Genomic DNA, 230686 nt, shown 5'->3' on the forward strand with positions numbered 1-230686 from the left:
GGCCGTGCAGAAGGTGCTCGACATCACCGGCGCGCGCAGCATCAAGGCGGTGATCCACTGCCAGGGCTCGACCAGCTTCACGATGTCGGCGGTGGCCGGACTGCTGCCGCAGGTCGACACCATCGTCTCGAACGCGGTGTCGCTGCACCCGATCGTCAAGACGATCTCGCACCTCAAGTCACGCCTGGCGGTGCCGCTGGTGGGCCTGATGACGCCCTACCTCGACCCGCAATGGGGCGAGCACCCGACCGGCCCGGTGCCGCGCCTGCTCAACGCCCTGGTGCAGCTGACGCACCACGAGTGCGACAACGGCGTCTGCAAGTTCTCGAGCTTCACCTACGGCACCGGCTTCCCGGTGCTGTGGCGCCACGAGAACCTCGACGCCGCCACGCACGACTGGATCCGCCGCGAGTTCGGGCCGGTGCCGCTGAGCTTCTTCCGCCAGATGGCGCGCTGCCTCGATGCCGGCCACCTGGTGGCGGCGCAGACGCTGCCCGGTCTTCCGGCCGACTTTGCCGTCGCCGCACCGCGCACCACGGCGCGGTTCGCGTTCGTGGCCGGGGCGCTGAACAACTGCTTCCACTGGCGCTCGCAGCAGGCCAGCTTCGACTGGTTCGAGGGCCATCGCCCGGGCCGGCAGAGCCTGCACGTGATCGAGGGCTACGGCCATCTCGACATCTTCCTGGGCCAGCAGGCGGCGCGCGACACCTACCCGGTGCTGCTCGCGGCGCTTGAAAAGAACTGACGATCACCAAGGATCCACCGATGGCAACCAGCCCCCCTTCAAACGCCTCCGGCGTGACCTTCCGCGAAACCATGGCGGGCCCGTTCAAGCTCGGCCTGGTCGATCCCAAGGCCGTGCCCGACGGCGCGCCCGAACTGGCGATGCACGCGGTGGTCGAGATCGACGACATCGAGGCCTTCCGCGCCGACCCGCAGCACAAGGCCCGGCTGAGCGGCACCATCGACTACCCGCCGCTGGGCACCGGCCTGGTCGCGCCCAGCGGGGTGTTCGGCCTGTTCAGCCCGAGCCACGACCCGAAGCTGGCGTACATGGTCTACGAACTGGCCTTCGAACACGCCGGCAAGCCGCATTACCTGGCCGGCAAGAAGCACGTGCTGGTGGGCGCACCCTGGAAGCTCTGGGGCGAAACCACCACGCTCTACACCACCCTGCACGAAGGCCGCGACACCAGCGGCCGGGTGATCGGCGCGGGCACGCTGAGCCTGGGCGTGGGCGCACTGCTGCGCCTGCTGACCACCGTCGGCGGCACGCCCACGGCACCGGCGCGCAGCCTGTGGCAGCGCATCGGCGCGATCGCGAGCTTCTTCACCTTCTTCAGCGGCGAGCTGGTGCGCACCTACGTGCTGCAGCGTGGGCGCGGGGGGCGTTCATGAGCGGACAGCAGCGGCCCGCCGCGTCGCCTCTGCCCCCGCTGTCCGCACCGTCGGGCAGCCGCATCGAACACGTCACCCAGGAAAGACCGGTCAACTGGCTGAACCCGCTGCAGCTGCTGCAGTCGGGCCTGCTGGCGGCGCTGGCCGGGGTGGTCGGCAGCTTTGCCGACAGCCGTGCGCTGCAGGCCGCACGCGGCGCCAACGGCGCATCGGCCGCGGCCGACGCCCGCGAAACGGCCGCACGCGAGCGCCTGCGCAACGCCGACAGCGTCTGGATCGACTACATCGCCGACACCGGCGACGGCTGGGACGCCACCTACACGGTGGCCCACACGCTGGCGCGCGACGCGATCGAGATCGACGGCCGGCGGCTGCCGCGTGCCGACCTGCTGCTGATGGGCGGCGACCAGGTCTACCCCACGCCCGCCGGCAGCGCCTACCGCACGCGCCTGGTCGACCCGTTCGGCAGCGCCCTGCCCGGCCGGCCTGCGGGCGCCGACCCGCAGCTCGACCCCGCCGCGCCGCTGCTGCTGGCCACCCCCGGCAACCACGACTGGTACGACGGCCTGCGCGGCTTCAACAACCTGTTCTGCAGCGGCCAGAACCTGGGCGGCTGGCAGAGCTTCCAGCGCGGCAGCTATTTCGCGGTGCAGCTGCCGCACGGCTGGTGGCTGTGGGGCCTGGACCTGCAGCTCGAATCCGAGCTCGACGGCCCGCAGCGCGACTACTTCACCGCCCAGGCGACAAAACTCGACGCCGGCGCCCGCGTGCTGCTGCTGGTGCCCGAGCCGAGCTGGATCGACGAGGGCAGCTTCCGCGCCAGCACCCAGAACGACAGCGACAAGCTGCGCACGATCGAGGTGCAGCGCGCGCGCACCCGCGGCTGGAAGGAGATCGAGTCGATGGTCGCCACCCGGGGGGGGCGGGTGGCCGCCACGCTGGCCGGCGATCTGCACCATTACGCACGTTACGCCCCGGCGGCCGGGCCGACCGACGCGCCCGCTGCGGCAGCGCCGCTGGCCGCGCCGCAGCGCATCACCTGCGGCGGCGGCGGTGCTTTCATGCTCGGCACCCACCACCTGCCCGGTGAACTGCAGATGGGCCGGCGCGGCCAGCCCGCCGTGCAGCGCCTGGCCGCCACCTATCCCGCCATCGGCGAGTCGAGATCGCTGCGCAACCGGGCCTGGCAACTGCCGTTCACCAACCCGACGTTCGGGCTGACGCTGGGTTTCATCTACCTGCTCTACGCCTGGCTGCTGCAGAGCGCCAGCCTGCAGCCCGGCGCGCTGGCCATGGGCAGCAGCCTGTTCGCGCAGCTGGCGCAGACGCCGTGGTCGTTCGCGAACGGCAGCGGCCTCACGGCCATCGTCGGCGGCTTGTGGCTGGCCAGCCCGGCGGCGCTGCTGTGGGCCTTGCTGATCGTGCTGGGTGCGGCGGCCTTCACCGGCAGCAGCACCGGCGGCAAGCCGGCGTTGCCCGGCTGGATCGGCGGGGCGCTGCACGGCCTGCTGCACCTCAAGCTGGCCGGTTGCCTGATCTGGGCGCTGGCGCGGCTGGACCTGTTCGGCTGGGCCGGTGCCAGCGCCTGCAGCCAGGGCTGCGGCGGCGCGGCGCTGCCGTCGCTGCTGCTGAGCCTGCAGGTGGGGCTGGGCGGCTGGCTGATCGGCTGCCTGCTGTTCGGCCTGTGGCTGGTGGCGTGCGACGCCTGGGCCGGCTGGCACGAGCAGGAGGTGTTCTCGGCCCAGTCGCTCGGCAGCCACCGCTGCTTTTTGCGCATGCGGGTCAGCCGCGACGGGCTCGAGATCCACCCGATCGGCATCGCCGCGGCGGCCCGGCGCTGGCGGCCCGGCCGCGGCGTGACGGTGCTGCAGAAAATCCGCGACACCCTGCGCCTGCGGGTCGAGGCCGGCGCCGGCTCGCGTTTCGAGCCCGAGACCCCGATCACCCCGGTGGCCATCGAGCCCTGCATCACGGTGCGCTGAAGCGCCGCATCCAACCGAACGAAGAACCCCATGAACAAGACAGACTTCGACGCCGTCATCATCGGCAGCGGTTTCGGGGGTGCGGTCAGCGCCTGCCGCCTGGCGCAGGCCGGCCAGAAGGTGCTGGTGCTCGAACGCGGCCGGCGCTGGACACCCGCCAACTTCCCGCGCGAACCCGGCGACCGCTGGCTCTGGAACCAGGAGCACCCCGAGCTGCTCAACGGCTGGGCCGACCTGCGCACCTTCTCCGACATGTGGGTCGCTGCGGGCGCCGGGGTCGGCGGCGGCTCGCTGATCTACGCCAGCGTGTCGGTCGAGGCCAAGCCGCAGGTGTTCGAGCAGGGCTGGCCCAGCGGCCTGCGCTACCCCGCGCTCAAGCCGTATTACGACCGCGTGGCCAAGATGCTCGACATCCAGGAGCTGCCCGACAACCAGCTCAACCCGCGCTACCACCTGATGAAGGAAGCCGCCGAGGCCTGCGGCTGGGGCGATCGTTTCCACAAGGTGCCGGTGGCGGTGAAGTTCGACCCGCGCTACGACGCCAGCCTGCCCGACGCGCGCGACGACCGCCATGCGCAGTGGGCCATCAACCCGCAGGGCCGCCGCCAGGGCACCTGCGTGCACTGCGGCAACTGCGACATCGGCTGCCAGGTGCAGGCCAAGAACACGCTCGACCTCAACTACCTGGCCGAGGCCGAGAACCACGGCGCCGAGATCCGCCCGCTGCACCTGGTGATGGGCATCGAGGCGCTCGACGGCGCCGACGGCCAGCAGGGCTGGCGCGTCAGGTTCGACCAGATCGACGACCACCAGCGCACGCCCGGCAGCGTGACGGCCAAGCGCGTGATCCTGGCGGCCGGCTCGATCGGCAGCACCGAGCTGCTGCTGCGCTGCCGCGACCAGCACAAGACGCTGCCCAAGCTGTCGCAGCGGCTCGGCAAGGGCTGGGCCTTCAACGGCGACTTCGTCACGCCCACCTTCTACAAGGGCCGCAAGGTCTCGCCCAGCCACGGCCCGACCATCAGCTCGGCGATCGACCTGCTCGACGGCAAGGTCGACGGCGCACCGCTGTTCATCGAGGACGGCGGCGTGCCGAACCTGGCCGGCCAGTTCATCCGCCAGCGCATCCGGAACCCCGGCTGGGGCAAGCTGCGCGGGCTCTGGAAGGCGCTCGGCAAGGTCAGCGATGCCGACGATCCGCTCGATTGCATGATGCCGTGGTTCGGCCAGGCGATCGATGCCGCCGACGGCGAGCTCTACCTCGGCCGGCTCTGGTACGCGCCCTGGAAGAAGGTGCTGAAGATGAACTGGCAGTACCAGCGCTCCGAGGCGGTGGTCGACGCGATGGTCAAGGTGCACAAGCAGCTCTCGGCCGCGACCGGCGGCAGCGCCTTCATCCCGCCCACCTGGACGGTGCTGCACAACCTCATCACGCCGCACCCGCTGGGCGGCTGCAACATGGCCGACCGCGCCGAGCAGGGTGTCGTCGACGGCCACGGCCAGGTGTTCGGCTACCAGGGGCTGTACGTGATGGACGGCGCCACCATCCCGCGTGCGATCGGGCTCAACCCCTCGCGCACCATCGCCGCTCTGGCCGAGCGCAACGTCGAGCGCATGCTGGCCCAGGCCTGAGCGATGCTCGCGCTCGCGGTCGTCAACAGCAACCTGCGCTTCGTCGGCGGGCCGCTGCTGCTGGGCCACTACCTGGGCGGGCGGCTGACCGGCACCGAGCGCGCGATGGACCGCCTGATCGGCGGCACCATGGCGCAGAGCCTGGCCAGCGGCCATTACCCGCACGCAGCGGGCATGGTCGACGTGTTCGTCAACACCCGCGTGCAGGCGGGCCAGCGCTGGCTGCAGCCGCGTCCGGCGGCGGTGATCGTCGTGGGTCTGGGCGCCGAGGGCGAACTGCGGGCCGGCGACCTGAGCGAATCGGTCAGCCAGGGTGTGCTGGCCTACGCCAAGCGCCTGCATGAAACGCGGCACGCAACCGGGCCCACGAGCGGTCAGCCGCCGGCTCCCTTCAGCCTGTCGAGCACCGCGATCGGCAGCGGCGGCAGCGGCATCCAGGTCGGCACCGCGGTGCAGGCGATCGCGCGCGGCGTCGATGCCGCCAACCGCAAGCTCGCCGCCAGCGGCTGGCCGCAGGTCGACGAGCTGCGGCTGGTCGAGCTCTACCTCGACCGCGCCACCGAGGCACATCACGCGCTGCGTGCGCTGGCGGTGTCGCGGCCCGATCGTTACGCGGTCGAGCCCGCCGTGCGGCCGGGCGAAGGCGCGCACCGGCGCCCGCCCGACACCGGCTACCGCGGCACCGGCTACGACTTCATCAGCGCCGTGCAGCGGCTCGACGAGCACGGCCAGGCGCTGATCGAATACACCCTCGACACCCCGCGCGCGCGCAGCGAGGTGCGCGCGCAGAGCACCCAGGCCGCGCTGGTCGACGAGCTGGTGCGCCAGGGCGCCGACGCCGCCAGCGCCGACCTGCAGCTGCGCCACACGCTGTTCGACCTGCTGGTGCCGGTCGAGCTGGAGCCGTTTCTCAACAGCTCGAACGAGCTGCTGCTGCACCTCAACGGCGACAGCGCGCGCATCCCGTGGGAGCTGCTCGACGCCAGCCCGGTCGCGGCACCCGACGTGAACGCTGAGGCCGACGCCGCACGCCCGAGCGCCGTGCCGCCGTGGGCGATCCGCTGCAAGCTGCTGCGCAAGCTGCGCCTCGAGCGCTTCCGCAGCCGCCCGGTCGACGCCCAGGACGACGACCTGACGCTGGTGATCGGCGCGCCGGCCTGCGACCCGGATCTCTACCCGGCGCTGCCCGGCGCGGAGGCCGAGGCCGAGGCGGTGGCGGCGGTCTTCGGCGCCGAGCCGCTGATCGGCAGCCCCGCCACCCAGCTGATCAACGTCCTGCACCAGCGGCCGTGGCGCATCGTGCACATCGCCGGCCACGGCGAGATCCGCGCCGACGGCAGCAGCGGCGTGGTGCTGTCCAACGGCGCCCGCCTCGGCGCCAGCGAGATCGCCGCGCTGCGCGTGGTGCCCGAGCTGGTGTTCGTCAACTGCTGCCACCTCGGCCGGCTCGACGGCGCGGCGGCCGACGCCGGCCGGCGCATCGGCGTGCACGGCAGCGCGCCGGCGCAATACGCCGCCACCGTGGCACAGGCGCTGATCGCGATCGGCGTGCGCTGCGTGGTGGCGGCCGGCTGGGCGGTCGAAGACGGTGCCGCCAACACCTTCGCCAGCGTGTTCTACGCCCGCCTGCGCGCCGGCGACCGCTTCATCGATGCCGTGGCGCTGGCGCGCGAACAGGCCTGGCGCCTGCAGCCCGAGGGCAACACCTGGGCCGCCTACCAGTGTTACGGCGAGCCCGACTGGCGCTACGCCGCCGAGCCGGCCGGCGGCACCGAGCCGATCGTGCCGACGCTGGTGAGCGCGCCGGCGCTGTGCCTGTGGCTCGAATCGGCCGCGATCGAGGCCCGCCTGATCGAAGCCGGCAGCGCCGGCCAGGCCTGGCGCGAACGCCAGCTCGGCCTGCTGCGCGAGACCGAAACCGCCTACCGCCCGATCTGGGGCAGCCAGGGCGCCGTGGCCGAGTGCTTCGGCCTGGCCTATGCCGAGCTGGGCGACATCGCCAGCGCCATCGCCTGGTACCGGCGCGCCACCGAGGCCGAGGACGGCAGCGCCAGCCTGCGCGCGATCGAACGCTGGGCCCATCTGCGGGTGCGCCAGGCCGAGTCGATGGCCGATGTGACGCAGGCCCGCGTGCAGCTGCTGTCGGCGATCCGGACGATCGAGCGGCTCTGCCAGGCCGGCGAGCCGGCCGACGGTGCTGCAGCGGCAGGCAAAACCGACGAGGGCGACGAGGGCGACGCCCCGACCGCCGCCACCGTCGAGCGCCTGAGCCTGCTCGGCTCGGCGTTCAAGCGCCTGACGCTGCTTGAAGAACGCGCCGGCCAGGGCGCCGCCGCGTTGGCCGCGCTGCAACGCTGCGTCGGCCACTACCGCCAGGCCGAACGGCGTGCCTGGACGCTGTTCTCGGCCGGCCTGGCGGGCACGCCGTACTTCCCGGCGATCAACGCGCTCGCCGCCGGCCTGCGGCTGGCGATCGTCAGCGGTGCGCCGGCCACGCTGGACGAGGCCGCGCTCAGCCGGCTCGACGCCGCGCTGGCGGCGCAGGCCGACAGCGGCGAAGACCTGCACAGCCTGCTCGCGCCGATCGAGTTCGAGCTACTCAAGGCGGTGGCAGCCGGCGAGCTGGCCCGGCGCCAGGCCGGCCTGCAGGCCGCGCTGCTGGCCCTGCTCGAACGGGCGCCGACCCACCGCGCCTGGGGTTCGGTGCGGTTCCAGCTGCACTTCCTGCTGGCACCGCTGGCCGCGCAAGGCAAGGGCGCCGAAGCCGACGCCGCACGCGCGCTGCTCGACGCGCTGGCGGCCTGATCGCGACGGCGACGACCGCCGAGACCGCGACCGAGACCTTGATCCGGCCGCGCCGCCCGGCCGCTCAGCGCCCGCCGGTCACATCCAGCACCGCACCGGTCGTGTACGAGGCCGCCGGCGACAGCAGCCAGACCACCGCCTGGGCCACCTCGTCGGCCGCGCCGGGGCGCTGCATCGGGATCTGCGGCGCGAGCTGCCAGGCGCGCTCGGGCTGGCCGCCGCTGGCGTGGATCTCGGTGTCGATCACGCCCGGGCGCACCGCGTTGACGCGCACGCCTTCGGTCGCCACCTCGCGCGCCAGGCCGAGCGTGAAGGTGTCGATCGCGCCCTTGGTGGCGGCGTAGTCGACGTACTGGCCGGGCGCGCCGAGCCGCCCCGCCACCGACGACAGGTTGACGATCGCCCCGCCCGTGCCGCCGTGGCGCGTGCTCATGCGTCGCACCGCCTCGCGGGCGCAGTACAGGCTGCCGAGCAGGTTGACCGCCACCATGCGGCGCAGGCGCTCGCCGCTCATCTCGTCGAGCCGCTGGGCACGGTCGACCACGCCGGCGTTGTTGGCCAGGCCGCGCAGCACCAGCGCATTGCGGGCGCACAGCGTGTCGACCTGGCTGAACAGCCGCCCGACCGCCGCCTCGTCGGCCACGTCGGCCTGCAGCGCCCAGGCCATCACGCCCAGCGCGTGCAGCTCGGCGACGACCGCCTCGGCGGCAGCCGCGTCGCTGGCGTAGCCGAGCACGACGTGCCAGCCCGCCTGCGCCGCCAGCCGCGCCGTGGCCGCACCGATGCCACGGCTGCCGCCGGTGATCAGCAGCAGCGAGCCGGCGGCCGCCAGGTGGGTGGGCGTGGATGCGGGATGGAGGGTGGCGGGCATGGGAGATCCTGGAAAAAGAAAACGCGGATGGGCGCGCAGCTTAAGGCAGCGCCCACCAGGCCGGAACGACGCCGCCGAAGCTGAATTTTCCGGCCCGCGCGGGCGTTGCCGCGCCGCGGCGTTATCGTCAAAGCCTGGATTGAAAAATCGGAGGTGAACAGATGTCCGGCCTGCATACCGCCTGGTTCGAAGGCTTCTCACCCCAGCAGCATGCAGTCAACGGCGTGCAGCTGTTTGCCCGGGTCGGCGGACGCCCGGCCCACGACAGCAGCGCGCCGCCCCTGCTGCTGCTGCACGGTTTTCCGCAAACGCATGCGATGTGGCACCGGGTCGCGCAGCAGCTGGCGCCGCACTTCCGCCTGGTGCTGCCCGATCTGCGCGGCTACGGCGACTCCGACAAGCCACCCGGCGACACCGACCACGGCAACTACAGCAAGCGTGCGATGGCCGCCGACCTGGTGCAGCTCATGAAGCAGCTCGGCCACCGGCGTTTCCTGGTCTGCGGCCATGACCGCGGCGCACGCGTGGCGCACCGCATGGCGCTCGACTTCCCGGAGTGCGTCGACCGCCTGTGCCTGATCGACATCGTGCCCACGCTGACGATGTACGAGCGCACCGACATGGCCTTTGCCACCGCCTACTACCACTGGTTCCACCTGATCCAGCCGGCGCCGCTGCCCGAACGCATGATCGGCGGCAACGCCCGCTACTACCTGCACGCCAAGCTCGGCGGCTGGGGCACCGACGGGCTCGATCACGTCGAGCCGCCGGCGCTGCTCGACTACGAACGCTGCTTCTGCACCGCCCAGGGCATCCACGCTGCGTGTGAGGATTACCGCGCCAGCGCCAGCATCGACTTGCAGCATGATCGGCAGTCGCACCAGGCCGGTCACAAGGTCGCTTGCCCGGTCCATGTGCTGTGGGGCGAGCGGGGCGTGATCCACCGCCTGTTCGATCCGCTGGCCGACTGGGGCGCGGTCTGCGAAGGCCCGGTCACCGGCGAATCGCTGCCAGCCGGCCACTTCATCCCCGAAGAGCTTCCCGAAGCCACGGCTCTGGCGCTGCGCCGGTTCCTGTCGGCCGAGTGCTAGCATTTTGACTGGCTCCGATCTGCGCGGGCTCGCACCCGGTTTGCCGCCATGAAAACCTTGCGCATCGTGATTCTCGAAGAGGACACCGACACCCCGGCGGCCTTGCGTGCCGGCGGTCATGGCAGCCTCGACCTGCGCTCGCTCGAGGGCCTGAGCGGCACCGACGTGGCCTCGCTGCTGCGCGAGCGCTCGATGCCGGCACCCTTCGTCGACACCAGCACCGACAGCCTGGGCGGCGCGCACAGCGGCTTGGGCGCGTCGTCCGACTTCGAACACGAATTGCGCTCGGCGCTGCAGTCGCAGGCCGGCCCCACCATGACGCTGCTGCTGGGCAGCAGCGAGTCCGGCCCCGACAGCGCACCGCGTGGCAGCCACGCCGCCAGCCTGCCGTTCGAGCGCCTGAACGCCAGCCTGATGCGGGCGCTGCGGCGCCACGAACTCGAAGCCGCGCTGGTCGAGTCCGAGACCCGGCTGCGTCGCATCGGCCTGGCCGATCGCCTCACCGGCCTGCCCAGCCGCGAGCTGTTCCTCGACCGCCTCGAACAGGCCGCATCGGCGGTGATGCGCGGCGGTTATGCGTTCGCCACCCTGATGGTCGGCTTCGAGTGGCCCGCCAACCTGACCGACGGCCTGAGCACGAGCAGCGCCGACAGCCTGATCGAAACCCTGTCGCGGCGCCTGCAGCGCCTGGGCCGGCGCTCCGACAGCTACGCGCGCATCGGCGGCCACACCTTTGCCGCGCTGCTGCTGGGCAACAACAGCGTCGGCGGCTCGACCTCGATGGCGCACAAGATCGCCGAACAGCTGGCCCGGCCGCTGATGGTCGACGGCCGCTCGATGGATCCGATCGTCAGCGTCGGCGTGGCCCTGTGCCCGCAGCACGGCACGGACGCGCGCAGCGTGCTGCTGCACGCCCAGGCCGCGATGGAGCAGGCCCAGCACAGCCGCCATCCGGTCGCGGTCTACGACGCCCGCTACCACCGCAGCAGCCACGCCGCGCTGCACCCCGACGCCGCCGCGATGCCGCCCGGCGACGAGGCCCTTGCACCGCTGCTGGCCGAGGCGCTCGAACGGCGCCAGTTCACGCTCGCCTTCCAGCCGGTGGTCGACCTCAAGGCCGGGCCCGACGGCAGCCTCGACTGGACGCTGCGCCGCCTCGAAGTCCTGGCGCGCTGGCACAGCCCGGCGCACGGCCACATCGCGCCGGCGGTGTTCATCCCGGTGGCCGAACACCACGCGCTGATCGGCCAGCTCACCGACCAGCTGCTCGACCAGGCGCTGAGCGCCGCCACGCCGTGGCGCAGCCAGACGCTGGTGCCGGCGATCTCGCTCAACCTGTCGGCCCACCTGCTCGACGACCCGGACCTGCCCGACCGGGTGCAGTCGGCGCTGCAGGCCCACAAGTGGCCGGCCGGCGCCCTGATGCTCGAGGTCTCGGCGTCCGCGCTGGCCCAGCCCAGCCAGCAGGCGCACGACGTGCTCGCACGCCTGGGCCAGCTCGGCGTGCGGCTGGTGCTCGACGATTTCGGCAGCGGCCTGGGCGCCTACCTCGCGCTGGCCGAGCTGGGCTCGCTGGCCGAACTGAAGATCGACCTGCGCGCGCTGCGCCGCAACGCCGGCAGCGCGCGCAGCGACCGCGGCGCCGCGGTACTGCGATCGCTGATCACGCTGGCGCAGGGGCTGGGCGCCGAGGTCATCGCCAAGGGCGTCGAAGACGCCGGCACCGCCGCCTGGCTGCAGCAGCTGGGCTGCCACGCCGCGCAGGGCCACGCCTGGAGCCGGCCGCTGCCCGCCGAACAGGTGCGGGCCTGGTGCACGGCGCAGGCGGCGACGCGGCAGCTGCGACACTGAGCGTCGCCCCGCCACTCCGTACTGCTGCCGATGCGACTGCGCCGCCCTTTCGTCAAGATCTGCTGCATCTCCAGCCCCGAAGAAGCGCAGCTCGCGATTGCTGCGGGCGCCTCGGCGCTGGGTCTGGTCTCGGCCATGCCCAGCGGGCCGGGCGTGATCGACGAGGACCTGATCGCCCAGATCGCCGCGGTGGTGCCGCCGGGCATCGACACCTTTCTGCTGACGTCGCGGCAGGACGCCACCTCGATCATCGAACAGCACCGGCGCTGCCTCACGACCACGCTGCAGCTGGTCGACGCGCTGCCCGAGGCCGAGCTGCGCCGGCTGCGCCGCAAGCTGCCGGGCGTGCAGCTGGTGCAGGTGATCCACGTCATCGGCGAGCAGTCGGTGGCGCAGGCGCTGGCAGTGGCGCCGCTGGTCGATGCGCTGCTGCTCGACTCGGGCAACCCGGCGCTGGCGGTCAAGCAGCTCGGTGGCACGGGGCGCACGCACGACTGGGCGCTGAGTCGGCGCATCGTCGCGCACAGCGGCGTGCCGGTGTTCCTGGCCGGCGGCCTGCGCGCCCACAACGTCGCCGAAGCCATCGCCGAGGTGCAGCCGCACGGCCTCGACCTGTGCAGCAGCGTGCGCAGCGACGGCCGGCTCGATGCGGTCAAGCTGCAAGCGTTCTTCGACGCCGTCGCGGCCACCGCACCGATCTGATTCAGCCCGCCTGCGCCAGCGGCGAGCGGGTGTCCGGCGCCTCGGCCGCCGCCTCGCCCCACGGGTCATGCGATTCCTCGCTGCTGCGCCGGAACTCGCTCGGGCTCACGCCCACGCGCTTGCGGAACACCCGCGAGAAATACAGCTGGTCGTCGTAGCCGACCCGCGCGCCGATGCTGGAGATCGGCGTGCCGGTGCTCAGCAGCATGTGCTTGGCCAGGATGATGCGCTGGTCCTCGCGCCAGCGCACGATGCTCACGCCCATCTGCTCACGGAACAGGTGCGCCAGCCGCGACGGCGACAGGCAGACGTGGCGCGCGATCTCCTCCAGGCTCAGCTCGTGCGCCAGGTTGTTGGCGATGAACTGGCAGGCCGACTGCACCCGCGCATCGAGCGACCGGGATTCATAACCCGGCGCCTCTTCGTGGCAGCGGATCAGCAGGCGCTCGAGCAGGTTGATCGCCAGCTCCTCGGAGGTGCGCCGCCCGCCGCGGTGGGTGGCGTCGATCTGCACGAACAGGTCCTCGATCTCCTTGCGCACCGCCGGATCGGCCAAGCGCAGCCGACCCACGCCGGTGCCGGTTCCCGCACCGGCCTCTGCGCCTGCGCCATCGCCCTGCCCCGGCCAGGTCAGCCAGTTGGCCCAGAAACCTCGCGGACGGAAATAGACCCAGCGATGGAACCACTCCGGGCTGTGAGGCGCGCGGCCGTAGTCGTGCGCCACACCGGGCGGAAACAGCAGCAGGTCGCCCGGCTCGCACTCGAAGGCCCGGTCGCCGTCGACCACCTTGCCGCGGCCTTGCACGGTCAGGTTGATGATCCAGCCCTTCATGCCGCCGGGGCGGTCGATGAAGAAGTCGAGCGCGCCGCCCTGCACGATCGGCGTCAGGCCCGCCACCAGGTAGAGGTTGAACGAATAACCCGGCAGCAGCGGGTTGAGCTGCTGCGCGGCATCGTGGCTGGGACGCAAACTGGGCATGGACGCGGGGTACGGAGAACGCCGCCGCTCAGGCCGACTTGTTCTTGTTGTAGACGTCGACGAACACCGCCGCCAGCAGCACCAGGCCCTTGATGACCTGCTGGTAGTCGATGCCGATGCCCAGGATCGACATGCCGTTGTTCATCACGCCCATGATGAAGGCGCCGATCACCGCGCCCATCACCTTGCCCACGCCGCCCGAGGCCGAGGCGCCGCCGATGAAACAGGCCGCGATCACGTCGAGCTCGAAACCCAGCCCCGCCTTGGGCGTGGCGGTGTTCAGGCGCGCCGCGAACACCAGGCCGGCCAGCGCGGCCAGCACGCCCATGTTGACGAAGGTGTAGAAGCTCAGCCGCTCGGTCTTGATGCCCGAGAGCTTGGCTGCCTTCTCGTTGCCACCGAGCGCGTAGACGCGCCGGCCGATGGTGGTGCGGCTGGTGACGAAGTCGAACAGACCGATCAGCAGCGCCATCACGATCAGCACGTTGGGCAGGCCCTTGTACGAGGCCAGCATGTAGCTGAAATAGATCAGCATGGCCGCGAACACGCCGATCTTGGCGAAGAAGAAACCCGCCGGCTCGGCCTCGATGCCGTGCTTGATCTGGTTGCCGCGCGAGCGCAGGCTGGCCAGCGCCAGCGCACCGGCCACCGCCGCGCCGATCAGCAGCGAGGTCAGCCGCAGCGACTCGGTACTGAACAGGTCGGGGATGAAGCCCGAGCTGAGCGCCTGGAAGGTCTCGGGGAACGGCCCGACCGACTGGCCGTTGAGCAGCGCCAGCGCCAGCCCCTTGAACACCAGCATGCCCGCCAGCGTGACGATGAACGACGGGATGCGAAAGAACGCCACGAAGTAGCCCTGCGCCGCACCGATCAGCCCGCCCACCACCAGGCAGACCAGCGTGGCGCTCAGGTAGTGCCACTCGTGATTGACCATCAGCACCGCCGCCAGCGCGCCGATGAAACCGCACACCGATCCCACCGACAGGTCGATGTGGCCAGCCACGATCACCAGCAGCATGCCCAGCGCCATGATGACGATGTAGCTGTTCTGCAGCACCAGGTTGGTGAGGTTGAGCGGCTGCATCAGCGTGCCGTCGGTCATGACCTGGAAGAAGGCCATGATCGCCACCAGCGACAGCAGCATGCCGTACTCGCGGAAGTTGCTCTTGATGAAGTCGAGCGCCGACTTCGAGCCGGCGGCGCCGGGTTCGGCATGATCGGCCGGCGGCGTGGCCACGGGGGCCACAGCATGGGCGGCGAGGTTGTTGTCCATCTCAGTTCACTTTCACGATCGCGCGCATGATCTTTTCCTGCGACGCTTCAGAGGCCGGCATCTCGGCCACGAAGCGGCCTTCGTTCATCACGTAGATGCGGTCGGACATGCCGAGCAGCTCGGGCATCTCCGACGAGATCACGATCACGCACTTACCTTCAGCGGCGAGCTGGGCAATGATGGTGTAGATCTCGTACTTGGCACCGACGTCGATGCCCCGTGTGGGCTCGTCGAGGATCAGCACCTCGGGCTCGGTGAAGAGCCATTTGCTCAGCACCACCTTCTGCTGGTTGCCACCCGACAGGTGCACGGTCTTCTGGCCGACGCCGGCACAGCGGATGCGCAGCTTGTCGCGGTATTGCTGGGCCACCGAATACTCGCGCCCCGCATCGATCACCACGCCGTTCGAGACCCGCTCCAGGCTGGCCAGCGAGGTGTTGAACTGGATGTCCTCGCTGAGCACCAGGCCGTTGCCCTTGCGGTCTTCGGTCACGTAGGCCAGGCCGTGGGCCACCGCCTTGCCGACCGTACCGACGTCGATGACCTGGCCGTTCTTGAGCACCTGGCCGCTGATGCGCCGGCCCCACGAGCGGCCGAACACGCTCATCGCCAGCTCCGTGCGGCCCGCGCCCATCAGGCCGGCGATGCCGACGATCTCGCCGCGCCGCACCTGCAGGTTGACGCCCTTGATGACCTCGCGCTCGGCGTGCAGCGGGTGATGGACGTGCCAGTCGCGCACCTCGAACACGGTCTCGCCGATGTGGGGCGTGCGCTTGGGATAACGGTCGGCCATCTCGCGCCCGACCATGCCGCGGATCACGCGGTCCTCGCTCACCGCGCCGGCGCTGCAGTCGAGTGTCTCGACCGTGCTGCCATCGCGCAGGATGGTGATCGAGTCGGCCACGCGCGAGATCTCGTTGAGCTTGTGCGAGATCAGGATGCAGGTGATGCCCTGCGCCTTCAGGCCCAGCAGCAGGTCGAGCAGCGCCTGGCTGTCGTTCTCGTTCAGGCTGGCGGTGGGCTCGTCGAGGATCAGCAGCTTGACCTCCTTCGACAGCGCCTTCGCAATCTCCACCAGCTGCTGCTTGCCCACGCCGATGTCGGTGATCAGCGTGGCGGGCGACTCTTTCAGGCCGACCTTCTTCAGCAGCGCCTGGGTGCGGCTGTGCGCGGCCATCCAGTCGATCACGCCATTCCTGGCGGTCTCGTTGCCGAGGAAGATGTTCTCGGCGATCGACAGCAGGGGCACCAGCGCCAGCTCCTGGTGGATGATGATCACGCCGACCTGCTCGCTGTCGTGGATGCCACGAAAGCGCCGCTCGGCGCCCTGGTAACGGATCTCGCCGCTGTAGTCGCCGTGCGGGTACACGCCCGACAGCACCTTCATCAGCGTCGACTTGCCGGCGCCGTTCTCGCCGACGATGGCGTGGATCTCGCCGGCGCGCACGCGCAGGTTGACCTTGTTGAGCGCAACCACCCCGTGAAAGGTCTTGCGGATGTCGCGCATCTCGAGGAGCGTTTCCAACGGAGTTCCTTGCTGACGGGTCTTGAGGTGGATGGGAAAAGGTCCCGCGCCTGTCGACACGGGACCCGGCCCAACCCGGTCACATCACTTGACCTGCGATTCCTTGTAGTAGCCGCTGCCGATCAGCACCGGCTTCCAGTTGGAGACGTCCACGCTCACCGGCTTCAACAGGTACGAGGGCACCACCTTCACGCCGTTGTTGTAGGTCTTGGTGTCGTTGATCTCGGGGGTCTTGCCCGACAGCATCGCGTCGACCATGTTGGCCGTCACCTTGGCCAGCTCGCGGGTGTCCTTGAAGACGGTCGAGTACTGCTCGCCCTTGAGCATCGACTTGACCGACTGCACCTCGGCGTCCTGGCCGCTCACCACCGGGCACGGCTGCTTGGCGGTGCAGTAGCCCACGCCCTTGAGCGAGGACAGGATGCCGATCGACAGGCCGTCATACGGCGACAGCACGGCGTCGACCTTGTCCTTGCCGTAGTAGGCCGACAGCAGGTTGTCCATGCGCGCCTGTGCCACCGCGCCGTCCCAGCGCAGCGTGCCGACCTTGTCCATGCCCATCTGCTTGCTGCGCACCACCAGCTTGCCGCTGTCGATGTAGGGCTTGAGCACGCTCATCGCGCCGTCGTAGAAGAAGAAGGCGTTGTTGTCGTCCGGGCTGCCACCGAACAGCTCGATGTTGAACGGGCCCTTGCCGGCCTTGAGGCCCAGCTTGTCGACGATCGAGCCGGCCTGCAGCACGCCGACCTGGAAGTTGTCGAAGGTGGCGTAGTAGTCGACGTTCTTGCTGCCCTTGATCAGGCGGTCGTAGGCGATGACCTTGATGCCCTTGTCGGCCGCGTTCTGCAGCACCTTGGACAGCGTGGTGCCGTCGATCGAGGCGATCACCAGCACCTTGACGCCCTTGGTGACCATGTTCTCGACCTGCGCGAGCTGGTTCGGGATGTCGTCGTCGGCGTACTGCAGGTCGGCCTTGTAGCCGCGGTCCTTGAGCACCTTGACCATGTTGTCGCCGTCGGCGATCCAGCGTGCCGACGACTTGGTGGGCATCGAGATGCCGATGGCGCCCTTGTCCTGCGCGCTGGCTTGCGTGGCCAGGCCGACCAGGCCCAGGGCCACGGTGGCGATCAGTGTCTTCATCATCTTCATGGTCATGACTCCTACGTTGTCGGTTCGCCCCGGGTCGCTCGTGCGGCGACGGCCAGGGGATCTGTTTTGCCGGTCTGGGGCCGGGAAGTCCATATTCACCGGGATATTCACAAGCGCCATCCAACTCGACGCAAGAATATCCACCGGATATTCGATCGAAGCCGATCGACTATCTGCAAAAACCTCTGGACAACCGGATTCGTGTATTTCCCGATCCGCGGCGCAAGAGTAGGCACGGCGGCAACCCGGACACACCGGGTTGACCCTAGGTGAAGCACGCTACAGCACGATCTTCCATATCTTTGACCGATCATATCCGGCTGCCGAGCCAAGCCGCCCCATGGCAGTGCGTCGGGTTCAAGCGTCCACCAAGCCGCGCGGATCTCTTTGGAACCGGGCCTTGATGGCCCTCAATCCGGCAGCCACCGCGAACCAGAACGGGATAGAGATTTCGCCTGCCGTGCACACAACCGTGCACGCCGAGCCGGAGGCCCGATGGCGCAACTGTCTATACGCCCGATACGGGTAAACCCGAAAATCAGAGCAAGCCGACAGGAACGTGCATATAGTCAGCCACGCCGCCACGGGTCAAACAGGGCGTCGCCTCCTATTCTCGACAGCAGTTTCATGACTGCTTTTCGAGAATCCCGTGAACCCCACCGATGCAATCAGTCTAGGCCTGGATTTCGGCAGCGATTCCGTCCGGGTGCTGGCGGTGCGCTGCCGCGACGGCGCCGAGCTGGCGACCCACGTGGTGGCCTATCCGCGCTGGGCCGAAGGCCGCTACTGCGACGCCGTGACGCAGCGCTTTCGCCACCACCCGCTCGACTACACCGAGTCGTTCACGCAGGCCGTGCGCGAGGTGGTCGACGAGCTGGTGCGCCAGTTCGGCCCGGCCGGGCGCGAGGCCATCGTCGGCATCGGCGTCGACTCGACCGGCTCGACCCCCGCGCCGATCGACGAGCAGGGCCGCGTGCTGGCGCTGCGGCCCGAGTTCGCGCACAACCCGAACGCGATGTTCGTGCTGTGGAAGGACCACACGGCCATCGTCGAAGCCGAGGCGCTGAACGCGCTCGCGCACGGCGGCGAACACACCGACTACACGCGCTACGCCGGCGGCGTCTATTCGTCCGAATGGTTCTGGGCCAAGGCGCTGCATGTGAGCCGCGCCGACGCCCAGGTGCACGCCGCCACGCGCAGCTGGGTGGAACTGTGCGACTGGGTGCCCGCGCTGCTGTGCGGCCGCAGCGCGCCGGCCGTGTTGCCACGCGGGCGCTGCGCGGCGGGGCACAAGGCGCTCTGGCATCCGACGTGGGGCGGGCTGCCGTCGCAGGAATTCCTGTCCGCGCTCGACCCGCTGCTGACCGAGCACCTCGACGCCCCGCTGTTCACGCACAGCCAGACCGCCGAACAATCGCTCGGCGTTCTCAGCGCCGAATGGGCCGACCGGCTCGGCCTGCCCGCGCACGTGGTCGTCAGCGGCGGCGCCTTCGACTGCCACATGGGCGCGGTGGGCGCCAACGCGCAGCCCTACACGCTGGTCAAGGTGATCGGCACCTCGACCTGCGACATCCTGCTGGCCGATGCCGAGCTGATCGGCGAACGCTCGATCGAAGGCATCTGCGGCCAGGTCGACGGCTCGGTGGTGCCGGGGCTGATCGGGCTCGAAGCGGGCCAGTCCGCATTCGGCGACATGTACGCCTGGCTCGCCAAGCTGGTCGGCTGGTCGCTGGAGATGGCCGGCACGCTGCGCCCGCATCTGCAGGGCGAACTCGCCGGCCTGCACGAACACATCCTGCCGACGCTGGCCGAGCAGTGGATGCAGAGGCAAGACCTCGAACACCTGCCGCTGGTGCTCGACTGGCTCAACGGCCGCCGCACGCCGTTCGCCAACCAGCGCCTGCAGGGCGTGGTGGCCGACCTGACGCTGGGCACCGACGCGCCGGCGCTGTTCGGCGGCTTCGTCGCCGCCACCGCGTTCGGCGCGCGGGCCATCACCGAGAGCTTCGAGCGCCAGGGCGTGCCGGTGCACAAGGTGCTGACGCTGGGCGGCATCGCCCGCAAGTCGCCCACGGTGATGCAGGTGATGGCCGACGTGATGAACCGCGAGGTCGAGGTGGTGGCGTCGGATCAATGCTGTGCGCTGGGCGCGGCGATCTTTGCCGCGGTGGCTGCGGGCGTGTTTGCCGACGTGCCGTCCGCGCAGGCGGCGATGGCGAGCACGGTCGAGCGCATCTACAAACCCGACGCCGAGCGTGCGGCGCGCTACGAGCGCCTGTATCAGCGTTATCAACGTTTTGCCGAGCGCACCGAGCCGCTCTACGCCGCAGGAGAAGTGCGATGAACGCGGCTCATCCTGATCTCGCGCACAGCCTTCGCCAACTGCGCGAGCGCGTGCTCGAAGCCAACCTCGCGCTGCCGCGCCACGGCCTCGTCACCTTCACCTGGGGCAACGTGAGTGGCTATGACCCCGAGCTGGAGCTGGTGGCGATCAAGCCCAGCGGCGTCAGCTACGAGCGCATGGCGCTGGCCGACATCGTCGTGCTCGACCTGCAGGGCCGCGTGGTCGAAGGCGAGCTCAAGCCGTCGTCGGACACGCCCACGCACCTGCATCTTTACCGCACCTGGCCGCAGCTGCGCGGCATCGTGCACACGCATTCGACCCACGCCACCAGCTGGGCGCAGGCCGGCCGCGCGATCCCGGCGATGGGCACGACGCATGCCGACTATTTCCACGGCGAGGTGCCATGCACGCGGGCGCTGAGCCGCGAAGAAGTCGAGGGTGACTACGAGCTCAACACCGGCCACGTGATCGTCGAGACCGTGAGCGCGCTGCACGACGGCAACCCGCTGGCGCGCCCCGGCATCCTGGTGGCCGAACACGCCCCGTTCGCCTGGGGCACCAGCCCCGACCAGGCCGTGCACAACGCGGTGGTGATGGAAGAGGTGGCGCGCATGGCGCTTTACACCCACATGCTGAACCCGCAACGCGGCCCGATCGAACAGCACCTGCTCGACAAGCACTACCTGCGCAAACACGGCAAGAACGCCTACTACGGTCAGTCGAAAAGCTGAGCCGGCACCTTCACAACGACTTCACGGACCCCCTCCATGCACGCCTATCCGCAACTCGAACTCTGGTTTGTCGTCGGCAGCCAGCACCTCTACGGCCCCAAGACCCTGCGCGCCGTGGCCGAGAACGCCCAGCGCATCGTCGACGGACTGAACGCCGAAGGCGGCCTGCCCGCCAAGCTGGTGCTCAAGCCGACGGTGACCGAATCCGAAGGCATCCTGGCGCTGTGCCGCGAGGCCAACAACGCGCCGCAGTGCGCCGGCCTGGTCACGTGGATGCACACCTTCTCGCCCGCGCGCATGTGGATCGCCGGCCTGACCGCGCTGCAGAAGCCGTTCATGCAGCTGCACACGCAGGCCAACATCGAGGTGCCGTGGGCCACGATGGACATGGACTTCATGAACCTGACGCAGACCGCGCACGGCGGGCGCGAATACGGCTTCATCGCCGCGCGCCTGCGCAAGCCGCACGAGGTGGTGGTCGGCCATTGGCAGGACCCGCGCGTGCAGGCACAACTCGGCGCCTGGATGCGCGTGGCCGCGGCGGTGCACGACAGCCGCTCGCTCAAGGTGGCGCGCTTCGGCGACAACATGCGCGAAGTGGCCGTGACCGAAGGCGACAAGGTCGAGGCGCAGATCCGCTTCGGCTACGCCGTCAACGGCCACTCGCTGGGCGACCTGGCCGCGGCGATCGAGGCCGTCACGCCCGCGCAGACGCAAGACAAGCTCGCCCAGTACGAAGCCGACTACGAGCTGACCGCCGCAGTGCGCGCCGGTGGCGCCAAGCGCGGCCAGCTGCTCGACGCGGCGCGCATCGAGATCGGCCTGCAAGGTTTCCTGGATCGCGGCGGCTTCAAGGCCTTCACGACCAATTTCGAGAACCTGCACGGCATCCCGCAACTGCCCGGCCTGGCGGTGCAGCGCCTGATGCAGCAGGGCTACGGCTTCGGTGCCGAAGGCGACTGGAAGACCTCGGCGCTGCTGCGCGCGATCAAGGTGATGGGCAACGGCAACGGCGGCGGGGCCTCCTTCATGGAGGACTACACCTACGACTTCACCGCGGGCCAGGAGCTGGTGATCGGCGCGCACATGCTCGAAGTCTGCCCCTCGATCGCCGCCGAGGCCAAGCCGCTGCTCGACGTGCAGCCGCTGTCGATCGGCAAGAAGGACGACCCGGCGCGCCTGATCTTCAGCGCCAAGCCCGGCCGCGCCATCCACAGCACGCTGCTGGACATGGGCAACCGCTTCCGCCTGATCTCACACGAGGTCGACGTGATCACGCCGCCGCACGATCTGCCGCAACTGCCGGTGGCACGCGCGGTCTACCACCCGCTGCCCGATCTGGCGCGTGGCACCGCGGCGTGGATCCATGCCGGCGGCGCGCACCACACGGTGTTCAGCCAGGGCGTGTCGATCCATCAATTGCAGACGTTCGCGGAGATGTTCGAGATCGAGTTCGTGCACATCGGCGAGCACACCGACATCGGGCGGCTCAAGCAGGAGTTGCGTTGGGGTGATGCGACCTGGCGTTGAGGTTGCACTGTGGTGGGCGGGGGGCGCCTCGACTGCCGGGACCGAGCGGGCCCGGGAGCAGGGGATGGGGCCCCGCCTCAGACACTGCGCTGATATCGGCGGCTCCCCATCCCCTGCCCCCGAGCGCACGCACCGCGGCGCGCAAAGGTCAAATGCACGCGGTGCCGCCATCCACCTTCGAGACAGATCACCTCCGCACCACGCGGTGACGCCGCGTCGTCGCGGGTGACTGGCCGACCCGCCGATATCAGCGCAGTGTCTGAGGCGGGGCGGCCAGTCACCCGTGGCGGCGCCGCTCGGTCCATGCACGAGGCGAGCGATCAAGCCACCTGCCTCTGATGCGTGCCCCGCCAGGCCACCGGCGTCTCACCGTGATGAGCACGGAAGGTGCGGATGAAGTAGCTCGCACTCGCAAACCCGCAAGCCCACGCCACCTCCTTGACCGCCAGATCGGTGTCCGCCAGCAGGTGTGCCGCACGCTCCATGCGCTGTCGATTGAGGTAGGCCACCAGATGCTCACCCGCAGTCAGGCGAAAGCGATGCGACAGGTGATCGGCGCTGCAGCCGGATTGTTCGGCCAGCCGGCGCACGCTGAGTTCATGGTCGCCGAGCTGGTTCTGGATCAGCACCCGCAACCGCGCGATCAGCGGTGGCTCGCCCGCGCTCGGGGCGCTCGTCACGTCATCGAGTGCGCGGCGCACGCCGGCCAGCACGGCCATCACCAGAGCGCGGGCCTGCTGTTCTTCGGCCGCGTGGGGCTCGTCGCCAACCGCAGCCGCATCGGCCAGCCAGGCCTGGGCGCGCCCGGCCTGCGGATGCTGGCGGGCTTCGAGGAAGAGGATGCCGGGCTCGCCGGCCGCGTGTTCGTGCGCCAGGTGGCAGGTCAGCACCCGGCCGTCGGCGTAGACCACGATGTTGCGGAACGGCTCGCCATCGGCCGCCACGCCCACCGCCTCGTGGTGCAGCAGGCGCGCGGGCATCAGCAAGGCCTCGCCGGGGCCGACGGTGACTTCGCCGTGCGGCAGGCCGAAACGCGTCCAGCCGCTGACCTGCAGGAACAGCTCGGGCGCAAGGTGGAAATGGCCCTCGCCGCGCGCCACCCCGGCCGGCGCCGGGCGGTGCAGGCGGCGCGTGCCTTGCGCCAGGCCCTCGGCGAAGGCGGCCAGTTGTTCGCGCATCACCCGGCCCAGTTCGGCGCGGGCGGCCGGGCTGTGGTCGTCGGGGTCGACATGGGGCGCCGGGCAGTCCGGGCGGTGATCCAGGATTTTTAGCATCGATCGAAGAAATCTGGCAGCACTCGACCTTGAGAAGGTCGGGGCCTCGACTCTATGCTGACGGCCGTCGATGACGCAATCCCCTCGTGTCGTCGACAGGCCCGGTGAGCACACAGCCCGGGCGGCTCACCCACCCACACTTGCAGCAGCCCACCCATGAAGTCCAAGATTTCTGTCATCGTCTGGAACGAGTTCGAGCACGAACTGCAGAACCCCGCCATCGCCGCGATCTACCCCGACGGCATGCACGCGACCATCGCCGCCGCGCTGCGCGAGACGCCCGGGCTCAACCCCGGCGCGCTGCCGCTCGACGTCAGCACCGCCACGCTCGACCAGCCCGAGCACGGCCTGAGCGAAGAACGCCTGGCCGGCTGCGACGTGCTGATCTGGTGGGGCCACAAGGCGCACGGCAAGGTGGCCGACGCCATCGTCGACCGGGTGCAGAAGCGCGTGCTCGAAGGCATGGGCCTGATCGTGCTGCACTCGGGCCATTTCTCGAAGATCTTCCGCCGCATGCTGGGCACCAACTGCTCGCTGAAATGGCGCGAGGCCGACGAGAAGGAACGCATCTGGGTGATCGAGCCGTCGCACCCGATCGCGGCCGGCCTGGGCGAGTATTTCGAGCTGCCGTATGAAGAGATGTACGGCGAGCGTTTCGACGTGCCACAGCCTGACGAGACCGTGTTCATCTCGTGGTTCGAGGGTGGCGAGGTCTTCCGCTCCGGCCTGTGCTGGCAGCGCGGGCATGGCCGGATCTTCTACTTCCGCCCCGGCCACGAGGCCTATCCGACCTACCACGACAAGAACGTGCAGCGCGTGCTGGCCAACGCCGTGCAGTGGGCCAACCCGCGCGTGCAGATCGTCGACGTCTGCCCGATGTCGCCGCCGCTGGAGACGCTGTCCAAGAAGGACATGACCTTCACCAAGGCTGGCGTCGTGCAAGGCAAGGGAGACATCTGATGGCGGCCCAAACTCCTGACTACCAGGCACAGGCCGCCGCGGCCGGCAGCACCGCATCCACATCGTCCGGCGCCCGCCGCCTGCGCGTGGGCGTGATCGGACTGGGCATCGGCCGCATGCACATCGAAGGCTGGCGCCAGCACCCGGACGTCGACGTGGTGGCGATCACCGATGCCGATCCGGCGCGGCTCGAAACCGTCGGCGAGCAGTTCGCAATCGCCGCCCGCTACACCGGCGCCGCCGAGATGCTGGCCGGCGAGCAGCTCGATGTCGTCAGCATCTGCACGCCCAACAAGTTTCACAAGGAACTGACGCTGGCCGCCTTCGCCGCCGGCTGCCACGTGCTGTGCGAGAAGCCGATGGCGATGAACGCCGACGAGGGCCGCGAGATGCTGGCTGCGTCCAAGCGTGCGGGCAAGCGGCTGATGATCAACTTCAGCTACCGCTTCAGCGCCCAGTCGCGGGCGCTGAAAGCGCAGGTCGACACCGGCCAGTTCGGCGAGTTCTATTTCGGCCGCACGGTCTGGCATCGGCGGCGCGGCATGCCGGGTTTCGGCGGCTGGTTCGGCCAGAAGGCGCTGGCCGGCGGCGGGCCGTTGATCGACCTGGGCGTGCACCGGCTCGACCTGGCGCTGTGGCTGATGGGCTATCCGAAGCCGACCTGGGTGCTGGGCAACACCTACGACCCGATCGCGCGTGAAGCCGCCAAGGCGTCGGGCAAGGCCTTCGATGTCGAGGACCTGGCCGCCGCCTTCATCAAGTTCGAGAACGGCGCCACGCTGGTGCTCGAAGCCTCGTGGGCCGCGCACATCCAGGAGGCCGAGCTGATGGAGACGCGCCTGCTCGGCACCAAGGCCGGGCTGCTGCAGAAGAACCTGAACGAGGGTTACCAGTTCGACGCCCACATCTTCAGCGACAGCGCCGGCGCACAGATCGACACCCACGTGCACCCGCCCACCACGCCCGCAAAATCGGCGATGCACGACTACGCCGAGGCGATCCTGACCGAGCAGCCGCACCCCGCCCCGGGCGAAGAAGGCCTGATCGTGATGGAGATCCTCGACGCGGTCTACGAAAGCGCCCGCACCGGCGCGCCGGTGCAGCTCTGATCGCAACCGCACGCTGAGACCCGCCCGCGCCGGCCTGTCCGCAGGCCGGCAGAAAGCCCTTGATGACCAACCCCGATCCCTGCGTGCCGGCCCTGCCCGTCACGCTCGAAAGCCTGCCGGCCCACGCCCAGCGAGAGCGCCACGCGCGGGCCCGCTGGGCCACGCGCGCCTTGTTCGGCGCGCTCGGCGTGCTGGGCGGCGTGTGGGGCGCGCACATCCCGTCGCTCAAGTCGGTCTACGGGCTCGACGAGGCGAGCCTGTCGCTGGTGCTGTTCTGCGCCGCGATCGGCGCGGTGAGTTCGCTGTTCGTCGCCGGGCGGGTGATCGGGCGGCTGGGCGCGCGCCGCACGGCCCTGGTCACCGGGCTGGTGATGGCCGCGGCGCAGGCCACCGCGCTGCTCTGGCCATCGGTCTACTTTCTGATGTTCGCGTGCCTGTTCTTCGGCACCTCGATGAGCATCTACGACGTCGCGATCAACGCCGAAGGCACCGCGCTCGAACATCAGTCCGGCCAGCCGGTGATGGGCAACCTGCACGGCTGTTTCAGCCTGGGCGCGATGGCCGGCGCGGCGCTGGCGGCGGCGGCCTTGCGTGGCGGCGTCGACGCGGCGCTGCAGATGGCGCTGTCGGGCGCGCTGCTGGGTGGCGTGGCGCTGAGCGTCGGCCGCCACATGCTCGACGCCCGCCCGACGCCGCCCACCGACGGCTCGGCGCAGGTGCACTTCGTCTGGCCGCGTGGCCTGCTGCTGGTGATCGGCCTGCTGATCTTTGCCGGCATGACCGCCGAGGGCGTGATGTACGACTGGTGCGTGCTCTACCTGAAGCAGGAAGTCGGCATGCCGCAGGACCTGGCCGCGCTCGGTTACGCCGCCTTTGCCGGCGCGATGGCCGTGGCCCGCTTCGGCGGCGACGCGCTGCGCTCGCGTTATTCCGAACGCACGCTGCTGCGCAACAGCGCGCTGCTGGCCGCAGTGGCGATGGCGGTGGTGCTGACCAGCGGCGAGGCCTGGGTCTCGCTGATCGGCTACGCCTTCGTCGGCGCCGGCCTCGCGCCGATCGTGCCCATCCTCTACACCGCGGCCAGCCGCGTGCCCGGCACCAGCAGCGCGGCGGCGATCGCGGCGGCCTCGTCGATCGGCTACAGCGGCTTCCTGGTCGGCCCGCCGCTGATCGGCGGCATCGCGCACGCCTGGTCGCTCACGGCGGCAATGACGGTGGTGGTGATCGCCGCGGCGGCGCTGGCAATCGGGGCGCGGCGGGTCGGCTGACCGTCAACAGGCGGTTAAATTTAACCGCCCACTCGCCGGCCGGCTAATGCAGCGCCGACAGGAACTGCTGCAACTCCGCCGTCTGCGGCGCGCCGAACAGCTGCTCGGGCGGGCCCATCTCGTGGATGCGCCCGGCATGCATGAACACCACCCGATCGGCCACCTTGCGCGCGAAGTTCATCTCGTGCGTGACCATCAGCAGCGTCATGCCCTCCTCGGCCAGGCGCTCGACCACGCGCAGCACCTCGCCGACCAGCTCGGGGTCGAGCGCCGAGGTGATCTCGTCGCACAGCATCACGCTCGGCTGCATCGCAAGCGCCCGGGCGATCGCCACGCGCTGTTGCTGGCCGCCCGAGAGCTGATCGGGCCAGGCGTCGAACTTCTCGGCCAGGCCGACCCGTTCGAGCAGCGCCCTGGCCTGCGCGGTAGCGGTGCTGCTGTCGCTCTGCTTCACCAGCGTGGGCGCCAGCATCACGTTGCGGCCGACCGTCAGGTGCGGGAACAGGTTGAAGTTCTGGAAGATCATGCCCACGTGCTGACGCAGCGCGCGCATCGCCTTGGCGTCGCCGTGCTTGAGCGCCTGGCCGTCGACGGCGAGCGCGCCCTCCTGAAACTCCTCCAGCCCGTTGATGCAGCGCAGCAGCGTGCTCTTGCCCGAGCCGCTCTTGCCGATGATGGCGATCACCTCGCCGGGCATGACGTCGAGGTCGATGCCCTTGAGCACCTCGTTGGTGCCGAAGCGCTTGCGCAGGGCCTGGATGCGCACGATCGGGGCGGCTTGCGCAGCCATGTCGGCGGCGGTTTTCACGGCATTCACATCAGCGTTCACGCTTGAAACTCCTCTCCAGCTTGCGGGCATAGGCCGACACCGGCCAGCACAGCACGAAATACATCACCGCCACGCAGGCGTAGACCGTGAACGGGCGGAAGGTGGCGTTGGTGATCATGGTGCCGGCCTTGGTCAGCTCGATGAAGCCGATCACCGACGCCAGCGCCGTGCCCTTGATCACCTGCACCAGGAAACCGACCGTCGGCGGCACCGCGATGCGCAGCGCCTGCGGGCCGATCACGTGGCGCATCTTTTCGCCGAACGACAGCGCCAGGCTGTCGGCCGCCTCCCACTGGCCTTTCGGGATCGCCATCACGCAGCCGCGCCAGATCTCGGTCAGGTAGGCGCTGGCGTAGAAGGTCAGCGCCAGCCCGGCCGCCACCCAGGCCGACACGTTGATGCCGAACAGCGCCAGCCCGAAGTACGCCAGGAACAGCTGCATCAGCAGCGGCGTGCCCTGAAAGACCTGCACGTAGACGGCCACCGCGCGCTGCGCGCCGGGCCACTGCGCCAGCCGCGACAGCAGCAGCGCCAGCCCGACCACGCTGCCGCCGATGAAGGCGATCAGCGACAGCAGCACCGTCCAGCGCGCGGCCAGCAGCAGGTTGCGAAAGATGTCCCAGAGGGAGAAGTCGACCATCTTGAATACCTCAGCGCCCGCACGGCCGCCCGAAGGGCGTTGAGCGCCCCCTCGGGGGGCAGCGAACAAGGTGAGCGTGGGGGTTGTGCATCAACGTCCCGAGCCGGGCATGCGGCCGAAGATCCAGCGCGGCCCCAGCCAGTTGAGCGCCTGGCGCACGCCGATCGCCAGCAGCAGGTAGATGCCCGCGGCGATCAGGTAGGCCTCGAAGGCGCGGAAGTTGCGGCTCTGGATCAGGTTGGCGGCGTAGCTCAGCTCCTGCGCCGAGATCTGGCCGCAGACCGCCGAACCGAGCATCACGATCACGATCTGGCTCACCAGCGCCGGCCAGACCCGGCCCAGCGACGGCGGCAGCACCACGCGGATGAAGACCTGCGCCTCGTCGAGCGCCAGGCTGCGCGCGGCCTCGATCTGGCCACGCGGCGTGCCCTCGATGCCGGCGCGCACGATCTCGCCCGCGTAGGCGCCGAGGTTGACCACCATCGCGATCACCGACGACACCTCGGGCGACAGCCGCAGCCCCAGGCTCGGCAGGCCGAAGAAGATGAAGAACAGCTGGACGATGAACGGCGTGTTGCGGATCAGCTCCACATACGTGGCCACGCCCCAGGCCAGCGGTTTCGGCCCCCAGGCGCGCACCCAGCCGCAGGCGATGCCGAGCGCCACGCCGATCACCGCGGCAAACGCGCTCAGACCGAGCGTGAAGGCGGCGCCGCGCAGCAGCGCGGGCCACTCGGCCAGGACGGCCAGGAAGTCGAGTTCGATCATGGCCGCGCCGCCTTGCGTATCAGGTGGACACGATCAGTTGGGCAGGTCGCCGGCCGGGCGGCCCAGCCACTTGACGGCCATCTTGTCGAGCTCACCGGCGGCCTTGGCGGCGGCGATGATCTCGTTGACCTTCAGGCGCAGCTTATCCTCGCCCTTGCCCACGCCGATGAAGTTGGGCGAGTCCTTGAGCAGGAACTTGTATTCGGCGCCCAGCTGCGGGCTGCGCTGCATCATGTTGCCGGCCACCGAAGCACCGGTGGCGATGGCCTGCACCTGGCCCGAGACGAAGGCCGAGACGGTGGCGTTGTTGTCCTCGAAGCGCTTGATGTCGGCGCCAGCCGGGGCGAGCTTGGTGAGCTCCATGTCCTCGATCGCACCGCGCGTCACGGCCACGGTCTTGCCGGCCAGGTCGGCCGGGCTCTTGATCGCCACGCCCTTGGCGGCGAACACGGCCTGGAAGAACGGCGAGTAGGCGGCGGTGAAGTCGATCACCTTCTCGCGCTCGGCGTTCTTGCCCAGCGTCGAGATCACCAGATCGGCCTTCTTCGTCTGCAGGTAGGGGATGCGGTTGGCGCTGGTGACGGGGATCAGCTCGATCTTGACGCCCAGCTTGGCGGCGATCAGGTTGGCCATGTCGACGTCGAGGCCCTGCGGCTTGAGGTCGATGCCGACAAAGCCGTAGGGCGGGAAGTCGGTCGGCACGGCGATGTTGATGAGCTTGCGCGACATCACCGTGTCGAGTGCGGCCTGGGCCTGCACGGCCAGTGGCGACAGCAGGGCGCTCAGGCCCAGCACGACGGACATCACGAGGGGGCGGCGTTGCATCGGGCGATCTCCTGAAAAGGCCGTCAAGCGGCGGGGGTGGGGGCGGTCGGCTGGGCACGACGGCCCGGGTTTTCGATGCAAACTCATCTGCACGGACCGTGCCAGCACGGACGCACGGCGATCCGCCACGTCGTGCGCCAACCGGGTTGCGCCCGGTCAACCAACCCTGTCTCGCTGCTGCACGCGCGCCCCGATCGGTTCAACATCGCGCCATGTGGCCCTACACCGATCCCCGCAGCAGCGGCGCCATGGCCTTCGACGCCTGGATGGCGCCACGTGACAGCGCCGGCGCGCTGGTGCGGCGACAACGCCAGCGGCTGGAGGCGCTCTTCAAGGCGGCCGGCGCGTCGGCCTTCTACCGCCGGCGCTTCGAGCGCCACGGCGCGACGCTGGAGGCGCAGCCGAGCGTGGGCAAGCAGACGCTGATGGATCACTTCGGCGACTGGGTCTGCGACCGCCGCCTGAGCCTGTCGGCACTGCGGGACTTCATCGCCGACCCGGCCCGCATCGGACTGGCCTTTGCGGGCGAGTTCTCGGTGTGGGAAAGCTCGGGCAGCAGCGGCGTGCCGGCGATCTTCGTGCAGGACAGCGCCGCGATGGCGATCTACGACACGCTCGAAGCCCTGCGCCGCCCGGGCGGGCCATCGTGGCAGCGCTGGATGGACCCGTTCTGCCTGAGCGAGCGCATGGCCTTCGTCGGCGCCACCAGCGGCCACTTCGCCAGCACGGTGTCGGTCGAACGGCTGCGCCGCGTCATGCCCGGCATGGCGCAGCGGCTGCGCGGCTTCGACTTCCTCGATCCGACGCCGGTGCTGGTGGACGCGCTCAACCGGTGGCGGCCGAGCGTGCTGGCCACCTACCCGTCAGCCGCGCTGCTGCTGGCCGAGGAGGCGGCCGCCGGCCGGCTGCAGATCGCCCCGCGCGAGATCCTGACCGGCGGCGAGGCGCTCAGCGACGCCGTGCGGGAGATCGTCTCGCGCCAGTTCGGCTGCCCGGTGCGCGCGAGCTACGGTGCCTCCGAGTTCCTGACGCTGGGCACCGAGTGCGCGCACGGGCACCTGCATCTCAACAGCGACTGGGTGCTGCTCGAGCCGGTCGATCTCGACGGCCGACCGGTGCCCGCGGGCGAGCCCGGCGCCACCACGCTGCTGACCAATCTGGCCAACCACGTGCAGCCGCTGATCCGCTACGACCTCGGCGACCGCGTGTGTTTCGACCCCGCGCCCTGCACCTGCGGCAGCAGGCTGCCGGTGATCGCCGTGCAGGGCCGCGTCGACGACAGCCTGCTGCTGCCCGACACCCGCGGCTGCAGCGTGCGGCTGCTGCCGCTGGCGCTGACCACCGTGCTCGAGGACGACGCCGGGGTGTTCGACTTCCAGCTGGTCCAGCAGGACGGTCACAGCCTGTCGCTGACGATCGCCGAATCGGGCGACCGCGCCGCGCTGCTGCACGTGCGCCGGGTGCTGCTGGACTACCTGCGGCAGCAGGGTGTCGATGCGGTCGAACTGCACGTGCACCGCGGCGAGCCGGCGGTGCACGGGCGCAGCGGCAAGCGCCCGCGGGTGGTCGCGCTGCACGCGACGACCACGCCCTGATTCACTTGTCGAACACGTAAAGCCCCGGCGCCGCTCCGAGCGAGGGTGCGAGCGGCGGCGGCGCCTCCGGCGTCGACGAGTGGCGGCCCAGCCACTGGCTCCACGGCGTCCACCATGAACCCTTGACGGGCTCGTTGGCGGCCAGCCATTCGTCGGGTGTCAGCAGCCGGTCTTCGTGTTGCCAGCGGCACAGCCGGTAGCTCGACCGGGCCTGGCCCGGCGGGTTGACGATGCCGACGTTGTGGCCGCCGGCGGTCAGCACGAAGGTCTGCTCGGCGTTGGTGAGCTGGTGCAGCTTGAACACCGAACGCCACGGCGCGACGTGGTCCTGCACCGTGCCGACGGTGAAGATCGGCACCCGGATGTCCGACAGGTTGATCGGCGTGCCCTCGAGGTGGAACTCGCCGTGCGCCAGCGCGTTGTCGAGGTAGAGCGCACGCAGGTATTCGCTGTGCATGCGCCACGGCAGGCGGGTGCTGTCGGCGTTCCAGGCCATCAGCGCGCTGACCGGTGCGCGCTCGCCGAGCAGGTAGGTGGCGAGCCGGTACGACCAAACCAGGTCGCGCGAGCGCAGCATCTGGAAAGCGCCCTTCATCTGGCCTTTTTCGAGGTAGCCGCGCCGGGCCATCTGGTTCTCGAGCCAGGCCACCTGGCTTTCGTCGATGAACAGCGACAGCTCGCCGGGATCGGTGAAATCGGTCTGCGCCGCCAGCAGCGTGATGCTCTTGAGGGCCTTCGATTTCTCGCGTCCGAGCGCCGCCGCGGCCATCGACAGCAGCGTGCCGCCCAGGCAATAACCGACCGCGTGCACCGGCCGTGCCGGCAGCCGCGCGGCGATCTCGTCGAGCGCGGCGCGCACGCCCAGGCGGTAGTAGTCGTCGAGGCCGAGATCGCGGTCCTCGGCCTGCGGGTTCTTCCAGGAGAGGGTGAACACGGTGTAGCCGTGCTCGACCAGGAAACGCACCATCGAGTTGTGCGGTTCCAGGTCGAGCACGTAGTACTTCATGATCCAGGCCGGCACGATCAGGATCGGCTCGGGGTGCACGCGGGCCGTGGTGGGCGCGTACTGGATCAGCTCCATCAGGCGGTTGCGCAGCACCACCTGGCCGGGCGTGGCGGCCACGTCGACGCCCAGCTTGTACTGCTCGGCACCCATCGGCGGCTGGTCGGTCATGTCGCGCCATGCATCGCCGGCAGCGTGCAGGGCGCCGCGGACCAGGTTGGCGCCCCGCTCGTCGAAGGTGCGCTGCAGCACCGCCGGATTGCTCAGCACCGCGTTCGACGGCGACACCGTGTCGAGCCACTGCCGGGCCGCGAACTCGACCATCTGCTCGTGATGGCGCGACACGCCCGGCACACCGGTGGTGGCGCGGTGCCACCAGGCCTGGCGCAGCAGGAACAGCTGCGCGATCAGCGCGAACGGCGGCATGCGCCAGGCCGGATCGTCGAAGCGCCTGTCCTGCGGCAAGGGCTCGATGCACCACGGCCCGCGGCCCATGCTGGCGGGGCTGGCGGCCACCGCGCACCACCATTGCGAGGCCTGCTCGGCGGCCAGCTGCATCAGCTCCCACTGCTTGGCCGGCGAGGTCATCAGGTGCAAGGCCCAGTCGTTGAACGCGCCCAGCGACGTGGCCGGCGCCACCGACGACGATGCCTGCGCCGGCAGCATCGACTGCAGCGCCCGCTCGACCGCCTGGTAGCGGACGAACGAGTCCGACGGCGGGCTGCGACGGCCGAGCCACGGACTGCCACCGGGCTCGCGGGCACCGGCTCGACCGGCCGACACGGCGGTCAGGTCTTGCGTGAGCAGGTCTCCCATGACACAGGTCTCCGAACGATCGAACCCATCGCGAACAAGCACATCTGCATGGCACTTTAGGCCGCACAACACGACCCTGGCTTGCGTGTCGTCAATCGACGCCACCGTCACCGCGGCCATCTGCAACCGGTGGCCTGCGTCACGAGCTTGCCACGCAATCACCCTAAGTTCGGCATCTTTCGTTGTGGAGATTCTGATGCGCGTGAAAACGATTCAAGTGGCTGTGGTGCTGGCGTTGAGCTCATTGCTGCTCACCGCCTGCGGCGGCAGTGGCGATGACGCCGCTGCATTGCCTGCCACCGCCTACGAGATGCAACTGCTGCACGTGTCCGACATGGACAGCGGCGGCGATCTGGTCACCAACTCGAAGGGCCTGTCGGCGCTGGTGCAGAAGTTCCGCAGCGAGATGCCCGATCACACGGTCTTCCTGTCATCGGGTGACAACTACATCCCCGGCCCGTTCTTCAATGCCGCCGACGATGCCAGCCTGAGCGCAGAACTGGGCGCGCCGTCGGCCGGCCGGGCCGACATCGCCATCCTCAACGCGATGGGCCTGCAGGCTTCGGCCTTCGGCAACCACGAGTTCGATCTCGGCACGCGCACCGTCAGCGACCTGATCCGCACCACCGGCACCTGGGTGGGCGCACAGTTTCCCTACCTGTCGGCGAACCTGAACTTCAGCGCCGACGGCAACCTGGCGGCGGTGGCAGCGGCGGCCAACGACGGCGTCACGGCCGGCGCATTGCGCGGCAAGATCGCCAAGTACACCGTCGTCTCGGTGGGTGGCCAGACCATCGGCGTGGTCGGCGCCACCACGCCGACGCTGCCCAGCATCACCACGGTGGGCGGCATCACCGTCGCACCCACGGGCGCTTCGGCCGCCGACATCGACGCGCTGGTGGCCCAGATCCAGCCCTCGGTCGACGCCCTGGTGGCGCGTGGCATCGACAAGATCGTGCTGCTGGCCCACATGCAGCAGCTCACGATCGAAGAACAGCTCGCCCCCAAGCTGCGCGATGTCGACGTGATCGTGGCCGGCGGCTCCAACACCGGTCTGTACGACAGCACCGACTACGTGCGCCCCGGCGACACCAATCGCGGCACCTACCCGAAGACCTTCACCTCGGCCAAGAGCGAGCCGGTGCTGCTGGTCAACGTCGACGCCGACTACAAATACCTCGGCCGGCTGGTGCTGCCGTTCGACGCCCAGGGCCGCGTCATCACCGGCAAGCTCGACGCCGCCAGGAACGGCGCCTGGGCCAGCGACACCGAAGGCCTGCGCCGCGCCGGCCTGAGCGCCGCCGACGCCATGCCCGCGGTGGCCGCCATCGCCGACAAGATCCAGGCCGTGATCAGCAGCAAGGACGGCAACCTGTTCGGCGCCGCCTCGGTCTACCTCGAGGGCGATCGCGTGCTGGTGCGCAACCAGGAAACCAACCTCGGCAATCTCACCGCCGAGGCCAACCTGGCACTGGCCCGTGCCACCGACGCCAGCACCACGCTGTCGTTCAAGAACGGTGGCGGCGTCCGCTCGTCGATCGGCACCATCAATGCACCGCCGGGTTCGACCAGCGGCGGCTTCAAGGACAAGACCGCGGCCAACACCTCGGCGGGCAAGCAGGCGGGCGACATCTCGCAGCTCGACATCGAGTTCTCGCTGCGCTTCAACAATGGCCTGTCGCTGCTGACGATCGACGCCCAGCAACTCAAGGACGTGCTCGAACACGGCGTGGCCGACTGGACCGCGACGTCCACCTCGGGGCGCTTCCCGCAGGTGGCCGGACTGCGCTTCAGCTTCGACCCGACCGGCGCGGCGCTGTCGCGCATCCGCACAATCGTCGTCGATGACCCCGACGGCGCCGGCCCGCTGACCGAGCAGGTGGTGTATTCCGGTGGCGCGTTCAAGGTGCCGGTCACCCGCACCTGGCGCATCGTCACGCTCGACTTCCTGGCCGGCGGCGGCGACAGCTACCCGTTCCCGGCCTTCGTGACGGCCAACGCGGCGCAGGTCAACCGCATCGACCTCGTGCCCACCGGCGTCACCAAGACCTTCACCACGGCCGGCACCGAACAGAAGGCACTGGCCGATCACCTGGCCGCCGCGTTCCCGCGCACGGCGCCCTACGGCAACGCCGACGGTGGCGCCGCAACCGATCAGCGCATCGTCAACCTCTCGGTTCGCACCGAAATCCTGCCGCAGTAAGCACCGGCCGCGACCCCGTGCACACGGGGTCGCCGATGCAGGAACGGGCAATGGAAAAGGGCCGGCAGCCTTGGCTGCCGGCCCTTCGTTCAGGCGGGGGGATCTGTGTTCAATACGCCAGGTTGACCTGCAGCACCGCGGTGCTGCCACTGACCTCGTTGCCCACGATCAGCAGCGGCTTGCCGTTGGGAGACTGCGCCGCCGGCACGAACACCAGGCCCTCGGGGCCGCGGTCGCCGGTGGTGGCGTCGCGGCTGTTGAGGTAGGTGACGTAGCTCGGTGCCGTCGGCGTGGTGACGTCATAGACCATCAGCCCGCCCACCCGCTCCAGCCCGATGAAGGCATAGGTCTTGTTGCCGAACTTGGCCGTGGTCACCGACTCGGGCTCGGGGCCCTTGGAGGCGCTGCGGCCGTCGAGCGTATTGGCATCGTGGCTGGCATTGAAGAGCACGTTCGGCAGCGCCACGGTGCGCTGCTCGAACTCGTCGCCCGAGTCGTAGACACGGGTCATGGCGCCGGTACCGCCGGTGGCCCAGATCGAGAACGAGCGCGCGCCGAAGGCATGCAGCTTGTTGCACTGGCCGGCGGCGTTCTTGCCGGTGTCGTTGCCGTTGGGCAGGCTGGTGACACGCAGGCGGCCGAGGTTGGAGTCGTTGAGCAGCGGATCGGCTGCCAGGCCGGTGGCGCCGGCAAACACCGCCGGGTCGAGGCCGGCGCTGCAATGGGCGCGAATGCGCACCTCCTCGTTCAGGCCCGGCCAGTCGGCGCGGGCATCGCCCTCGTTGGCGGTGATCAGGTAGGTCTGGCCGCCCACGCTGTAGCTGGCGATGGCGTCGGGCAGGTACATGCCGCGCACCGGCCAGGTGCCGATCTGGACGGCCGGCGTGCCCGAATTGGTGTTGGTGCCGCCGTCTTCATCGCTCGGGTCGAGACCGAAACCGGCCACGCCGTGATCCTTGGTGCCGAGCGGGCGGATCGCGGTGACGGTGGCGCTGGCGATGTCCACCGTGGCGATCGCGTTGTTCTCCTGCAGCGTCACGTAGGCGGTGCGGCCATCGGCCGAGATCGTGACGTACTCGGGTTCGAGGTCCTGCGCCACCGTGGCACCGGGCCCGTAGATGCGCACGCCCAGCGCGCGCAGTTCGGCGAGCTGGCTGTTGTAGGCGCTGAAGTCGGCCGTGCGGGCACTCAGCGTGACGGCCAGCGTGCTCGCGCTGCCGGTGCGCGTCACGCTGATGACGCTGATCGAGCCTTCGGGGTCGTCGGCCGCGATGGCGGGTGTGGTCGCGGTGGCGGCCACGGCGTAGTTGGCGGGCTCGCCCTCGTTGGCCACCACCACGGTCTGGCCGTCGGGGGTGAAGGTCAGCATGTCGGGCAAGGCGCCCACCGTGACCTGGCCCAGCAGCGCGAGGTTGCTGGCGTTGTAGAACGCCACCACGCCGGGTGCGGTCTTGGGATTGGCTTCGATCGCCAGTGCCACCAACCCGTTGCTGACCGCCACGCTGTTGACCGACGCACCCAACGCGCTGATGTCGATGCTGGCGAGCTTGACCGGTGCGGCCGGGTTGGCCAGGTCGAGCACGTCGACCGTGGCCAGCACGCTGTTGACGACGAACAGGCGCTTGCTGGCGGCGTCGAACGCGGTGATCTCCGCCGCGCCGACCGGGTTCGTCAGGCTGGCATCGGCATAGCCGCCGATCCTGGCCAGGCTCAGCGAGGTGGGCGTGGCCTCGGGCACGGCCACCGGATCGCCGCCGCCGCAGGCGGTGCCGAGCAGACCGGCCGACAGAAGTGCGCTCGCGAGCACCGTGCGGGCAAGGGGGAAAGCAGGAATTCGCATGCAGGCTCCGGGTGTGCAAAACCCGGGAGCTTCGAGACGGCAAGTGTCCGCGCTGTGACAGGCGCACCGACTGTGCGCCGGCGCAACATCAGAACGATTCCCAATCGTCGGTGCCGGTGCGCGCGGCCGTCGGGGCCGGCGGTGCGACGCTGGCCACCGGCGGGCGGGTGCCGGATCCGAAGTCCGGCCGCACGACATTCTCGGCAGGCTGCGGGCTGCGGCGTTCCACCGGCGGATGGCTCGGCGTCGCAGCGGCGCTGCCGCCTTGCAGGTCGTGGCCGAGCCGGAACACCGACACCGCCTGCACCAGCTGATCGGCCTGCTGCTTGAGGCTCTCGGCCGCGGCGGCACTCTGTTCGACCAGCGCGGCGTTCTGCTGGGTGGCCTGGTCCATCTGCGTGATGGCCTCGCCGACCTGCGCCACGCCCGAGCTCTGCTCGGTGCTGGCGGCGCTGATCTCGCCCATGATGTCGTTGACGCGGCCGATCGAATCGACGATCTCCTGCATCGTCTCGCCCGCCCGGCTGACCAGCGCGGTGCCTTGTTCGACCCGCTCGCCGCTGGCGGTGATCAGGCTCTTGATCTCCTTGGCGGCACCGGCGGCGCGCTGCGCGAGGTTGCGCACCTCGCCGGCCACCACGGCAAAACCGCGGCCCTGCTCGCCGGCGCGCGCGGCCTCGACCGCGGCGTTGAGCGCCAGGATGTTGGTCTGGAAGGCGATGCCGTCGATCACGCCGATGATGTCGGCGATCTTGCGCGAGCTGTCGTTGATCCCCTTCATGGTGTCGACCACCTGGGCGACCACCTCGCCGCCGCGCACGGCCACGGTGCTGGCGCCCAGCGCGAGCTGGCTGGCCTGGCGGGCGTTGTCGGCGTTCTGGCGCACGGTGGCGTTGAGCTGCTCCATCGTGGCCGAGGTTTCTTCCAGCGCGCTGGCCTGCTCTTCGGTGCGGGCCGACAGGTCGTTGTTGCCTTGCGCGATCTGCGCGCTGGCGGTGGCCACGCTCTCGGCGTTCTGGCGCACGTTGCCGACCACCGCGGCCAGGCTGTCCTGCATCGCCTTGAGCTGCGCCATCAGGCTGCTGCTGTCGCCGGACTTGAGCGCGATGCGGGCGCCGAGATCGCCGGCCGCCACACGCTGCGCCACGTCCGCGGCCTCCTGCGGTTCGGCACCGAGCTGGCGGGCGAACGAGCGGATCATCAGCACGCCGAACAGCGCCGCGAACAGCAGGCCGCCCGCGACGGCGGCGATCGAGATCGAGCGGATCACGGCATAGCGCGCATCGGCCTCGGCATAGGCCTTCTTCGCCTCGGCGAGTTCGAGCTGGACGAGGGCCTCGATGCCGGACTCGACGGGCTCGAACAGCGGCCGGATCTTCTCGAGCACCAGGCGCTCGACCCCGGGCAGGTCGTTGGCACGCAAGGCCGTCACGGCCGGCACCAGGCCTTCCTGCACGAAACGCTTGCGGTCGGCGTTGAACACGGTCGCCAGCCGGTCCTCCTCGGGCGTGAGGTTGTTCGACATGAACACCTCCCAGATCTGCGTGATGTCGGCGATGTTGCGCTCGATCTGACCGGTGCGTTCGGCAATGACCTCGGGCGTGGGATGCGCCTGGGCGACCGCGATCGCCAGCCGGTTGCGCAACAGCAGCCCCTTGATCTCGGCCAGGTTGGCGGCTGGCTCGGTGCGGTCTTCATAGACCCGCCGAAGGGCATCGTTGGACTCGCCGATGCCGTAGATCCCGAGGCCGCCGATGCCGATCAGCAGCGTGCACAGGACGCCGATGAGGATCGTCAGCCGGGTGGAGACTTTCAAGTTGTTGATCATGGATATGCGCCCGATACGGTCGAAACAGCTCAGCCGGCGAACCCGTCGACCACGCAGTTCGCCCGAGCCTGATTGGACGCCGCAGGCGGCAACGCCAAAGGGCGGAACTGACGGGCCTGCGGCCGCCAGTTTCGAGCCGGTTACGGCCAACCCGCTGTTGCGTCAGGCACAGTCCAGCGTGACGCTGCGCCACGCGCCGGAGCGCTCCTCGGCTCCGATCGTCGCGCCCTCGACGACGAGCGCACGCGGGTCGTCCGCCGGCAGCAGGACCACGAGTGGCTGCGCCGCCGGGGGCTGCGGGCCGCGCCGCTGCACCTGCAGGTGCAGGGCCTGTTCGCTGCAGTCGAGTGCGAGCGACCAGAAACCGTGGGCGCCGCTGCGCCAGGCATGGCTGTGGCCGTCGTCCTCGAAACACTCGGCCTCGAAACGGCCGAGCCGCAGCGGAAAGACCTGGAAACCGCGCACGTCGGCGCTGCTGCCGAAATGGGCCGGCGCCAGGTTGAGCGGGATCGCGCAACCGGCGCGCGCCAGCAGCGGCGGCTCGCTGCTGTCGAGCGGCGCCGCCAGCGTCAGCCACTGGCCGCCGGCATGGCGCCGGCCGGTCCAGAACTCCAGCCACTCACTGCCGGCAGGCAGCCAGACCCGCCGCTCGGTCGCCCCCGGCTCGACCACCGACGCCACCAGCAGGTCCGGGCCGAGCAGCATGTCGTCGCTTTCTTCCCAGCACTGCGCATCGCCGGGGAAGTCGTGGAAGGTCGGCCGGATCATCGGCTCGTAGGCGCCGTGCGAGCGCCACAGCAGTTGGTAGAGATAGGGCGTGAGGCGCGCGCGCAGCCCGATCAGCTCGCGGATGCGCGGCGTGATCTCGGGGTACATCCAGGGCTCGTTGACGCTGCCGTCGTCGTTCCACGAGTGGATCGAGAAACGCGGCAGGAAGATGCCGTGCTGGACCCAGCGCAGCAGCAGCTCGGGGCCGGGTGCCGGGCCCGAGAAGCCGCCGATGTCGTGGCCGGTGTTCGACACGCCGCTGATCGCCAGGCCCAGGCCCATGCGGATGTTGTAGCGCAGCGTCTCCCAGGCGGTGTAGTTGTCGCCCGACCAGGTCTGCACGTGGCGCTGCATGCCCGGCGCGCCGGAGCGCGACACCAGCCAGGGCCGCTCGTCGGGCGCGAATTCGCGCTGCGCCTGGTGCGAGGCCTGCATCATCAGCAGCGTCTGCAGCGGCCGGGCCTCGACCGCGGCACGCGGCTCGCCGAAGAAATGGATGCGCGCCTGCCGGCTCCAGATCTCGTATTCGTTGTTGTCGTTCCAGGTCGCCGCGATGCCGGGCTCGAGCAGGCTCTCGGTGACACGCTGCTTCCACCAGGCGATGGTCTGCGGGTTGGTGAAGTCGAGGTAGGCGCCGGTGTCGTCCCAGAACTGCACCGCCGTCGGCTGGCCGTCGGGATCGCGGATCAGCAGGCCGGCCTCGGCCGCCTCGCCGAAGCGCGGGTGGTCGTGCAGCAGCGCCGGCTTGATGTTGGCGCACAGGCGCACGCCGGCCGCCAGGTAGGACGCGGCGAAGCCGGCGGGGTCGGGGAACTTGTCGCGGTTCCAGTTGAAGACATAGCGCTTGTTGCCGATCGAGGTGTAGCCCGACGACAGGTGGAAGGACTCGCAGGCGATGTCGTGCTCGCTGCAGCGCGCGATGAACTCGCCCATGCGCAGCTGGGCGTCGGGTGCGTCGGTGTAGCTCATCGTCGAGCCCGAGTAGCCGAGCGCATAGCGGGGCGTGAAGACCGGGCGGCCGGTCAGCCAGGTGTAGCGCCGCGTCACCGCCGCCGGGCCGTCGCCGGCGATGAAGTAGAGGTCGAGGTCACCGTGCTCGGCGACGAAGTGGCGGTAGGGGCCGTGGTAGTTGTCCATCTCGCGGCCCATGTCGAAGCTGCACTCCGACAGGGTGTCGTAGAAAAGGCCGTAGACCAGGCCGCTGGCGGGCTTGCGCGTCAGGTAGAAAGGGATGTGCTTGTAGAGCGGGTCGGTGCTGCGCGCGCTGTAGCCCATCGGGTCGAGGTTGCACATGCGGTAGCGCTGGCCGGCGCGGTTGGCGTCGCCCGACCGCTCACCCAAGCCGAAGTACATCTCGCCACGCTCGCGTTCGAGGTAGTGGTAGACACGCTGATCCCACCAGCCGAAGTTGTAGGCCTGGGTCGAGCGGTCGGTGGCCGCGGGCTGCCACTCGCCCAGATGGCGCGCCTCCCAGCGGCAGCGCAGGCCGTCGAGCACGATCGTCAGGCGCACGTCGCGCGTGGTGACGCACACGCGCTCGGCGTCGTGTTGCAGTTCGAAGTCCGGCAGCGAGAAGCCCGACAGGTCGTGGCGGTCGCGGCCTTCGGCCGGCAGGTCGTCGAGCCCGGGCGCGATGGCCCAGGTGCGCGGGAAATGCAGCTGGCCGTCGGGCAGCACCAGCAGGCGCAGCAGGTCGTGCTCGAGCACGAACACGTGGGCCTGCGCACCGTCGGGCGCGCGCAGCACCAGGTGGTTGCCGGTGGACGCGGTGTCGAGGGCGAAGCGGGGGGGTTGGTCGAGTCGCATGGTGTGAAGGGTGTGAATGCGGCGAATGGGGCGAATGGCCGACAGCGCTTTCATTCAACCGGTCTTGCCGAGCAGCACCTGGGGCAGCCACAGGGACAGTGCCGGGATGTAGGTGACCAGGAACAGCGCCACGATCATGAAAGCGAACATCGGCAGCAACGGCCGGGTGAGCTGGGCCAGCGACACGTTGGCGACGCGGGCGGCCACGAACAGCGTGCTGCCCACCGGCGGGGTGGCGATGCCGATGCACAGGTTGAAGGTGATGATGATTCCGAAGTGCACCGGCGAGATGCCCAGCTTCATCGCCACCGGCAGGAAGATCGGCGTGAGGATCAGCAGGCCGGGCGTGATGTCCAGGAAGGTGCCCAGCAGCAGCAGCAGCACGTTGAACAGCAGCAGCAGCACGATCGGGTTGCTGGAGAAGCCGGTGATCGCGTCGGCCAGCATCGTCACCGAGCCGGTGCTGGCGAGCAGCCACGACATCGTCATCGACACGCCCACCATCAGCATCACCACCGCGGTGCCGACGGCCGCACCGAGCATCGCATCGGCCAGCTTCTTCCACGTCAGGTTGCGGTAGAGCAGGCTCAGGACCAGCGTGTAGAGCGCGGCCGCGCCGGCAGCCTCGGTCGCGGTGAACACGCCGGCGACGATGCCGCCCATGATGATCAGCACCATCGCCAGCGCCGGCAGCGCACGCCAGAACACCACCAGCGCTTCGCGCAGGGTGTAGCGCTGGGTGTCGCGCGGCAGATCGCCGCGGCTGGCCACGATGTGCAGCCAGATCATCACCGACAGCGCCATCAGGATGCCCGGGATGTAGCCGGCGACGAACAGCACGTCGACCGGCGTGCCGCCCGAGATCAGCGAGTAGACGATCAGCGCGCCCGACGGCGGGATCAGCAGTCCGCACGGCGAGGCCGCCACGTTGGCGGCGGCGCAGATCGGCATGTCGTAGCCGGCCTTGCGCTGCAGCGGCGACAGCGTCGCGCCCACGCTGGCGGCGCTGGCCACCGCCGAGCCCGAGATCGCGCCGAACAGCGCGTTGGCCACCACCGAGATCTGCGCCAGCGAGCCCGGCAGCCAGCCGACCAGCACCTTGGCCAGGTCGATCAGGCGCAGGGCGATGCCGCCGGTGTTCATCAGGCCACCCGCCAGGATGAACAGCGGGATCGCCACCAGGGTGAAGCTGTCCAGGCTCGACGCCACGCGCTGGGCCGAGACGATCAGCGCGGTGTCGATGCTGGGCGTCACGGTGAACAGCGCCAGCACGGTCGCGATGCCGATGCAGAAGCTGACCGGCACCCCGAACAGCAGCAGCAGCGTGAACACCACGCCGAGGATGAGCAGTGCGGTCATGCCGGCAACTCCTGGTTGACGTGTTCGATCGCTTCCTCGACCTCGTCGGCGTGCCGGAAGCTGCCGGGCGCCACGAGGATCGCGATCTCGTAGAAGACGATGCACACCCCGGCGATCGGGATGCAGCTGTAGACGTAGCCCATCGGCACCTCGAGCGTGGCCGAGAGCTGCTCGACCTCGAAGGCGCGCAGCACCAGCCGCAGCCCGCCGTAGACGAACACCGCCGCCGCGAAGGCCAGCACCAGCGCCGCCACCGCCCGCATGTGGCGCAGCAGCGCCGGGCCGCTGAGCTTCTGGGCCAGCATGTCGTAGCCCATGTGCTCGAGCCGGCCGCAGGCGTAGGCCGTGCCGAGCAGGCTGAGCCAGATCACCGCGAAACGCGAGGTCTCCTCGGTGAAGGTCGACGGGCTGCCGAGCACGTAGCGGCTGATCACCTGCCAGATCACGCACACGGACAGCACGGAAAAACACAGGATCAGCGCGGCCTGGAGCAGGCGGTCGATCACGGATCGCATCATTTGCAGCATGGCCGCGCCCTTCCCGTCTCAGCGAACCGCGTTGATCTGGTCGAGCAGACCGGACACGCGGGCGTTCTTGCGCTCCTCGTCCAGCATCGGCTTGACCTTGTCGATGAACGCCTGCTTGTTGGGCATGCTGATCTTCACGCCCAGCTTCTCGGCCGCGACCGCCTCGGTCTTCTCGGCCTCGGCCCACAGGCCGCGCTGGTAGACGAAGGACTCGTGCGCGGCCTGGCGCAGCGCATCCTGCTGCGGCTTCTTCAGGGAGTCCCACTTGGCCGACGAGATCACCAGCACGTCGGGCACCATCTGGTGCTCGGTCATCGAGTAGAACTTGCTCACCTCGCCATGGCGGCCGGTGGTCAGCGCGGTGATGTTGTTCTCGGCGCCGTCGACCACACCCGACTGCAGCGCCGGGTAGACCTCGCCCCAGGCCATCGGCGTGGGTGCGGCACCCAGCGCCTGGACCATCTTGATGGTGGTCGGGCTCTGCTGGACGCGGATCTTCAGGCCCTTCAGGTCATCGGGCGTGTTGATCGGCTTCTTGGCGTAGAAGCTGCGCGAGCCCGAGTCGTAGAAGGTCAGGCCGATGAAGCCGCGGCTCTTGGAAGCGGCCAGGATCGACTCGCCGACCTGGCCGTCGAGCACCTTGAAGAAATGCTCCTTGCTGCGAAACACGAACGGCAGGTTGAAGACCTTGTACTCGGGCGCGAAGGTCTCGAGCGGCGAGGCGCTGGCCTTGGTCAGTTCGAGCACGCCGTTCTGCACCTGCTCGAGCGTCTCGCGCTCGCCGCCCAGGGTGCCGTTGGGGAACACCTTGATGTCGATCTCGCCGTTGGACTTCTGCTTGGCGAGTTCGGCGAACCGCACCATCGCGAGGTGCACCGGGTGCTTGTCGTTCAGGCCGTGGGCCAGACGCATCGACTGCTGCTGCGCCCAGGCGCTGCCGGAAACGCACAGACTGGCCAGCAGCAGGGCGGTGGAAAGGGGCTTCAACTTCATGGCATGTCTCCTGGAGGAAAGGCGTGTCGGGGGACTCCGGCGGGCCGATGTGGCTGCTCGAATCGACAACGCGGGTTGGTGATCGGAATGGATGGGAAGTCCGGGTTGCGGCCTGCATCGGGGCCGGCATTCGCGGGAAGGATGCGCGGGGTGCGGCGCGTCTCAGCGCGCTGCCTGTTCTAGTCCGTTTTCTGCCCCCTGCCATCGGGTCTCACACCAGCGCGCGACCTGCTCGCGCGCGGCCTCGTCCATGTGCAGGCCCAGCTTGCTGCGCCGCCACAGCACGTCGTCGGCGCTGCGGGCCCATTCGTGGCGGTGCAGGTAGTCCAGCTCGGCCTCGTGCAGGCCCGGCGCGACTTCGGCGCCCAACGTGCCGGCTTCGAGCAGCAGGTCGACGCGCGAGCCGTAGGCGCGCGCCCAGCGGCCACGCAGGGCCTCCGGCAGCTGCGGATGGCGGCGGGCGAGCGCCTGCTCGAAGCGCTGCAGGTCGACGTCCGGGCGCTGCGGCGCGCCGATCCACTCGCGCAGGTCGCCGCCGGGCAGCGGCGCATCGACGGTCCAGGCCGCCCCTTGCTGGCCAGACACGCCCGGCACGCCGAGCACGCCGCACAGCCGGTCGGCCGCCTCCTCGGCGAGCTTGCGGAAGGTCGTGATCTTGCCGCCCCAGACCGACAGCAGCGGCGCGCCGTCGTCGCGCAGCTCGAGCTCGTAGTCGCGTGTCACCGCCGCCGCGTCGTCCTCGCCCTCGTTGCCCAGCAGGGGCCGCACGCCGGAGTAGGTCCACACCACGTCCTGCGGCTGCACCGGCTGGGCGAAGTAGCGGCTGGCCTGCGCGCACAGGTAGCCGATCTCGTCGGCGTCGATGCGCACCTCGCCGATCGGGCCGTGGTGTTCGACGTCGGTGGTGCCGATCAGCGTGTAGTCGCGTTCGTAGGGGATCGCGAAGATGATGCGCCGGTCGGGGTTCTGGAAGATGTAGGCGTGATCGTGCTCGAAGAGGCGCGGCACGACGATGTGGCTGCCCTTGACCAGGCGCAGCGATCGCGCCTCGGGCAGGTGCGCATGCTCGCGCAGGAACTGGCTGGCCCACGGCCCGGCGGCGTTGACGAGCGCTCGCGCCGTCACCGTCTCCTCGCGGCCGTCGCGGTGCTGCAGCGTGGCCGACCAACGTGCGCCGACACGTGCCACCCGCACCACCCGGCAGCGCGTGGCGATGCGCGCGCCGCGTTCGGCGGCGTCGATCGCCGCCAGCACCACCAGCCGCGCGTCGTCGACCCAGCCGTCCGAATAGACGAAGCCGCGGCGGAACTCGGGCTTGAGCGGCACGCCGGCGGCATGGCGGCGCAGGTCGACCGCCCGCGAGGCCGGCAGGATCTCGCGGCGGGCCAGGTGGTCGTACAGGAACAGCCCGGCGCGGATCATCCAGGCCGGCCGCATCGCCGGGTCGTGCGGCATCACGAAACGCAGCGGCCGCATGATGTGCGGCGCACTGCGCAGCAGCGCCTCGCGCTCGGCCAGCGCCTTGCGAACCAGCGAAAACTCGTGGTATTCGAGGTAGCGCAGGCCGCCGTGGATCAGCTTGGTCGAGGCCGACGAGGTGTGCGAGGCCAAGTCGTCCTGCTCGGCCAGCAGCACCGACAGGCCGCGACCGGCCAGGTCGCGGGCGATGCCGGCGCCGTTGATGCCGCCCCCCACGACGAGCACGTCGCAGGCACCGCCAGCGGGGCTCGACGACGATGGGGTTTGCGGGTGGTTCAAGTTCAGGACTCCTTTTTGACGCTCGGAATTGTTCGCTTTTTTTCTTTTTACAAAAAAACGAACACAAAGACAACTCAGTGCGAACCCTAAGGCAAGAAAACGAACAGCCGCCGTAAGCTACGGGGCGTGAACTTCATCCCCAATCCGAGACAGGCCGGCGTGCTCGACGCCGTGCGAGAACAAGGCACGATCAGCGTCGAGGCGCTGGCCGAGCGCTTCGGCGTGACGCTGCAGACCGTGCGGCGCGACGTCAAGCTGCTCTCCGGCGCCGGGCTGCTGACGCGCTTCCACGGCGGCGTGCGGCTGCCGAGTTCGACCACCGAGAACATCGCCTACCGCCAGCGCCAGCAGCTCAACGAGGACGCCAAGCACCGCATCGCCCGGGCAGTGGCCGATGCGGTGCCCGACGGCTGTTCGCTGATCATCAACATCGGTACCACCACCGAGGCGATCGCGCACGAGCTGCTGCGCCGCCGCGGCCTGCGCGTGATCACCAACAACCTCAATGTCGCGGCGATCCTGTCCGACAACCCCGACTGCGAAGTCATCGTCGCCGGGGGTCTGGTGCGTTCGCGCGACCGCGGCGTGGTGGGCGAGGCGACCGTCGAGTTCATCCGCCAGTTCAAGGTCGACATCGCCCTGATCGGCATCTCGGGCATCGAGGCCGACGGCACGCTGCGCGATTTCGACTACCGCGAGGTGACGGTGGCGCGCGCCATCGTCGAGCACTCGCGCGAGGTCTGGCTGGCGGCCGACCACAGCAAGTTCAACCGCCCGGCGATGGTGGAGCTGGCGCGCCTCGACCAGGTCGATGTGCTGTACACCGACCAGCCGCCGCCGCCGCCCTTCGACGCCTTGCTCGACGAGGCAGGCGTGCGCTGCGTGGTGGCCCCGGCCTGACCGCCGCAGCGCCTTCCCCGGACCAACCGCAAGGACATCCGATGAGCTTTCTTCTGGCCCTCGACCAGGGCACGTCGAGTTCGCGCAGCATCGTCTTCGACATCGAGGGCCGTCCGGTCGCGATGGCGCAGCGCGAGCTGCGGCAGATCTATCCGCAGCCCGGCTGGGTCGAACACGATCCGATCGAGATCCGCGACAGCCAGCTCGCCACCGCACGCGAGGCGATCGCGCGCGCCGGCATCTCGGCGCACGACATCCGCGCCGTCGGCATCACCAACCAGCGCGAGACCACCCTGCTGTGGAACCGCCGCACCGGCGCGCCGCTGCACAACGCGATCGTCTGGCAGGACCGCCGCACCGAGCCGATCTGCGCGGCGCTGCGCGAGCGCGGCGCCGAGGCGCTGGTGCGCCAGCGCACCGGCCTGCTGATCGACCCCTATTTCTCCGGCACCAAGCTCCAGTGGCTGCTCGACCACGTGCCCGGCGCACGCGAGCAGGCCGCACGTGGCGAACTCGCCTTCGGCACGGTCGACGCGTGGCTGGTCTGGCAGCTGACCGGCGGGCGGGTGCACGCCACCGACGTGACCAACGCCTCGCGCACGCTGCTGTTCGACGTGCACGCCAACCGCTGGGACGACGAGCTGCTGAGCCTGCTCGACGTGCCGCACGAGCTGCTGCCTGCCGTGTTTCCGTCGTCGCATCTCTACGGCGAGACCGATGCCGGCCTGCTCGGCGCGGCCTTGCCGATCGCCGGCATCGCCGGCGACCAGCAGAGCGCGCTGTTCGGCCAGGCCTGCTTCAAGCCCGGCCTGGCCAAGAACACCTACGGCACCGGCTGCTTCCTGCTGATGCACAACGGCGATCGTTTCCAGTCCTCGGCCAACGGCCTGGTGACCACCGCCGCAGCGCAGACCGGGCCGCAGCCGCAGTTCGCGATCGAAGGCAGCGTCTTCGTCGGCGGCGCGGTGGTGCAGTGGCTGCGCGACGGCCTGCGCGCGATCGATTCGGCCTCGGCGGTGCAGGCACTGGCGCAGAGCGTGCCCGACTCGGGCGGCGTGGTCTTCGTGCCGGCATTCACCGGGCTGGGGGCGCCCTACTGGAAACCTGACGCACGCGGCGCCATCGTCGGCCTGTCGCGTGGCACGACGCTCGGCCACATCGCCCGCGCCGCGCTGGAGAGCATCGCCTACCAGAGCGCCGCCCTGCTGGCCGCGATGGGTCGCGACGCCCAGGCCTGCGGCGGCGCGGCCGTCACCGAGCTGCGCGTGGACGGCGGCGCCTGCGTCAACGACCTGCTGATGCAGTTCCAGGCCGACCTGCTGGGCGTGCCGGTGGTGCGACCCCAGGTGATCGAGACCACCGCGCGCGGCGCCGCCTTCCTGGCCGGCCTGAGCACCGGCGTGTACCGCGGCCTCGACGAACTCGAAGCCCTGTGGCAGCCCGAGCGCACCTTCCACCCGACCCTACCCCCAGGGCGCGCCAGCGAGCTGATGGCGCAGTGGGAACACGCCGTGCGCCAGACCGTGGCGAGCTGAGCGCCCGTCCGGTCGAGCGCGACCGCCAGCCCGCGTCCGTCGACGCCTGTTTTCATTTCCGGTTGCAGGCCGAGCAGGCATGCGCGGGTGCGTGCTCTAATTTCTGGGCCGTCCGGCAGGCAATCCGTCGCGGTGGCACGCATCGACCCGTGCGTGCGACCGCGACGCTCCAACCAAGGAAACACCCCGATGGAATGGCTCGAACCCGTGGCCGAGATCCTGCACATCAGCCCCTGGCCGCCTGATCCGGGCGGTCTGTTCTGGCCGGTGCTGATGCTGCTCAGCGGCGGACTGCTCGGCGAGGTGGTGGCGCGCGTGTCGCGCCTGCCGCGGGTGCTGGGCTATTCGACCGCCGGCGTGGTGATCGCGCTGTCGGGCAACGGCACCAGCACCGGCCAGCTGCCCGAATCGCTGCGCCTGGTGGTCGACGTGGCGCTGGCGCTGCTGCTGTTCGAGATCGGCAGCCGCGTCAAGCTGCGCTGGCTGCGGGTCAACCAGGCCTTGCTGTGGACCAGCCTGAGCGAAGCCACGCTGACCTTCTTCACGGTCTATGCGGCGTTGTCGTGGTTCGGTCTCGACCGGCCGCTGGCGATGGCCTGCGCGGTGCTGGCGATGCCGGCCTCGGCGGCGGTGGCCGGGCGGGTGGCGCTCGAACTGGGCGCGGCCGGCCAGGTGACCGAACGCATGATCCTGCTGACCGCGCTCAACACGCTCTATGCCACGCTGGCGCTGACGCTGTTTCGCGGCTGGCTGTCGTTCGAACAGATGAGCGACTGGGTCAACGCCTTCGCGCGCCTGGGCTACAACTTCCTCGGCTCGCTGCTGGTGGCGCTGCTGCTGGCGCGGCTGGTGGCGCTGATCGCGCGCCGGCTCGACCTGCGCAACGACAACTCGGTGCTGCTGCTGCTCGGCCTGGTGCTGCTGGCGATCACGCTGGCGCGCTCGCTGGGGCTGTCGACGCTGCTGGTGCCGCTGCTGGCCGGGCTGGCGCTGCGCAATTCGAGCGAGCGGCCCTGGGTCTGGCCGCGCCACTTCGGCACCGCCGGCGGGGTGCTGGTGCTGATGCTGTTCGTGATCGTCGGTTCGGCCTGGTCGATCGAGACGCTGGCCGCCGGCGCCGCGGCGGCCGCGGTGCTGGTGCTGGCGCGCGCGGCGGCCAAGCTGCTGGCGGTCAACGGCTGGGCCCGTGTCAGCGGCCTGAGCGGCAAGCAGGGCCTGGCGCTGGGGATCACGCTGACGCCACTGTCGGCCACCGCGCTGGTGATGCTGGCCGATCTGTATTCGGTCGACCCGGCCTTCGGCCGCCAGCTCGCACCGATCGTGCTGAGTGCGATCGCGATGCTCGAACTGCTCGGCCCGCTGGCGGTGCAATGGGCGCTGCAAAGCGCCGGTGAAGTCACGCCGGGCGCCTTGCAGGCCCGCAGCAAGGGGGCGCGCTCATGAGTTTGGGTGAATTCGCACAGTCGCGCTCGCTCACGCTGGGCGTCGAGCTAGAACTGCAGATCGTCAACACGCACGACTACGACCTGGCGCCGTCGGCGGTCGACCTGCTGCGCCTGATGGAGCGACACAAGGTGCCCGGCAGCGTGGTGCCGGAGATGACCGACAGCATGATCGAGCTGTCCACCGGCATCTGCACCGACTACGACGACGCGCTGTCGCAGCTGCGCGAGATCCGCGACGCGCTGGTGTCGTGCGCGGCCCAGCTCAACGTCGGCCTGTGCGGCGGCGGCACCCATCCGTTCCAGGACTGGAGCCAGCGCCGCATCTTCAACAAGCCGCGTTTCCAGGAGCTGTCGCAGCTCTACGGCTACCTGTCCAAGCAGTTCACGATCTTCGGCCAGCACGTGCACGTCGGCTGCCCGGGGCCGGACCAGGCGCTGGTGCTGCTGCACGGGCTGTCGCGCTTCATCCCGCACCTGATCGCGCTGAGTGCCTCGTCGCCGTTCGTGCAGGGCACCGACACCGGCTTCGATTCGGCACGGCTGAACTCGGTGTTCGCCTTCCCGATGTCGGGCCGCGCGCCCTTCGTGCAGACCTGGGACGACTTCAACGTCTACTTCAACAAGATGACCCGCACCGGCGTCATCAAGAGCATGAAGGACTTCTACTGGGACATCCGCCCCAAGCCCGAGTACGGCACGATCGAGGTGCGCGTGCTCGACACGCCGCTGACGGTCGAGAAGGCCGCCGCGATGGCCGGCTACATCCAGTGCCTGGCGCGCTGGCTGCGGGTGGAGAAGCCCTTCGAGCTCAACGAGGACGACTACCTGCCCTACACCTACAACCGCTTCCAGGCCTGCCGCTTCGGGCTCGACGGCATCTTCGTCGACCCGCAGACCGGCGAACACCGCACGCTGCGCGACGACATCCTGGCCAGCTTCGACAAGCTCGAACTGCACGCGATGGAGCTGCGCGCCGAGGGCGCCATCAACTACCTGCGCGCCGACCTGCTGCGCATCGGCAACGACGCCAGCTGGATCCGCCACATCAACGACGAAGAGCACCTGCTGGCCGAAGTGGTGCGTCAACAATGCCAACGCTGGGCCGGGCAGGGGCGCTGAGCCGCGTGCCGGCCTACCCGCTGCCGGTGCGCGAGCGGCCGCTGCTGATCGGCATGTCGGCGCGGCTGATGCACGTGCCGCCGGTCGAGCTGGGGTTCCGCGGCAAGACGCTGCAGTACCTGGAGCAGTCGCTGGCGCACTGGATCATGGCGCACGGCGCGATGGCGGTGATGATCCCGACGCTCGGCTTCGACGCCGAGGTGGAGCGCCGCAAGGTCGGCGTGCACCACTACGTCGACATGCTCGACGGCCTGGTGCTGCAGGGCGGCGCCGACGTCAGCCCGCTGAGCTACGGCCAGCAGCCGCTGCGCCCCGAGTGGGCCGGCGACGCGGTGCGCGACCGCTACGAGATCGAGCTGATCGACGGTTTCCTCACCCAGGGCAAGCCGATGCTCGGCATCTGCCGCGGCTGCCAGCTGCTCAACGTCGCCTTCGGCGGCAGCCTGCTGCAGGACATCAACACCCAGCGACCCGACACGCGCCGCCACGTCGACGGCGTGCTCTACGACCAGCTGCAGCACGGCCTGCGCTTCGAGCCCGGCAGCCGGCTGGAGAAGATCTACGACGGCCACGCCAGCCCGCGCGTCAACAGCATCCACCACCAGGCGGTCGACCGGCTGGGCTCCGACCTGGTGGTCGAGGCGCGCTGCGACGAAGACGGCGTGGTCGAGGCGATCCGCTCACGCGGCGACCTGTTCGTGGCCGGCGTGCAGTGGCACCCGGAATTCCATCTGCACACCCGGGAACTGCTCGACGCCGAGCCGCTGATGAACGCCTGGCTGGCGGCGGTCAAGGCGCGCCGAGACGGCACGGCGGCACCAGGCTGAACGGCGGGGTCCTGCGAGCGCGGCGGTAGCAACAAGAGCGCCCCCGGCAGCACCAACCCTGCCGGCAGACTGGCGCAAGAACCGGCGTGATGCGGAGAGGCAGAACTCACCCGACGTCGCGCCCGCTTACCATCGGATCCATGCCAACTGCCCCCCGTAAGGCGCCCTCCCCCCAGACCCAGCCCACCAGCAGCGAAGTCGCCCGACGCGCCGGCGTGTCGCGGACCACCGTCTCCTTCGTGCTCAACGGCGTGACCACCCAGGGCATCAGCGAGGCCACCCGCGAGAAAGTGCTCGCCGCCGCACGCGAGCTCGGCTATGAGCCACATGCGGCGGCGCGTTCACTGGCGGGCGGCTCCACTGGCAACATGGCCCTGGTGATCCCCAAGGTCGAACACCTGTATTTCGACGCTTTTCTTGAGCAGCTGGTCGCCAGCATCAACGAACACTGCCATCGCCACGGCCTCAAGCTGCTGATCGAGACCCTCGAAGACCCGGGCGGCAAGGCTGGCGGGTTCATGAAACTGGTGCGCAGCCGGCGCATCGACGGACTGATCATCGCCCACCTGCGCGCTGGCGAGATCGAGTCCCTGCGGCAACTGCGCGATGCCGGCATCCCGCTGGTGGTGTTCGACCGAGAGCTGTCGAAGGCCGAGGGTTTCCACACCATGGGCCACGACACCCGGGCATCGGCTCGCATGGCGGTGAACCATCTGATCGCGCTCGGGCACCGGCGCATTGGCCTGGTCAACTACGCCCAGCCCGAGTTCCATTCGGTCAACCAGCGTGAACGTGGCTGGCACCAGGCGCTGGCCGAGCACGGCATCACTGCCGAGCCGCAGTGGGTGACCCACGCCGACATCACCGCCGAGAGCGGCTACCGAGCCACCCGCGAGCTGCTCGCGCGAGGCGGCCGGCTCACGGCCCTGTTCGCCGGCAACGACACCATCGCCTTCGGCGCGCTGCGCGCGCTGCACGAGGCGGGTCTGCGCGTGCCGCAGGATGTCGCCGTGGTCGGCTACGACGACATCCCCTTCGCCCCCTACGCCTCGCCGCCACTGACGACCGTGCGTTCCGATCCGGTCGGACACGGCCGGCAGGCGATCCAGATGCTGCTGGCGCAGATCGAAGGACGCGACCCCGCCGCAGTGGAGCCGGTGCCCGCGCCGACCCTGGTGATCCGAGAATCCTGCGGCGCCAGCCTGGCCGGACGGATCGCGCCCGGCTAGGCTGGGCAGGCCGCACGGGCGGCGCAGTGGCGCCGGATGAAATCGGCATGGCCGGGCAGGCCGTGGGCGGCACTCACCATGGCCTGGCGCAGCCGCGCCAGCACGGCATCGCCATCGACGTCGCGCAGATCGACCAGGGGATCGTGGCGCTGCGGCCAGTTCAGCTGGCCGATGTGCACCGACAGCCAGCTGGCGTTGCCGAACAGCTCCATGCCCTCGCTGACCAGGCGGCCGTAGCGCCGGAAATGCTCGATCTTGTATTGCAGCGTGTCGGGTATCGGCATCGCCGCGCAGTAGCGCCACAGCGGCGCGTCATCCCGCTCGGTGAGCTTGTAGTGCAGGATCAGGAAGTCGCGGATGCGCTCGAACTCCTGCACCCCGATGCGGTTGTATTCGGCCGCCGTCAGCGGATCGAAGTCGCGATCGGGAAACAGCGCCAGCAGCCGCGAGATGCCCGACTGCACCAGGTGCAGGCTGGTCGACTCCAGCGGTTCCATGAAGCCGCTGGCCAGGCCCAGCGCCACGACATTGCGGTTCCAGAACTGCTTGCGCCGGCCGGTGGTGAAACGCAGCGCTCGCGGTGCGGCCAGGGCCGCGCCGTCGAGGTTGTCGAGCAGCACCGCCGCCGCTTCGTCGTCATCGAGGAACTGGCTGCTGTAGACATGGCCGTTGCCGATGCGGTGCTGCAGCGGGATGCGCCACTGCCAGCCGGCCGCGCGCGCGGTCGAGCGCGTGTAGGGCGTCAGCTCGCCCCCCTCGGGCGACTCAGGATGACTGCAGGGCACCGCCATCGCGCGATCGCAGGGCAACCAGTGGCTCCAGTCCTCGTAGCCGGTGTGCAGGGTCTGCTCGATCAGCAGGCCACGAAAGCCCGAGCAGTCGATGAACAGCTCGCCGGCGATGTCACGCCCGTCGGCGAGTCGCACCGATGCGACGAAGCCGTCGGTCGGGCGCAGGGCGACACCGACGACCTGGCCCTCGATACGCCGCACCCCGCGCGCCTCGGACACCTCGCGCAGGTAGCGGGCGTAGAGCGTGGCGTCGAAGTGGTAGGCATAGTCGAAGGTCGACAGCACCGAGCGCGGATCGCTCGAGGGCCTGTCGAACCGGCCCCGACTGGCCATCACCCAGGCCATCGAATGTTCGTCGATGCCGGGCATGCCTTCACGCCCTCGGCTGCGCAGCCAATACTGGTGTTGCGGCGACAGATCGAACTGCACGCCATGCGGGCCGAAGGGATGGAAGTAGCGCTGGCCGAGCCGGGCCCAGTCGACGAATTCGATCCCGAGCTTGAAGGTGCCCTGGGTGCGCTTGAGGAACTCGGCCTCGTCCAGGCCCAGGGTCTGGTTGAAGATCCTGATCGGAGGAATCGTCGCCTCGCCGACACCGACGGTGCCGATCTCATCGGATTCGACCAGCGTGACACGACAGCGCTGCGACAGCGCGCTGGACAAGGCCGCCGCGGCCATCCAGCCGGCCGAACCACCACCGATGATGACGATGTCGCGCAGATGGCGTTCAGGATTTGACATGCGCTGGCCTCCGTGTGGAGCGGAAAAAGGGGCGACTTGCGTCGCCCGTAAAGTTGCAACCCGAGGGGATCTGCGCCCCCCTTGATCTCCCTGATCTCACCTCATCGATCAGAACGCATGTCGGATCGACGCCGTGAACGATCGGCCCGTTTCCGGCCGCAGTTCGACGATGTTCTGGGCGTTCGGGCCACCCACGCCGCCCGACGAGGCGACCTTGTCGAACAGGTTGCTGGCGTTCAGCGTCAGCGTCGTGTTCTCGGCCATCTCGTAGCCGACGAAGGCATTGACGATGTAGCGGCCCGCGACCTTCGTGGTGTTGAAGGTGTTGTTCCACACCGAGGTCTGGCCGAAAATCGACGCGCCGGTGGTCACCGGGCCGAAGGTGTAGCGCGGCGAGATCGAATAGAGCACCGTGGGCACGCCACCCGGCACCTTGCCCACCGTGCTGGCCCCTTGCGCCGTGCCGACCAGGTCCTTCGTGATTTTCAGGTCGGTGTAGACGGCATTGGCATTGATCGCGAAGTTGCCGATGCTCAGCGCCGACTCGAGCTCCAGGCCGCGGGCCCGGGTCCCCACCACGTTCAGCTTCGGACCGATGGTGCGCGTCTGGTCGTAGTCGTACTCGTCCACCGTCGCCGTGAAGAGCGTGGCGAACAGGCCGTAGCTGCCCCAGTCGCGGCTGCCGCGGTGCTTCACGCCGATTTCACGCTGCTTGACGGTCGCGACCGCCTGGGCCTCCAGGCCGGCCATCAGGGCACCGGTCACCGAGTTCACGAAAGGCGAGAACAGCAGGCGGTCGGCGATGGCCCGACCGCCCTTGCTGACACGCGCGAACGTGCTGGTGTCGTTGCTGAGGCGGTAGTTGGCACCCAGGGAGTACGAGGTGTAGTTGACCTTGTAGTTGATCGGACTCGGGTTGCTGGTGTCAACCAACCAGACGTTGCGCTCGGCACCATCGATGACCCCATCCCGGTTGACGTCGAGACCGCCGGCGACCTGCTTGCCGCCGGCATAGCTGCCGGTGGCACGGACCATGTCGTGGCGCAGGCTGGCCTCCAGGTCGACCGGGCCGCTTTCGAGCGCCAGCGACAGGTAGGGCGCGTCGGTGGTGTAGTGCGCATTGACGCTGCGGGCGCAGCAGCCGCCCCACTGGTTGTTGTAGCCCGTCAGGCCGGCGGTGGTCAGCATCGCGCCGGCGGCATCCCTGACGTCGATCAGCGCGCCGTTGCGGCCGATCTCCATCAGGCGCTCGCTGATCTGCCATTCCTGGACGATGTCCTGGTTGGAACGGTAGTAGCCCAGCTTGGTGTTGAGCTTGTTGCCGCTCAGCTCGAAGGCCTTGCTCAGGCTCAGGTCGTTGGCGTAGTGGCCCATGTCGGGCGACTGCTGGTTGATCGCCGCGCTCTGCGACACCAGCCCGGTCTGCAGGTTGGTGTCGGTGACGGCCTGGCCGGCCTTCGGGCCGTTGAAGTACACCGCCGACGAGCCGGCGCCGAAGTTGCCGAGCATGCCACCCAGCGTGTTGGCACCCCAGAACTGGGTCTGGAAGGCACTCGAGGTGCGGCTGATCTTGAACTTGTTGTCGATCGTGAACCCGGTCGGCAGTTCGTTGTGGAACTCCAGACCCACCGTCTTCGACTTGACCGTGATGCCCCTGGACACGTCGGCCATGCCGGTGCTGGTGCCGACCGGGCCGATCGTCGGCATGCTGGTGTTGTAGATCGACAGCTGCGAATCCTTGCGGATGTCGAAACCGTTGATCGAGCTCATGCCGGTGACCGTGTTGCCGCTCAACGAAGCACGCGCCGGCATGCTGGTGTAGGTCGGTGCACTCTCGTCGAGGGACTTGAACGAGACCCGCAGATAGCCCTTGTCGCCGTTGAAGGCGTTGGTCAGATTGCCCTTGATCTGATGGCCACGCAGGGCATGGGTGTCGTTGGCACGCGGGCCTTCGCCGTCGCGGAAGTAGCCGCCGATGTGGAAGCGCAGGTTCGGACTGAGCTTGCCGCCGTAGTCGCCGTCGACACGGGTCTCGTCGAAGTTCAGGCCACGTGTCAGGCCGATCGATCCGCCCTTCTCCTTGCCGGTCTTGCTGATGTAGTTGATGACCGCGCCCGGGGCGTGCGAGGCGAAGGTTGCCGCCGAGCCGCCCCGCAGCGTCTGGATGCTGTCGACGTTGTTATCGAAGCGGATGAAGTAGTCGTTGTTGCCGAAGTTCATGTCGCCGAACTCGACCACGGGCAGGCCATCCTCCTGGAGCTGGACGAACTTCGAGCCGCCCGACGAGATCGGCAGGCCGCGCACCGTGATGTTGGAGTTGCCGCCCGGACCGGCCGAACTTTCAGCCCGGATACCCGGGATCAGGTGCAGCACGTCGGCTTCGGAGCGGGCACCGAAGTCGGCGACCTGCTGCTGGTCGACGTCGGTCACCGACACCGAGCTGCGCATCTTCGACTTCTTCTGGCTGGTGCCGGTGACGACGACACGATCCAGGCCGACGACGTCGCCCTTGTCTCGCTTGCCCGCGACGGCTGCCCCTGCCGCGCCGGTGGCGGCCGATGCTTCTGCCTTGGCTGCGTCGGCCTGGGTGGCCTCGGCGGCCTTGTCCTCGGCCGCCACAGGGCCCTGGGCCTGTACCGGACCGGCGAGCAGGACCGCGAAGGCCGACGAGGTCAGCAGCGCGGCGATCTGGTTGAGTTTCGGCGCCCTAGCTGGGCGCACGCGATGTTTGTGCATCGTTTCTCCTCGTGAGGTATGCATGGTTGGAATCGCTGGATCGCGTCGGCCGTTGCGGGCTGTCGACGCCTCTTGCTGCTCAAGAGAGGGTGAAAGACCCGGCGGCTAACTCGCGTTAGCTGCAGGGCAAAAAAAAGGAACCGGAGCCCGCCGCACCCACCAGGCACGGCGGTCGTCATCGACTCATGTCCACAGCGCAGAGCCGAGCCTGCCGCGCAGGCGCGCCAGCAGCGGGGCAGCCATCGGTACCGTCAGCATCGTGCTGCCCACGGCCATCAGCAGCAGCGCGGTGAAGGCATCTGCGGTGATCACCTGGCGGTCGAGCAGGATGTTGGCGAAGATGATCATGATCAGCGCCTTGGTCTGCAGCAGCCAGCCCACCAGCCTGGCCTCGGCGCTGCTCCAGCCGAGCACATGGCCGGCCAGGCGCACACCCAGCAGCTTGCCGCCCACCGAAGCCACCAGCAGCACCAGCGCGGCGATCAGCACGTCGGCGCCCTGTACCGACCAATGCGTGCGCAGGCCGGTGGACAGGAAGAAGACCGGCATCAGCAGCATCAGCACATGGTGGCGCAGCGTGTCCATCGCCGCACGGTCGAACAGATCGGCATCGAGCACCGCGCCGGCCAGGAAGGCGCCGACCATGTAGTGCAGGCCGGCCCAGTCGGCCGCAAGAGCGCAGACCGCCAGCCAGACCGGCGCGAGGTACCAGCGGTCTTGTTCGGCAACGCACCGCATCAGCACGCGCATGGCCCAGGCGAGCAGGCCGAAGCCCAGAAGGAAAGCGGCCTGGTGGCCCATGCGCTGCCAGTCCATCAGGATCAGCGCCATCACCGCCCAGATCAGGATGTCGTCGAGGCTGGCATAACGCAGGATGCGCTGCCCCATTGGCTCACGCAGCAGGCTCAGGCGCTCGAGGAACAGCACCAGGATGGGCAGCGCCGTCACCGCGCAGGCCATGCCCACGCCGACGACGAACTGCCAGGGCAGCGCGGCCGGCCCGATCCAGCCGCTGGTCATCAGCCCTCCGCAGGCCGCCACGCCACCGGCGAGCAGCGGCACACCCAGCGCCAACGCCGCGGTCGTGCCGGTCTCACGGCGATGCCGCCAGGCCGCGCCCAGGTCCAGTTCGATCCCGGCGATGAAGACGAACAGCATGACCGCCCACCAGGCCACACCGTTGAGCGCCTGGATCACCGGCGGCGTGAACACGACGGCATGCAGATCCGGCCACCACTGGCCGAGTACACCGGGACCGAGCGCGATGCCGGCTAGGATCTGCACCACCACCAGCGGCGCCCAGGCATCGATGTCGGCCAGGCGCCAGACCAGGTAGGGCAGCGCAAAGACCACGGTCATCGCGACGAGAAAGGCTTCGGCGGTGTTCATGCGACCGGTCCGGGTGAGATCTCAGTTGCGGCTGGCGTGGATGCCCCACAGCCGCGCCAGGTCAGCGACACCCTCGCCGCCGCGAACGGCCTTGAAGGTCTCGACGGCCTTGGGCTTGCTGCCGCCTTGGAAATAAGCCACGGCCAGGTGCAGACGGGCGTCCTCCGGCCGCTTCAGACCGCCCTTGGCGACACCGTGCTCGAGTAGCTCGATGCCCTTGTCGTAACGGCCCGCGCTGACCAGCGCCTGGCCCATGTTGACCAGGGCCTCCCCGGTGCGGCCGACCACCTCGACACGCAGCGCCTTCTCGTCCTCGGCGGCCTGCCGGTTGACGAGTTCGCGCAGTCGCTTGTGGCGCTCGGCCTCGGCACCGCTGCCGAACTTGCCGGCCGCGTAACCCAGGTCGACGACCCGCTTGGCCTCGAAAGGCAATGCAGCCTGCAGCGCCAGCTGCGCCATCTCGAAATACTGCTCGGTGCTATCGAGCGTGCCGGTCGCCAGCCGCAGGCGGTAGAGATCGAGCATCAGGCGGTCGCTGAAGGCAGCGCTGTTCTGCAACCGCGTCAGGCGGTCTTCCCAGTAGTCCTTCTTGGGGTGGTGCACCAGCAGCTTCTCGAGCGTGTTGGCATAACCGGCATCGTCGCCGAGCTTGGCGTAGCTGGCCGCCAGCATGCGCAGCGTCGTCTCGTCGACCACCGGGACCGATTGTTCGACCGCCTGCACACGCTGCTGCATGTCGCGGATCACGCCGGCATGGTCGCCGCTGAGGTAGTGCGCGCTGGTCATCAGGTTGCGCATCGGCTCGCTTTTCCCGCCCTCCTTGAAGTAGCGCTGCGCCACCTCGATCGCCTTGGCGTAGTCCTTGGTCCGGTAGGCCGACGACGCCAGGGCTTCGAGGATGGCCAGCGCCTCGGCCGGCTGCAGCCGGCCGCTGGCGAGCGCGGCCTCGAAAGAACGGCTCGCGACGACCTCGTCACCGGCGCCGGCGGCCGCGCTGCCACGCATGCGATCGAGGATGAACCGTTCGTAAGCGGTCGGGTTGGGCGCCGCATCGGCCTCACGCACCTTGGCGAGCGCCTCGCGGAACTTGCCGGCCTTCATCAGCTCCTGCGCGCCCTGCAGCGACTTGCCGATCTCGGCGCGCACGGACTCCTGCGCCGGGGCCGGGGTCTGGGCTGGCGCGTAGCCCGCAGCCACCCCCAGCAGCAGCGCCGCAAACCAGGCACGTGTGTGTGTCTTCATCGCGTTCTTCTTCACTTGACGAACTGCTCGTTGCCGACCATGCCCAGCTTCTTCAGCCCGAGCCGCTGCGCCGAGGCCATCACCGCGGCGACATGCTCGTAATGCACCAGCTTGTTCGGTCGCAGGTGAATCTCGGGCTGCACCGGCTGGGCCGCCTTCTCGCGCATGTGCGCCTCGAGGCGGGCCCGGTCGGGCATGGCCTCGCCATTCCAGTAGACGGTGCCGTCGAAGTCGACGTCAATGCGCACGATCTCGGGTTCGCTGGTGGCCGGCGGTGCCTTGCCCGAGGGCAGGTTCAGGTCCACCGAATGCAGCTGGATCGGGATCGTGATGATCAGCATCACCAGCAGCACCAGCATCACGTCGATCAACGGTGTGGTGTTCATCTCGCCGATGGCCTGGGGGCGCGACTTCTTCTTGCCCGACCCGGCCGCAGCCATGCTCATGCCCATGTATGTCCCCTCATTGCCGCGGCGGCGGCTCTGTCACGAAAGCGACCTTGGCGATGCCGGCACGCTGCGCGGCGAACACGACCCGACCGACGGCCTCGTACCTGCTGCCACCGTCGCCACGGATGTGCAGCTCCGGCTGCGGCACCTTCACCGACTCGGTCTTGAGCCGGTCGAGAAAGGCCGCGACGCTGGGGATGTGCAGGTCGTTCCAGTAGATCTCGCCGTCCTTGTCGACCGACACGACGATGTTTTCCGGCTTGCTGGTGCGGGGCTGGTTGGTTTCCTTCGGCAGCCGCACGTTGATCGAGGTCACCGCCACCGGGATCGTGATCAGGAAGATGATCAGCAGCACCAGCATCACGTCGACCAACGGTGTCGTGTTGATCTCCGAGTTGACCTTCTTGCCGGGAGCGCCCCCGGCACCGACGCTCATGCCCATCGCCGGCTCCTCAGGCGCGCGCTGCGGAAGCCAGCAGGGTGGCGCGCAGCTTCGAACCGAAGGTCGTCACGTAATGCAGCGCGGTGCTGTTGCGGCCGACCAGCCAGTTGTAGCCCAGCACCGCCGGCACCGCGACGGCCAGGCCGATCGCAGTCATGATCAGCGCCTCGCCCACCGGGCCCGCCACCTTGTCGATCGACGCCTGGCCGGCCACGCCGATCGCGGTCAGCGCGTTCAAGATGCCCCAGACCGTGCCGAACAGGCCGATGAAGGGCGAGGTCGACCCGACGGTGGCGAGAAAGGCCAGTCCCTTCTGCAGGCGGTGTTCGACCTCCTCGCCGGCCTCTTCGAGCGAGGTCGTGATCCACGAACCGAGGTCGACCCCGGCAAGCACGCCGTCATGCTTCTGGCTCGCTTCGAGCGCGGTGTCTGCGATGAAGCGGAAAGCCCCGTCCTTGGCCAGGCTGTCGGAACCCTGGCGCAGCGTGCCAGCAGTCCAGAAGCGCGAACCGGCGCCAACCGACTTGGCCTCGCGCAGCAGCTTGCGCTGCTCGAGCGCCTTGGTCACCAGCAGATACCAGGTGCCCAGCGACATGATCATCAGAAGGCCCAGCACGCCCTTGGCGACCATGTCCCCGTGTTCGATCATGGCCTTGAGGCCATAGGGGTTCTCGGCGGCTTCGTCGGACGGCTTGGCCGTCTCGACCTGAGGTACCGCGGTGGTCGCCGCTGCGGCCTCGGTGGGTGCGGCTGCCTGGGCCTGCGCCGTGCCGACGGCACCGAAGGCGAGGCCAGCGGCCAGCAACAGCGCGGCGGGAATGCGGATCAATCGTTGCGTGAGAGACATGTCTCTTCCTTCGTGATGAGAGGATGGATGGAGGTGGATCGGCGTTCGCGATGCCGACGCCAATGAGCGATCAGCTGGACTTGTAGACAAACGGCACCTGGACCGTGACATCGCGTCCCTGACCCTTGCACTTGTATTCGGACACGATGCGCACGCTGCCCTTGGCGAAGCTGGGGTGCGACGCGCTGACCACCTTGATGTCCTTGACCTCGCCATTGGCCGCAAGGGTGAACTGGACCAGCGCCGTGCCTTCCTCGAGACCGAGGCGGGTCGCTTCGCGCGGGAAACCCGCATCGCCCATCACCTGCGCGTAGTTGGAGCAGGCCACCGACGCCGACACGGGTGCCGGCGCAGGTGCCGGCACTGGCGCAGGTGCAGGCGGTGCGGCCGGCGCCGGTGCTGCGCGCACCGGCTCGGGCGGTGCGGGTGGCGGCGTTTCGGCCACTGTCGCGGTGATCGTGGGCTGCGGCTGCGGCGGCGCCTGCACCTGCACCTCCGGCGGCGGCACATAGGCCGGCGGCGGCGGCGTGAACTTCGGCGGCGGCGGCATCTCGATCACCTTGGGTGGTGGCGGCGGCGGCTTGACCTCCTCGATGAGCTGGGTCTCGATGGGCTCGCTGATGACCTTCATCACCTGCCGCCCCAGCCCATTGGCCAAGGCCCACACCAGGGCGACATGGAAGACGACCGCGATGCCCATGCCCACGGTCTTGCGGGTCGGATTCGTATCAGGTTGGACAAAACTCATGTTCCGGGCTCCGTAGACCAGGGCTCACAGGTCGTGACGTCGGCCACAGCAACAGCCGACGCTGCAACTGCGGACCGCAGGCCGACCGAACACCCGACCCACCAGGGCCCGGGCATACAAGTAGGTATTGAAATCGGACCGGCTCAGCTGATCCAGCGGAACGCGGCCGGCGGCATTGCAAAGGAACGCGAGCCCGCGGTTCGAGGACTGCAGCGGCCGGAACTCGAGCCGGTAACCGCCACAGGGATTCGACGCACTCGACGACACGGTCATGAAACAGCTCCTCGATCGACCGGTTCTGCGGAACGCGTCAGCTGGGCTGAAGCGCGGGGCTCGTTGCTCTGCGATGACGTGATTCCGCAGAATCCGCAATCGATTGCGGAGATGGAAAACCCTAACGCGAGTTAGTAACATCAAATGCACTCAAACATCCGCTTTGAAGCGATCATTCGGCACGTTCAGTATCCAACGTTCACAAAGGTCCGGGTCCTGTTCGAGCCATCACCCATCACACCTGCATCCCGGCAGACCGGCAGCCCGGCGCCGTTCCCGACATGGACCGACGACGCGCCAAAGCGCCCCCCGCAGCCCCTGCCCTGCTAACTCCGGGTGACCGGCCTCAGATGGCCGACATCGCGCGCCTGGTAGGCGTATCGATCGCGACCGTCTCGCGCGCCTTGAGCGGCAATCGCGGGGTTGGCGCCGAAACGCGCGCCCGCATCGAGGCCCTGGCCCGCTCGCTGAACTACGCGGTCAACGTCGGCGCGCAGAACCTGCGCCTGAAGCAGAACCACACGGTCGCGGTGATCGTGCCCTTCGACGCGATCTCACGCGAGCACCTCTCCGACCCCTTCTTCCTCAGCCTGATCGGCAGCATCGCCGATGCCCTGACCCACAGCGGCTACGACATGCTGCTGTCGCGCATCGATTCCGAGCGGCTCGACCTGGCGGCACACACGATCGAAACCGGCCGTGCCGCGGCCGCCATCCTGATCGGTCAATGGCACAGCCACGACCAGCTCAACGCGATGGCGCAACGGGGCGTGCCTTTCGTCGTCTGGGGCGGCCACATGGCCAGACAGCTCTATGTCACGGTCGGGACCGACAACCTGCACGGCGGCCATCTCGCCGCCACCCACCTGCTCGATCAGGGCGCCAGGCACATCGCCTTCGTCGGCGACCCGGGCCTGCCCGAGATCGCCCAGCGCCGGGCCGGCTACCTGCGCGCCCACCAGGATCGTGGCCTGGAAGCCGACCCACGGCTGATGCGCACCCTGCCCTTCCTCAGCGAACGCATACACGCCGATCTCGAGGCCCTGCTGGCCACCGGCACCCTGCTGGACGGCATCGTCGCAGGCAGCGACCTGTGTGCAATGAGCGCGATCAACACGCTGCGCCGCGCCGGCCGGCGGGTACCCGGGGACGTGGCCGTGGTCGGCTACGACGACATCGAGCTGGCGGCGCATTTCAATCCGGCCCTGACAACCGTCCGGCAACCGATCGCGCAAGCAGGTCGAGCCCTGGTCGACAGCGTCATGGCCATGCTGGCAGGACACAGGCCGGCGTCGGTGATCCTGCCCACCGAACTGGTGCAGCGCGAGTCGAGCCGGCCGGTCCGGGCAAGCAGCCTCGGACGTGCAAAGACCGGCAGGTAGCGCACCGGCAACTGATGGGCCCGCCCGGCGTTCGGCTCAGCCACGCACCGCCCCGCAAGACGCACGCACCACCAGCTCGGGCCGCTCCAGCCAGTGTGTGGGTGGTGCTCGCAGTCCGCGCAGTTGCGCCAGCAGCAGCGCCATCGCCTCGCGGCCATGGCCGATCGGATCGGTGCGCACCGTCGTCAGCGGCGGATCGGCGTAGGCCGCCAGCGGAATATCGTCGAAGCCGACGACGGCGATGTCGCTCGGCACCTGCAGGCCGGCCTCGCGCACGGCACGCAGGGCACCGAAGGCGATCGTGTCGTTGCCCGCGAACAGCGCGGTGATGCGCCGCGCTGCGGGCAGTGGCCGTTGCTGCGCCAGCAGGCTGCGAGTGGCTTGATAACCGCTGGCCGCGCTGATGTCGGCGTGCACGAGCCAGGCCGGCTCGGGCCTCACGCCATCGGCCAGCAACGCCTCCGTCCAGCCGCGCACCCGCTCGTCGACCAGCACGAACTCGGCCGGCGCGTAGCTCACGTGGCCGATGCGGCGATGACCCAGCTGCTGCAGGTGCCGCATCAGCAGCCGCACCGCGCCGGGGCTGTCGCAGCCCAGCGCCGCAAAGCGCTCCAGCCCGGGCAGACCGGCGCCGAACACCACCAGCGCGACACCGGCATCGGCCAGGCGATGCAGCAAGCCGTAGTCCTCGCCCCGCGGATTGACGACGATCAGTCCGCCTATGCCGCGAGAGCGCAGCCGGTCAAGGCAGGCGACCGGCTCGGCCCCCAGGTCATCGGTGGTCTCGATCAACAGATCGAGCCCCACCTCCTGGCAGATGCCGTGGACACAAGCCCCGAGCTGCGCCAGGAAGACGTCGACATGGAGGTGAGCGGCCTTGGGGATCAGCAGGCCGACCGTGCCGCCGGCAAGGCGGCGCTGCGGGACCTGCAGCGCACGCGCCAACCTGTGCGTGAGGCTGTGCACCTTGTGGCGCGCGCACAGACCGACACCAGCAACGCCGCCATCGTCGTCGAGACGGGCTTCCTTGACATGCGGCAAGAGGTCCTTGTGATGGACGAGTTCCGCGGCAAGGCCGGACGTTTTCGACAACAGGGCAGGCGTGGTGTCCATCATGAGACTCCAGAGAAGCACTCAGCCCGGCAGGCCTGGGCACTGCAAGGGCCGTTACGCCGCGCACTGCGGCAAGCTGCAGCAAGGCCTGCGCTTCGAGCCCGGCAGCCGGCTGGAGAAGATCTGCGACGAAGACGGCGTGGTCGAGGCGATCCGCTCGCGGCGACCTGTTCGTGGCCGGCGTGAAACCGGCGGACGAACGCCGCCGATCTCAGCCGTGCAGGTACTCGGGCAGGAAGGGCCGGTGCGCCGCCAGCAGCTCGTCGACCATCGCGCGGATCTGATCCAGATCGAGCGTGGCGGCGGTGTGCGGGTCGAGCATCGCCGCATGGTAGACGTGGTCGCGCCGCTGTTCGAGCACCGACTCCACCACCATCTCCTGCACGTTGACGTTGGTGCGCATCAGCGCCGCCAAGTGCACGGGCAGTTTGCCCACGCGCGTGGGCTGCACGCCGTTGTGGTCGACCAGGCACGGCACCTCGATCGCACAGCCTTGCGGCAGGTTGTCGATCAGCTGGTGGTTGAGCACGTTGCCGTTGATCACGCGCGGCTGGCCGGTCACGATCGAATGGATGATCGCGCTGCCGTATTCGACGCTGCGCTTGACCGAGCGCAGGCCTTCGAGCATCTGCGGCGCGCCTTCGATCTCGCGCTGCATGACGTGGATGTCGGCGGCGCGCAGCTGCGCCAGCAGCGCGGCCGGATCCTGCGAGCCGGGCACTTCGAGCTCACGCTCGATGTAGGGCCAGGCGTGTTCGAACACCTGGCAGCGGCCCGGGTACTCGTCGAGCGGGATGTTGAACTTGCGCAGCAGCTCCTCGCGGCCCTGCTTGATGAACCACGGCACGTACTCGGCAAAGTGCTCGCTCGACTCGGTCGGAAAGTGCCCCAGCTGACGCAGCATCTCGTAGCGCACGCGGTTCCAGGCCGGCATGCGGCCCTCGCGCTGGATGTCGCGCAGCTTGGGGTACAGGTCCTCGCCGTTGCGCTCGAAGCGCAGGTAGAACGACATGTGGTTGATGCCGGCGCAGTGGTACTGGATCTCGTCGACCGGCAGCCCCAAGTCGTTGGCCAGCTCCTGCGCGGTGTGCTGCACGCTGTGGCACAGGCCGACGGTGGGCACGCGCGTCGAGGCGCGGTTGAGCGCCCACGTGATCATCGCCATCGGGTTGACGTAGTTGAGGTGCACGGCGCCGGGCGCGCACAGCTCGTCCATGTCGCGCAGCATCGCCAACTGCACGGGGATCGTGCGCAGGCCGCGCATGATGCCGCCGATGCCCAGCGTGTCGCCGATGGTCTGTTCGAGGCCGTATTTCTTGGGGATGTCGAAGTCGGTCACGGTGGCCGGCTTGTAGCCGCCGACCTGGATGGTGTTGAGCACGAAGCGCGCGCCGTCGAGCGCGCGGCGGCGGTCGGTGCTGGCGGTGATCACCGGCTTGGCGCCCACCGCGTCGGCGATGCGGTAGGCCACCTTTTCGGACAGCCGCAGGCGGTGTTCGTCGATGTCGTGCAGCGCGATCTCGGCGCCCGCGAGCTCGGGATGGCTGAGCATGTCACCCAGCAGGTTGCGGGTGAAGACGGTGCTGCCGGCACCGATCAGGGTGATCTTCAGTCGGCGCGGGGAGGCATCACGCATGGTTGAAACAGCTCCTGGTTCGTGTCACGAAGAGGGATGGAAAAAGCGCGCGCCAGGGTCGCGCCCTGGCGCGCAAGGCCTGCACGGTGTCATGTCCGCGCAGGCGGCGGAGACATCGAGGGTCCGATCCGATCGGCTTACTTGAACAGTGCGTTGACCTGGCCGTTGGCGTCCTTCAACGCGGTCGCGGCCTGGGCCTTGCCACGCAGCACCGAGTCGATCGCGTTGAGCATCAGGTCGTTGACCTGCGAGCCGTTGTCGGCGATCGGCGCCAGGAAGGTCTTGCCCCTGGCCATCTCGAGGAAGGCCGAGTCGTCGATGCCCTTGGCCTTGTGCACCGCCGTCACCGTGTCCGGCAGGCCCTTGACGGCCGGGAACACCACGCCGGCCTTGGCGACCACGCTCTGGCAGGCCTCGGAGCCCAGGTACTTGACCCACTTCCAGGCCTGCTCCTTGTTCTTGCTGCCGACCCAGATCGAATCGGCCAGGCCGTTGAACATGGTGGCGCGCACGCCGGTCGGGCCCTTGGGCAGCGGCACCCAGGCGTAGCCGAACTTGGTGTTGGTGGCGAAGTGGTTGATCATCCACGAGCCCTCGGGGATCATCGCTGCCTTGCCCGACATGAACATGCCGCCCGAGCCCAGCTTGCTGACGTCTTCGGCCGTGGCCGACACGCCCTTGCCCGGCAGGCCGGCGATGTACTGGATGGTCTCGGCCAGCCTGGCGTCGTCGTAGTAGAACTTGCCGGCCCAGGGCTTGTCCTGGAACTTGAAGCCGTTGCTGACCGCGAAGTGGCTCCACTCGGTCTGGCCCATCATGCCGCCGGCACCCGGGTTCTGGTAGCCGTAGGTGGCGACCTTGCTCTTGTCGAACTTGGGGCTGAGCGCGTTGTTGCCGTTGGCGTCGATCGTCAGCTTCTTGACGATCTGCTCGAAGGTGCCGCCGTCCTTCGGGTTCCACGTCATGTTGTTCAACTCGGCCAGCGTCACGCCGGCCTTCTTGGCCACGTCCATGTTGACGATGAAGGCGATGGTGTCCCAGTCTTTCGGCAGGCCGTACTGCTTGCCGTCACGGCCCCAGATGTCGAACAGGCCGTTGGCGTAGATGTCGGTCTTGACCTTGTCGCGGGCAATCAGCGGGGCCAGGTCGACCAGCTGGTTGTTCTTGGCGAACTCGGGGTACTTGGCCAGGTGGTTGGTGAACACGTCGGGCGCGGTGCCCGAGATGAAGCCGGTCGAGATGCCGGTCCAGTACTCGTCCCAGCCCTGCTGGCTGATCTTGATCTTGATGTCGGGGTTGGCGCGCTCGAAGTCGCTGGCGCACTGCTGGTAGGCCGGGCGCTGGCCCGAGTCCCACAGCACGTACTTGACGTCGACGGCGTGGGCGGCGCCGGCGGCGGCGAGCAGCGCGGCGGCGGACAGGATGTGGCGGCGGATGGTCATGGACATGTCTCCTCTACGGGGTGGAAGGCGCGATGCGCTGGGAACAAACGGAATTCACTTGCTGCCGCTGAACTGCACGGACTCGACAACGCGGCGGCCGAAGATCACCAGCAGCGCCAGCGTCGGCAGGATGGTCAGCGCGGTGGCCGCCATCAGGCCGGTCCAGTCGGGCTGGCCTTGCGGGGTCTGCGACTTGAAGCTCTGCAGCGCCACGGTCAGCACCTGCATCTCCTCGTCCTTGGCGACCAGGAAGGGCCAGAAGAACTCGTTCCACATGTTGATGCCCTGCAGGATCGCGATGGTGGCGATCGGCGTGGCCGCCAGCGGCAGCACCACGGTCCAGAAGATGCGCAGCGGCGAGGCACCTTCGAGCATCGCGGCCTCTTCGAGGTCACGCGGCACCGACATGAAGAACTGGCGCAGGAAGAAGATGCCGAAGGCCGAGAACAGGCAGAACGGCGCCACCATGCCGGCCAGCGTGTTGAGCCAGCCCAGGTCCTTGATCAGGATGAAGTTGGGGATGAAGGTGACGACGCCCGGGATCATCATCGATGCGACGAACAGCCCGAACAGCACGTCGCGGCCGGGGAAGCGCAAGCGGGCGAAGGCATAGGCGGCCATCGCGCTGGTGAGCACCTGGCAGACCACGACGATGGCGGTGAACAGCAGCGAGTTGGTCAGCGCGCGCATGAAATGGATCTCGGCGCCCGAGCCGCCGTGCGCCATCGCCTGCTCGGGGCTCAGCAGCCCGAGCACGCGCTGGAAGTGCGCCAGCGTCGGCTGATCCGGCATCAGCTGCGCGCTCTGCGTGAACAGGTCGGCCGATGGCGTGAGCGCGGTCTTGAGCACCAGCCACAGCGGCGCCACCGTGACGAACAGCATCAGGCCGAGGATGGCCCAGGCCAGCAGGCGCGAGGACGAGACGCGGCGTGCGCGCACCGAGGCGCTGGGCACGACGGCGGTGGGAAGGGCGGCGGACATGGCGGGTTCCTTCAAACGATGAATGCGGTGGAGCAACGACGCGGTGAAGCAGCGGCGCGGGGTGGCTCGGTGCGTGAGCCAGGTCAGGCCAGGTCGTTCTCGTTCGAACGCATGATGCGCATCTGCACGATGGTGTAGAGCACCATCACCATGCCCAGCGTCAGCGACATCGCCGAGGCGTAGCCCATCTTGTAGAAGCCGAAGGCGTTCTGCACGATGTAGTGCACGATCACCCGGGTCGATTCGAGCGGCCCGCCGTTGGTGGCCACCGCCACGGTGTCGAAGATCTGGAACGAACCCGTCACGCTGGTGACCAGCACGAACACCATCACCGGGCGCAGCAGCGGCAGCGTGATGCGGCGGAACATCTGCCACTCGCTGGCGCCCTCGAGCGAGGCGGCCTCGTACAGATAGCGCGGAATGCCCTGCAGCCCGGCCAGGAACAGCAGCGCGCACAGGCCCATGTGGCGCCAGATGTTGACCGCGGCGACCGTGATCAGCGCCTCGTCGGGGCTGGCGAAAAACGGGTGGCGGCTCATGCCGAGAAAGGTGATCAGGTGATTGACGCCGCCCAGCAGCGGATCGAGCAGCCAGACCCACATCAGCGCCACCAGCACGTTCGACAGCAGGTAGGGCAGCAGCACCACCGACTTGACGAACAGCGAGCGCGTCAGCCGGTCCATCGCCACCGCCAGGAACAGCCCGAGCACGATTTGCAGCGGGATGTTCAGGACCACGTAGTAGAGCGACAGCTTCATGCCGTGCCAGAACTTGCCGTCCTGGATCATCTTGGCGTAGTTGGCCCAGCCGACCGGCTTGGGCTCGCTCAGCAGGTTCCAGTCGGTGAAGCTGATCTCCAGCGCGCGCAGCGTCGGCATCGCATAGAACAGCACGAAGCCGATCAGCGCCGGCAGCACCAGCAGCCAACCGGTGGTGGTCTCCAGCCGGCGCAGCGGCCCGAAGGCGTGCTTGAACGCCGCCCAGCCACGCCGGCGCGGCGCAAGGTCGAACGGGACAGGAACAACAGGATCGGACATGGTGGGCAGCCTTCGTCTCGAGCAACTAACTCGAGTTAGGAGCCGATCATAGGAATCCGGCCCGATCATCAACACGGTGTTTTCACTGATATCAGCAAATTTTATTAGCAGCCAATCTGCCGTCATGCCGTCCGCATGGGTCGAAACCGGAACCTTGTTTACTGATAATCAGCACCGACCGCCCACCGCGGGCGTCGAACCCCGACACAACAACCCGACCCGGACCCGTCGCACCCCACCGTGAGCACCCGCAAAGCCCCCTCCCCGCCCGAGCGCCGCCCGACCATGACCGATGTCGCCAAGGCCGCCGGCGTGTCGCAGTCGACGGTCTCGATGGTGCTCAACAACATGAGCGGCGCACGCCTGTCGGACACCACCCGCGCCAAGGTGCTGAGCGTGGCCGTCGAGCTGGGCTACCGCCTGCCGCGGCGCGAAAGCGCCGACATCGCCCCCCGCAGCGCCGAGGCACCCGGCCCGCGCCGCAACCTGATCGGCTACCTGGTCGACGAGATCTCGACCAGCCCGCACCCGGTGGTGAGCGTCGACGGCGCGCGCGACGCGGCCTGGGAGCACGACTGCGTCGTCAGCGTCTGCGTGACGCGCAGCAACGCCGACCAGGAGGCCGCCGCGATCGCCGCGCTGAAGGCCCATCCGCAGCTGCTGGGCGTCGTCTACTCGACCATCTTCACCCGCGCCGCTACGCTGCCCGAGGCGCTGCGCGACGTGCCCACCGTGCTGCTGAACTGCCACGATGAACACAGCAAATTGCCCACCATCGTGCCCGGCGAAGTGGCCGGCGGCCATGCCGGCACCGACCACCTGATCGCGGCCGGCCACAGCCGCATCGGCTTCATCAACGGCGAGCCCTGGATGGAGGCCGCGAAAGACCGCCTGAAGGGCTACCGCCGCGCACTCGCCACCGCCGACCTGCCGTTCGACCCCGCGCTGGTGCGCGACGGCGACTGGATGAGCGGCGGTGGCTTCGACGGCACGCTGGCGCTGATGGCGCTGCCGCGCCCGCCGACCGCGATCTTCTGCGCCAACGACCTGATGGCGCTGGGCGCGCTCGAAGCCCTGGCGCAGCTCGGCAAGAAGGTGCCGGCCGACGTGTCGGTGCTGGGCTACGACGACCAGGAAATCTCGCGCCACACCCACCCGCCGCTGACGACGATGGTGCTGCCCAACTACGAGATGGGCCGCGCCGCCGTCGAGGCCCTGCTGGCCGAGGCCGCGCTGGCACCCGAGCAGCGCGGCAGCCGCCGCTCGCTGATCAAGATCGACTGCCCGCTGGTCGAGCGCGAGACCGTCAAGCGGCGCTGAGACCCGTACCGACGCCGCCACGGCGCAGCCACCAACGCCGGCGCGGCCAGGCACGGCACGGCCGCAAGGGTTTTCACCAATTATCGCTAATATTATTATCAGCAGAATCAGCTCCATTCCGCAGCGGACTTGTCCCGTCCCTTCACCGCCCTCCCGCTGCAGCACTGGAGCCCGCATGGCCAGCATCGAACTGAAATCCGTCTTCAAGGCCTACGGCGACAACCCGCCGGTGATCCGCGACGTGAACCTCAACATCCCGCAAGGCGAGTTCTGCGTCTTCGTGGGGCCCTCGGGCTGCGGCAAGTCGACCCTGCTGCGCATGATCGCGGGCCTGGAGGAGATCAGCGGCGGCGAGCTGCGCATCGGCGGCGCGCTGATGAACGACGTGCCGCCCGCGCACCGCGGGGTGGCGATGGTGTTCCAGACCTACGCGCTGTTCCCGCACATGTCGGTCTACGAGAACATGGCCTTCGGCCTCGGCCTGGCGAAGGTGGACAAGAAGATCATCGACGAGAAGGTGCGCGCCGCGGCCAAGGTGCTGCAGCTCGACGCGCTGCTCGACCGCAAGCCCAAGGCGCTGTCGGGCGGCCAGCGCCAGCGGGTGGCGATCGGCCGCGCCATCGTGCGCGAGCCGGGCGTCTTCCTGTTCGACGAGCCGCTGTCGAACCTGGATGCCGCACTGCGCGTGCAGACCCGCTTCGAGATCGCCAAGCTGCACCGCGACTTCGGCCGCGCATCCACCGTCTACGTAACCCACGACCAGGTCGAGGCGATGACGCTGGCCGACCGCATCCTGCTGCTCAACAGCGGCGAGGCGGTGCAGCGCGACGGCAGCGTGGCGCAGTGCGGCTCGCCGCTGGAGCTCTATCACCGGCCGAACAACCTGTTCGTGGCCGGCTTCATCGGCAGCCCCAAGATGAACTTCCTGCGCGGCAAGCTGCGCAGCGCCACGCCCGATCAGGCCACCATCGAGCTGCACAGCGGCGAGGTGCTGCAGGCCGCCGTCGACGCACGCCGCCTGCAGAGCGGTGCGCCCGTCACGCTGGGCATCCGCCCCGAAGACACCCGCCTGGGCACCGACGAGCAGCACATCGTGCGGCCGGTGCAGTGGCAGGAGCGGCTGGGCGAGTCGACCTACCTCTACCTCGACGGTGGTGACGCCGAACACAGCCTGGCCACCGGCGGCGACGCGCTGGTCGCCAAGGCACCGGGCCATGTGCACGCGGTGTCGGGCCACCGACTGGCGATGGCGATACCCGCCCGCTCGGCCCACCTGTTCGACGAACACGGCCGCGCACTCGAACGGCTGATCCCCGACACCGACCTGCTGCTGCCCGAAGCGGCCTGAGGCGACCCGAGTCGGAGAAACGCCATGCAACTGGGCGTCTGCTACTACCCCGAACACTGGCCGCCATCCGGGTGGGCCGATGACGCGCAGCGCATGCGCGCGATGGGCATCAGCTGGGTGCGCATCGCCGAGTTCGCCTGGAGCCGCATCGAACCGTCGCCGGGCGTGTTCGACTGGGCCTGGCTCGATGAAGCGATCGAGACGCTGCACGCGCAGGGCCTGAAGGTCGTGATGTGCACGCCCACCGCCACGCCGCCGAAGTGGCTGGTGGACACGATGCCGGACATGCTCGCGATCGACGCCCACGGCCAACCGCGCGGCTTCGGCTCGCGCCGGCATTACTGCTTCTCGCACGCCGGCTACCGGGCCGAGTCGCGCCGCATCAGTCGCGCAGTGGCCGAACGCTACGGTCAACACCCAGCCGTGGCCGCCTGGCAGACCGACAACGAATACGGCTGCCACGACACGGTGTTGAGTTATTCGGCCGCCGCCAAGGCCGGTTTCCGCCGCTGGCTGCAGGCGCGTTACGGCGACATCGCCGCGCTCAACACGGCCTGGGGCACGGTGTTCTGGAGCATGGAATACCGCTCGTTCGATCAGATCGACGCGCCGGTCGGCACCGTCACCGAGGCGCATCCGGCGCACCGGCTCGACTGGCGCCGCTTCGCCTCCGACGAGGTGCGAGCCTTCAACCGCGAGCAGGTCGAGATCCTGCGCGAGCTGTCGCCTGCTCGGCCGGTGTCGCACAACTTCATGGGCTTCTTCACCGAGTTCGACCACCACGACGTGGCCGCCGATCTCGACATCGCCACCTGGGACAGCTACCCGCTCGGCTTCACGCAGAACTTCTTCCTCTCGGCCGACGAGAAGGCGCGTTACGCCCGCGTCGGCCACCCGGACATCCCGGGCTTTCACCACGACCTGTATCGCGGCATGTGCGCCAGCACGCGCGCCGATGCGCCTGCCCACGGCCGCTGGTGGGTGATGGAGCAGCAGCCCGGCCCGGTCAACTGGGCGAGCTGGAACACCGCGCCGCATGACGGCATGGTGCGGCTGTGGAGCTGGCAGGCGTTCGCGCACGGCGCAGAGGTGGTGAGCTACTTCCGCTGGCGCCAGGCGCCGTTTGCGCAGGAGCAGATGCACACCGGCTTGCACCGGCCGGACCGCAGTGTCGACCAGGGCGGCGTCGAAGCCGCACAGGTCGGCGCCGAGTTGCAGGCGCTGTCCACGCAGATGGATTTGAACGCGCAAGGCATCGTCAACCGCGTCGCGCTGGTGTTCGACTACGACAGCTTGTGGATGGCGCAGATCCAGCCGCAGGGCGCCGACTACAACCCGCTGGAGCTGCAGTTCCGCGTCTACAGCGCGCTGCGCCAGCTGGGGCTGGATGTCGACATCGTGAGCCCGAACGCCGCGCTGGCCGGCTACGCGCTGATCGTGCTGCCGGTGCAGTTGCATGCGTCAGCCGCGCTGGTGAAGGCGCTCACGCAAGCCGCAGCAGCCGGCGCGCAGATCGTGCTCGGCCCACGTGCCGGCGCCAAGACCGAGGTGCTGGCGATACCCGAGAACCTCGCGCCCGGCGCCTTGAGCGCGCTGGCCGGCGTGCAGGTGCTGCGGGTGGCATCGCTGCCGCCGGGCGTGCAGGCGGTGATCCGCTTCGAGGGCGATGCAGGTTCAGTCGCCACGGCCCAGCGCTGGCGCGAGGACCTCGCGCTGACGGGCGCGCAGGCCGAGGCGCTGTTCGACGACGACGGCCGCGCCGCCGTCACGCGACTGGGCAGCTTGCGCTACGTCGCCGGCTGGCTCGACGCCGACGGCTGGCGGCAACTTCTGATGCGCGCGGCCACCGACGCCGGCCTGTCGCCGCAGCCGCTGCCCGCCGACCTGCGCGTCAGCCGCATCGGCGGCCTGCTGCTGGCCTGCAACTTCTCGGATCGCACGCTGGCCTACACGCCGACGTCGACGCCCTCGTCCTCTTCGGCCGCGCCCCTGCTGGGCTCGGCAACGCTCGCGCCGCGGGGCATCGCCCTGTGGCACCTGAACTGAACCGCCTCTTCTCAAGCCGCTCATGAACACCCGCACCCACTCCGCATCCCTGCCTGACAGCCCCGCGCAGTTCATCGCGCTGCACGGCCGCGCCAGCAGCATCGTCATCGAAGCCCATGCCGACGAGGCGCCGATCTGGCGCTACTGGGGCCCGCGCCTGCCCGATGCGGCGACACCCGGCGCGGCCTTGCGCGACAGCCGGCCGCTGCCGTCCTTCATGCTCGATTTCGACCAGCCGCTGACGGTGGCACCGACCTTCGGCGTCGGCTGGTTCGGCCAGAGCGCGCTGCTGGCGCACCGCGACGGGCTCGACTTCGCGCAGGCGTACACGCGCTGCGAGATCGAATGGCTGGCGCCCGGCTCGGCCGTCTGTCTGCACCTGCACGACGACGTCGCCCGCCTGCGCCTGGACCTCACGCTCAAGCTCGACGCGGCCAGCGACGTGCTCACGCTGCAGAGCACGCTGCACAACCTGGGCGACAGCGCGATCGACGTGCAATGGCTCGCCTCGGGCACGCTGCCGCTGCCCGGCCACAGCCAGCAGGTGCGCTCCTACGCCGGCCAGCACGTGCATGAATTCCTGCTGCAGACCGATCCGCTGACGCGCAGCCTGTGGCGCAAGGAAAGCCGGCGCGGCCGCACCAGCCACGACTGCTTTCCCGGTGCGGTGGTGACCACGCCCGGCGCCACCGACGACGCCGGCCTGGTGTTCGGCGCGCACCTCGCGTGGTCGGGCAACCACCAGCAGACCATCGAGTGGCTGCACGACGGCCAATACCAGTGGCAGATGGGCGAGTGGCTGGCACCCGGCGAAGGCCGGCTCGCACCGGGCCAGGCGCTGCACACGCCCGAGATCGTGGCGAGCTGCTCGACCGCCGGCCTGAACGGCCTGGCCGCCAACTTCCACGCCGAGCTGCGCTCGCGCCTGAACTGGCCGGGCGGCGCGATGCGCGCGCGGCCGGTGCACCTCAACACCTGGGAAGGCTTCTACTTCGACGTCCACCCCGGCCCGGTCAAGGAACTCGCCACCGCCGCCGCGGCCGTGGGCATCGAGCGCTTCGTGCTCGACGACGGCTGGTTCCACGGTCGCCACCACGACCGCGCCGCGCTCGGCGACTGGTGGCCCGACGAGAGCAAGTTCCCCGCCGGCCTGGGCGAGCTGATCGGCCACGTCAACGGCCTCGGCATGAGCTTCGGCCTGTGGGTCGAGCCCGAGATGGTCAACCCCGACAGCGAGCTGTTCCGCGCCCACCCGGACTGGGCGCTGCAGGTCGCCGGCCGGCCGCTGCTGACCGCGCGCAACCAGTTGGTGCTCGACATCTCGCGCCCCGAGGCGGCCGACTACCTGTTCGACAAGATCTCCGCGCTGCTGGCCGCGCACCCGATCGACTACCTGAAGTGGGACCACAACCGCGACCTCGCACCGGCCGGCCTGGCCAACGGCGCGCCCGGTTATCGGGCCCAGGTGCATGCGGTCTACGCGCTGATGGCGCGGCTGCGCGCGGCCCATCCGCAGGTCGAGATCGAGAGCTGCTCGGGCGGCGGCGGGCGCATCGATTTCGCGGTGCTGCGCCACACCCATCGGGTCTGGACCAGCGACTGCATCGATGCCCTCTCGCGGGTGGCGATCCAGCGCGGCTTTCTGCAGTTCTTCCCGCCCGAGATCATGGGCTCGCACGTCGGCACCGCGCCCTCGCACACCACCGGGCGCACGCAGAACATGGCCTTCCGCGCCGCGGTGGCGCTGCCCGGCCACTTGGGCGTCGAGCTCGACGTGCGGCACCTGAACGAGGCCGAGACCACCGAGCTGCGCGCCTGGATCGCGCTCTACAAGCAGCTGCGCGATCGCCTGCACACGGGCCGGGTCTGGCTGGGCGAGGTGGCCGACGGCATCGCCTGGCAGGCCCATGGCAACGCGGCCGCGGGCGACGTGCTGCTGCTGGTCTACCGCACGGCGCCGAGCTCGCACCGCTACACGCCGGTGCTGCGCCTGACCATGCTCGACGCCGGCGCGCGCTACCGCGTGCACGAGGTGCTGCCCGACGGCACCGTTCGCGCCACCGGCCACCACAACACCGCGCCGTTCTTCGATGCCATCAACACGCCCGAAGGCCTGACGCTCGACGGCGCCTGGCTCGCCCACGCCGGCCTGCCGCTGCCGCGTGCGCAGGCCGAGACCGCGTTCATCGTGCGGCTGCAGAAGGTCTGACGATGAAGCGCATCCTCGTCACCGGCGGCGCCGGCTACATCGGCAGCATCACCTGCGTGCAGCTGATCGCTGCCGGGCTGCAGCCGGTGATCCTCGACAACCTGCACAACGCCAAGGCCGCGGTGATCGACCGCATCGAGCAGGTCGCCGGCCAGCGACCGGCCTTCGTGCAGGGCGACATCCGCGACCGCGCGCTGCTCGACCACCTGCTGCGCGAACACGCGATCGACGCGGTGATCCACTTCGCCGGCCTCAAGGCGGTGGGCGAGTCGGTGGCTCAGCCACTGAGCTACTACGACAACAACGTGCACGGCACGCTGGTGCTGATCGAGGCGATGCGTGATGCGGGCGTGCGCACGCTGGTGTTCAGCTCGTCGGCCACCGTCTATGGCGACGCCACGCAGATGCCGCTGCGCGAGGACACCCCCACCTCGGCCACCAACCCCTACGGCCGCACCAAGCTGATGGTCGAGCAGATCCTGGCCGACGTGGTGGCCAGCGACCCGGCCTGGTCGATGACGGCCTTGCGCTACTTCAACCCGGTGGGCGCGCACCCGAGCGGGCTGATGGGCGAAGACCCGCAGGGCGTGCCCAACAACCTGATGCCCTTCATCGCGCAGGTCGCGGTCGGCCGGCGCGAGGCGCTGCGCATCTTCGGCCGCGACTACCCCACGCCCGATGGCACCGGCATGCGCGACTACATCCACGTGATGGACCTGGCCGACGGCCACCTCGCCGCGCTGAACCACGCCCACGGCCGCGCCGGCCTGCACGTGTTCAACCTCGGCACCGGCCACGGCAACAGCGTGCTGGAGATGCTGGCCGCCTTCGGCCGCGCGTGTGGCCGCGAGCTGCCGCATGAATTCGCGCCGCGCCGCCCCGGCGACGTGGCCGCCTGCTGGGCTGATCCGACCCGGGCCGAGTCGCAGCTGGGCTGGTGCGCCACCCGCACGCTCGACCAGATGTGCGCCGACACCTGGCGCTGGCAATCCACCCATCCGAACGGCTACGAATCATGAGCGCAACACCCGAGACATTCGATGTAGCGGAGCACTCGCACCGCCGCCGCAACGCGCTGACCGGCCAGTGGGTGCTGGTGTCGCCACACCGCTCGAAGCGGCCGTGGCAAGGCCAGCAGGAAGCCGCGCAGGACGAGGCCCTGCCCGCCCACGACCCCGGCTGCTACCTGTGTGCCGGCAACACGCGTGTCAGCGGCGACGTCAACCCGGCCTACACCGGCACCTTCGTCTTCACCAACGACCACGCCGCGCTGATGCCCGCGGTGCCGGCCGCGCCCGCGAGCGCCGACCCGCTGTTCCAGCTGCACGAGGCGCGCGGCACCAGCCGGGTGATCTGCTTCTCGCCGGATCACGGCAAGACGCTGCCGGAGCTGCCGCTCGACGCGATCGGCAACGTCGTCGACACCTGGTGCGAGCAGACCGCCGAACTCGGCCGCACGCACGCGTGGGTGCAGGTGTTCGAGAACAAGGGCGCGGTGATGGGCTGCTCGCAGCCGCACCCGCACGGCCAGATCTGGGCCACCGGCCACCTGCCCAACGAAGCCGCCACCGAAGACCGCGAACAGCGCGCCTACTTTGCACAGCACGGCCGCGCGCTGCTGCTCGATTACGCCGAACGCGAGGCCGCAGCCGGCGCGCGCGTGGTGGTCGAGACGCCGCACTGGCTGGCGGTGGTGCCGTACTGGGCCACCTGGCCTTTCGAGACGCTGCTGCTGCCGCGTTTTGCCGTGCAGCAGCTGCCGCAACTGAACGCCGAACAGCGCGCCGACCTGGCCGTGGCGCTGAAGAAGCTGACCTCACGCTACGACAACCTGTTCCAGTGCTCGTTCCCGTATTCGATGGGCTGGCACGGCGCGCCGTTCGATGGCTCATCGGCTGAGCCATGGCAGCTGCACGCGCATTTCTATCCACCCTTGCTGCGCTCGGCGACGGTGCGCAAGTTCATGGTCGGCTTCGAGATGCTGGCCGAGGCGCAGCGCGACCTCACCCCCGAACAAGCCGCCGAACGCCTGCGTGCGCTCGGCGACCAGCACTACCGCGGCAACTGAGGCCACCCGAACCATGAAATCACCTCTGCTAAAACGCGTGCTCACCTCGTTCAGCGTCGGCTTCGATGCCGCGCCCAGCTGCGTCGTGCACGCCCCCGGCCGCGTCAACCTGATCGGCGAACACACCGATTACAACGACGGTTTCGTGCTGCCCTGCGCGATCGATTACCACACGCTGGTGGCCGCACAGCCGCGCGACGATCGCCTGGTGCGCGTGGTGGCGGCCGACTACGGCAACAAGCTCGACGAGTTCAGCCTCGACGCGCCGATCAAGCCGCTGACCGCCGGCGACATGGGCTGGGCCAACTACGTGCGCGGCATGGTCAAGATGCTGCTGGATCACGGCCTGCCGCTGCGCGGCGCCGAGCTGGCGGTGGCCGGCAACGTGCCGCAGGGTGCGGGGCTGTCGTCGTCGGCATCGCTCGAAGTGGCGATCGGCCAGGCCTTCAAGACGCTGCAGGGCTTCGACGAGCTGTCGGCCACCGAGATCGCGCTGCTGGCGCAGAAGGCCGAGAACCGGTTCGTCGGCATCAACTGCGGGATCATGGATCAGCTGATCTCGGCCCGCGGCGCGGCCGGCCACGCGCTGCTGATCGACTGCCGCTCGCTCGACGCCGCGCCGGTGCACCTGCCCGATGATGTCGCCGTGCTGATCGTGCATTCACGCGTCAAGCGCGGCCTGGTCGACAGCGAATACAACACCCGCCGCCAGCAATGCGAGGCCGCAGCGCGGCACTACGGCGTGCCGGCGCTGCGCGATGTCGACGAGGCCCGGCTGCTGGCCGAACGGGGCTCGCTCGATGAGCGGGTGTTCCGCCGCGCCCGCCACATCGTGACCGAGAACCAGCGCACGCTCGATGCCGCCGAGGCGCTGGCGGCCAACGACCTGCGCCGCATGGGCGAGCTGATGGCCGCGTCGCACGCGTCGATGCGCGACGACTTCGAGATCACCGTGCCGGCGATCGACCAGCTGGTCGAAATCCTGCAAGGCGTGATCGGCACGGCGGGCGGCGCGCGCATGACCGGCGGCGGCTTCGGCGGCTGCGTGGTGGCGCTGCTGCCCGAGGCGATGGTCGACGCCGCCCGCACCGCCATCGAGGCGCAATACCGCGCGCCCAGCGGCGAGGCGGCCACCGTCTACGTCTGCCATCCGAGCGCGGGCGCCGGGCCGATCTGAAACGATCCGAGAAAGCGATGCCCCGATGAGCTCGACCCCGCCCTATCAAGCCGCCGTCCAGCGCTACGACACGCTGCCCTATCGCCGCTGCGGCCGCAGCGGGCTCAAGCTGGGCGCGGTGTCGCTCGGGCTGTGGCACAACTTCGGCGACGTCGACCGCGTCGACACCATGCGCGAGACGCTGCGCTGCGCCTTCGACCTGGGCGTCACGCACTTCGACCTGGCCAACAACTACGGCCCGCCGCCGGGCTCGGCCGAAGAACACGTGGGCGCGCTGCTGAAGCAGGATTTCTCGGCCCACCGCGACGAGCTGATCCTCTCCACCAAGGCCGGCTACCGCATGGGCCCGGGGCCGTATGGCGACGGCGGCTCGCGCAAATATCTGGTGGCCAGCCTCGACCAGAGCCTGCGGCGCATGCAGGTCGATCACGTCGACATCTTCTATCACCACCGGCCCGACCCGGACACGCCGCTCGAAGAGACGATGGACGCGCTGGCGCACATCGTTCGCAGCGGCCGCGCGCTGTACGTGGGCGTGTCCAACTACCCGCCGGCACTGCTGCGCGAGGCCGCGCGCCTGCTGCGCGCAAGCGGCACGCCGTGCCTGATCCACCAGCCGCGCTACAACCTGCTCGACCGCCAGATCGAGGGCGGCCTGCTCGATGCGCTGGCCGATGAAGGCGTGGGCTGCATCGCGTTTTCGCCGCTGGCGCAGGGGCTGCTGACCGACCGTTATCTGTGCGAGATCCCGGCCGATTCACGCGCCGCCAAGGGCGTGGGTTTCCTGCGCCCGACCGACCTCACGCCGCAGCGGCTGCGCACCATCGCCGCGCTGAATCGCATCGCGCTGACGCGCGGCCAGACGCTGGCGCAGATGGCGCTGGCCTGGGTGCTGCGACACCCCGGCATGACGTCGGTGCTGATCGGCGCGAGCCGGCCGCAGCAGGTGCGCGACGCGGTGGCGGCGACGGCGACGGCGCAACTCGGCTTCGATGCGCAGACCCTGGCGGCGATCGAGGTGGCGCTGGCGGGCCGCTGAGGCCCGTTCGCGCGGCTACAGGCTCTGCCCGAGTCCGGCCTCTTCGTAGGTTCGTCCGTCGCGGATGTGATAGATCCGCTTGAAGGTCGGGATGATCTTCTCGTCGTGGGTGACGACGATGATGGCGGTGTGATGCTGCACGGCCATCTGGTTGAGGATGCGCACCACGGCCAGTGCGCGCTCGCTGTCGAGCGGCGCGGTCGGCTCGTCGGCCAGGATCACGGGGGGCTTGTTGGCCAGCGCGCGGGCGATCGAGACCCGCTGCTGTTCGCCGCCCGACAGCTGCGACGGCCAGGCCCGGGCGCGATGCCCGACATCGAGCGCCTCGAGCAGCTCGACCGCACGTTCGCGCGCCGCGCCGTTGCGCACGCCGGCCAGCATCGGCAGCAGCGCGACGTTGTCGGTGACATCGAGAAACGGGATCAGGTACGGCGCCTGGAACACGAAGCCGATGCGGTCGCGCCGCAGCGCGCGCAGGTCGGGCGTCTGCCAGCCGTCGGCGTAGATGGCCTCGCCGCCCAGGATCATGCGGCCCGCCGTGGGTTCGATCACCGCCCCCAGGCACTTGAGCAAGGTGCTCTTGCCCGAGCCGGACGGGCCGATCAGCCCGACCACCTCGCCGGGCGCGACCGTCATGTTGACGTCCTTGAGCGCATCGACCGCGGTGTCGCCCTCGCCGTAGCGCTTGCGCAGGCCTTCGATGCGGATGCCGAGTTCGGGTCGCATCTTCAGCCTCCGATCGCCGCGGCCGGGTCGACCCTGAGCGCGACACGGATCGCCAGCGTGCTGGCCAGCGCGCAGATCAGCATCACCACGATGAAGCCGCGCACGGCGTCGCCGGACTCCAGCAGCACGTACTTCGGGAACACCGGCGCCCAGAACGTGGCCGCCACCTTGCCGACGATGAAGCCGATCAGGCCGAGCCCGAGCGCCTGCTGCAGGATCATCCCGGCGATGGTGCGGTTGCGGGTACCGATCAGCTTGAGCACCGCGATCTCGCGGATCTTGCCCAGCGTCATGGTGTAGATGATGAAGGCGACGATGGCCGCGCTGACGACCGCCAGGATCACCAGGAACATGCCGATCTGCCGGGCCGAGGTGGCGATCAGCTTGGCCACCAGGATCTCCTCCATCTGCGCGCGGGTGTAGGCGCCGAGGTGCTTCCAGCGGCGGATCGGCTCGGCCACCGCTTCGGCGTCGAAGCCGGGGCGGATCTGCACCAGCACGGCGTTGACGCTGCGGCTGCTGGCCTGCGAAGCCTGGATGGCTTCGAGCAGCCCAGGCACGCCCGGTCGATTCAGGCCGGGGTTGGCGGCGGTGCGGGCGCGATCGTTGAGGATGGCCTCGTTGTCCTTGAGGAACTGCGCCTCCTGGGCGTCCTTGAGCGCGATGAAGACCATCGGGTCGCCACCCGACGACACCATGCGCTGCGTCAGCCCCACCACCGTGTAGTCGTGGCGCCGGATGCGGATGCGCTCGCCGATCGCGAAGCCGGTGCGCACGTCGGCCACCGCCTCGTAGTGGCTGCGCGTGATGTGGCGGCCCGCCAGCAGATGACCGGGTTCGCCGGGCTGGCCGGGCTCGAAGCCGACCACCATCGCGCGCACGTCCTCGCCCACCGCCGCCACGCCGGGTGCCGCTGCGCTGCGGGCGACCTGCATCGTCAGGTAGGTGACGTTGGCGGCCCGCGCCACGCCGGGCAGGCCGAGCACGCCGCGCACGGCGTCGTCGCGCAGGCTCGACGCTTCGGCGTACGGCCCCTGGGTGTGCTGCTGCACCACCCACAGGTCGGCGCCGCTGTTGTCGAGCAGCCGCCGGGCGTCGTCGACCATGCCACGGTAGACCCCGGCCATGGTCAGCGTGACGCCGATCAGCAGGCCCAGGCCGAGGCCTGTGAGCACGAACTTGCCCCACGAATGCAGGATGTCGCGGCCGGCCAGGCTGATCATCGCAGCAGCCCCGTCAGGGCATCGACCACCTGGATGCGGCTGCGGGCGGTGAGCGCCTTCTCGCTGTGGACCACCACCGCGTCGCCGGCGTCGAGACCGTCGAGCACCTGCACCTGGCCGTCGAGGCTGCTCCGGCCGACCCGCACCGGGGCAAAGTGCAGGCCGCCGCTGCCGTCGACCCGCCAGACACCGACCTGCTCGCCCTGGCGCTGGAGGCCGGCATTGGGCAGCAGCAGCGCCGGCGCGGTGGCGGGCAGCGTGAGCGTCACCTCGGCCAGCTCACCCACCGACACACCGGCCGGCAGGTGATCGAAGGCCACCAGGGCGACGCGCTCCTCGGTCACGCTGTCGCTCACCGCCTCGACTCGCACGACCTGGCCGGCCAGCGGCTGCGAGGGCTGCGAACGCAGCACGACCGCGGCCGGAAGCCCCGCGGCCAGGCCGGCCGAGCGGCCCTGATCGAATCGCACCTTGACCCACAGCGACGTCGGCTCGATCAGCCGGATCACCGCCTGGCCCGCCACCACAGTGGAGCCGGCCTCGGCATCGCGGCCGATGACCACGCCGGCCACCGGCGCCAGCAGGCGCAGGTTGGTGCGTTGCTGGTGCAAGGCGGCCTGCTCGGCGGCCAGGCGCCGGAGGTCCTGCCGCGCCGCATCGAGGTTGGCCTGGGCGGCGCTCACACCGGCCTCGGCGGAGGTCTGCTCCTGGCGCCGGGCCTCGACCGCGCCGACGCTGATGAAGTTCTGCTCGCCCAGTTCGATGTAGCGGCGGGCGTTGACGATGGCCAGTTCGCGCCGCGCCGTGGCGTCCTGGTGCTGGGCCTGCGCCGCAGCCACCGCGCTGCCGGCCCGCGCGCGCGAGGCCTCGAGCGCGGCCACGCGCTGGTCGAGATCGACCGGGTCCATCTCGGCCAGCAACTGGCCGGGCCGCACCGTGTCACCCACGTCGACGGCCACCACGCGCACCCGCCCGGCGGCGGTCGGCCCGATCAGGTAGCTGCGGCGTGCCTCGACCGTGCCGATGCCGAACAGCGCCGGCGCGAAGCGGCCTTCGCTCACCTTCACGACCGTCACGCGGGTCGGCGCCAGCGGGCCCGCGCGCATCACCACGAAAGCCAGCGCGCCGATCAGCACGGCGCCCAGCAAGGCCAGCGCGAGCCGGCGCGAAACGAGTGAAAAGGGTTTCATGAGACCTCGCAGATGCCGTGCAGATAGAGGGCGAACACGCGATCGGCCTGGGCTTTCATCGTGGCGGGTTTGCCGCTCAGCATCGACTGCATCACCAGGCCCTGCACGATGCCGACGAACAGCGTGGCGGCCGCTTCCTGGTCGAGCACCGCGCTGGCCTGGCCCTGGCGCACGGCGGCGTCGAGCAGGCGCAGCAGCAGCTTGCGATAGGCCTGCAGCAGCGCCCGCACCTCCTGCTTGACGGCGGAGTCGGCCGGCTGCTCGAGCTCATGGAAGATCAGCCGCGGCACGCCGGGATGGGCGACCACGAAATCGACATGGGCCCTGAACACCGCCGCCAAGGCCGCCAGCGGCGTGGCCGCCGCCTGCGCCGCCGCGTCGAGCGACTGCAGCAGCTGCGTCCGGACCCGGCCCATCGCCGCCAGCCAGATCGCCTCCTTGCTGGAGAAGTGCTTGAACACCGCCCCCTGGCTGACGCCCACCGCCGCGGCGATCTCGCCGGTCGTGATCCGGGCCGGGCTGAACGCCTCGGCCAGGCGCAAGGCCGCGGCGACGATCTCGGTCTGGCGCTCCTCGGTGGACAGTCGGGTCGGCATCGCAGGCAGTTCGGTCACTGGCAAGTAATTGAATACTTACCATCATAGACCCTTGGCAGACCGATGACCAGCGGCGTGATTCGTGCACATCCGGTGCCGCTGCGCGTCTAACATGCGGTCGATTCCTGCTGCCCTCCACCCTGCCCCTTCCCGCCAAGGATCCTGCCCATGAAAACCCGCGCCGCCGTCGCCTGGAAAGCCGGCCAACCCCTGACCATCGAAACCGTCGACCTCGAGGGCCCGAAGTTCGGCGAAGTGCTGGTCGAGATCAAGGCCACCGGCATCTGCCACACCGACTACTACACGCTGTCGGGCGCCGACCCGGAAGGCATCTTCCCGGCCATCCTCGGCCATGAGGGCGCGGGCGTCGTGGTCGACGTGGGGCCGGGCGTGACGACGCTCAAGAAGGGCGACCACGTCATCCCGCTCTACACGCCCGAGTGCCGGCAGTGCAAGTTCTGCCTCTCGCGCAAGACCAACCTGTGCCAGCTGATCCGCGGCACGCAGGGCAAGGGCCTGATGCCCGACGCGACCAGCCGCTTCAGCCTCGACGGCCAGCCCATCTTCCACTACATGGGCACCAGCACCTTCGCCAACCACACGGTGGTGCCGGAGATCGCGCTGGCCAGGATCCGCCCCGATGCACCGTTCGACAAGGTCTGCTACATCGGCTGCGGCGTCACCACCGGCATCGGCGCGGTGATCTTCACGGCCAAGGTCGAGGCGGGTGCCAACGTGGTCGTGTTCGGCCTGGGCGGCATCGGCCTGAACGTGATCCAGGGCGCCCGGATGGTGGGTGCCGACAAGATCATCGGCGTGGACCTGAACCCGGCGCGCGAGGCGATGGCGCGCCAGTTCGGCATGACGCACTTCATCAACCCGAAGGACGTGGCCGCAGCCGGCGGCAGCCTGGTCGACGCGATCGTGCAGCTGACCGACGGCGGCGCCGACTACAGCTTCGAGTGCATCGGCAACACGAAGGTCATGCGCGACGCGCTCGAGTGCACGCACAAGGGCTGGGGCCGCAGCATCATCATCGGCGTGGCCGAGGCGGGCGCCGAGATCAGCACCCGGCCGTTCCAGCTGGTGACGGGCCGCAAGTGGGAAGGCTCGGCCTTCGGCGGCGCACGCGGGCGCACCGACGTGCCGAAGATCGTCGACTGGTACATGGACGGCAAGATCAACATCGACGACCTGATCACCCACAAGCTCAAGCTCGAGGACATCAACCGCGGCTTCGAGCTGATGAAGAGCGGCGAGTCGATCCGCGCGGTGGTGGAATTCTGAAATGAGGCCCCCACGCTCACTTCGTTCGCTGCCCCCCATGGGGGCGCTCAGTACCTTCGGAACGGCCGGGCGGTACTGAGATGCCTTTCGACCGCCTCGAACTTCGCAGCGAACACGGCTGCTTCGGCGGCGTGCAGCGTTTCTACCGCCACGCCTCGCACACGATCGGGCTGCCGATGCAGTTCGCGCTCTTCCTGCCGCCGCAGGCGCTGGCCGGCGAGCGCGTGCCGGTGCTCACCTATCTCGCCGGGCTGACCTGCACCGAAGAGACCTTCACGATGAAGGCCGGCGCGCAGCGCCTGGCGGCCGAACTCGGCCTGGCGCTGCTGATGCCCGACACCAGCCCGCGCGGCGCGGGCGTGATCGGCGAAGACCAGCATTGGGACTTCGGCGTCGGCGCGGGCTTTTATGTGGACGCCACCCACGCGCCGTGGTCCGGCCACTGGCGCATGGAGAGCTACCTGCTCGACGAGCTGCTGCCGGGCGTGGCCGACACGTTCGCGCTCGACGGTGCGCGAGCGGGCCTGTTCGGCCACTCGATGGGCGGGCACGGCGCGCTGACGCTGGCGCTGCGTCACCCCGGGCGCTTTGCCAGCGTGTCGGCCTTTGCGCCGATCTGCGCGCCCAGCCACTGCCCGTGGGGGCACAAGGCTTTCACCGGCTATTTCGGGCAGGACGAGTCGCTCTGGGCCGCGCACGACGCCAGCGCCTTGATGGCCACGCAGACGGCAGCGCCCTACCCCGGCGGCATCCTGATCGACCAGGGCCTGGCGGACAAGTTCCTGGCCGAGCAGCTGCACCCGGAGAGGTTCGAAGCGGCTTGCGAGGCAGCCGGCCAGCCGCTGACGCTGCGCCGCCACGCCGGCTACGACCACGGCTACTACTTCATCGCCAGCTTCGTCGACGACCACCTGAGACACCACGCCCGCACGCTCGGCGCCGCCTGAACCACGCCGAGACCGCGCCGGCATCGGGCTTGCATCGCCTGCCGTCATGCACGATCACGAACCCGACTTCTGGCGCAACCTGCGCCTCGAACTGGCCTCCGGCGCGCAGTGGCGCGACCGTGCGGTGGTGCTGGCCTACGCGGCCGCCACCGGCCTGGTGGTGGTGGGTTTCACGCTGCTGGCCGAGGCCGCGAGCGAGGCCTTCGAGCACCTGCGCCAGCTCGGCAGCGATAACGGCAACGGCTACGGCCGCTGGCTGACGCTGATCTGGACCCCGGCGCTGACCGTCGCGCTGCTGTGGTGGACACGCCGCTTCGTGCCCGGCGCGCTGGGCTCGGGCATCCCGCAGGTGGTGCTGGCACTCGATGACCAGACGCCGCCCGAGCGGCGTGCCGCGCTGGTGTCGTTGCGGCTGTCGCTGCACAAGATCGCGCTGGTCGCGGGCGGCCTGCTGGCGGGCCTGTCGATCGGCCGCGAAGGCCCGACCGTGCAGGTCGGCGCCGGCGTGATGCAGCACGCCCGGCGCTGGCTTTCGCCCGGCGCCGGCATCGACGCCCACGACCTGATGGTGGCCGGCGCCGCGGCCGGCATCGCCGCGGCGTTCAACACGCCGCTGGGCGGGGTGATGTTCGCGCTGGAACAGCTGTCACGCCGGCGCAGCCTGTCGCAGAGCTCGCTGGTGATCCTGAGCATCGTGCTGTCGGGGCTGGTGGCGGTGTCGGTGTTCGGCAACCTGAGCTATTTCGGCGTGCTGCGGGTGCAGCAGCTGTCATGGTCGCTGTTCGGGCCGGGCCTGCTGGTGGCGCTGGTGGCGGGGCTGGCGGGCGGGCTGTTCTCGCGCCTGATCGTGGCCTCGGCACGCGGCCTGCCCGACCGCTGCAGCCGCTGGCGGGCGCAGCACCCGCTGCGTTTCGGCGCCGGCTGCGCGCTGGCGGTGGCCGTGATCGGCCTCGTTACCGGCGGCGCCACGGCCGGCGCCGGTTATGCGCCCACCCGCGCGCTGCTCGAGGCGCAGGCCGAGCTGCCGGCGGTCTACACGCTGCTGAAGTTCTGCGCCACCTGGCTGTCGGCCTGGAGCGGCGTGCCCGCGGGCACGTTCGCGCCGTCGCTGGCGATCGGCGCGGGCATCGGCCACGACATCGCCCAGCTCACCGGCGTGGGCGCGCAGGCGGCGATCCCGCTGATCGCTCTCGGCATGGTGGGTTTCCTGGCGGCCACCACGCAGGGGCCGATCACGGCCTTCATCATCGTGATGGAGATGGTGTCCGGCCACGCCATGGTGCTCAGCCTGATGGCCACCGCGCTGCTGTCGAGCGGTGTGGCGCGGCTGCTGACGCGGCCGATGTACCTCGAACTGGCCCAGCTGCTGGCGCGGCCGAGGCCTTAGGTCGTCCGTCGCCAGGCCGGCCGTCGAAGTGTCAGTTGGCGAGCAGCTCGTCGAGCACTTCGATCCAGTGCTTGACCGGCGTGGTGGTGCCGGTCTGCAGGTGCTGGATGCAGCCGATGTTGGCGCTGATGATGGCGTGCGGCGCGCGGGCGTCGAGCGTGGCGAGCTTGCGGTCGCGCAGCTGGTAGGCCAGCTCGGGCTGCAGCACCGAGTAGGTGCCGGCCGAGCCGCAGCACAGGTGGCTGTCCTGCGTGGCCAGGTGCACGTCGTAACCGAGCTCGGCGAAGGCCGTCTCGACGCCGCCGCGCAGCTGCTGGCCGTGCTGCAGCGTGCACGGCGGGTGGAAGGCCAGCTTGGCGCGCGGCGCCGCGCCCGCCGGCCGCACGCCCAGGCGCGACTTGAGCAGCGGCACCAGATCGGGCAGCAGCTCGGACAGGTCCTTCGCCACCGCGCCGATGCGCTCGGCCTTCTCGGCATAGGCCGGGTCGTTGCGCAGCGCGTGGCCGTATTCCTTGACGGTGACGCCGCAGCCCGAGGCATTGAAGACGATCGCCTCGACCTTCTTGTTGTCGCCGATGCCTTCGACCAGCGGCCACCAGGCGTCGATGTTGCGGCGCATGTCGGCCAGCGCGCCGTCGTGGTCGTTGAGGTGCGCGCGCACCGCGCCGCAGCAGCCGGCCTCGTCGGACACCAGGGTCTGGATGCCGCAGGCGTCGAGCACGCGCGCGGTGGCGGTGTTGATGTTGGGCGCCAGCGTCGGCTGCACGCAGCCCATCAGCATCAGCACCCGGCGCGGGTGGCTGCGGGTCGGCCAGCGCTGCGCATGGGCGAGCTGGCCGGGGCTGGGCTTGGGCGGCACCTTGTTCTTGAGCGAGGCCGGCAGCAGCGGGCGCACCATCTGACCGAGCTTGAGCGCGGGCGCGAACAGCGCCGAGGTCATGCCCTCGCGCAGCAGCCAGCGCACCTGGCGCTCGGCCGCCGGGCGCGCCACCTTGGCGTCGACCACCTTGCGGCCGATCTCGACCAGCTGGCCGTACTGCACGCCCGACGGGCAGGTGCTCTCGCAGTTGCGGCAGGTCAGGCAGCGGTCGAGGTGGAGCTGGGTCTTGCGGGTCGGCTCGGCGCCTTCGAGCACCTGCTTGATCAGGTAGATGCGCCCGCGCGGGCCGTCGAGCTCGTCGCCGAGCAGCTGGTAGGTCGGGCAGGTGGCGGTGCAGAAGCCGCAGTGCACGCACTTGCGCAGGATCGCCTGTGCGTCCTCGCCGTCGGTGGTGCCGGCGTATTCGGGGGCCAGGTGGGTTTGCATGGAGGGGTCAGCCGGCAGCTGCGGTCAAGGATGCGAGCGACGCAGGTCGCTCACAGATGGGGGTAAAGCCGGCCCGGATTGAAGAGGCCATGCGGGTCGAAGCTCTTTTTCAGGTCGCGGTGGATGCGGTCGAGCGGCGCCTTGAGCGGCTCGAACACGCTGGCCGCTGTGGCGCCGGCCAGCACCGCGGCCTTGTCCTTGGCGCGGTAGAGCGTGGCATGGCCGCCATGCTGGGCCGCCACCTGGCGCACGCGGGCGACGCCGTCGCGGCTGACCCACCAGCGCTGCGCGCCGCCCCACTCGATCAGCTGCTCGCCCTGCAGCGCCAGCGGCGGCGAACCGGCCGGCACGCTGACGCGCCAGAGCGCGGCACCGTCGGCCAGCGCGCGGCGGGCGTCGTTGAAGAACTCGTCGGTCTGGTCGCGCAGGCCGGCCCAGAAGCCCTGCGCCAGGCGCGCGTCGATGACCTCGCCGCCGAGCGTGTGGCTGGCCGATTCGACCGCCGCCACCGCGCCCGACAGCCGCACGATCAGCGCGCCCTGCCACCAGGCGCTGGCGTTGAGCGGCAGCGGCTGGCCGCCCCAGGTCTGCAGCAGGTCGAGGGCGCGGGCCTGCTCGCAGTCGAAGCGCAGCGTGGTGGTGGCCGGCGGCACCGGCAGCACCTTGAGCGAGACCTCGCAGATCACGCCCAGCACGCCCAGCGAGCCGGCCAGCAGGCGCGACACGTCGTAGCCGGCGACGTTCTTCATCACCTGGCCGCCGAAGCTCAGCACCTCGCCCTCGCCGTTGAGCAAGGTGGCGCCGAGCACGTAGTCGCGCACGCCGCCGGCACTGGCCCGCGCCGGGCCGGCCAGGCCCGAAGCCACCACGCCGCCGATCGTGCCGCCGCGCTGGCCGGGCCGCTCGGGATCTGGAAAACGCGGCGGCTCGAACGGCAGGCACTGGCCGCGCTCGGCGAGTGCGGCCTCGACCTCGGCCAGCGGCGTGCCCGCGCGCGCGGTCAGCACCAGCTCGCTGGGCTCGTAGCTGCTGATGCCGGTCAGGTCACGCGTGTCGAGCACGCTGCCGGTGATGGCCTCGCCGTAAAACGCCTTGGTGCCAGCGCCGCGGATCGCCAGCGGGCTGCTCGTGTCCCTGGCGGCGCGCACGCGCTCGACCAGGCTGTTCAACGCCTTGCTCATCGGTGTATGGAATGTGATTGGCTGCTCAGAACCGCGGCAGCTCGGCAAAGGGCAGCAGCCCCTTGCTGACGTGCATCTTGCCGTACTCGGCGCAGCGGTGGAGCGTGGGGATGACCTTGCCCGGATTGAGCAGGCCACGCGAGTCGAATGCGTACTTGAGCGCGATCATCTGGGCCCGCTCCTCGGGCGAGAACTGCACGCACATGGAGCTGAGTTTCTCGACGCCGACGCCGTGTTCGCCCGTGACGGTGCCGCCCATGCGCACGCTGGTCTCGAGGATGTCGGCGCCGAACAGCTCGCAGCGGTGCATCTGGTCGGGATCGTTGGCATCGAACAGGATCAGCGGGTGCAGGTTGCCGTCGCCGGCATGGAAGACGTTGCAGCAGCGCAGCTCGTACTTGATCTCCATCTCGGCGATCGCCAGCAGGATGTCGGCCAGGCGCTTGCGCGGGATGGTGCTGTCCATGCACATGTAGTCGGGGCTGATGCGGCCCGACGCCGGAAAGGCGTTCTTGCGCCCGCTCCAGAAGCGCAGCCGCTGCGCCTCGTCGCGACTGACCTCGAGCCGGGTCGCGCCGCAGCCGGAGAGCACCTCGCGCATGCGCTCGATCTCCTCGGCCACCTCCTCGGGCGTGCCATCGCTCTCGCACAGCAGGATGGCGGCGGCGGCGAGGTCGTAGCCGGCATGCACGAAGTCCTCGACCGCGGCGGTCATGGGCTTGTCCATCATCTCCAGGCCGGCCGGGATGATGCCCTCGGCGATGATCTGCGCCACCGCCTCGCCGGCGGCCTGCACGGTGGCGAAGCTGGCCATGATGCAGCGCGCCAGCTGCGGCCTGGGCACCAGCTTGACGGTGACGTCGGTGGTGACGGCCAGCATGCCTTCGCTGCCGACCACCACGCTGAGCAGGTCGAGGCCGGGCGCGTCGAGCGCCTCGCTGCCGAAGGTGACCGGCTCGCCCTCGATCGTGTAGCCGCGCACCTGCAGCACGTTGTGCAGCGTCAGGCCGTACTTCAGGCAGTGCACGCCGCCGGAGTTCTCGGCCACGTTGCCGCCGATGGTGCAGGCGATCTGGCTGCTCGGGTCGGGCGCGTAATACAGGCCGTAGGGCGCCGCGGCCTCGCTGATGGCGAGGTTGCGCACACCGCACTGGACCCGCGCGGTGCGGGCGCGGGCGTCGATGCGCACGATGTGGTTGAACTTGGCGAGCGACATCGTCACGCCCAGCGCGTGCGGCATCGCGCCGCCGCTCAGGCCGGTGCCGGCGCCGCGCGCCACCACCGGCACGTCGAGGCGGTGGCAGGTGCGCAGCACGGCGGCGACCTGTTCCTCGGTCTCGGGCAGCACCACCACCAGCGGGCGCTCGCGGTAGGCGGTCAGGCCGTCGCACTCGTAGGGCACGGTGTCCTCGCCGTGCCAGAGCAGCGCGTGGGCGGGCAGCAGCGCGGTCAGCGCGGCGACGACCTGGGTCTGGCGTTGAGCGCGGGTGGCGGCATCGGGCGCGCCCATCACTTCAGTGGGCGCGAACTCGGTGCTGGCCTCACGCGGCAGGGCGGCGTTCATGAGGGGGCGTTCTCCATTCGACTCGGTGGTGCGGGGGGTCGGCATCAGGCGGCGGTGTGCATCGGCATCGATCCGGATCATGCCGAACTGACGAACACGGTCAGCACGCCGGTGTAACCGTAGAGGTGATGGCGGGCGATCTCGCCGCCCGCGAAGAAGCCGACCAGCGGCACGTCGCCCAGCGCGTGGCGCACGATCTGCAGCTCGGCCGACGGCCCGCCGAAGTGCGCGCCGCCGCGGCCGTTGCAGCTGACGTAGATGGCGCCGGCGATGCGCGAGCGGCCGTCGTCGGCCTCGCCGTCGGTCGGGTCGGACTCGTCGTCGCCGGGGCTGAGTTCCTCGCGGATCTCGGCGCAGATGCGCACCAGGTCACGCCGCGCGGCCTCGACATCGCGGCGGCAGAACGCCAGCCGCATGCCGACCTCGACCCGGTCGGCCACCGCCACGCCGTTGCGTGCCGGGTCGAGCCCGATCAGGTGGCGCACCCGGGTGTCGGCGCCGAACTGGCCGCCACGCGACAGGTTCTCGTCGCCGGCGTCGCTCAGTCCGACCAGCGTGGCGCGCAGGCGCGGCAAGGCGCTGCGCGGGTCCTCGAGGTCGATGCCGAGGTCGGCCAGCAGCAGCGGCAGCGCCGGCTGGCCGTCGAGCGCCAGCACCAGGTTCTGCTCGGCGGCCGTCACGCGGCGCACCGGTCCGACCGGCTGGCAGCCCTGCGTGACACGCGACACCAGCGCCACCGCCGGGCCGAAGGCCACGCCCGAGACGCCGCCCTCGTAGACACCGCCGGCCCAGCCCGGCCCGCCCGCGGCCAGCGACGGCGCGCAGATCTGCAGGCTGCGGGTGCGTGAAGCGGCCAGGCCGCCGAACAGGTAGCCGCTGTCGGTGCGCTGCGCCAGCTCGTGGATCAGCTCGCCGAGCTCGGGCGTGTCGCCGTCGGCATGGACCATCGCGGTGTGCACGCCGGTGCCGATGTCGGCCGGGCCGAGCGCATGTTCGCCGCTGTAGAGCGAGAAGCTGCCGGCCGGCAGCTGCGCCAGCATCAGCACCAGCGCGGGCTCGTCGACGTATTCGACCCCGCTGGCCGACACGCCGACGCCGACCGTGCCGACCCACGACACGCCCGGCCAGCGCTGGCGCAGCTCGGCCAGCAGGGCTTCGGCCTGTGCCGCGTAGTGGTCGGTGATGTAGATCCAGCCGAGGTTGGGCGCCGCTGCCGCCGCCCCCCGGACGGCGCTGCTGCGCTGGGCCTCGATCTGCGCGGCCGCCAGCGCCAGCGCCATGTGGGCGTCGGGGTGGGTGGCGTGGGCGTGGAAGAACACGGGGACCTGGATCGACATCAGCGGGTCCTGACAGCCTGTGCGGACGGTGCCCCGTGAGAACGTGGCATCAGCTCGCCCGGCGTCGCGCGGCCTTGGGTGCCGCAGCGGCATCGGCCGGCTTGGCGCGCGTGGCCGTGGCCTTCTTGGCGGCCGCGCGCGGCTTGGCCGGGCTGGCCGCCGGTGCGGCGGCGGCGGCCTTGACCGTCTTGGCCGCCTTGACCGACTGGCTGACCGCCTCGTTGACGGCATCGGTCATCGGCTTGGCCGCTTCGGCAGCGGCCTCGGCGGCAGCGGCCGTGGCGGCCTGCACCGCCTGGCTGGCCTGGTTGGCGGCGTCGCTGGTGGCCTCGCTGGCCTGGCGGGCCGCGTCGCTGGTGGCCTGGATCGCCTGGGAGGCCAGCTGCGTGAACTGCTGCGTCAGCGCGCCCCACCACTGCATCGCGTCGACCGGGCCGGTCGCACCGTCGTCGCCGGCAGACGCACCGGCGGCGGCCGGTTCGGGGGCCGGGGCTGGCGCAGGGGCCGCCGCCCTGGCGCTCGCACTGGCGGCCTGGGTGGCGGCCTGGGTGGCGCTTTCGGCCGCGGCCGCCATGCCGGTGAACATGTCGGGCACACGCATCTTGAGCGCCTCGCTCAGGTCGCCCAGCGACACGTTCATGCCCTTGAGCGTGCCCAGCGTCATGCGCTGCACCTCGAGCGCCTGGATCGTCGCGCCGAGCATGCGGGCGTTCTGCTCGAGCCAGAACTGCACCGTCTTCAGCTCCTCGATGCGGCGCTCGAGCTCGGCCGGATCGAGCGTCGGCGCGACCCACTGGCCCATCGACGGCAGCGCCTTGCCGGCGTTCTTGACCAGGCCCTGCAGGAACTCGAAGCCCGGCACGAACTTGGTGAAGGCGTCGCTGGCCTGGCTGTAGGCCTGCGTGAAGTCGGTGGTTTCGCTCATGGTGTCTCCGATGGGATCGTTTGGGGTTCTGCGCCTGTGATTGTGCCCAGCGCCGCAGCCGGTGTCACCGCGGCGACGCAATCGAATGAGCCATCACTGTCGGGGGTAGAGCACGCGCCGGACTTCGAAGCCGCGCGCCTCGAGCAGGGCCGGCAGGCCCTGCGGCCCGACCAGGTGCAAGGCGCCGACCGCGACGAACAGCCGCTCGCCGCCTTCGTGCCACTGCACCAGCTGCTCCAGCATGGCCGGGTTGCGACCGTCGAGCAGCGCCGCCCACTGCTGGCGCTCGAGCGGCGTGTTCAGGCAATCGCACCAGCTTTCGTAGCGGCGCAGCGTGCCGAGATCGCCCTCGTCCCAGGCCTGCATCAGGCGCAGCATGGACGTGCGGGTCTGCGGCCGGGCCAGTTCGTCGAGCGTGCTGCCGACGAGCTCGGCCACAGCCGTGGCGTCGTCGCGCAGCAGCAAGGCCAGCTGGGCCTCGGGCGTCTCGAGGCCCAGCACCGGCTTGCCCGAAGCCGCGGCAAACTCGGCGATCACCGCGTCGACGCCGTAGGCCGGATCGAATCCGTCCGGCCGCAAGGCCAGGCCGGCCAGCCCGACCACCTGGAACTCCGGGCGCAGCGCGGCCAGCTCGTCGGCACAGGCGGCCTGGCGCGCGGCGCCCAGGCGCTGCTCGAGATCAGCGGGCAGCGCGGGGCTGTCGGCGCGGCGCTGCACGCCCGCTTGCAGGCGCTGCAGCACGTCGGCATCACCGAGATCGAGTTCGAGCGCGACGCGGTCGACCGAGCCGAGCGCCGCGATCACCAACGGGCCAAGGAAAACCCAGTCGCGCCGGCCGATGTGGGTGGTGCCGTACAGATACGACAGGCGCCCGCCCTTGCGCACCTCGAACAGGAAGCCGCGGTTGCGCGCCAGGCGCTCGCCGTCGTCGATCTCCTGCTGCGTGTAGGGCTGCGGCGCGGGCGGGCACTCGGCCCGGGCGGTCGGTGTGCCGGCAAGACCGGCCACCAGGACGAGCAGCGCGACCCGCACGCCACCGGCCCGCGACAGCGCCCGGACGGCGCGCAGGCCGCGTTCAATCACGGGTGACCACCGTCTGCGCGATCGCACCGAACACGCTCTGGCCGTCGGCGCCGATGGCCTCGATCTGCACCTCGTCGCCGTCCTTCAGGTAGTCGGGCAGCGGCCGGGCGGGCTTGGCATCAGCGGCGCCCACGCGCTGCGCCATCAGGCTGGCGCAGCCGGCTGCGGCGTCGTCCTGGCCGATCGCGCCGCTGCTGAGCAGCGTGCCGGCCGTCAACGGACGCTGGCGGGCCAAGGTGGCGAGCAGCTGGCCGACGTGGAACTGCATGCCCTCGCCGGTCGCGAGCCGGGCGAAGTGCTTGCCGTTGTGGCGGATCTCCACCTGCAGCGCCAGCCGTCCGCGCTGCCAGGCGCCACCGAGCTCGTCGAGCGTGACCAGCACCGGCGCCCAGCCGGCCGGCGGCTTGCCGTGCACCCAGGCGCCCCCCTGTGCCAGCTCGGCATCGGCGGTGGCGCGCAGCGTCCAGTCGTTGAGCAGGCCGACCAGCCGCACGCCTTCGAGGGCCTGGTCCGGGCTGGCGCCGGCGGCGATGTCGGCCGTCACGACCGCCCACTGGGCCTCGAAATCGATCTCGGCGTCGGCGCTGCGGAACACCGCATCCTGCGCGGCGCCGACGAACAGGTCGCTGGCTGACGGGTGGAACAGCGGCTGCGACTTGAGCCGGGTCGGCGGCTCGACTCCGCGCGAGCGCAACGCGCGTTCGAGCGGGCCGAGGTAAGCGGCCGCACGCACCCAGCGCGGCGCCCGCGGCAGCGGCGCCAGGCACATCGCCGGCTCGAACGGGAAGGCGTGGCGCGCCTTGCCGTGGTTGAGGGTCTGGGACAGATCCTGCAACTGCGGTGACAGGAAGTTCCAGTCGTCGAGCACCTGTTGCAGCCGGCTGGCGATGCCGTTGGCGTAGAGCGCCATGCTCAGATCGCGCGAGACGACCACCAGCTGGCCGTCGCGCGAGCCGTCCCTGTAGCTTGCAAGTTTCATTGCCGGGCATTGTAGATTTGGGCCTGACACGAGCCGTACCCCAGGAGTCCCTTGCACAACACCCCTTCACCGCCGCCGCACCGCACCGCCAAGCGCCCGCACCCGCGCGCGCTCGGGGTGCTGGGCGCGCTGGTCCTGAGCGCGCACCTGGCCGTGCTCGAGCAGGCGCCGGCCCTGCTGTTCGCTGCCCCCGCACAGGCGGCGCAGCCCGCGGCCCAACGCAGTGCCACGCCGGTGCAGTTGCTGCCGCCGCCTTCACCGCCGACGTCGCCGACACCCGAGCCGGCGCCCGCTGCGGTGGCCAGCCGCAGCCGCGCCACGCTTGCGGCAGCCCCGGCGGCGGCGAGCCCGCCCGTGCCCGATCGGCCGGAAAAGCGCCCGCACAGCCCCGTGAACCCCGTGAGCCCCGCCAGCCAGGGCGCCGACACGCCTTCTGCGGCCGCCGAGGCGCCATCCCCCGCCGCAGACGAGGCACTGTCGACCGCGCTGATGCCGGCCACCGGCGGCCGGATGCCGACCCGCGCCGAACGGCCCGCCGGCATCGACACCACGCCGCAGGCGCCGCCGTCGGTGCAGCTCGAATACCGCCTGCAGCGCGGCATGCTGCAAGGCAGCGGCGAACTCGAATGGCGCCATGACGGCCAGCGCTACCGCCTGCGCCTGGAAGGCCAGCTGCCGCTGCTGGGCAGCATCCTGGTCCAGCGCAGCGAAGGCGGCTTCGACGCCGCCGGGCTGGCCCCGCTGCGCCACACCGAGCAGCGCCTGCGCCGCAGCGAGCGGGCGGTCAACTTCATCCGGCCGGACGACGGCAGCGCGCCGCGCATCACGTTTTCGGCCAGCACCGCGAGCCTGCCGCTGCGCCCCGGCGCGCAGGACCGGGTCAGCTGGATGGCCCAGATCGCCACCCGCCTGGCCGGCGTGCGCCGCCTGCCGGCGGGTTCGCGCCTCGAGATGGACGTGGCCAGCACCGGCGGCGAGGTGCAGCACTGGGTGTTCGTGCTGCAGCAGATCGACGCCGACGGCAGCTGGCACTGGCGGCGCCAGTCCGACCGGCCCGACGACACGCTGGCCGACGTCTGGACCGATCCGGCGCTGGGCCACTGGCCGCGGCGCGTGCGCCTGACCGAGCGCCGCGGCGACCCGCTCGAACTCACGCTCAGGCAGGTGCAGACCTTGCCACCGTGAACGTGGCACGCCGTCGACGGTGATCCCGGCAGCACGGCTACAGAAAGCCGGCGCGCGACCGATCTCCATGACAAGCACGCGGTGCCCGCAAGCACACGGCACCCGCCGGCCACAGGCTTGAAACCCGCCTCGGTCGCCCCAGATAGCCCGTCAACGGAGAAACACCATGCACATGCTCTACAACTCTGAAAACTTCGCAGTCGTGCAGTTCGAATTCGACCTCACCGGTCAGGCCATGCTGTCGATCGACGGTGCCCTGCCGCAGGGCGAGTCGCTCAAGCGCGGCGGCTACGAGATCGTCGACAAGCATGCCCGGCGCGAGATCTACCTCGAAGGCGCCGCCGCCGAGCAGTTCAAGCTGGGCGTCCAGGCGCTGATCTCCAACGCCCCGGACGAAGACGAGATCGACGACTACCTGTCGAGTTTCACGGTCCTGGCGCAGCAGCCGGTCGTGCTGCACTGAGCCTGGCCGCCCGCGGCCGGCAAGGGCGGCGCGGGCTCGTGACCGTGCAAGCCACCCGGCTTGCACAAACGCGGCGGTTGGCGCGAAGATGGTGCAGACCTCGCGCGCCGCCGATCCCTTCAGGCCCCGCAGGTCAGCCGCGGAGACCGCCTGATGCGCAGATTGGGGCCCAGATCAACAGCCGGCCAGACCGCCGACACCACGCCGGATGCGACCGCCGCGCGCCGCGTCGCCAGGCTCGCGGCCACCCGCGGCACGCGGCCGGTGGTGTCACCCGCCCTGCACGCCGCGCCGGTGCTCGACCTGCTGTGCTCGCACTTCGTGCTGACCCTGACGCTGCGCCACGCGCCGCGTTTCACCGGCCGGCGCGACTGGAACAGCCTGCTCGCGCTGACCGCCCGCCACCTGGTCTGGCCCACCACCGTGCTGGCGCGGCTGCGCGAGTTTCTCGCCCGCCGCGTCAAGGGCCACGACGGCTGGGCCCGCCACGAACAGCTCGATGACGCCGCCTTCCTGGCCAAGCACGGCTGGTGGCACGGGCCGTATGACGAGTCGACGCTGTTCTTCTACCTCGACGACTACGTCAAGGACGCGCCCAAGGACCTGATGTCGCTGCTCGGCTGCACCGCCGAGTGGCTGGGGCGCGAGCTGCGCGCCGCCTCGACGCTGGTGCAGAAGAACGTCGACGTGCTTGGCGCGCTGCTGCAACTCAACCCGGCCGAACGCGCGCTGCTGCTCTACGGCACGCTGGCGCGTTACCAGCGCGACCTGCGCGGGCTGCTGGTCGAGTTCAAGGTCTCGAGCGCGCAGGAGGCCTACGCCACGCTGGCCGAGGTGGCCGGGGTCGACGAACGCGAGGTCGCCGAGGCGCTGCGCGCGGGCAGCCGGCTCGAACGCGTGGGCATGATCGAGAACCTGATCTCCGAGCACAACATCACCGACCTCGCCGACCTGATGAAGGTGTCCGACCAGCTGCCGCCGGTGCTGATGCGCGAATACCGCGACCCGCAGGACCTGATGGCGGTGTTCACCCGGCCGTCGGTCAAGAGCGAGCTGGGCGCGGCCGATTTCGGCTACGTCGCCGAAGAGCTGCAGGTGCTGACCACGCTGCTCGGCCAGGCGGTGCAGCGCCGCGAGGCGGGTGTCAACGTGCTGCTCTACGGCCCGCCCGGCACCGGCAAGACCGAGTTGGCGCGGGTGGCGGCGCAGGCCGCGGGGCTCGATCTCTACGAGGTCGAATACGCCGACCGCGACGGCAACTCGCTGTCCGGGCGCGACCGCTACCGCTCGCTGCAGATCAGCCAGGTGTTCCTGAAGGCGAGCCCGCAGGTGGCGCTGCTGTTCGACGAGGTCGAGGACGTGTTCCCGCCGATCTCGTCGGACGCCGCCCAGCTGATCGCGCGGCTGGAGGCAGGCGAGAGCGGCGCCGGCCATTCGGTCAACGGCAAGGCCTGGGTGAACCAGATCCTGGAGACCAACCCGGTGCCGGTGATCTGGCTGACCAACCGCATCGAGCAGATCGACCCGGCGTTCCGGCGCCGTTTCCAGTACCACCTGGAGCTGAAATCGCCGCCGCCCGGCGCGCGCGAGGCGCTGGTGACGCGGGCACTCAGCGGCGCGGCCGTCAGCCCGGCGTTCTGCCAGCGGCTGGCCGAACGCCCGGCGCTGACACCGGCGCAGATCCGCACCGCCGTGCGGTTTGCGAGGCTGGTGGGTGCGCCCGAAGGCGATGACGTCGAGGCGCTGATCGAGCGCCAGATCGCCCACGCCGACCTCGCGCTGGGCAACCGGCCCGGCGCCAGCCGTGCGCAGCGGCCGGTGGTGACGCGCTACGACCTCGGCCTGCTCAACATCGAGAGCCGCTATCCGGTCGAGCGCATCGTCGAATCGCTGCGCCTGCGCGGCCACGGCGCGCTGTGTTTCTACGGCCCGCCGGGCACCGGCAAGACCGCGCTGGCCGAGCACATCGCCGAGCAGCTGAAGCGGCCGCTGATGATCCGCCAGGCCAGCGACCTGATGAGCAAATACGTCGGCGAGACCGAGCAGGCGATGGCGCGCATGTTCGACGCCGCCGAACACGAACAGGCGGTGCTGCTGCTCGACGAGGCCGACAGCTTCTTGCGCAGCCGCCAGCGCGCCGAGCGCAACTACGAGGTCACCGAGGTGAACCAGATGCTGCAGGGCATGGAGCGTTTCGGCGGCATCTTCATCTGCACCACCAACCTGTTCACCGAGCTCGACGAGGCGGCGCTGCGGCGCTTCACCTTCAAGATCGCCTTCCAGCCGCTGACCGCCGAGCAGCGTGTGCGCATGTATGTGGCCGAGGCGCTGGGCGGCGATGCCGGCGCGCTGAACGCCGAGCGCAGCACGCGGCTGGCACATCTCGACCAGCTCGCCTGCGGCGACTTCGCGGCGGTGCAGCGCCAGGCCGAGATCCTGGGCGCGGCGCTCGATGCGGACGAGTTCCTGTCGCAGCTCGAAGCCGAACACCGCGTCAAGCCGCAGGTGCGCGAGCGGCGCGGCATCGGCTTCCTGCGCTGACCCCGCGGCGGCGTGACGCGGGCCCGCTCCCTACAATTCGCGCCATGAACACGCCGTCGCCTCAATCCAATCCGTCGCCCGCCTACACCCGCGGCGCCCAGTTGCCCGCCTTGCTGCAGCAACGCATCCTGGTGCTCGACGGCGCGATGGGCACGATGGTGCAGCGCTACAAGCTCGACGAGGCGGCGTTCCGCGGCGAGCGCTTCGCTGATCACCCGAGCGACCTCAAGGGCAACAACGACCTGCTGGTGCTGACGCGCCCGGACGTGATCGCCGAGATCCACGACCAGTACCTGGCCGCCGGCGCCGACATCATCGAGACCAACACCTTCGGCGCCACCTTCGTGGCGCAGGACGACTACCAGCTCGGCGAACTGGCCTACGAGATGAACCTCGTGGCCGCACGGCTGGCGCGGCAATGCTGCGATCGCTACAGCACGCCCGACAAGCCGCGCTTCGTGGCCGGCGCGCTGGGCCCGACGCCGCGCACCGCCAGCATCAGCCCCGACGTCAACGACGCCGGTGCGCGCAACACCGACTTCGACCAGCTGCACGCCGCCTACAAGGAACAGGCGCGCGGGCTGATGGACGGCGGCTGCGACCTGTTCCTGGTCGAGACCATCTTCGACACGCTCAACGCCAAGGCGGCGATCTTCGCGCTCGACGAGCTGATGGAAGAAACCGGCGAGCGCCTGCCGGTGATCATCTCGGGCACCGTGACCGACGCGTCGGGCCGCATCCTGTCGGGCCAGACGGTCGGCGCGTTCTGGCACAGCGTGCGGCATGCCAAGCCGATCGCGATCGGCCTGAACTGCGCGCTCGGCGCCACGCTGATGCGCCCCTACATCGAGGAGCTGGCCAAGATCGCCGGCGAGACCTTCGTGTCGTGTTACCCGAACGCCGGCCTGCCCAACCCGATGAGCGACACCGGTTTCGACGAGACGCCGGAGGTGACCGGCGCGCTGATCGAGGAGTTCGCGAAAGCCGGCTTCCTCAACATCGCCGGCGGCTGCTGCGGCACCACGCCCGCGCACATCGCCGAGATTGCGCAACGCGTGGGCCGCTACCAGCCGCGCTGCCGGCACACGGCGCCGTTCAGCGATCTGCTGGCGGCCTGACGGCGCGGCGGACCCGTCAAGGGCGCACGGGTCGGTCGATCACGGTGATTTCGGTGGCCGAGCCCGCATTGCCGCGCGGCGGCTCGAAACGCGGCGCGGCGACACCGCGCACGACCAGGTAGTCGCGCACCGCCGAGGCGCGGTCCTGGCCCTGGAAGCTGCCGCTGCGTGGATCGAAGGGCGCGCTGACCTGGACCAGCCAGCGCGGGTTGCCTTTCAGAGCGGCCACCAGACGGTCCAGCACCGCCGCCAAGGCGGGCTTGACGGCCGCGCTGCCGAGCTCGAAACCATGCGGCTGCGGCACGCCAATCAGCAAGGCCGGCGACTCGCTGGAGGCCGCCGTGGCGCTGATCTGCACCGGCGTGCCCTTGAGCTCGCGGCGCAACTCGGCGTCGAGCTCGGCGAGGCTGAGCGCGCGCGGCTCGAACAGGGCCGGGGGCGCCGGACCGGTCGCGGCGCAGCCCGCCAAGGCGACCAGGCCCACCGCAGAGAGGGTGGCCGTGGCAGCGAGCCAGGCGCGACGCCGGCGGCTGTCGAGGTGCGAGCGGACGGCGGCCGGGCCGGACGAGGAGGTGGCAGCGGTTGGGCGTTTCACGCGGGCATTCTGGCTGCGCCGCGTGTGCCGGACAAGCCGAACCCGGATCGACCCGCCCTTACAATGCGGCCCTTCCCCGAGGAGCGTTGCGACGGCGTGCGATCACGCTGCCAGGCTCGGGGCCACGCCACACATGTGGCGCTGCCAACGACGCTCACCCCCGCCCGCACAGGGCGCCACGGGTGGGCCGTGGCGCCGACTGCCGGGCCGCAGCCAGTAGTCCGCGCCATGACCAGCAGCCTCCAGACCGATCCCGCCGCCACCGTGCAAGCCGCACCGCCGCCGATGCGGCTTTCGGGCCTGGAGCCCGTGGAGATCGGCGAAGGCACGCTGTTCGTCAACATCGGCGAGCGCACCAACGTGACGGGCTCGAAGGCCTTCGCCCGCATGATCCTCAACGGCCAGTTCGAGCAGGCGCTGGCGGTGGCGCGCCAGCAGGTCGAGAACGGCGCGCAGGTGATCGACATCAACATGGACGAGGCCATGCTCGACAGCCGCGCGGCGATGGTCCGGTTCCTGAACCTGATCGCCGGCGAGCCCGAGATCGCGCGCGTGCCGATCATGATCGACTCGTCGAAGTGGGAGGTGATCGAGGCCGGCCTGAAGTGCATCCAGGGCAAGGGCATCGTCAACTCGATCTCGATGAAAGAGGGCGAGGCCGAGTTCAAGCGCCAGGCCAGGCTGGTCAAGCGCTACGGCGCGGCCGCGGTGGTGATGGCCTTCGACGAAAAAGGCCAGGCCGACACCTACGCCCGCAAGATCGAGATCTGCGAACGCGCCTACCGCGTGCTGGTCGACGAGGTGGGCTTTCCGCCCGAGGACATCATCTTCGACCCCAACATCTTCGCCATCGCCACCGGCATCGAGGAGCACGACAACTACGCGGTCGATTTCATCGAGGCGACGCGCTGGATCAAGCAGAACCTGCCCGGCGCCAAGGTGTCGGGCGGCGTGAGCAACGTGAGCTTCAGCTTCCGCGGCAACGAGCCGGTGCGCGAGGCGATCCACACCGTCTTCCTGTACCACGCGATCCAGGCCGGCATGGACATGGGCATCGTCAACGCCGGCATGGTGGGCGTGTACGACGACCTCGAAGCCACGCTGCGCGAGCGCGTCGAGGACGTGGTGCTGAACCGTCGTCCGGACGCCGGCGAACGCCTGGTCGAGATCGCCGAAACCGCCAAGGGCGCGGCCCGCGACGAGAGCAGCAAGCTCGCCTGGCGCGGCACGGCCGAGGCGCCGGTGAGCGTCGACGACCGCCTGAGCCACGCGCTGGTGCATGGCATCACCGACTTCATCAACGTCGACACCGAAGAGGCCTGGCAGGCGATTTCGGCCCGTGGTGGCAGGCCCTTGCACGTGATCGAAGGCCCGCTGATGGCGGGCATGAACATCGTCGGCGACCGCTTCGGCGCGGGCAAGATGTTCCTGCCGCAGGTCGTCAAGTCGGCCCGCGTGATGAAGCAGGCCGTGGCCCATCTGCTGCCCTACATCGAGGCCGAGAAGAAGGCCCTGCAGGACGCCGGCGGCGACGTCAAGGCCAAGGGCAAGATCGTCATCGCCACCGTCAAGGGCGACGTGCACGACATCGGCAAGAACATCGTCACCGTCGTGCTCCAGTGCAACAACTTCGAGGTCGTCAACATGGGCGTGATGGTGCCGTGCCAGGACATCCTGGCGCGCGCCAAGCTCGAAGGCGCCGACATCATCGGCCTGTCGGGCCTGATCACGCCGAGCCTGGAGGAGATGCAGCACGTGGCCGCCGAGATGCAGCGCGACGCGTTCTTCCGCGACAGGAAGATGCCGCTGCTGATCGGCGGCGCGACCTGCAGCCGCGTTCACACCGCCGTCAAGATCTCGCCGCATTACGAAGGCCCTGTCGTCTACGTGCCCGATGCCTCGCGCAGCGTGGGCGTGTGCTCCGATCTGCTGAGCGACGAGCGCGCGGCGCGCTTCATCGACGAACTCAAGATCGACTACGACCGCGTGCGCGAGCAGCACGCCAACAAGAAGGCCACGCCGATGGTGACGCTTGCCGCAGCGCGCGCCAACAAGACGCCGGTCGACTGGAGCACCTACACGCCGCCCAAGCCCAAGTTCATCGGCCGGCGCGTGTTCCGCAACCAGGACCTGAGCGAGTTGGCGCAATGCATCGACTGGGCGCCGTTCTTCCAGACCTGGGACCTGGCGGGCAAGTTCCCCGACATCCTGAAGGACGAGGTGGTGGGCACCGAGGCCGTGCGCGTGTTCAGCGACGGCAAACGCATGCTGCAGCGCGCGATCGAAGGCCGCTGGCTGCAGGCCAACGGCGTGATCAGCCTGCTGCCGGCCAACACGGTGGACGACGACGTGATCGAGGTCTACGCCGACGAGTCACGCGAGCAGGTGCTGCTGCGCTGGCAGCCGCTGCGCATGCAGACAGCGAGGCCGGTGATCGACGGAGTGAGCCGCCCCAATCGCAGCCTAGCCGATTTCATCGCGCCGAAAGGCCTCAAGCCCGACTACATCGGCCTGTTCGCGGTGACGGCGGGCCTGGGCGTCGAGAAGAAGGAGCAGCAGTTCATCGACGACCTCGACGACTACAGCGCCATCATGCTCAAGGCCCTGGCCGATCGCCTGGCCGAAGCGTTTGCCGAACACCTGCACCAGCGCGTGCGCACCGAGCTCTGGGGCTATGCGGCCGACGAGTCGCTGAGCAACGAGCAGCTGATCGCCGAGGCCTACCGCGGCATCCGGCCGGCGCCGGGTTATCCGGCCTGCCCGGATCACCGGGTCAAGCGCGGCATGTTCGAGGTGCTGGATGCCCAGGACATCGGCATGGCGCTGACCGAGAGCCTGGCGATGACGCCGGCCGCCAGCGTGAGCGGCTTCTACCTGGCGCACCCGGACAGCGTCTACTTCAACGTCGGCAAGATCGGCGAGGACCAGTTGCAGGACTACGCGCGGCGGCAGGCACTCGACGAGGCCGAGGCCCGGCGCGCGCTGGCGCCGGTGCTGGGCTGAATCGCAACGGCGGCCGGCGCGTCAGCGACTCGCCTGGCCCGTCGGGCGCTGGTCGTCGACCGGCAGCAGGTGATTGGGCAAGGGCGCGACGCGCTGCTCCAGCGTGCGCGGATCGAGCAGCCGGGTCTCGCGATGGAGCTCGACCGGACGACCCAGCATCGCGCCGCCGTCACGTGTCAGCGGTCGCCACAGGAAATGGCCGGTGGCGTTGCTGGAGCGCGGCAGGAAGGTGTCGAAGGGAATCGACAGGGAAATGCCCTTGTCGAACGAACCTTCGCCGAACTGGGCGGCCGAGACATTGGTCTTGGTGGCGAACACCGCCATCGTCGTGCCGTTGTCGAAGGTCTTCTGCAGCGTCAGCGTGGCGCCGCGGTCGCCGGCGAGGTACTGGCCGACGTTGAGCCGGGTCGAGATACCCTGCCAGCCGGTGTCCCAGTACAGCGTGGCGTGGCCGGTCGAGACGGTGTAGTCGCGCCAGCGCAGGTCCTGGTGGAAGTCGCGCTGCCGCACCCGGTTGGCGTCGATGCCGAAGGCCCAGCGTGAGCCGTTGCGGCGGTACAGCCACTCGCCGCCGACTCCGCCGAACATCGACTCGAAGTAGCCGCCGTAGACGGCGTAGTACTGGTTGCCGGTCAGCACCCGCGCCTGCGACAGGGCCAGGCGCTCCAGCGTGACGCGCGAGGTCACCAGGTAGGAGCGCATGTCGGTGCGCACACGTGGCAACTGGCTGCTGCCATCGAAGGTGAAGCCGCCGTAGTTGTCGATCAGCCGCAGCCGCGCCTCCCCGTCGACCCGCCAGTCCGCCGGCAGGCTCAACCGGCCCCTCAGCGAGGCGCTGACGTCAAAGAGCACGAAGCCGTTCGGGCCACCGATGGTCTGGTGAAGGTCGATCGACGGACGCAGCGACAGCGGCTTCTGATCGCGCTGCGCCTCGGCCAGCGGCGCCGGTGCCGCGGGCAGCACCGCGTCGGCATCGAGGCGGCGCAACTGCACCGCATCGACGACGGTGTTGCTGCGTGGCGCCTCGGTCTGGCCTGCCATCCAGGGTTGTCGGTCGACCTCGGCCAGCAGCGCCGGCCGGCCCAGCACGTCGAACCGGACCTGCAGGCGCTCGACCTCGGCCGGTGCATCGCGGTGCAGCACCTGCAGCGACTTGTCGAGGCGATCGCGCAGATAGGGCGAATCGACGTCGGCGAATTCGGCGACCACGGTCGACGATGCCCGAGTGACGCCACGTGGCGCCCAGCCGGTCTGGAGCGACAGCTCGTCCAGCGTGGTCGCCAGTGCGGGCGCCTGGACCGGTCGCAGCGGGCTGACCCCGATCGGTCGCGGGTCGAGCAGCTTGGGCGTGTTCAAGTCGGCCATCGGCACGTGGAAAGCCAGGCCGAAGGCCAGCCGGTTGCCGCGCTGCAGCCCCAGGCTCAGGTCGACGGTCGGATTGAGCTGGTAGACCAGCCCGAGGTTGAGCGGCGACTTCTGCGGCTGTCGATTGGCCTGCGGTTCGGACTGGTAGTCGTTGCCATCGAGTTCGAGCTTGACCAGCAGGGGCCACGACGACGGCCTGAACTGCACGCCCCCGAACACCCCGACCGGGCCGCGGAAGAAGCGCGACCAGCCGATGGTGCCGCCCTGGCCGGTCAGCGTGCTGGCACCGGGTCGGTCATCGAAGCGCGCACTGACGGCCGACAGCGGATTGCGCAGGTCGCGCCGCTGGCCCAGATAGCCCCAGCCCAGGCCGAGGCTGAAGTCAAGCCCGCCCCAGCGCTTGTTGGCCACCAGGTATTCGGAGCCGAACAGCCCGGTGCCCCCCATGTCGAGGATGCCGACCGACAGTTCGGGCGACCAGGCCCCCTCGCGCAGCAGGCGCAGCTTGGCGTCGATGCTCTTGTCCTTGTAGGACTGCTGGCCGGAGAAATTGACCGCGCCGTAGAGGCGGTTGGCAACGGCGGTGTAGCGGAAACCGATCTCGAGGTCTTCGAGCGGCTGCAGAAAGACATTGGTGCGGGTGTAGGGCCAGGTGCGCTGCAGGCTCAATGACAGCGCGCCCTCGGGCTGCATGCGCGCCGTCGGCGTCTGCAGCAGGCCGGTGAAGCCCCAGTCGCTCAGCGTCGGCGGATTGCGCACCGCCAGGTCCTGGGCCTGGCGACGCGCGGCGAGCTGCTCGTCGCTCGCCTCGACCTGGCGCCAGACCGTGTCCGAGGCATCGGCAGCAGGATCGGCCTGCGGCCCCGCCCAGGCCAGCCAGGACGCCACGTCGGCGGCCAGTGCCGCATCGATCCCGGCCGGCGGAATCCAGACCAGCGCGCCCGGGGCCAGTTGCAGCGGCGGCTCGGTGTTCCAGGCCGCGACCCCGTGGCGCTGCACCCGACCGTCGGGCTGGATCACCCACACCCGGTCGGGCCGTGCCGACTGCGCGTCCAGGCAGGCATCGACCAGCTCGTGCACGCGGGCCGCTGCGCGCTGCGCGAGCACGCAGCGACGGCCGTCGTCGGCCAGGACCTGCACCGTGCCCGGCCGGCCGGCCCAGCGCAGGCGGTCACCCGGCTGCAGCACCGGATCGCGCGCCGGATTGGCCTCCAGCCAGCGCGCGTCGAGCGCGGCCGTCAGCACCCGCCCGGTCGCCTCGCCGGCCTCGACCTGGGCGATCAGGCGATCGATGCCAGGCGTTGCCAGCCCGCTGCGGCGGCGTTCGCGCGCGACATCGGCCAGCCGCACCAGCAGGCGTTCACGCGCCTGCGCCTGCGCCGCTCTTTCGCTCTCGACCAGCCACATCAGGCCCAGGACATCGGCCCCGGCCAGTTCGTCGCGATGCTGGTTCAGCCAGGCACTGAGACGCTGGGGCGTCTGGATGGTCTGCTGCTGGACAGGCGTGGCACCGACAGCCAGGGTCGTGCCACCCCAGACCAGCAGGCCACCGACACAGCAAGCACGCAGCTTGCGCAGCACAGGCGAAGGTTGCAGGATCATCGAATCGGTCTCAGGTCGGGGATGGCTCAAGGCAGCAGGGTTCAGGACGGCGCCCGGTCCAGCGTTTTCAGGTCGAGGCACCAGTCGGGCGCCAGGCACTGGCGGCTCCAGCGCACCCGCCAGCGCTCGCCTTCGCGGGCCAGCGCAAACCACTGGCGGTGCTGCCAGATGCGCCCGTCGGCCAGCGGGCTGCGCACGTCTTCCTGCACCCAGACCAGGCCTTCGCCGAGCCCGCTCACGGCCGGGATCGCGGCAGATGTCGGATCGACACGCCGCGACTCGATCTCATCGACCAGTCCGTAGCGGTAGCCCGGCATTTCGTCGCGACGGCGCTGCCACTGCAGCGGCCGGGGGCTGGCCAGCAGCGCGTCCCAGTCGGGTTGGGCGGGCGCCTGGCTGGAACGCCATTCGATCGCCATGCCCAGCGCCTGTTCGAGCCGGCCATCGCGCAGCACCAGCAGTTCCCGGTCACCGCTGTACCAGTGCTCCTGGATCGGCGCGACCCGGCCTGGCGCCGTCAGCGCCAGCAGGCTGCGATAGCCCAGCACCAGGCGCAATGAACTCGCGCCTCGGTCGAGTTGCAGGTACTCGAAACGGGCGTCGGGCCGGGCCTGCGACTGGGTGGCAGAAGGCGCCGAGTCGAAGGTGCGATTGACGATCTGCCACGAGGCACTGGGCACGACCTCGCAGCCGGCCAGCAGCACGGCAACCAGCACGGAGCAGGCGAGACGCGGCGTCATGTGTGGATCCAGACAAAAAAAATGCCCCTCGCGGGGCAGGCTTGATCAGGAAGGGTTCCGGATCAGCGGGTGGCGGTCGCAGTCGCGGTCGCGGCCGTCGAACCGCCGCCGCTGTCGGCGACAGCAGCCACCACCAGCACGCCAGCACCGACGGCAGCGATCGTGCCGACCGTGACGCCACCGACGACGGTGCTCAGGCCGGTGGTGCCAGTCGTCACCGTGGTGGTGGTGGTGGTAGCGCCACCTTGCGCCTGGGCGAAGGCCGAGGCCGACGCCAGCATCGAGGCGCAGATCAGAACAGAACTCAGAACCTTGGACATGTGATTTCCCATCTCTCGTGAATGAACCGGCACGCAGCGGCTGCTCAGCAGACACCGCAACAGCCACCGCCAAATCCTAACAGCGGCTCGCGGCGATCACGAGCGCAAACCGTGCCACAAGCGCGCATCTGACGTCATTGCTGACACTTTGACACAAGGTCGACGTGATCGATGTCACGACCGCGAGTCACACCAGGACCAGATTGTCGCGGTGGATGAGTTCGGCCTCGTTGGCATAACCGAGCAGGCCCTCGATCTGCGACGAAGGCTTGCGCGCGATCAGGCGCGCCTCGTTGGCTGCGTAATTGGCCAGGCCGCGGGCGATCTCGATGCCCTTTTGCGAGCGCACCGCGATCACGTCGCCGCGCACGAAGTCGCCCTGCACCTCGACCACGCCGATCGGCAGCAGGCTCTTGCCTTCGTCGCGCAGCTTGAGCAGCGCGCCGTCGTCGACCCGCACCGAGCCCTTGAGCTGCAGGTGGTCGGCCATCCACTGCTTGCGCGCCGCCACCTTGGGCGTGCTGGCGATCAGCAGGGTGCCGATGGCCTCGCCGTCGACCAGACGCAGCAGCGCATCCTTCTCGCGGCCCCAGGCGATCACGGTGGAGGCACCACTGCCGGCAGCCCGCTTCGCAGCGAGGATCTTGGTAATCATGCCGCCCTTGCCGATGCTCGAACCGGCGCCGCCAGCCATCTGCTCGAGTTCGGGCGTGCCGGCCTCGGCCTCGTGGATGAACTGCGCATTCGGGTCCTTGCGCGGGTCGGCCGAATACAGCCCACGCTGATCGGTGAGGATGACCAGGGCGTCGGCATCGACCAGGTTGGCCACCAGCGCGCCCAGCGTGTCGTTGTCGCCGACCTTGATCTCGTCGGTCACGACGGTGTCGTTCTCGTTGATGACCGGCACCACGCCCAGACCGAGCAGCGTCAGCAGCGTCGAGCGGGCGTTGAGATAGCGCTCACGGTCAGCCAGGTCGGCGTGGGTCAGCAGCACCTGGGCGCTGCCCAGGCCTTGTTCGCGCAGGCTGGTTTCGTAGACCTGCGCCAGGCCCATCTGGCCGACAGCGGCGGCGGCTTGCAACTCGTGCAACTCTTTCGGCCGGGTCGACCAGCCCAGGCGTTTCATGCCTTCGGCGATGGCACCGGACGACACCATCACGACCTCGCGGCCCTGGCGCACCAGCGCGGCGAGTTGCACACACCAGGCGTTGATCGCCTCGGCGTCGAGGCCGCGGCCCTCGTTGGTCACCAGGCTCGAACCGACCTTGACGACGATGCGGCGGGCGTTTTTCAGAACATCACTCATGGCGCGATTGTCGCGTGAGCCGGGTGCCGTGCAGGCACCCGCGCCGCAGGGTTTCAGCGAAAACGTGGGTCGTCGCGATCCGGCGCAGGGGCCGCCTCGCTCAGGTCCTCGTTGGTGGTGAAGCGCGGATCGGGCACTTCCTCGGGCTGCTCCTGCAGCGATGCCACATGGCTGTAGATCGCGTGGATCAGGCCCTGGCAGCCTTCACGGGTCAGGGCCGAGATCTCGAAGACAGGGCCCTTCCAGCGCATCCGCTTGACGAAGTCCTTGACCAGCGCGGCACGCTGCTCGACCGGCACCATGTCGAGCTTGTTGAGCACCAGCCAGCGCGGCTTTTCATACAGCGCCGGGTCGTACTTCTTGAGCTCCTTGACGATCGCCTTGGCCTGCGCAACCGGGTCGACGTTGTCGTCGAACGGTGCCATGTCGATCATGTGCAGCAGCACGCGGGTGCGCTGCAGGTGGCGCAGGAAGCGATGACCGAGACCGGCCCCTTCGGAGGCACCCTCGATCAGGCCGGGGATGTCGGCCACCACGAAGCTCTGGCTCGGGCCCACGCGCACCACGCCCAGGTTGGGATGCAGCGTGGTGAACGGGTAGTCGGCGATCTTCGGGCGGGCGTTGGAGATGGCGGCGATCAGCGTCGACTTGCCGGCGTTGGGCATGCCCAGCAGGCCGACATCGGCCAGCACGCGCAATTCGAGCTTCAGGTTCTTGACCTCGCCGGGCCAGCCGGGCGTCTTCTGACGCGGCGCGCGGTTGGTGCTGGTCTTGTAGTGCAGGTTGCCGAAACCACCGTCGCCGCCCTTGGCGAGCAGGATCTTTTCATCGTGCACCAGCAACTCGGCGATCTTCTCGCCGGTTTCGGTGTCGGTGATGATGGTGCCGACCGGCACGCGCAGCACGATGTCCTCGCCGGCCGCGCCGAACTGGTCGGAACCGCGGCCGGCCTCGCCGTTGCGGGCCGTGTAGCGCCGGATGTAGCGGAAGTCGATCAGCGTGTTCAGATTGCGATCACCGACCACGAAGATGTTGCCGCCATGCCCGCCGTTGCCGCCGTCGGGGCCGCCGAAGGGGATGAACTTCTCGCGCCGGAAGCTGGCGCAGCCTGCACCACCGTTGCCGGCCGTCACATCGATGGTGACTTCGTCGACGAATTTCATGGATACCCCTTCAGAACAATAGATCGCCGATCGGCGCGCCAAAGCAAAAAGCCCCGGCGCGCCGGGGCTTCACACGCGATGGATCGCGCTCAGACCGGCGTGACGAACACCGTCTTGCGGTTCGACGCGCCCTTGACGTCGAACGAGATGGTGCCATCGACCAACGCGAACAGCGTGTGATCGCGACCCATGCCGACGTTGGTGCCGGCGTGGAACCGGGTGCCACGTTGGCGCACGATGATCGAGCCTGCGCTCACCATCTGGCCGCCGTAAGCCTTCACACCGAGCATTTTCGGTTGGGAGTCACGGCCGTTCCGTGTGGAACCGCCGCCTTTTTTCTGTGCCATGTTTCAGCTCCTGAATCGAAGACGGCGGGCTCAGCCCAGCACCGCGCTGATTTGCAGCTCGGTGAAGTTCTGGCGGTGACCTTGCCGCTTTTGGTAGTGCTTGCGACGGCGCATCTTGAAGATGCGGACCTTGTCGTGCCTGCCTTGCGCCAACACAGTGGCCGTTACAGTTGCGCCTTCAACCAAGGGCGTGCCGATTTTCAGATCCGCGCCGCTTCCGAGCGCGAGAACCTGGTCGATCACGATCTCTTGGCCAACTTCCGCAGCAATCTGTTCTACTTTAATTTTTTCGCCAGCAGCAACCTTGTATTGCTTGCCACCGGTTTTTATGACCGCGTACATATCAGCCTTTCATACTCAAAGAACATCCCCGCGCAAAGCAAGCCGCCCTTGGCCGCTTCACGCGAAGCCCAAGAGTCTAGCACAGTTGACCGACGCGTCTTTTATCCGACCGGCGAGCGGCGCCATGGTGCCTCCGCGCAACGGGCTTGATCACCGCAAGAAGCTCGCAGGAAACCGGCCGTGACGCAGTTCCTATAATTGCCGCATTCGACACTGGTTCTGTGCCAGCGTCACGGAACGCCACGACATGCGGCGACTTGCCAACACACACCGCCCACTCGTGAGCCTAGCCTCCCCAGAATCGAACACGTCCACTCCTGCAGCCTTGATGGCCGCGGAGATGGCACAAGTCGACGCCGTGATTCACCGTCGCCTCGCCTCCGAGGTCGCGCTGATCAACCAGATCTCGCACTACATCGTCAGTGCCGGCGGCAAACGCATCCGGCCGTTGCTGGTGCTGCTGTTCGCCCGAGCACTCGATTTCGACGGACCCGAGCGCTTCGAGATGGCCGCGACGGTCGAGTTCATCCACACCGCCACGCTGCTTCACGACGACGTCGTCGACGAATCCGACCTGCGCCGCGGCCGCAAGACCGCCAACGCGATCTTCGGCAACGCCGCCAGCGTGCTGGTGGGCGATTTCCTGTATTCGCGTGCCTTCCAGATGATGGTGTCTGTGAACCGTCTGCGGGTGCTCGACGTGCTGGCAGATGCCACCAACGTGATCGCCGAGGGCGAGGTGCTGCAGCTGCTCAACATGCACGACCCCGACATCAGCATCGAGGCCTACCTGCGCGTGATCCGCTACAAGACGGCCAAGCTTTTCGAAGCCAGCGCCCGCACCGGCGCCGTGCTGGCCGGCGTCAGCGCACCGCTCGAAGACAGCTGCGCGTCATACGGCCGCTGCCTCGGGACCGCCTTCCAGTTGATCGACGATCTGCTCGACTACGAAGGCGCCACCGCCCAATTGGGCAAGAACGTGGGCGACGACTTGCGCGAGGGCAAGCCGACCATGCCCCTGCTGCTGGCGATGCAGCACGGCAGCAGCACACAGCGCGATCTGATCCGCCATGCAATCGAGCACGGCGAGGTCGAGCGCCTGCCTGAAATCATCGAGATCGTGCGCAGCACAGGCGCACTGGAAGCCACTCGCCAGGCCGCCAGGGATGAAGCCAACAAGGCTCGTGCACATCTTTCTTCTCTACCCTCTTCCCAGTTCAAGGAAGCACTGTTATACTTATGTGCTCAGTCTGTTGAAAGAAGTTCTTAAAAATCAACAGCAAATCGGGGTGTAGCTTAGCCTGGTAGAGCGCTACGTTCGGGACGTAGAGGCCGGAGGTTCGAATCCTCTCACCCCGACCAGAAATTATCCTTGCAGCCCAAGGATGCACAAAGCCCCACTCGCTGGGGCTTTGTCGTTTCCGAGCCGGGTATCTTGTCCACTTCCATTACGCTGATGCGCATGCACAACAAGATGGAATCTCATGGCTGAGACTGTCCTGCGACTCGAGATCCGCGGCGTGGTGCAGGGTGTCGGCTACCGGTGGTCGATGGTCGAGGAGGCCCGAAGGCTGGGCGTATGCGGCTGGGTGCGCAATCGTCGCGACGGATCGGTCGAGGCGATGGTGGCAGGCCCGGCGGAAGCGGTCGATCGGATCGTCGAATGGGCACGTCACGGCCCGACCTCAGCGGTGGTTTCGGGACTCGATGTCATGGCCGGCGAGGGCCGTTTCAGCTCGTTCGATCCATGGCCGACGCAATAGTCGAACGTCAGGCAACCGGGCGACTGCCGGACATCGACACTCGTCGCTGCACGGGCTGCGGTTGGTGCGTCGCCGCGTGCGACGCGCTGCACCTGCTGAGCCTCGAGACCGTCGGCGGGAAGAAGTCGTCGGTGCTGCACGAACCGGACCGGTGCACGGGCTGCAGCGCTTGCGCCGTGAAATGCCCGTTCCATGTCATCACCATGAAAAAACCGACCGCAACGGGACGATTGCCGCAGGACTGATCGCCATGCCCTTGAACCGCTCGTCCGCGGGGCTTGGCGATGAGCGACACCCCGACGCGGGGACTGTTGCGGCAGCAAGGCCCCGATCGCCTACCATCCGAACATGCCCACTTTGAACAAATGCCACCGGTGCAGTGCCACCAGCTACCGTCGAATGATCGACCGCAATGCGGCGGGCGCGATGGGGCCGACAGGTCAATACCGATGCACGGGTTGCGGGTTCACCTTCACGAATCTGGACGCCTGGCGCCGCGGCGGCATGGACGAACTGCCGCAGGCGCCCCCGCCGGTCGTGCAGGCTCGCCCGCCGCTCACCTGACGGGATGCAGGCGATAGGGGCCATCCTGATCGCCCCGATCGCGCAGCGCTCGAGCCCATCTCACACCACCTCGGGCATGCCGCTGTGCAGCGAACGCGTGATGGCCAGGCCGATTCGGGTGGCTTCGGCCGCATCGGTCAGGGTCAGCGTCAACGGCGCGTCGCCGCGGCAAGCCGCCACGAAAGCCGCCATCTCGGCGCCGAAGGCCGCCTGGAAGCGCTCATGAAAGTCCGCCAGCACGGCGTGGCGCACACCGTGGGCGTCGCTGCGCACGATGCGGTCGCGCGCGGCGTGTTCGCCCACCAGCAGCTTGCCGGCGGTGCCGATCACCTCGGTGCTGGTTTCATGGCCATGCGCCATCGTGCGTGAGGCATAGAACACCGCCCGCGCACCGCCCTCGAATTCAACGATCGCCAGGCCGTTGTCGACGTCGCCGCAGTCGGCCAGGCCCGGATGCAGCGCGATCGTGCCGGTGGCAAAGGCGCGCAGCGCCTTCGGCCGGCCGAGCAGCCAGCGCGCCAGGTCGATGTCGTGCACGCTGCAATCCATGAAGATGCCGCCCGAGCTGGGCGCGAAGCGGACGAAGAAGCCGTCCGGATCGTTGCGGTCGCAGGTCTGCGAGCGCACCAGGAACGGCCGGCCGATCTCGCCGCCGGCCACGCTGGCCTGCGCGCTGACATAGCTCGGATCGAAACGCCGCACGAAGCCCACCATCGCCACCTGATCGAGACGCTCGGCGGCCACCGCCAGCACGCGCTCGCAGTCGGCCATGTTCAGCGCCAGCGGCTTCTCGATGAAGACGTGCTTGCCTGCGCGCAACGCGGCGATCGCCTGGTCGGCGTGCAACGAAGTCGGCGTGACCAGCACCACAGCGTCCATGTCGGGATCGGCGATGAAGACGTCGAAGTCGGCGTAGAGGCGCTCGACGCCCAGCGAGTCGCGCGCGAAATCGCGTTCGGCCTCGACCGGGCTGCAGGCAGCGACCAGTTCGACATGGCGGGTGCCGAAGGCCAGCGCCTCGGCGTGGCGCTTGCCCAGTCGGCCCAGGCCGGCGATGCCGACACGCAGACGAGCGGTGGCGGCGCTCATCAGAGCTTCACCGGTTGGCCGCTGATGCAGCTTTCGGCTGCGGCGTCGGCCAGGATCTGCGCCTTCACGCCGTCGGCCACCGTGGTGCGGAAGGCCGCCCCGGTCTGCAGGCAGTCGAAGAAGTGCGCCAGCTCGGCCTTGTAGGCGGCGGCGTAGCGCTGCAGGAAGAAGGCTTCCGGCTTGTTGGCGGTGATGCCGTTGGCGTTCCACTCGACCACTTCGCTGGGCGCCTGGTTGCCACACTGCAGCATGCCCAGCGAGCCCAGCACCTCGAAGCGCTGGTCGTAGCCGTAGGCGGCGCGGCGGCTGGTGTTGATCTGGCAGAGGCGACCCTTTTTGGTGCGGATCGTCACGGCGGTGCTGTCGACGTCACCCAGGTCGGCGATCGCCGGGTCGGTCAGGACCGAGCCGGTGGCGGAGAGCCACTCGGCCTCGTCGCCGTCGGCGCACAGGATCCAGCGGAACACGTCCAGGTCGTGGATCAGCATGTCGCGGAAGATGCCGCCCGAGGCCTTGATGTATTCGGCCGGTGGCGCACCCGGATCGCGGCTGGTGATGATCAGCATCTCGGGGTTGCCGATGGCACCGGCGTCCATGCGGGTGCGGGCGTCGTTGAAGGTCGGGTCGAAACGGCGCTGGAAGCCGATCATGCAGGCCACGCCCGCGGCCTTGACGGCCTCGCCGCAGGCGATGGCGCGCGGCACCGACAGGTCGACCGGCTTCTCGCAGAAGATGTGCTTGCCGGCAGCGGCAGCACGGGTGATCAGGTCGGAGTGAGTCGACGTCGGCGAGGTGATCGCGACGACATCGATCGACTTGTCGGCCAGCACGGCCTCGATGGTCGAGACCTCGGCGCCGAGCTGCTTGGACAGCTGCGCGGCGCTCTCGCCCACGGGATCGCAGATGAACTTGAGCTTGACGCCCGGCAGCGCGGCCAGGTTGGTGGCGTGGATGCGGCCGATGCGGCCAGCGCCAAAGACGGCGACGTTTTTCATGGGGTGTCTCCTGCAGAACGGAACAAGGGGATGGACAAGCGCCAAGGCGGTCCGGCCCGCATCTGTGCGGTGCTGCCGCGCACTATAGCCAAGCACTTTCGAGAATGGAATTTTTTTTCCATGCTCGTTTTCCATGGAACCAATGTTTTCATGAACGCAGCTCCCGGCTCCTTGAAGACCCCACTGGCGCCGGCCTCGCGGCATGATCAAATTTGATCAACGTTGCTGCTGACGCCACCCGGTGACCTGCCTAGAGTTGCGGTCCACGGCACCCTGCCCGACCGCTGCACCCACCGAGGAGACACCCATGACCCCGATCCGTTTTGCGCTCAACCGCATGTCCGCCCCCCGCATGGCCTTCGACGCCTATTGCGCCATGACCCGCCGCCTGGGCGTGTCGGCGATCGAGATCCGCAACGACCTCGCCGGCGTCGAGATCACCGACGGCACGCCCGCCGCCCACATCGGCGAGATCGCCCGCGCCCACGGCCTGGTGATCCGCTCGATCAACGCGCTGCAGCGCTTCGAGCAGTTCGACGCCGAGTGCGAGGCCGAGGCCATCGCGCTGGCCCGCTACGCCCGCGACTGCGGCGCCGAGGCGCTGGTGCTCTGCCCCACCAACAGCCGCGCTGACAAGCGCACGCCCGAAGAGCGCCACGCCGCGCTGGTGCACGCGCTGACATCGCTCAAGCCGATCCTCAACGAGTACGGCATCGTCGGCCTGGTCGAGCCGCTGGGCTTCGAGGAATGCGCGGTGCGCCGCAAGTCGCAGGCGGTGCGCGCGTTTGAAGAAATCAAGGCCGACGCGACCTTCCGCCTCGTGCACGACACCTTCCACCACCACCTCGCCGGCGAGGGCCTGTTCTTCCCCGAGTGGACCGGCCTGATCCACATCTCCGGCGTCGAGGATTCGGCCGTCACCGTGCCCGACATGCGCGACGGCCACCGCGTGCTGGTCGGCGGTGCCGACCGCCTCGGCAACCCGGCGCAGATCCGCCGCCTGCTGGATGCGGGTTACGCCGGCTGCGTGTCGTTCGAGCCCTTCGCCGAATCGGTCGCCGCCTCGGCCACGATCGAAGCCGAACTCGCCGCCAGCATGGCCTGGCTGCGCGATGCGGTCGAAGCCGCACACGCCTGAGCGTGGCGTGAGCCGGGCACGCGCATGACCCGGCGCAAGAAGAGCGCGCGCTTCGTCGAGATCGCCGCGGCGGCCGGGGTCAGCACCGCCACCGTCAACCGCGTGCTCAACGAGAGCGGCAGCGTCTCCGCGCCCACGCGCGCCAAGGTGGTGGCCGCCGCCAAGCGGCTGGGCGTGCCGCGCGTGCTGCCCGATCCGCGCCACGGGCTGACACGTTTCGACGTGATCCTGGCGCAGAGCCCGACGCCCTACTTCCGCCGCCTCGAGCTGGCGCTGCAGCGCACCGCGCAGATGCTCGACGCGCGCATCGTGATCCACCGCCACCGCGTCGACGCGCAGGACGAGGCCCAGGTGCTCGCCGCCATCGGCAAGAGCAGCCAGCCCGGCCACCGCCGCGACGGCCTGATGGTGGCGCTGCGCGACAGCCCGGCGGTGCGCCAGGCGCTGCGCGAGCAGATCGCCAGCGGCCTGCCGGTGGTGACGCTGATGAGCCCGATCGCCGAGGTGCCTCAACTGCATTACGCCGGCATCGACAACCTGAGCGCCGGGCGCACCGCCGGGCACTTCATCGGCCGACTGGCTGGCGCCAGCCAGGGCGCGCCCGACGGCGTCCATCCCGCCGGCCAGGTGCTGCTGCTCACCCACAGCCTGAGCTACCGCGCCCATGCCGAGCGCATGCTGGGCTGCCAGCAGGTGCTGGCGCAGCGCCATCCGCAGCTGGCGGTGAGCGCGCCGGTCGAATGCCTGGACGACGCCGACCGCTGCCACCTGGCCGTGCAGCGCGCCCTGCTCACCGCGCGCGGCAACGGCCGGCCGCTGGTGGCGATCTATCACAGCGGCGCCGGCACCGGCGGTGTCGCCAGCGCCTTGCAGCAGGCCGGCGCGGGCTTGCCGCACATCGCCTGGATCGGCCACGAACTCAGCGACGACCACCGCCGCTGGCTGCAGCAGGGCCTGCTCGACCTCGTGATCGACCAGGACCCGGACGGCCAGATCGTCGCCGGCCTGCAGCACCTGCTGCACGCCTGCGGCTACGTCGAACAGGCCGCGCCGACCGAGCCCAACGAGTTCCGCCTGTTCTGCGCCGAAAACCTGCGCCGCCCGACGCCTTATCTCGACGCCCCGCTGGCCGCGCCGCTCGATAAGATCGTGCGCTGAGACGCCGCCCACGCGGACGAGCCGCTCAGGCGTTGGCGCGCAGCCAGCCGATCAGGTCGATGCGCTGCGCCGGCTCGAGCCGGCGGGCCAGATCGGCGACGAGATCGCGCCACTGCGGCGCGCGCAAGCCGGTCGGCCCGATCGCCTGCAGGCGCTCGAACAGGCGATCGGCCCGCGCTTCTAGCGGTTCGGCCGCGTCGGCCAGCGCGTCATGCAGCCAGGTGTCGGCCAAGGCCAGCGCCGTCGCCACGTCGGCCAGCTTGGCGATCTGGCCCAGCATCTGGCCGAGCCCGCGCACGTCGTCGATGTCGAGATGGCGACCGACATCGCGCGTGTCACGACCCTCTCGCGGCGCGTGGTCGCGTTCGATCGCCTGTGCAAAACGCCGTTGCAGTTGCGCCAGCGTGGGCGGCGGCGGGCGCGGTTCGGGCTGGTCGTCGAACACGCTGCCGTACAGGACATGGCGAGCGAGGTCGGAGTAGGCCGTGTCGTGCTCGCAGGTGGTCAGCGTGTGCAGGAACCGCCACCCGGGCATGCCATCGGGCGAGCGGCCGGCAGCCGCATCGGCCTTCGACTCGTCGGCGATCAGCGCGAACCACGCACCCGCCACGCGTTCGATGCCGCTGACGCGCCAGATCGTCATCAGGTGCCGCGCGTCGGCCACCGGATCGGCGCTGCTGCGGAACATCGCCTCCAGCCAGGCGCGGGTGGCACCGGCATCGAGCTGCCAGGCCAGCCACCAGGTTTGGGCGCGCGGCTGGCTGGCATCGTCCGGATGCCGGTCGTCGACACCCGCCGGCAGCACGATCCGCTGCCGCAGCCGCGTGTGCACCGGCTCGTGCACGCCGCGCTGCAGCAGCGAGCGGGCGACGTCCTGCCAGTCGTACGGCGACACCGGCAGCCGCTCGACCAGCCGCTGCAGCACCGGCACGGCCAGCATGTCGTCGCCCAGCCGGCACAGCGCGCCGATGACGATGCGCAGGCGCGAGCCCATCGCACGCGAACGCAGCACGGGGTCGGACGTGTCGGCGACGTAATCGCCCATCGCCGCGACCGCCGGTGCGGCCAGCGCCGGCCAGGCGTCGAGCAGGTGCGGGCCGACGTACCAGACCAGCGACCGATGACGCAGCGCCTCGATCAGCAGCGCCTGCGCGGCCGGCAGCGCCAGCAGTGCGGGCTGACCCAGCGCCAAGTAACACGCCTCGCTGACGAAGGGCGGCGCGCCGTCGTCGACCGGATCGTTCTGAGCCAGCAGCGCCGCGGCGCGTTCGAACAAGGCCGGCCACTGCGGCGACTGCGCCGGCAGCACGCCGCGTTCGAGGCCCAGCTGCGCCAGCCGCACACCCGGCGCCGGATCGGCCGCCAGCGCCTGCGCGAGCCAGCGGTCGAAGTGGGCGCCGGCCTGCAGTTCGTCCAGCGTCGCCGCCAGCGCCGCCGCATCGCGATCATCGTCGCGCGTCACGAACAGCTGTTCGAGGCCGGCCAGCGCCGCCGCCGTGTCGCCGATGCGGTGGCGCGTGGCCCACCATTCGCGCTGCGCGGCCGCACCGCATGCGGGCAGGCCTTCGAGCGCCCGCAGCGCCGTGACCGGCCGATCCGGCAAGGTGCCCAAGGCCGCGACTGCGCCCAGCCGCCAATGCCAGCGCTCGTTGCGGTGGTCGTCGTCGGCGTCGACCGCCTCGAAGACCTGCGCCACGCCCTCGCCGCGCGCCAGCCGTTCGAGCACGGGCGTGGCCGCCGGGTGATGACCGAGATCGAGCAGCGCCTGCGCGGCGTCGTTGCGCAAGGCCGGTTCGTGCAGCGCCACGTGCGCCAGCGTGTCGACCACGTCGGCAACGATCGCCGCATCGGCCTGCCTCAACCGAGCCAGCAGCCGCACGGCCAGGAACTCGGGCCGGTGCAGCAGGTCGCGCCAGGGGTCGGGCGCATCGAGCACGGCGCGCAAAAAGGCATCGCGCCCGCTCGGCTGATCGTCCAGCGTGGCGGTCGCGAAGCGCAGCACGTCGAGCCAGGTGGTGTCGAGCCAGTGCGGCGCCATCGCCGGCACGACCGCGCCCGCATCGCGCATGAAGTGTTCGGCCAGGTGCGCACCGGCCAGGTATTCGCGAAACTGCGGGTGGGCAAAGCGCAGGCTGCGCACCGCGGTCGACGCGCCCGACCCGGTCTCGGCGCGCAGCAGCAGGTTGCGGCGCGCCAGGCCGTCGAGCACCGTGCGGGCCCGGCCGAGGTTGGGTGCGTCATCGGATTGCCCGATGGCGGCGAGCGCGGTCGGCGCATCCAGTTCGTCGCCACCGGCGCGCTGCGCCGTCCAGCCGAGCCAGCGCAGCACGTCCAGGCGCTGCGCCGGCAGCAGGCCGTCGGCGGCGGCGCCCTTGGTGTCCTCCCAGGTCTCGCAGACGGTGTCCAGGCAGCGCGCGAACAGCTGCGTGCGGTTGGCCGGCAGGCCCTTGTTGCTGCGCGCCACCAGGCCGACCAGGGTCAGCGTCAACGGCGTGCGGATCAGCGCCTCGATGCCGGTGCGATGGGCGATGTCCTGGCCCAGCCGGGCGCCGTCGTCGAAGGCGCTGGCCATGAAGGGCACGATGTCGTCGGGCCCGAACGGCGCCAGGCCGAAGGGATAGAACCGGTCCGGCGCGGCGGGGTCGGCGCCGGCCTCGGGCAGCGGCAGCGGCGTGTCGCGCAAGGCATCGGGGCGCGAGCTGACGAACAGCGTGCAGCCCGGCCATTGCCGCGCCAGCTCGACGATCAGCTCGCGCACCTGCTGGCGGCGCGCCAGCGAGCCGCATTCGTCGAGCGCATCGAGCGCGATGACGAGCTGGCCTTCCTGTGCCAGCGCCTCGAAGAACGCGGGCGTCACGTCGACCAGGCCCAGCTCGTCGCGCGCCTGCGCGACCAGGTGGGTGATGAAGCGCGGCACGCTCAGCGCGCCGCCCTGCGGCAGCCGCGCCAGCGACACCCAGACCGGCACCCGCAGCGCCGCGCCGCCGGACGCGCGCGCCAGCATCTGCCGCAGCACGGTGGACTTGCCCGCGCCGCCCTCGGCCACGATCACCCCCCGCGGCAGCTGCGCCAGCCATTCGGCGCCGAGCAGGCCGCGCCCGGTCAGGTCGAAGCGCTGGCCGAGCCCACCGAAGATCAGCGTCAAGACCGAGCCCATGAACGCATCGGTGCCGGCGTCGCCGCTGGCCGCCCCGCCGGGCACGAAGCGCTGCGCCGCATACGCCGCCAGCGCCGGGATGCGCCGCGCGGCCGCACCGCCGACGGCATAACCGACATGATCGACGCGGCACAGCGTCGTCACCACGGCGCGGGTGTAGGTCTCGCGCAGGCCGCGCCAGTCGCCCGCACGGGGCAGGCGCGACACGTAGTCGGCGTCGACCTGCGGAAATGCCGTCGCGACACCGGCCGCGCGCAGCCATTGCACCGCCTCGGCGTCGTCCAGCAGCGGGTGCACCGGCACCGCGCGCAGCGTGTGGTCGTCGAGCGCGGCCGGCACCGCTTCGACCACGCCCACCAGCCGGTCAGCCGCGAACACCGCCGCGCCCGACATGCCGCGCCAGCCTTGCGCGTCGGCCGGGCGGCTGCTCGTCACCTGCAGTTGCAGCACGGCGGCACGCACGGCGGTCAGCGGATCGACCCAGGCCTCGACGTGCAGCGTGTCGCTGTGCGTGGCGGTGGCCACCGCGCGCGGAAAACCGAGCGCGTCGACCCGCACCGGCGCGCGGCTTCGACTGTCGAGCCGCCCGAGCGTCACGCCACCCGGTGGCGTGCGGAACACCGCGGCGGCGTCGGCGGGCACCAGCAGGGCCAGGTCCGTGCCGCCGCTGCCGCACCAGACCACCCGCGCCGACTGCCAGGCGCCGACGCCGGCGGGCAGGCCGTCGGCATCGGCTTCGAGCAGGCGCAGCCGCATCGTCGCCAGGCCGTCGGCGACATGACGCGCCGTCAGCACCAGCCCCGGCGCCAGCAGGTAGCCGCTGCCGTGCGAGCCGTTGGTGGGGCCGTGCAGTTCGACGATGCGGTGCCAGTCCATGACCGGCAACGTAGCAGCGCCGCCCGGATGGCGCAATGGCCGGACGTCAGGCCGTCGGCGTGCGCACCGCGGTGGTCGGCCGGTACGGCAGCTCGAGCCGATAGGCCAGCGCGATGAACAGGCTCTGCGCCAGGCCCATCGTGCTGGTGAGCGAGCGAAAGCCGAAGGTCGAGTTGTCCTGCACGATCAGCGACACGTCGGCCTCGCGCGCCAGCGGGCTCATGCGGCTGTCGGTCAGCGCGATCAGCTTCGCCCCGCGCTGTACCGCCTGCTGCGCCACCGTGATGGTCTCTTCGGCGTAGGGCGCGAACGAGATCGCCACCATCACGTCGCCCGGTCGCACCGAGCGCATCTGGCCTTCGTGCATGCTGCCGAGCGCGTTGACCAGCAGGATGCGCTTGTCGGTGTGCTGGAAGGCGTAGTCGAGGTAGACCGCCACCGGGAAACTGCGCCGCGAGCCGGCGATCCAGATCACCTCGGTCTGCGCCAGCAGATCGACCGCCTGCTTGAAACCGGCCTCGTCGAGGCTGTTGCGCAGCTCCTGCATGCCGGTGATGCTGCCGCCGAGGAACTCGTGCGCGATCTCGGCGGACGACAGCCCGCCCGCGCCCGACTCGATCACGTCGCGGATGCGCGACTGGTAGTTGCGGTTGGGCGCGATCTGTTTCGACAGGCCGTCGCGGAAGATCCGCTGCAGCTCGGTGTAGCCGGAGTAGCCGAAATGCTTGGCAAAACGCACCACCGCCGAGGGCTGCACGCCGCACTGCGCGGCAACGTCCTGGATGCCTTCGAGGCCGAGGTGGTCGCTGTGCTGCTCGACGTGGCGGGCGATCACCTTGAGCTGGCGGCTCAGGCTCTCGTACTCCTGCGAGATGCGCTTGAGCAGCTCTTCGACGGTCAAGTTCTGCGGTGCGGTGTCAGCCATGGTGCGCAGCCTGCCGGGGGCGACGTTGGAGTTATTTGATCAATTGTACGAAGCGTCGCCCACGGGGAAATGACGAATAGAACATCGTTTTCCCCTAGTACACGAGTTAGAAATTTGTTTGCATTCAACCAGGTCGATTCCTAGAATCCGCGGCAACGTGGCGACAGCCGCAACCGTGATCACACGGACCACCCGAACCGGAAGCCAGGCCATGGATGCAAGCCGCACACACAACCCCGACCGCCCCGCCGCGATGGTGATCGTCGGCGCCGGCCACGTCGGCGGGCGCGCCGCCCAGCACCTGCGCGAGCAGGGCTGGGCCGGCGAGATCGTGCTGATCGGCGCCGAGCCGGTGCTGCCCTACGAGCGCCCGCCGCTGTCGAAAGCCGTGCTCAAGGGCGAGATGACGCCCGGACAATGCGCGCTGCGCGCCGCCGCCGATTACGACCGCGACCGCATCACGCACATCGTCGCGACGGTGCAGGCCGTCGACACCGCTGCACGCAGCGTCACGCTGGCCGATGGCCGCGTGATCGCCTACGCCGCGCTGCTGCTCGCCACCGGCGGCGTCGCACGCAAGCTCGACATCCCTGGCGCCACCCTGCCCGGCGTGTGCGAGCTGCGCACCCAGGCCGACGCCATCGCGCTGGCGCCCAGCCTGCAGGCCGGCGCACACCTGCTGCTGATCGGCGGCGGTTTCATCGGGCTGGAGGTGGCGGCGTCGGCGCGCTCGCGTGGCTGCGAGGTGACGGTGATCGAAGGCGCGCCGCGGCTGCTCGGCCGCGCCGTGCCGGCCAGCATCGGCGCGCAGGTGCTGGCGCTGCACCGCAGCCAGGGTGTCGACGTGCGGCTGGGCAGCGGCCCGAGCGCATTCGTACAGCGCGCCGACGGCCGGCTCGACGTGAGCCTGCAGGACGGCAGCACGCGGGTCGCCGACACCGTCGTGGTCGGCATCGGCATCACGCCGGCGACCGAGCTGGCGCGGGCCGCCGGCCTGGCGGTCGAGCGCGGCATCGTCGTCAACGCACAACTCGCCACCAGCGCCGCGGGCGTCTACGCCGCCGGCGACGTGGCCGAGTTCCCGAGCGCGTTCTCGGGTCAGCTGATCCGCCAGGAAACCTGGCACAACGCCGAGACCCAGGCCCGCACCGCCGCCGTCAACATGCTCGGCGGCCACGAGGCCTACACGGTCACGCCGTGGTTCTGGTCGGACCAGTACGACTGGCAACTGCAGGTCAGCGGCGAGCCGGCGCTGGCCGCGAGCAGCGTGGTGCGCACCTTGGGCGAGGGCTCCGAAGCCGGCGAACTGCATTTCTACCTCGACGCCGACGGCCGCCTGGTCGGCGCCAGCGGCTGCGGCCCGACCCGCGTGGTGGCCAAGGAACTCAAGCTCGCCCGCACGCTGGTCGAACGCGGCGCGCGGCCCACGGCAGCGCAACTGGCCGACCCGGGCGTCAAGCTCAAGGCGCTGCTGTCGACGGCGGCCTGAGCACCGCCCCGCCCACCCCGACACCCAGAAGAACCCCACGGAGACACGATGAAAAAATCCAGGCGCCCGACCATCGCCGACCTGCGCGCCCTCAAGGGCCAGCGCCAGCTCTCGATGCTGCGCGTCGAGACGCTCGACGAAGCCGCGGCCGCCGAGCAGGCCGGCATCGACCTGATCTCGGTGCCGCCGGCGCTGCTCGGCCCGGCGTTCCGCGAGGCGGCGCCGACGGTGTTCGCGATCCCCGGCCTCGAATACGGCGACTTCGTCACCGCCGAGGAATACCTGCGCGCCGCCTTCACCGCGATGAAGGCCGGCGGCGACGCGGTCTATTGCGCCGCCAGCATGGGCATCGTGCGCCGGCTGCGCGACGAGGGCATCCCGGTGTGCGGCCACAGCGGGCTGATCCCGTCGCAAGCCACCTGGACCGGCGGCTTCAAGGCGGTGGGCAAGACGCTTGACACCGCGCTGCTGGTGTGGCGCCAGGTCAAGGCGCTCGAAGAAGCCGGCGCGTTTGCCGCCGAGATCGAGGTGGTGCCGGCCGAGGTGGCGACGCTGATCTCGCAGCGCACCAGCCTCGTGATGATCTCGATGGGCGCGGGCGCGGGCTGCGATGCGCAGTACCTGTTCGCGAGCGACGTGCTGGGCTTCAACCGCGGCCACGTGCCGCGCCACGCCAAGACCTACCGCAACTTCGCGGCCGAATACGACCGCCTGCAGGCCGAACGCGTGGCCGCGTTCAAGGAATACGAGGCCGACGTGGCGGGCGGCGCCTACCCGGCGCAGCAGCACCAGGTCGGCATCACGGCCGACGAGTTGGCGAAGTTCGAAGCCGCCCTGGCGCGCTGAGCGCCACCGATTCATCCGATGTCCGCCCACAGATCCACCGCGTCATGACACCGACCTACATCCTCACCCTCTCCTGCCCCGACCAGCCCGGCATCGTGCACGGCGTGGCCGGCCTGCTGTTCATGCACGGCGGCAACATCCTCGAAGCGGCGCAATACAACGACGAGCAGACCGGCCTGTTCTTCATGCGCGTGCAGTTCGCCTGCGCCAAGACGCCGCGCGCCGACCTGGAGCACGCGCTGCAGGAGCTGGCCGCCGTCTGGACCATGAGCTTCGAGCTGCACGCCGGCGCGCAGCGCATGGCCACCGTGATCATGGTCAGCCAGCACGGCCACTGCATCAACGACCTGCTGTTCCGCTTCAAGAGCGGGCTGCTGCCGATCGACATCAAGGCGATCGTCTCGAACCACCGCGACTTCTATCAGCTGGCGGCGAGCTACAACATCCCGTTCCACCACATCCCGGTGACGGCGGCAACCAAGCAGGAAGCCGAGGCGAAGCAGCTCGAAGTGATCCGCGCCGAGGGCGCCGAGCTGGTGATCCTGGCGCGCTACATGCAGGTGCTGAGCGACCCGATGTGCCGCGCGCTCAACGGCCGCGCGATCAACATCCACCACAGCTTTCTGCCCAGCTTCAAGGGCGCCAAGCCGTACTACCAGGCGCACGACCGCGGCGTGAAGCTGATCGGCGCGACCGCCCATTACGTGACCGCCGATCTCGACGAAGGCCCGATCATCGAGCAGGACGTGGCCCGTGCCGACCACAGCCTGACGGTCGACGACCTGACCAGCATCGGCCGCGACACCGAGAGCCAGGTGCTGGCGCGCGCCGTCAAGTGGCACAGCGAGCGCCGCGTGCTGCTCAACGGCCACAAGACGGTGATCTTCAAGTGAGCCTGCGGGTCGGCATCAACCTCGACGGCGTGCTGATCCACGACGGCATCCGCACGCCCAATGCCGGCACGCGCTTCGCGTGGGTGCGCCAGAGCGCAGCGTTCGACTACATCGAGAAGAACATCGATCCGGGCGAGGATTTCGCGCCCTACTTCGATTGGGTCGAGCACTACGGCGTGCCGATCGGCGTGTTCGGCGGCATCTTCTGCGCCGGGCAGGACGAGGCCCGCATGCGCTGGGGCCTGGCCACCGGCGGCAGGCTCGGCGCGCGTCTGTTCAACATGCAGCTCTACGCGCGCCACTCGAACGGCCGCCCCTTGAGCGATCAGCAGGTGGCGGATTTCTACCTCGACGCGCTCGAACACGGCGAGCCGGTCGGCTGCCTGCCGACGCTCGAGGTGCACGTGGACATGTGGAGCGAGGACTTCCGCCGCGTCGAGCGTGTGGCCGAGCTGCTGGCGCGCTCGAACGTCAAGCTGCGCCTGACGCTCGATCACTCGCACCTGATCTTCAAGATCGGCCACGCCGAAGAACTGGCGCTGAGCCGGATGAGCGACGTGGCCGACGGTGGCCGTGCCCTGCTCGCGCCGGGCCAGCCGGACACGCTTTATTCGATGTGGCTGCGCGAAGGCTGGGTGGCGCATGCGCACGCGCGCAGCGTGGCGCCGGGCGTGCCGCACAACGCGGCGATGAACCGCCGCCGCGGCCTGGCCGGCCGCGCCATCCAGTACCCGCTGATCCAGCCGCCGCCGGGCACGTTCCACGCCGAGTGGCACGAACAAGCCCTGGCGCCGTGGAAGCAGGCCGTCACCGACCTGCTGGCCTGGATGCGCGCGCATCCCGAATCGGCGCCGCAGCAGATCAGCTGCGAGTTCATCCCGTTTGCCGACTACGGCGGCGGCGGCCGCTATTCGATCTGGCACAACAACCTGGCATGTGCCGCGTGGTTGCGCCAGACCTGGGCCCACCCGGTCAGGGCAGCTCTTTGTGCAGCTTGACCGGCGGCGTGGCGGTGCGCTTGCGCATCTGGATGTTGATCACCTCCACGCCCAGCGAGAACGCCATCGCGAAGTAGATGTAGCCCTTGGGGAAGTGCACGCCGAAACCTTCGGCGACCAGCGTCACGCCCACCAGCACCAGGAACGACAGCGCCAGCATCTTGATGGTCGGGTGGCGGTCGACGAAATCGCCGATCGACTTGGCGGCGAACATCATCACGCCCACCGAGATCAGGATCGCCAGCACCATCACGCTGACCTGATCGGCCAGGCCGACGGCGGTGATCACCGAGTCGAGCGAGAACACGATGTCGATCACCGCGATCTGCGCCAGCACGCCCATGAAGCTCGCGGCCGGGCCGCCGGTCTGGGCGGCTTCTTCCTCGCCCTCGAGCGAGCCGTGGATCTCGTGCACGCTCTTCCAGAGCAGGAACAGGCCGCCGCCGATCAGGATGATGTCGCGCCCGGAAATGGCCTGGCCGAACAGCGTCAGCACCGGTTCGGTCAAGCGCATGATCCACGCCAGCGACATCAGCAAGGCGATGCGCGAGCCCATCGCCAGCGTCAGGCCGAGGCGGCGTGCGCGGTCACGCTGGTGTTCGGGCAGGCGGCCCACCAGGATCGAGATGAAGATGATGTTGTCGATGCCCAGGACGATCTCGAGCGCAGTCAGGGTCGCGAGGGCAACCCAGGCGTTGGGGTCGGCAAGCCAGTCGAGCATGGTGAAATTTCCGCTTTGGAGTTGAAAGTTGGCGTGACGGATGCATCCGGTTGATGCATCCGCCCGGCGCGGATTCTGGCTGACTTCGAGCTGACGCGCCGATCAGGCCCGGCGCCGCCAGGCCTTTTCGGCCTCGACCGCGGCCGTCACCAGCGCCGCGCAGGCCAGGCACAGCGCCAGTTCGGCGCCGCTGAGAGCCTCGGTGCGGAAGATCGGCTGCAGCACCGGCACGTAGATCACCGCCATCTGCAGCGCGAATGTCAGCGCCACCGCGCCCAGCAGCGGCCGGTTGCTGCGCAGGCCCAGCGAGATGATCGACTGCCCCTCGGAGCGGATCGCCATCAGGTGTGCCATCTGCGCCAGCGTCAGCACCGTGAACACCATCGTCTGCCAGTGGGCGTGGCCGGTTTCGAGCGCCCAGGCCTGCACGCCCAGGCACAGTCCGGCGATCAGGATGCCCACCAGCAGCGCGTGCTGCCACAGGCCGTGCGCGAACACGCTCTCGGTGGGCGGGCGCGGCGGGCGGCGCATCAGGCCGCGCTCGCCGGGTTCGGCCGCCAGCGCCAGGCCCGGCAGGCCGTCGGTGACGAGGTTGATCCACAGGATGTGGATCGGCAGCAGCGGGATCGGCAGCCCGACCAGCGGCGCCAGGAACAGCACCCAGATCTCGGCCGAGTTGCCGGTCATGGCGTAGCGGATGAACTTGCGGATGTTGTCGAAGATGCGCCGCCCCTCGCGCACCGCGGCCACGATGGTGGCGAAGTTGTCGTCCAGCAGCACCAGCCCGGCGGCCTCGCGCGCCACGTCGGTGCCGCCCTGGCCCATCGCCACGCCGATGTCGGCGGCCTTGAGCGCCGGCGCGTCGTTGACGCCGTCGCCGGTCATCGCCACCAGCTCGCCGCGCGACTGCAGCGCCTGCACGATGCGGATCTTCTGCGCCGGATCCATGCGGGCGTAGACGCGCACGTCGCTCACCATGGCGGCCAGTGCGTGGTCGTCGAGGCGGGCCAGCTCGGGGCCGCTGATGACCTGGCGGGCGGCGCCCGTCGTGCCGGCATCGGCCGCCTCGTCGGCCTCGACCGCGTCGACGATCCCGAGCTGGCTGGCGATCGCCAGCGCCGTCTGCGGGTGGTCGCCGGTGATCATCACGACACGCACGCCCGCGCTGTGGCACTCGGCCACGGCGTCGCGGGCTTCGGGCCGTGGCGGGTCGATCAGGCCGACCAGGCCGAGGAACACCAGCTCGCGCTCGGCCTGATCGGCGTCGAGCGCCCGCATCGCGTCGAGGCGGTCGATCGAGCCCTCGCGCTGCGCCAGCGCCAGCACCCGCAGGCCTTGTGCGGCCAGCCCCTGCACGGTGGCCTGCCAGGCCGCGATGTCGATCGGCTGCGCGCCATCGGCGCCCCACGCCGAGGTGCAGCGCGGCAGCACCGACTCGGGCGCGCCCTTGACGCAGGCGACCCAGCCATCGGGCGCCACGTGCAGCGTGCTCATGCGCTTGCGGTCGGCATCGAACGGCCACTCGTGGCGGCGCGGCCAGGCGGCGCGTTCGGCCACCGCGTCGAGCCCGGCCGATTCGGCGCGCTCGGCCACCGCCGTTTCGGTCGGGTCGCCGCGCCAGCCTTGCGGCGAGGGTGCGGCGTCGTTGCACAACAGGCCGGCGCGCCACAGCAGCGCCGCGGCACCGTCGTTGGCGGCCTGGTGCGTGCTCACGGTCATGCGGTTGAGCGTCAGCGTGCCGGTCTTGTCGGAGCAGATCGTCGTGACCGAACCGAGCGACTCCACCGCCGGCAGCCGCCGCACCAGCGCCTTGACCAGCACCAGCTTGCGCGCGCCCAGCGCCAGCAGCACGGTGGCCACCGCCGGTAGCGCCTCGGGGATCGCCGCCACCGCCAGGCTGATGGATGTGAGCGCCATCAGCAGCAGCTCCTCGCCACGCAGCAGGCCGACGCCGAACACCACCGCGCAGATCACCAGCACCACCACCGACAGCCGCTGGCCGAACGCCGCCAGCCGGCGCTGCAGCGGCGTGGTGCGGTCGCCGCTGGCGTCGAGCATGGCGGCGATGCGGCCGATCTCGGTGGCTGCGCCGGTGGCCACCACCAGGCCGGTGGCACGGCCGTGCGTGACGAGCGTGCCCTTGAAGGCGATGTTGCGCAGGTCGCCGAGCGCGTGTTCGGCCGCCGGCAGCGGTGCGCTGTGTTTGTCGACGGTGAGCGATTCGCCGGTCAGCGCCGACTCGTCGATGCGCAGCTGCGCCACCGCGTGCAGCCGCAGGTCGGCCGGCACCAGGTTGCCGGCTTCGAGGTGCACCACGTCGCCGGGCACCAGTTCGTGGCTGTCGATGGCCTGGTCCTGACCGTCGCGTCGCACCTGCGCACGCGGCGCGGCCAGGCGCTGCAGGGCGGCCAGCGCGCGGTCGGCCTGCCACTCCTGGCTGATCGACAGCGCCGCGTTGAGCAGCACGATCACCAGGATCGCCACCGTGTCGGCCACCTCGCCGATCAGACCCGACAGCAGCGCCGCGGCCAGCAGCACCAGGATCATGAAATCCTTGAACGGCGCGATCAGCCGCGAGGCCACGCTGCGCGGCGCGGCCGCGGCCAGCGCGTTGCTGCCGTGGCGGGCGCGGCGCGGCGGCACCTCGTCGGCGGCCAGGCCCTGGTCGGGGTCGACCTGCAGACGGGCCGCGACCTCGTGCGAGGGCTGCAGGTGCGGCGCCGGATCCCAGGCGGGTGGAACGGATCTGCCGAGCTCGGGTTGCGAAGTCATGTGGACGACTGTCAGGGTTGAATGACCGGTTGATCTTGATCTGCGGCAGGCATGCCATCGATTGACAGCCCCGCAGACGAGCCCAAGAATTGCCGATCGCCCCACCGGCACGCCCATGAAAAAGTACCTCACGTTCCTGTTTGCCTGCTGGGTGCTGTTGTCCAGCGGATCGGCCTGGCCGGCCGACAACAAGCTCAACATCGTGTTCATTCCCAAGTCCAGCGACCAGATGTTCTGGGACCTGATGCGCAATGGCGTGGAGCGCGCCATGCAGGAGGAGGGCCAGATCGACCTGACCTGGCGGGGCCCGGCCTACAACGACGACACCGATTCGCAGATCCGGATCCTGCAGTACTACACGCGAGCGGGTGTGGACGCCATCGTCATCACGCCGACCGACCGCAGCCGGCTGGTCGGCCCGGTCGAGCAGGCGGTCCGGATGGGCATCAAGGTCGTGGTGGTCGATTCGGCGCTGGACGGCAGCGGCCACCTCCAATTCGTCACGACCGACAACCACGCCAGCGGCCAGCTGGCGGCGCGACAGCTGGCCGAGCTGATGGGGCAGCGCGGCCGTGTCGTGCTGCTGCGCACCGTGGCGGGCAGCGCGTCCACCGATGACCGGGCCCGCGGTTTCATCGACTACCTGTCGGCCAACGCCCCCGCCATCTCGATCGTGGCCGACGTGTACGGCGGCGGCTCCGCGGGCAAGGCGCGCCACAGCGCCAGCGCGCTGCTGGCGAAGTCGGCCGACTTCGACGCCATCTTCGCCGTCAACGAATCGGCCACCGACGGCATGTTGCGAGCCCTGCGCGAAGCGGGCCTGGCCGGGCGCAAGCGCTTCATCGGCTTCGACTCCACGCCCTTCCTGCTGGAGGGGCTCGAAAAGAAGGAAATCGACGGCCTGATCGTCCAGGATCCCGACCGCATGGGCTATCTGGCCATCAAGGCCGTGGTGGCCGCGCTGCGCAACCGGCCGATCAAGGAAAGCGTCATCCACACCGGCACGACCCTGGTGACGCGGGCCAATTTCCGGCGCCCGGAGATCAAGAAGCTGATGTGCGTTCGCTGCTGAAGTCGAAGCCGCTGCGGCACATCGCGTCTGCACTGCGCCGGGCCGCCGGCAGGCTGCACGAACGCAGCAGCCTGCGTCGCCTGAGCAGCGGCCTGCTCCTCACGATGGCGGCCGGCCTGCTGGTGCCGGCGCTGGTCGGGGTCACGGCATTGACCGAGCTGCGTCAGAAGCAGATCGACCAGGAACTGGTCGACAAGCTCGAGAACACGGCCGTCCTGCTCGGCAGCAGCCTGGTGGTGCCGGCCTGGAACTACGACATCCAGGGCATGACCCGCATCACCGAAGCGGCCATGCTGGACCCGCAGGTGGTGCGCATCACGGTTCGCGATCCGGCCTCGGCGCCACTGGTCAGCGTGGAGCAGCCCGAGCGCCGGCGGGGCCGGTCGGTGGTGCAGCGCCAGGACATGCGACTGAGCGGCCAGGTGATCGACAAGACCGAGGTCGCGGGCAGTGTCGAGATCGAGTTCGACGACAGCCTGGCACAACAGCAGTTCAAGAACGATCGGCAGGTCTACGCCTTCATCCTGCTGGGGCAGCTGCTGTTGTCGCTGGGCCTGATGCTGGCGGCCCTGCACCTGTGGGTGCTCAAGCCGCTGACCAGCCTGAGCGCCTTTTCCAGCCGGGTCGCCGGTGGCGACTTCGAGCACCCGCTCGACTGGAGCCGGCCCGATGAAATCGGCCGTCTGGCGCTGCAGATGGACAAGATGCGCGCCGACCTGAAGACGTCTTTCGCCGAGCAGCGGGCGATCCTGACGAACATCGAACTGGGCGTCATCTTCGAGCGCGGCGGGCTGATCCAGCTGGCCAGCCGCCAGGCCGAGCGCTCGTTCGGCCACCCGCCCGGCTTCATGTCGGGCCTGCCGATCCTGGCGATCTATCCGGAAGATGCCCGCGCCGGCATCGCGTCTGCGCGAGCGATGGCGGCCATCGCCACCGGCGACGGTCGCCATGAGGAAGAGCTGATGCTGCACCGCCGTGACGGCTCGCAGTTCTGGGCCCATCTGCGCGTCCGCCAGCTCGATCCGGCCCAGCCCCAGGCCGGCTGCATCTGGGTCATCGAGGACATCTCGGCGCGCAAGGCGGTCGAAGACGAAGTCAACCGGCTGGCCTTCTATGACCCGCTGACCCAGCTGCCCAATCGCCGCCTGCTGCGCGACCGCCTCGCCCAAGCCCTGGCGGCCAGCGCCCGCAGCGGCATGCACGGGGCGCTGATCTTCATCGATCTCGACAATTTCAAGAGCCTCAACGACACCCTCGGGCACGCGCGCGGCGACCAGCTGCTCAAGCTGGTGGGCCAGCGCCTGACGCATTGCGTGCGCGAGAGCGACACCGTGGCCCGGCTCGGCGGCGACGAGTTCGTCGTCATCGTGCAGGACCTCGGCGCCCGCCTCGACGAGTGCGCCACCCAGGCCGAAGGGGTGGGCGAGAAGATCCTCGACGCACTCAACCAACCCTACCCGCTCGACGGCCATGTGCGCCACAGCACGCCCAGCATCGGCATCACCTTGTTCGCCGACGACCGCGACAGCGTCGACGACCTGCTCAAGGAGGCCGACATGGCGATGTACCAGGCCAAGACCGCCGGCCGCAACACGCTGCGTTTCTTCGACGCCGACATGCAGGCCATGCTGGTGCAGCGGGCGGCGCTGGAGGAGGACATGCGCGAGTCGATGCGGCTGTCGCACTTCCTGCTGCACTACCAGCCGCAGGTGGTCGGCTCGGGCCGCATCACCGGCGCGGAGGTGCTGCTGCGCTGGCCGCATCCGCTGCGCGGCCTGGTGCCGCCGGCCGAATTCATCCCGCTGGCCGAAGACACCAACCTGATCACGGCCCTGGGCCACTGGGTGCTGGAAACGGCCTGCAAGACGCTGGCGGACTGGTCCGCACAGGACGACATGAAGCACCTGTCGGTGTCGGTCAACGTCAGCGCCAGGCAGTTCCGGCAGCCCCATTTCGTGGCCGAGGTGATGAGCATCCTCGAGCGCACCGGTGCCGATCCGCACCTGCTCAAGCTGGAACTGACCGAAAGCCTGCTGGTGGAGGACGTCGAGGACATCGTCGCCAAGATGTCGGCCCTGAAATCGCGTGGCGTCGGGTTTTCGCTCGACGATTTCGGCACCGGCTATTCATCGTTGGCACACCTCAAACGCCTGCCGCTGGACCAGCTCAAGATCGACCAGAGCTTTGTCCGCGACATCCTCACCGACCCGAACGACCTGGCGATCGGCCGGATGGTCGTGGCCCTGGCCGACAGCCTGGGACTGACCGTCATCGCCGAAGGCGTGGAACTGGCCGCGCAGCGCGAGCTGCTGGCGCAGATCGGCTGCGACGCCTACCAGGGCTACCTGTTCAGCCGGCCCCTGCCCCGCGAGCCGTTCGAGGCCTGCTGCCGGGCGGCACGGCAGGCCGTGGCCTGAGCCGCTGCCACACTGCCGCCCATGACCGAGCTGCCCGTTCTCTGGCGTGATGAACACCTGATCGCCATCCACAAACCCGCCCGCTGGCTGGTGCACCGCACGGGCTTGGACGCAGGCGAAACCCGGTTCATCGTCCAGACCCTGCGCGATCAGCTGGGCGGCCAGCACGTCTACCCCGCGCACCGGTTGGACAAGGGCACTTGCGGCGTGCTGCTGCTGGCGCTGCACCCCGAAGCCGCGCGCGGCTTGGCGATGTCCTTCGCCCGCCACGAGGTGAAGAAACGCTACCTGGCGCTGGTGCGCGGCTGGATGCCGGCAGAAGTTGAAGTCGACCATCCGCTGCGCCCCGACGACACGCCGCCCGACAGCCCGGCGCAATCCGCCCACACCCGCTTGCGCCGCTTGGCGGCGCTGGACTGGCCCGAGGCCGCCGACCCTGGCTTCACCACCACCCGCGCCAGCCTGGTCGAAGCCAGGCCCACCACCGGCCGGCGCCACCAGATCCGCCGCCACCTGAAACACATCGCCCACCCGATCCTGGGCGACGCCACGCACGGCAAAGGCCCGCTCAACCGCTGGTGGGCCGAGCGCCTGGGCCTGCAGCGGCTGTGGCTGCACGCGTGGCGCCTGCAGATCGCGCATCCGATCACGGGCGAAGCGCTCGACCTGCACAGCGGCCTGCAGTGGGACGGCTGCCGCCTGAGCGTGGCGCCAGACGGGCCGCAGGATCTGCAGGACTGGCAGCGCGTCCTGGCGGCGCCAGCCTGGTCACCGGGCATCAAGCCACCGGCTGCTTGACCAACGGCGGGCGCACCAGACCCTCGGGCCACATCGAGCCCATCGCCCAGACGCGGCAGTCGACCGCATCCGGGCCTTCGCTGTAGACCTCGCCGAGCTCGCTGGCCGGGTCCGTGGGGTAGACGCGGGTGGTCAGGCAGACGCGGTCGTTGGCGAACACCTCCAGCATGCTGCCGTCGAGCAGCACGCGCAGCGTCAGGTCCTCGCCCGGCTGCAGCAGCAGGTGGGCATGAACGTCCTGGCGCTTGACGCCGTGTTCCAGCGAACTGCGCCCGCGCTCGATGCTCAGGCGCCGCGCTTCGGGCCAATAGACCACGCGGGTGACTTCGCTGCCGGCCGGGTTGGCCAGCAGCGTGAGACCGACCTTGTAGCGGCCGGGGGCCGCAAAGCGCGCCTCGATGTCGAGGTGGCGGCCGGCAAAGCGCCAGCGCTGAGCGGGCGCCGCGTCAGCCACCGGCTGCAACGCCACTTCGGCCTGGCGCAGCAACGCCACCTCGGCCACCGGCGCCTGGGTCAGGCCGCCTTGCGCGTCCAGGCCCAGCTGGCGCGGCACGGTCATCGCGCCGGCCCAGCCATCGGCGTCGATCAGCGGCTGCTCGCGCTGCTCGTTGGCCCAGGCCCATTGCAGGGTGCGGCCGTCGGGCACGCGGGTGGTCAGGTGCGCGAAGGCACCGGCATCGACGTCGAGCGGGCCGCTCCATTCGGGCACGAAGCGTTCGTTCTCGAAGCGGCCGACAAACGCATGGACGCCCAGGCCCAGCCACAGCGACACAGTCAGCACCCACTTCTCTTGGCCAGGACTGCCGAGCGGGAAGAAGTTCGGGCACTCCCACATCACGCCCAGGCGGCTGTCCTCGGCAGCGTAGAGCACGCCGCGGTCTTCCCAATGGATGCCGTCGGCGCTGCGGTAGAGCAGGCACTGGCCGCGCTCATGGTCGAGCGACGCGCCCAGCGCCATGTACCAGTGGCCGTCGTGCCGGAAGACGTAGGGGTCGCGGAAATCATGGCCTTCGACACCGGCCGGCGGCTGCACCAGCGTGCGCTCGGGGTGCTTGGTCCAGTGGATCAGGTCGGCGCTGGTGGCCACGCACTGCACCTGGCGCTCGGTGGTGTAGCCGGTGTAGTAGACGGTGGGCAGCCCGTCGACGACCGCAAAGCTGCCGGAGAAGCAGCCGCCCGCGTCGGGCCCGGCCGACGGCGCCAGCGCCAGCGGCTCGTCGCGCCAGGTGACCAGGTCGGCGCTGCTGGCGTGGCCCCAGTGGATGTCGCCCCACTTGCTGGCGTTCGGGTTGTACTGGTAGTAGAGGTGGTAACGGCCGGCGTGGAAGCACACGCCGTTGGGGTCGTTGATCCAGTTCTGCGGCGCGGTGAAGTGGTATTGCGGGCGGTGGGAACAGGGGGGGCGGTGGTCGGGCTGGGTCATGGCAATGAGGCGGCAGGTGTGGGGGTTGACGTGGACGCGGCGGGCGTGTCCGCTGTGGATACGGGGGCGAGCGCCGACACCGAGTCGCGCGCGATCACTTCGCCGGCGACGCGCTGCCAGGCTTCGGCCGGCGCGGGCTCGCCGGCGATGCGTTCCAGCAGGCGCTGCACCGCGATCTGGCCCATCTCGAAATAGGGCAGCACGACGGTGCTCAGGCGCGGGCGGGTGACCTCGCAGATCACCTCGTCGTTGTCGTAGCCGATCACGGCGATGTCCTGCGGCACGCGCAGGCCCAGCGTCTCCAGCTCGCGGATCGCCTCCAGCGCCATCACGTCGTTGCCCAGGCACAGCGCGGTGGGACGCGGCGTGCGGCCGACGATCTGCTGCAGCGCCGGGCGCAGCGGCGTGAACGGGTCCGGGGTCTGCAGCGTCGAGCCGATCAGCGCCGGGCAATGCGCCGGGTCGAGCCCGTGCCGCGCGCAGGCGTCCAGGAACGCCGCCTTGCGCAGCCGCCCCGCCACCATGTTCTCGTCGACGCCGACATAGCCGATGCGCCGATGGCCCTGGGCCACCAGGTGATCGACCACGCGGGCCTGGCCGAGGCCGTCGTCGGGCACGACCGCCGGGGTGTGGTCCAGGTCGAAGCAGTTGACCAGCAGCAGCGGCGTGTCCTTCAGCGGCGGCAGCAAGACCTGCTGGTGATAGGGCGCGGCGTAGATGACGCCCTCGACGCGATGCGAGGCGAAGGTCTTGAGCAGCTTGGCCACCGCGTCGGCGTCGCGGCTACGGCCGGTGCCCATGTCGGCGGCCAGCAGCGTCTTGCCGGCGGCGCGGCAGGCCTGCTGGGCGCCGCGCAGGATGCTCAGGTCCGACAGGCCGGCGCGGGTCTGGGCGATCTCGATGTCGCTGAACAGGCCGGTGATGAAGCCGATCAGCCCCGACTTGCCCGAGCGCATCAGGCGCGCGCCGCGGTGCGGCTCGTAGCCCAGCATCTCGATCGCGCGGCTGACCTTCTCGAAGGTCTCCGGGCTGATGCGTGGCTCGCGATTGACGACCCGCGAGACGGTCTTGATCGAGACCCCCGCGAGCTGCGCGACGTCGAAGATGGTGGCCATGGGGTTCTGGGAAAGGAGGGAATCCGGACAAATGACAACGTTGGACATTGCAATCCTCGGAGATCGATCCTGGCCTGTCAAGCATCGAGCCGTTTTCCGGCTGACGCAGTGAGGCCATGCGAATCAGGCCCTCATTAACACGAGAAGAACGGCCGAAACGACGGACCGACCCCACCGAGGGTTTCCACGGATTTCTGGACAAAAGCTGCGGGATCTACATTTCAGTCCGCCATGACAACATTGTCATTTGCGAGCCAAACCACCCGACCACATCCCGATCACGGAGTCCGCCATGACCGTCTCGTCCCCCCTTCGCCGCAGCCTCGTCGTCCTGGGCCTGGCTGCCCTCGGTGCCAGCGCCGCCCAAGCCCAGACCTCGCTGTCGATGTGGTATCACGGTGCCGGCAACCCGAAGGAGAAGGAGCTGATGACGGGGATCATCAGCGACTTCAACAAGAGCCAGAAGGAGTGGAAGGTCGAGCTGCAGCAGTTCCCACAGGAGGCCTACAACACCTCGGTGGTGGCCGCCGCGGTGGCCGGCAAGCTGCCTGACATCCTCGACGTCGACGGCCCGGTGATGCCCAACTGGGCCTGGTCGAAGTACCTGCAGCCGCTGGCCCTGCCGGCCGGCGCGACCGACAAGTTCCTGCCCGGCACGATCGGCACCTACAACGGCAAGGTCTACTCGGTCGGCCTGTGGGACGCGGCCTGTGCGATGTTTGCCCGCAAGTCGGTGCTGCAGGCCCACAACATCCGCATCCCGACGCTCGACAAGCCCTGGACCAAGGCCGAGTTCGACGCCGCACTCGTGACGCTGCAAAAGAGCGGCAAGTTCCAGTACCCGATCGACCTGGGCCTGGCCTGGAAGGGCGAGTGGTACTCGTACGCCTTCGGCCCCTTCCTGCAGAGCCACGGCGGTGACCTGCTGAACGCGGCTGCGCCCAAGGCCAACGGCACGCTCAACGGCCGTGCCGGCGTCGAGTTCGGCACCTGGTGGCAGAGCCTGTTCACGCGCAAGCTGACCCCGGGCACCTCGCAGAGCGGCGCCGACCGCGAGACCGGCTTCCTCGACGGCAAGTACGCGCTGCAGTGGAACGGCAACTGGGCCGCGCTGCCGGCGCTGAAGAAGTTCGGCGACGACCTGGTCTTCCTGCCGGCGCCCGACTTCGGCAAGGGCCCGAAGATCGGCGCCGCGTCGTGGCAGTTCGGCGTCTCGGCCACCAGCAAGAACGCCAAGGGCGCGAACGCCTTCATCGCCTTTGCGCTCAAGGACAAGTACCTGGCGGCCTTCTCCGACGGTATCGGCCTGATCCCGTCGACCCCGGCGGCCGCGGCGCTGACGCAGAACTACAAGAAGGGCGGCCCGCTGGAGGTGTTCTTCGCGCTGTCGGCCAAGCAGGCCACGCTGCGCGCGTCGACGCCGGGTTATGCCGGCGCGTCGGGCGAGTTCGAGAAGGCGCTGGCCGACATCGCCAACGGCGGCAAGGTCGCCGATGCACTCGACAACGCCGCCGACGCGATCGACGCCGACCTGAAGAAGAACGGCAACTACCGCTGATCCAGCCCGCAGCAACCAGGCGAAGACCATGACCCAGACCCCGACCATTCCCACGACGACGCGTGCACCCGGCGCGGCCAGCGCGCGCCGTGCGGGCCTGCTCATGGTCTCGCCGGCCATGCTGCTGATGGGCCTGTTCCTGATCGTGCCCTTCGTGCTCGCGTTCACGATGTCGTTCACCAACCAGCGGCTGGTGTCGCCCAATCCGACCCAGTTCGTCGGCCTGGAGAACTACCGCCAGATGCTCGGCCTGGGCGTGCTGGTGCTCGAACCCGAGAAGGACGCACAAGGCGCCATCGCCCGCGAGGCCGATGGCAGCCCCACCTATCCGGGCCTGCGCCAGTTCACCCGCGACAACCCCGACTACCCGCACCTGGACCGCAAGCGCGAGTGGTTCCACCTCGACTGGACCGGCGACAGCCGCCTCTACGTGCTGGCCAGCGACGTGATCTTCATGAAGGCGCTGGTCAACACGGTGCTGTTCGTGGTGGTGGTGGCGCCGGTGCAGGCCCTGCTGGCGCTGCTGCTGGCGATGCTGATCAACCAGCCGCTGCGCGGCATCAACGTCTTTCGCACCATCTACTTCATGCCGGTGGTGATCTCGATGGTGGTGGTCGCCTTCCTGTGGCGCTTCATCTATGCCGGCGACAACGGCCTGCTGAACTCGCTGCTGCAGCAGCTGACCTTCGGCGCCTTCCAGCCGGTCGACTGGCTGGGCCAGCCCGGCACCGCACTGTGGGCCATCATGGCGATGTCGGTCTGGCAGGGCGTGGGCTTCCACATGATCGTCTGGCTGTCGGGGCTGCAGACGATTCCCGCCTCGCTGTACGAGGCCGCCGCGCTCGAAGGCGCGTCGAAGTGGCAGGTCTTCCGCTACGTCACCTGGCCGGGCCTGCGCAACACCGCGATCCTGGTGATGGTCGTCATCACGATGCAGGCCTTCACGCTCTACCCGCAGATCGACGTGATGACGCGCGGCGGCCCGCTCGACTCGACCCAGTCGCTGGTCTTCCAGGCGGTGCAGCGCGGCTACGGCAAGCAGGACATCGCCGGCGGCTCCGCGATCAGCGTCTTCCTGTTCCTGTTCGTGCTGGCGATCTCGCTGGGCCAACGCTGGCTGACGCGGGAACGCCAGGTCGACAAGAGCCACTGACCGCGCCGAATCAACCCAGGAGCCTCATCCCATGAGCCACCCCATGATGCCCACGCTGGCACGCCGCGCGCTGCACTACGTGCTGCTGAGCTGGATCGCGCTGATCTTCATCTTCCCGATCGTCTTCATGATCGTGTCGTCGCTCAAGCCCGACCTGCAGCTGCTGCAGGACGCCAGCTCGCTGCGCGCCTTCCTGCCGGTGGGCGACATCTCGCTCGACAACTACCGCGCGGCCTTCCAGCGCGTGCCGATCGGCCACTTCATCGTCAACTCGGTGATGGTCACGGCGATCACGATGGTGCTGTCGCTGGCGATCTGCTCGATGGCGGCGTTTGCCTTCGTGTTCCTGGAGTTCCCGGGCCGCAACCTGCTGATGGCGGTGGTGCTGGCCACCTTCATCGTGCCCTTCGAGTCGATCGCCATCCCGCTGCTGCTGGTGGTCAACAACCTGCCGTGGATCGGCGCGGACGGCCTCACGATCGGCTGGCTCAACTCGTACCACGTGCAGATCATCCCGTTCGTGTCGGACGCGCTGACGATCTACCTGTTCGTCCAGTACTTCCGCGACCTGCCGCGTGATCTGGTCGAGGCCGCCCGCGTCGACGGCGCGAGCTACTTCCAGATCTACCGCCGCGTGATCGTGCCGCTGGCCGGCCCGGTGTTCGCGACCGCCGCGATCCTGAAATTCCTCGCCATGTACAACCAGTACCTGTGGCCGGTGATGTCGGCCCAGTCGGAGGACTACCGCCCGATCATGGTCGGCCTGCAGTACTTCTTCCAGCTCAACATCGCCTGGGGCGAAATGATGGCCTACCTGACCGTCATCACGGTGCCGGTGCTGCTGTTCTACCTGAGCCTGCAGCGCGCGTTCATCGCCTCGATCGCCTCCACCGGGGTCAAGGGTTGATGGCTCACCCCATGAGCCACCCCACCGCCCGAACCGAACCCCATCCGCCCTCCGCTTTCAAGGACCGCGACCATGCATGACGTCCGCCTCTCCGCCATCCGCAAGTCGTACACCTCCGGCACCACGGTGATCCCGGGGCTCGACCTGGAGATCCCCGCGGGCTCCTTCACCGTGCTGGTCGGCCCGTCGGGCTGCGGCAAGTCGACGCTGCTGCGCATGGTCGCGGGGCTGGAGTCGGTCAGCGGCGGCCAGATCCTGATCGGCGGCCGCGACGTGACCCACCTGGAGCCGGCCGATCGTGGCATCGCGATGGTGTTCCAGTCGTACGCGCTCTACCCGCACATGACGGTGGCCGAAAACATCGGCTTCCCGCTGACCATCGCGCGCCGGCCCAAGGCCGAGATCGACGCGGCGGTCAAGAAGGCCGCCGACGTGCTGCAGCTCGGCCCCCTGCTCGACCGCACGCCCAAGGCGCTGTCGGGCGGCCAGCGCCAGCGCGTGGCGATCGGCCGCGCGATCGTGCGCAACCCGTCGGTGTTCCTGTTCGACGAGCCGCTCTCCAACCTCGACGCCTCGCTGCGCGGGCAGATGCGCGTCGAGCTGGCCGACCTGCACCGCAAGATCGGCGCGACCATGATCTACGTGACGCACGACCAGGTCGAGGCGATGACCATGGCCGACCAGATCGTCGTGCTCAACAAGGGCCACATCGAGCAGGCCGGCTCGCCGATGGACCTGTACCGCGAGCCGGCCACGCCCTTCGTCGCCGGCTTCCTGGGCTCGCCCAACATGAACCTGATCGAAGGCGCGCTGGCCCGCGAGATGGGCTGCGAGGTCTACGGCATCCGCCCCGAGCACCTCGACATCAGCCGCGACAGCGGCCGCTGGCCGGCCACCGTGCACCACATCGAACACCTGGGCGCCGACTGCATCGTCTACGCCGACGTGCGTGGCGTCGGCACGCTGACGGTGCGCGCCGACGGCGAACAGCCCGGCCTGGCGGTCGGCCAGACCATCCACCTGAGCCCGCGCGCCGGCTTCGAGCACCGCTTCAGCGGCGGCCGGCGGGTGAACTGATCCCGCCACGTCACGCGACGTCGATCAGGATCTCGCCGCCCTCGACCTTGGCCGGATACGTCTTGAGCGCCACGCACACCGGCGCGCCCAGCGGGCGGCCGTCGCGGATGTCGAAGCGGCCGTTGTGCTTGGGGCACTCGATCACGTGCGCCTGCACCAGGCCGTCGCACAGGTGCACCTGCTCGTGGGTGCACAGGCCGTCGCTGGCGTAGACCTTGTCGTCGTAGCGGTAGATCGCGAAGGTCTTGCCGGCGTGGTCGAAGCGGCGCACGTCTTCGTCGTCGATGTCGTCGAAGGCGCAGACGGGGGTCCATTGGGGCATGTGATGTCTCCTGTTGATGGATCTGGAAATCAGGCCGGTTGCTGGGCAGGCAGCGGGCGCTGCACCGCCCAGTCGGGCTCGCGCACCTGGCGCAGCACGGCGGGGACGATCTCGCGGTAGGCCGCGAGCGTGCCGTCGTAGGCCGGCGGGCAGTCGCCCTTGATGACCTCGTGCAGCCGCGGCAGCGCGTGGTACGGGACCATCGGGAACATGTGGTGTTCGACGTGGTAGTTCATGTTCCAGTACAGGAAACGGAACACCGGGTTCATGTAGACCGTGCGGCAGTTCAGGCGATGGTCGGTGACGTTCTCGGGCAGGCCGGCGTGCTGGGTGTAGCCGAAGAAGGTGTAGAGCCAGGCCCCCACGAACGACGGCAGGCCGATGAAGAACAGCGGCAGCCCGCTCTCAAAGTACACCGCCGCGCCGATCACCGCCGCGTAGATCAGCACCCAGAAACGCGCCTCGCGGATCATCCTGGGCCACTCCATCTCCGGCACGAAGGTCTTCTCTTCGGCGTCGAGCCGGCCCAGCGCGTTGGCCACAACGCGCAGGTATTCGACCGGGCCGCCCTTGAGCGCGAAGAACTGCAGCAGCGTGTGCGCCAGGTCGGTCGGCACGCCGATCGCGATCTCGGGGTCGCGGCCGGTGACGAGCGTGTCGGTGTGGTGGCGGGCGTGGCTCCAGCGCCAGCGGGTCGGCCGGCGCAGCACCATGAAGCTGGCCACCTGATACAGCGCATCGCTCATCCAGCGGGTCTTGAACGGCGTGCCGTGGCCGGCCTCGTGCCAGCGTGAATCGGCCGGGCCGGCGTAGAGCGTGGCGTAGACGAAAAACGCCAGCCAGAACCAGCCGCTGCCCCAGGTCAGCGCCATCCACGCGCCCGCGGCGACCAGCAGCGCGAACCACAGCAGCGTGTCGCGGATGGCCGGGCCGTCGCTGCGCTTCATCAGCTCCTTCAGGGTGGCGCGCGGCACGGCGCACTTGTACCAATCGGCGTTGACGAGGCCGGCGGCCTGCGCGCGCTCACCGGCGCCGCCGATCAGGCGGTAGTCGTCGCGGCGGGGCAAAGAGGCGGCGGCGGGTGTGTTCAGGGTCTGGCTGGTCATGCTTCCATCCACTTTCATTCTTGAGTCGTGTCGGAAAAAACTTTCCGAATCCACCGGGAGCGGATGCTAGGGATCAGCGCCCTGCGCCACAATCAATTCACATCATTTGCTATCAGAAGTCATCAGCCATGCAGAGCTTCTTCATTGCATTTCCATCATCTGATCTGCGGGTCAACCCTGATCCGAGCCGGCGATGAGCCGCCGCCCGACCCTCACCGCAGTGGCCGCGGCGGCCGGCGTCAGCACCGCCACCGTCGACCGCGTGCTCAACAGCCGCCTGCCGGTGCGCGAGGCCACCGCCTTGCGCGTGATCGAGGCGGCCGAGCGCATCGGCTATCACGGCGCCCGGCTGATGCGCGCGCGCCTGCTCGAACGTGGCGAGCGCACCGTGCGCACGCTGGGTTTCTGCCTGCAAAAACGTGGCGATCCGTTCTACCAGGCGTTCGGCCGGGCCTTCTCGACGGCAGCCGCCCGCCACACGCCCGAGCAGTGCGTGGCGGTGGTCGAGTTCATGGACCAGCTCGAACCCGCCTCGATCGCCGACGCGCTGCTCAACCTGGGCACCGAGTGCGACGCGCTGGCGGTGGTGGCGGTCGATCACCCGCACGTCACCGCCGCGATCGAAGCGCTGCACGCGATGGGCAAGCCGGTGCTGACGCTGCTGTCCGACCTGAGCGCGCCGCAGCGCACCGCCTACGTCGGCACCGACGCGCGCAAGAGCGGGCGCACCGCGGCGTGGGCGATCACACGGCTGGCGCGTGGCGAGGGCTCGGTCGGCGTGTTCGTCGGCAGCCACCGCTATCTGGGGCAGGAGACCAGCGAGATCAGCTTTCGCAGCTACCTGCGCGAACACGCGCCGCAGCTGCGCCTGATCGACACCCAGGTCAACCTCGAGGACGACCAGCTCGCCTTCGAGGCCACGCTGGCGATGCTGGCGCGCCACCCCGACCTGCGCGGCATCTACGTGGCCGGCGGCGGCGTGGTCGGCATCATCCGCGCGCTGCGCGAGGAGCAGGCCCAGCTGCGCACGCCGCACATCGTGACGGTCTGCTGCGAACTGATGCCCACCCAGCGCGCCGCCCTGATCGACGGCGTGATCGACCTGGTGATCGACACGCCCACCGCACGCATCGCCGAAACCGCCGTCGAGGTGATGCTGCGCGCGCTCGAAGCCCCTGCCGACGCACCGCTGCTGGCGCAGCAGTATCCGCAGCCGTTCGATCTGTACACGGCGGAGAACGTCTGATCGGGCGAGACGACACCGCGCCTTCGCAGAGGGATCGCATCAGAATCGCGTTCACCCACCCTGAGCCTGCACACCATGAAATCTCCACGCCACTCGCTGCGCATCCTGTTCGCCGCCAGCAGCTTCTGCTGCTCGGTCATCCTCATGCTCTTTCTTCGAGGCCGAACCACGGCGACCCCGGTTTTCTGGATCGGGACCTTCGCGGCGGCAACCGCGATCTGCGTCTTCGTCTGCTGGATGGCCTTCCGCCACGGCCGCATGACGGTCGACGACGTGCCGCTTTCAACGCTGCTGGCCAAGCTCGGGCTGCATCTGCTGGTCGCCTATGTCGCCTGCACGACCCTCATCACGGCCGTGGGGCTGGCGGGTCTGCTGACCGTCACGCACTCGTTCACCAGTTCGCTCGCACTCGCTGCCTTGGCCGGCCTGTGGCTGTCGATCTGGCTCGCGCCGGGTGTGGCGGCGATCTCGACTTCGCGGGCGCTGGCCCGCCCGTGAGGCGAAAGAGCATGACCGTGACCCCGCAAGACGAGTCACTGGGTGTGGTTCGTGCTGCCGCAACTGCGCGGCCTGGGGCACAGCGCGATGGCGCGGTTCAGTATCCTCGCGCAGGCCCTACCGTTCGTTGACTCGCTGGGAAAGCAACCCATGACCTCTATTCGCCAATCCAAAAAGGTTGCGCTAACACGAGTCCTGTTCGTGAGCCAACGACGAGCAGAATCCATGCAAGGGCGCCCGACTGCCGCCATCATCTCGATCACCGATCCTGGTCAAGTACGTGCGGAACTGAAGTCCGGCTGGGGCGCCACACTCCGAGTGGCATTTCACGATTCAGATCCAATTACGTTTCCATTCGCGAACCAAGATTTGACGCCGATGAAGGAAGTTCAAGGGCTGCAGATCGCGCAGTTCATCGAGGCGATCCCTCAGACAGTACGAAGCCTTGTAGTTCACTGCCGCTCTGGAATTTCGCGCTCGGCGGCCATTGCGAAAGCAATCGCCGAGGCCCATGGTCTTGCATTCGATCCAAGCTACTTCGAGTTCAATCGCCATGTCTATGCCATCACCAAAGCGCACCTACGACCAGTCGCCTGAGGCACGATTCAACCGGACACGAACCTTGTTCCAAAGGCGCCATGACTTCGCATTCATGGAAACGTTCTTCGAGAAGAAGTGTTGGATCACCGACTCGAACGGTCGAAGCGAGTCCGCTTACTTGACCGAACCCATCGACAGACACGGCAATTGAAGTCAGCGGGCTGCGGTGATCGTCGGCCCGGAGGACACCCGCCCATGGCCCTGCAACACATCCCGCCGATCCAGTGCCTGCTGACCTTCGAGGCGGTCGCCCGCCTGCGCAATGCCAGTCGGGCGGCTGACGAGCTGTGCGTCACGCCCAGTGCCATCAGCCACCGCATCCGCCAGCTCGAGTCGCACCTGGGCGTGAAGCTGTTCGGCCGCAACGACTTCACGCTGACCGCCGACGGCGTGGCCTATCTGGCCAATGTGCGTGCCGGGCTGGCGGCCTTCGGGCAGATGCCGTCGCGGCGGGCCGAGCGGGGTGCCACGCGGCTGCGGGTGGCGGTCACGCCGACCTTCTGCCGCCAGCTGGTGATGCCCAAGCTGGAGCTGTTCCGCAACGCCTACCCGGACGTCGAGCTGATCATGCAGGTGTCGATACCGCTGCTCGACGTGACGGCCGAGAAGGCCGATCTGGTGGTGCGTTTCGGCGCCGGCGGCTACACCGACCTCGAGCACCGGCTGATCCTGAGCGAAGCGGTCACGCCGGCCTGCAGCCCGAGCTATCTCAACGAGTTCGGCCCCTACGCCGGTTTTGCCAGCGACGCCGAGCTGGCCGAGGCGCGCCTGATCCGCAGCCCGCTGGAGCCCTGGAGCACCTGGTTCACGCACTGCGGCCTGGCTCGGCCGGAGCCGCAGGTGGGCTCGCAGTTCAACGACCTGGGGCTGGTGTACGACGCGGCGGCGTCGGGTTTCGGCGTCGCGCTGGTGCGGTTGGGGCTGGGCGCGGCCTGGTTCGACAGCGGCCGCCTGGTGCGGCTGTCGCCGCAGGTGGTGGCCTCGCCGATGCGCCACTACATCTGCTGGCAGCCCGGCGCACTCGAGCGCTGGGAGTGCGCGGCCTTCGTCGACTGGCTGACGCAGGCGGTGGGCTGAGCCAGCCGGCGGCTCAGGGCATGAACTCGCAGGTGCGCAGGACGTCGAGCGGGACGTGTTCGAGCGCCGCCTGGTGGGTCGCCTCCAGCACCACCGGCGGCGCCACGCCCGCCGCGTGGGCCTCTTTCCAGCGCAGCACGCACAGGCACCAGCGATCGCCGGGCCGCAGGCCGCGAAAGCGGTGCTCCGGCCGCGGCGTGCTCAGGTCGTTGCCACGCGCCGTCGAGAACGCCAGGAACTCGGCCGTGACCCGGGCGCAGACCACGTGGGTGCCGAGGTCATCGGCCCGGGTGTTGCAGCAGCCGTCGCGGAAGTAGCCCGTCAGCGGGTCGAATGAGCAGGCCACCAGTTCGGTGCCCAGGACGTTGCGTGCCATGGATCGCTTCACTCCGGATGTGACGAGGTGGCGTCAGGATAGCGGGCGGGGCGCCACCTTGTAGCCGTTGCGGCCGCTGCGCTTGGCCTCGTAGAGCAGCGCGTCGCTGCAGCGGATCAGGTCGGTGACACCGTGCACGCCGTCGTCGGACGACAGCGCCGCGCCGATGCTGACCGTCACCACCGACAGCCCGTCGCCACGGTGCGCGTGCGCGATGCCCAGCTGCCGCACCGCCTGCGTCAGGCGCTGGGCCACCGCACCGGCCAGGGCGGGCCAGGCCGGCGCCAGCATCACGGCGAACTCCTCGCCGCCGTAGCGGCCGGCGAAGTAGTCGCCTTCGCGCATGTGCTCGGACAGCACGCGCGCCACCCGCACCAGGCAGTCGTCGCCGGCCTGGTGGCCGTAGTGGTCGTTGTAGGCCTTGAAGTGGTCGAGATCGATGATCAGCAGCGCCATCGGCTTGCCGGTCTGCCGGGCCTTGTCCCAGAACAGCTGCGCCTGCTCGTCGAACTGGCGCCGGTTGGCGATGCCGGTCAGGCCGTCGGTCTGGGCCAGGGCGTGCAGCTTTTCGTTGGCCTGCAGCAGCGCCTGGCGGTTCATGCCGTCGAGCACCGAATGCAGATACGCGCGCCGGCCCGACAGCGTGGTGTGCCAGCTGGTGAACAGGCTGAACAGCAGCATCGGCAGGTAGACCAGCACGAACACCATCACCGCCTGCGGGTCGTCGCGATGGAGTCGCAGCACGCCGTGCAGGATCGCCGCCGAGATCAGCAGCGACAGGCCCAGCGCCGGCAGGAAGTCGACCCGCACGCCCAGGTTGGCCAGCACGATGAAGATCATCGAGGCGTAGATGTAGGTCGCCACCGCCGGCATCTGGCTGCGCGCCAGCAGATCGAACCAGATCAGCGTGGCCAGCAGGATCAGCGTGGGCAGCAGCATGTCGAGCAGGTGGATGCTGCGCACCCAGCGCATGGCCGCCAGCGTCAGCGGCAAGGTGATCGCCAGGAAGATCGAGCGCGCACGCGCAGACTCGTGCGCGATGTCGGGCAGCACCAGGTAATCGGCCGCCACGTAGGAGACGTAGGCGGCCTGGCCCAGCAGGTTCATCAGCAGCAGGAAGCGCAGGCTCTGTGCGCGGTGGTAGGCATCGAAATCGGCGCGCAATGCGGGCGGTATCGGAGCCGACCAGCGGGCGAGTGCCTGCTCGACAAGTTCACGGTTCATCGCGGCAGGATACAAGCCGCCGGGCCCGCGTGATCGCGCGCGCGGGCGCGCGGATCGAGGGGAACGTCTGAACGGGTCGAGCCGGCTTCAGTTCAGCGATGACGCAGGCGCTCAGCTGCGGCGGTTGCGCTGGCGGTACTGGTCGGCCACCACGGCCACCACGATGATCGCGCCCTTGACCATCTCCTGGTAGTAGGCGTCGATGCGGATGAAGGTGAAGCCCGAGGTCATGACGCCGAGGATCAGCACGCCGATCACGGTGCCGGTCATGCGGCCCACGCCGCCGGCCAGCGACGAGCCGCCGATCACCACCGCGGCGATCGCGTCGAGCTCGTACATCACGCCCATGCCCGACTGGCCCGAGATCGCCCGCGCCGCGGTCACGCTGCCGGCAATGCCGCTGAGCAGGCCGGCCAGCGCGTAGATCCAGATCAGATGGCGGTTGACGTTGATGCCCGACACCCGTGCGGCCTGGCGATTCGCGCCGATCGCATAGGTGAACTTGCCGAAGCGGGTGTAGCCGAGCACGACGTGGAAGATCGCCGCGATCACCAGGAAGATCACCACCGGGATCACGCCCGAGCCGATCCAGGCAAAGTCGTCGGTGAGCATCGACACCGGCATGCCGCCGGTGAACCACTTGGCGAAGCCGCGTGCGGCCACCATCGTGCCCAGCGTGGCGATGAACGGCGGGATGGCGGTGAAGGCGATCAGCGAGCCGTTGATCAGGCCGATCACCAGGCCGATCGTCACGCCGGCCAGGATCGGCCAGATCGCCGGCAGGTCAGTCAGCTGCGGGAACACGGCCCGCGGGAAGTCCGACACCTGCGCCAGGCTGGCCGACACCACCGCGGCCGCCGCCACCACCGAGCCCGACGACAGGTCGATGCCGCTGGTGATGATCACCATGTTGACCCCCACCGCGATGATGCCGATCACCGACATCTGCAAGATGATGATCTGCAGCCGCTCCGGGTTCATCAGGAAGCTCTGGCCGTTGAGGTACCAGCCGATCGCCTCGAAGAACAGGCTGATGCCGATCAGCACGAGGAAGATGCCGGCCTCGGGCGGCCACTTCCGCTTGGTCGGCTTGTAGGTCATGGACTGCGCGCCCACCGCGGGATTGAAGATGCTCATGATGTGGTCAACCTAAGAGATGTTGTGGGGGATGGCGGCCGGCGCCGGGCCGCCCCAAGCAGGCCGCGCGCCCCCTCGGGGGGCAGCCGCCGTACCCGGTGGCGTGGGGGCTTCGTTCATTGCGAGGCGAGCTCCATGATGCGGACCTGGTCGGCATCCTTGCGCTCGACGATGCCGGTCATGCGGCCTTCGTGCATCACCATCACCCGGTCGCTCATGCCCAGCACCTCGGGCATCTCCGACGAGATCATCAGCACCGCCACGCCCTGGCCGGCGAGCTGGCTGACCAGCCGGTGGATCTCGGCCTTGGCGCCCACGTCGATGCCGCGGGTGGGTTCGTCGAGGATCAGGATCTTCGGTTTCGTCAGCAGCCAGCGCCCGATCAGCACCTTCTGCTGGTTGCCGCCCGAGAGGTTCTGGATGATCTCGGCCAGCGTCGGCGTCTTGACCCGCATCGACTGCGCCATCGCCTCGCAGTCGCGCTGCAGCTGCGCGCTCTGCACGAAACCGAACTTGACGTAGCGCTGGCTCAGCACCGCCGTGTCCATGTTGGCCAGGATGTCGAGGCTCAGGAAACAGCCGGTGTCCTTGCGGTCTTCGGTGAGAAACGCCATGCCGTGTTTCATCGCCGCGGCGGGCGTGTCGATCACCACCGTCCGGCCGTTGATGGCGATCGAGCCGGTCGTCGCCGGCACCACGCCGAACAGCGCCTCGGCCACGTTCGAGCGCCCCGACCCCACCAGCCCCGCCAGGCCGAGGATCTCGCCGGCCCGCAGGTCGAAGGTGACGTCACGGAAGAGGCCCTCGACACCGAGGTTCTTGACCGACATGACGACGCCGCCGATCGGCACCTCTTCTTTCGGGAACATCTGCGTGATCTCGCGGCCCACCATCATCTTGATGATGTCGTCGCGCGTGAGCTCGCTCGACAGCCGGGTGTCGATGTACTTGCCGTCACGGAACACCGACACCTCGTCGGCGATCTCGAACAGCTCGTTCATCTTGTGCGTGATGTAGACGATGCCTTTGCCCGCCTTGCGCAGCTGCCCGATGATGCGGAACAAGTGCGCCACTTCCTTGTCGGTCAGCGCCGAGGTCGGCTCGTCCATGATCAGCACGTCGGAGTCGAACGACACCGCCTTGGCGATCTCGACCATCTGGCGGCTGGCCACCGACAGGCTGCGCACCTCGGTCTCGGGGTCGATGTCGATCACCAGGCGGTCGAACAGGGCCTGCGTGCGCCGCCGCAGCTCGGCGTGGTCGACGAAACCGAAGCGGTTGAGCGGCTCGCGGCGGATCCAGATGTTCTCGGCCACCGTCATGAACGGCATCAGGTTCAGCTCCTGATGGATCATGGCGATGCCGTTTTCCAGCGCATCGAGCGGGCCGGTGAGCGTGAGCGGCTTGCCCTTGACGCGCAGCTCGCCCTGATCGGGGATGTAGACGCCGGCGATGATCTTCATCAGCGTCGACTTGCCGGCACCGTTTTCGCCCATCAGCGCGTGCACGGTGCCGGGGCGCAACTTGAACTGCACGTCGTCGAGCGCGACCACGCCGGGAAAGGCCTTGCGCACGCCGCGAACTTCGAGCAGATAGCCGGTGGAGCGCTCGACGGCGGGCGTGTCAGACGCGGCCGGTGCAGCTTCCAGGGTGGCTGAAGACATGAGGCTTCCTTCATGCAACCGCCGCAGGCGGCCCGCGCGATGCGGGCGGCTGCAGGGGTCGGTTCACTCCGTGGAGTGAGGCTCGGCCTGACGCGCGGTCAGGCCGACTTGCAGGCAGAACCGATCAGTTCTTGCCCGAGTACTTGGCCAGGTTGGCCGGCGTCACCAGCTCGAACGGCACGTTCACGAAACGGTCGACCGGCTGCTTCTTGATCAGCTTGAGCGCCGTCTCCACCGCGCCCGAACCCTGGCCGGCGGCGTTCTGGAACACCGTGACCTTCAGGTCGCCCGCCTTCATCGAAGCCAGCGCGTCCGGCGTGGCATCGATGCCGGCGACGATCGAGGCCGGCGTCCACTTCTTGGCGGCCTTGAGCGCGTTGATGGCGCCGATCGCCATCTCGTCGTTGTTGGCGATCACGGCATCGAACTTCACGCCCGACGACAGCCAGTTGGTCATGATGTCCTGGCCGTTGGTGCGGCTCCACTTGCCTTCGCGCTTGTCGGCGATCTTGATGCCGCTGCATTCCTTGGTGGCGACGACGTCCTCGATGTCCTGCGTGCGGGTGCGCGCGGCTTCGTTGCTCAGCTCGCCCATCAGCACCAGCACGTTGCCCTTGCCCTTGAGCAGGCGGCAGACCTCCTGCGTCTGCACCGTGCCCGAGACCTTTTCGTCGGACGCCACGAAGGCCACGCCCGCGGGCAGCTTGGCGAAGTCGACCGGCTTGCGGTTCACGTAGACCAGCGGGATCTTGGCGTCGGTCACCATCTTGGTGATCTTGGGCGTCGCGTCGGTGTCGACCGGGTTGACGATGATGGCGTCGACCTTCTGCGCGATCAGGTTCTGGATCTGGCTCAGCTGCTTGCCCACGTCGCCCTGCGCGTCTTCGACCTGCACGGTGGCGCCGGCCTTCTTGCCGGCATCGACGGTGCCGTTCTTCAGGATCGTCAGGAAGGTGTCCAGCTCGGCCATCGCCAGACCGACCTTCTGGGCGTGGGCCATCGGGGCGGCCAGGGTGGCAGCAGCAGCGGCAGCGACGATCAACATCTTCTTCATGGACTTGTCTCCTAGGGCTTGTGGGTTCGGGTGCGGGTTCCTGATGGCCGAGAAGCGGGGCGGGCCCTGCTCTTCGGCACGGAGCCACTGTAGCTTCGAGCCCCGTTTTTTTGGAAATCAATTTCTAAGGAGATACACCTAGAGAACTTGATTTCTCTAGAATCTAGACTTGCCAGAAGCCTGAAATTCAACCCCCCGATGGACGCCCCGCCCGGGCGAATGCGCTGATGAGTGCCCTCAACTTCCCCTCCGATCGCCGCTTCGACCTGGCCTGCCTGGGCCGCCTGGCGGTCGATCTGTATGCCCAGCAGTTCGGCAGCCCGCTCGAGGACACCCGCTCGTTCTCGATGACGCTCGGCGGCTCGTCGGGCAACATGGCCTTCGGCGTGGCGCGGCTGGGCCTGAAGAGCGCGATGATTTCGCGCGTCGGCAACGAGCAGATGGGCCGCTTCCTGACCGAGACGCTGGCACGCGAGGGCTGCGACGTCAGCCAGGTGCAGATCGACCCCCAGCGCCTGACCGCGCAGGTGCTGCTGGCGCTGAAGGACCGCGACACCTTCCCGCTGCTGTTCATGCGCGAGAACTGCGCCGACATGGCGATCGACGCCGCGCTGATCGACGAATCGTTCATCGCCCAATGCCGCGCGCTGGCCATCACCGGCACGCACCTGTCGACGCCCGGCACCCGGCGCGCCTCGCTGGCGGCGCTTGCCGCCGCGCGCCGCCACGGCGTGGTGCGCGTGCTCGACATCGACTACCGCCCGGTGCTGTGGGGCCTGACCCCACGCGGCGCCGGCGAGAACCGCTACGTGCCCGATGCCGAGGTGACGCTGCAGCTGCAGCAGGTGCTGTCGCAGTTCGACATGCTGGTGGGCACCGAAGAAGAGTTCTTCATCGCCGGCGGTGCGCCCAACGACCTGATGGCCTCGCTGCGCGCGGTGCGCGAGATCTCGTCGGCGGTGCTGGTGGTCAAGCGCGGCGCGCTGGGCTGCAGCGTCATCGAGGGCTCGATCCCGGCGGCGATCGACGACGCGCCCACCTTCAAGGGCGAGCGCATCGAGGTGCTCAACGTGCTGGGTGCGGGCGACGCCTTCATGTCCGGCCTGATGGCCAGCCTGCTGCGTGGCAAGGACTGGGCCGAATCGACGAAGGTCGCCAACGCCTGCGGCGCGATCGTGGTGTCGCGCCACGCCTGCTCGGCCGCGATGCCCACGCCCGCCGAGCTGGACCACTGGTTCAGCGGCACGCGCAACCCCAAGCCCGACGCCGACCAGCAGCTCGCCCACCTGCACCGCGTCAGCCCGAACCGCGCGCAGTGGAACGAACTCTGCGTGATGGCCTTCGACCACCGCAGCCAGTTCTACGACATCGCCCGCGAAGCCGGCGTCAGCGACCGCCGCGTCCCGGCCCTCAAGCAGCTGCTGGTGAAAGCGGCCGAACAGGTCGAAGCCAGCCGCAATCTGCAAGGTCACATGGGCGTGCTGATCGACGGCAGCGACTACGGCCGCGACGCATTGGCCAGCGCCACCGGGCGCGACTGGTGGGTCGGCCGGCCGGTCGAGCTGCCGAGCTCGCGGCCGCTGCGATTCGACGGCACCCGCTCGATCGGCAGCGCGCTGATCCACTGGCCGACCGAGCAGGTGGTCAAGTGCCTGGTGCATTACCACCCGGACGACGCCGTCGACCTGCGCCTCGAACAGGAAGCCCGCGTGCTCGAACTGTGGGAAGCCACGCGCGAGAGCGGCAACGAGCTGCTGCTCGAGATCATCCCGCCCAAGGCCCTGACGCCCGCCGGCACCGAGGACGAAGCCGTGCTGCGCGCGGTCAAGCGCTTCTACAACCTCGGCGTCAAGCCCGAGTGGTGGAAACTCGCGCCGATGAGCGCGGACGGCTGGTCGGCGCTGGAGGCGCTGGTGGCACAGCGTGACCCGTTCTGCCGCGGCGCGGTGATCCTGGGACTGAACCAGCCGCTCGACTACCTGGCGGCGAGCTTCGCGCAGGCGACGAATCCGATCGTCAAGGGTTTCATGGTCGGCCGCACGCTGTGGGTCAGCGCCTCGCTGCGCTGGTTCAAGGGCGAGATCGACGACGCTGCCTTCATCGACGAGGTGGCGCGCAACTTCACGGTGCTGGTGGACGCCTGGAAGAACCGCCGCAACGTGGCCTGAGCTGCGATCGAGACCCACCGACAAGACGAAAGATCCCTGATGAAAACGATCCGATTGACGATGTCGCAGGCGCTGGTGCAACACCTCGCCGCCCTGCGCGTGGAGATGGCCGACGGCAGCATCGCGCCCTATTGCGGCGGGGTGTTCACGATCTTTGGCCACGGCAACGTGGCCGGCATCGGCGAGGCGCTGTATGCCCAGCGCGACCACGCACAAAACCCGCTGCCGACCTTCCGCGCCCACAACGAACAGGGCATGGCGCACGCGGCCATCGCCTACGGCAAGGCGCAGTTCCGCCAGCGCATCATGGCGGTGAGCACCAGCATCGGCCCGGGCGCGACCAACCTGGTCACGGCCGCCGCGGTGGCGCACGTCAACCGCCTGCCGGTGCTGCTGCTGCCGGGTGACACCTTCGCCACCCGCGCGCCCGATCCGGTGCTGCAGCAGATCGAGAGCTTCAGCCAAGGCGACCTGAGCGCCAACGACTGCTTCCGCCCCGTCGTGCGCTACTTCGACCGCATCACCCGGCCCGAGCAGATCCTGACCGCGCTACCGCGGGCGATCCAGGTCATGACCGACCCGGCCTCGTGCGGCCCGGTCTGCCTGGCGCTGCCGCAGGACGTGCAGGCCGAGGCCTTCGACTGCCCCGTGAGCTTCCTGCAGCCCGCGCTGATCCGCTTCCGCCGCCCGCCCGCCGATGCCGGTGAGCTGGCGCGCGCCGCCGAGGTGCTGAAGACCGCGAAGCGGCCGCTGATCGTCGCCGGTGGCGGCGTGTTGTACAGCCAGGCCAGCAACGAGTTGCGCGCCTTTGCCGAGGCGCACGGCGTGCCGGTGGTCGAGTCGCACGGCGGCAAGAGCAGCCTGGCGTGGGATCACCCGCTCAACCTCGGCGCCATCGGCGTCGACGGCATGAACGTGGCCAACGCGATGGCGCGCGAGGCCGATCTGGTGCTGGCCGTGGGCACGCGCCTGCAGGACTTCACCACCGGCTCGCACGCGCTGTTCGCCAAGGCGAAACTGCTGTGCCTGAACGTGCAACCCTTCGACGCCGGCAAGTGGAACGCCACCTCGCTGGTGGCCGACGCCAAGCTCGGCCTGGGGCAGCTCTCGGCCGCTGCCGCCGGCTGGTCGGCCGATGCCGGCTGGACCGACAAGGCCCGCGCCGAAGCGGCCCGTGGCAACGCCATCGTCACCGAGCTGACCACGGCGGTGCCGAAGGGCGTGCTGCCGTATGACGCCGAGGTGATCGGCGCGGTGCGCGATTCGTTGAATGACGCGGGCGGCGACAGCGGTCTCGACGACATCGTCGTCTGCGCCGCCGGCACGCTGCCGGCCGAGCTGCACAAGCTGTGGCGCTCACGCGCGCCGGGCACGTATCACATGGAATACGGCTACTCGTGCATGGGCTACGAGATCGCCGGCGGCCTGGGCGCCAAGATGGGCGCGCCGCACCGCGAGGTGATCGTGATGGTGGGCGACGGCTCCTACATGATGCTCAACGCCGAGATCGCCACCTCGGTGATGCTGGGTCTCAAGCTGATCGTCGTCGTGCTCGACAACCGCGGCTACGGCTGCATCGAGCGGCTGCAGGGCAAGTCGGGCGTGCCGAGTTTCAACAACATGCTCGACGACTGCGTGCCCGAGGGCGGCCAGCCCAGCGAGATCGACTTCGCGATGCACGCCCGCGCGATGGGCGCGCACGCGGTGCACGTCGCCGACGTGGCCGAGCTGAAGACCGCGATGGTGGCCGCGCGCGCCGCCCGCAAGACCCAGGTGATCGTGATCGACACCACCCACACCCGCACCACCGACGGCGGCTGCTGGTGGGAGGTGGCGATCCCCGAGGTGTCGCAGCGCAGCGAGGTGCAAGAAGCGCACGAACGCTACGTCACCGCCAAACAAGACCAACGCCTCTGATTCAAGAAGGAACCTGACCATGACCTGGAACGTGCGCATCGGCATCAACCCGATCTCCTGGATGAACGACGACCTGCCCTCGCTGGGCGGCGAGACGCTGCTCGAAACCGCTTTGGGCGAAGGCGCCGAGATCGGCTACGAGGGCTTCGAGCTCGGCAACAAGTTCCCCAAGGACGGCCCGGGCCTGAAGGCCAAGCTCGATGAATTCGGCGTGGCTTGCGTGTCGGGCTGGTACTCGGGTTTCCTGGCCGAGACCGAACCCGGCCAGAGCAACGCCGACGCGGTGGCCGCCGAGATCGAGCGCGCCCGCGCCCACATGAGCAAGCTGCAGTACAACGGCGCCAACGTCGTCGTCTACGGCGAATGCGCCGGCACCGTGCAGGGCCAGATCGACGTGCCGGTGTCCAAGCGCCCGCATTTCGCCAACGCCGCGTTGTGGCAGGCCTATGCCGAGCGCCTGAACGCGTTCGGTGCGCACCTGATCGACACCTACGGCATCAAGCTCGCGTACCACCACCACATGGGCGCGTACGTCGAGTCGCCCGCCGACGTCGACCAGCTGATGGCGCTGACCGATCCGGCCAAGGTGTTCCTGCTGTTCGACACCGGGCACGCCTACTTTGGCGGTGCGGCCGACCCGGTGGCGCTGCTCAAGAAGCACCTGTCGCGCGTGGTTCACGTGCATTGCAAGGACGTGCGCGCACAGGTCATCACGACGGCACGCAACGACGGCTGGAGCTTCCTGAACGGCGTCATCAACGGCACCTTCACCGTGCCGGGTGACGGCGTGATCGACTTCGACGCCGTGCTCACCACGCTCAAGAACGCCGGCTACGAAGGCTGGCTGGTGGTCGAGGCCGAGCAGGATCCGGCCGTGGCGCCGAGCTATCAGTACGCGCAGAAGGGCTACCGCACGCTGCGCGCGATCGTCGATCGGCTGAGCGCCTGAAGGAAGCGGCCATGAGTCTTCTCGTCAAGGCCCGCGCGGGCCGTGAAATCTGCGAAGTGACGCCCGAGTCGGCCGGCTGGACGCACGTGGGCTTCAAGGCCCTGCGCCTGGCTGCCGGCGACAGCGAAAGCCTGGACACCGGCACGCGCGAGCTGTGCGTGGTGGTGCTGACCGGCACGGTCGACATCATCGTGGCCGGCGAGCGATATGCCGCGCTCGGCTCACGCAACAGCGTATTCGAGGAAAAGTCGCCCGACGCGCTGTATGTGCCGGGCGGCCTGGCCGTCACCATCAGCGCCAGTCGCGACAGCGAAGTCGCACTGTGCAGCGCGCCGAGCAAGGGCGGCAAGGCCGTCAAGCGCCTCGACGGCGCCAGCCTGCGCCGCAGCGTGCGCGGCCAGGGCAGCAACACGCGCTATGTGTGCGACATCCTGCCGCAGGACGATCCGGCGGCCGACCACCTGCTGGTGGTCGAGGTGATCACGCCCGCCGGCCATTCCAGCAGTTACCCGCCGCACAAGCACGACCGCGACGCCGCCCCCGAAGAAACCCTGCTCGAGGAAACTTATTACCACCGCCTTAATCCGCCGCAGGGTTTTGCATTTCAGCGCGTTTACACCGACGACCGCAGCCTCGACGAGGCCTGCGCGGTCGAAAACCACGACGTGGTGATGGTGCCGCGCGGGTATCACCCGTGCGTGGCACCGCATGGTTATGACCTTTATTACCTGAACGTGATGGCCGGGCCCGGCCGGGCGTGGCATTTCAAGAATGACCCCGCACATGAATGGATGATCCAGGCCAGGTGAGGCGTCGGCCGGGGGCGTTTTGTCGCGTAATCACGACACATCGGACCCCCGGGTTTTCCCACGACCCGGCGTCTTTCAAAACAGCCAATCGGGGGGTTTGCCCCTGTGTCGCAGCGCACAAAAATAGCGCGGACGTCGTAACCCGATGAAACCGCAAGGTGCGCGATGCACAAATGTGGTGTGCCCCAACAGCCGGCCGTCACAATGGCGTCATTCGAGACAGTGGCGATAACACAACAAAATGATTGATAGTCGCCACAGGGCGGATACAGTTGCCCTCGAACCAGTTTTATTCGCGTTCACCCACGGCCGACTCGCGGCCCTTTTGCAACCCCGAGAGGAGTAAATCCAATGAACCGTTTTTTCAAGCTGAGCGCCGTTGTGGCTGCTGTTGTCGTTGCTGCTCCGGCGTTCGCCGCGGCTTCGATGGATGCCAATCTGGAACTGGATACCAAGTACGGCAATGAGCAAAACGGCGTGAAGCGTGGCATCAGCCAAGGCGGCCGCGTTGAATTCAACGTCGCCGGCAAGGCCGGTGGTGCCAACGGCTTCGTGGCTGGCCGCGCCAGCCTGCTGCTGCAGAAGACCGGCGGCGCTGCCACCGACGACATGTGGGGCCAGATCGGCACCTCGTTCGCCGACGTGAAGTTCGGCCGTTTCGAAGCTGTTGAACTGTTCGCGGTCGGCAAGGACGTCTATGTCGAAGACGACAACGGCATGAACCACGCCCGCACCAACGAACTGCGCGGCCGTTTCGGCAGCAGCCCGGCTCACCTGGCCCTGACCGTCAATGCCGCTCCTGGCGTGTCGTTCGAACTCGGTCTGGTCGAAACCAAGGCTGTCGGCGAAATCAAGGGCGTGCGTCCGAACGTGACCTTTGCTGCTGGCCCGCTGTCGGTGAAGCTGGGTATGGAAAGCGGCCGCACCAACGGCGCGACCGCTGCTGCAGATGTCAAGTTCACCGGCTTCGGTGGCGTGGTCAGCATGCCGATCGCTGGTGGCTCGGTCAACCTCAACTTCGCACAGCGCACCGACAAGCCCGCTGGCGGCGACCTGAAGCACACCGCCTTCGGCGTGATGGCCATCTTTGGCCCGGCTGGTTTCGCCTACATCAACGACAAGGACGAAACCGCTCCTGGCGTGTCGTCGAAGCAGAACACCATCTACGCTGCCTACTCGCTGCCGCTGTTCGCCACCGGTGCCACCATCACCCCGGCGTTCTCGTACAGCAAGTCGAAGCAAGACGCAGGTGACGGCGCTGCTAGCGGCGTCGCTGTTCGCGTCAACTACGCGTTCTGATGCCCGGCCTGCAGGCCTCGTGTCTGCAGGCTGAACAACGAACCGCACCTCGGTGCGCTCGTTGTGCGTCAAGCCAGAAGGGTCGGCCTAGCCGGCCCTTTTCTTTTGGTCGACCATGAACACCGCCCCGCCTGACCTGAATGTCGCCCTGATCGGCCACGGCTACGTCGGCCGCACCTTCCATGCGCCGCTGATCCGCAGCGTGCCGGGCCTGAAGCTGGCGCTGATCGCCTCCAGCGACGCTGGCGCCGTGCAGGCCGCCTGGCCGGGCGTGCCGGTCGAGGCCGATTACCTGGCCGCCGCGCAGGCGCCGGGCATCGATCTGGTGGTGATCGCCACGCCCAACGACAGCCACCACCCGCTGGCGCGCGCCGCGCTGCTGGCCGGCAAGGCCGTGGTGATCGACAAGCCGTTCACCGTGACGCTGGACGAGGCGCAGGACCTGGTGGATCTGGCGCACGAGCGCGGCCAGCTGCTGTCGGTGTTCCACAACCGGCGCTGGGACGGCGATTTCCTGACCGTGGCGCAGCAGATCCGCAGCGGCGCGATCGGCGAGGTGCGCGAGTTCGTGTCGCGTTTCGACCGCTTCGACCCGACGCCGCGCGACCGCTGGCGCGAGCGCCCCGGGCCGGGTTCGGGCCTGTGGTACGACCTCGGACCGCATCTGGTCGATCAGGCGCTGTGCCTGTTCGGCGCGCCCGATCGCATCGGTGCCGATCTGGCCGCCTTGCGCGACGGCAGCGACGCGGTCGACTACGCCCAGGTCACGCTGTTCTACGAACAACCGCGCCGCCGGATCACGCTGCACTGCACCCGCCTGGCCGCCCTGCCCGGTGCGCGGTTCGAGATCCACGGCCAGCTCGGCAGCCTGGCCTGCCACGGCCTGGACACGCAGGAAGACCAGCTCAAGGCCGGCATGGCGCCCGGCGCCGACGGCTGGGGCGACGATCCGCGCCCGATCAGCTGGATGGACTGGCGCGACGTGGCCCAGGGCGCCAACACGCGCGTGGAGCGGGCCGCGACCGCCCTGCCCCGCTTGGCAGGCGACTATCGCCACTACTACGCCGGCATCCGTGATGCGCTGCATGGCGTCGGCCCGAATCCGGTGCCGGCCGAGCAAGCGCTGTTGACGATGCGGGTGATGGACGTGGCGATGCGCAGCTCCGAGCGGGGTCAAACGCTGGCGTTGGGCGGGGGCTGAGTTTTCTGTCTCGGCTCTGGCAATGGCCTGCCGTGGGTGAGCGGGCCCGGGGTGAGGGGATGCGATCCCGCCTCAGACACTGCGCTGATATCGGCGGGATCGCATCCCCTCACCCCGGACAACATCGAACGGGCGTGCCAAGGTTGAATTCAACCCGGCGCAGGCGCTACAACGACTCCACGTTGTCGTGACTGGCTGGCCGACCCGCCGATATCAGCGCAGTGTCTGAGGCGGGGCGGCCAGCCAGTCGCGGCAACGTCGCTCGGTCTGCGCAGCAGAACCCAAAGAGCCCTGCCACCACGAAATCTCAGCCCGCCGATCCGGCCTCCGACACCACCGCGGCAGAAATCCCATCGGTCGAAACGGATACCCCCTCGCCCTCCGACGCCGCGTCCGCATCCACGGCAACGACCTCGACCGCGGCCGCCTGCTGCGCCGCCAGGGCCTCGAGCTCCTCGCGCCGCGCCTGTTCGACCAGGAATCCGATCGCCGCCATCACCAGGTTGGCGACGCGATGCGGCGGGCTGGCGTAGAAATCCTTCCACGCCTGGCCGCGATGCTCGTTGTAGTCGGCCGCCGCGGCGGCTTCGGCGCCGAGCGATTGCTCCCAGCCCAGTCGCACCGCGATGCCCACCAGCACGTCCATCACCAGCCAGCTGTCGAGCTGCAGGTCGGCGTTGGCGCGGAAAATGTCGCTCAGGGCCAGCAGGGCCTCGATCGTCAGCTGGCGGTATTCGGGGGCGTGGATCTTGTTGAGCAGATCCTCGATCTGCAGCGCAAACCCGCGTTCGCCGGGCGTGCTGTCGGCGCGGGCCAGCGCGCTGTCGAGGCGGTTGCGGGCATCGAGCTGGTCGCCGATCACCAGGCCGGGCACCTGGCGCAACAGCGCCCAGATGCGCTCGTGGAAATCGACCGGCACCCGCGCCACCGCGCCGCTCAACTCGCGCCAGGCCAGCCAGCCGGGCACGACTTCGGGCAGCTGCGGATCGTTGCTGGCCGGGAACTGCAAGGCCACCAGGGACTCCGCACCGCCGGTCGTGTTGACGTGCAGCGACTGCAGCCGCACCAGATCGCGGCTCATCTCCTGCTCGCTGACGATCACCTCGCGCAGGCGCCCCAGCAGCGCCTGCGGGCTGCAGTCGAGCAGGTGGTCGAAGGCTTCGGCCTGGCTGATGCCGTGTTCGATCGCCAGCCGGCCGGTGATCAGCAGCAGCAGGTACCAGGGCCGCAGCGTCAGCGTGCCCTTGAACAGCGTGGTGTCGGCCTTGATCAGCAGGCCCAGCAGCAGCACGATCTCCTCGATCAGCAGCCGCCCCCGCGCATCGCTGCCGCCGAAGCGGCGCAGGCGGTCGAACAGCTCGGCATTGCCCAGCGGCGTGGTGATGATGGCCTGGGCGTCGTAGGCGCGGCCGATCGAGACCTGGCGCTGGCGCACGACGATCTGCGCCACCGCATCTTCGAGCGTGTCGTCATGGACCTCGAGCACGCCGGCGGCGCGGCGGATCAGGCCCCAGCGGCGCTCGCGGCGGGCGCGGGAATAGAGCGCCTGGCAGAGCTGGCGCAGCGTCAGGCCGGACCAGGCCGGCGCGTCCAGGCCGTGGCGCTGGGCCAGCAGGCCGATGGCCTCGACCTGTTCGTAGGGGTTGCGGCTGCGCTCGATCAGCCGCTGCAGCGCGGCGTCGTCGAGCTCGCGCTCCAGCACGGCGGCGCGGGCCGGGCTCAGCGGCCGGGTCGCGGCTTCTTCCCAGTGCAGCGCGGCCAGCGCGGCCGGGCTCTGATCGAGCGGCTTGGCGGGCTCGTCAGGCAGGCGCGGCAGCGCGTCCAGGCGGCAGTGCGTGGCCGCCGGCAGCAGGTCGGCCAGCGGCGCGATGCGCAGCGGCGGCACGCCGGGCGGCCGCGCGGCCCCCGGCACAGCCGCCGCGACCAGTTCGCGCAGGGCCTGCAGCAGGCGGTCGGCACCGGGCGCGTCGAGCATCGGCTGGGTGACCAGCAGCGCCAGCAGGGGCTGGCCGTCGCGGGCGCGCCAGTGGCGGCGCAGGTAGGACAGCTCGCCGTGGATCTCGTCGACCAGCAGGCGGTTGTCCAGGCCGACGTAGAAGCCCTGGCGCGCCAGCACCGGCGGCAGGAAGACGAAGCCGCGGTCGACGGCCTCGTCGCCGTGGCGCTGCAGGTAGAGGCGGCTGGTGGCCAGCGAGCCGGGGCGCTGGCGCGGCCGCCCGCTCAGGCCCAGCTCGTCCCAGCGGCCCAGCGCGGTGAGCGCGGCGTCCAGCTCGTCGGCGTAGCGCACCTGCAGGGGCTGGACCTCGGCCAGGGTCTGCGCCGGGATGCCGTGGGCGGCCATGCGCGCCTGGGCCAGGCTGTCGGCGGCCAACAGCGCCAGCTGCACCGTGACCGAAGGCGGCGCCGGCCGGCGCAGCACGTCGTGGCGACCGAGCGGGTCGATCTGCTCGGCGCGCAGCAGACCGTCGTGCAGCAGCGCACCGACCAGGTAGAGGCTCTGCGCCCAGACCAGCGGCACGTTGTCGTTGGGCACGCGGTCCTGGCTGTGCGGCGCCTCGCGCTCGGCGTCGACCTTGTCGGCCGGCACGTAATAGAGCTCGGGCAGCAGGCGCTGGCCGTCGCGCTCGACCATCAGCGACTCCAGGCGCGCGCGGTAGTCGTCGGCCTGGGCCGCATCACCGCGCAGCTGGGCGTCGATCAGCAGGTAGGTGAAGAACAGCGGCCATTCGCTCTCGATGCGGCGGAACTGCTGCAGCTCGCCGTGTTCGTAGTGCAGGCGGCTGTGGTCCTCGACCACGGTCTGGTGTCCGTCGCGCAGGAAGCGCTTGCAGCCGTAGCGGCCCTGGAGCTTGCCGACCAGGCGCTCGAGGGTCGCACTGCAGCGCTCGGGGTCCTCGATCGCGAAGGCCGGGTAGCCCAGCACCGACAGCAGCGCGGCGTCGGTCTCCTTGCTTTCCGACTCGCGCGGCAGCAGGTGCGCCAGCGTGGCGCGGGCGTGGGCGATGTCGTCGGGCTGCACCAGGATGGCCGGCGCCTGGCCGGGCAGCAGCTCGAAGCCGCTGATCGCCTCCAGCGCCGCCCGCGCCATGCCCACCGAGCTGGCGTTGATCTCGGCGTGGCCGTGGTTGAGCTTGTGGCCGCGCTCCCAGATGCCGTAGTCGGGCGTGCGGTAGGCGCGCGCCAGGTAGTGCACCAGGTTCTGCACGAAGGCCACCTCGGCCGGCGTGCGCACGATGGCCAGGCCGCTGGCGCTCATCTGCGCCAGCTGCAGCAGGAAGATCGCGGTGGCATCGATCTGCAGGTGGCCCCAGTCGGCGTCGCCCACCACCGGCTCGCCGCTGGTGGTGGCGTACTTGGCGTGCAGCGCGTCGAGCGGATGCTGGGTGTGCTTGAAGCGCTCGACCTTGTGGGCCTGCTTCATCATCGCCACCAGCAGGCCACGCATCAGCGCGATCACCCGAGCCTGCAGCTCGGCGGCGATGGCCGGATCGCGCTCGCGGTGCGCCAGCTCGAGCGCCCAGACGCCCAGGATGCTGTAGACGTTGTCGCGCACCCAGGCGTGGGTGTAGTCGCCGTGCACCGTGATCGCGGTGCTGGCCGGCAGCAGGCCGGTGACCGGATCCTGGCGCGCCAGGATGATGGCGCGGGCCTGCGCGGTGCAGGCGGCCAGCCGCTCGGCAACCGGATCGGCCAGGGGTGCGCTGGCGAGCGGGCGGTCGGACGAGGTGGGGGACGGCGAAGCTTTGTGGCGACGGTTCATGGTTCAGGCGCGGGATGACGGCGCAAGCCCCCATCCACGTTTAGGGAATACCCTGACCTTAAGCGATCTTGATGCCCGTCAGTTTCAGGACGGCAACAAGACCGCGTCAGGAAGCAGCGCCGCCCTCGCACACCCACATCACGGTGGCCAGCGGCGGCACGGTGATCACCAGCGACTGCTCGCGACCGTGCGAGGCCACCGGCTCGGTGCTCAAGAGGCCGTTGTGCACCCCGCTGCCGCCGTAGATCGCGGCGTCGGTATTGATCAGCTCGCGGTAATGGCCGGCGGCCGGCACGCCGATGCGATAACCCGTGCGCGGCAGCGGCGTGAAATTGCAGACGACCACCACGAAACTGCCGTCGGCAGCATGGCGGGTGAATGACAGGACCGAATTCTGCGCATCGTCATGGCTGATCCAGCCGAAACCGTCGGGCGTGAAATCGAGCTGGTGCAGCGCCGGAAAATCCCGGTACACGGTATTGAGGTCACACACCAGGCGCTGCACGCCGGCGTGATTCGGGTAATCGAGCAAATGCCACGGCAGGCCTTTTTCGGCATGCCATTCTTCGCCCTGGCCAAACTCGCAGCCCATGAACAGCAGTTTCTTGCCGGGGTGCCCCCACATGAAACCGTAATAGGCGCGCAGATTGGCAAAGCGCTGCCATTCGTCGCCCGGCATGCGTTGCAGGATCGAACCCTTGCCGTGCACCACCTCGTCGTGCGAAAGCGGCAGCACGAAATTCTCGGTAAAGGCGTAGACCAGGCTGAAGGTGATCTGGCCGTGGTGATACTGGCGATGCACCGGATCCTGCTGCATGTAGCGCAGGGTGTCGTTCATCCAGCCCATGTTCCACTTGTAGTGGAAACCCAGGCCGCCGCTTTGCAGATCGGGGGCGGGCGGGCGCGACACGCCCGGGAAGGCGGTCGACTCCTCGGCCAGCGTGATCGCCTCGGGCCGCTGGGTGCCGACGATGTGGTTCATGCGGCGCATGAAGTCGATCGCCTCGAGGTTCTCGCGGCCGCCGAACTGGTTGGGGATCCACTCGCCGTCCTTGCGGCTGTAGTCGCGGTACAGCATCGAGGCCACCGCATCGACGCGCAGGCCGTCGATGCCGTAACGCTCGATCCAGTACAGCGCGTTGCCGATCAGGAAGTTGCGCACCTCCGTGCGGCCGTAGTTGTAGATCAGCGTCTGCCAGTCCTGGTGGAAACCTTCGCGCGGATCGGCGTGTTCGTAGAGGTGGCTGCCGTCGAACTGGCCCAGGCCGTGGGCGTCGGTCGGGAAGTGGCCCGGCACCCAGTCGAGGATCACGCCCAGGCCGGCCTCGTGCGCCTGCGCAACGAAGTGGCGGAAATCATCGGGCGTGCCGAAGCGCGAGGTCGGCGCGTACATGCCGGTGGGCTGATAACCCCAGGAACCGTCGAACGGATGCTCGTTGACCGGCAGCAGTTCGAGGTGGGTGAAACCCATGTCCTTGGCGTAGGGGATCAGCTGCTCGGCGATCTGGCGGTAGTCGAGCCATTCGCCGCGCTCGTTGCGCCGCCACGAGCCCAGGTGGACCTCGTAGATCGACACCGCCGCGCCCAGCGCGTTGGCGTCGCGGCGCTGTTCGGTGCTCGGCACCACGGGCGGCAGGCCGTGCACCACCGAGGCCGTCTGCGGCCTCATTTCGGCGCGGAAGGCGACCGGGTCGGCCTTGAGCCGCAGGCCGCCGTCCTGGCCCTTGATCTCGTACTTGTAGAGGTCGCCCGGGCCGACGTGCGGCACGAAGATCTCCCACACGCCGCATTCGCTGCGCACGCGCATGGCGTGGCGGCGGCCGTCCCAGTTGTTGAAGCTGCCGACCACCGACACGCGCCGCGCGCTCGGCGCCCAGACGGCAAAGCGGGTGCCGGCCACGCCGTCGATCTCGGTCGGGTGCGCGCCGAGCTGTTCGTAGGGCCGGTGATGCGTGCCTTCGGCCAGCAGCCAGAGGTCCATCGCGCCGAGCAGGGTCGAGAAGCGGTAGGCGTCTTCCATCACCTGGTGATGGCTGCCCCAGTCGACGTCGAGCTGGTAGACCAGCCGGTCTTCGCGCTCGGGCAGCGTGCCCTCGAACACGTCCGAGCCGACGATGCGGCGCAGGCTGGCCACGTTCTGGCCGCTGGCCTTGTCGATCACGTCGACGCCGACGGCGCCGGGCAGCAGCGCACGCAGCACCCAGCGCTCGTCGTGTGTGTGCAGACCGAGCACGGCGAACGGATCGCCGTGATCACCCGCCATCAGGGCGGTTACGGTTGAGGACTCGAGCATGCGGATCTCCGGCTCTTTCTTGTGATCGGACAACGGACGAATGGGGCCGTACGGACGCTGTGAGTATGAACGCGCCCGAGCGTCATCCCTGCGTCAACCGCCCCGGCAATCGAGCCACACCATCTGGTACGGCGCCAGGGTGAAACCGGTGCGCAGGTTGAACGCGGTCTGGCCGATCAGGTCGACCGCCGCGGCCGGCATGCCCAGCAGCACCGCCGCGTCGATCGCCTGCGGGTGTTCGCTGAAATTGCCGAGCACGAGGATGTTGCCGCCGCCGCCCTGGCCCTCGCCGCTGCGCAGATAACCGAGCACCGAGCGGTTGCGGGTCCAGAACGCATGCAGTCGGCCACCGGCCAGCGACGGCAGGTGCTGGCGCAGCGCGATCAGGTGTCGCAGTCCGGCGTAGATGCGGCCCGGCGCGGTGCTCGGGTCGTCGCGCTGGGCCGAGCGCGCCAGGTCGCGCACGGGGCGGTGCACCCAGCGGCTGTCGCCGCCGTGGCCGGGGTCGTCGGCCCAGTGCAGGTCGTTGAGCGCGCCGATCTCGTCGCCCAGGTAGATCAGCGGGATGCCGCCCGACGACAGCACCACGCCGTACAGCAGCAGCAGCCGCGCCACCGCGTGCGGGTCGCCCTGCTCCAGCCCGCACAGCGACGCCGCCGTGCCGCTGATGCGGCAGTCGCCGGTGGCCGGGTTGTCCTGGAACGGCACGCCGCGCGCGAAGCTGCCGGCAAAGCGGTTGACGTAGAAGCGGTTCAGGAAGGTGCGGTGGTCGAAGCCCTGGATGCCCATCTGGATCGCATCCTCATCGGCAAAGGTCCAGCCGATGTCGTCGTGGCTGCGCACGTAGTTGACCCAGGCGGTGCCGTCGGGGATGTGGTGGCGCTGCTCCAGCGCCTTCTGCAGCATGTTGACCTCGCGCGTGGCCAGCGTGTTCCACAGCAGCGCCATCTGCAGCGGGTTGTACGAGATCTGGCACTCGGCCGGTTCGATGTACTTGACCACGTCGTCCGGGTGCACGATGGCCTCGGACTTGAACAGCAGCGACGGTGCGGCGATGCGCGCCAGCGCGTTGTAGGCGCGCAGCAGGTGGTGCGCTTCGGGCAGGTTCTCGCAAGGCGTGCCCAGGCGCTTCCAGATGAACGCCACCGCGTCCATGCGCAGGAACTCGACGCCCAGGTTGGCGATGAACAGCATCTCGCCGGCCATCGCGTTGAAGACCTCGGGGTTGCCGTAGTTGAGGTCCCACTGGTAGCTGTGGAAGGTGGTCCAGACCCAGCGGCCGTCCTCGAGCTGGCTGAAGGCGCCGGGGTGTTCGTCGGGGAAGATCTCGCGCACCGTGCGCTCGTAGGCGTCGGGCTGGGTGCGGTCCGGGAAGATGTAGAAGAACTCGCTGTAGAACGGATCCTTGGCGAGTGCGCCGCGGGCCCAGTCGTGTTCGTCGCTGGTGTGGTTGAAGACGAAGTCGAGCACCAGCGAGATGCCCTCCTCGCGCAGCCGTTGCGCCAGATGGCGCAGATCCTCGATGCGGCCCAGGCTCGGCTTGACCGCCCGGTAGCTGCTCACCGCATAGCCGCCGTCGCTGTGCGGCTCGGGGCACAGAAAAGGCGGCATCAGGTGCAGGTAGGTCAGCCCCAGTTCCTTGAAATAGGGGATGCTGGCCTCGATGCCTTTCAGGTCGCCGGCGAACAGGTCGACGTAGCAGACGCCGCCGAGCATGCGGTTCGAGTGGAACCATTGCGGATCGGCCTCGCGCGCCTGGTCGAGCGCCTTCAGCTCGGGCGAGCGTTCGCGCCAGGCGCTGAAGGCATTGCCCAGCAGCTTGATCAGAAAGGCTTCGAAGTCCGGCCGCGCGCCGTACAGCGGCGCCAGCTCGCGGCGCAGGTCGCCCAGATGCGCGCGCAGGCGGGCGTCGAATGCAGGCCATTGCGCATCGTCGCCGAGCTGTTCGCTCAGGGCCGCCCAGACGCGGCTCTGCTGCTCGTCGGATGCGGCCCAGGCCGGCACCGCGACGCGGGTCGTGGCGGGGACGGAACCGTCGATCTGAGCGCTGGCGGCGCGGCTGGCGAGTCGTGAAGAAGCGGGGGATGAGACGGGAGATTTTCGAATGGCCACGGTTCGTCCTCGGGGGTCCTGGTCGTCGTGCGATGGGGTCAGGCGCGCAGGCGGATCACGCGCGCCTCGTAGGGGCGCAGGCGCAAGGCGCGCAGGTCTTCGGTGCTCGCCGGCTCGGTCGGCACGGGGTAGTTGGCGATCATCAGCTCGGTGCCGCTGTGGAAGATGTCGGCCGGCAGCTCGAACACCGGCTGGCCGTGGCTGAAGTTGCACACCACCAGCAGGCGCTCGGCGCCGAGCGTGCGCGTGTAGGCGTAGATGTGCGGGTGCTCGGGCAGCAGCAGGTCGTAGCGGCCGTAGACCACGATCGGGTGCGCGTGGCGCAGCGCGATCAGGCGCCGGTAGTAATGGAACACCGAGTCCGGATCGGCCAGCGCCTGCTCGGCGTTGATCTGCGGGTAGTTCGGATTGAGCTTCAACCACGGCTTGCCGCCGGTGAAGCCGGCGTTCGGCCCGGCCGTCCACGGCATCGGCGTGCGCGCGTTGTCGCGGCCCTTGGCGTGGATCGAGGCCAGCACCTGCGCCGGGTCCTGCCCCCGCTCGGTGGTGGCCACCCGGTACATGTTGAGGATCTCGATGTCCTGGTAGTCGTCGATGCGGGCGAACTTCACGTTCGTCATGCCGAGCTCTTCGCCCTGGTAGACGTAGGGCGTGCCCTGGTGCATGTGCAGCCAGGTGCCGAGCATCTTGGCCGACACCACGCGGAACTCGCCGTCATCCCCGAAGCGCGACACCGGCCGCGGCTGGTCGTGGTTGGACAGGTAGAGGCTGTTCCAGCCCTCGCCCGCCAGTTCGTCCTGCCAGCGCGACATGGTGCGCTTGAGGTCGCGCAGGTCGAGCGGTTTGAGATCCCACTTGCCGAGCGGTCCGCTGTCGAGGTCCATGTGCTCGAACTGGAACAGCATGTTGAGCGCGCCGCTGCGCTCGTTGCTGATCTCGCGGCCCTGCTGCGTGGTCGCCATCGGCGCCTCGCCGACGGTGATGGTGTCGTAGTGGTCGAGCACCTCGGCCTTCATCTCGCGCAAGTATTCGAGCAGGCGCGGGCCGTTGCAGGTCAGCGCGAAACCGGGCTGCAGGAAACCCTCGCGCACCACCGGCGCGTCGGGCAGGCTGCCGTCGGCGCGCCAGGGCTTGGAGATCATGTTGATGACGTCCATGCGGAAGCCGTCGACGCCCTTGTCGAGCCAGAAGCGCATCAGCGCGTGCACCTCGGCGCGCACCTGCGGGTTCTCCCAGTTCAGGTCCGGCTGCTTCTTGCTGAACATGTGCAGGTAGTACTCGCCGGTGGGCTCGTTCCACTCCCACACCGAGCCGTTGAAGGCGGCCTCCCAGTTCGTGGGCGGCGAGCCATCGGGCTTGGGGTCGCGCCAGATGAAGTAGTCGTGGTACGGGTTGTCGCGGCTCGTGCGCGCGGCCTGGAACCAGGCGTGTTCGTCCGAGCAGTGGTTGACCACCAGGTCCATCATCAGCTTGATGCCACGCTGGTGCATGCCGGCCAGCATGGTGTCGAAATCGGCCATCGTGCCGAACTCGGCCATGATGGCGCGGTAGTCGCTGATGTCGTAGCCGTTGTCGTCGTTGGGCGAGCGGTAGATCGGCGACAGCCACACCACGTCGACACCCAGCGTCTTCAGGTGATCGAGTTTCGCGGTGATGCCGTTGAGGTCGCCGATGCCGTCGCCGTCGCTGTCAGCGAAGCTGCGCGGGTAGATCTGGTAGACGACGCTTTCTTTCCACCATGCGTGCTTCATGGGGTGCTCCTGCAAGGGCGGCCGCTGGGCGCGACGGGTGTCGGGCGCAGGCGGCCCTGCGTTCGATGGGGGATCAGGCCGGCAGCTGGACCGTGCGGGCAAAAGCCTCGCCGTTGGCGTCGAACAGATGGCACTGCTCGGGGCGCAGGCGCAGCGTGACGCGGTCACCGGCCGATTGCGAGGCATAACCCTCGATCCGCAGCGTCGCCATCGGCGCATCGGGCGCGACGTCGAGGTAGAGCATCGACGACTCGCCCAGCCGCTCGAGCTGGCGCACCGTGACGTGCAAGGCACAACCCGGTCCTTCGTCGCCGGTCAGCAGGTGTTCGGGGCGGATGCCCAGCGACACCTTGTCGCCGGCCTTGGCGCCGCGCGCATTGACGGCCGCGGTGATCTGCTCGCCGTGCACCTCGACCACCGCATGGTCGGCTTCGACACGCACGATGCGCCCGGGCAGGATGTTCATCTTCGGGCTGCCGATGAACTCGGCCACGAACAGGTTCTGCGGCCGGTGGTAGAGGTCCATCGGCGTGCCGAACTGGGCCACGCTGCCCTTGGTCTGCACGTCGGCGCCGGCGCGCAGCAGCACGATCTTGTCGGCCAGCGTCATCGCCTCGACCTGGTCGTGCGTCACGTAGATCATGCTGGCGGTGCCGATGTCGTGGTGCAGCTTGGCGATCTCGAGGCGGGTCTGCACGCGCAGCGCGGCATCCAGGTTCGACAGCGGCTCGTCGAACAGGAACACGTCGGGCTCCTTGACGATCGCGCGGCCGATCGCCACCCGCTGGCGCTGGCCGCCCGACAACGCCTTGGGCAGGCGGTCCATCAAGGGGCCGAGCTGCAGGATGTCGCCGGCCTTCTTGACCTTGCGGTCGATCTCGGCCTTGTCCGAGCCCATCACGCGCAGGCCGAAGGCCATGTTCTCGGCCACCGTCATGTGCGGGTAGAGCGCGTAGCTCTGGAACACCATCGCCACGCCGCGCTTGGCCGGCGGCAGGTCGTTGACCCGCGTGCCGCCGATCGACATGTCGCCGGACGTGATGTCTTCCAGACCGGCCACCATGCGCAGCAGCGTCGACTTGCCGCAGCCCGACGGCCCGACGAAGACGCAGAACTCGCCCTTGTCGATCGTGATGTTGGCGTTGTTGATCGTCAGCGGCAGACCCGGGCCATAGCGCTTGCAGATTTGTTTGAAGTCGATGCGTGACATGGCGTGCTCAGTGTGGTGGGCAAAAGGGAGGCGGCAGCGAGTCCGCGTGTGGGGTCAGGCCAGGCGGGCGAACAGCACGCCGTAGGGCTCGAAGCTGACGCGCCGGCCTTGCACCGCCGCGCCGCGCGCGCCGCTGTCGTGCAGGACTTCGGCGATGGTCTCGCCCGCGCTCAGGTCGAGCGTGGCCGGGGTGGCGCTGAGGTTGAAGGCGCACAGCAGCCGCTCGCCGCCGTGGCTTCGCACGTAGGCGAGCACCTGGTCGTCGATCGGCAGCAGCGTCAGGTCGCCCTTCATCAGCGCGGCCTGGCCACGCCGCCAGCCCAGCAGGTGGCGGTAGTGGTGCAGCAGCGCCGACGGGTCGGATTCCTGCGCGTTGACGGCCAGCGTGCGGTGGCTCTCCGACACCGGCAGCCACGGCTTGGCGTGATCCGCCACGCCGGCAAAGCCGAGGTCGGGCGCCGACGAATCCCAAGGGAACGGCGTGCGGCAGCCGTCGCGACCCTTGAACTCGGGCCACATCGTGATGCCGTACGGATCCTGCAGGTCCTCGTAGGCGACCTCGGCTTCGGGCAGGCCGAGCTCGTCGCCCTGGTAGATGCACGAGGCGCCGCGCAGGCTCAGTTGCAGCGCAGGTGCGAGGCGCAGCAGGTTCGGATGCGGGTTCGGCCCGCCCCAGCGGGTGGCCAGGCGCTTGCAATCGTGGTTGGACAAGGCCCAGCAGGCCCAGCCCTGATCGGCGGTGGCGGCCACGCGCTCGAACTTGTCGACCACGCCGTGCACATAGGGCGCGTCGCAGCGGTCGGCCAGCAGGTCGAAGCAATAGCCCATGTGCAGCTTGTCGCCACCACTGCTGTACTGCGCCACCATCAGCATGCCCGACTCGTCGCCGATCTCGCCGACCATCATGGTGTCGGGGTACTGGTCGGTCAGTGCGCGCAGGCGCTGCAGAAAGCCCAATGCATCGGGCCGGCTGCGGTCGTACAGGTGCTGCTGCCAGGCGTAGGGGTTGCTCGCCGACACCGTCGGGTTGCTGCCGTCGGGCTCGCCGGTGCCGGGGTTGCTGCGCAGCTGCGCGTCGTGGAAGCAGAAGTTGATGGCGTCGAGCCGGTAGCCGTCGACACCGAACTCGAGCCAGGCCTTGACCGAGGCGAGCAGCGCGTCCTGCACCTGCGGGTTGTGGAAGTTGAGATCGGGCTGACTGGCCAGGAAGTTGTGCAGGTAGTACTGCTTGCGCCGCGTGTCCCACTGCCACGAGCTGCCGCCGAAGACGCTCAGCCAGTTGTTGGGCGGGTTGCCGTCGTCGCGGGCGTCGGCCCACACGTACCAGTCGGCCTTCGGGTTGTCGCGACTGCTGCGGCTCTCGACGAACCACGGGTGCTGGTCGCTACTGTGCGAGAGCACCTGGTCGATGATGACCTTCAGGCCCAGCTCGTGCGCACGGTCGACCAGCACGCGGAAGTCGGAAAGCGTGCCGAACATCGGGTCGATGTCGTTGTAGTCGCTGACGTCGTAGCCGAAGTCCTTCATCGGGCTCTTGAAGATTGGCGACAGCCACACCGCATCGGCACCGAGCCGCGCGATGTGGTCGAGCCGGCGCGTGATGCCGGGCAGGTCGCCGATGCCGTCGCCGTTGCTGTCCTGATAGCTGCGCGGGTAGACCTGATAGATCACGCCGCTGCGCCACCAGCCGCTGTTGGGCGCCTTGGGTTGGATTGAACTGCTCATGTGTTGAATCGATGAATCGATGGAGGATCAGACCAGCCGGGCGAACAGCACGCCCCAGGGATCGAAGCGGACCTGGCTGCCTTGCAGCGCCGCGCCCTGCGCGCCGCTGTCGCCGAGCACCGCGCTCACCACGCCGGCCGTCGTGGCGTCCCAGGTCACCGGCTGGTCGCTCAGGTTGAAGGCGCACAGCACGCGCTCGCCTTGATGGCTGCGCAGGTAGGCGAGCACCTGCGGATGCACGCTCAGCAAGGTCATCTCGCCGTGGATCAGCGCCGGCACGCCGCGCCGCCAGCGCAGCAGCTGCTGGTAGTGGCTCAACAGCGATTGCGGATCGGCGCCCTGCACGTCGACCGCGAGCGCGCGATGGCTCTGTGCCACCGGCAGCCACGGCCTGGCGTTGACCGCCGCGCCGCCGAAACCGAGGTCGGCGGCCTTCGAGTCCCACGCCATCGGCGTGCGGCAGCCGTCGCGGCCCTTGTATTCGGGCCACATCGTGATGCCGTACGGGTCCTGCAGATCCTCGAACGCCACGTCGGCTTCGGGCAGGCCGAGCTCGTCGCCCTGGTAGATGCAGGCGGTGCCACGCAGGCTCAGCTGAAGAGCCACTGCGGCGCGCAACAGGCCCATGCTCGGGTTGGCGCCGCCCCAGCGCGTGGCCACGCGCGGGATGTCGTGGTTGGTGATCGCCCAGCACGGCCAGCCGCTGCCCACCACCTGATTGAAGCGCGTGAACACGCCGTGCAGATACGGTGCGCCGTGCGGCTCGCCGAGCAGGTCGAAGCAGTACGCCATGTGCAGCTTGTCACCGCCGCCGGTGTACTCGGCCACACGCGCCAGGCCGTCGTCATCGCCGATCTCGCCGACCATCGTGGTGTCGGGGTACTCGTCGATCAGCGCGCGCAGGCGCTGCAGGAACGGCAGGTTCTCGGGTTGGCTTTTGTCGTGGTGGTGCCACTGCCAGGCATACGGGTTGACCGGGCTCACCGCCGGGTCGCTGCCGTCGGGCATGCCGCGGCCCGGGTTGTTGCGCAGCTGCCGGTCGTGGAAATAGAAGTTGACGACGTCGAGCCGGTAGCCGTCGACCCCGAACTCGCACCAGAACTTGACCGAGGCCAGCACCGCTTCCTGCACCTGCGGGCAATGGAAGTTGAGGTCGGGCTGGCTGGTCAGGAAGTTGTGCAGGTAGTACTGCCTGCGCCGCGTGTCCCATTGCCAGGCGCTGCCGCCGAAGATCGACAGCCAGTTGTTGGGCGGATTGCCGTCGTCGAGCGGATCGGCCCACACGTACCAGTCGGCCTTGTCATTGGTGCGGCTCGAACGGCTTTCGACGAACCACGGGTGCACATCGGCGGTGTGCGAATAGACCTGGTCGATCATGACCTTCAGGCCCAGCGCGTGCGCGCGGTCGACCAGCACCTTGAAGTCGGCCAGCGTGCCGAACATCGGGTCGACATCGTTGTAGTCGCTGATGTCGTAGCCGAAGTCCTTCATCGGGCTCTTGAAGAACGGCGACAGCCAGATGCCGTCGGCGCCGAGAGCCGCGATGTGGTCGAGCCGCCGGGTGATGCCCGGCAGATCGCCGATGCCGTCGCCGTTGCTGTCCTGGTAGCTGCGCGGGTAGATCTGGTAGATCACCCCGCCGCGCCACCAGCCGTTGTTGGGCGCTTTCATGTTCAGCCCTTGATCGCGCCAGCGGTCAGGCCGGAGACGATCTTCTTCTGGAAGATCAGCACCAGCACCACCAGCGGCACGGTGACGATGACCGACGCGGCCATGATGCTGCCCCACGGCACCTCGTACGCGGTGGCGCCGGTGATCAGCGAGATGCCGACCGGCACGGTGCGCTGGGTGTCGTCGGAGACGAAGGTCAGCGCGAACAGGAACTCGTTCCAGGCGCCGATGAAGGCCAGCAGCCCGGTCGAGACCAGCGCCGGCGCGAGCAGCGGCATGAAGACCTCGAAGATGATGCGCAGCGGGCCGCAGCCGTCCATGATGGCGGCCTCTTCGAGCTCCTTGGGCAAGCCGCGCATGAAGGTGGTCAGGATCCAGACCGTGAACGGCAGCGTGAACAGCGTGTAGGGCACCACCAGGCCGATCGAGCGGTTGTACAGGCCGAGCGCCTGCATCAGCTCGAACATGCCCGACAGCACCGCCACCTGCGGGAACATCGACACCGCCAGGATCGCCAGCAGCAGCGCGCCCTTGCCCTTGAACTGGATGCGGCCCAGCGCATAGGCCGCAGTGATCGCCATCAGCATCGAGATCACCACCGTGACGGTGGCGACCAGCACCGAGTTGGCCAACTGTCGGCCGAAGGGCTGGCGGCCCTCGAACAGCTGCACGTAGTTGCGAAACGTCGGCGCGTCCGGAATCAGGTTAGAGCTGAACAGCGCCGTGCCGCTCTTGAGCGACGTGGCCACCGTGTAGATGAAGGGATAGACCGACGCGATGACCACCAGCGCGGCCAGCAGGTAGAGGACAACGCTGCCCCAGAGCGGACGCTGATTCATCAGTTGGACTCCTCGTTGAGCTTGACGCGTGCCGCACGCATGAACAGCAGCGCCGACAGGAAGATGATGATCGTCAGCGAGGTCGACGCCGCCGAGCCGTAACCCAGGTTGCCGTTGTCGACCATCTCGCGGCGCACGAAGCCCGACATGCTGATGGTGCTGCCGCTGTTGGAGGTCAGCACGAAGATCAGGTCGAAGATGCGCAGGGCGTCGAGCAGCCGGAAGATCACCGCCACCATCAGCGGGTGCTTGATCAGCGGCAGCGTCACCTTCCAGAACACGCGCAGCGGATGCACGCCGTCGACACGCGCGGCCTCGTAGCAGTCCTTGGGCAGCGTCTGCAGGCCCGCGAGGATCAGCAGGGCCATGAAGGGCGTGGTCTTCCAGACGTCGACCGCCACCACCGTCCACAGCGCATAGTCCGGGTCCGCGGTGAAGGCGATCTTGGCGGAGATGATTCCCCAGTCGAGCAGGATCTGGTTGATCAGGCCGAACTGGTCATGCAGCATCCAGCCCCACATCTTGGCCGACACGATGGTCGGGATGGCCCAGGGCACCAGCACCGCGGTGCGCACCAACGCGCGACCCTTGAACTCCTGGTTCAGCAGCATCGCCACGCCCAGGCCGCACAGGGTCTCGAGGATCACCGAGACGATCGAGAACTTGTAGGTGTTCAGGATCGAGATGCCCCAGTCGCTGGCCCAGAAGCCCTCGACGTAGTTCGGGTTCGCGAACAGGCCGAATTCGCCGAAGTAGTTGCCAAAGCCCACGAAGGAGCTGGCCGTGATGTCGTTGATGTTGGTTTCAGTGAAGCTGAACCAGATCGAACGCCCGAGCGGCCAACCCGCCACCAGGACCATCAGGATCAGCATCGGCGCCAGGAAGGTCCAGGCAATGCGAGTGCGGTTTTTCATGGGATGCGCCCTGGAAAGCCAAGAAACAGGCGGGGCGCCACCATCGCGGCCGCCCCGCTACGGCCGCCACCCGGGCGGGCGGCCTGCCGTCTTCAGATCACCACTTGGTGCGCTTGATCTGCTTGAGCTTGCCTTCGAGCTTCTTGACCGCGGCCGCGCCGGTGGTCTTCTTCTCGAGCACCTCGTGGGTGGCGTCCCAGAACGCGTTGGAGACTTCCGGGTACTTCAGGCCGGTGGCGGTGGCCGGACGGGCCACGGCGTTGGTGAAGACGTCGAGCAGCTCGACCATGAACGGGTTCGCCTTGGCGATGTCGGCGTCCTTGTAGAGGTCGGGGATGGTCGGGTTGTACGAACCACCGACGGCGCGCTTCTTCTGGATCTCCGGGCTGGTCATGTACATGGCCAGCGCGGCGGCCGCGTCGACGTTCTTGGAGTACTTCGACACCGCCAGCTGCCAGCCGCCCAGCGTGGCCGCCTTCTTGGCACCGGCGCCCGAACCGGCCGGCAGGGCTGCGACGCCGATCTTGCCCTTGATCGGGCTGTCGGCGGCCTGACCCAGCGACCAGGCGTAAGGCCAGTTGCGCATGAAGGCGGCATTGCCGTTCTGCCACACGCCGCGCGAGTCTTCCTCGCCGTAGTTCAGCACGCCGGCCGGGGCGATGGTGCCGATCCACGAAGCCGCGGTGTCGAGCGCCTTGGCCGCACCGGGGTTGTTGATGGTGATGTTGCCGGCCTTGTCGACGATCTCGCCGCCGCCGAAGCTCGCCACCCACTCGAGCGCGTCGCAGGTCAGGCCTTCATAGGCCTTGGCCTGGAAGACGAAACCCTGGAAGTCGGCCTTGCCGGCCGCGCGCTCGCCGTCCTGGATCTTCTTGGCCGCGGTGGCCATCTCTTCCCAGGTGCCCGGCGCCTTCAGGCCGTACTTCTCGACCAGGTCCTTGCGATAGAACAGCAGGCCGGCGTCGGTGAACCAGGGCATGCCCAGCAGCTTGCCGTCGACCGTGTTGTTGGCCACGATGGCCGGGAAGTGCTTGGCCTCGGCGCCCTTGCTGTACTTCTTCAGGTCGACCAGGTGATCCTTGATCACGCCGGGCCAGACCACGTCGATCATGATCACGTCGAGGTCGGACGACTTGGCCGCGAACTGCTGGCGCAGCAGGGCCAGGTTGTCGGTCGTGCTGGCCGGGGACGAATACATCTTGACGGTGTGGCCGTTGGCCTTGCCCCAGTCCTCGGCGTACTTGCCGCAGAACTCGACGTCGGCAGCGTTGGAGCCGCACGAGATGGTGATCGTGGCGGCCTGGGCGCCGGCGATGCCACCGAAAGCCAGGGCGACCCCAGCGGCGATGTGCTTGAAATTGAACGACATGAGTATTTGTCTCCGCATTGGGTGGCGAAACCGGCCACGTCGTGAATGTAATTTTCTTACATGCCTTAAAAAATTAGGGTTAACACTGAATCTTGTTTGCAAGAAAGCACCGCGCTTCTGTAAATTTGTCTTGGACAAATACAAAACGCAATCGATTGCATCTCTTCCAGTGAAAACCCTGAGCACCAAAAGCATGAATGATCACAATCCGGTTACAACGTAATTTCATTACACTTTGATCCCATGATCGCCCCTGAACTGACATCCGCCTACCCCGACGGCCTGCGCCTGCTGGCCGATGTCGGCGCCTCGAACGTGCGCTTTGCGCTCGAATCGGCACCCGATCGCTACTGGGCGAGCGAGGTTCTGCCCTGTTCTGCGCATGAATCGCTCGAGGCCGCGGTGCGCACCTTCCTGCTCGCGCACGGCTCGCCGCCGGTTCGTCACGCGGCGTTTTCGCTGCCCAACCCGATCGCCGGCGACCAGGTGCAGCTGACCAACCATCCGTGGGCGTTTTCGGTCGAGGCCATGCGGCGCGCGCTGGGCCTGCAGACGCTGCTGGTGGTCAACGACTACACCGCGCTGGCGATGGGGCTGACCCGGCTCGACGCCGGCGAGCGCATCAAGGTGGGCGGCGGCGAGCCGGTCACCGGCGGCGTGCAGGGCGTGATCGGGCCGGGCAGCGGGCTGGGGGTGTCGGCCCTGGTGCTGGTGCAGGACCGTTACGTGGCGCTGTCGAGCGAGGGCGGCCACGTCAGCTACCCGCCGCAGGACGACGACGAGGAACAGGTCGTCGCTGCGGCCCGCCAGCGTTACGGCCATGCGTCAGGCGAGCGGCTGATCTCGGGGCCGGGGCTGGAGCTGATCCACGAGGTGATCGCCGCGCAGACCGGCCACCAGCCCGCCCGCCTCGCGGCGCCCGAGATCTCGGCGCGCGCCCTGGCCACGCCGCCGTGCCCGGTGGCGCAGCGCGCGCTGGCGGTGTTCTGCGCCATGCTCGGCACGGTGGCGGGCAACCTGGCGCTGACGCTGGGCAGCGTCGGCGGCCTCTACATCGGCGGGGGCATCGTGCCGCAGATCCTGCCGTTCTTCGAGGCCTCGGCGTTCCGCCGGCGCTTCGAGCAGAAGGGCCGTTTCAGCCAGTGGCTGACGCAGATCCCGACCTGGGTGGTGGTGGCACCGCGTTCGGCGCTGCGCGGCACGTCGGCCTTTCTGGAGGATCACCTCACCGCCGACCACGGCGCCGAGCCGCTGCTCGACGACGTGCGCGCGGCGCTGCCGCGGCTGTCGACCTCCGAGCGCCTGGTGGCGGGCGACCTGCTGTCGGCGCCACGCGCCTGGATGAGCGACTCGATCGCCCGCATCGCCGATCGCTGCGGCGTCAGCACGCCCACGGTGATGCGCTTCTGCCGCACGATGGGGTTCAAGGGGCTGGCGGATTTCAAGCTGCGGCTCGGTGCCGGGCTGTCGGGCAGCACCAAGGTCGCGCACCGCCCGGTGCGCGCCGCCGATCCGACCGCCGAGCGCATGGCCACCATCCTCAACAACTCGATCTCGGCGCTGATCGAGCTGCGCGACCGGCTGCATCCGCAGGCCTTCGAGCAGGCCGTCAAGCTGCTGGCCAACGCGCGCCGGATCGAGGTCTACGGCGTCGGCGCCGCCGCGCTGGCGGCCGAGGAGGCGCAGCACAAGTTCGGCCGGCTGGGCCTGCAGGTGGTGGCGCGCACCGACTCGCAGCTGCAGAACGTGACGGCGGCGTTCCTCGGCCCCGACGACGTGCTGCTGGTGCTGTCGAACTCGGGCGCGGTCGATCCGGTCAACGAGGCCGTGATGCGGGCGCGCCGCAGCGGCACGCGGGTGATCGGGATGTGCCCGCAGCGCAGCGACCTGGCCCGGCTGTCCGACGTGATCCTGCCGGTCGATCACCCGGAGGACCTGCAGGCGCTGGTGCCGATGGTGTCGCGGCTGATGCAGACGGTGATCGTCGACGTGCTGGTCACCGATCTGGCGCTGCAGCGGCGCGACCACATCAACGCCGCGCTGGTGCGCCAGGATGATCAGCGCTACGCCTTCCTGAGCTCGCACGGCAGCTGAGGCCGGCGCCACGCCACGCCGGCGTCCGCCAATAATCGGCCGCTCGCCGCCGCAGACCCACCTCCAGCCCAGCCCCGCCATGACCCACGCCCGAATCGCCACGCCGATCGACTCCGATGCCGACCCGGACGAACCGGAGGCCGCAATCCAGGTGCTGCACTGGCCCGGCGGCTTGCGCGTGAAGCTGTCGCCATGGGGCGCGGCGTGGCTGAGCTGCTGCGTGCCGATGCCCGACGGCGACTGGCGCGAAGCCCTGCTGCAGCCACGCCACGCCCGCATCGGGCCGGCGCAGCCACGCAGTTTCATGGGCAGCACGCTCGGCCGCTACGCCAACCGCATCGCGCACGGGCGCCTCGCGCGGGGCGATCAGGTGGTGTCGCTCGCACGGGGCGACGGCGAACGGCATCACCTGCACGGCGGGCCGGACGGCTGGGACACGCGGCGCTGGGCGCAGCCGGCGGTGGCCGCGACGGACGATGCGCTGGAGGCCGTCTACACGCTAACGTCGGTGGCCGGCGACCAGGGCTACCCCGGCACGGCTCAGGCGCAGGTGCGCTACCGGCTGATCGATGCGCAGACGCTGGAGATCGACTACGAGGTGCGGGTCGACGCACCGTCACCGATCGGGCTCAGCAACCACGCCTACTTCAACCTCGATGCGCGCCAGGCGGGGGACGCCGGCGACGTGCGCGACCACCACCTGCAGATCCACGCCGATCGGGTGCTGCCGGTCGATCCGGACTGCATCCCGCTGGAAGGGCCGGTGCCGGTGGCCGATCTGCCGGGTTTCGATTTCCGCCGCGCGACACGGCTGCGAACGCAGCTGGACGGACATCTGGATGCGAGCGAACAGCTGCGAGCGCAACGCGGCCATGACCATGCCTACGTGCTGGAATCGACCGAGGATGCCGCTGCAGGAGACAGCCCGGACAGGCTGCGCGAGGCGGCGGTGCTGAGCGCAGCCGACGGCCGGCTGCAGATGACGCTGAGCACCACGCTGCCGGCCCTGCAGCTCTACACCGGCCAGCTCCTGGCCGGCTCGCCGGCGCCGGGCGGTCGCACGCACCACGCCCATGCCGGGCTGGCGCTGGAGCCGCAGTACCTGCCCGACAGCCCGAACCGGCGCTGGGCCGCAGCCGGCACGCCGGGCGACTGCTGGCTGCTGCCGGGTCAGGTGTGGCGGCAGCGCATCCGCTACCGCTTCACCACCGCGGGCTGATCGATCTCACTTGGCCGTCGGCATCACGAACTCGGCGCCCTTGGCAATGCTGGCGGGCCAGCGCTGCATGATCGACTTCTGCTTGGTATAGAAGCGCACGCCCTCTTCGCCGTAGGCGTGCATGTCGCCGAACAGGCTCTTCTTCCAGCCGCCGAAGCCGTGCCAGGCCATCGGCACCGGGATCGGCACGTTGATGCCGACCATGCCGACCTGGATGTGGCGGGCGAACTCGCGCGCCACGTTGCCGTCGCTGGTGTAGCAGGCCACGCCGTTGCCGTATTCATGCGCGTTGATCAGATCGACCGCTTCGGCAAAGGTCGCCACGCGCACGCAGGCCAGCACCGGGCCGAAGATCTCTTCCTTGTAGATGCGCATCTGCGGCGTGACGTGGTCGAACAGCGTGCCGCCGGTGAAGAAGCCCGCCTCGTGGCCCGGCACCTTGTGGCCGCGGCCGTCGACCACCAGCTGCGCGCCTTCTTCGACGCCGATGCCGATGTAGCCCTCGATGCGGTCACGCGCCTGGGCGGTCACGATCGGGCCCATCTCGGCGTCGAGCTCCATGCCGTTCTTGATCTTCAGCGCACGGGCGCGCTCGGCCACCAGCGGCACGACCTTGTCGGCGATGTCGCCCACCAGCACCGCCACCGAGATCGCCATGCAGCGCTCGCCGGCCGAGCCGTAGGCGGCGCCGATCAGGGCGTCGACCACCTGGTCGACATCGGCGTCAGGCATCACCACCATGTGGTTCTTGGCGCCGCCGAGCGCCTGCACGCGCTTGCCGTGATGCGCGCCGGTTTCGTAGATGTACTGCGCGATCGGGGTCGAGCCGACGAAGCTCAGCGCCTTGACGTCGGGGTGGCCGAGCAGCGTGTCGACCGCCAGCTTGTCGCCCTGCACGACGTTGAACACGCCGTCGGGCAGGCCGGCCTGCGTGAGCAGATCGGCCATGAAGTTGGCCGCCGACGGGTCGCGCTCGCTGGGCTTGAGCACGAAGGTGTTGCCGCAGGCGATCGCCACCGGGAACATCCAGCACGGCACCATGACCGGGAAGTTGAACGGCGTGATGCCGGCGACCACGCCGAGCGCCTGGCGCATGGTCCAGTTGTCGATGCCGGTCGAGACCTGCTCGGTGTAGTCGCCCTTGAGCAGCTGCGGGATGCCGCAGGCGAACTCGATGATGTCGATGCCGCGCATCACCTCGCCCTGCGCGTCGGTGAAGACCTTGCCGTGTTCGGCGGTGATCATCGCCGCCAGCGTGTCCTTGTGCTGGTTGACCAGCGCCAGGAAGTTGTTCATGACGCGGGCGCGCCGGATCGCCGGGGTCTGCGACCAGGCCGGGAACGCCGCCTGCGCCGCCGCGACCGCCGCGTTCACGTCCTCGACGGTGGCCAGCTGCAGCTGGCGCGCCACTGCGCCGGTGGCCGGGTTGAAGACCGGCTGCGTGCGGCCGTTGCCGGGCACGGCACGGCCGTTGATGTGGTGGCCCACGTCGGTGGTGGCGAGGTATGCGTCGGGTGCGCCCATGGCGGTCTCCTGTGTGGCGGCCGGGCCCTTCGACATCGACCGTGATTGGCCGACTCCGGGCATGGACCGCATTGCGATGGCCGCAGTCTAGGCATCGACGGCCGCTCTGAAAATCCCGGCCGGCTGGATACACTGTTCACGATCACGAACAATGATCCGCACAAACCCGGAACAACGCGATGGAAGCCAGACGCATCGACGGTCTGTGGTCGCACATGCACTGGCTGACGGTGCTGGGCGATCTGGGCAGCTACACCGCCGCCGCGCAGCGCCTGGGCGTCAGCAAGGCGGCGATGAGCCAGCACATCGCCGACCTGGAGCGCGCCGCCGGCGTGCCGCTGGTCAGCCGCACCACCCGCAGCGTGCGCCTGACCGAAGCCGGCCAGCAGCTCGCCGACGCCACCCGCGGCGCCTTCGAGCAGATCGAGCGCGGCCTGGCCGGCGTGAAGGACCTGGCCACCACGCCGCGCGGCCTGCTGCGCGTGACCGCGCCGGTGGCGCTGGGGCGCCAGCAGATCGTGCCGAGGCTGCCGGACTTCCTGCGCGCACATCCGGAGGTGCGCATCGAGCTGGTGCTCAACGACCAGGTGCTGTCGCTGGCACAGGAGGGCTTCGACCTGGCGATCCGGCACACCGCCCGGCCGCCCGAAACCCATGTCGCCTGGACGCTCACCACCACCCGCTCGGTGCTGGTCGCCAGCCCCGACTACCTGCAGCGCCGCGGCCGACCGCAGCATCCCGCCGAGCTCGCCACCGAACGCGGCCAGCACGACTGCCTGCACTACCCGCGCCCCGGCGAGACGCCGACCTGGCAGTTTCAGCCGCGGCAGGCCGCGCTCGCGCCGGTGACGGTGGCCGTGCGCGGCCCGCTCAGCGCCAACAACAGCGAGGTGCTGCGCGAGGCCGCGATCGACGGGCTGGGCATCGCGCTGCTGCCCGATTTCAGCGCCCAGGCGGCGCTGCGCAACGGCGCGCTCGAGGCGGTGCTGCCGCAATGGAAGCCGGTCGGCAGCTTCGGCGAGTTCCTGTTCGCGATCCGGCCCTACAGCCCCTACGTGCCACGCGCCGTGCACGCCCTGGTGGCGTACCTGCGCACCACGCTGCAGGCGGGTTTCGGCACCTGAGCGCGGCCACTCATGCGCTCACTCGCGCACGTCGACCACCACCCGCTCGCCGAAGTCGGTCCGCTCCAGCCAGCGCAGCAGCGCCGCCGCGGCGACCTCGGCCGACCAGAGCCTGCCGCTGCGCTGCAGGTCGACGAAGCGGTCGTGCTCCGGGAACTCGGCCGGATCGCCGGCGCGCAGCTGCACCTGCATGTCGGTGTCGATCACGCCCGGCGCGAGCGACACCACCCGCGCCGGCCAGGGCTGCTGCGCCTCTTCGAGCGCCAGGGCGCGGCTGGCGTTGTCCAGGCCGGCCTTGGCCGCGCAGTAGGCGGCGCTGCCGGCCATGCCGCGCCGGCCCAATCCGGACGACACGTTGAGCAGCTTGACGCCCGCGCGGCGGCGCGCCGACCAGTCGCGCGTGCCACGCAGGAACACCGCGGCCAGCAGCAGCGGCGCCTCCAGCCCGACCCGCAGCGCCTGCACCAGCGCGGCCGGATCGGTGTCGGCGGCGCTGCGCAGCGGCGCCAGCACGCCGGCGTTGTTGATCAGGGTGACGCCGGCATGGCGCTCGCCATCCTGTGCGGCCAGCCAGGCGGCCAGGCGTTGGGATGCCGGCAGCGCGTCGGCCAGGTCCTGCGACCAGGCCTCCAGGACATGGCCGCGCTGCTGCGCCAGTTCGGCCAGGGCCGGATCGGGCTGGCGCTGCAGCGTCAGCAGATGCTGGGACGCCTCGCGGGCGAGGATGGCGTGGGCGATCGCGAGGCCGAGGCCGCGCGAGGCGCCGGTGAGCACGGTGAGCAGGCTGTCTGGCATGAAGCGGATTCTGATACGGGCACAGCCGCCCGGGGTACAGGTCGTCACGATCGGGCCGGATCGCGGTTCCATAAAATCCGCCGGCCCGTCCCTGTTGCCGAGACCGCCATGGATCCCCTCTTCAAGCCCGCCCGACCCGCCTTGCGCGCCTTCGCAGCGCGCCTGCACGACGGCCGACCGAACCGGCGCGACATCGGCCTGCTGTTCGGCAGCGCGGCGGGCTTGCTCGGCGGCTGCGCCAGCCCGGGCGGCGTGCCGCCGACCGGCGACACGGCCGCACCGGCTGCGCGGGCGACCCCGTCGGCATCGCCCGCAGCCCGGCCGCCGCCCAAGCCGGCCCCGATCGACGACGCCGGCGCCCGCGCGCTCGACGCGCAGCAGGCGCCGCAGCAGTTCTCGCTCGACCTGGGCGCGCTGCAGGACGTGGCCATCAACACCTACGTCGGCGAGATCGGCTTCGCCATCCAGGCCCAGGCGCCGCGGCGTGGCCTGCCCTACAGCTACCGCGCGCTCAACGCCCACCACCTGAACGCCTACGCCTTCCCGGCCGGCGGGCTGGGCATCACGCGCGGCCTGCTGATCGAGCTGCAGGACGAGGCCGAGCTCGCCGCGCTGATCGGCCAGCAGCTCGGCCACGTCAACGCCCGCCACGCACTGAGCCGCCAGCGCACCGATTCGGTGGCGCAGGCGGTGGTCACGAACACCGTGGCGGCCAGCCAGGAATCGGCCTGGACGCCGCCGATCGGGCTGGCCGGACAGATCGGCGCCAGCGCGCTGATCCCGACCTACTCGGCCGAACAGATGCGCGAGGCCGACGCGGCGGGGCTGCAGTACCTGGTCGGCGCGGGCTATCCGGGGCTCGGCATGGTGACGCTGCAGCAACGCCTGGCCGAAGCCGGGCAGCAGCGCCCGGCCCTGCTGGCGGCGATGGCGGCGGCGCAGCCGACCAGCCCCGAGCGGCGTGACGCGGTGCGCCGCAACGTCGAGACCCTGCACGCCGGCAGCCGCAACAGCAGCACGCGCCGCGAGCGTTTCATGGACCGCACCGCCAGCCTGCGGCACATGCGCGCGCTGATCGAGGCCTGCAAGAACGGCGAACTGGCGCTGGCCCGCAAGGACCTGACCGAAGCGCACGCGCAGTTCAAGTCGGCGCTCGAGATGGCGTCGCAGGACTACGCCGCCAACCTGCGCATGGCGCAGTGCCTGCAGGCGATGGGGCAGGTGCGCGAGGCGCGTGCATTCGCGATCGCCGCGCGCGACGCCTATCCGCAGGAGGCCCAGGCGCACAAGCTGGCCGCCACGCTGGCACTGGCGCAGCGCGACGCCGCCGCCGCCTGGCAGGACCTCGAGGCGCATGACCGCCTGCTGTCGGGCGACCCCGGCGTGGTGTTCCTGAAAGGCGTCACACTTGAGCTCATGGGACAAAGCAAACGCGCCGCCGAACACTACCGCGCCTACCTCGGCTACACCGAACAGGGCCAGGCCGCCCAATACGCCGCCACCCGCCTGAAGCTGCTCGGTCATGACCGCTGAAACACGCTGGTCGATGCCGCGGCTGATCGGCGCGGTGGTGCTCGGGGTGCTGGCCTTCATCGCGCTGGCGATCGCAGCGCCGCTGCTCTGGCACACCTGGCGCCCCGCGCCGCCGCCGCTGCAGCAGGGCGGCGCGCAGCCGTCCGGGACCGGCACGCCGTGGCAGATCCGGCTCGACGGTGCGGGCGGCAGCGCGGTGTTCGGCCTCGACCTCGGGCGCAGCACGCTGGCCGACGCCGCCAGCCGCTGGCCGGGCGAGGCGCTGCAGGTCGCGCTGGTGCGCAGCCCGGCGGGCGAGCTGAGTCTGGAGGCCTACCTCGAATCGATCCAGGCCAGCGGCGTGAACGGCAAGCTGCTGCTCGGCGTGACGCTGCCCGCCGATGTCGCGCAGCGCTGGGCCGAGCGCGCCACGCGCGACATGCCGCTGGCCAGCGGCGCCCATCGCCTCGGCCTGCATCACGACGATGCCACGCAGGCGCAGGCCCGGATGATCGACAGCCTGCTCTTCCTGCCCGCCGTGCGGCTCGACGAGGCGACGCTCGCCGAGCGCTTCGGCGCACCGGCCGAACGGCTCGCCACCGCCGACGGCCTGGTGCACCTGCTCTATCCCGACCGCGGCCTGGCGATCAGCCTGGCCGATTCGGGCCGGCAGCGCACGGTGCTGCAGTACGTGGCGCCGCGCGACTTCGCCCGCCTGCGCGCGCCGCTGCTGGCCGCCCTGACCCCGCCCGCACCGATCAACCACTGAACCCCAACCGAAAAGGAGTCCGCCGACATGGCCATGGACGTCATCGACTACGAGATCAAAGGTTCCGAGATGCAGTTCGTCGAGGTCGAACTCGACCCCGGCGAGGCCGCCATCGGCGAAGCCGGCAGCATGATGTTCATGGATGCCGGCATCGGCATGGACACCGTCTTCGGCGACGGCCGCGCCCAGCAGGGCGGCCTGTTCGGCAAGCTGCTCGGCGCCGGCAAACGCCTGGTGACGGGCGAATCGCTCTTCACCACCGTCTACACCAACAACGGCAGCGGCAAGCAGCGCATCGCCTTCGCGGCGCCCTACCCCGGCAAGATCCTGCCGATGGATCTGAGCAAGCTCGGCGGCACGCTGATCTGCCAGAAGGACGCCTTCCTGTGCGCCGCGCGCGGCGTGTCGCTGGGCATCGCGATCCAGCAGAAGCTCTCGGTCGGCTTCTTCGGCGGCGAGGGCTTCATCATGCAGAAGCTCGACGGCGACGGCCTCGCCTTCGTGCATGCCGGCGGCACCGTGGTGCGGCGCGAACTGCAGCCGGGTCAGACGCTGCTGGTCGACACCGGCTGCGTGGTGGCCTACACCGCGGGCGTGAGCTTCGAGATCCAGTACGTGGGCAAGATCAAGACCGCGCTGTTCGGCGGCGAGGGCCTGTTCTTCGCCAAGCTGAGCGGCCCGGGCACGATCTGGCTGCAGAGCCTGCCGCTCTCGCGCCTGGCCAGCCGCATCTTCGCGGCGGCGCCGCAGACCGGCGGCGGTGGCAAGGAACAGGGCTCGCTGCTCGGCGGCCTGGCCGCAGGCGGGCTGCTCGGCGGCATGCTGGGTGGCGGCGACGACGACTGAACCACGTCCGACCCTGAAACGGCAGCGGGGCCTTCACAGGCCCCGCTTGCTTTTCGTGCGGTCCGATGACGGCCACCCGCTGCGGGCCAGGACGGCCCGATCGGCTGTCAGCGCACCACCAGCACCTGCGTGTCGCAGTGCGTCAGCACCTTCTGCGTCTCGCTGCCCAGCAGCAGCGCCGCCACACCGCGGCGGCCGTGCGAGGCCATCACGATCAGGTCGCAACCCTGCGCCTTGCCGTACTCGAGGATGGCCTCCCACGGGTGCAGCGCCTCGACCGTCGCGGCAGAGCATTCGACACCGGCCGCGGCACAGGCGTCCTTGACCGCCTGCACGTGCTTGAGGGCGATGCGCTCCTGCGAATCGAAGAACTCCTGCGGCGGGATCGGCTGCATCTCCGAGATCGCGCTGTAGGGGAACGGCTCCTTGACCGCCAGCACGCTGATCGGCGCGCCGACCGTCTTGGCCAGCGTCACGGCGGTGGCGACGGCCTTGGCCGTGATGTCCGAACCATCGGTGGGAACGAGGATGCGCTTGTACATGTGGGGTCTCCGAACGTGCGTGTGATGACCCTCATCATGCCCCCGCACAGGCGCGAGTTCTTGACCAACATCAATACCCCGCCGACACCCTCGATCCCTGCGGCCACACCGGCTTCAGCGTCCGAGGTCCTTGGCCGACTTGCCGGCGATGCCCCAGTTCTCCTTGGGCATGTCGTGGATCCAAACGCGGACGTTTGCCTGAGGCGCGTCGAGCGCTTCGACCAGCGCGGCCGTCACCTTCTCGATCACGGCGCGTTTCTGGTCTTCGGTGCGGCCTTCCAGCAGGTAGATCTGGGCAAAGGGCATGGGGTTCTCCGGGCGGGTTCGGGGGTCGATGAGTGGGCGTGATTCAGGCGGCGGCGCAGCCGGCGCGCTCGCGTGCCATCGTGATCGCGGTGTCCTCGATCATGTCTTCCTGGCCGCCCACCATCTTGCGGCGGCCCATCTCGACCAGGATGTCGCGCGCGCTGACGCCGTACTTCTTCTCGGCCCGCTTGGCGAACAGCAGGAAGCTCGAATACACGCCCGCGTAGCCCAGCGTCAGCGAGTCGCGGTCGACGCGGATGATGTGGTCCATGATCGGCACGACCCGGTCCTCGGCCACGTCCTGGATCTTGAACACGTCGACGCCGGTCTCGATGCCCATGCGATCGCATACCGCGATGAAGACTTCCATCGGCGTGTTGCCCGCACCCGCACCCAGGCCCGCCGCCGCCGCGTCGATGCGGTTGGCGCCGGCCTCGACCGCAGCCACCGAGTTCGCCACGCCCATCGCCAGGTTGTGGTGGCCGTGGAAACCCAGCTCGGTTTCGGGCCGCAGCGCGGCGCGCACGGCTTCGAGGCGCAGCTTCACGTCACCGGGCAGCATGTAGCCGGCCGAGTCGGTCACGTAGATGCAGTTGGCGCCGTAGCCTTCCATCAGCTTGGCCTGCGTGATCAGCTTCTCGGGGCTGGCCATGTGCGCCATCATCAGGAAGCCGACCGTGTCCATGTCGAGCTTGCGCGCGGCGGTGATGTGCTGCTCGCTGACGTCGGCCTCGGTGCAGTGCGTCGCCACGCGGATGGTGTGCACGCCCAGATCCTTGGCCATGTGCAGATGCTCGACCGTGCCGATGCCCGGCAGCAGCAGCGCCGAGATCTTGGCCTGCTTCATCAGCGGGATCACGGCGCCGAGATACTCCTCGTCGCTGTGGGCCGGAAAGCCGTAGTTGACCGAGCTGCCGCCCAGCCCGTCGCCATGCGTGACCTCGATCAGCGGCACGCCCGCTTCGTCCAGGCCGGTGGCGATGTTCTTCATCTGCTCCAGCGTCATCAGATGACGCTTCGGGTGCATGCCATCCCGCAACGTCATGTCGTGGACGGTGATCTTCTTGCCTTGCACAGTCATGATGTGTCTCCCTCTCAGGCCGCAACGGCGGTGGGTTGCAGGACCAGTTCACCCTTGAGGATTTCCTCGGCGAACATCTCGGCGGTGCGGGCGGCGGCGGCCGTCATGATGTCGAGGTTGCCGGCGTACTTGGGCAGGTAGTCGCCCAGGCCTTCGACCTCCAGGAACACGCTCACACGGTTGCCGTCGAACACCGGCCCGTTGACCAGCCGGTAGCCCGGCACGTACTTCTGCACCTCGGCCAGCATGGCGTGCACGCTGGCTGTGATCGCGGCCTGATCGGGCTCGGTTTCGGTCAGGCAATGCACCGTGTCGCGCATCATCAGCGGCGGCTCGGCCGGGTTGATGACGATGATGGCCTTGCCCTTCCTGGCGCCACCGACCTTCTCGACCGCACCGGCCGTGGTGCGAGTGAACTCGTCGATGTTCTTGCGTGTGCCCGGTCCGACCGAGCGGCTCGACACGGTGGCGACGATCTCGCCATACGCCACCGGCTGGACACGCGAAACCGCCGCCACCATCGGGATCGTGGCCTGCCCGCCGCAGGTCACCATGTTGACGTTCATCTCACCCGAGCCGACATGCGCCTTCAGGTTGACGGGCGGCACGCAGAACGGCCCGATCGCCGCGGGTGTCAGGTCGATCATCAGCGCGCCTTGTTCGTTGACCTTGCGCGAGTTCTCGGCGTGCACGTAGGCGCTGGTGGCGTCGAAGACGATCTGCACACCGTCGGCCTTCATGTGCGGAATCAGTCCGTCGACGCCGTCAGACGTGGTCTTGATGCCCATCTCGCGGGCGCGTTTGAGGCCGTCGGATTCGGGGTCGATGCCGACCATCCAGACCGGCTCCAGCACGGCGCTGCGTTGCAGCTTGGCGAGCAGGTCGGTGCCGATGTTGCCGGGCCCGATCAGGGCGCACTTGATCTTCTTCATGGTTGGATTCCTGTGTTCAGACGAAACGCATCGACACCGAGCCGAGGTCCTGGAAGCGCACGTTGACGCTGTCGCCGGCCTGCACCGCGATCGCTTCGGTCACGCCGCCGGTCATGATGAACGTGCCGGCCGGGATCTCCTGGCCGCGTGCGCCCAGGTGGTTGGCCATCATCGCCACCGCCGCGGCTGGATGCCCCAGCACCGCGGCGCCGGCGGCCATCGAGACGATCTGGCCGTTCTTCTCCAGCACCACGCCGAGCGTGCGCAGATCGAGCGCCTCGACATTGCGCGAGCGCCCGCCGATCACGAAGCGCGAGGCCGAGGTGTTGTCGGCGATCACGCTCTTCAAGTCGAACTTGAAGTCGCGGTAGCGGCTGTCGATGATCTCGACCGCCGGCAGCACGAAGTCGATCGCCGCCAGCACCGCGCCAACGTGGCAACCGGGGCCCCGCAATGGCGCTTTCGTGACGATGCAGATCTCGGCCTCCACCTTCGGGTGGATCAGCTCGGAGACCTTGATCTCGCCGCCATCCGGGCGCGCCATGTAGTCGCTGACAAAGCCGAAACACGGCGTGTCCACGCCCATCTGCTTCATCTTGGCGAACGAGGTCAGGCCCGCCTTCAGGCCCACGGTCTTGTGGCCGCGTGCTTCCTTGCGGCGGCGGATCTCGTCCTGGATGTCGTAGGCATCGGCCCAGTCCATCAGCGGAAAATCGTCGGTGATCTTGGTGACGTCGCGCGCCTCCAGCTCGGCCGATTCCAGGTGGGCGGCCAGCGCCTCGATGTCGGTGCGATTCAGTGCCATGGTGTGTCTTTCTTTAGCAAGGTGCAGGCGTGGATCCGGCTCTGCCGGTCCGCTGCCTGAGCCCCCTCGGGGGGCAGCGACCGCCAGGGAGCGTGGGGGCTCAAATAAACCGCACCGACGTGCTGCCCAGCCCGCCCACGCTGCAATGCAGGCTGTCGCCCGGCTTGACCGGCACCAGCGGCGATTGCGATCCCGACAGGATCACATCGCCCGCCTTCAGGCTGATGCCCAGGCGCCCGAGCGTGTTGGCCAGCCACGCCACCGCGTTGACCGGCGAGCCCTGCACCGCGGCGCCGCACGAGGTGCTGACGATCTCGCCGTTCTTCTCGAGCACCATGCCGGCCAGCGCCAGATCGATGTCACGCGGGCTGCGGCGGGTGCCGCCGAGCGTGAGCACGCCGCAGGAGGCGTTGTCCGCCACCGTGTCCTGGATCTTGATCTTCCAGTCGCGGATGCGGCTGTCGACGATCTCGAAACACGGCATCACGCAGTCGGTGGCGCGCAGCACGTCGGCCGCGGTCACGCCCGGGCCGGTCAAGTCACGCGCCAGGATGAAGGCCACCTCGGCCTCGGCCTTGGGTGCGATCAGCTTGGCGGTGTCGACCGGCTCGCCCTCGTTGAACACCATGCCCGACAGCAGGTGGCCGAAGTCGGGCTGGTTCACGCCCAGCATGTCCATCACCACCTTGCTGGTGACGCCGATCTTCTTGCCGATGACGATCTCGCCGGCATCAAGCCGGCGCTGGATCACGCGCAGCTGGATCTGGTACGCGTCGTCGATGGTGATGCCGGGCTCGCGGTTGGTGAGCGGCTCGACGGCCTCGCGGCTGACGAGCGCCTGGTAGAGCTCGTCGCCGTAGCGTTGGATGGTGAGTGCGTCCATGGGGTTCTCGGTTGTCCGTGTCGGGCGATGTCGGGGCGATTTCTGGGTTCAGGCCGGCGTGTCGGCTTCGGCCAGGAAGTTCGACACCAGCTGCGCAAAACGCGCGCTGTGTTCGATCTGCGTCCAGTGGCCGCAATGGCCGAAGACGTGCAGCTGGCTGTTCGGGATCCACTGCGACAGCGTCAGCGAGGTCTGCAGCGGGATCACCTGATCCTCGCGGCCGTGCACGATCAGCGTCTCGTGCGCCAGCGCGCGGATCGCCGCCTCGGGGCTGGCCATCGCGTCGACCCACTGCTGGCGCGGCGCCGGGAACATCGCAGAAAACGATTCCTGGAAACCGGGCCGGATGCTGGCCTGGTAACGCAGCTGCGCCAGCTCGTCGGTGACCAGCTTGCGGCTGAAGGCAAAGGTGTCGAGCAGGTGCCGCATCGCCTCGATCGAGGGCTGGTAGCCCCAGGCGGCGTCCAGCCCCGGCGTCAGCTCGAAGGGCACGCCGACCGAGCCCATCAGCACCAGCCGGCGCACTCGCTGCGGCGCGCGGATCGCCAGCGCCAGCGCCAGCGCGCCGCCGAAGCTGTTGCCGATCAGATCGACCTGCGGCAGGTCGAGCGCGTCGAGCAGGTCGATGGCCTGCTGCACCCAGGTGTCCATCGAATAGGTGATGCCTTCGGGCCGGTCGCTGTAGCCGAAGCCGACCATGTCGGGCGCGATCACACGCCGATCCTGGGCCAACACCGGCATCACCAGCCGCCAGTTGGCCCAGGCGCTGACACCCGGCCCGGAACCGTGGATCAGCAGCACCGGCGGCTGGCCAGGGTGAGCGCGGCCGAGGTCGTGCACGTTGCTGTGAAACGCGCCGGTGCGGATGCGCTGGCCGATTTCGGGGTTGGCGGCGGTGGGGCTCTGCTGCTGGCTCATGCGGTGAGCCTCCTCGTGATCGTTGGGCTACGGAGACCTGGCGATGAGGTCTGACGGTCGCAACGATAGGCAGCGCGAGCCATACTGTCCAATACCGAATATTGCGATCTCGATACCATAAAGGTATCGAGTTAGACCACCCGCCGAAGCCCGCCGATGGACCTCAAGCAGATGCGCTATTTCCTCGCCGTGGCCGAGGAGCGCCACATCGGCCGCGCCGCCGAGCGCCTGCACATGGCGCAGCCGCCGCTGACGCGCCAGATCCACGCGCTCGAAGCCGAGCTGGGCACGGCGCTGTTCATCCGCACCCCCAAGGGCGTGGAGCTGACCGAAGCCGGCCAGACCCTGCTCGACGAGGTGCCCAACCTGCTGACGCTGGCGCAGCGCGCCCGCGAGCGCACCCGCGCCGCCGGCCAGGGCGTAATCGGCCGGCTCGACGTCGGCCTGTTCGGGTCGGGCGTGCTCGACGTCATCCCGCGGCTGCTGGCGCGTTTCCACGCCCAGCGGCCCGAGGTGCGCATCGTGCTGCACACGATGACCAAGGCCGAGCAGCTCGACGCCTTGCGCGAGCGCCGCATCAGCGTCGGCTTCAACCGCCTGGTGCCGCCCGAGCCCGATCTGGTGATCGAGACCGTGCTGCGCGAGCGCATGCGCGTGGCGCTGCCCGACACGCACCGGCTGTGCGCACAGGCCAGCGTGTCCATCCCCGACCTGGCCGGCGAGCCGCTGATCCTCTACCCCAACCTGCCGCTGCCCGGCCTGGCGCAGCAGGTGATGCAGGCGTTTGCGCGCGAGGGCACGCCGCTGCTGGTGGAGCAGGAGGTGGAAGACGTGCTGACCGCCATCGCGCTGGTGGCGGGGGGTTTTGGTGCGTGCATCACCACCGCCAGCAGCGAGAGCCTGCGCCTGCCGGGCGTGGCCTACCGGCCGCTCGAATGTTCGTATCTGAAGGACATCGAGCTGAGCTGCATCCACCGGCGCGGGGATGGGTCGCCGGTGTTGGCGGCGTTTCTGGCGGTGGTGAGGGGGTAGGACGTGGGGACCGGCGCTTGAAGAAACCGTGATGACCTGACGACGTCGATGCGGGTTAACCCGAGCATCGGGCACAATTGCCAGCTTCACCGCAAGGCCGAGGTCACCCGCCGACCGCCTTGCCGGCCACGAGCCCGAGCGGCATCGGGAGAGTCCGCGTGCCACCCGCGCGGCGCCGAAGGAGCAACCGCCCCGGAAACTCTCAGGCAAACGGACCGATGCCGTGGATGAACTCTGCAGAGTTGCCAAACGAGATTTCATGACCACCACCTCATTGCGCCTGGGCTGCATCGCCGCAGCCTGTTTCGCCCTGTCCGCGCACGCAGCGCAGCCCCTCGTCGTCAAGATCGGCCACGTCGCCGCGCTCAGCGGCCCCGCCGCGCACCTCGGGCATGACAACGAGAACGGCGTGCGGATGGCGATCGAGGAACTGAACGCCAAGGGCGTGCAGATCGGCGGCCGTCCGGCCCGCTTCGAGCTGCTCGCCGAGGACGACGCCGGCGACCCGAAGCAGGGTACTGCCGCCGCGCAGAAGCTCGTCGACAACAAGGTCAACGGCGTCGTCGGCCACCTGAACTCGGGCACCGCGATTCCCGCGGCGCGGATCTATGCCGACGCCGGCATCGCGCAGATCGCGCCGTCGGTGACGAACCCGCAGTACACCCGCCAGGGCTTCAAGACGACGTTCCGGATGGTGGCCGACGACGCCCAGCTCGGCGGTGCACTCGGCCGCTACGCGGTGCAGACGCTGAAGGCGAAGACCATCGCGGTCATCGACGACCGCACCGCCTACGGCCAGGGCGTGGCCAGCGAGTTCGAGAAAGCCGCCAAGGCCGCCGGCGCGACGATCGCCAAGCGCGAGTTCACCAGCGACAAGTCGACCGACTTCACCAGCATCCTGACCGGCATCAAGGCGGCCAAGCCCGACGTCATCTTCTACGGTGGCATGGACGGGGTCGCCGGCCCGATGCTGCGGCAGATGAAGCAGCTCGGCATCCGGGCGAAGTTCGTCGGCGGCGACGGCGTCTGCACCGGCGAGCTGCCCAAGCTCGCCTCGGGCCAGATGACCGACGGCCAGGTCGTCTGCGCGATCGCCGGCGGCGTCGACGCGGCGCAGCGGCCGGCGTTCGACAAGTTCAAGGCCGACTTCAAGAAGAAGTTCGGCGCCGAGGTCCAGATCTACTCGCCCTACACCTACGACGCAACCAAGGTGATGGTCGAGGCAATGGTCAAGGCGAAGTCTGCCGACCCGGCCAAGTACCTGCCGGAGCTGCAGAAGATCAGCTACCCCGGCGTCACCGGCACCATCGCGTTCGACGAAAAGGGCGACATCAGGAACGGTGCGCTGACGCTCTACACCTTCAAGGGTGGCCAGCGCGAGGAACTCGGCATCGTTCGCTGACACGGGGCTGCCACAGGTCCGGCTCAGCCGGCCGCTCGAATGGACGGATCTGAACCGTGGGCTTGCACGAGGACCTGCATCGACACTCGCTCGTCACGCAAGGCCGCGGCGGCGTCATGCAGGCTCGACAACAGCGGGCTGCCTGCGGGTTTTCCACAGCGACACCAGCACACCACCGGCGATCAGGCCGAAGGTCACGCCAAGCGAGATCACCGCGGGAATCTTGCCGATGATGCCGACCAGGAAGATCTTCGAGCCGATGAACACCAGCACCAGCGCCAGCGCGTACTTCAGGTACTTGAAGCGGTGGATCATCGCCGCCAGCGCGAAGTACAGCGCGCGCAGACCCAGGATGGCGAAGATGTTGCTCGTGTAGACGATGAACGGGTCGGTCGTGATGGCGAAGATCGCCGGCACCGAGTCGACCGCGAAGATCAGATCGACGAACTCCACCAGCACCAGCGCCAGCAGCAGCGGCGTCGCGAACCTCACCGACTTGCCGCTGGCCGGGTCGGGCTGGCTCACCCAGAAGGCGTTGCCACGCAGCCCGTCGGTGACGCGCATGTGCCTTTTCAGGAACCGCAACAACGGGTTGTTCGCGATGTCGGGCATGTGGTCGGCGACGATCCACATCTTGATGCCCGTGAAGATCAGGAAGGCACCGAACAGGTAAAGGACCCAGCTGAACTGGCTGACCAGCGTGGTGCCGAGGCCGATCATGATGGCGCGCAACACGATCACGCCCAGGATGCCCCAGAACAGCACGCGGTGCTGGTACTGCCGCGGGATTGCAAAGAAGCTGAAGATCAGCGCGATGACGAAGACGTTGTCCATCGACAGCGACTTCTCGATCAGGAAGCCGGTGTAGTAGTCCATGCCGCTTTGCGCGCCCAGGTACCACCAGACCCAGGCACCGAAGAGCAGCGACACGCTGATGTATCCGGCGGAGAGCAGCAGGCTCTCTCGCACGCCGATCGCGTGGTCGTCCTTGTGCAGAACGCCCAGATCGAAAGCCAGGAGCGCGACCACGATGCCGACGAAGGCGAGCCAGACCCAGGCTGGCTTGCCGAGGAAGTCGGATGTCAGGAAGGGGAGCAGGAAGTCCATGGTTCAGCTTGTTCAAGGGATTGCAGCAACATCGCTTCTCGGCGCCCAGGCGCGAGGCGGAGACGGTGACGCCGATGAACCCGCTGAGGGCATGGAACACGGTGGCTTCTCCGTTGGCGATGGACCGATCGACAGTGTGGGGATCCGCCTGCATCGAATAAATCAGATTGAATCGCAACTAGCATTCGGATTTTCCGAACCGGAGGATGCATGTTGAACTACCGCCATCTCCATTACTTCTGGGTCGTCACCAAGGAGGGCGGCTTTGCCCGCGCCGCCGAGCGGCTGGACATGGCCATACAGACGATCAGCGCGCAGGTGCGCGAGCTGGAGAAGTCGCTGGGCCATCAATTGCTAAAGCCCTCGGGGCGTGGCGTGGCCCTTACCGAGGCGGGCCAGGCGGCTTTCGCGCGTGCCGAGGAGATCTTCCAGCTGGGCCAGTGCATCGCCGACGAGGTGCGCGAGGCGGCAAGCGGCAAGGTGGCGAGGCTGGCGGTCGGGCTGTCGGACGGCATTTCCAAGCTCGCCGCCCATGCGCTGCTGGAGCCGGTGCTGGCCACCGACAACCTGCGGCTGGTCTGCCACGAGGGAGAGTTCGAGCAGCTGCTGGCCGAACTGGCACTGCACCACCTCGACCTGGTGCTGGCCGGACAGGCCGCACCGCGCAATCCGAACCTGCGCCTCGTGAGCGAACGGCTCGTCGAATCACCCGTGGAGTGGTACGGCCCGGCCAGGCTGGTCGGCACGACCGAGCGCGACCGTTTTCCGCAGTCGCTGAATGACCTGCCGGTGCTGCTGCCCACAGGGCACTCGGCCCTGCGCTCGACACTGGACCACTGGTTCGACACGCAGGGCCTGCGGCCGCGCATCGTCGGCGAGTTCGAGGACAGCGCGCTGCTGGCGGTGTTTGCTGCGCGCGGGCTGGGCGTGTTCCCGATCAGCAGCCTGGGTGCGAGTGACGTGGGCTTGATGCAGGGCCTGCACCTGCTCGGGCGCTGCGACGACGTGAAGGAGGAAATCCACGCCATCCGCTCGCGCCGCGGGCAGCATCACCCATTGGTGCTGCAGGTGATCGCCGCGGCGCGCGCCTGAGCGCTGCCGTTCAGGCGGACGGAGGGTCGGCCGCGACGAGGCTGCCAGCCTGGGCCTCGTCACCGATGCCCCAATAGCGGCGAGCAGCCGCCAAGACCAGGGCTTCCCCGTCGGCAAGATGCCGGTCGGCGCGTGCGGCAGCGATTGCGAGCCGCAGCACCTTGCGTTGAAGCGCTGGGTCGTCCACCTCGGCCATCAGCGACGCCAACGTGCCGTCATCCACGCAGGCCATCATCGATCCGCCGGCATAGGCATCGAGCAGGAGGTCCTCGCACAGGGACTGGACGATGCGCGGCATGCCGTCGGACGCCAGGCCCAGCTCACGCGGCCCGTCTAGCTGGTTCCATGCATCGAACTCCGAACGGCAGACATAGCCGTCGGCAATGACGACGAGTGCCACGATGCGTGCGGCGGCTTCGGAGCTGTTGCGGGGGTAGGAGCGCATGGCAGTGTCCTTCCTTTCGTGAGTGGAGAAGTGTGAACACGTCCGAATGTGGGCTCCAACAAGGTTCCGAAAAAGCAGAACTTACATGACTTTCATTTCGTAATAACCGAATCTGTGGCGCACAAAATGGCAGGCCTGCTCAGATGGTTTGGCCCGTGTTGCGAAAGTGTCGCGGCCACAGGTACACACCGCGGAGCCTGCGGTGGAAGCCTTGTCTCACGTTCAGGTTTGTTCGATGTTGGCGTTCACTAAATACTGCTTTCACAGAATCGCCTGGCGCTTCAAATTTCCGCTGTCTCCCCAACCGATCGAGATCCGTGATGCAAGTGCTCTTCAAGTCCCGCCATCCGCAAGCCACCGAACTGCGCGATCTGACGGAGCGCCGTGTGCGCTTCGTGTTGCGACGCCTGAGCTGGCTGGTGCCACGCGCCGAGGTGCAGATGTCGGACGTGAACGGTCCGCGCGGCGGCATCGACAAACGCTGCCAGGTGGAACTGCGCACCGATGGCGTCGGGTCGATGGTGGTCGCCTGCGTGGCGAACGACTGGCGCACGGCGCTGGACAACGCGCTGGCACGCGCCGCTCGATTCCTCATGCGCGTGTGGCGACGCGGGAGCGACACCCGCCGCATGCGCCAACGCTTCGTCAGTCACGAACGCTGAGCGGCGTCGACGACATGCAAGTCATCTCGACGAACTGCTTGCACGAATCCGTGCCTTGCAGGCCGAGTTCAAGCGCTCCAACTCAACCACCCCCACACCAGCCCCAACGTCCCGAGCGTGACCGGAATCCCCGTGACCGCATGCTGCCTCCAGTCAATCTCGATCCCACTCTTGCGCGCCAGATCCACCACGATCAGGTTCGCGATCGAGCCCACCAGCAGCAGGTTGCCGGCGAAGGTGCTGACCAGCGCCAGCGTCACGCCGGCCGCCTCGCCCTTCAGGTGCGGCAGCATCAGCATCACCGCCGGCACGTTGGAGACCACATTCGACAGCGCCACGCCCACCACCAGCAGCGGGCCGGGGTCGGCCAGGTGCACGCCGTGGCCGGCCAGCCAGGCGACGGCCTGCGAGGCCAGGCCGGTGCGCTCGAACGCATGGTTGACGACGAACAGGCCGATGAACAGCAGCAGCAGTTGCCAGTCGACAAAACCCATCACGTGCGATGAATGCAGCCGCCGGCTCAGCAGCAGCACGGCCGCGCCGACCAGCGCCGCCACGTCGCGCGGCCAGTCGGTGAACAAAAAAATCAGCATCAGCGCGCCGGCCACCAGCAGGCCCTTGGCGGTCTGGAAGGGGTCGAGCGGGGCGGCGTCGTCGGGGTCGAGTTCGGTCGGCCGCAGCGCCTCGGGCGCCTGCACGTGCGACGCGCCCGGCCCGTAGGCCAGCCACAGCCACAGCAGCGCCAGGCTCAGCGCCACCGGCGGCAAGGCCTGGCGCACGTAGCCGCCGAAGGGCAGCTGCATGACCGAGCCGATCAGCATGTTCTGCGGGTTGCCGATCAGCGTGGCGGCCGAGCCGATGTTGGCCGCGCAGGCCAGGCCGATCAGGAACGGCACCGGATCGAGCCGGCGCTGCAGGCACAGCTGCGCCACCACCGGCGTCATCGCCAGGCAGACGATGTCGTTGGAGAACACCGCCGACATCGCGCCGGCCACCGCGATCAGCGCCGCCAGCAGGCCGCGGCGCGACAACGGCATGGCGCCCACCCGGCGCGTCACCGCGGTGTAGAAGCCGCCCAGGCGCATCTGCGCCGACACCACCATGAAGGCGAACAGCAGCACGATGGTCGGCAGGTCGACCGCGCGGGCGGCGTCCTCGACCGGCTGGCCGGTGATGGCGATCACGGCGATGGCACCGAGCAGCGCCACGCCCGAGCGGTCGAGTTTCAGGCGCGGCAGGCCGCCGAGGAACATGCCGAGGTAGACCACGGCGAACACGGCCACGATGCCCAGGTCGAGGGCGTCATGGCCGAGCAGGTTGACGGTCGGCAGGTCGGGCAGCAGGTTCATGGTCGGGGCGGCAGCGGCGCCGGTGGTATCGGTGATATCGGACGGGCGAGAGTGTGCCGCCGAACCGAGCCGCCCTCGCGGCCGATGCCCGAGGCCTTGGCGCAGCCGTGAGCAGCCCGACGATGGATCTGAACGGCTGGCGGGCAATGAGGGTTCTGCGGAGGAACGACCTGATAAATTGGTGCCTCCCCAGGCTCCATCGGTCGTTGGCCACGACCACCCGCCCACCATGTCCGACATCGCCTTCGATTTGCGATCCCTCGTGGAGGTCATCGAACGGCTGGACGAGGGACTGATCCGCTACCGCAAGGACATCAGCGACACGCAGATCCGCGACGGTCTGATCCAGCGTTTCGAGTTCACCTACGAGTTGAGCCACAAGATGCTCAAGCGCTACCTGGAGATGGCCTCGGCCAGCGCGGCGCAGTTCGACGGCATGCCCTTCTCCGACCTGATCCGCACGGGCAACGAGCAGGCACTGCTGCTCAGCGACTGGCCGCGCTGGCGGCTGTTTCGCGAGATGCGGGGCAAGACCAGCCACACCTATGACGAAGCCGTGGCACGGGTCGTGGTGGCCGAGATTCCTGCGTTCCTGGAAGAAGCGCGCCACCTGTGCACGCAACTGCAGGCGAGGGTGGCGTGAGCCGGTCTTCCGAGCCGGTGAGCGCGGTGCCGGACGTGGACATCCAGCCCGCGCAATGGGCCATCGTGCGGGCGATCCTGCAGCAGCAGGTGCCGGGCCGGGAGGTCTGGGCCTTCGGTTCGCGCGCCCGCCGCAGTGCCAAGCCCTATTCAGACCTCGATCTGGCGGTACTGGGCGATGCGCCCCTGAGCCTCGATGAGCAGGCCGCGCTGTCCGAGGCGTTTGCCGAATCCGACCTGCCGTGGAAGGTGGATGTCGTGGACTGGGCCACGACCAGCGAAGGCTTCCGGCGGATCATCGAGCGGGATCGGGTGGTGCTGCAGGCGCATGTGTAAGGGGGCCGAAGCCCCCTGGTACTGGCCGTGCGGGATCCCGCTCACAGCTTGATCATCACGTTCCTCAGCTCCGTGTAGAACTCCAGCGAATGCACCCCGCCCTCGCGGCCGATGCCCGAGGCCTTGGCGCCGCCGAACGCCGTCCGCAAATCGCGCAGGAACCAGCTGTTGATCCAGCACAGCCCCACTTCGATCGCGCTGGCCATGCGGTGCGCGGTGCCGAGGTTCTGCGTCCACACCGTGGTGGCCAGGCCGTAGTCGGTGGCGTTGGCCAGCGCAATGGCTTCGTCCTCGGTGTCGAAGGGCGCGATGTGGCAGCAGGGTCCGAAGATCTCCTCGCGGATCACGCTGGCGCTCTCGGGCAGGCCGGTCCAGATCGTCGGCTGCACCCAATGGCCTTCGGCCAATGCGCCGGGCATCTGCGGCGCGCCGCCACCGGTCACGATCGTCGCGCCTTCGGCCTTGGCTTTGGCGTAATAGCCGAGCACCTTCTGCTTGTGTTCGGCCGAGATCAGCGGACCCAGGCCGACGCCGGGCTGCTCGGACGGGCCGATCTGGAGCGCCTCGGCCTTGTCCTTCAATGCGGCCACGAAGCGGTCGAAGATCGGCCGCTGCACGTAGACACGCTCGGTGCCGAGACACACCTGGCCGCAGTTCTCGAACGCGCTGCGCGTGATGCCGGCCACCGCCTTGTCGAAGTCGGCGTCCGCGAACACGATGCCGGCGTTCTTGCCGCCCAGCTCGAACGACACCGGCCGCACGCCTTTGGCCGCGGCCGCCATGATGGCCTCGCCGGTGCGCGTCTCGCCGGTGAAGGTGATGGCGTTGACGCCCGGATGCTTCGTCAGGAACTCGCCGGCCGAACCGGGGCCGAAGCCGTGCACCACGTTGTAGACGCCGTCGGGCACGCCGACCGCCTTCATCACCTCGCCCAGCAGCGTGGCGGTGGCGGGTGTTTCTTCGCTCGGCTTGACGATCACGGTGTTGCCGCAGGCCAGCGCCGGGCCGACCTTCCAGGTCATCAGCAACAGCGGCAGGTTCCACGGGCAGACCACCGCGACCACGCCCACCGGCGTGCGCAGGCCGTAGCTGACGGCGGTGCCACCGTCGGGGGTGGTCATCTCGAAGCTCTCGGTCGGCACGTTCTTGACGATGTCGGCGAAGACCTTGAAGTTGGCCGCGCCGCGCGGGATGTCGATGTGCGAGGCCAGGCTCAGCGGCTTGCCGGTGTCGGCGATCTCGGCGGCCAGGAAGTCGTCGAAGCGGCGGTTGATCTCGTCGGCCACCGCGTGCAGCAGCTCGACCCGCTTGACCACGCTCATGCGGCCCCACGGGCCCTTCAGCGCGGCGCGCGCCGCCGCCACCGCCGCGTCGACCTCGCGCTGACCGGCCTCGTGCACGAGGCCCAGCACGCGGTTGTCGACCGGCGCGCGGTTCTCGAAGGTCTTGCCGGTGGCGACGAATTCGCCGTTGATGAAGTTGAGGAACTGCTGCACGGTGGGGTCCACGGAGTGATTGAAATAGGCTGACGGCACGCGGCCGTCAGGATGTAAGGCCGATCGCCCGCAGGCCCGCGAGAGCACAGGCTTCGTCCTGCTCGGCCGAGGCGCCCGAGACGCCGATGCCGCCGATCAGCGCGCTGCCATCGGGGCCTTTGAGATGGATCGGCAAACCCCCGCCGATCACGACCAGGCGCGGGCGCTGCGACAGGCCGATGCGCAGCAGCTCGTCGCTGCCGAACACCGCCGGCCACTGCGCCGTCGGGAAGCCGAAACTCGCCGCGGTGTAGGCCTTGTCGATCGCGATCTCGACCGAATGCAGAAAGGCACCCGGCATGCGCAGGAAGGCGGCCAGCGTGCCGCCACCGTCGACCACCGCGGCGTTGATGCGCACGCCCAGCGTGCCGGCGTGCGCCACCGCGGCGGCCACCGCCTGCGCGGCTGCCTCGGCGCTGATCACATGTTGCGGCACGCTGCTGCGCTCGAGGCGATCGCTCATGGCTTGCGGCTCCGTGTGCTCAGGTGTAGACCTCGGTGAACGAGGCCACCAGTTCACCCGTGTGATAGAAGATCCCGCTGCCGAGCTGGTCTTCGGTCCAGGTCGTCACCGGCCGGTCGCGCTGCGCCAGGTAGCCCAGGCCGGCGAAGGTTTCGTTGCGGTTGCCGCTCGGGTCGAAAAAGTAGATCGTCTCGCCGCGCGTGATGCCGTGGCGGGTGGGCGCCACGTCGATCTTGGTCTTGTTCTTGGCCATCACGTCGGCGGCCTTCAGCACGTCGTGCCACGAGTCGAGGAAATAGGCGATGTGGTGCAGCCCGCTCTTCGGGCCGCCGACAAAGGCGATGTCGTGCGGCGTGGTGGTGCGGCTCAGCCAGGTGGCCGCCTGCATGTCGCCGTTCGGGCCGACCAGCACCTGCTCGGTCAGGAAGAAGTCGAGCGCCTCGGTCATGAAGCGGGTGTTGTCGGCCACGGTGTTGATGCCCTCGGGCGGGTTCATCTCGCACATCAGCAACAGGTGGTCGAGCCAGTGCGCGCCGGCGCCCTTCAGGCCATCGGGCCAGGGGTCGGGGTTGGTGGTGCCGACCTCGGTGCCCACGTATTCCTTCATCGCATACAGCCGCATCTCGTGGCCGCTGGGCAGATTGAACTGCAGCATGCGGCCGGTCGACGGCAGCGTGCCTTCGGGCAGCAGCGTGGTCTTGACGCCCCAGGCCTCGACCTTGGTTTTCAGCTCGTCGAGATCGGCATCCTTCTCGACCTTGTAGGCGACGTGATTGAGCCCCGCCTGGTCCGACGGGGTCAGGATCAGCGAGTACTTGTCCCACTCGTCCCAGCACTTGAGATAGACGTTGCCGGCCTTGTCGACCATCGTCGTCTTCAGGCCCAGCACGTTTTCGTAATGTTTCACGGCAGCCGCCATGTCCATCACCCGCAGGCTCGCATGGCCAATACGCATTACACCCATCACATGTCTCCTTGTTGCTGCGTCATCTGCAGCGTTGCTCTGTGGTCCGCCGCTGGGGCGGGCCGTTTGGAAAAAGGTTTCTCGAGCTTGCCGATCACCTCCAGCCGCACCGCGGTGGCGGGGGCCACGCGGCAGGCCAGCGTGATGCCGCAGCCCTCTTCTTCGGCACTCACATGGGCCCGGCTGACCGGCCCGAGCACGGTCACGCTGCCCTCGACGATGCGCACCTTGCACACCCCGCAGCCGCCGTTCACGCAACCCGCAGGGATGCCCTTGCGGCCGAGTTTGAGCATGCCCTTGAGCAGGCTCTCGTTGGTGGCGCAGGGGTAGCTCTCGCCGGTCTGCGCCACGCAGACATTCACCTTGGGTCGGCTGTCGAATGAGAACGCCATGACTGCTTCACACCCGCTTGAAGAGAGGGCTGCGCGCGTTCTGCGCATCGGCCGCCGAGAGGAACTTCTCGGTGTAGATGTCGCGCTCGAACAGCCGGCCCTGCATCAGCGTGCCGATGCAGGCCTCGACCATCGGCGGCGGCCCGCACAGATAGGCCTGCTGGCCCTGGAAGCTGCCGCCGAAATGCGCCTTCGCCGCGTCGTGCACGTAGCCGCGTGCGCCGGTCCAGCCAGAGCCTTCGGCCTCGTTCGACAAGGCCGGCACGTAGCTGAAGTTCGGGTGCTGCTCGGCCAGCGCGCGGAACTCGGCGTCGTAATAAAGCTCGTCTCGCGATCGCTGACCGTAGACCAGCGTGATCGGCAGCGTGCAGCCGCCTTCGAGCAGGTCGACGATCATCGAACGCGGGCTCGACAGGCCCGAGCCGCCGGCCATGAACAGCATCGGCTTGCCTGCCGACCGGCGCACGAAGAAGCGCCCGTACGGCCCGGCCAGCCGCAGCCGGTCGCCCACCTGCAACTGCTGATGCAGGTAGCCGGTGCCCGCGCCACCGGCGACGATGCGCACGTTCAACTCGATCTCGCCGCTCTTCTCGACTGCCGCCGGCGAGTTGGCGATCGAGAAGGCCCGGCTCTGCCCGAGGCCCGGGATCTCGATCTGCACGTATTGACCGGCCTGAAACCCGATCGGCTTGTCGAGCGCCAGGTGCAGCGCCTTGATGGTGGGCGTGAGGTCGACGATGCGCGTCACGCTGGCGGCGAAGTCGCGCACCGGGATGACCTCGGCGTCGGGCTCTTCCTCGATGTCGGCCTCGATCGTGACGTCGCTCTGCAGCGTGCAGCAGCACGCCAGCGCCTTGCCTTCGTCACGCTCGAAATCCATCAGCGCAAACGGATTGGCCGCGCCGAGATCGACCTCGCCGTCGCTCACCTGCACCTTGCAGGTTCCGCACAGCCCGTGGCAGCAGGCATGCGGGATGTAGATGCCCTGGCGCAGCGCGGCGTCGAGCACGGTCTGGCCTTCTTCGACCTCGATGGTCGCGCCCAGCGGTTCAATGGTGAGTCGATAACTCATGGCTCTGGCCTGGCGGTTTCAGCTGAACGAGCCCTTGATGCCGGTCAGGCCGGGCGCACGGAAGCGGATCGCGTCCTTGTGCTTCAGCCCGTTCTCGGCCAATGACCTGGCCGGATCGGGCGACCACGGCTGGCCGCTCTTGAACCACTGCACGGTCGACCAGTCGATCTTGGCAAAGTCCGGGTGATAGCCGTAGATGCCCGGCAGCACTGCGGCGGCTATGGCGCCGAACGGCATGTCGGGTGGCAGCGGCAGGCAGAAGGGCGCGCAGAACAGCAGGTGGTCTTCCCAGCCGATGTAGAGCAGCGGCGCGGGGAAGTTCTCGCGCACATCCTTGGCCGGAAACGAATAAGGTTCGAGGGCGACGACGCTCATTTCTGCACTCCTTCTGCAGGGCTGGCCTCGGCTGCGCCGGGCAGGGTTTCACCGCGCCAGGCGGCAAAGTTCTTCTGGTCTTCGGAGCCTTCGAAATCGAAGTTGTCGCGGCCGATTTCCATCTCGTACCACTGCAGCACCGCGATCAGCGGATCGAAGCCTTCGGCGGTCGGATCGGTGTCCGGCTTGAAGCAGTGGCCCTGGTAGATCTGGTGCACCGGCAGCCAGCTCTGCACGTACTTCTGTGGCTCGAAATCGAAGATGCCTTTGCAGTGGTCCGAGCAGAAGTGGTACTTGTCGCCCAGGTAATCGCTCTCGCGGTAGCAGATCTTGCTGGCGTCACCGGGCTCGGTGAACAGCATCGGGATCTGGCAGGTGGTGCACAGCATCGGCAGCGTCTTGTTGTAGAAGCGGTTGCCTTTCTCGGCCTCGGCCTGCCAGTGCTCAAGGCGCGGGCGGTAGTACTTGTCGAAGGTGTCGGGGTACTTTTCCGACAGCCAGGCCAGCTCGTCTTCCTTGGGAATCCAGGTGTGGAAGGGCGCGGCAGCGTTGTAGTTGTAGAAGGTGGCCCAGGCCTGGTGGCTGATGTGGTCCTTGCCTTCACAGGCGTCCTTCCAGCCCTTGGGCTCGCGGATGCCGTAACGCGCCAGATCCTTGAACAGCGCGCCGCCGTTCTGCTCGGCGTACATCTCCCAGGCTTCCTTCCAGCTCATCACGCGCTTGGGCAGCATGTAGTCCTGCATCATCGCCACCAGCGTGAGCAGGCGATAGCCGCGCCAGAACCACTTATCGATCCAGCCCTGCACGATCGGCACATTGGCCGGATCCTGTTCGAGCAGGAACTTGATGCACTCGATGCCGAGTGTCATGTGGCGCGATTCGTCCGATTGCGCCGAGAAGCCGAAGGTCACGGTCGACATGTCGCCGTTGTGCGCCGCGCCGCTCATGAAGGGCACGAACAGCAGGTTCGTCAGCACGTATTCGAACGAGAAGCTCACCGCCACCAGAAACTCGAACGGCCCGCCGGTGATCGCATCCTCGAAGAAGGACTTCGGCACCGACAGATACCAGACCCGGTCGAACCAGTGGTTCGAGTGATGCATGCCGTTGAAGTACTTGTTGTAGTGCGAGATCGCGTGCGTCTCGGTCTGGTAATGGCGCAGTTCGTCGATCGACTGCATCTGCGCGGCCACCCGTGCGCCCTCGCCGGTGAACTGGCGGCCCACGTGTGCGAAGCCGCGGTGTGCGTAGTATTCGAGCGGCGTCACGCCTTGAATGAAGAGCTTGAGCGCATTGACGTAACGCGCGTCGCTCACGCCCAGCTGGCCGTTGTTCTGCGCAAAGGCGTCGATCACCGCGTAGAGCTTCTTCTCCTTCTCACCCTGGTATTTCCAGTAGGCGTCCATCGTCAGGCGGAACGGGTCTTCCCACTTGTTCCAGTCGTGGATCTTGATGCCCTCGTACTTGTCGTACGGAAAGACCTTCTCCATCGGCTGGTAGGTGGTCTCCCAGCCCAGGCCGCGGGTCATGGCGGCGTAGCGGTCCTTCAGACCGAGTTTCTTCTTCACGACACGGGTGTCCATCTCTGTCTCCTCGGTGGGCTTGATTCAGTGCTGCCAGCTGAGCGTCAGCTGATCGTCGTCTTCGTCGATGTGGCCGGACAGCGTCACCAGATTGACGTGGATGGCCTGCAGGTCATAGGGGCGGCCGGTCTGGGCCTCGATCGTTTCGCGGCGGATCGTCAGGCGGTCGGGCGCGTCGATCTTGACCAGGCCGGGCGAGTGCACCACCACCGCGGCGGGGTTGTCGGCCACGATCGCGTCGATCACCGGGCGCGAGTCTTCGTTGTGCTGGAAGGCGATGAATACGTTGGACATGCGGGTTCCTTGACGGGTGAAGAGCGCAGCGTTCAGGCGCCGACGCCGGCCTTGCGGCAGCGCTCGGTGACTCGGGCGCGGGCCTCGCCGAGGGCCTCGTTGCCGGCCTCGCCCAGCGCCAGCTGCGCCACCGGGGCGAGTGCCGCCTCGGCCCGTTCGCTCCACTGCGCCACCCACTGCTGCAGCAGGCCGCGGTTGGTTTCGCTCGCTGCCGCCGCGGTCTTGATCACCGCATCGACCCAGCGTGCGCTTTCGTCGTGCCACTCGGGCATGAAGGCGGTCAGCATCGCCACCGCGGTGCCGCCCTGCAAGGCGATGTGCTCGTCGACGAAACTGCCGTAGATCAGCGGGTACAGCAGGCCGTCGAGCGCCAGGTTCTGCGCCACGAACAGCTCGAACGGATCCTTCACCACCAGCGTGTCTTCGACGTAGCGGCGCAGGCCCTGCCAGCGCGGATCGTCGAGCCAGGCCTGCTTGCCTTCGTCGAGCACCGACGGGTCGTCGAGCGCCAGGCCCAGACGGGTCAGGTACTGCGCCACCGCGAGGTTGTCCATCGCGTGGAACATCGCCGGCGCGGTGAAGGCGGTACCCCAGCCGTAGGCGCAGACCGAGGCGTTGTTCATGTTGGCGCCCCAGGCGGCGTGGCGCAGCGGCATCAGCACTGCCAGGGCCTGGTGGCGCACGGCGTCGGGGATCTTGTCGACCATGCCGCGCGAGTCGACGAACTGGAAGTTCGATTCCATCGCGTCCTGCTGGCGCGCCCGGGTCATGGTCCAGTTGGCGTAATAGAACTGGCGCGGATCCTTGAGCACGTACCAGTCGGCCAGCACGATGGCGCTGCGGCTGGCGTCGAACAGCTCGTGTGTCGGATCCCAGGTCGGCCGGTAATGGAAGTTCACCATCGGCTGCGCGCCGAAGGTGGCCTCCTGGTAACGCGACGCCACCTTGTCGCCGCCGATGTATTGGGCAACGTGGGCGTAGGTGTTGCGCAAGGGCTGGATCTCGCGCGCCTGCAGGTCGATGTTCATCGGGACTTGTCTCCTCGGGGGTGGGACGGGGCTCTGTGTGGCCCGGATCAGAGGTCCAGCCGGATGACCCGGTTGGTGCTGCAGAACTCGGTGAATGCGGCCTCGGGCAGCAGCAGCTCGACCGCCAGCTCGGGCCAGCCGATCGAGAACTCGAAGGCCACCAGGCCGTCGGCACGCCGCTCGGTGAGCCGCACGTAGCGGCGCGAGGGGTCGCAGACAACGGGTTCCTGTTCGGGTGTGGGTTGGGGGTTCATGCGCTGGATCGAGGCGGCTTGCATGTCGATCACAACGCACGGGCTGTGCCAGTCGAGCCGTCGACATCCCAATAATCTCGATAATTCAGGGAAAACCCCGAACGACGAGCCCCCGCTGAAACCGGTCAGCCAGGCGGCTTCTGGCGTCTCGACACCTCGTTACAGTGATTTGTGCACAGCAGCATGATGATTTCATCAGGATGATGAAGTGCGATCTGCTGAAATGATCAAATCATTCATCGACCCCGGGACAACGCTGTGGCGCGCCAGATGCCTGTTTATCGATAATCTGCCGATGGAACCCCATTCGATGCCGCCCCTGCCGCCGGACGCCGACCTGCGCCGGCTGGTCAACTTCTCGGCCTCGGACGGCCGTATCTGGCTGGCCGGCCACCGCATGCTGCTGGTCCACGCCGAGGCGCTGGGCAGCCTGCGGCGCGAGCTGATGCAGAGCATCGGCCGCGAGCAGACGCGCCGGGTGCTGATGCGCGCCGGCTACGCCGCGGGCCAGCGCGACGCGGCGCTGGCGCGGCAGGTGCGCCCGGGCGCGTCGATGTTCGACCTGTTCGCGGTCGGGCCACAGCTGCACATGCTCGAAGGCGCGGTGCAGGTCACGCCCGAACGTTTCGAGCTCGACATGGCCAGCGGCCACCACGTCGGCGTGTTCCGCTGGGATCACTCGTGGGAGGTCGAGACCCATCTGCGCGACTTCGGCCCGCAGGACGAGCCGGTGTGCTGGATGCTGATCGGCTACGCCTCGGGTTACGTCAGCGCCTTCATGGGCCAGCGGGTGATCTACCGCGAACTTCAATGCAGCGGCTGCGGCCATGCGCATTGCCGCATCGAGGGCCGGCCGCAGTCGGCCTGGCCGGACGGCGATCTGCTGGCGCGCGACTACGACCCCGATTCGCTGCTGGTGCGCATCGAGGATCTGCAGTCCGAGGTCGAGACGCTGCGCTCCACCCTCGCGCCGCGTGACGACTTGGGCGAGCTGATCGGCCAGTCACGCGCCTTCCAGCGTGCCGCCGAGCTGCTGCGCAAGGCCGCGGCCACGCAGGTGACGGTGCTGCTGACCGGCGAGACCGGGGTCGGCAAGGAGCGTTTTGCACGCGCCCTGCACGCGATGAGCACGCGCGCCGATCGGCCGTTCGTCGCGATCAACTGCGCCGCGCTGCCGGCCGATCTGATCGAGAGCGAGCTGTTCGGCGCCGAAAAAGGCGCCTACACCGGCGCCGGTGCGGCGCGCGCCGGGCGCTTCGAGCGCGCCGACGGCGGCACGCTGTTTCTCGACGAGCTGGGTGAGCTGCCGCTGCCGGCGCAGGCCAAGCTGCTGCGCGTGCTGCAGCACGGCGAGATCGAGCGCCTGGGCAGCACGCAGGCGCGCCGCGTCGACGTTCGGGTGGTGGCGGCGACCAACGTCGACCTGGAGGCGGCGGTGGCGGCCGGGCGCTTCCGGCGCGACCTGATGTACCGGCTCAACGTCTACCCGATCCGCATCCCGCCGCTGCGCGAGCGGGTCGAGGACATCGAGCCGCTGGCGCTGCACCTGCTGCAGCACTTCGCCACGCTGCATCAGAAACGCGTGCAGGGCCTGACCGACCGCGCGCTGGAGGCCATGCGCCACTACGCCTGGCCGGGCAATGTGCGCGAACTCGAGAACCTGATCGAGCGCGGCATCATCGTCGCCGGCGCCGGCCAGCCGGTCGACATCGACGACCTGTTCCCGACCCCGCCGGGCCAGACCACCGTGACGGTCAACGCCGCCGGTGCGTTGGAGCGCGGCGCGCCGGCCCAGATCGACACGCTCTACGACGAGGTGCTGCGCCACGGCCTGAGCCTGGATGCACTCGAAGACGGCCTGATCCAGGAGGCCGTGCAGCGCAACGGTGGCAACCTGGCCGCCGCCGCCCGGGCGCTCGGCCTGACCCGCCCGCAGCTGAGCTACCGGCTCAGCCGCGTGCGCGAACGCTCGCGCGATTGAGGGCCGAGAGATGGCAAAACGATCTTTTCTGAGCGATCCGGCAAGCGACGGCGTGACCGTGAACGGCGGCAGCAATGGCAACGTCAGCGGCTCGCGCACGCTGATCGAACGCGCTTATGCGCAGCTGCGCGACGACATCGTCGAAGGCCGGCTGACACCGGGCGACAAGCTGCGGGTCGAGCACCTGAAAGACCGTTACGCGGTCAGCGCCGGCACGCTGCGCGAGGCGATCACGCGGCTGGTGAGCGACGCGCTGGTGCTGGCCGAAGGGCAGCGCGGCTTCCGCGTGGCGCCGATCACGATCGAGGATCTGGAAGACCTGACGCGGCTGCGCGTGCACATCGAGATCGACGCGTTGCGGCTGTCGATCCGCCACGGCGATGCGGCCTGGCGCGCGCGGCTGCAGGCGGTGTTCGACGAGCTGTCGGCCGTCGAGCAGCCGATCGAGCCCGCACATCGTCGGCACTGGGAGTCGCTCAACAACCGCTTCCACGAGACGCTGGTCAGCGGCTGCAACTCGGCCTGGACGAACAAGGTGCTGCGCCAGCTGGCCCAGCACGGCGAACGCTACCGGCGCTACGCGATCAGCCTGCCCGACACCGGCCGCGACGTGCACGCCGAACACCGGCAGATCTTCGAGCTGGCGATGTCGGGCCAGGAGGCGCGTGCGGCGCTGGCGCTGGAGGCGCACATCCGCGCCACGCCGGACCTGCTGCGGCGCCGGCATCGGGAAGGGCTGGTCACCGGCTTCTAGGGGTGTGACGTGGTGCGGTGCGAGCCGTCGGATCGCCGATGCGATCTCGTCACGGGCCAAGCCACTTGAGCAGGGTGTCATAGAGCTTGTCGGGGTCAACAGGCTTCAACAGGAAGTCATTCATGCCCGATGCCAGGCACCGCTGCACATCGTCATTGAATGCATTCGCCGTCATGGCCACGATGGGAATGTCCTTGCCACCTTCCAGCTGCCGAATGGCTTGGGTGGCCGTCACGCCGTCCATTCTGGGCATCTGCATGTCCATCAGTGCCAGTGCGTAGGTGCCCGGTCGGGCCTTGCCGATCATCGCGACGGCCTCTTCGCCGTTTTCTGCCAGGTCGCAGACCAGACCGACCTCTTCCAGGATCGCCCGCGCCACCTGCTGGTTGATCTCGTTGTCCTCGACCAGCAAGATTCGTGTCCCGGCCCACCTGTGCTGCAATTGCACGGCCGCCGCGTTCTCGGTTGGCATGGTCGAGTCAAGGTTTTCAACGTCCGTCTTCTTCAGGCGCACCGTGAACCAGAAGGTGCTGCCTTCACCCAGAACACTGGCTGCCCCCGCATCCCCACCCATCAACTGAGCCAGCCGCCGGGTGATCACCAATCCAAGACCGGTTCCACCAAAGTTGCGAACCGTCGAGGCATCGGCCTGCTCGAATGGGGAAAACAATCGGCTCATGGCCTGCGCAGAGATTCCGATCCCCGTGTCGATGACCTCGAAACGGAGCAGGATCGAATCCTGATCCTCTTCTTCCCTGACGGCGCGCACGGTCACAGATCCCGTCCTGGTGAACTTGATCGCGTTGCTGACGAGGTTGAGCAGCGCTTGCGTGATGCGAGTCAGATCGCCCAGCAGTCGCGGAGGCAGGAAATCCAGTTCGGTCTTGAGCTTGATGCCCTTGGCATGGGCTGCCTCGGCCACCATGGAGCACACGTTGACCGGCAGTACGCGAACATCCAGCCGTTCTTGCGACAGGTGGAACTTGCCCGCCTCGATCTTCGACAGGTCGAGGATGTCGTTGATGATGCCGAGCAGATGTTTGCCGGAGGCCTCGATCAAACCGAGCTTGTCTGCGGTATCCGGTTCCTGTGGTTTTCTGAGCAAGAGAGCGGATAGACCGATGATGGCGTTCATCGGCGTGCGGATTTCATGGCTCATGTTGGCCAGGAAACTGCCCTTGGCGAGATTGGCGGCTTCTGCTGCCAGCTTGGCATCGGACAAGGCGGCGGTCCGCTCCTCGACCATCGCCTCCAGGTGGTTTCGATGGCGCTCCAGCTCGGCTTCCGCCAGCTTGAGTTTGGTGATGTCGACCGCCACCCCGACCCAGACCGTCTCGCCGTTCAAGCGCCGTATCGGCCCCGAGCGAACGTGCAACCAGACTTTTCGTCCATCGCTCGGATTGAACAGCAGCACGCCGGCATATTCGGTCAGCTCGCGCAGGCAGCGTGCTTCGTCCTGCAGGTATTGCGCACGAGAATCCGGCGCCATCAAGGCGAACAGCGGCTGCGCATCGACCCTCAATGCAGCGGGACTGAGGCCGAGCATCTTCTCGACACCCGCGCTGATGTAGCTGAAGGCCCGCTTGCCATCGCCCATCTCGAACTGATAGACGAAACCATCGGGCAGGTTGTCGCCGATGGAGCGCAACTGCGCCTCACTGTCTCGCAGGCGTGATTCGCTGATCGCGTATTCATGTTCGATGCGCTGGGAATTCATGCTGACCAGCGTCAATGTCATCAATTGCACGGTCAGTATCTGCGCCATGGCATAAAGACTGCCAAAGCCTTTCAAGGCTTCGAACGCGGTGTTGACATCCGGATGGCTGAGCTGATGGGCGATGCGCACGAAGGACAGGACGGCAAACACCAGCATCCAGAGTGCCAGCATGACATCGTTCGAACCGAAGTACGGCGGTCGGTCACGCAGGGTGACGATGGCTGTCGTGATGCTCAGGATGCCGGCCAAGACGCAATAGATGACGATGCGCGCATCGATCTGGGCGGGGTCGAGGCTGTAGTAGCCGAACACGACGAAGAAAATGACTGCCAACAGCCCTTCCCAGCGATGGCTGACCTGATAGCCGCGGAAAACCAGCATGCCGCGCAGCAGCAGCAGCAGGCCGCCCAGCAGCGTGGCATTGCGCAACACCCGCACGATCCAGGCTTGCGGCATGGCCCCGGGCACGAGCATCGCCGCTCCCAGCGCAAGACACGCGACACCGGCGGTCCAGAAACCGAATCCGGGATAGGTCTTGCGTGTGCGCAAGACCACGAACATGACGAGTGCCGCGGCGGACGAAAGCAGCGCGTTGGTGCTCAGCAGCGTGGCGGTATCCATGGCGACTCACCCCGACCCAGGGCGACGCCGTCAGCCGCGCGCCACCGGCCGCGCCGGGTCGCTGCACCACTCGCTCCACGAGCCCGGGTAGAGCTGCGAGCCGGCCAGGCCGGCCACGTCCATCGCCAGCAGGTTGTGGCAGGCGGTGACGCCCGAGCCGCACTGGTGCACCACCTCGGCGGCCGGGCGGCCTGACAGCAGCGGCGCAAAGCCCGCGCGCAAGGCGTCGGCCGGCAGGAAACGGCCGTCCGCGCCGAGGTTCTGCGTGAACGGCCGGTTCAATGCGCCGGGGATGTGGCCGGCCACCGGGTCGAGCGGCTCGACGTCACCGCGGTAACGCTCGGCGCCGCGGGCGTCGATCAGCACCGGGCGGCCGAGCGTGGCCTGCAGCGTGGCAGCGTCGATCGTGGGCATGGCCAGGTCGGCCGGCAGCGGGTAGTCGGCCACCGGCGCAGGCGCCGGCACGACACCGCTTTCGAGCGCGCCGCCGGCCTGCTGCCAGGCCTTCAGGCCGCCGTCGAGCACCGCCACCTCGCGGTGGCCGAGCCAGCGCAGCATCCACCAGGCGCGCGCGGCGAACATGCCGCCCTGGGTGTCGTAGATCACCACGGCTTGCGCGGGGGTGACGCCGAGCTGGCCGAGCGTGTGCGCGAAGGCCGGCGCCGTCGGCAAGGGGTGGCGGCCGCCGCACAGCGCAGCGGCGCTGTCCTTCGTGCTCAGGTGGCGATCCAGATCGAGGTAGGCGGCGCCGGGCAGGTGGCCTTCGGCGTAGGCCGCCGCGCCGGCCAGCGGCTGGGAGAGCTCGAAGCGGGCATCGAACAGCAGCACGCCGCTCAGGCGAGAGGCGAGCTCGGCAGCGCTGATCAGGGGTGCGGGCAAGGAGGGGGTGTGGGCGCTGGACATGGTCTGCGGTTGAACGTCGGGATTGCAAAAGGAACCGGTCGCGAACGCGTGCAACCGGCGGCTCATTCGATCTCGGGCGAGAGCGTGTCCGGCCCGCCGGTCTGATCATGGCGACGCTGGCGCAGGCGTGCCGCGGCGATGCCGGCCACCACCACCATCAGCATGCCGGCCACCGACATCCAGTGCACCGGATCGTCGAACAGCAGCACGCTGTAGACGAAGGCGAAGGCGATGCCGAGGTAGTTCAGGCTGGCGTTCACCAGCGGGCGGCCGATGGCGTAGGCGCGGGTCATCAGCCACTGCGCGCCGGTGGCGGACAGGCCGGCCGCCAGCAGCATCAGCGCGCCCTCGACCGTGTGATCGTGGAAGCTGCCGAGCAGCACCGTCAGCAGCGCGCCGGCCAGCATGCCGCCGCACGAGAAATAGAACACCACCCGCCCCTCGGGCTCGCCGATGCGCCCGAGCGCGGTGATCTGCAGGTAGGCCATCGCCGACAGCACGCCCGACAGCAGCCCGATCAGCCCGTACCAGAGCTGCGAGCCGTCGATGGTGGGCCGCAGGATCAGCGCCACGCCGACGAAGCCGGCCAGCACGGTGGCCACCAGCCGGCCGTCGACCCGTGAGCCGCCCACCATCACGGCGCCGCCGATCAGGAACAGCGCCATCCAGACCGAGGACATGTAGTTGAGCGTCATGCCGGTGGCCAGCGGCAGGCCGGAGATCGAATAGAACCACAGGCACAGCGCCGTGACGCCGCTGATGCTGCGCCAGAAGTGCATGCCCGGCACCGTGGTGCGCAGGCTGACGCCCTGCCAGCGGGTCAGCGCGCCCATCAGCAGCAGGCCGATCAGGCCGCGGTACATCACGATCTCGCCGGTGCCGTACCAGGCCGAGGCGAGCTTGACGCACACGCCCATGCTGGCGAACAGGAAGGTGGCGCAGACCATCATCAGGGGAGCAGACATGGGATGCGATCGTAGCCGCGGCAACCAGCGGTGCCTGTCATCGCGTCGACACGCGCTCTCACCAAGATGCGCTCTCGCGTCGTACCTCCCTCTCAGCAACGAGCCGTCAACGGCCCATCGACATGCGCATCAAGCCCATCATCGCGATCTCGGCACTGGCCGTCCTGCAAGCCTGCGGCGGCGGCGACGACAGCTCGCCCGCCCTCCAGTTCAAGACCTTGTCGGGCGCTGCCCCGCTGGTGATCGGCCATCGTGGCGCCAGCGGCGAGTTGCCCGAGCACACGCTGGAGTCGTACGAGCGCGCGATCGCGCGCGGTGCCGACTTCATCGAGCCCGATCTGGTGCTGACCTCCGATGGCGTCATGATCGCCCGCCACGAGCCGATGCTCGACGGCACCACCGACGTGGCCGTCAAGTTCCCCGGCCGCCAGACCACCAAGGTGCTCGATGGCGTGTCGACCACGGCCTACTTCGCCAGCGACTTCACGCTCGCCGAGATCAAGACGCTGCGCGCCATCCAGGCCCGGGCCGGCCGCTCGACCGCGTTCGACGGCCTCTACGGCATCCCGACGCTGGCCGAGGTGATCACCCTCGCGCAGACCAAGGGCGCCGCTGCCGGCCGCACCGTGGGCATCTACCCGGAGATCAAGCACTCGACCTTCCACGCCGGCCTGTTCGGGGCCAACGTGTTCGAGGACAAGCTGGTCGCGACGCTGCACCCGATCTACGGCAATTCGGGCACCGCGCCGGTGTTCATCCAGTCGTTCGAGGTGTCCAACCTGCAGTACCTCAACACCCAGACCGACATCCGCCTGGTGCAGCTGATCGACGCCGACGATGTCAACGCCGACGGCTCGATGTCGCTGGTCGCGCCGTTCCGCCAGCCCTACGACTTCGTGGTGGCGGGTGATGCGCGCCTGTTCTCCGACCTGCTGAGCGACGCCGGCCTGACCTTCGTGAAGACCTATGCCGATGCGGTCGGCCCGTGGAAGCCCTATCTCGTCAAGACGGTCAACGACGGCGTGGAACGCACCGGCGACAGCACGCTGACGATCAACGACCGACGCGTCGACGGCAGCACCGGCGTGATCGAAGCCGCACACGCCAAGGGCCTGCTGGTGCACACCTGGACCTTCCGCGACGACGCCAGCGGCTACGGCTTCAAGGATCCGAAGGCCGAGATGCAGTACTACATGAAGCTCGGCATCGACGGCGTGTTCACCGACTTCCCGGCCACCGGCGTCGCGGCGCTGAAGGAACTGCGCTGACAGAACCCGACCGGCGCTGACGCCGCGCCAAAAGGAAAGGCCCGCTCGTGCGGGCCTTTCATCTTTCACAGGGACCGGACGGCCCGCGGATCAGTCGATCGCCGCGTCGCCCATCTGGCGGCGATACCACTCGTGGAAGTGCTGCATGCCGTCTTCCATCGGGCTCTGGTAGGGGCCGAACTCGTTGTCGCCGCGCTTCAGCAGCGCCAGGCGTCCGGCGTCCATGCGCTCGCCGATCTCGTCGTCCTCGATGCAGGTTTCCATGTACGCGGCCTGCTGGGCCTCGACATAGTCACGCTCGAAGGCGGCGATCTCCTCGGGGTAGTAGAACTCCACCGTGTTGAGCGTCTTGGTCGGGCTGATCGGCTGCAGCGTCGACACCGTCAGCACGTTGGGATACCACTCCACCATGATGTGCGGGTAGTAGGTCAGCCAGATCGCGCCGTGCTTGGGCGTGACGCCGTTCTGGAAACGCAGCACCTGTTCGTGCCAGCGCTCGTAGACCGGCGAACCCGAGCGCCCCAGCGCCTTGCCCGCGCCCTGCGCCACGCCGACGGTCTGCACCGAGTACTCGCGGCCCATCTCCCAGCGCAGGTCTTCGCAGGTGACGAAGTTGCCCAGGCCGGGGTGGAACGGGCCGACGTGGTAGTCCTCGAGGTAGACCTCGATGAAGGTCTTCCAGTTGTAGTTGCACTCGTGCTGGATGACCTTGTCGAAGACATAACCCTCGAAGTCGAGCTCGGCACGCGGCCCCAGGCCCGCCAGGTCGGCAGCGACGTCACGGCCCTGACCGTCCACGTTCGCCTCGAAGACCAGCCCGTTCCAGATCTGCACCGGGTAGTTGCGCAGGTTCAGGCACGGGTCTTCCTTGAAGTGCGGCGCGCCGATCAGCTGGCCGTCGAGGCCGTAGGTCCAGCGGTGCAGCGGGCACACCACGTTGGAGCCGGTGTTGCCACGGCCCTTGAGCATCACCGCCTGGCGGTGCCGGCAGACGTTGGACACCAGCTCGACGCCTTGGGCCGTGCGCACCAGCGCGCGGCCCTCGCCTTCGTTGGCCAGGGCCTGGTAATCGCCGACCTCGGGCACCATGCGCTCGTGCCCGAGGTAGCGTGGTCCGGAGGGGAAGATCTGGCGCATCTCCTTGTCGAAGAGTGCCTGGTCGAAATAGCTGCTGACCGGCAGTTGCGTGCGGCTTCTCTGTAGAGCTTCGAGTGTGATGCTCAGGTCGGACATGATCCCCAGGATCTCCAAGTGCATGTCGAACCACCACCCCTGACGGCCCGGCTTGGGCAGACAGAAAAAGGATGCGTGTCGACCGTTGGATCGGGCGATCAGGCTGGCGGAAGGTTCGAATGCCAGACTGCGCTCGCGGCGGAACACGCGGGCCGGGGTGGGCGGACGCCCAAGACGGGCACGGGATTGTAGCCACCGTGCACTGATCGGCCGCCTACAATCCAAGGCTTTCTCGAACATCTCATGCCCACCAAGAGCGCCCCTGCATCCGTCCCTGCCGAACCCGCCAGCTACGAGCAGGCACTGCAGGAACTGGAGCGGCTGGTGGTCAGCATGGAAAACGCCCAACTGCCGCTCGACCAGCTGCTCGACAGCTACAAGCGCGGCGCCCAGCTGCTGAGCCACTGCCGCGCCCGGCTCGAAGCCGTCGAACAGCAGGTGCAGGTGCTCGAGGCCGGACAACTCAAGCCCTGGAACGACGCCCCATGAGTGCCTCCCCGTTCGACGACTGGATGCGCACCGCGCTCGATCAGGTCGAGATCGAACTCGATCGCCAGGTGCCCGCCGACGCCCCCGCCGAACTCGGCCTGGCGATGCGCTACGGCGTGCTCGACGGCGGCAAGCGCCTGCGCCCGCTGCTGGTGCTGGCGGCGGCCGGCTGTGTCGACGGCCACCCCGAGGCGGCCCTGCGCGCGGCCTGCGCGGTCGAGCTGATCCACGCCTATTCGCTGATCCACGACGACATGCCGTGCATGGACAACGACGTGCTGCGGCGCGGCAAGCCCACCGTGCACGTGCAGTACGGCGAGGCCCGCGCGATGCTGGCCGGCGACGCGATGCAGGCGCTGGCCTTCGAGGTGCTGACGCCCGAAGACACCGACGATGGCGTGCCGCCGGCGCTGCAGGCGCGCCTGTGCAGCCTGCTGGCGCGCGCCTCGGGCGTGCTCGGCATGGCCGGTGGCCAGGCCATCGACCTGGCCCACGTGGGCAAGCAGATGGACGAGGCCGCCCTGCAGGACATGCACGGCCGCAAGACCGGCGCCCTGCTGCAGGCCAGCGTGCTGATGGGCGCGGCCTGCGGCCGGACCACCCCGGCGCAATGGCAGGCACTGGCCGACTACGGCTGGGCGATCGGTCTGGCGTTCCAGGTGGTCGACGACATCCTCGACGTCACGCAGTGCGCCGAAACCCTGGGCAAGACCGCCGGCAAGGACGCCGACCAGAACAAGCCGACCTATGTCTCGCTGCTCGGACTCGAAGGCGCCCGCGAGCGCGCCCAGTCCTTGCATGCCCAAGCCCACGCCGCGCTCGAACGCGGCGCATTCGCCGACGCGCGCTGGCTGGCCACCCTGGCCGACCGCGTGGTCGAGCGAGATTCCTGATACCGGCCTCGGCCTGCAGCCCCACGGAAGCCCCGATGAACGCCCAACCGCTGCTCCCCCGCATCCAGTCGCCGGCCGACGTGCGCCGGCTGTCCCGCGCCGAACTCAAGCAGCTGGCTGACGAACTGCGCGAGTTCGTGCTGCAAAGCGTCTCGCGCACCGGCGGCCACCTGTCGTCCAACCTCGGCACGGTCGAGCTGACCGTCGCGCTGCACCATGTCTTCGACACGCCCGAAGACCGGCTGGTGTGGGACGTGGGCCACCAGACCTATCCGCACAAGATCCTCACCGGCCGGCGCGACCGCATGAGCACGCTGCGCCAGCTCGGCGGCCTGAGCGGCTTTCCGCGCCGCGACGAGAGCGAGTACGACACCTTCGGCACGGCGCACTCCAGCACCTCGATCTCGGCCGCGCTCGGCATGGCACTGGCCGCCCAGCAGAAGGGCGAGAAGCGCCACGCGGTGGCCATCATCGGCGACGGCTCGATGACCGCCGGCATGGCCTTCGAGGCGCTCAACAACGGCGGCATGCCGCACGCCGGTCGCGTGCCCAACCTGCTGGTGATCCTCAACGACAACGACATGTCGATCAGCCCGCCGGTGGGCGCGCTCAACAAGTACCTGGCCCGGCTGCTGAGCGGGCGTTTCTATGCCGCCGCGCGCGAGGGCGCCAAGAGCGTGCTCAAGTCGGCGCCGACGCTGTTCGAGCTGGCGCGCCGCTTCGAGGAACACGCCAAGGGCATGGTCGTGCCGGGCACGATCTTCGAGGAGTTCGGCTTCAACTACGTCGGCCCGATCGACGGCCATGACCTCGACGCGCTGATCCCCACGCTCGAGAACCTGCGCGACAAGCCCGGCGCGCAGTTCCTGCACGTCGTCACCAAGAAGGGCTACGGCTACAAGCTGGCCGAGGCCGACCCGATCGCCTATCACGGCCCCGGCAAGTTCGACCCGCAGATCGGCCTGGTCAAGCCGGCCACGCCGCCCAAGACCACCTTCACCCAGGTGTTCGGGCAATGGCTGTGCGACATGGCCGCCGCCGACCCCAAGCTGGTGGCGATCACGCCGGCCATGCGCGAGGGCTCGGGCATGGTCGAGTTCCACAAGCGTTTCCCCGAGCGCTATCACGACGTCGGCATCGCCGAGCAGCATGCCGTCACCTTCGCCGCCGGCCTGGCCTGCGAAGGACTGCGGCCGGTGGTGGCGATCTACTCCACCTTCCTGCAGCGGGCCTACGACCAGCTGATCCACGACGTGGCGCTGCAGAACCTGCCCATGGTGTTTGCGCTCGACCGCGCCGGGCTGGTCGGGGCCGACGGCGCCACCCATGCCGGCGCCTACGACATCGCCTTCGTGCGCTGCATCCCGAACATGTCGCTGCTGGCGCCGGCCGACGAGGCCGAGACACGCCGCGCGCTGAGCACCGCCTTCGCCCATGACGGCCCGGTGGCCGTGCGTTATCCGCGTGGCAGCGGTGCCGGCACCGCCGTCGAAACCGGCTTCGAGACGCTGCCCTGGGGCCGCGGTGAAGTGCGCCGCCAGGCCGGCGGTCACGTGCGCGGCCCGCGCATCGCCATCCTCGCCTTCGGCACCCTGCTCTACCCGGCGCTGGCCGCGGCCGAGAAGCTCGATGCCACGGTCGCCAACATGCGCTTCATCAAGCCGCTCGACGCCGCGCTGGTCGAACAGCTGGCACGCACGCACGACGCGCTGGTGACGGTCGAAGAAGGCTGCCTGATGGGCGGCGCCGGCTCGGCGGTGCTGGAAGCCCTGCAGGCCGCCGGCCTGCAGACGCCGGTGCTGACGCTCGGCCTGCCCGACCAGTTCATCGAACACGGCGACCCGGCCCTGCTGCTGGCCGCCTGCGGGCTCGACAGCGCCGGCATCGAGGCGGCGATCCAGAAGCGCTTCTGCGCCAGCGCGCCCAGCCACCTGCGCCCAGTCGCCAACGGCTGAGGAGCGGGCTTCCTCAGGCCGCGCGGTCGCTGTCTTCGGCCGGCGCGGCGCGGCGTTCGGCCTCGGCACGCGCCACCTTGCGGGCGTCGAAATCGCTCAGCTCGGCGGCCATCTGCTCGTAAAGCTTGCGCGCCCGCGGATCGAAGGCGCTCGGCAGCAGCACCTTCAGCACCAGGTCGAGGTCGCCGGCCGGTGCCGCGGCCGATGCCGCCGGCAGCCCGCGCCCGCGCACGGTCAGCTGGGCACCGCTCTGCGCGCCGCTGGGCACCCGCACCTTCAGGCTCGATCCGTCGGGCAGCTCGACCGGCACCACCGCACCGAGCGCGGCCTCCCAGGGCGCCAGCGGCAGGTCGGCGATCAGGTTGGCGCCGTCGACCGTGAACAGCGGGTGGGCGCGGAAATGCACCTCCAGGAACAGGTCGCCCGGCTGCGCGCCGCTGACGCCCTCGCCGCCCTGCCCGGCCAGGCGGATCTGCTGGCCGGGGCGGATGCCGGCGGGGATGCGCACGTCGAGCGTGCGCGGCGCGAGCGAGACGCGGCCGTGTTCGTCGCTGCGCGGGCTGCGCAGCGTGACCTGGCGGGTGGCACCTGAAAACGCATCGGCCAGGTCGAGCACGATCTTGGCGTGGTGGTCGGCGCCACGCACCTTGAAGCCGCCCGCGCCCCGCCCCGCCGCACGCCCGGGCCGACGCGCACCCCCGGCCATGCGGCCGAACAGCTGGTCGAAGAAGTCGCTGTGCCCGCCGGCCTCGTCGCCGCGGCCCCTGCCGTCGAAACCGCGGCCCGAAAACTCGAAACCGGCGTCCCAGTCGGGCGGCGGCGTGAAGCGCTCGCCCTGGCGGCGGCCCTGCGCGATGGCGTCGTAGGCGGCGCGCCGCTCGGTATCGGACAGCACCGCGTGCGCCTCGTTGACCTCGCTCATGCGCGCGGCGGCGTCGGGCTCCTTGCTGACGTCGGGGTGGAACTTGCGCGCCATGCGCCGGTAGGCCTTCTTGATGTCGTCGGCGCCGGCATCGCGCGAGACGCCGAGCAGCTGGTAGTAGTCCTTGAACTCCATGGCGATCTGATCCGTTTCACTGGGGTATTGAAAGCCAGCCGGCGCGACCCGAATTGAGGGAACGCAGCGGTTCGAAAGGACGCACGGGGCATCCTGACGAACCCTTTGTTTGGAGGAACCATCATGCTGTATCGAAGCTTGTTCCCGCGCGATGTTTTTGCCGAACTCGAGCGACTCCAGCAGGACATGCAAGGCACGTTCGACTACTCGCCAAGCATCCGCGGGCTCGGTCGCGGCGGTTATCCGGCGCTCAACGTGGGCAGCACGCCGACCTCGGTCGAGGTCTACGCCTTCGCGCCCGGCCTCGACCCGGCGGCCATCGAGGTCGATCTCGACCGCGGCGTGCTGACCCTGGCCGGCGAGCGCAAGAGCGCCCTGCCGGCCCGGGACGAAAAGACCGCGCTGCACATCAACGAACGTTTTGCCGGGCGTTTCCGGCGCGTCGTCAGCCTGCCCGACGACATCGACCCGAACGCGGTCAGCGCCGACTACCGCGACGGCGTGCTGCACGTGAGCATCCAGCGCAAGGCGTCGGCCCAGCCGCGCCGCATCGCGGTGCAGTGACCGGCGCGAACGCTCACCCTTGCAGACTCAGGAGAACGACGATGAATGCCGTGACCCAAACCCGGGACAAGACCCTGGAATCCACCCCCCCGGCCCGCCAGGAGCCCGCGCTGCTGACACCGGTCGACGTGATCGAAGACGCCACCGGCATCACGCTGTATGCCGACCTGCCCGGCGTGGCGCGCGACAAGCTGAACCTGAAGGTCGAAGGCGACCAGCTCGGCATCGACGCCGAGCTGGCGCTGCCGATGCCGCAAGGCCTGGAGGTCAGCCACGCCGAGGTGACGCTGCAGCGCTGGCGCCGCACCTTCACGCTCAGCAAGGAGCTCGACGCCGACCAGGTCAGCGCCGAGCTCAGCCAGGGCGTGCTGCGCGTGCACATCCCGAAGGCAGCGCACGCGCAGCCGCGCAAGATCAGCGTGCAGGTGAGCTGATCGCGCGCCGGATCGCCGGGTCGGGCCGCTGCGTCAGGGCGGCGGCCTGACCTCGATCTGCAGCGAGGCGAACCAGGCCGAGAGCTGCTCGATGTCGGCATCGCTCAGCGGCTTGGCGATCACGTTCATCACCGCGTGCTTGCGCTCGCCGCTGCGGAAGGCCCGCAGCTGCTGGCTCAGGTAGGTGGCGGGCTGGGCGGCGAGGTGTGGCGCATCGGGCGCCGTGCCCATGCCCAGCGGCCCGTGACACACCGCGCAGGCGCGGGACTTGGCCCGCCCCTGGGCGATGTCGTCGGCCGTGGCCACGCCGCATGAGGCGGCGAGTGCCACGGCCAGGGCCGCGCGAGAGAACATCGATTTCACCGACGCGGCCCCCACTTACGGCGCGCTGTAGCTGATGCGGTAGAGCGCGCCGGCGAAGTCGTCGCTGACGAGCATCGAGCCGTCCTTCATCATCGCCACGTCGACCGGGCGGCCGCGGTAGAGGCCGGTGTCGGCGTCGAGCCAGCCGTCGGCGAACACCTCGGTCTTGTCGGCCGTGCCGTCGGCTTTCAGGCTGGTGAACATGATGCGCGCGCCGATCGGTGTGGTGCGGTTCCACGAGCCGTGCTGGGCCGAGAACAGGCCGCCCTGGTACTTGGCCGGGAAGGTCTTGCCGGTGTAGAACGCCAGGCCCAGATCGGCCGCATGCGCGTCCATGTAGACCTGCGGGTCGGTGATGTTGGCGGGCAGCGGATCCTTGTCGTAGCCGAAGTCGGTCATGCGCGTCTTGCCCTGCTTCCACGGGTAGCCGAAGAACTGGCCGGCCCGGGTGGCGCGGTTGATCTCGCCGTTGGGGATGTCGTCGCCCATGCCGTCGGTCTGGTTGTCGGTGAACCAGACGGTCTTGTCCTTGGGGTTGAACTCGATGCCCACCGAGTTGCGGATGCCGGTGGCGTAGACCTCGCGCTTGGAGCCGTCAAAGGCGTTCATGCGCACGATGCCGCCGATGCCGACCTTGTTGAACAGGTCGATCTTGTTGCGCGGCTGCACGTTGTAGGGCTGGCCGAGGGTGATGTAGAGCATGCCGTCCGGGCCGATGCGGCAGGTGCGCGCGTGGTGGTTGTACGACTCCTCCTCGGGCGGGATCAGCTTGCCTTGCGCCACGGTCTCGATCACCGCCACGTCGCCGCCTTCGTAGAAGAACTCGGCGGCCGGGAAGTTGAGCACCCGGTTGTGCTCGACCACGATCAGGAAGCCGTCCTTGGTCCAGCACACGCCGTTGGGCACGTGGAACTTGGCCGACGGCGCGAACGGCTTGACCTCGTCGGCCACGCCGTCGCTGTTGCGGTCGGTGACGGCCCAGACGGTGCTCTTGCGGGTGCCGACGAACAGCATGTTGGTGCTCGGCGCCACCGCCATGTGGCGCGCATCGGGCACCACCGCGTAGAGCTCGATCTTGAAGCCCGGCGGCAGCTTGACGCGCTTGAGGTTCTCGCGCAGCGCGGCGGCGTTCTTGCCCTCCTGCGGCACCGGCGGCATCGACGGGTCGACGCCCGACACCTTCATCTGCTTGAGGTTCTCGATGTTCGGCGCCTGCGCCTGTACCGCGCCCGCCACCAGCAAGGCCACCGCGGTGGCCAGTGCGCCCAAAGTGAATGTCTTCATGCCTGTGTCTCCAGACGGAATCGATGTTGTGGAACCCGCGCCGCTGCCGGCGCCAAGCTCTGCGTACGCAATGGCTGTACCAATTCGGGAACACCCTCGACCCGTGCGAGCGTGCCCGGGCAGCACGACAGCCGCGCTGTCCAGACCTGCAACCCGAGCCTGCTCAACTGTCCAGAATCTGTGCAGTTGCGCGGCCCGGGTCGCACTGCTACTGTCAATTCCACCAAGCCGACGCTGATTGGCCCGAGGAGACAGACATGATCGAACCCCACCAGCGCCAGATGGCGCATGCGCATGCCGTGATGGCACGCGGCAGCGCGATGCCACCCGACGGCATGCCATCCGCCGACATCCTCGACAGCTGGGTGCGCTGCATGCAGACCGGACTCGACGCCCGCGCCACCACCTCGATCGAGGTGGTCGAAGCCGCCGACCTGGCCGAACGGCGCGAGCGTGCCGGCGTGACGCGCCGGCTGGCACGGGCCGAGCTCGAGACGCTGGCGCAGCAGATCGCCGGCTCGAACTTCCTGCTCGCCTTTGCCGACCAGGAGGGCGTGATCCTCGACCTCTACGCCGACAACCGCTTCACGATGAACGGCCGCGGCGCCGGCATCGTGGCGGGCAGCTGCTGGACCGAGGCGCTGTGCGGCACCAACGGCCTGGGCACCGCGCTGGCCACCGGCCGCTCGGTGGCGGTGACGGGGCTGGAGCACTACCTGCTGCAGCTCGGCGAGATCTCCTGCACCGCCGCGCCGGTGCGCGACGCGCTGGGCGACATCGTCGGCGTGCTCGACGCCTCGTCCTACTTCGAATCACGCCAGCGCCACACCCAGGCGCTGGTGCAGATGGCCGCCACCCACATCGAGAACGGCCTGCTGGTGCATCAGATGCGCGCGCGGCTGGTGCTGGCCGTGCACCCGCGGCCGGAGTTCATCGGCACGCTCAGCGCCGGCCTGCTGGCCTTCGACACCGAGGGCCGTGTGTGCGCCTTCAACAGCCGTGCAGCGAGTCTGCTGACGGGGCTCGAACTCGCGCGAGGCAGCGCCTTCGACCTGCTGTTCGACGAACCCTTCGAGCGTTTCGTCGCCAAGCTGCGCCACTCCGGCCAGCTGCGCCTGCGCGATGCGCTGGGCAGCATCGTCTATGCCGCACCGGTGCACCTGCCAGCCAGCCATCCGGTGCCTCGTGTGCCCGGCCTGGTCGTCCATCCGACACGAGCGCGCGGTGCACCGGCACACGAGCGACCGGCGCGGACCAGCCATGCCACGGCGGACAGCGTCGACCCGCCACCCGCTTTCGTGGCCAACTTCGTGGCCGGTTTCGTGGCCGACGACCCCGCGGTGCGCGCCGCCATGCGCACGGTGGCGTCGGCGGTGCGGCTGCGGGTGCCGATCCTGATCCACGGCGAGACCGGCACCGGCAAGGAACTGCTGGCGCACCACGCCCATGCCGTGAGCGGCCGACAGGGCGAGTTCGTGGCGGTCAACTGCGGCGCACTCCCGGCCGAGCTGTTCGAGGCCGAGCTGTTCGGCTACGCCGGCGGCTCGTTCACCGGCGCGCGACGCGAAGGCAGCGCCGGCCTGATCGCCCGCGCCGACGGCGGCACGCTGCTGCTCGACGAACTCGGCGAGCTGCCGCTGGCGCTGCAGGCGGCGCTGCTGCGTTTTCTGGACGACCAGCGCGTGCGCCCGGTCGGCAGCACCACCACGCGCCAGGTCGACGTGCAGCTGCTCGCCGCCACCCACGTCGACCTGGAGGCCGAGGTGCAGGCGCGGCGCTTCCGGGCCGACCTGCTGTACCGGCTCGACACCGTGCGGGTCGACCTGCCACCGCTGCGCCGGCGCAGCGACTTCGGTGCCATCGCGCACACCGTGCTGCAGGCCATCGACCGCAGCGCCCGCATCGGCGACGACGCGATCGCGGCGCTCTCGCAGCACGCCTGGAGCGGCAACATGCGCGAGCTGCGCTCGGTGCTGACGCGGGCGTTGCTGGCGTGCGAGAGCAGCCGCATCGAACGCGCCGACATCGAACAGGTGCTGCCGGCGCTGGCGCCATCGGCCGCGCCGATCTCGGTGCTGCAGCAAGGCGCGCTGGCGCAGGTGCTGCGCGAGTTCGAGCGCACCGGCCACAGCGTCAGCCAGACCTCGCGCAACCTGGGCGTGTCGCGCACCACGGTCTATCGCTACCTGCGCGAAGGCAGCGCGGCGCGCTGATTCAGGGCCGCGCCAGCGCGGCCGTTCGCTCGGCGGCGGGCAAGGCGGCCAGGCGC

193 protein-coding genes, 1 tRNA gene, 1 pseudogene and 2 riboswitches (2 of these 197 only partly in view) are annotated in these 230686 nt (G+C 69.1%); of the genes and pseudogenes, 90 read left to right on the forward strand and 105 right to left on the reverse strand.

Annotated elements, in window-relative coordinates; translation table 11 throughout:
* The 5 genes in view from LCHO_RS15905 to LCHO_RS15925 are tightly spaced (at most 30 nt apart) and all read left to right on the forward strand, a layout consistent with a single transcriptional unit that may run on beyond the window.
* A protein-coding gene (locus LCHO_RS15905; protein WP_012348193.1) for a lipase family protein crosses the window boundary here: on the forward strand, positions 1-745 show its 3' portion. Its footprint begins 284 nt before the window's first position; the window shows 745 of its 1029 coding nt (coding positions 285-1029); its start codon lies beyond the left edge, outside the window; it ends in the stop codon at positions 743-745.
* Positions 746-765: 20 nt separating this feature from the next.
* A complete protein-coding gene (locus tag LCHO_RS15910; RefSeq protein ID WP_012348194.1) occupies positions 766-1398 on the forward strand; it encodes a hypothetical protein in 633 nt (210 codons plus the stop codon).
* The gene (locus LCHO_RS15915; protein ID WP_012348195.1) at positions 1395-3380 is read left to right on the forward strand and encodes a metallophosphoesterase; all 1986 of its coding nucleotides are present in this window, start codon (positions 1395-1397) and stop codon (positions 3378-3380) included. The genes LCHO_RS15910 and LCHO_RS15915 overlap by 4 nt, the downstream gene beginning before the upstream one ends.
* A 30-nt stretch (positions 3381-3410) precedes the next feature.
* Positions 3411-5012 carry a GMC oxidoreductase gene (locus LCHO_RS15920; RefSeq protein ID WP_012348196.1) on the forward strand — a complete coding sequence of 534 codons (1602 nt, stop codon included), beginning with the start codon at positions 3411-3413 and terminating at the stop codon, positions 5010-5012.
* Positions 5013-5015: 3 nt separating this feature from the next.
* Entirely contained in the window at positions 5016-7817 is a 2802-nt protein-coding gene (locus LCHO_RS15925) for a CHAT domain-containing protein (RefSeq protein WP_012348197.1), read from the forward strand.
* A gap of 64 nt (positions 7818-7881) precedes the next feature.
* On the opposite strand, the gene LCHO_RS15930 is transcribed toward LCHO_RS15925, so the two are convergent.
* Complete coding sequence (locus LCHO_RS15930) at positions 7882-8688, reverse strand: SDR family oxidoreductase (protein ID WP_012348198.1); 807 nt, start codon at positions 8686-8688, stop codon at positions 7882-7884.
* Positions 8689-8849: 161 nt separating this feature from the next.
* On the opposite strand from LCHO_RS15930, the gene LCHO_RS15935 reads away from it, so the two are divergent.
* The 3 genes from LCHO_RS15935 to LCHO_RS15945 are packed head-to-tail and all read left to right on the forward strand — an operon-like array spanning position 8850 to position 12332.
* The gene (locus LCHO_RS15935; protein ID WP_012348199.1) at positions 8850-9779 is read left to right on the forward strand and encodes an alpha/beta fold hydrolase; all 930 of its coding nucleotides are present in this window, start codon (positions 8850-8852) and stop codon (positions 9777-9779) included.
* A gap of 48 nt (positions 9780-9827) precedes the next feature.
* Positions 9828-11630, forward strand: coding sequence for a bifunctional diguanylate cyclase/phosphodiesterase (locus LCHO_RS15940; protein WP_012348200.1), 1803 nt, complete (start codon positions 9828-9830; stop codon positions 11628-11630).
* A 30-nt stretch (positions 11631-11660) separates the two neighbouring features.
* Positions 11661-12332 (forward strand): phosphoribosylanthranilate isomerase, encoded by a 672-nt coding sequence (locus LCHO_RS15945; RefSeq protein ID WP_012348201.1) that lies wholly within the window; start codon positions 11661-11663, stop codon positions 12330-12332.
* Position 12333: 1 nt separating this feature from the next.
* On the opposite strand, the gene araC is transcribed toward LCHO_RS15945, so the two are convergent.
* From araC to chvE, 4 genes are all read right to left on the reverse strand, one after another.
* The gene (gene araC / locus LCHO_RS15950; protein ID WP_012348202.1) at positions 12334-13311 is read right to left on the reverse strand and encodes an arabinose operon transcriptional regulator AraC; all 978 of its coding nucleotides are present in this window, start codon (positions 13309-13311) and stop codon (positions 12334-12336) included.
* Between the two features lie 28 nt (positions 13312-13339).
* The gene (gene mmsB / locus LCHO_RS15955; RefSeq protein WP_012348203.1) at positions 13340-14584 is read right to left on the reverse strand and encodes a multiple monosaccharide ABC transporter permease; all 1245 of its coding nucleotides are present in this window, start codon (positions 14582-14584) and stop codon (positions 13340-13342) included.
* Position 14585: 1 nt separating this feature from the next.
* Positions 14586-16091 (reverse strand): multiple monosaccharide ABC transporter ATP-binding protein, encoded by a 1506-nt coding sequence (gene mmsA, locus LCHO_RS15960; protein ID WP_043705628.1) that lies wholly within the window; start codon positions 16089-16091, stop codon positions 14586-14588.
* Between the two features lie 102 nt (positions 16092-16193).
* A complete protein-coding gene (gene chvE / locus LCHO_RS15965) occupies positions 16194-17258 on the reverse strand; it encodes a multiple monosaccharide ABC transporter substrate-binding protein (RefSeq protein ID WP_012348205.1) in 1065 nt (354 codons plus the stop codon).
* Positions 17259-17907: 649 nt separating this feature from the next.
* Here chvE and LCHO_RS15970 point away from each other — a divergent pair.
* From LCHO_RS15970 to araA, 3 genes are read left to right on the forward strand one after another with little or no spacing between them, the layout of a single operon-like run.
* Entirely contained in the window at positions 17908-19602 is a 1695-nt protein-coding gene (locus tag LCHO_RS15970) for a ribulokinase (RefSeq protein ID WP_012348206.1), read from the forward strand.
* Positions 19599-20333: an L-ribulose-5-phosphate 4-epimerase gene (locus tag LCHO_RS15975; RefSeq protein WP_012348207.1), complete on the forward strand. Its 735-nt coding sequence runs from the start codon at positions 19599-19601 to the stop codon at positions 20331-20333. The genes LCHO_RS15970 and LCHO_RS15975 overlap by 4 nt, the downstream gene beginning before the upstream one ends.
* A 36-nt stretch (positions 20334-20369) precedes the next feature.
* Complete coding sequence (araA, locus tag LCHO_RS15980; protein ID WP_012348208.1) at positions 20370-21863, forward strand: L-arabinose isomerase; 1494 nt, start codon at positions 20370-20372, stop codon at positions 21861-21863.
* A 320-nt stretch (positions 21864-22183) separates the two neighbouring features.
* Here the strand turns inward: araA and LCHO_RS15985 are convergent, their stop codons facing one another.
* Positions 22184-23137 carry a helix-turn-helix transcriptional regulator gene (locus LCHO_RS15985; RefSeq protein WP_012348209.1) on the reverse strand — a complete coding sequence of 318 codons (954 nt, stop codon included), beginning with the start codon at positions 23135-23137 and terminating at the stop codon, positions 22184-22186.
* A 156-nt stretch (positions 23138-23293) separates the two neighbouring features.
* Here LCHO_RS15985 and LCHO_RS15990 point away from each other — a divergent pair, with 156 nt between their 5' ends.
* The 3 genes from LCHO_RS15990 (at position 23294) to LCHO_RS16000 (ending at position 26474) form a co-directional block, all read left to right on the forward strand.
* Entirely contained in the window at positions 23294-24097 is an 804-nt protein-coding gene (locus LCHO_RS15990; protein WP_012348210.1) for a ThuA domain-containing protein, read from the forward strand.
* On the forward strand, positions 24097-25206 hold the full coding sequence (locus LCHO_RS15995; RefSeq protein ID WP_012348211.1) for a Gfo/Idh/MocA family protein: 1110 nt from the start codon (positions 24097-24099) through the stop codon (positions 25204-25206). Before LCHO_RS15990 ends, LCHO_RS15995 begins: the two co-directional genes overlap by 1 nt.
* Positions 25207-25268: 62 nt before the next feature.
* On the forward strand, positions 25269-26474 hold the full coding sequence (locus LCHO_RS16000) for an MFS transporter (RefSeq protein WP_012348212.1): 1206 nt from the start codon (positions 25269-25271) through the stop codon (positions 26472-26474).
* Positions 26475-26517: 43 nt separating this feature from the next.
* Here LCHO_RS16000 and LCHO_RS16005 read toward each other — a convergent pair whose 3' ends face one another.
* The 4 genes from LCHO_RS16005 to LCHO_RS16020 form a co-directional block, all read right to left on the reverse strand.
* Positions 26518-27264: an amino acid ABC transporter ATP-binding protein gene (locus LCHO_RS16005; protein WP_050757517.1), complete on the reverse strand. Its 747-nt coding sequence runs from the start codon at positions 27262-27264 to the stop codon at positions 26518-26520.
* 28 nt (positions 27265-27292) lie between these two features.
* A complete protein-coding gene (locus tag LCHO_RS16010) occupies positions 27293-27943 on the reverse strand; it encodes an amino acid ABC transporter permease (RefSeq protein WP_012348214.1) in 651 nt (216 codons plus the stop codon).
* A gap of 90 nt (positions 27944-28033) precedes the next feature.
* On the reverse strand, positions 28034-28711 hold the full coding sequence (locus LCHO_RS16015) for an amino acid ABC transporter permease (protein WP_012348215.1): 678 nt from the start codon (positions 28709-28711) through the stop codon (positions 28034-28036).
* A 33-nt stretch (positions 28712-28744) separates the two neighbouring features.
* A complete protein-coding gene (locus tag LCHO_RS16020) occupies positions 28745-29536 on the reverse strand; it encodes a transporter substrate-binding domain-containing protein (RefSeq protein ID WP_012348216.1) in 792 nt (263 codons plus the stop codon).
* Positions 29537-29748: 212 nt separating this feature from the next.
* On the opposite strand from LCHO_RS16020, the gene LCHO_RS16025 reads away from it, so the two are divergent.
* On the forward strand, positions 29749-31131 hold the full coding sequence (locus LCHO_RS16025; RefSeq protein WP_012348217.1) for a phenylacetate--CoA ligase family protein: 1383 nt from the start codon (positions 29749-29751) through the stop codon (positions 31129-31131).
* Between the two features lies 1 nt (position 31132).
* On the opposite strand, the gene LCHO_RS16030 is transcribed toward LCHO_RS16025, so the two are convergent.
* Positions 31133-32950: a PHA/PHB synthase family protein gene (locus tag LCHO_RS16030; protein WP_012348218.1), complete on the reverse strand. Its 1818-nt coding sequence runs from the start codon at positions 32948-32950 to the stop codon at positions 31133-31135.
* 196 nt (positions 32951-33146) lie between these two features.
* Here LCHO_RS16030 and LCHO_RS16035 point away from each other — a divergent pair, with 196 nt between their 5' ends.
* Positions 33147-35153, forward strand: a complete 2007-nt coding sequence (locus tag LCHO_RS16035) for a bifunctional metallophosphatase/5'-nucleotidase (protein ID WP_012348219.1) — start codon at positions 33147-33149, stop codon at positions 35151-35153.
* A gap of 109 nt (positions 35154-35262) precedes the next feature.
* On the opposite strand, the gene LCHO_RS16040 is transcribed toward LCHO_RS16035, so the two are convergent.
* From LCHO_RS16040 to glpD, 7 genes are all read right to left on the reverse strand, one after another.
* Positions 35263-36993: a choice-of-anchor I family protein gene (locus tag LCHO_RS16040; protein ID WP_012348220.1), complete on the reverse strand. Its 1731-nt coding sequence runs from the start codon at positions 36991-36993 to the stop codon at positions 35263-35265.
* A gap of 88 nt (positions 36994-37081) precedes the next feature.
* Positions 37082-38821: a methyl-accepting chemotaxis protein gene (locus LCHO_RS24210; protein ID WP_012348221.1), complete on the reverse strand. Its 1740-nt coding sequence runs from the start codon at positions 38819-38821 to the stop codon at positions 37082-37084.
* Between the two features lie 162 nt (positions 38822-38983).
* Positions 38984-41395 carry a glycoside hydrolase family 31 protein gene (locus tag LCHO_RS16050; RefSeq protein WP_050757386.1) on the reverse strand — a complete coding sequence of 804 codons (2412 nt, stop codon included), beginning with the start codon at positions 41393-41395 and terminating at the stop codon, positions 38984-38986.
* 54 nt (positions 41396-41449) lie between these two features.
* Positions 41450-42754 (reverse strand): TRAP transporter large permease, encoded by a 1305-nt coding sequence (locus LCHO_RS16055; protein ID WP_012348223.1) that lies wholly within the window; start codon positions 42752-42754, stop codon positions 41450-41452.
* A complete protein-coding gene (locus LCHO_RS16060) occupies positions 42751-43269 on the reverse strand; it encodes a TRAP transporter small permease (protein WP_223210457.1) in 519 nt (172 codons plus the stop codon). Before LCHO_RS16060 ends, LCHO_RS16055 begins: the two co-directional genes overlap by 4 nt.
* A 30-nt stretch (positions 43270-43299) precedes the next feature.
* The gene (locus tag LCHO_RS16065; RefSeq protein ID WP_012348225.1) at positions 43300-44274 is read right to left on the reverse strand and encodes a TRAP transporter substrate-binding protein; all 975 of its coding nucleotides are present in this window, start codon (positions 44272-44274) and stop codon (positions 43300-43302) included.
* A 162-nt stretch (positions 44275-44436) separates the two neighbouring features.
* Positions 44437-46032 (reverse strand): glycerol-3-phosphate dehydrogenase, encoded by a 1596-nt coding sequence (gene glpD / locus LCHO_RS16070; protein ID WP_012348226.1) that lies wholly within the window; start codon positions 46030-46032, stop codon positions 44437-44439.
* 126 nt (positions 46033-46158) lie between these two features.
* Here glpD and LCHO_RS16075 point away from each other — a divergent pair, with 126 nt between their 5' ends.
* The 6 genes from LCHO_RS16075 (at position 46159) to LCHO_RS16100 (ending at position 53087) form a co-directional block, all read left to right on the forward strand.
* The gene (locus tag LCHO_RS16075) at positions 46159-46932 is read left to right on the forward strand and encodes a DeoR/GlpR family DNA-binding transcription regulator (RefSeq protein ID WP_012348227.1); all 774 of its coding nucleotides are present in this window, start codon (positions 46159-46161) and stop codon (positions 46930-46932) included.
* Between the two features lie 41 nt (positions 46933-46973).
* Positions 46974-48467: a glycerol kinase GlpK gene (gene glpK / locus LCHO_RS16080; RefSeq protein ID WP_012348228.1), complete on the forward strand. Its 1494-nt coding sequence runs from the start codon at positions 46974-46976 to the stop codon at positions 48465-48467.
* 189 nt (positions 48468-48656) lie between these two features.
* Complete coding sequence (locus LCHO_RS16085; protein ID WP_012348229.1) at positions 48657-49910, forward strand: cation:proton antiporter; 1254 nt, start codon at positions 48657-48659, stop codon at positions 49908-49910.
* A complete protein-coding gene (locus tag LCHO_RS16090; protein WP_012348230.1) occupies positions 49907-51031 on the forward strand; it encodes a YbdK family carboxylate-amine ligase in 1125 nt (374 codons plus the stop codon). Before LCHO_RS16085 ends, LCHO_RS16090 begins: the two co-directional genes overlap by 4 nt.
* The gene (locus tag LCHO_RS16095; RefSeq protein ID WP_012348231.1) at positions 51001-51858 is read left to right on the forward strand and encodes a gamma-glutamyl-gamma-aminobutyrate hydrolase family protein; all 858 of its coding nucleotides are present in this window, start codon (positions 51001-51003) and stop codon (positions 51856-51858) included. Before LCHO_RS16090 ends, LCHO_RS16095 begins: the two co-directional genes overlap by 31 nt.
* 140 nt (positions 51859-51998) lie before the next feature.
* Positions 51999-53087, forward strand: coding sequence for a LacI family DNA-binding transcriptional regulator (locus LCHO_RS16100; RefSeq protein WP_012348232.1), 1089 nt, complete (start codon positions 51999-52001; stop codon positions 53085-53087).
* Here the strand turns inward: LCHO_RS16100 and LCHO_RS16105 are convergent.
* The 8 genes from LCHO_RS16105 to LCHO_RS24150 form a co-directional block, all read right to left on the reverse strand.
* Positions 53084-54619: a tryptophan halogenase family protein gene (locus LCHO_RS16105; RefSeq protein ID WP_012348233.1), complete on the reverse strand. Its 1536-nt coding sequence runs from the start codon at positions 54617-54619 to the stop codon at positions 53084-53086. The genes LCHO_RS16100 and LCHO_RS16105 overlap by 4 nt on opposite strands.
* Before the next feature lie 108 nt (positions 54620-54727).
* Positions 54728-57355 carry a TonB-dependent receptor gene (locus LCHO_RS16110; protein WP_012348234.1) on the reverse strand — a complete coding sequence of 876 codons (2628 nt, stop codon included), beginning with the start codon at positions 57353-57355 and terminating at the stop codon, positions 54728-54730.
* A gap of 183 nt (positions 57356-57538) precedes the next feature.
* Positions 57539-58744: a cation:proton antiporter gene (locus LCHO_RS16115; protein ID WP_012348235.1), complete on the reverse strand. Its 1206-nt coding sequence runs from the start codon at positions 58742-58744 to the stop codon at positions 57539-57541.
* A 21-nt stretch (positions 58745-58765) separates the two neighbouring features.
* Positions 58766-59986: a tetratricopeptide repeat protein gene (locus tag LCHO_RS16120; RefSeq protein ID WP_012348236.1), complete on the reverse strand. Its 1221-nt coding sequence runs from the start codon at positions 59984-59986 to the stop codon at positions 58766-58768.
* Positions 59987-59997: 11 nt separating this feature from the next.
* The gene (locus LCHO_RS16125; RefSeq protein WP_012348237.1) at positions 59998-60438 is read right to left on the reverse strand and encodes an ExbD/TolR family protein; all 441 of its coding nucleotides are present in this window, start codon (positions 60436-60438) and stop codon (positions 59998-60000) included.
* A gap of 10 nt (positions 60439-60448) precedes the next feature.
* On the reverse strand, positions 60449-60877 hold the full coding sequence (locus tag LCHO_RS16130; RefSeq protein ID WP_012348238.1) for an ExbD/TolR family protein: 429 nt from the start codon (positions 60875-60877) through the stop codon (positions 60449-60451).
* A 10-nt stretch (positions 60878-60887) separates the two neighbouring features.
* Entirely contained in the window at positions 60888-61724 is an 837-nt protein-coding gene (locus tag LCHO_RS16135) for a MotA/TolQ/ExbB proton channel family protein (protein ID WP_012348239.1), read from the reverse strand.
* A gap of 70 nt (positions 61725-61794) precedes the next feature.
* Entirely contained in the window at positions 61795-62472 is a 678-nt protein-coding gene (locus tag LCHO_RS24150) for an energy transducer TonB (RefSeq protein WP_012348240.1), read from the reverse strand.
* 623 nt (positions 62473-63095) lie between these two features.
* Here LCHO_RS24150 and LCHO_RS16145 point away from each other — a divergent pair.
* On the forward strand, positions 63096-64127 hold the full coding sequence (locus tag LCHO_RS16145) for a LacI family DNA-binding transcriptional regulator (RefSeq protein ID WP_012348242.1): 1032 nt from the start codon (positions 63096-63098) through the stop codon (positions 64125-64127).
* 36 nt (positions 64128-64163) lie between these two features.
* On the opposite strand, the gene LCHO_RS16150 is transcribed toward LCHO_RS16145, so the two are convergent.
* From LCHO_RS16150 to LCHO_RS16170, 5 genes are all read right to left on the reverse strand, one after another.
* Positions 64164-65240 (reverse strand): LacI family DNA-binding transcriptional regulator, encoded by a 1077-nt coding sequence (locus tag LCHO_RS16150; protein ID WP_012348243.1) that lies wholly within the window; start codon positions 65238-65240, stop codon positions 64164-64166.
* 211 nt (positions 65241-65451) lie between these two features.
* Positions 65452-66876, reverse strand: coding sequence for an alpha-glucosidase/alpha-galactosidase (gene melA / locus LCHO_RS16155; RefSeq protein ID WP_012348244.1), 1425 nt, complete (start codon positions 66874-66876; stop codon positions 65452-65454).
* Between the two features lie 137 nt (positions 66877-67013).
* Positions 67014-68318, reverse strand: a complete 1305-nt coding sequence (locus LCHO_RS16160; RefSeq protein WP_012348245.1) for an ABC transporter substrate-binding protein — start codon at positions 68316-68318, stop codon at positions 67014-67016.
* 54 nt (positions 68319-68372) lie between these two features.
* Entirely contained in the window at positions 68373-69299 is a 927-nt protein-coding gene (locus LCHO_RS16165; protein WP_012348246.1) for a carbohydrate ABC transporter permease, read from the reverse strand.
* 83 nt (positions 69300-69382) lie between these two features.
* Positions 69383-70336 carry a carbohydrate ABC transporter permease gene (locus LCHO_RS16170; protein WP_012348247.1) on the reverse strand — a complete coding sequence of 318 codons (954 nt, stop codon included), beginning with the start codon at positions 70334-70336 and terminating at the stop codon, positions 69383-69385.
* A 285-nt stretch (positions 70337-70621) separates the two neighbouring features.
* Between LCHO_RS16170 and LCHO_RS16175 the strand changes: the two genes are divergently transcribed.
* The 8 genes from LCHO_RS16175 to LCHO_RS16210 all read left to right on the forward strand — a co-directional run bounded on the left by LCHO_RS16175 (position 70622) and on the right by LCHO_RS16210 (position 81543).
* Positions 70622-71656, forward strand: a complete 1035-nt coding sequence (locus tag LCHO_RS16175) for a LacI family DNA-binding transcriptional regulator (protein ID WP_012348248.1) — start codon at positions 70622-70624, stop codon at positions 71654-71656.
* 175 nt (positions 71657-71831) lie between these two features.
* Positions 71832-73004, forward strand: a complete 1173-nt coding sequence (locus LCHO_RS16180; protein WP_012348249.1) for an ABC transporter ATP-binding protein — start codon at positions 71832-71834, stop codon at positions 73002-73004.
* A gap of 24 nt (positions 73005-73028) precedes the next feature.
* Positions 73029-75050, forward strand: coding sequence for a beta-galactosidase (locus LCHO_RS16185; protein WP_012348250.1), 2022 nt, complete (start codon positions 73029-73031; stop codon positions 75048-75050).
* Between the two features lie 22 nt (positions 75051-75072).
* Complete coding sequence (locus tag LCHO_RS16190; RefSeq protein WP_012348251.1) at positions 75073-77259, forward strand: alpha-galactosidase; 2187 nt, start codon at positions 75073-75075, stop codon at positions 77257-77259.
* A 2-nt stretch (positions 77260-77261) separates the two neighbouring features.
* On the forward strand, positions 77262-78278 hold the full coding sequence (gene galE, locus LCHO_RS16195) for a UDP-glucose 4-epimerase GalE (RefSeq protein ID WP_012348252.1): 1017 nt from the start codon (positions 77262-77264) through the stop codon (positions 78276-78278).
* The gene (locus LCHO_RS16200) at positions 78275-79327 is read left to right on the forward strand and encodes a UDP-glucose--hexose-1-phosphate uridylyltransferase (protein WP_012348253.1); all 1053 of its coding nucleotides are present in this window, start codon (positions 78275-78277) and stop codon (positions 79325-79327) included. The genes galE and LCHO_RS16200 overlap by 4 nt, the downstream gene beginning before the upstream one ends.
* A 13-nt stretch (positions 79328-79340) precedes the next feature.
* Positions 79341-80504, forward strand: a complete 1164-nt coding sequence (gene galK, locus LCHO_RS16205; RefSeq protein WP_012348254.1) for a galactokinase — start codon at positions 79341-79343, stop codon at positions 80502-80504.
* 25 nt (positions 80505-80529) lie between these two features.
* Complete coding sequence (locus LCHO_RS16210) at positions 80530-81543, forward strand: aldo/keto reductase (RefSeq protein ID WP_012348255.1); 1014 nt, start codon at positions 80530-80532, stop codon at positions 81541-81543.
* Between the two features lie 15 nt (positions 81544-81558).
* On the opposite strand, the gene LCHO_RS16215 is transcribed toward LCHO_RS16210, so the two are convergent.
* Genes LCHO_RS16215 through LCHO_RS16230 form a run of 4 tightly spaced genes read right to left on the reverse strand, consistent with a single transcriptional unit; the run spans position 81559 to position 85278 of the window.
* On the reverse strand, positions 81559-82269 hold the full coding sequence (locus LCHO_RS16215; protein WP_012348256.1) for an ABC transporter ATP-binding protein: 711 nt from the start codon (positions 82267-82269) through the stop codon (positions 81559-81561).
* A 2-nt stretch (positions 82270-82271) separates the two neighbouring features.
* A complete protein-coding gene (locus LCHO_RS16220; protein WP_012348257.1) occupies positions 82272-83492 on the reverse strand; it encodes an ABC transporter permease in 1221 nt (406 codons plus the stop codon).
* Positions 83489-84682 (reverse strand): efflux RND transporter periplasmic adaptor subunit, encoded by a 1194-nt coding sequence (locus tag LCHO_RS16225; RefSeq protein WP_012348258.1) that lies wholly within the window; start codon positions 84680-84682, stop codon positions 83489-83491. The genes LCHO_RS16220 and LCHO_RS16225 overlap by 4 nt, the downstream gene beginning before the upstream one ends.
* A complete protein-coding gene (locus LCHO_RS16230) occupies positions 84679-85278 on the reverse strand; it encodes a TetR/AcrR family transcriptional regulator (protein WP_012348259.1) in 600 nt (199 codons plus the stop codon). Before LCHO_RS16230 ends, LCHO_RS16225 begins: the two co-directional genes overlap by 4 nt.
* Positions 85279-85446: 168 nt before the next feature.
* Here LCHO_RS16230 and LCHO_RS16235 point away from each other — a divergent pair, with 168 nt between their 5' ends.
* From LCHO_RS16235 to LCHO_RS16245, 3 genes are all read left to right on the forward strand, one after another.
* Positions 85447-86565 carry an S-(hydroxymethyl)glutathione dehydrogenase/class III alcohol dehydrogenase gene (locus tag LCHO_RS16235; protein ID WP_012348260.1) on the forward strand — a complete coding sequence of 373 codons (1119 nt, stop codon included), beginning with the start codon at positions 85447-85449 and terminating at the stop codon, positions 86563-86565.
* Between the two features lie 80 nt (positions 86566-86645).
* The gene (gene fghA, locus LCHO_RS16240; RefSeq protein ID WP_012348261.1) at positions 86646-87512 is read left to right on the forward strand and encodes an S-formylglutathione hydrolase; all 867 of its coding nucleotides are present in this window, start codon (positions 86646-86648) and stop codon (positions 87510-87512) included.
* 46 nt (positions 87513-87558) lie between these two features.
* Complete coding sequence (locus LCHO_RS16245) at positions 87559-88899, forward strand: chloride channel protein (RefSeq protein ID WP_012348262.1); 1341 nt, start codon at positions 87559-87561, stop codon at positions 88897-88899.
* Between the two features lie 31 nt (positions 88900-88930).
* On the opposite strand, the gene glcF is transcribed toward LCHO_RS16245, so the two are convergent.
* From glcF to LCHO_RS16280, 7 genes are all read right to left on the reverse strand, one after another.
* Complete coding sequence (glcF, locus tag LCHO_RS16250) at positions 88931-90205, reverse strand: glycolate oxidase subunit GlcF (RefSeq protein ID WP_012348263.1); 1275 nt, start codon at positions 90203-90205, stop codon at positions 88931-88933.
* A 50-nt stretch (positions 90206-90255) separates the two neighbouring features.
* Entirely contained in the window at positions 90256-91386 is a 1131-nt protein-coding gene (gene glcE, locus LCHO_RS16255) for a glycolate oxidase subunit GlcE (protein WP_012348264.1), read from the reverse strand.
* Positions 91387-91411: 25 nt separating this feature from the next.
* Positions 91412-92950, reverse strand: coding sequence for an FAD-linked oxidase C-terminal domain-containing protein (locus LCHO_RS16260; RefSeq protein WP_012348265.1), 1539 nt, complete (start codon positions 92948-92950; stop codon positions 91412-91414).
* A 77-nt stretch (positions 92951-93027) separates the two neighbouring features.
* The gene (locus LCHO_RS16265) at positions 93028-94287 is read right to left on the reverse strand and encodes an FIST signal transduction protein (protein WP_012348266.1); all 1260 of its coding nucleotides are present in this window, start codon (positions 94285-94287) and stop codon (positions 93028-93030) included.
* Between the two features lie 49 nt (positions 94288-94336).
* Positions 94337-95212 carry a PhaM family polyhydroxyalkanoate granule multifunctional regulatory protein gene (locus LCHO_RS16270; RefSeq protein WP_012348267.1) on the reverse strand — a complete coding sequence of 292 codons (876 nt, stop codon included), beginning with the start codon at positions 95210-95212 and terminating at the stop codon, positions 94337-94339.
* A 93-nt stretch (positions 95213-95305) separates the two neighbouring features.
* Positions 95306-96295: a TraB/GumN family protein gene (locus LCHO_RS16275; protein ID WP_012348268.1), complete on the reverse strand. Its 990-nt coding sequence runs from the start codon at positions 96293-96295 to the stop codon at positions 95306-95308.
* On the reverse strand, positions 96288-97274 hold the full coding sequence (locus LCHO_RS16280; protein WP_012348269.1) for a fumarylacetoacetate hydrolase family protein: 987 nt from the start codon (positions 97272-97274) through the stop codon (positions 96288-96290). The genes LCHO_RS16275 and LCHO_RS16280 overlap by 8 nt, the downstream gene beginning before the upstream one ends.
* A 51-nt stretch (positions 97275-97325) precedes the next feature.
* Here LCHO_RS16280 and LCHO_RS16285 point away from each other — a divergent pair, with 51 nt between their 5' ends.
* From LCHO_RS16285 to LCHO_RS16300, 4 genes are all read left to right on the forward strand, one after another.
* Positions 97326-98459: a DUF3108 domain-containing protein gene (locus LCHO_RS16285; protein ID WP_012348270.1), complete on the forward strand. Its 1134-nt coding sequence runs from the start codon at positions 97326-97328 to the stop codon at positions 98457-98459.
* Positions 98460-98625: 166 nt separating this feature from the next.
* The gene (locus LCHO_RS16290; protein ID WP_012348271.1) at positions 98626-98922 is read left to right on the forward strand and encodes a BTH_I0359 family protein; all 297 of its coding nucleotides are present in this window, start codon (positions 98626-98628) and stop codon (positions 98920-98922) included.
* Between the two features lie 153 nt (positions 98923-99075).
* Positions 99076-101463 carry an ATP-binding protein gene (locus LCHO_RS16295; RefSeq protein ID WP_012348272.1) on the forward strand — a complete coding sequence of 796 codons (2388 nt, stop codon included), beginning with the start codon at positions 99076-99078 and terminating at the stop codon, positions 101461-101463.
* Between the two features lie 44 nt (positions 101464-101507).
* Entirely contained in the window at positions 101508-102581 is a 1074-nt protein-coding gene (locus LCHO_RS16300; RefSeq protein WP_012348273.1) for a homocysteine S-methyltransferase family protein, read from the forward strand.
* A 16-nt stretch (positions 102582-102597) separates the two neighbouring features.
* Here LCHO_RS16300 and LCHO_RS22325 read toward each other — a convergent pair whose 3' ends face one another.
* A complete protein-coding gene (locus tag LCHO_RS22325; protein WP_050757390.1) occupies positions 102598-103176 on the reverse strand; it encodes an OmpA family protein in 579 nt (192 codons plus the stop codon).
* Between the two features lie 72 nt (positions 103177-103248).
* Positions 103249-103339: riboswitch (S-adenosyl-L-homocysteine riboswitch) on the forward strand.
* 65 nt (positions 103340-103404) lie between these two features.
* Between LCHO_RS22325 and metH the strand changes: the two genes are divergently transcribed.
* Positions 103405-106179 (forward strand): methionine synthase, encoded by a 2775-nt coding sequence (gene metH / locus LCHO_RS16310; RefSeq protein WP_012348275.1) that lies wholly within the window; start codon positions 103405-103407, stop codon positions 106177-106179.
* A 21-nt stretch (positions 106180-106200) separates the two neighbouring features.
* Here the strand turns inward: metH and LCHO_RS16315 are convergent, their stop codons facing one another.
* The 7 genes from LCHO_RS16315 to rplU form a co-directional block, all read right to left on the reverse strand.
* Positions 106201-109146 carry a YjbH domain-containing protein gene (locus LCHO_RS16315; protein ID WP_012348276.1) on the reverse strand — a complete coding sequence of 982 codons (2946 nt, stop codon included), beginning with the start codon at positions 109144-109146 and terminating at the stop codon, positions 106201-106203.
* Between the two features lie 41 nt (positions 109147-109187).
* Entirely contained in the window at positions 109188-109886 is a 699-nt protein-coding gene (locus tag LCHO_RS16320; RefSeq protein ID WP_012348277.1) for a YjbF family lipoprotein, read from the reverse strand.
* A 62-nt stretch (positions 109887-109948) separates the two neighbouring features.
* On the reverse strand, positions 109949-110206 hold the full coding sequence (locus LCHO_RS16325; protein ID WP_012348278.1) for a hypothetical protein: 258 nt from the start codon (positions 110204-110206) through the stop codon (positions 109949-109951).
* Positions 110207-110393: 187 nt separating this feature from the next.
* Positions 110394-111512, reverse strand: a complete 1119-nt coding sequence (gene proB, locus LCHO_RS16330) for a glutamate 5-kinase (RefSeq protein ID WP_012348279.1) — start codon at positions 111510-111512, stop codon at positions 110394-110396.
* Positions 111513-111565: 53 nt separating this feature from the next.
* Positions 111566-112675, reverse strand: coding sequence for an Obg family GTPase CgtA (gene cgtA, locus LCHO_RS16335; protein ID WP_012348280.1), 1110 nt, complete (start codon positions 112673-112675; stop codon positions 111566-111568).
* An 89-nt stretch (positions 112676-112764) separates the two neighbouring features.
* A complete protein-coding gene (gene rpmA, locus LCHO_RS16340; protein WP_012348281.1) occupies positions 112765-113022 on the reverse strand; it encodes a 50S ribosomal protein L27 in 258 nt (85 codons plus the stop codon).
* Positions 113023-113052: 30 nt separating this feature from the next.
* Positions 113053-113364, reverse strand: coding sequence for a 50S ribosomal protein L21 (gene rplU, locus LCHO_RS16345; protein WP_012348282.1), 312 nt, complete (start codon positions 113362-113364; stop codon positions 113053-113055).
* 328 nt (positions 113365-113692) lie between these two features.
* Between rplU and ispB the strand changes: the two genes are divergently transcribed.
* The 5 genes from ispB (at position 113693) to LCHO_RS23750 (ending at position 115691) form a co-directional block, all read left to right on the forward strand.
* A complete protein-coding gene (gene ispB, locus LCHO_RS16350) occupies positions 113693-114634 on the forward strand; it encodes an octaprenyl diphosphate synthase (RefSeq protein WP_012348283.1) in 942 nt (313 codons plus the stop codon).
* A 15-nt stretch (positions 114635-114649) separates the two neighbouring features.
* Positions 114650-114726: transfer RNA gene (locus LCHO_RS16355), tRNA-Pro, on the forward strand.
* Between the two features lie 122 nt (positions 114727-114848).
* Entirely contained in the window at positions 114849-115127 is a 279-nt protein-coding gene (locus LCHO_RS16360; RefSeq protein WP_012348284.1) for an acylphosphatase, read from the forward strand.
* On the forward strand, positions 115112-115372 hold the full coding sequence (locus LCHO_RS22890) for an ATP-binding protein (protein ID WP_012348285.1): 261 nt from the start codon (positions 115112-115114) through the stop codon (positions 115370-115372). The genes LCHO_RS16360 and LCHO_RS22890 overlap by 16 nt, the downstream gene beginning before the upstream one ends.
* A gap of 154 nt (positions 115373-115526) precedes the next feature.
* The gene (locus LCHO_RS23750) at positions 115527-115691 is read left to right on the forward strand and encodes a hypothetical protein (RefSeq protein ID WP_012348286.1); all 165 of its coding nucleotides are present in this window, start codon (positions 115527-115529) and stop codon (positions 115689-115691) included.
* 60 nt (positions 115692-115751) lie between these two features.
* Here the strand turns inward: LCHO_RS23750 and LCHO_RS16365 are convergent, their stop codons facing one another.
* On the reverse strand, positions 115752-116780 hold the full coding sequence (locus LCHO_RS16365; RefSeq protein ID WP_012348287.1) for a Gfo/Idh/MocA family oxidoreductase: 1029 nt from the start codon (positions 116778-116780) through the stop codon (positions 115752-115754).
* Positions 116780-117775 carry an inositol 2-dehydrogenase gene (gene iolG / locus LCHO_RS16370; protein WP_012348288.1) on the reverse strand — a complete coding sequence of 332 codons (996 nt, stop codon included), beginning with the start codon at positions 117773-117775 and terminating at the stop codon, positions 116780-116782. The genes LCHO_RS16365 and iolG overlap by 1 nt, the downstream gene beginning before the upstream one ends.
* A 30-nt stretch (positions 117776-117805) precedes the next feature.
* Here iolG and LCHO_RS23470 point away from each other — a divergent pair, with 30 nt between their 5' ends.
* From LCHO_RS23470 to LCHO_RS16380, 3 genes are all read left to right on the forward strand, one after another.
* Positions 117806-117991: a hypothetical protein gene (locus LCHO_RS23470; protein ID WP_150105502.1), complete on the forward strand. Its 186-nt coding sequence runs from the start codon at positions 117806-117808 to the stop codon at positions 117989-117991.
* A 91-nt stretch (positions 117992-118082) separates the two neighbouring features.
* Positions 118083-118913, forward strand: a complete 831-nt coding sequence (locus tag LCHO_RS16375; RefSeq protein WP_012348289.1) for a TIM barrel protein — start codon at positions 118083-118085, stop codon at positions 118911-118913.
* A 24-nt stretch (positions 118914-118937) separates the two neighbouring features.
* The gene (locus tag LCHO_RS16380; RefSeq protein WP_012348290.1) at positions 118938-120071 is read left to right on the forward strand and encodes a LacI family DNA-binding transcriptional regulator; all 1134 of its coding nucleotides are present in this window, start codon (positions 118938-118940) and stop codon (positions 120069-120071) included.
* Positions 120072-120096: 25 nt separating this feature from the next.
* Here the strand turns inward: LCHO_RS16380 and LCHO_RS16385 are convergent, their stop codons facing one another.
* Together LCHO_RS16385 and LCHO_RS16390 are read right to left on the reverse strand one after the other, a co-directional pair.
* Positions 120097-124104 (reverse strand): NACHT domain-containing protein, encoded by a 4008-nt coding sequence (locus tag LCHO_RS16385; RefSeq protein ID WP_012348291.1) that lies wholly within the window; start codon positions 124102-124104, stop codon positions 120097-120099.
* A gap of 46 nt (positions 124105-124150) precedes the next feature.
* Positions 124151-125029 (reverse strand): MurR/RpiR family transcriptional regulator, encoded by an 879-nt coding sequence (locus LCHO_RS16390; RefSeq protein ID WP_012348292.1) that lies wholly within the window; start codon positions 125027-125029, stop codon positions 124151-124153.
* 211 nt (positions 125030-125240) lie between these two features.
* Between LCHO_RS16390 and LCHO_RS16395 the strand changes: the two genes are divergently transcribed.
* From LCHO_RS16395 to LCHO_RS16410, 4 genes are read left to right on the forward strand one after another with little or no spacing between them, the layout of a single operon-like run.
* Positions 125241-126518, forward strand: coding sequence for an NAD(P)/FAD-dependent oxidoreductase (locus LCHO_RS16395; protein ID WP_012348293.1), 1278 nt, complete (start codon positions 125241-125243; stop codon positions 126516-126518).
* 48 nt (positions 126519-126566) lie between these two features.
* On the forward strand, positions 126567-127364 hold the full coding sequence (locus LCHO_RS16400) for a 3-methyl-2-oxobutanoate hydroxymethyltransferase (RefSeq protein ID WP_012348294.1): 798 nt from the start codon (positions 126567-126569) through the stop codon (positions 127362-127364).
* Between the two features lie 44 nt (positions 127365-127408).
* Positions 127409-128257, forward strand: a complete 849-nt coding sequence (gene purU, locus LCHO_RS16405; protein ID WP_012348295.1) for a formyltetrahydrofolate deformylase — start codon at positions 127409-127411, stop codon at positions 128255-128257.
* Complete coding sequence (locus LCHO_RS16410) at positions 128254-129255, forward strand: xylose isomerase (RefSeq protein WP_012348296.1); 1002 nt, start codon at positions 128254-128256, stop codon at positions 129253-129255. Before purU ends, LCHO_RS16410 begins: the two co-directional genes overlap by 4 nt.
* Here LCHO_RS16410 and LCHO_RS16415 read toward each other — a convergent pair.
* Positions 129230-129976, reverse strand: a complete 747-nt coding sequence (locus LCHO_RS16415; RefSeq protein WP_012348297.1) for a TerC family protein — start codon at positions 129974-129976, stop codon at positions 129230-129232. The two genes, LCHO_RS16410 and LCHO_RS16415, sit on opposite strands and share 26 nt — an antisense overlap.
* Before the next feature lie 102 nt (positions 129977-130078).
* Positions 130079-132748, reverse strand: coding sequence for a cation-translocating P-type ATPase (locus LCHO_RS16420; RefSeq protein WP_012348298.1), 2670 nt, complete (start codon positions 132746-132748; stop codon positions 130079-130081).
* 115 nt (positions 132749-132863) lie between these two features.
* Here LCHO_RS16420 and LCHO_RS16425 point away from each other — a divergent pair, with 115 nt between their 5' ends.
* From LCHO_RS16425 to LCHO_RS16435, 3 genes are read left to right on the forward strand one after another with little or no spacing between them, the layout of a single operon-like run.
* Entirely contained in the window at positions 132864-133820 is a 957-nt protein-coding gene (locus LCHO_RS16425) for an ABC transporter substrate-binding protein (RefSeq protein WP_012348299.1), read from the forward strand.
* Positions 133805-136237, forward strand: a complete 2433-nt coding sequence (locus LCHO_RS22330) for an EAL domain-containing protein (protein ID WP_012348300.1) — start codon at positions 133805-133807, stop codon at positions 136235-136237. The genes LCHO_RS16425 and LCHO_RS22330 overlap by 16 nt, the downstream gene beginning before the upstream one ends.
* Before the next feature lie 21 nt (positions 136238-136258).
* The gene (locus LCHO_RS16435) at positions 136259-137035 is read left to right on the forward strand and encodes a pseudouridine synthase (protein ID WP_012348301.1); all 777 of its coding nucleotides are present in this window, start codon (positions 136259-136261) and stop codon (positions 137033-137035) included.
* Here LCHO_RS16435 and LCHO_RS16440 read toward each other — a convergent pair.
* A complete protein-coding gene (locus tag LCHO_RS16440; protein ID WP_012348302.1) occupies positions 137016-138458 on the reverse strand; it encodes a glycoside hydrolase family 32 protein in 1443 nt (480 codons plus the stop codon). The genes LCHO_RS16435 and LCHO_RS16440 overlap by 20 nt on opposite strands.
* Positions 138455-139573, reverse strand: coding sequence for a LacI family DNA-binding transcriptional regulator (locus LCHO_RS16445; protein ID WP_050757391.1), 1119 nt, complete (start codon positions 139571-139573; stop codon positions 138455-138457). Before LCHO_RS16445 ends, LCHO_RS16440 begins: the two co-directional genes overlap by 4 nt.
* Before the next feature lie 292 nt (positions 139574-139865).
* Between LCHO_RS16445 and LCHO_RS16450 the strand changes: the two genes are divergently transcribed.
* From LCHO_RS16450 to LCHO_RS16465, 4 genes are all read left to right on the forward strand, one after another.
* Positions 139866-141131 carry a sugar ABC transporter substrate-binding protein gene (locus LCHO_RS16450; RefSeq protein WP_012348304.1) on the forward strand — a complete coding sequence of 422 codons (1266 nt, stop codon included), beginning with the start codon at positions 139866-139868 and terminating at the stop codon, positions 141129-141131.
* Between the two features lie 28 nt (positions 141132-141159).
* Entirely contained in the window at positions 141160-142284 is a 1125-nt protein-coding gene (locus LCHO_RS16455; RefSeq protein WP_012348305.1) for a carbohydrate ABC transporter permease, read from the forward strand.
* Positions 142285-142315: 31 nt separating this feature from the next.
* Positions 142316-143191: a carbohydrate ABC transporter permease gene (locus LCHO_RS16460; RefSeq protein ID WP_012348306.1), complete on the forward strand. Its 876-nt coding sequence runs from the start codon at positions 142316-142318 to the stop codon at positions 143189-143191.
* 72 nt (positions 143192-143263) lie between these two features.
* Complete coding sequence (locus LCHO_RS16465; protein WP_012348307.1) at positions 143264-144268, forward strand: ABC transporter ATP-binding protein; 1005 nt, start codon at positions 143264-143266, stop codon at positions 144266-144268.
* 10 nt (positions 144269-144278) lie between these two features.
* Here the strand turns inward: LCHO_RS16465 and LCHO_RS16470 are convergent, their stop codons facing one another.
* Both LCHO_RS16470 and LCHO_RS16475 read right to left on the reverse strand, forming a co-directional pair.
* Positions 144279-144590, reverse strand: coding sequence for a MocE family 2Fe-2S type ferredoxin (locus tag LCHO_RS16470; RefSeq protein ID WP_012348308.1), 312 nt, complete (start codon positions 144588-144590; stop codon positions 144279-144281).
* 29 nt (positions 144591-144619) lie between these two features.
* Entirely contained in the window at positions 144620-145696 is a 1077-nt protein-coding gene (locus LCHO_RS16475; protein WP_012348309.1) for a fatty acid desaturase family protein, read from the reverse strand.
* Between the two features lie 193 nt (positions 145697-145889).
* Between LCHO_RS16475 and LCHO_RS16480 the strand changes: the two genes are divergently transcribed.
* From LCHO_RS16480 to LCHO_RS16490, 4 genes and pseudogenes are all read left to right on the forward strand, one after another.
* On the forward strand, positions 145890-146942 hold the full coding sequence (locus LCHO_RS16480; protein ID WP_012348310.1) for a LacI family DNA-binding transcriptional regulator: 1053 nt from the start codon (positions 145890-145892) through the stop codon (positions 146940-146942).
* 75 nt (positions 146943-147017) lie between these two features.
* The gene (locus LCHO_RS16485; protein WP_012348311.1) at positions 147018-147440 is read left to right on the forward strand and encodes a hypothetical protein; all 423 of its coding nucleotides are present in this window, start codon (positions 147018-147020) and stop codon (positions 147438-147440) included.
* 36 nt (positions 147441-147476) lie between these two features.
* Positions 147477-148037 (forward strand): annotated as a pseudogene (locus LCHO_RS23755) (DUF1810 family protein); the annotation flags it as partial.
* Between the two features lie 198 nt (positions 148038-148235).
* Positions 148236-149117, forward strand: coding sequence for a LysR substrate-binding domain-containing protein (locus LCHO_RS16490; protein ID WP_012348313.1), 882 nt, complete (start codon positions 148236-148238; stop codon positions 149115-149117).
* A 13-nt stretch (positions 149118-149130) separates the two neighbouring features.
* On the opposite strand, the gene LCHO_RS16495 is transcribed toward LCHO_RS16490, so the two are convergent.
* The 5 genes from LCHO_RS16495 to LCHO_RS16515 all read right to left on the reverse strand — a co-directional run bounded on the left by LCHO_RS16495 (position 149131) and on the right by LCHO_RS16515 (position 154572).
* Positions 149131-149493 (reverse strand): DUF2237 family protein, encoded by a 363-nt coding sequence (locus LCHO_RS16495; protein ID WP_012348314.1) that lies wholly within the window; start codon positions 149491-149493, stop codon positions 149131-149133.
* Positions 149494-149526: 33 nt separating this feature from the next.
* On the reverse strand, positions 149527-150717 hold the full coding sequence (locus LCHO_RS16500) for a GGDEF domain-containing protein (protein ID WP_012348315.1): 1191 nt from the start codon (positions 150715-150717) through the stop codon (positions 149527-149529).
* Positions 150718-150828: 111 nt separating this feature from the next.
* A complete protein-coding gene (locus LCHO_RS16505; protein WP_012348316.1) occupies positions 150829-151854 on the reverse strand; it encodes an ABC transporter permease in 1026 nt (341 codons plus the stop codon).
* Between the two features lie 116 nt (positions 151855-151970).
* Complete coding sequence (locus LCHO_RS16510) at positions 151971-153518, reverse strand: sugar ABC transporter ATP-binding protein (protein ID WP_012348317.1); 1548 nt, start codon at positions 153516-153518, stop codon at positions 151971-151973.
* A gap of 124 nt (positions 153519-153642) precedes the next feature.
* A complete protein-coding gene (locus LCHO_RS16515) occupies positions 153643-154572 on the reverse strand; it encodes a sugar ABC transporter substrate-binding protein (RefSeq protein WP_012348318.1) in 930 nt (309 codons plus the stop codon).
* 227 nt (positions 154573-154799) lie between these two features.
* On the opposite strand from LCHO_RS16515, the gene LCHO_RS16520 reads away from it, so the two are divergent.
* From LCHO_RS16520 to LCHO_RS16545, 6 genes are all read left to right on the forward strand, one after another.
* Positions 154800-156740, forward strand: a complete 1941-nt coding sequence (locus LCHO_RS16520) for a bifunctional 5-dehydro-2-deoxygluconokinase/5-dehydro-2-deoxyphosphogluconate aldolase (RefSeq protein WP_012348319.1) — start codon at positions 154800-154802, stop codon at positions 156738-156740.
* A gap of 36 nt (positions 156741-156776) precedes the next feature.
* Entirely contained in the window at positions 156777-158657 is a 1881-nt protein-coding gene (gene iolD, locus LCHO_RS16525) for a 3D-(3,5/4)-trihydroxycyclohexane-1,2-dione acylhydrolase (decyclizing) (RefSeq protein WP_085986855.1), read from the forward strand.
* 19 nt (positions 158658-158676) lie between these two features.
* Positions 158677-159606: a myo-inosose-2 dehydratase gene (iolE, locus tag LCHO_RS16530; RefSeq protein WP_012348321.1), complete on the forward strand. Its 930-nt coding sequence runs from the start codon at positions 158677-158679 to the stop codon at positions 159604-159606.
* A gap of 11 nt (positions 159607-159617) precedes the next feature.
* Complete coding sequence (gene iolB, locus LCHO_RS16535; protein ID WP_012348322.1) at positions 159618-160415, forward strand: 5-deoxy-glucuronate isomerase; 798 nt, start codon at positions 159618-159620, stop codon at positions 160413-160415.
* A gap of 351 nt (positions 160416-160766) precedes the next feature.
* The gene (locus LCHO_RS16540; protein WP_012348323.1) at positions 160767-161714 is read left to right on the forward strand and encodes a carbohydrate porin; all 948 of its coding nucleotides are present in this window, start codon (positions 160767-160769) and stop codon (positions 161712-161714) included.
* Between the two features lie 115 nt (positions 161715-161829).
* Positions 161830-162915: an oxidoreductase gene (locus tag LCHO_RS16545; RefSeq protein WP_012348324.1), complete on the forward strand. Its 1086-nt coding sequence runs from the start codon at positions 161830-161832 to the stop codon at positions 162913-162915.
* A 307-nt stretch (positions 162916-163222) separates the two neighbouring features.
* On the opposite strand, the gene LCHO_RS16550 is transcribed toward LCHO_RS16545, so the two are convergent.
* From LCHO_RS16550 to LCHO_RS16595, 10 genes are all read right to left on the reverse strand, one after another.
* The gene (locus LCHO_RS16550; protein WP_012348325.1) at positions 163223-166675 is read right to left on the reverse strand and encodes a glycoside hydrolase family 15 protein; all 3453 of its coding nucleotides are present in this window, start codon (positions 166673-166675) and stop codon (positions 163223-163225) included.
* A gap of 106 nt (positions 166676-166781) precedes the next feature.
* Entirely contained in the window at positions 166782-168968 is a 2187-nt protein-coding gene (gene glgB / locus LCHO_RS16555) for a 1,4-alpha-glucan branching protein GlgB (RefSeq protein ID WP_012348326.1), read from the reverse strand.
* 93 nt (positions 168969-169061) lie between these two features.
* A complete protein-coding gene (locus tag LCHO_RS16560) occupies positions 169062-170972 on the reverse strand; it encodes an amylosucrase (RefSeq protein WP_043704407.1) in 1911 nt (636 codons plus the stop codon).
* Between the two features lie 146 nt (positions 170973-171118).
* Entirely contained in the window at positions 171119-172831 is a 1713-nt protein-coding gene (locus tag LCHO_RS16565; RefSeq protein ID WP_012348328.1) for a glycoside hydrolase family 13 protein, read from the reverse strand.
* A gap of 73 nt (positions 172832-172904) precedes the next feature.
* Positions 172905-174041, reverse strand: coding sequence for an ABC transporter ATP-binding protein (locus tag LCHO_RS16570; protein ID WP_012348329.1), 1137 nt, complete (start codon positions 174039-174041; stop codon positions 172905-172907).
* A gap of 54 nt (positions 174042-174095) precedes the next feature.
* Entirely contained in the window at positions 174096-175766 is a 1671-nt protein-coding gene (locus tag LCHO_RS16575; RefSeq protein WP_012348330.1) for an alpha-glucosidase family protein, read from the reverse strand.
* A gap of 27 nt (positions 175767-175793) precedes the next feature.
* Entirely contained in the window at positions 175794-177437 is a 1644-nt protein-coding gene (locus tag LCHO_RS16580; RefSeq protein ID WP_012348331.1) for an alpha-glucosidase family protein, read from the reverse strand.
* A gap of 2 nt (positions 177438-177439) precedes the next feature.
* A complete protein-coding gene (locus LCHO_RS16585; RefSeq protein ID WP_012348332.1) occupies positions 177440-178276 on the reverse strand; it encodes a carbohydrate ABC transporter permease in 837 nt (278 codons plus the stop codon).
* The gene (locus LCHO_RS16590; protein ID WP_012348333.1) at positions 178276-179190 is read right to left on the reverse strand and encodes a carbohydrate ABC transporter permease; all 915 of its coding nucleotides are present in this window, start codon (positions 179188-179190) and stop codon (positions 178276-178278) included. Before LCHO_RS16590 ends, LCHO_RS16585 begins: the two co-directional genes overlap by 1 nt.
* Before the next feature lie 97 nt (positions 179191-179287).
* A complete protein-coding gene (locus tag LCHO_RS16595) occupies positions 179288-180559 on the reverse strand; it encodes an ABC transporter substrate-binding protein (RefSeq protein WP_012348334.1) in 1272 nt (423 codons plus the stop codon).
* Between the two features lie 243 nt (positions 180560-180802).
* Between LCHO_RS16595 and LCHO_RS16600 the strand changes: the two genes are divergently transcribed.
* Positions 180803-182653: a bifunctional transcriptional regulator/glucokinase gene (locus LCHO_RS16600; RefSeq protein ID WP_012348335.1), complete on the forward strand. Its 1851-nt coding sequence runs from the start codon at positions 180803-180805 to the stop codon at positions 182651-182653.
* 79 nt (positions 182654-182732) lie between these two features.
* Complete coding sequence (locus tag LCHO_RS16605) at positions 182733-183872, forward strand: galactose-1-epimerase (RefSeq protein ID WP_012348336.1); 1140 nt, start codon at positions 182733-182735, stop codon at positions 183870-183872.
* 6 nt (positions 183873-183878) lie between these two features.
* Here the strand turns inward: LCHO_RS16605 and LCHO_RS16610 are convergent, their stop codons facing one another.
* The gene (locus tag LCHO_RS16610; protein ID WP_012348337.1) at positions 183879-185396 is read right to left on the reverse strand and encodes a CoA-acylating methylmalonate-semialdehyde dehydrogenase; all 1518 of its coding nucleotides are present in this window, start codon (positions 185394-185396) and stop codon (positions 183879-183881) included.
* Between the two features lie 179 nt (positions 185397-185575).
* On the opposite strand from LCHO_RS16610, the gene LCHO_RS16615 reads away from it, so the two are divergent.
* Positions 185576-186520, forward strand: a complete 945-nt coding sequence (locus tag LCHO_RS16615) for a LysR family transcriptional regulator (RefSeq protein ID WP_012348338.1) — start codon at positions 185576-185578, stop codon at positions 186518-186520.
* A gap of 18 nt (positions 186521-186538) precedes the next feature.
* Here LCHO_RS16615 and LCHO_RS16620 read toward each other — a convergent pair whose 3' ends face one another.
* Positions 186539-187315, reverse strand: a complete 777-nt coding sequence (locus LCHO_RS16620) for an SDR family NAD(P)-dependent oxidoreductase (protein WP_012348339.1) — start codon at positions 187313-187315, stop codon at positions 186539-186541.
* 108 nt (positions 187316-187423) lie between these two features.
* On the opposite strand from LCHO_RS16620, the gene LCHO_RS16625 reads away from it, so the two are divergent.
* From LCHO_RS16625 to LCHO_RS16635, 3 genes are read left to right on the forward strand one after another with little or no spacing between them, the layout of a single operon-like run.
* Positions 187424-188848: a M48 family metalloprotease gene (locus LCHO_RS16625; protein ID WP_012348340.1), complete on the forward strand. Its 1425-nt coding sequence runs from the start codon at positions 187424-187426 to the stop codon at positions 188846-188848.
* A complete protein-coding gene (locus LCHO_RS16630) occupies positions 188838-189596 on the forward strand; it encodes a hypothetical protein (RefSeq protein WP_043704409.1) in 759 nt (252 codons plus the stop codon). The genes LCHO_RS16625 and LCHO_RS16630 overlap by 11 nt, the downstream gene beginning before the upstream one ends.
* A 27-nt stretch (positions 189597-189623) precedes the next feature.
* Positions 189624-190442 carry a TIGR00266 family protein gene (locus LCHO_RS16635; protein WP_012348342.1) on the forward strand — a complete coding sequence of 273 codons (819 nt, stop codon included), beginning with the start codon at positions 189624-189626 and terminating at the stop codon, positions 190440-190442.
* A 107-nt stretch (positions 190443-190549) separates the two neighbouring features.
* Here LCHO_RS16635 and LCHO_RS16640 read toward each other — a convergent pair whose 3' ends face one another.
* The 7 genes from LCHO_RS16640 to LCHO_RS16670 all read right to left on the reverse strand — a co-directional run bounded on the left by LCHO_RS16640 (position 190550) and on the right by LCHO_RS16670 (position 195909).
* Entirely contained in the window at positions 190550-190984 is a 435-nt protein-coding gene (locus LCHO_RS16640; protein ID WP_012348343.1) for a universal stress protein, read from the reverse strand.
* Between the two features lie 114 nt (positions 190985-191098).
* A complete protein-coding gene (locus LCHO_RS16645; protein ID WP_012348344.1) occupies positions 191099-191290 on the reverse strand; it encodes a 2-hydroxymuconate tautomerase in 192 nt (63 codons plus the stop codon).
* A gap of 43 nt (positions 191291-191333) precedes the next feature.
* Complete coding sequence (gene dmpG / locus LCHO_RS16650) at positions 191334-192371, reverse strand: 4-hydroxy-2-oxovalerate aldolase (RefSeq protein ID WP_012348345.1); 1038 nt, start codon at positions 192369-192371, stop codon at positions 191334-191336.
* Positions 192372-192385: 14 nt separating this feature from the next.
* Complete coding sequence (locus tag LCHO_RS16655) at positions 192386-193303, reverse strand: acetaldehyde dehydrogenase (acetylating) (protein WP_012348346.1); 918 nt, start codon at positions 193301-193303, stop codon at positions 192386-192388.
* A gap of 16 nt (positions 193304-193319) precedes the next feature.
* Positions 193320-194108 carry a 2-oxo-3-hexenedioate decarboxylase gene (dmpH, locus tag LCHO_RS16660; RefSeq protein WP_012348347.1) on the reverse strand — a complete coding sequence of 263 codons (789 nt, stop codon included), beginning with the start codon at positions 194106-194108 and terminating at the stop codon, positions 193320-193322.
* Positions 194109-194208: 100 nt separating this feature from the next.
* Positions 194209-194991: a 2-oxopent-4-enoate hydratase gene (gene dmpE / locus LCHO_RS16665; protein ID WP_012348348.1), complete on the reverse strand. Its 783-nt coding sequence runs from the start codon at positions 194989-194991 to the stop codon at positions 194209-194211.
* Between the two features lie 48 nt (positions 194992-195039).
* On the reverse strand, positions 195040-195909 hold the full coding sequence (locus LCHO_RS16670; protein ID WP_012348349.1) for an alpha/beta fold hydrolase: 870 nt from the start codon (positions 195907-195909) through the stop codon (positions 195040-195042).
* Positions 195910-196065: 156 nt separating this feature from the next.
* Here LCHO_RS16670 and LCHO_RS16675 point away from each other — a divergent pair, with 156 nt between their 5' ends.
* Together LCHO_RS16675 and LCHO_RS16680 are read left to right on the forward strand one after the other, a co-directional pair.
* Positions 196066-196941: a LysR family transcriptional regulator gene (locus LCHO_RS16675; RefSeq protein ID WP_043704411.1), complete on the forward strand. Its 876-nt coding sequence runs from the start codon at positions 196066-196068 to the stop codon at positions 196939-196941.
* A 135-nt stretch (positions 196942-197076) separates the two neighbouring features.
* Positions 197077-197169: riboswitch (glycine riboswitch) on the forward strand.
* Between the two features lie 31 nt (positions 197170-197200).
* On the forward strand, positions 197201-198343 hold the full coding sequence (locus LCHO_RS16680) for a branched-chain amino acid ABC transporter substrate-binding protein (protein WP_012348351.1): 1143 nt from the start codon (positions 197201-197203) through the stop codon (positions 198341-198343).
* A gap of 114 nt (positions 198344-198457) precedes the next feature.
* Here LCHO_RS16680 and LCHO_RS16685 read toward each other — a convergent pair whose 3' ends face one another.
* Positions 198458-199450, reverse strand: coding sequence for a TerC family protein (locus tag LCHO_RS16685; RefSeq protein ID WP_012348352.1), 993 nt, complete (start codon positions 199448-199450; stop codon positions 198458-198460).
* On the opposite strand from LCHO_RS16685, the gene LCHO_RS23480 reads away from it, so the two are divergent.
* Both LCHO_RS23480 and LCHO_RS16690 read left to right on the forward strand, forming a co-directional pair.
* Positions 199449-199667: a hypothetical protein gene (locus LCHO_RS23480; RefSeq protein WP_150105505.1), complete on the forward strand. Its 219-nt coding sequence runs from the start codon at positions 199449-199451 to the stop codon at positions 199665-199667. The genes LCHO_RS16685 and LCHO_RS23480 overlap by 2 nt on opposite strands.
* Positions 199661-200542 carry a LysR family transcriptional regulator gene (locus LCHO_RS16690; RefSeq protein WP_012348353.1) on the forward strand — a complete coding sequence of 294 codons (882 nt, stop codon included), beginning with the start codon at positions 199661-199663 and terminating at the stop codon, positions 200540-200542. The genes LCHO_RS23480 and LCHO_RS16690 overlap by 7 nt, the downstream gene beginning before the upstream one ends.
* Positions 200543-200552: 10 nt before the next feature.
* Here the strand turns inward: LCHO_RS16690 and LCHO_RS16695 are convergent, their stop codons facing one another.
* Positions 200553-200987: a hypothetical protein gene (locus LCHO_RS16695; RefSeq protein ID WP_012348354.1), complete on the reverse strand. Its 435-nt coding sequence runs from the start codon at positions 200985-200987 to the stop codon at positions 200553-200555.
* Between the two features lie 320 nt (positions 200988-201307).
* Between LCHO_RS16695 and LCHO_RS16700 the strand changes: the two genes are divergently transcribed.
* Positions 201308-201649 carry a hypothetical protein gene (locus tag LCHO_RS16700; RefSeq protein WP_012348355.1) on the forward strand — a complete coding sequence of 114 codons (342 nt, stop codon included), beginning with the start codon at positions 201308-201310 and terminating at the stop codon, positions 201647-201649.
* 68 nt (positions 201650-201717) lie between these two features.
* Here LCHO_RS16700 and LCHO_RS16705 read toward each other — a convergent pair whose 3' ends face one another.
* Complete coding sequence (locus LCHO_RS16705) at positions 201718-202998, reverse strand: anion transporter (protein WP_012348356.1); 1281 nt, start codon at positions 202996-202998, stop codon at positions 201718-201720.
* 229 nt (positions 202999-203227) lie between these two features.
* Between LCHO_RS16705 and LCHO_RS16710 the strand changes: the two genes are divergently transcribed.
* Positions 203228-203641: an HI0074 family nucleotidyltransferase substrate-binding subunit gene (locus LCHO_RS16710; protein ID WP_012348357.1), complete on the forward strand. Its 414-nt coding sequence runs from the start codon at positions 203228-203230 to the stop codon at positions 203639-203641.
* A complete protein-coding gene (locus LCHO_RS16715) occupies positions 203638-203976 on the forward strand; it encodes a nucleotidyltransferase family protein (protein WP_012348358.1) in 339 nt (112 codons plus the stop codon). Before LCHO_RS16710 ends, LCHO_RS16715 begins: the two co-directional genes overlap by 4 nt.
* A 41-nt stretch (positions 203977-204017) precedes the next feature.
* On the opposite strand, the gene LCHO_RS16720 is transcribed toward LCHO_RS16715, so the two are convergent.
* The 10 genes from LCHO_RS16720 to LCHO_RS16765 are packed head-to-tail and all read right to left on the reverse strand — an operon-like array spanning position 204018 to position 211936.
* Complete coding sequence (locus LCHO_RS16720; RefSeq protein ID WP_012348359.1) at positions 204018-205472, reverse strand: 2-hydroxymuconic semialdehyde dehydrogenase; 1455 nt, start codon at positions 205470-205472, stop codon at positions 204018-204020.
* 46 nt (positions 205473-205518) lie between these two features.
* Positions 205519-205974, reverse strand: coding sequence for a GlcG/HbpS family heme-binding protein (locus tag LCHO_RS16725; protein WP_012348360.1), 456 nt, complete (start codon positions 205972-205974; stop codon positions 205519-205521).
* Between the two features lie 19 nt (positions 205975-205993).
* Positions 205994-206938, reverse strand: coding sequence for a catechol 2,3-dioxygenase (locus LCHO_RS16730; RefSeq protein WP_012348361.1), 945 nt, complete (start codon positions 206936-206938; stop codon positions 205994-205996).
* Positions 206938-207330: a 2Fe-2S iron-sulfur cluster binding domain-containing protein gene (locus tag LCHO_RS16735; RefSeq protein WP_012348362.1), complete on the reverse strand. Its 393-nt coding sequence runs from the start codon at positions 207328-207330 to the stop codon at positions 206938-206940. Before LCHO_RS16735 ends, LCHO_RS16730 begins: the two co-directional genes overlap by 1 nt.
* Positions 207331-207337: 7 nt before the next feature.
* Complete coding sequence (locus LCHO_RS16740) at positions 207338-208402, reverse strand: NADH:ubiquinone reductase (Na(+)-transporting) subunit F (RefSeq protein ID WP_012348363.1); 1065 nt, start codon at positions 208400-208402, stop codon at positions 207338-207340.
* Positions 208403-208420: 18 nt separating this feature from the next.
* Positions 208421-208777 (reverse strand): phenol hydroxylase subunit P4, encoded by a 357-nt coding sequence (locus LCHO_RS16745; RefSeq protein ID WP_012348364.1) that lies wholly within the window; start codon positions 208775-208777, stop codon positions 208421-208423.
* Entirely contained in the window at positions 208774-210360 is a 1587-nt protein-coding gene (locus LCHO_RS16750) for an aromatic/alkene/methane monooxygenase hydroxylase/oxygenase subunit alpha (RefSeq protein WP_012348365.1), read from the reverse strand. Before LCHO_RS16750 ends, LCHO_RS16745 begins: the two co-directional genes overlap by 4 nt.
* 24 nt (positions 210361-210384) lie before the next feature.
* Positions 210385-210654 (reverse strand): MmoB/DmpM family protein, encoded by a 270-nt coding sequence (locus LCHO_RS16755; protein WP_012348366.1) that lies wholly within the window; start codon positions 210652-210654, stop codon positions 210385-210387.
* Positions 210655-210686: 32 nt separating this feature from the next.
* Positions 210687-211682, reverse strand: coding sequence for an aromatic/alkene monooxygenase hydroxylase subunit beta (locus LCHO_RS16760; protein WP_012348367.1), 996 nt, complete (start codon positions 211680-211682; stop codon positions 210687-210689).
* Between the two features lie 47 nt (positions 211683-211729).
* Positions 211730-211936 (reverse strand): phenol hydroxylase subunit, encoded by a 207-nt coding sequence (locus LCHO_RS16765; protein WP_043705690.1) that lies wholly within the window; start codon positions 211934-211936, stop codon positions 211730-211732.
* A gap of 295 nt (positions 211937-212231) precedes the next feature.
* Between LCHO_RS16765 and LCHO_RS16770 the strand changes: the two genes are divergently transcribed.
* Both LCHO_RS16770 and LCHO_RS16775 read left to right on the forward strand, forming a co-directional pair.
* A complete protein-coding gene (locus LCHO_RS16770; protein ID WP_043704414.1) occupies positions 212232-213917 on the forward strand; it encodes a sigma-54-dependent Fis family transcriptional regulator in 1686 nt (561 codons plus the stop codon).
* A 10-nt stretch (positions 213918-213927) separates the two neighbouring features.
* Positions 213928-214671, forward strand: coding sequence for a GntR family transcriptional regulator (locus LCHO_RS16775; protein ID WP_012348370.1), 744 nt, complete (start codon positions 213928-213930; stop codon positions 214669-214671).
* A gap of 49 nt (positions 214672-214720) precedes the next feature.
* Here LCHO_RS16775 and LCHO_RS16780 read toward each other — a convergent pair whose 3' ends face one another.
* From LCHO_RS16780 to LCHO_RS16790, 3 genes are all read right to left on the reverse strand, one after another.
* A complete protein-coding gene (locus tag LCHO_RS16780; RefSeq protein WP_012348371.1) occupies positions 214721-217009 on the reverse strand; it encodes a response regulator in 2289 nt (762 codons plus the stop codon).
* Positions 217010-217039: 30 nt separating this feature from the next.
* On the reverse strand, positions 217040-217888 hold the full coding sequence (locus tag LCHO_RS16785) for a sulfurtransferase (protein WP_043704416.1): 849 nt from the start codon (positions 217886-217888) through the stop codon (positions 217040-217042).
* An 86-nt stretch (positions 217889-217974) separates the two neighbouring features.
* The gene (locus LCHO_RS16790) at positions 217975-218877 is read right to left on the reverse strand and encodes a DMT family transporter (protein WP_050757393.1); all 903 of its coding nucleotides are present in this window, start codon (positions 218875-218877) and stop codon (positions 217975-217977) included.
* A 122-nt stretch (positions 218878-218999) separates the two neighbouring features.
* Between LCHO_RS16790 and LCHO_RS16795 the strand changes: the two genes are divergently transcribed.
* Positions 219000-220145, forward strand: coding sequence for a glycerophosphodiester phosphodiesterase (locus LCHO_RS16795; RefSeq protein ID WP_012348374.1), 1146 nt, complete (start codon positions 219000-219002; stop codon positions 220143-220145).
* A 90-nt stretch (positions 220146-220235) separates the two neighbouring features.
* On the opposite strand, the gene LCHO_RS16800 is transcribed toward LCHO_RS16795, so the two are convergent.
* A complete protein-coding gene (locus LCHO_RS16800; protein WP_043705692.1) occupies positions 220236-221378 on the reverse strand; it encodes an aromatic ring-hydroxylating oxygenase subunit alpha in 1143 nt (380 codons plus the stop codon).
* 243 nt (positions 221379-221621) lie between these two features.
* Here LCHO_RS16800 and xseB point away from each other — a divergent pair, with 243 nt between their 5' ends.
* Genes xseB through dxs form a run of 3 tightly spaced genes read left to right on the forward strand, consistent with a single transcriptional unit; the run spans position 221622 to position 224715 of the window.
* On the forward strand, positions 221622-221867 hold the full coding sequence (gene xseB / locus LCHO_RS16805) for an exodeoxyribonuclease VII small subunit (protein WP_012348376.1): 246 nt from the start codon (positions 221622-221624) through the stop codon (positions 221865-221867).
* Complete coding sequence (locus LCHO_RS16810) at positions 221864-222760, forward strand: polyprenyl synthetase family protein (protein WP_012348377.1); 897 nt, start codon at positions 221864-221866, stop codon at positions 222758-222760. The genes xseB and LCHO_RS16810 overlap by 4 nt, the downstream gene beginning before the upstream one ends.
* 35 nt (positions 222761-222795) lie before the next feature.
* On the forward strand, positions 222796-224715 hold the full coding sequence (gene dxs / locus LCHO_RS16815; protein ID WP_012348378.1) for a 1-deoxy-D-xylulose-5-phosphate synthase: 1920 nt from the start codon (positions 222796-222798) through the stop codon (positions 224713-224715).
* 13 nt (positions 224716-224728) lie between these two features.
* Here the strand turns inward: dxs and LCHO_RS16820 are convergent, their stop codons facing one another.
* The gene (locus tag LCHO_RS16820; RefSeq protein ID WP_012348379.1) at positions 224729-225772 is read right to left on the reverse strand and encodes a DnaJ C-terminal domain-containing protein; all 1044 of its coding nucleotides are present in this window, start codon (positions 225770-225772) and stop codon (positions 224729-224731) included.
* A gap of 123 nt (positions 225773-225895) precedes the next feature.
* Between LCHO_RS16820 and LCHO_RS16825 the strand changes: the two genes are divergently transcribed.
* Both LCHO_RS16825 and LCHO_RS16830 read left to right on the forward strand, forming a co-directional pair.
* The gene (locus LCHO_RS16825; RefSeq protein ID WP_012348380.1) at positions 225896-226336 is read left to right on the forward strand and encodes an Hsp20/alpha crystallin family protein; all 441 of its coding nucleotides are present in this window, start codon (positions 225896-225898) and stop codon (positions 226334-226336) included.
* Between the two features lie 41 nt (positions 226337-226377).
* Positions 226378-226770, forward strand: coding sequence for an Hsp20/alpha crystallin family protein (locus LCHO_RS16830; protein ID WP_012348381.1), 393 nt, complete (start codon positions 226378-226380; stop codon positions 226768-226770).
* A gap of 33 nt (positions 226771-226803) precedes the next feature.
* On the opposite strand, the gene LCHO_RS16835 is transcribed toward LCHO_RS16830, so the two are convergent.
* Both LCHO_RS16835 and LCHO_RS16840 read right to left on the reverse strand, forming a co-directional pair.
* On the reverse strand, positions 226804-227124 hold the full coding sequence (locus LCHO_RS16835; RefSeq protein ID WP_012348382.1) for a c-type cytochrome: 321 nt from the start codon (positions 227122-227124) through the stop codon (positions 226804-226806).
* A 24-nt stretch (positions 227125-227148) separates the two neighbouring features.
* Entirely contained in the window at positions 227149-228417 is a 1269-nt protein-coding gene (locus LCHO_RS16840) for a PQQ-dependent sugar dehydrogenase (RefSeq protein ID WP_012348383.1), read from the reverse strand.
* 257 nt (positions 228418-228674) lie between these two features.
* Between LCHO_RS16840 and LCHO_RS16845 the strand changes: the two genes are divergently transcribed.
* Positions 228675-230630: a sigma-54-dependent Fis family transcriptional regulator gene (locus LCHO_RS16845; protein ID WP_012348384.1), complete on the forward strand. Its 1956-nt coding sequence runs from the start codon at positions 228675-228677 to the stop codon at positions 230628-230630.
* A gap of 1 nt (position 230631) precedes the next feature.
* Here the strand turns inward: LCHO_RS16845 and LCHO_RS16850 are convergent, their stop codons facing one another.
* Positions 230632-230686: the 3' end of an aminopeptidase gene (locus LCHO_RS16850; protein ID WP_012348385.1), read on the reverse strand. Its footprint extends 1019 nt past the window's final position; the window shows 55 of its 1074 coding nt (coding positions 1020-1074); its start codon lies off the right edge, out of view — the gene reads right to left on this strand; it ends in the stop codon at positions 230632-230634.

The organism is Leptothrix cholodnii SP-6 (assembly GCF_000019785.1).
GTDB lineage: Bacteria > Pseudomonadota > Gammaproteobacteria > Burkholderiales > Burkholderiaceae_C > Sphaerotilus > Sphaerotilus cholodnii.

Bases quoted from the DNA above. Each gene is read 5' to 3' on its own strand.
- LCHO_RS16590 (WP_012348333.1), bottom strand. From the start codon at position 179,190: ATGAAAAACCGCACTCGCATTGCCTGGACCTTCCTGGCGCCGATGCTG.
- LCHO_RS16225 (WP_012348258.1), bottom strand. From the start codon at position 84,682: ATGAAACCCTTTTCACTCGTTTCGCGCCGGCTCGCGCTGGCCTTGCTG.
- LCHO_RS16420 (WP_012348298.1), bottom strand. From the start codon at position 132,748: ATGACTTCGCAACCCGAGCTCGGCAGATCCGTTCCACCCGCCTGGGAT.
- rpmA (WP_012348281.1), bottom strand. From the start codon at position 113,022: ATGGCACAGAAAAAAGGCGGCGGTTCCACACGGAACGGCCGTGACTCC.
- LCHO_RS16060 (WP_223210457.1), bottom strand. From the start codon at position 43,269: ATGCGATCCGTGATCGACCGCCTGCTCCAGGCCGCGCTGATCCTGTGT.
- xseB (WP_012348376.1), top strand. From the start codon at position 221,622: ATGCCCACCAAGAGCGCCCCTGCATCCGTCCCTGCCGAACCCGCCAGC.
- LCHO_RS16460 (WP_012348306.1), top strand. From the start codon at position 142,316: ATGAGCCACCCCATGATGCCCACGCTGGCACGCCGCGCGCTGCACTAC.
- LCHO_RS16565 (WP_012348328.1), bottom strand. From the start codon at position 172,831: ATGAAGCACGCATGGTGGAAAGAAAGCGTCGTCTACCAGATCTACCCG.
- rplU (WP_012348282.1), bottom strand. From the start codon at position 113,364: ATGTACGCGGTCATAAAAACCGGTGGCAAGCAATACAAGGTTGCTGCT.
- glgB (WP_012348326.1), bottom strand. From the start codon at position 168,968: ATGCTCGAGTCCTCAACCGTAACCGCCCTGATGGCGGGTGATCACGGC.
- LCHO_RS16005 (WP_050757517.1), bottom strand. From the start codon at position 27,264: ATGGCTGCGCAAGCCGCCCCGATCGTGCGCATCCAGGCCCTGCGCAAG.
- LCHO_RS16750 (WP_012348365.1), bottom strand. From the start codon at position 210,360: ATGGACACCCGTGTCGTGAAGAAGAAACTCGGTCTGAAGGACCGCTAC.
- mmsA (WP_043705628.1), bottom strand. From the start codon at position 16,091: ATGCGCGACATCCGCAAGACCTTTCACGGGGTGGTTGCGCTCAACAAG.
- LCHO_RS16795 (WP_012348374.1), top strand. From the start codon at position 219,000: ATGCGCATCAAGCCCATCATCGCGATCTCGGCACTGGCCGTCCTGCAA.
- LCHO_RS16105 (WP_012348233.1), bottom strand. From the start codon at position 54,619: ATGTCAAATCCTGAACGCCATCTGCGCGACATCGTCATCATCGGTGGT.
- LCHO_RS15940 (WP_012348200.1), top strand. From the start codon at position 9,828: ATGAAAACCTTGCGCATCGTGATTCTCGAAGAGGACACCGACACCCCG.
- LCHO_RS16585 (WP_012348332.1), bottom strand. From the start codon at position 178,276: ATGAATCAGCGTCCGCTCTGGGGCAGCGTTGTCCTCTACCTGCTGGCC.
- LCHO_RS15920 (WP_012348196.1), top strand. From the start codon at position 3,411: ATGAACAAGACAGACTTCGACGCCGTCATCATCGGCAGCGGTTTCGGG.
- galK (WP_012348254.1), top strand. From the start codon at position 79,341: ATGAAATCACCTCTGCTAAAACGCGTGCTCACCTCGTTCAGCGTCGGC.
- LCHO_RS16845 (WP_012348384.1), top strand. From the start codon at position 228,675: ATGATCGAACCCCACCAGCGCCAGATGGCGCATGCGCATGCCGTGATG.
- LCHO_RS16700 (WP_012348355.1), top strand. From the start codon at position 201,308: ATGCAAGTGCTCTTCAAGTCCCGCCATCCGCAAGCCACCGAACTGCGC.
- LCHO_RS16780 (WP_012348371.1), bottom strand. From the start codon at position 217,009: ATGGATACCGCCACGCTGCTGAGCACCAACGCGCTGCTTTCGTCCGCC.
- LCHO_RS15945 (WP_012348201.1), top strand. From the start codon at position 11,661: ATGCGACTGCGCCGCCCTTTCGTCAAGATCTGCTGCATCTCCAGCCCC.
- dmpE (WP_012348348.1), bottom strand. From the start codon at position 194,991: ATGGACGCACTCACCATCCAACGCTACGGCGACGAGCTCTACCAGGCG.
- LCHO_RS16390 (WP_012348292.1), bottom strand. From the start codon at position 125,029: ATGGCTGACACCGCACCGCAGAACTTGACCGTCGAAGAGCTGCTCAAG.
- LCHO_RS16520 (WP_012348319.1), top strand. From the start codon at position 154,800: ATGAGTGCCCTCAACTTCCCCTCCGATCGCCGCTTCGACCTGGCCTGC.
- LCHO_RS16510 (WP_012348317.1), bottom strand. From the start codon at position 153,518: ATGTCTTCAGCCACCCTGGAAGCTGCACCGGCCGCGTCTGACACGCCC.
- LCHO_RS16050 (WP_050757386.1), bottom strand. From the start codon at position 41,395: ATGCGACTCGACCAACCCCCCCGCTTCGCCCTCGACACCGCGTCCACC.
- LCHO_RS23480 (WP_150105505.1), top strand. From the start codon at position 199,449: ATGGTTCAGCTTGTTCAAGGGATTGCAGCAACATCGCTTCTCGGCGCC.
- LCHO_RS16260 (WP_012348265.1), bottom strand. From the start codon at position 92,950: ATGAACGCCGCCCTGCCGCGTGAGGCCAGCACCGAGTTCGCGCCCACT.
- LCHO_RS16440 (WP_012348302.1), bottom strand. From the start codon at position 138,458: ATGACCCAGCCCGACCACCGCCCCCCCTGTTCCCACCGCCCGCAATAC.
- proB (WP_012348279.1), bottom strand. From the start codon at position 111,512: ATGAGTGATGTTCTGAAAAACGCCCGCCGCATCGTCGTCAAGGTCGGT.
- melA (WP_012348244.1), bottom strand. From the start codon at position 66,876: ATGCGTGATGCCTCCCCGCGCCGACTGAAGATCACCCTGATCGGTGCC.
- LCHO_RS16605 (WP_012348336.1), top strand. From the start codon at position 182,733: ATGACCCACGCCCGAATCGCCACGCCGATCGACTCCGATGCCGACCCG.
- LCHO_RS15910 (WP_012348194.1), top strand. From the start codon at position 766: ATGGCAACCAGCCCCCCTTCAAACGCCTCCGGCGTGACCTTCCGCGAA.
- LCHO_RS24210 (WP_012348221.1), bottom strand. From the start codon at position 38,821: ATGATCAACAACTTGAAAGTCTCCACCCGGCTGACGATCCTCATCGGC.
- LCHO_RS16670 (WP_012348349.1), bottom strand. From the start codon at position 195,909: ATGAGCCAGCAGCAGAGCCCCACCGCCGCCAACCCCGAAATCGGCCAG.
- LCHO_RS16580 (WP_012348331.1), bottom strand. From the start codon at position 177,437: ATGAAAGCGCCCAACAACGGCTGGTGGCGCGGCGGGGTGATCTACCAG.
- LCHO_RS16400 (WP_012348294.1), top strand. From the start codon at position 126,567: ATGAAAAAATCCAGGCGCCCGACCATCGCCGACCTGCGCGCCCTCAAG.
- araA (WP_012348208.1), top strand. From the start codon at position 20,370: ATGCACGCCTATCCGCAACTCGAACTCTGGTTTGTCGTCGGCAGCCAG.
- LCHO_RS16710 (WP_012348357.1), top strand. From the start codon at position 203,228: ATGTCCGACATCGCCTTCGATTTGCGATCCCTCGTGGAGGTCATCGAA.
- LCHO_RS16830 (WP_012348381.1), top strand. From the start codon at position 226,378: ATGAATGCCGTGACCCAAACCCGGGACAAGACCCTGGAATCCACCCCC.
- LCHO_RS16290 (WP_012348271.1), top strand. From the start codon at position 98,626: ATGCACATGCTCTACAACTCTGAAAACTTCGCAGTCGTGCAGTTCGAA.
- LCHO_RS16490 (WP_012348313.1), top strand. From the start codon at position 148,236: ATGGCCCTGCAACACATCCCGCCGATCCAGTGCCTGCTGACCTTCGAG.
- LCHO_RS16230 (WP_012348259.1), bottom strand. From the start codon at position 85,278: ATGCCGACCCGACTGTCCACCGAGGAGCGCCAGACCGAGATCGTCGCC.
- dmpG (WP_012348345.1), bottom strand. From the start codon at position 192,371: ATGACTGTGCAAGGCAAGAAGATCACCGTCCACGACATGACGTTGCGG.
- LCHO_RS16090 (WP_012348230.1), top strand. From the start codon at position 49,907: ATGAGTTTGGGTGAATTCGCACAGTCGCGCTCGCTCACGCTGGGCGTC.
- LCHO_RS16485 (WP_012348311.1), top strand. From the start codon at position 147,018: ATGAAATCTCCACGCCACTCGCTGCGCATCCTGTTCGCCGCCAGCAGC.
- LCHO_RS16395 (WP_012348293.1), top strand. From the start codon at position 125,241: ATGGATGCAAGCCGCACACACAACCCCGACCGCCCCGCCGCGATGGTG.
- LCHO_RS16265 (WP_012348266.1), bottom strand. From the start codon at position 94,287: ATGTCGATCCAGGTCCCCGTGTTCTTCCACGCCCACGCCACCCACCCC.
- chvE (WP_012348205.1), bottom strand. From the start codon at position 17,258: ATGAAGATGATGAAGACACTGATCGCCACCGTGGCCCTGGGCCTGGTC.
- LCHO_RS16270 (WP_012348267.1), bottom strand. From the start codon at position 95,212: ATGAGCGAAACCACCGACTTCACGCAGGCCTACAGCCAGGCCAGCGAC.
- LCHO_RS16055 (WP_012348223.1), bottom strand. From the start codon at position 42,754: ATGACCGCACTGCTCATCCTCGGCGTGGTGTTCACGCTGCTGCTGCTG.
- LCHO_RS16300 (WP_012348273.1), top strand. From the start codon at position 101,508: ATGAACACGCCGTCGCCTCAATCCAATCCGTCGCCCGCCTACACCCGC.
- LCHO_RS16215 (WP_012348256.1), bottom strand. From the start codon at position 82,269: ATGCGACCCGAACTCGGCATCCGCATCGAAGGCCTGCGCAAGCGCTAC.
- glcE (WP_012348264.1), bottom strand. From the start codon at position 91,386: ATGAGCAAGGCGTTGAACAGCCTGGTCGAGCGCGTGCGCGCCGCCAGG.
- LCHO_RS16610 (WP_012348337.1), bottom strand. From the start codon at position 185,396: ATGGGCGCACCCGACGCATACCTCGCCACCACCGACGTGGGCCACCAC.
- LCHO_RS16595 (WP_012348334.1), bottom strand. From the start codon at position 180,559: ATGTCGTTCAATTTCAAGCACATCGCCGCTGGGGTCGCCCTGGCTTTC.
- LCHO_RS16165 (WP_012348246.1), bottom strand. From the start codon at position 69,299: ATGTCCGCCGCCCTTCCCACCGCCGTCGTGCCCAGCGCCTCGGTGCGC.
- LCHO_RS16680 (WP_012348351.1), top strand. From the start codon at position 197,201: ATGACCACCACCTCATTGCGCCTGGGCTGCATCGCCGCAGCCTGTTTC.
- LCHO_RS16725 (WP_012348360.1), bottom strand. From the start codon at position 205,974: ATGAGCGATCGCCTCGAGCGCAGCAGCGTGCCGCAACATGTGATCAGC.
- LCHO_RS16550 (WP_012348325.1), bottom strand. From the start codon at position 166,675: ATGAACCGTCGCCACAAAGCTTCGCCGTCCCCCACCTCGTCCGACCGC.
- LCHO_RS16065 (WP_012348225.1), bottom strand. From the start codon at position 44,274: ATGAAGTTGAAGCCCCTTTCCACCGCCCTGCTGCTGGCCAGTCTGTGC.
- LCHO_RS15925 (WP_012348197.1), top strand. From the start codon at position 5,016: ATGCTCGCGCTCGCGGTCGTCAACAGCAACCTGCGCTTCGTCGGCGGG.
- LCHO_RS15985 (WP_012348209.1), bottom strand. From the start codon at position 23,137: ATGCTAAAAATCCTGGATCACCGCCCGGACTGCCCGGCGCCCCATGTC.
- LCHO_RS16515 (WP_012348318.1), bottom strand. From the start codon at position 154,572: ATGAAGAAGATGTTGATCGTCGCTGCCGCTGCTGCTGCCACCCTGGCC.
- LCHO_RS16150 (WP_012348243.1), bottom strand. From the start codon at position 65,240: ATGGACACCACGCCTGCCCTGTTGTCGAAAACGTCCGGCCTTGCCGCG.
- LCHO_RS16675 (WP_043704411.1), top strand. From the start codon at position 196,066: ATGGACCTCAAGCAGATGCGCTATTTCCTCGCCGTGGCCGAGGAGCGC.
- purU (WP_012348295.1), top strand. From the start codon at position 127,409: ATGACACCGACCTACATCCTCACCCTCTCCTGCCCCGACCAGCCCGGC.
- LCHO_RS16035 (WP_012348219.1), top strand. From the start codon at position 33,147: ATGCGCGTGAAAACGATTCAAGTGGCTGTGGTGCTGGCGTTGAGCTCA.
- LCHO_RS16220 (WP_012348257.1), bottom strand. From the start codon at position 83,492: ATGATCAGCCTGGCCGGCCGCGACATCCTGCATTCGTGGGGCAAGTTC.
- LCHO_RS22890 (WP_012348285.1), top strand. From the start codon at position 115,112: ATGGCCGACGCAATAGTCGAACGTCAGGCAACCGGGCGACTGCCGGAC.
- LCHO_RS16315 (WP_012348276.1), bottom strand. From the start codon at position 109,146: ATGATCCTGCAACCTTCGCCTGTGCTGCGCAAGCTGCGTGCTTGCTGT.
- LCHO_RS16755 (WP_012348366.1), bottom strand. From the start codon at position 210,654: ATGTCCAACGTATTCATCGCCTTCCAGCACAACGAAGACTCGCGCCCG.
- LCHO_RS23470 (WP_150105502.1), top strand. From the start codon at position 117,806: ATGGACAAGCGCCAAGGCGGTCCGGCCCGCATCTGTGCGGTGCTGCCG.
- LCHO_RS15975 (WP_012348207.1), top strand. From the start codon at position 19,599: ATGAACGCGGCTCATCCTGATCTCGCGCACAGCCTTCGCCAACTGCGC.
- LCHO_RS16110 (WP_012348234.1), bottom strand. From the start codon at position 57,355: ATGCACAAACATCGCGTGCGCCCAGCTAGGGCGCCGAAACTCAACCAG.
- LCHO_RS16115 (WP_012348235.1), bottom strand. From the start codon at position 58,744: ATGAACACCGCCGAAGCCTTTCTCGTCGCGATGACCGTGGTCTTTGCG.
- metH (WP_012348275.1), top strand. From the start codon at position 103,405: ATGACCAGCAGCCTCCAGACCGATCCCGCCGCCACCGTGCAAGCCGCA.
- LCHO_RS16765 (WP_043705690.1), bottom strand. From the start codon at position 211,936: ATGAACCCCCAACCCACACCCGAACAGGAACCCGTTGTCTGCGACCCC.
- LCHO_RS16730 (WP_012348361.1), bottom strand. From the start codon at position 206,938: ATGGGTGTAATGCGTATTGGCCATGCGAGCCTGCGGGTGATGGACATG.
- LCHO_RS16695 (WP_012348354.1), bottom strand. From the start codon at position 200,987: ATGCGCTCCTACCCCCGCAACAGCTCCGAAGCCGCCGCACGCATCGTG.
- LCHO_RS16445 (WP_050757391.1), bottom strand. From the start codon at position 139,573: ATGGCCACCATCTTCGACGTCGCGCAGCTCGCGGGGGTCTCGATCAAG.
- LCHO_RS16160 (WP_012348245.1), bottom strand. From the start codon at position 68,318: ATGACCATCCGCCGCCACATCCTGTCCGCCGCCGCGCTGCTCGCCGCC.
- LCHO_RS16685 (WP_012348352.1), bottom strand. From the start codon at position 199,450: ATGGACTTCCTGCTCCCCTTCCTGACATCCGACTTCCTCGGCAAGCCA.
- LCHO_RS16495 (WP_012348314.1), bottom strand. From the start codon at position 149,493: ATGGCACGCAACGTCCTGGGCACCGAACTGGTGGCCTGCTCATTCGAC.
- LCHO_RS16145 (WP_012348242.1), top strand. From the start codon at position 63,096: ATGGCCGACATCGCGCGCCTGGTAGGCGTATCGATCGCGACCGTCTCG.
- glpK (WP_012348228.1), top strand. From the start codon at position 46,974: ATGAGCTTTCTTCTGGCCCTCGACCAGGGCACGTCGAGTTCGCGCAGC.
- LCHO_RS16185 (WP_012348250.1), top strand. From the start codon at position 73,029: ATGCAACTGGGCGTCTGCTACTACCCCGAACACTGGCCGCCATCCGGG.
- LCHO_RS16705 (WP_012348356.1), bottom strand. From the start codon at position 202,998: ATGAACCTGCTGCCCGACCTGCCGACCGTCAACCTGCTCGGCCATGAC.
- LCHO_RS15935 (WP_012348199.1), top strand. From the start codon at position 8,850: ATGTCCGGCCTGCATACCGCCTGGTTCGAAGGCTTCTCACCCCAGCAG.
- LCHO_RS16030 (WP_012348218.1), bottom strand. From the start codon at position 32,950: ATGGGAGACCTGCTCACGCAAGACCTGACCGCCGTGTCGGCCGGTCGA.
- mmsB (WP_012348203.1), bottom strand. From the start codon at position 14,584: ATGGACAACAACCTCGCCGCCCATGCTGTGGCCCCCGTGGCCACGCCG.
- LCHO_RS16800 (WP_043705692.1), bottom strand. From the start codon at position 221,378: ATGTCCGACCTGAGCATCACACTCGAAGCTCTACAGAGAAGCCGCACG.
- dmpH (WP_012348347.1), bottom strand. From the start codon at position 194,108: ATGGCACTGAATCGCACCGACATCGAGGCGCTGGCCGCCCACCTGGAA.
- LCHO_RS16360 (WP_012348284.1), top strand. From the start codon at position 114,849: ATGGCTGAGACTGTCCTGCGACTCGAGATCCGCGGCGTGGTGCAGGGT.
- ispB (WP_012348283.1), top strand. From the start codon at position 113,693: ATGGCCGCGGAGATGGCACAAGTCGACGCCGTGATTCACCGTCGCCTC.
- LCHO_RS16735 (WP_012348362.1), bottom strand. From the start codon at position 207,330: ATGGCGTTCTCATTCGACAGCCGACCCAAGGTGAATGTCTGCGTGGCG.
- galE (WP_012348252.1), top strand. From the start codon at position 77,262: ATGAAGCGCATCCTCGTCACCGGCGGCGCCGGCTACATCGGCAGCATC.
- LCHO_RS16760 (WP_012348367.1), bottom strand. From the start codon at position 211,682: ATGAACATCGACCTGCAGGCGCGCGAGATCCAGCCCTTGCGCAACACC.
- LCHO_RS16690 (WP_012348353.1), top strand. From the start codon at position 199,661: ATGTTGAACTACCGCCATCTCCATTACTTCTGGGTCGTCACCAAGGAG.
- iolG (WP_012348288.1), bottom strand. From the start codon at position 117,775: ATGAAAAACGTCGCCGTCTTTGGCGCTGGCCGCATCGGCCGCATCCAC.
- LCHO_RS16645 (WP_012348344.1), bottom strand. From the start codon at position 191,290: ATGCCCTTTGCCCAGATCTACCTGCTGGAAGGCCGCACCGAAGACCAG.
- LCHO_RS16190 (WP_012348251.1), top strand. From the start codon at position 75,073: ATGAACACCCGCACCCACTCCGCATCCCTGCCTGACAGCCCCGCGCAG.
- LCHO_RS15990 (WP_012348210.1), top strand. From the start codon at position 23,294: ATGAAGTCCAAGATTTCTGTCATCGTCTGGAACGAGTTCGAGCACGAA.
- LCHO_RS16085 (WP_012348229.1), top strand. From the start codon at position 48,657: ATGGAATGGCTCGAACCCGTGGCCGAGATCCTGCACATCAGCCCCTGG.
- LCHO_RS16380 (WP_012348290.1), top strand. From the start codon at position 118,938: ATGACCCGGCGCAAGAAGAGCGCGCGCTTCGTCGAGATCGCCGCGGCG.
- dxs (WP_012348378.1), top strand. From the start codon at position 222,796: ATGAACGCCCAACCGCTGCTCCCCCGCATCCAGTCGCCGGCCGACGTG.
- LCHO_RS16470 (WP_012348308.1), bottom strand. From the start codon at position 144,590: ATGCCCCAATGGACCCCCGTCTGCGCCTTCGACGACATCGACGACGAA.
- LCHO_RS16095 (WP_012348231.1), top strand. From the start codon at position 51,001: ATGCCAACGCTGGGCCGGGCAGGGGCGCTGAGCCGCGTGCCGGCCTAC.
- LCHO_RS16295 (WP_012348272.1), top strand. From the start codon at position 99,076: ATGCGCAGATTGGGGCCCAGATCAACAGCCGGCCAGACCGCCGACACC.
- LCHO_RS15930 (WP_012348198.1), bottom strand. From the start codon at position 8,688: ATGCCCGCCACCCTCCATCCCGCATCCACGCCCACCCACCTGGCGGCC.
- LCHO_RS16480 (WP_012348310.1), top strand. From the start codon at position 145,890: ATGAGCCGCCGCCCGACCCTCACCGCAGTGGCCGCGGCGGCCGGCGTC.
- LCHO_RS16180 (WP_012348249.1), top strand. From the start codon at position 71,832: ATGGCCAGCATCGAACTGAAATCCGTCTTCAAGGCCTACGGCGACAAC.
- LCHO_RS16640 (WP_012348343.1), bottom strand. From the start codon at position 190,984: ATGTACAAGCGCATCCTCGTTCCCACCGATGGTTCGGACATCACGGCC.
- LCHO_RS16840 (WP_012348383.1), bottom strand. From the start codon at position 228,417: ATGAAGACATTCACTTTGGGCGCACTGGCCACCGCGGTGGCCTTGCTG.
- LCHO_RS16625 (WP_012348340.1), top strand. From the start codon at position 187,424: ATGGATCCCCTCTTCAAGCCCGCCCGACCCGCCTTGCGCGCCTTCGCA.
- LCHO_RS16505 (WP_012348316.1), bottom strand. From the start codon at position 151,854: ATGAGCATCTTCAATCCCGCGGTGGGCGCGCAGTCCATGACCTACAAG.
- LCHO_RS16575 (WP_012348330.1), bottom strand. From the start codon at position 175,766: ATGAGCAGTTCAATCCAACCCAAGGCGCCCAACAGCGGCTGGTGGCGC.
- LCHO_RS16450 (WP_012348304.1), top strand. From the start codon at position 139,866: ATGACCGTCTCGTCCCCCCTTCGCCGCAGCCTCGTCGTCCTGGGCCTG.
- LCHO_RS16435 (WP_012348301.1), top strand. From the start codon at position 136,259: ATGACCGAGCTGCCCGTTCTCTGGCGTGATGAACACCTGATCGCCATC.
- LCHO_RS16635 (WP_012348342.1), top strand. From the start codon at position 189,624: ATGGCCATGGACGTCATCGACTACGAGATCAAAGGTTCCGAGATGCAG.
- LCHO_RS16125 (WP_012348237.1), bottom strand. From the start codon at position 60,438: ATGGGCATGAGCATGGCTGCGGCCGGGTCGGGCAAGAAGAAGTCGCGC.
- LCHO_RS16245 (WP_012348262.1), top strand. From the start codon at position 87,559: ATGCACGATCACGAACCCGACTTCTGGCGCAACCTGCGCCTCGAACTG.
- LCHO_RS16630 (WP_043704409.1), top strand. From the start codon at position 188,838: ATGACCGCTGAAACACGCTGGTCGATGCCGCGGCTGATCGGCGCGGTG.
- LCHO_RS16415 (WP_012348297.1), bottom strand. From the start codon at position 129,976: ATGCTCGACTGGCTTGCCGACCCCAACGCCTGGGTTGCCCTCGCGACC.
- LCHO_RS16620 (WP_012348339.1), bottom strand. From the start codon at position 187,315: ATGCCAGACAGCCTGCTCACCGTGCTCACCGGCGCCTCGCGCGGCCTC.
- LCHO_RS16600 (WP_012348335.1), top strand. From the start codon at position 180,803: ATGATCGCCCCTGAACTGACATCCGCCTACCCCGACGGCCTGCGCCTG.
- araC (WP_012348202.1), bottom strand. From the start codon at position 13,311: ATGCCCAGTTTGCGTCCCAGCCACGATGCCGCGCAGCAGCTCAACCCG.
- LCHO_RS16320 (WP_012348277.1), bottom strand. From the start codon at position 109,886: ATGACGCCGCGTCTCGCCTGCTCCGTGCTGGTTGCCGTGCTGCTGGCC.
- LCHO_RS16745 (WP_012348364.1), bottom strand. From the start codon at position 208,777: ATGAGCGTCGTCGCCCTCGAACCTTATTCGTTTCCGGCCAAGGATGTG.
- iolE (WP_012348321.1), top strand. From the start codon at position 158,677: ATGACCTGGAACGTGCGCATCGGCATCAACCCGATCTCCTGGATGAAC.
- iolB (WP_012348322.1), top strand. From the start codon at position 159,618: ATGAGTCTTCTCGTCAAGGCCCGCGCGGGCCGTGAAATCTGCGAAGTG.
- LCHO_RS16740 (WP_012348363.1), bottom strand. From the start codon at position 208,402: ATGAGTTATCGACTCACCATTGAACCGCTGGGCGCGACCATCGAGGTC.
- LCHO_RS16170 (WP_012348247.1), bottom strand. From the start codon at position 70,336: ATGTCCGATCCTGTTGTTCCTGTCCCGTTCGACCTTGCGCCGCGCCGG.
- LCHO_RS16100 (WP_012348232.1), top strand. From the start codon at position 51,999: ATGCCAACTGCCCCCCGTAAGGCGCCCTCCCCCCAGACCCAGCCCACC.
- LCHO_RS16655 (WP_012348346.1), bottom strand. From the start codon at position 193,303: ATGAAGAAGATCAAGTGCGCCCTGATCGGGCCCGGCAACATCGGCACC.
- LCHO_RS16130 (WP_012348238.1), bottom strand. From the start codon at position 60,877: ATGGGCATGAGCGTCGGTGCCGGGGGCGCTCCCGGCAAGAAGGTCAAC.
- LCHO_RS16010 (WP_012348214.1), bottom strand. From the start codon at position 27,943: ATGGTCGACTTCTCCCTCTGGGACATCTTTCGCAACCTGCTGCTGGCC.
- LCHO_RS16015 (WP_012348215.1), bottom strand. From the start codon at position 28,711: ATGATCGAACTCGACTTCCTGGCCGTCCTGGCCGAGTGGCCCGCGCTG.
- LCHO_RS16810 (WP_012348377.1), top strand. From the start codon at position 221,864: ATGAGTGCCTCCCCGTTCGACGACTGGATGCGCACCGCGCTCGATCAG.
- LCHO_RS16120 (WP_012348236.1), bottom strand. From the start codon at position 59,986: ATGAAGACACACACACGTGCCTGGTTTGCGGCGCTGCTGCTGGGGGTG.
- LCHO_RS16500 (WP_012348315.1), bottom strand. From the start codon at position 150,717: ATGAACCGTGAACTTGTCGAGCAGGCACTCGCCCGCTGGTCGGCTCCG.
- LCHO_RS16825 (WP_012348380.1), top strand. From the start codon at position 225,896: ATGCTGTATCGAAGCTTGTTCCCGCGCGATGTTTTTGCCGAACTCGAG.
- LCHO_RS16210 (WP_012348255.1), top strand. From the start codon at position 80,530: ATGAGCTCGACCCCGCCCTATCAAGCCGCCGTCCAGCGCTACGACACG.
- fghA (WP_012348261.1), top strand. From the start codon at position 86,646: ATGCCTTTCGACCGCCTCGAACTTCGCAGCGAACACGGCTGCTTCGGC.
- LCHO_RS16820 (WP_012348379.1), bottom strand. From the start codon at position 225,772: ATGGAGTTCAAGGACTACTACCAGCTGCTCGGCGTCTCGCGCGATGCC.
- LCHO_RS15915 (WP_012348195.1), top strand. From the start codon at position 1,395: ATGAGCGGACAGCAGCGGCCCGCCGCGTCGCCTCTGCCCCCGCTGTCC.
- LCHO_RS16455 (WP_012348305.1), top strand. From the start codon at position 141,160: ATGACCCAGACCCCGACCATTCCCACGACGACGCGTGCACCCGGCGCG.
- glcF (WP_012348263.1), bottom strand. From the start codon at position 90,205: ATGCAAACCCACCTGGCCCCCGAATACGCCGGCACCACCGACGGCGAG.
- LCHO_RS16200 (WP_012348253.1), top strand. From the start codon at position 78,275: ATGAGCGCAACACCCGAGACATTCGATGTAGCGGAGCACTCGCACCGC.
- LCHO_RS16615 (WP_012348338.1), top strand. From the start codon at position 185,576: ATGGAAGCCAGACGCATCGACGGTCTGTGGTCGCACATGCACTGGCTG.
- LCHO_RS16775 (WP_012348370.1), top strand. From the start codon at position 213,928: ATGGCAAAACGATCTTTTCTGAGCGATCCGGCAAGCGACGGCGTGACC.
- LCHO_RS16570 (WP_012348329.1), bottom strand. From the start codon at position 174,041: ATGTCACGCATCGACTTCAAACAAATCTGCAAGCGCTATGGCCCGGGT.
- LCHO_RS16280 (WP_012348269.1), bottom strand. From the start codon at position 97,274: ATGAAACTTGCAAGCTACAGGGACGGCTCGCGCGACGGCCAGCTGGTG.
- LCHO_RS16425 (WP_012348299.1), top strand. From the start codon at position 132,864: ATGAAAAAGTACCTCACGTTCCTGTTTGCCTGCTGGGTGCTGTTGTCC.
- LCHO_RS16770 (WP_043704414.1), top strand. From the start codon at position 212,232: ATGGAACCCCATTCGATGCCGCCCCTGCCGCCGGACGCCGACCTGCGC.
- LCHO_RS16020 (WP_012348216.1), bottom strand. From the start codon at position 29,536: ATGCAACGCCGCCCCCTCGTGATGTCCGTCGTGCTGGGCCTGAGCGCC.
- LCHO_RS16835 (WP_012348382.1), bottom strand. From the start codon at position 227,124: ATGTTCTCTCGCGCGGCCCTGGCCGTGGCACTCGCCGCCTCATGCGGC.
- LCHO_RS16325 (WP_012348278.1), bottom strand. From the start codon at position 110,206: ATGTCCAAGGTTCTGAGTTCTGTTCTGATCTGCGCCTCGATGCTGGCG.
- LCHO_RS16175 (WP_012348248.1), top strand. From the start codon at position 70,622: ATGACCGATGTCGCCAAGGCCGCCGGCGTGTCGCAGTCGACGGTCTCG.
- LCHO_RS16025 (WP_012348217.1), top strand. From the start codon at position 29,749: ATGTGGCCCTACACCGATCCCCGCAGCAGCGGCGCCATGGCCTTCGAC.
- LCHO_RS16385 (WP_012348291.1), bottom strand. From the start codon at position 124,104: ATGGACTGGCACCGCATCGTCGAACTGCACGGCCCCACCAACGGCTCG.
- LCHO_RS16465 (WP_012348307.1), top strand. From the start codon at position 143,264: ATGCATGACGTCCGCCTCTCCGCCATCCGCAAGTCGTACACCTCCGGC.
- LCHO_RS16000 (WP_012348212.1), top strand. From the start codon at position 25,269: ATGACCAACCCCGATCCCTGCGTGCCGGCCCTGCCCGTCACGCTCGAA.
- LCHO_RS23750 (WP_012348286.1), top strand. From the start codon at position 115,527: ATGATCGACCGCAATGCGGCGGGCGCGATGGGGCCGACAGGTCAATAC.
- LCHO_RS16545 (WP_012348324.1), top strand. From the start codon at position 161,830: ATGAACACCGCCCCGCCTGACCTGAATGTCGCCCTGATCGGCCACGGC.
- LCHO_RS16375 (WP_012348289.1), top strand. From the start codon at position 118,083: ATGACCCCGATCCGTTTTGCGCTCAACCGCATGTCCGCCCCCCGCATG.
- LCHO_RS24150 (WP_012348240.1), bottom strand. From the start codon at position 62,472: ATGAGTTTTGTCCAACCTGATACGAATCCGACCCGCAAGACCGTGGGC.
- LCHO_RS15995 (WP_012348211.1), top strand. From the start codon at position 24,097: ATGGCGGCCCAAACTCCTGACTACCAGGCACAGGCCGCCGCGGCCGGC.
- LCHO_RS16040 (WP_012348220.1), bottom strand. From the start codon at position 36,993: ATGCGAATTCCTGCTTTCCCCCTTGCCCGCACGGTGCTCGCGAGCGCA.
- LCHO_RS16135 (WP_012348239.1), bottom strand. From the start codon at position 61,724: ATGTCTCTCACGCAACGATTGATCCGCATTCCCGCCGCGCTGTTGCTG.
- LCHO_RS16365 (WP_012348287.1), bottom strand. From the start codon at position 116,780: ATGAGCGCCGCCACCGCTCGTCTGCGTGTCGGCATCGCCGGCCTGGGC.
- cgtA (WP_012348280.1), bottom strand. From the start codon at position 112,675: ATGAAATTCGTCGACGAAGTCACCATCGATGTGACGGCCGGCAACGGT.
- LCHO_RS16540 (WP_012348323.1), top strand. From the start codon at position 160,767: ATGAACCGTTTTTTCAAGCTGAGCGCCGTTGTGGCTGCTGTTGTCGTT.
- LCHO_RS16790 (WP_050757393.1), bottom strand. From the start codon at position 218,877: ATGTCTGCTCCCCTGATGATGGTCTGCGCCACCTTCCTGTTCGCCAGC.
- LCHO_RS16475 (WP_012348309.1), bottom strand. From the start codon at position 145,696: ATGACCAGCCAGACCCTGAACACACCCGCCGCCGCCTCTTTGCCCCGC.
- LCHO_RS16235 (WP_012348260.1), top strand. From the start codon at position 85,447: ATGAAAACCCGCGCCGCCGTCGCCTGGAAAGCCGGCCAACCCCTGACC.